The organism is Phytopseudomonas punonensis, assembly GCF_900142655.1.
GTDB classification, from domain to species: domain Bacteria; phylum Pseudomonadota; class Gammaproteobacteria; order Pseudomonadales; family Pseudomonadaceae; genus Aquipseudomonas; species Aquipseudomonas punonensis.
Genome location: NZ_FRBQ01000005.1, coordinates 1 through 227,740, shown reverse-complemented (window position 1 = coordinate 227,740; position 227,740 = coordinate 1). Strand labels below are relative to the sequence as shown.

Annotated in this window: 205 protein-coding genes, 7 tRNA genes, 4 pseudogenes and 2 riboswitches (1 of these 218 cut by a window edge); of the genes and pseudogenes, 127 read left to right on the top strand and 89 right to left on the bottom strand. The window is 61.1% G+C overall.

Annotated features, from left to right (window positions below):
* On the top strand, positions 1 to 299 hold the end of the coding sequence (locus BUC40_RS15085; protein ID WP_073266988.1) for an START domain-containing protein. The gene continues 301 nt to the left of window position 1, outside the view; only the last 299 of its 600 coding nucleotides appear in the window; the start codon falls outside the window, past its left edge; it ends in the stop codon at positions 297 to 299.
* 61 nt (positions 300 to 360) lie between these two features.
* Here BUC40_RS15085 and BUC40_RS15080 read toward each other — a convergent pair whose 3' ends face one another.
* Complete coding sequence (locus tag BUC40_RS15080) at positions 361 to 1,029, bottom strand: Bax inhibitor-1/YccA family protein (protein WP_073266987.1); 669 nt, start codon at positions 1,027 to 1,029, stop codon at positions 361 to 363.
* A gap of 179 nt (positions 1,030 to 1,208) precedes the next feature.
* Between BUC40_RS15080 and BUC40_RS15075 the strand changes: the two genes are divergently transcribed.
* Positions 1,209 to 1,299 (top strand) — tRNA-Ser (locus tag BUC40_RS15075).
* A 189-nt stretch (positions 1,300 to 1,488) separates the two neighbouring features.
* On the opposite strand, the gene BUC40_RS15070 is transcribed toward BUC40_RS15075, so the two are convergent.
* On the bottom strand, positions 1,489 to 1,695 hold the full coding sequence (locus BUC40_RS15070; protein ID WP_073266986.1) for a hypothetical protein: 207 nt from the start codon (positions 1,693 to 1,695) through the stop codon (positions 1,489 to 1,491).
* Between the two features lie 278 nt (positions 1,696 to 1,973).
* On the opposite strand from BUC40_RS15070, the gene gacA reads away from it, so the two are divergent.
* The 5 genes from gacA to BUC40_RS15045 all read left to right on the top strand — a co-directional run bounded on the left by gacA (position 1,974) and on the right by BUC40_RS15045 (position 5,291).
* Positions 1,974 to 2,618, top strand: a complete 645-nt coding sequence (gene gacA / locus BUC40_RS15065) for a response regulator transcription factor GacA (protein WP_073266985.1) — start codon at positions 1,974 to 1,976, stop codon at positions 2,616 to 2,618.
* Complete coding sequence (uvrC, locus tag BUC40_RS15060; RefSeq protein ID WP_073266984.1) at positions 2,605 to 4,443, top strand: excinuclease ABC subunit UvrC; 1,839 nt, start codon at positions 2,605 to 2,607, stop codon at positions 4,441 to 4,443. The genes gacA and uvrC overlap by 14 nt, the downstream gene beginning before the upstream one ends.
* A gap of 33 nt (positions 4,444 to 4,476) precedes the next feature.
* Positions 4,477 to 5,037 carry a CDP-diacylglycerol--glycerol-3-phosphate 3-phosphatidyltransferase gene (gene pgsA, locus BUC40_RS15055; protein WP_073266983.1) on the top strand — a complete coding sequence of 187 codons (561 nt, stop codon included), beginning with the start codon at positions 4,477 to 4,479 and terminating at the stop codon, positions 5,035 to 5,037.
* 66 nt (positions 5,038 to 5,103) lie between these two features.
* A tRNA-Gly gene (locus BUC40_RS15050) sits at positions 5,104 to 5,179 on the top strand.
* Between the two features lie 38 nt (positions 5,180 to 5,217).
* Positions 5,218 to 5,291, top strand: a tRNA-Cys gene (locus BUC40_RS15045).
* Positions 5,292 to 5,448: 157 nt separating this feature from the next.
* Here BUC40_RS15045 and BUC40_RS15040 read toward each other — a convergent pair.
* Positions 5,449 to 5,886, bottom strand: a complete 438-nt coding sequence (locus BUC40_RS15040) for a hypothetical protein (protein ID WP_073266982.1) — start codon at positions 5,884 to 5,886, stop codon at positions 5,449 to 5,451.
* Positions 5,887 to 6,233: 347 nt separating this feature from the next.
* Positions 6,234 to 6,524, bottom strand: a complete 291-nt coding sequence (locus tag BUC40_RS15035) for an Arc family DNA-binding protein (protein ID WP_073266981.1) — start codon at positions 6,522 to 6,524, stop codon at positions 6,234 to 6,236.
* Positions 6,525 to 6,778: 254 nt separating this feature from the next.
* Here BUC40_RS15035 and BUC40_RS15030 point away from each other — a divergent pair, with 254 nt between their 5' ends.
* The 6 genes from BUC40_RS15030 to BUC40_RS15005 all read left to right on the top strand — a co-directional run bounded on the left by BUC40_RS15030 (position 6,779) and on the right by BUC40_RS15005 (position 9,319).
* Positions 6,779 to 6,982: a hypothetical protein gene (locus BUC40_RS15030; RefSeq protein WP_073266980.1), complete on the top strand. Its 204-nt coding sequence runs from the start codon at positions 6,779 to 6,781 to the stop codon at positions 6,980 to 6,982.
* A 399-nt stretch (positions 6,983 to 7,381) separates the two neighbouring features.
* A complete protein-coding gene (locus tag BUC40_RS15025) occupies positions 7,382 to 7,633 on the top strand; it encodes a DUF1652 domain-containing protein (RefSeq protein ID WP_073266979.1) in 252 nt (83 codons plus the stop codon).
* 79 nt (positions 7,634 to 7,712) lie between these two features.
* Positions 7,713 to 7,964: a hypothetical protein gene (locus tag BUC40_RS15020; protein ID WP_073266978.1), complete on the top strand. Its 252-nt coding sequence runs from the start codon at positions 7,713 to 7,715 to the stop codon at positions 7,962 to 7,964.
* Between the two features lie 92 nt (positions 7,965 to 8,056).
* Complete coding sequence (locus BUC40_RS15015; protein WP_073266977.1) at positions 8,057 to 8,392, top strand: ElaB/YgaM/YqjD family protein; 336 nt, start codon at positions 8,057 to 8,059, stop codon at positions 8,390 to 8,392.
* A 179-nt stretch (positions 8,393 to 8,571) separates the two neighbouring features.
* A tRNA-Leu gene (locus tag BUC40_RS15010) sits at positions 8,572 to 8,658 on the top strand.
* A gap of 58 nt (positions 8,659 to 8,716) precedes the next feature.
* Positions 8,717 to 9,319, top strand: coding sequence for a GNAT family N-acetyltransferase (locus tag BUC40_RS15005; protein WP_244160656.1), 603 nt, complete (start codon positions 8,717 to 8,719; stop codon positions 9,317 to 9,319).
* A gap of 56 nt (positions 9,320 to 9,375) precedes the next feature.
* Here the strand turns inward: BUC40_RS15005 and BUC40_RS15000 are convergent, their stop codons facing one another.
* Complete coding sequence (locus BUC40_RS15000) at positions 9,376 to 10,164, bottom strand: outer membrane protein OmpK (RefSeq protein WP_073266976.1); 789 nt, start codon at positions 10,162 to 10,164, stop codon at positions 9,376 to 9,378.
* 211 nt (positions 10,165 to 10,375) lie between these two features.
* Entirely contained in the window at positions 10,376 to 10,627 is a 252-nt protein-coding gene (locus BUC40_RS14995) for a hypothetical protein (protein ID WP_073266975.1), read from the bottom strand.
* 147 nt (positions 10,628 to 10,774) lie between these two features.
* Here BUC40_RS14995 and galU (BUC40_RS14990) point away from each other — a divergent pair, with 147 nt between their 5' ends.
* Complete coding sequence (gene galU / locus BUC40_RS14990; RefSeq protein WP_073266974.1) at positions 10,775 to 11,611, top strand: UTP--glucose-1-phosphate uridylyltransferase GalU; 837 nt, start codon at positions 10,775 to 10,777, stop codon at positions 11,609 to 11,611.
* A gap of 47 nt (positions 11,612 to 11,658) precedes the next feature.
* Here galU (BUC40_RS14990) and BUC40_RS14985 read toward each other — a convergent pair whose 3' ends face one another.
* Entirely contained in the window at positions 11,659 to 12,081 is a 423-nt protein-coding gene (locus BUC40_RS14985) for a VOC family protein (RefSeq protein WP_073266973.1), read from the bottom strand.
* 118 nt (positions 12,082 to 12,199) lie between these two features.
* On the opposite strand from BUC40_RS14985, the gene gorA reads away from it, so the two are divergent.
* The 3 genes from gorA to BUC40_RS14970 are packed head-to-tail and all read left to right on the top strand — an operon-like array spanning position 12,200 to position 15,614.
* A complete protein-coding gene (gene gorA, locus BUC40_RS14980; RefSeq protein WP_073266972.1) occupies positions 12,200 to 13,555 on the top strand; it encodes a glutathione-disulfide reductase in 1,356 nt (451 codons plus the stop codon).
* Between the two features lie 7 nt (positions 13,556 to 13,562).
* Positions 13,563 to 14,186 carry a trimeric intracellular cation channel family protein gene (locus BUC40_RS14975; protein WP_073266971.1) on the top strand — a complete coding sequence of 208 codons (624 nt, stop codon included), beginning with the start codon at positions 13,563 to 13,565 and terminating at the stop codon, positions 14,184 to 14,186.
* A gap of 48 nt (positions 14,187 to 14,234) precedes the next feature.
* Complete coding sequence (locus tag BUC40_RS14970) at positions 14,235 to 15,614, top strand: FAD-binding oxidoreductase (RefSeq protein WP_073266970.1); 1,380 nt, start codon at positions 14,235 to 14,237, stop codon at positions 15,612 to 15,614.
* Here BUC40_RS14970 and tcyN read toward each other — a convergent pair whose 3' ends face one another.
* The 4 genes from tcyN to BUC40_RS14950 all read right to left on the bottom strand — a co-directional run bounded on the left by tcyN (position 15,615) and on the right by BUC40_RS14950 (position 18,951).
* Entirely contained in the window at positions 15,615 to 16,376 is a 762-nt protein-coding gene (gene tcyN, locus BUC40_RS14965) for an L-cystine ABC transporter ATP-binding protein TcyN (protein ID WP_073267041.1), read from the bottom strand. It lies immediately after the preceding gene.
* 11 nt (positions 16,377 to 16,387) lie between these two features.
* Positions 16,388 to 17,056, bottom strand: a complete 669-nt coding sequence (gene tcyL, locus BUC40_RS14960; protein WP_073266969.1) for a cystine ABC transporter permease — start codon at positions 17,054 to 17,056, stop codon at positions 16,388 to 16,390.
* Complete coding sequence (gene tcyJ / locus BUC40_RS14955) at positions 17,053 to 17,850, bottom strand: cystine ABC transporter substrate-binding protein (RefSeq protein WP_073266968.1); 798 nt, start codon at positions 17,848 to 17,850, stop codon at positions 17,053 to 17,055. Before tcyJ ends, tcyL begins: the two co-directional genes overlap by 4 nt.
* Positions 17,851 to 17,952: 102 nt before the next feature.
* Positions 17,953 to 18,951: a D-cysteine desulfhydrase gene (locus tag BUC40_RS14950; RefSeq protein ID WP_073267040.1), complete on the bottom strand. Its 999-nt coding sequence runs from the start codon at positions 18,949 to 18,951 to the stop codon at positions 17,953 to 17,955.
* 220 nt (positions 18,952 to 19,171) lie between these two features.
* Here BUC40_RS14950 and BUC40_RS14945 point away from each other — a divergent pair, with 220 nt between their 5' ends.
* The 6 genes from BUC40_RS14945 to BUC40_RS14920 all read left to right on the top strand — a co-directional run bounded on the left by BUC40_RS14945 (position 19,172) and on the right by BUC40_RS14920 (position 25,071).
* The gene (locus tag BUC40_RS14945; protein WP_073266967.1) at positions 19,172 to 19,951 is read left to right on the top strand and encodes a MetQ/NlpA family ABC transporter substrate-binding protein; all 780 of its coding nucleotides are present in this window, start codon (positions 19,172 to 19,174) and stop codon (positions 19,949 to 19,951) included.
* A 258-nt stretch (positions 19,952 to 20,209) separates the two neighbouring features.
* Positions 20,210 to 21,103 (top strand): TauD/TfdA dioxygenase family protein, encoded by an 894-nt coding sequence (locus tag BUC40_RS14940; protein ID WP_073266966.1) that lies wholly within the window; start codon positions 20,210 to 20,212, stop codon positions 21,101 to 21,103.
* Between the two features lie 52 nt (positions 21,104 to 21,155).
* Positions 21,156 to 22,199, top strand: coding sequence for an ABC transporter substrate-binding protein (locus BUC40_RS14935; protein ID WP_073266965.1), 1,044 nt, complete (start codon positions 21,156 to 21,158; stop codon positions 22,197 to 22,199).
* A gap of 5 nt (positions 22,200 to 22,204) precedes the next feature.
* The gene (locus tag BUC40_RS14930) at positions 22,205 to 23,068 is read left to right on the top strand and encodes an ABC transporter ATP-binding protein (RefSeq protein ID WP_073266964.1); all 864 of its coding nucleotides are present in this window, start codon (positions 22,205 to 22,207) and stop codon (positions 23,066 to 23,068) included.
* A 13-nt stretch (positions 23,069 to 23,081) separates the two neighbouring features.
* On the top strand, positions 23,082 to 23,948 hold the full coding sequence (locus BUC40_RS14925) for an ABC transporter permease (RefSeq protein ID WP_073266963.1): 867 nt from the start codon (positions 23,082 to 23,084) through the stop codon (positions 23,946 to 23,948).
* Positions 23,949 to 24,054: 106 nt separating this feature from the next.
* Entirely contained in the window at positions 24,055 to 25,071 is a 1,017-nt protein-coding gene (locus tag BUC40_RS14920; protein ID WP_073267039.1) for an ABC transporter substrate-binding protein, read from the top strand.
* 27 nt (positions 25,072 to 25,098) lie between these two features.
* Here the strand turns inward: BUC40_RS14920 and BUC40_RS14915 are convergent, their stop codons facing one another.
* Both BUC40_RS14915 and BUC40_RS14910 read right to left on the bottom strand, forming a co-directional pair.
* Positions 25,099 to 25,416: a hypothetical protein gene (locus BUC40_RS14915; protein ID WP_139272187.1), complete on the bottom strand. Its 318-nt coding sequence runs from the start codon at positions 25,414 to 25,416 to the stop codon at positions 25,099 to 25,101.
* Between the two features lie 2 nt (positions 25,417 to 25,418).
* Entirely contained in the window at positions 25,419 to 26,315 is an 897-nt protein-coding gene (locus BUC40_RS14910) for a formate/nitrite transporter family protein (protein WP_073266961.1), read from the bottom strand.
* A 256-nt stretch (positions 26,316 to 26,571) separates the two neighbouring features.
* Here BUC40_RS14910 and cysP point away from each other — a divergent pair, with 256 nt between their 5' ends.
* The 3 genes from cysP (at position 26,572) to cysW (ending at position 29,543) form a co-directional block, all read left to right on the top strand.
* Positions 26,572 to 27,585, top strand: coding sequence for a thiosulfate ABC transporter substrate-binding protein CysP (cysP, locus tag BUC40_RS14905; protein WP_073266960.1), 1,014 nt, complete (start codon positions 26,572 to 26,574; stop codon positions 27,583 to 27,585).
* Positions 27,586 to 27,867: 282 nt separating this feature from the next.
* Positions 27,868 to 28,716, top strand: coding sequence for a sulfate ABC transporter permease subunit CysT (gene cysT / locus BUC40_RS14900; protein ID WP_073266959.1), 849 nt, complete (start codon positions 27,868 to 27,870; stop codon positions 28,714 to 28,716).
* Entirely contained in the window at positions 28,713 to 29,543 is an 831-nt protein-coding gene (gene cysW, locus BUC40_RS14895; RefSeq protein WP_073266958.1) for a sulfate ABC transporter permease subunit CysW, read from the top strand. Before cysT ends, cysW begins: the two co-directional genes overlap by 4 nt.
* A 174-nt stretch (positions 29,544 to 29,717) precedes the next feature.
* Here the strand turns inward: cysW and ubiM are convergent, their stop codons facing one another.
* Both ubiM and BUC40_RS14885 read right to left on the bottom strand, forming a co-directional pair.
* A complete protein-coding gene (gene ubiM / locus BUC40_RS14890) occupies positions 29,718 to 30,893 on the bottom strand; it encodes a 5-demethoxyubiquinol-8 5-hydroxylase UbiM (RefSeq protein ID WP_073266957.1) in 1,176 nt (391 codons plus the stop codon).
* A gap of 85 nt (positions 30,894 to 30,978) precedes the next feature.
* Positions 30,979 to 31,416 carry a hypothetical protein gene (locus BUC40_RS14885; RefSeq protein ID WP_083593561.1) on the bottom strand — a complete coding sequence of 146 codons (438 nt, stop codon included), beginning with the start codon at positions 31,414 to 31,416 and terminating at the stop codon, positions 30,979 to 30,981.
* Positions 31,417 to 31,580: 164 nt separating this feature from the next.
* Here BUC40_RS14885 and BUC40_RS14880 point away from each other — a divergent pair, with 164 nt between their 5' ends.
* From BUC40_RS14880 to BUC40_RS14870, 3 genes are all read left to right on the top strand, one after another.
* The gene (locus BUC40_RS14880; protein ID WP_073266956.1) at positions 31,581 to 32,081 is read left to right on the top strand and encodes a CinA family protein; all 501 of its coding nucleotides are present in this window, start codon (positions 31,581 to 31,583) and stop codon (positions 32,079 to 32,081) included.
* Between the two features lie 49 nt (positions 32,082 to 32,130).
* The gene (gene galU / locus BUC40_RS14875; RefSeq protein ID WP_073266955.1) at positions 32,131 to 32,967 is read left to right on the top strand and encodes a UTP--glucose-1-phosphate uridylyltransferase GalU; all 837 of its coding nucleotides are present in this window, start codon (positions 32,131 to 32,133) and stop codon (positions 32,965 to 32,967) included.
* A gap of 253 nt (positions 32,968 to 33,220) precedes the next feature.
* Positions 33,221 to 33,757, top strand: a complete 537-nt coding sequence (locus BUC40_RS14870) for a sterol desaturase family protein (protein WP_073266954.1) — start codon at positions 33,221 to 33,223, stop codon at positions 33,755 to 33,757.
* On the opposite strand, the gene BUC40_RS14865 is transcribed toward BUC40_RS14870, so the two are convergent.
* The 5 genes from BUC40_RS14865 to fni are packed head-to-tail and all read right to left on the bottom strand — an operon-like array spanning position 33,639 to position 39,592.
* Complete coding sequence (locus BUC40_RS14865; protein ID WP_073266953.1) at positions 33,639 to 34,640, bottom strand: phytoene/squalene synthase family protein; 1,002 nt, start codon at positions 34,638 to 34,640, stop codon at positions 33,639 to 33,641. The two genes, BUC40_RS14870 and BUC40_RS14865, sit on opposite strands and share 119 nt — an antisense overlap.
* Positions 34,637 to 36,127, bottom strand: a complete 1,491-nt coding sequence (locus BUC40_RS14860; protein WP_073266952.1) for a phytoene desaturase — start codon at positions 36,125 to 36,127, stop codon at positions 34,637 to 34,639. Before BUC40_RS14860 ends, BUC40_RS14865 begins: the two co-directional genes overlap by 4 nt.
* The gene (crtY, locus tag BUC40_RS14855) at positions 36,124 to 37,290 is read right to left on the bottom strand and encodes a lycopene beta-cyclase CrtY (protein ID WP_073266951.1); all 1,167 of its coding nucleotides are present in this window, start codon (positions 37,288 to 37,290) and stop codon (positions 36,124 to 36,126) included. Before crtY ends, BUC40_RS14860 begins: the two co-directional genes overlap by 4 nt.
* Positions 37,287 to 38,558, bottom strand: a complete 1,272-nt coding sequence (locus BUC40_RS14850) for a glycosyltransferase (RefSeq protein WP_073266950.1) — start codon at positions 38,556 to 38,558, stop codon at positions 37,287 to 37,289. The genes crtY and BUC40_RS14850 overlap by 4 nt, the downstream gene beginning before the upstream one ends.
* Entirely contained in the window at positions 38,555 to 39,592 is a 1,038-nt protein-coding gene (gene fni, locus BUC40_RS14845; protein WP_073266949.1) for a type 2 isopentenyl-diphosphate Delta-isomerase, read from the bottom strand. Before fni ends, BUC40_RS14850 begins: the two co-directional genes overlap by 4 nt.
* 273 nt (positions 39,593 to 39,865) lie before the next feature.
* Here fni and BUC40_RS14840 point away from each other — a divergent pair, with 273 nt between their 5' ends.
* Positions 39,866 to 40,753 carry a polyprenyl synthetase family protein gene (locus BUC40_RS14840; protein ID WP_073266948.1) on the top strand — a complete coding sequence of 296 codons (888 nt, stop codon included), beginning with the start codon at positions 39,866 to 39,868 and terminating at the stop codon, positions 40,751 to 40,753.
* On the opposite strand, the gene BUC40_RS14835 is transcribed toward BUC40_RS14840, so the two are convergent.
* Entirely contained in the window at positions 40,754 to 41,218 is a 465-nt protein-coding gene (locus tag BUC40_RS14835; protein WP_073266947.1) for a hypothetical protein, read from the bottom strand.
* A 203-nt stretch (positions 41,219 to 41,421) separates the two neighbouring features.
* Between BUC40_RS14835 and BUC40_RS14830 the strand changes: the two genes are divergently transcribed.
* From BUC40_RS14830 to BUC40_RS14755, 16 genes are all read left to right on the top strand, one after another.
* A complete protein-coding gene (locus tag BUC40_RS14830; protein ID WP_073266946.1) occupies positions 41,422 to 41,934 on the top strand; it encodes a sigma-70 family RNA polymerase sigma factor in 513 nt (170 codons plus the stop codon).
* A complete protein-coding gene (locus BUC40_RS14825) occupies positions 41,928 to 42,878 on the top strand; it encodes a FecR domain-containing protein (RefSeq protein WP_073266945.1) in 951 nt (316 codons plus the stop codon). Before BUC40_RS14830 ends, BUC40_RS14825 begins: the two co-directional genes overlap by 7 nt.
* A 65-nt stretch (positions 42,879 to 42,943) precedes the next feature.
* Positions 42,944 to 45,388 carry a TonB-dependent receptor gene (locus BUC40_RS14820; RefSeq protein ID WP_073266944.1) on the top strand — a complete coding sequence of 815 codons (2,445 nt, stop codon included), beginning with the start codon at positions 42,944 to 42,946 and terminating at the stop codon, positions 45,386 to 45,388.
* 212 nt (positions 45,389 to 45,600) lie between these two features.
* On the top strand, positions 45,601 to 46,986 hold the full coding sequence (locus tag BUC40_RS14815) for a diaminobutyrate--2-oxoglutarate transaminase (protein WP_073267036.1): 1,386 nt from the start codon (positions 45,601 to 45,603) through the stop codon (positions 46,984 to 46,986).
* A gap of 85 nt (positions 46,987 to 47,071) precedes the next feature.
* Positions 47,072 to 48,832: an IucA/IucC family protein gene (locus BUC40_RS14810; protein WP_073267037.1), complete on the top strand. Its 1,761-nt coding sequence runs from the start codon at positions 47,072 to 47,074 to the stop codon at positions 48,830 to 48,832.
* The gene (locus tag BUC40_RS14805; protein ID WP_073266943.1) at positions 48,825 to 50,024 is read left to right on the top strand and encodes a type III PLP-dependent enzyme; all 1,200 of its coding nucleotides are present in this window, start codon (positions 48,825 to 48,827) and stop codon (positions 50,022 to 50,024) included. The genes BUC40_RS14810 and BUC40_RS14805 overlap by 8 nt, the downstream gene beginning before the upstream one ends.
* Complete coding sequence (locus tag BUC40_RS14800; RefSeq protein ID WP_073266942.1) at positions 50,024 to 51,436, top strand: DHA2 family efflux MFS transporter permease subunit; 1,413 nt, start codon at positions 50,024 to 50,026, stop codon at positions 51,434 to 51,436. The genes BUC40_RS14805 and BUC40_RS14800 overlap by 1 nt, the downstream gene beginning before the upstream one ends.
* A gap of 11 nt (positions 51,437 to 51,447) precedes the next feature.
* On the top strand, positions 51,448 to 53,313 hold the full coding sequence (locus BUC40_RS14795; protein WP_073266941.1) for an IucA/IucC family protein: 1,866 nt from the start codon (positions 51,448 to 51,450) through the stop codon (positions 53,311 to 53,313).
* Complete coding sequence (locus tag BUC40_RS14790) at positions 53,307 to 54,080, top strand: HpcH/HpaI aldolase family protein (RefSeq protein WP_073266940.1); 774 nt, start codon at positions 53,307 to 53,309, stop codon at positions 54,078 to 54,080. Before BUC40_RS14795 ends, BUC40_RS14790 begins: the two co-directional genes overlap by 7 nt.
* 4 nt (positions 54,081 to 54,084) lie before the next feature.
* A complete protein-coding gene (locus BUC40_RS14785) occupies positions 54,085 to 55,956 on the top strand; it encodes an IucA/IucC family protein (protein WP_073266939.1) in 1,872 nt (623 codons plus the stop codon).
* Positions 55,946 to 56,857, top strand: coding sequence for an ABC transporter substrate-binding protein (locus tag BUC40_RS14780; RefSeq protein ID WP_073266938.1), 912 nt, complete (start codon positions 55,946 to 55,948; stop codon positions 56,855 to 56,857). Before BUC40_RS14785 ends, BUC40_RS14780 begins: the two co-directional genes overlap by 11 nt.
* Positions 56,854 to 57,843, top strand: a complete 990-nt coding sequence (locus tag BUC40_RS14775; protein ID WP_073266937.1) for a FecCD family ABC transporter permease — start codon at positions 56,854 to 56,856, stop codon at positions 57,841 to 57,843. Before BUC40_RS14780 ends, BUC40_RS14775 begins: the two co-directional genes overlap by 4 nt.
* Entirely contained in the window at positions 57,836 to 58,867 is a 1,032-nt protein-coding gene (locus tag BUC40_RS14770; protein ID WP_073266936.1) for a FecCD family ABC transporter permease, read from the top strand. The genes BUC40_RS14775 and BUC40_RS14770 overlap by 8 nt, the downstream gene beginning before the upstream one ends.
* Before the next feature lie 11 nt (positions 58,868 to 58,878).
* A complete protein-coding gene (locus BUC40_RS14765; protein WP_073266935.1) occupies positions 58,879 to 59,670 on the top strand; it encodes an ABC transporter ATP-binding protein in 792 nt (263 codons plus the stop codon).
* Positions 59,667 to 60,437: an IucA/IucC family C-terminal-domain containing protein gene (locus BUC40_RS14760; RefSeq protein WP_073266934.1), complete on the top strand. Its 771-nt coding sequence runs from the start codon at positions 59,667 to 59,669 to the stop codon at positions 60,435 to 60,437. Before BUC40_RS14765 ends, BUC40_RS14760 begins: the two co-directional genes overlap by 4 nt.
* Positions 60,434 to 61,042, top strand: a complete 609-nt coding sequence (locus BUC40_RS14755) for an RraA family protein (protein ID WP_073266933.1) — start codon at positions 60,434 to 60,436, stop codon at positions 61,040 to 61,042. Before BUC40_RS14760 ends, BUC40_RS14755 begins: the two co-directional genes overlap by 4 nt.
* A gap of 210 nt (positions 61,043 to 61,252) precedes the next feature.
* Here the strand turns inward: BUC40_RS14755 and BUC40_RS14750 are convergent.
* A pseudogene (locus BUC40_RS14750) lies at positions 61,253 to 62,469 on the bottom strand (N-acetylmuramoyl-L-alanine amidase).
* A gap of 154 nt (positions 62,470 to 62,623) precedes the next feature.
* On the opposite strand from BUC40_RS14750, the pseudogene BUC40_RS14745 reads away from it, so the two are divergent.
* The 9 genes and pseudogenes from BUC40_RS14745 to BUC40_RS14705 form a co-directional block, all read left to right on the top strand.
* Positions 62,624 to 63,043 (top strand): annotated as a pseudogene (locus tag BUC40_RS14745) (helix-turn-helix domain-containing protein); the annotation flags it as partial.
* A gap of 395 nt (positions 63,044 to 63,438) precedes the next feature.
* Positions 63,439 to 64,749, top strand: a complete 1,311-nt coding sequence (locus tag BUC40_RS14740; RefSeq protein ID WP_073266932.1) for an MmgE/PrpD family protein — start codon at positions 63,439 to 63,441, stop codon at positions 64,747 to 64,749.
* 9 nt (positions 64,750 to 64,758) lie between these two features.
* On the top strand, positions 64,759 to 66,108 hold the full coding sequence (locus tag BUC40_RS14735) for an LLM class flavin-dependent oxidoreductase (RefSeq protein ID WP_073266931.1): 1,350 nt from the start codon (positions 64,759 to 64,761) through the stop codon (positions 66,106 to 66,108).
* A 4-nt stretch (positions 66,109 to 66,112) separates the two neighbouring features.
* Positions 66,113 to 67,009, top strand: a complete 897-nt coding sequence (locus BUC40_RS14730; RefSeq protein WP_073266930.1) for an ABC transporter substrate-binding protein — start codon at positions 66,113 to 66,115, stop codon at positions 67,007 to 67,009.
* The gene (locus BUC40_RS14725) at positions 67,006 to 67,908 is read left to right on the top strand and encodes an amino acid ABC transporter permease (protein WP_073266929.1); all 903 of its coding nucleotides are present in this window, start codon (positions 67,006 to 67,008) and stop codon (positions 67,906 to 67,908) included. Before BUC40_RS14730 ends, BUC40_RS14725 begins: the two co-directional genes overlap by 4 nt.
* A complete protein-coding gene (locus tag BUC40_RS14720; protein WP_073266928.1) occupies positions 67,905 to 68,666 on the top strand; it encodes an amino acid ABC transporter ATP-binding protein in 762 nt (253 codons plus the stop codon). The genes BUC40_RS14725 and BUC40_RS14720 overlap by 4 nt, the downstream gene beginning before the upstream one ends.
* Before the next feature lie 286 nt (positions 68,667 to 68,952).
* Positions 68,953 to 69,708 carry a hypothetical protein gene (locus tag BUC40_RS14715; RefSeq protein ID WP_083593555.1) on the top strand — a complete coding sequence of 252 codons (756 nt, stop codon included), beginning with the start codon at positions 68,953 to 68,955 and terminating at the stop codon, positions 69,706 to 69,708.
* A 153-nt stretch (positions 69,709 to 69,861) separates the two neighbouring features.
* A pseudogene (locus tag BUC40_RS14710) lies at positions 69,862 to 70,820 on the top strand (bifunctional GNAT family N-acetyltransferase/nucleoside diphosphate kinase regulator).
* Positions 70,821 to 71,146: 326 nt separating this feature from the next.
* Positions 71,147 to 72,964: an outer membrane protein assembly factor BamB family protein gene (locus BUC40_RS14705; protein ID WP_167369162.1), complete on the top strand. Its 1,818-nt coding sequence runs from the start codon at positions 71,147 to 71,149 to the stop codon at positions 72,962 to 72,964.
* A 247-nt stretch (positions 72,965 to 73,211) separates the two neighbouring features.
* Here the strand turns inward: BUC40_RS14705 and BUC40_RS14700 are convergent, their stop codons facing one another.
* Complete coding sequence (locus tag BUC40_RS14700; RefSeq protein WP_073266925.1) at positions 73,212 to 74,651, bottom strand: HD domain-containing phosphohydrolase; 1,440 nt, start codon at positions 74,649 to 74,651, stop codon at positions 73,212 to 73,214.
* A 91-nt stretch (positions 74,652 to 74,742) separates the two neighbouring features.
* On the opposite strand from BUC40_RS14700, the gene BUC40_RS14695 reads away from it, so the two are divergent.
* Positions 74,743 to 75,516 (top strand): alpha/beta hydrolase, encoded by a 774-nt coding sequence (locus tag BUC40_RS14695; protein WP_073266924.1) that lies wholly within the window; start codon positions 74,743 to 74,745, stop codon positions 75,514 to 75,516.
* 88 nt (positions 75,517 to 75,604) lie between these two features.
* On the opposite strand, the gene BUC40_RS14690 is transcribed toward BUC40_RS14695, so the two are convergent.
* Both BUC40_RS14690 and BUC40_RS14685 read right to left on the bottom strand, forming a co-directional pair.
* The gene (locus tag BUC40_RS14690; RefSeq protein ID WP_073266923.1) at positions 75,605 to 76,978 is read right to left on the bottom strand and encodes a GntP family permease; all 1,374 of its coding nucleotides are present in this window, start codon (positions 76,976 to 76,978) and stop codon (positions 75,605 to 75,607) included.
* A 129-nt stretch (positions 76,979 to 77,107) separates the two neighbouring features.
* Positions 77,108 to 77,599 carry a gluconokinase gene (locus BUC40_RS14685; RefSeq protein ID WP_208605779.1) on the bottom strand — a complete coding sequence of 164 codons (492 nt, stop codon included), beginning with the start codon at positions 77,597 to 77,599 and terminating at the stop codon, positions 77,108 to 77,110.
* A 219-nt stretch (positions 77,600 to 77,818) separates the two neighbouring features.
* On the opposite strand from BUC40_RS14685, the gene gntR reads away from it, so the two are divergent.
* On the top strand, positions 77,819 to 78,844 hold the full coding sequence (gntR, locus tag BUC40_RS14680) for an HTH-type transcriptional regulator GntR (RefSeq protein WP_073267034.1): 1,026 nt from the start codon (positions 77,819 to 77,821) through the stop codon (positions 78,842 to 78,844).
* Between the two features lie 124 nt (positions 78,845 to 78,968).
* On the opposite strand, the gene BUC40_RS14675 is transcribed toward gntR, so the two are convergent.
* Positions 78,969 to 79,985: a zinc-dependent alcohol dehydrogenase family protein gene (locus BUC40_RS14675; RefSeq protein ID WP_073266921.1), complete on the bottom strand. Its 1,017-nt coding sequence runs from the start codon at positions 79,983 to 79,985 to the stop codon at positions 78,969 to 78,971.
* A 242-nt stretch (positions 79,986 to 80,227) separates the two neighbouring features.
* On the opposite strand from BUC40_RS14675, the gene BUC40_RS14670 reads away from it, so the two are divergent.
* The 7 genes from BUC40_RS14670 to BUC40_RS14640 all read left to right on the top strand — a co-directional run bounded on the left by BUC40_RS14670 (position 80,228) and on the right by BUC40_RS14640 (position 90,460).
* Complete coding sequence (locus BUC40_RS14670) at positions 80,228 to 81,145, top strand: LysR family transcriptional regulator (RefSeq protein WP_073266920.1); 918 nt, start codon at positions 80,228 to 80,230, stop codon at positions 81,143 to 81,145.
* A gap of 178 nt (positions 81,146 to 81,323) precedes the next feature.
* Entirely contained in the window at positions 81,324 to 82,544 is a 1,221-nt protein-coding gene (mexE, locus tag BUC40_RS14665; RefSeq protein ID WP_073266919.1) for a multidrug efflux RND transporter periplasmic adaptor subunit MexE, read from the top strand.
* A gap of 98 nt (positions 82,545 to 82,642) precedes the next feature.
* The gene (locus BUC40_RS14660; protein WP_073266918.1) at positions 82,643 to 85,816 is read left to right on the top strand and encodes an efflux RND transporter permease subunit; all 3,174 of its coding nucleotides are present in this window, start codon (positions 82,643 to 82,645) and stop codon (positions 85,814 to 85,816) included.
* Entirely contained in the window at positions 85,813 to 87,225 is a 1,413-nt protein-coding gene (locus BUC40_RS14655) for an efflux transporter outer membrane subunit (RefSeq protein ID WP_073266917.1), read from the top strand. The genes BUC40_RS14660 and BUC40_RS14655 overlap by 4 nt, the downstream gene beginning before the upstream one ends.
* A 271-nt stretch (positions 87,226 to 87,496) precedes the next feature.
* On the top strand, positions 87,497 to 87,994 hold the full coding sequence (locus tag BUC40_RS14650; protein WP_073266916.1) for a disulfide bond formation protein B: 498 nt from the start codon (positions 87,497 to 87,499) through the stop codon (positions 87,992 to 87,994).
* A 6-nt stretch (positions 87,995 to 88,000) separates the two neighbouring features.
* A complete protein-coding gene (locus BUC40_RS14645) occupies positions 88,001 to 89,287 on the top strand; it encodes a glycosyltransferase family 4 protein (RefSeq protein ID WP_073266915.1) in 1,287 nt (428 codons plus the stop codon).
* Positions 89,288 to 89,458: 171 nt separating this feature from the next.
* A complete protein-coding gene (locus BUC40_RS14640; RefSeq protein ID WP_073266914.1) occupies positions 89,459 to 90,460 on the top strand; it encodes a TRAP transporter substrate-binding protein in 1,002 nt (333 codons plus the stop codon).
* Positions 90,461 to 90,596: 136 nt separating this feature from the next.
* Here BUC40_RS14640 and cysG read toward each other — a convergent pair whose 3' ends face one another.
* The 6 genes from cysG to ftsK form a co-directional block, all read right to left on the bottom strand.
* Entirely contained in the window at positions 90,597 to 91,994 is a 1,398-nt protein-coding gene (gene cysG / locus BUC40_RS14635) for a siroheme synthase CysG (RefSeq protein WP_073266913.1), read from the bottom strand.
* Between the two features lie 202 nt (positions 91,995 to 92,196).
* A complete protein-coding gene (gene serS / locus BUC40_RS14630) occupies positions 92,197 to 93,474 on the bottom strand; it encodes a serine--tRNA ligase (protein ID WP_073266912.1) in 1,278 nt (425 codons plus the stop codon).
* Positions 93,475 to 93,490: 16 nt separating this feature from the next.
* On the bottom strand, positions 93,491 to 93,865 hold the full coding sequence (gene crcB, locus BUC40_RS14625) for a fluoride efflux transporter CrcB (protein ID WP_073266911.1): 375 nt from the start codon (positions 93,863 to 93,865) through the stop codon (positions 93,491 to 93,493).
* The gene (locus tag BUC40_RS14620) at positions 93,862 to 95,187 is read right to left on the bottom strand and encodes a replication-associated recombination protein A (protein ID WP_073266910.1); all 1,326 of its coding nucleotides are present in this window, start codon (positions 95,185 to 95,187) and stop codon (positions 93,862 to 93,864) included. The genes crcB and BUC40_RS14620 overlap by 4 nt, the downstream gene beginning before the upstream one ends.
* Before the next feature lie 6 nt (positions 95,188 to 95,193).
* Positions 95,194 to 95,820: an outer membrane lipoprotein periplasmic chaperone LolA gene (gene lolA / locus BUC40_RS14615; protein WP_073266909.1), complete on the bottom strand. Its 627-nt coding sequence runs from the start codon at positions 95,818 to 95,820 to the stop codon at positions 95,194 to 95,196.
* 18 nt (positions 95,821 to 95,838) lie between these two features.
* Complete coding sequence (ftsK, locus tag BUC40_RS14610) at positions 95,839 to 98,247, bottom strand: DNA translocase FtsK (protein WP_073266908.1); 2,409 nt, start codon at positions 98,245 to 98,247, stop codon at positions 95,839 to 95,841.
* A gap of 215 nt (positions 98,248 to 98,462) precedes the next feature.
* Between ftsK and trxB the strand changes: the two genes are divergently transcribed.
* From trxB to infA, 4 genes are all read left to right on the top strand, one after another.
* Positions 98,463 to 99,413, top strand: coding sequence for a thioredoxin-disulfide reductase (trxB, locus tag BUC40_RS14605; RefSeq protein WP_073266907.1), 951 nt, complete (start codon positions 98,463 to 98,465; stop codon positions 99,411 to 99,413).
* Positions 99,414 to 99,461: 48 nt separating this feature from the next.
* Positions 99,462 to 100,163: a leucyl/phenylalanyl-tRNA--protein transferase gene (gene aat / locus BUC40_RS14600; RefSeq protein WP_073266906.1), complete on the top strand. Its 702-nt coding sequence runs from the start codon at positions 99,462 to 99,464 to the stop codon at positions 100,161 to 100,163.
* Positions 100,164 to 100,231: 68 nt separating this feature from the next.
* Positions 100,232 to 100,939 (top strand): arginyltransferase, encoded by a 708-nt coding sequence (locus BUC40_RS14595; protein ID WP_073266905.1) that lies wholly within the window; start codon positions 100,232 to 100,234, stop codon positions 100,937 to 100,939.
* A 142-nt stretch (positions 100,940 to 101,081) separates the two neighbouring features.
* Entirely contained in the window at positions 101,082 to 101,300 is a 219-nt protein-coding gene (gene infA / locus BUC40_RS14590; protein ID WP_002553999.1) for a translation initiation factor IF-1, read from the top strand.
* 121 nt (positions 101,301 to 101,421) lie between these two features.
* Here infA and clpA read toward each other — a convergent pair whose 3' ends face one another.
* Together clpA and clpS are read right to left on the bottom strand one after the other, a co-directional pair.
* Positions 101,422 to 103,692 (bottom strand): ATP-dependent Clp protease ATP-binding subunit ClpA, encoded by a 2,271-nt coding sequence (gene clpA, locus BUC40_RS14585; protein ID WP_073266904.1) that lies wholly within the window; start codon positions 103,690 to 103,692, stop codon positions 101,422 to 101,424.
* Positions 103,693 to 103,720: 28 nt separating this feature from the next.
* Entirely contained in the window at positions 103,721 to 104,083 is a 363-nt protein-coding gene (gene clpS / locus BUC40_RS14580) for an ATP-dependent Clp protease adapter ClpS (protein ID WP_073266903.1), read from the bottom strand.
* 221 nt (positions 104,084 to 104,304) lie between these two features.
* On the opposite strand from clpS, the gene cspD reads away from it, so the two are divergent.
* From cspD to nuoN, 24 genes are all read left to right on the top strand, one after another.
* On the top strand, positions 104,305 to 104,571 hold the full coding sequence (cspD, locus tag BUC40_RS14575) for a cold shock domain-containing protein CspD (protein ID WP_073266902.1): 267 nt from the start codon (positions 104,305 to 104,307) through the stop codon (positions 104,569 to 104,571).
* A 375-nt stretch (positions 104,572 to 104,946) separates the two neighbouring features.
* Positions 104,947 to 107,175 (top strand): NADP-dependent isocitrate dehydrogenase, encoded by a 2,229-nt coding sequence (locus BUC40_RS14570; protein ID WP_073266901.1) that lies wholly within the window; start codon positions 104,947 to 104,949, stop codon positions 107,173 to 107,175.
* 80 nt (positions 107,176 to 107,255) lie between these two features.
* Positions 107,256 to 107,702 carry an NUDIX hydrolase gene (locus tag BUC40_RS14565; protein WP_073266900.1) on the top strand — a complete coding sequence of 149 codons (447 nt, stop codon included), beginning with the start codon at positions 107,256 to 107,258 and terminating at the stop codon, positions 107,700 to 107,702.
* An 83-nt stretch (positions 107,703 to 107,785) separates the two neighbouring features.
* Entirely contained in the window at positions 107,786 to 108,901 is a 1,116-nt protein-coding gene (mnmA, locus tag BUC40_RS14560) for a tRNA 2-thiouridine(34) synthase MnmA (protein WP_073266899.1), read from the top strand.
* Complete coding sequence (gene hflD / locus BUC40_RS14555; RefSeq protein WP_073266898.1) at positions 108,898 to 109,518, top strand: high frequency lysogenization protein HflD; 621 nt, start codon at positions 108,898 to 108,900, stop codon at positions 109,516 to 109,518. The genes mnmA and hflD overlap by 4 nt, the downstream gene beginning before the upstream one ends.
* Before the next feature lie 122 nt (positions 109,519 to 109,640).
* Positions 109,641 to 111,011: an adenylosuccinate lyase gene (gene purB, locus BUC40_RS14550; RefSeq protein ID WP_073266897.1), complete on the top strand. Its 1,371-nt coding sequence runs from the start codon at positions 109,641 to 109,643 to the stop codon at positions 111,009 to 111,011.
* 80 nt (positions 111,012 to 111,091) lie between these two features.
* Positions 111,092 to 112,261, top strand: coding sequence for a ribosomal protein uL16 3-hydroxylase (locus BUC40_RS14545; RefSeq protein ID WP_073266896.1), 1,170 nt, complete (start codon positions 111,092 to 111,094; stop codon positions 112,259 to 112,261).
* A complete protein-coding gene (locus tag BUC40_RS14540; RefSeq protein ID WP_073266895.1) occupies positions 112,254 to 112,676 on the top strand; it encodes a GNAT family N-acetyltransferase in 423 nt (140 codons plus the stop codon). The genes BUC40_RS14545 and BUC40_RS14540 overlap by 8 nt, the downstream gene beginning before the upstream one ends.
* Before the next feature lie 38 nt (positions 112,677 to 112,714).
* A complete protein-coding gene (locus BUC40_RS14535) occupies positions 112,715 to 113,335 on the top strand; it encodes a DUF7931 domain-containing protein (protein ID WP_073266894.1) in 621 nt (206 codons plus the stop codon).
* A gap of 13 nt (positions 113,336 to 113,348) precedes the next feature.
* Positions 113,349 to 114,155, top strand: a complete 807-nt coding sequence (locus BUC40_RS14530; RefSeq protein ID WP_073266893.1) for a secretin N-terminal domain-containing protein — start codon at positions 113,349 to 113,351, stop codon at positions 114,153 to 114,155.
* Between the two features lie 474 nt (positions 114,156 to 114,629).
* Positions 114,630 to 116,225, top strand: a complete 1,596-nt coding sequence (locus BUC40_RS14525) for an isocitrate lyase (protein ID WP_073266892.1) — start codon at positions 114,630 to 114,632, stop codon at positions 116,223 to 116,225.
* A 432-nt stretch (positions 116,226 to 116,657) separates the two neighbouring features.
* Positions 116,658 to 117,071 carry an NADH-quinone oxidoreductase subunit A gene (locus tag BUC40_RS14520; RefSeq protein ID WP_070887418.1) on the top strand — a complete coding sequence of 138 codons (414 nt, stop codon included), beginning with the start codon at positions 116,658 to 116,660 and terminating at the stop codon, positions 117,069 to 117,071.
* A gap of 10 nt (positions 117,072 to 117,081) precedes the next feature.
* Complete coding sequence (locus tag BUC40_RS14515) at positions 117,082 to 117,759, top strand: NuoB/complex I 20 kDa subunit family protein (protein ID WP_073266891.1); 678 nt, start codon at positions 117,082 to 117,084, stop codon at positions 117,757 to 117,759.
* Between the two features lie 62 nt (positions 117,760 to 117,821).
* On the top strand, positions 117,822 to 119,603 hold the full coding sequence (gene nuoC / locus BUC40_RS14510) for an NADH-quinone oxidoreductase subunit C/D (protein ID WP_073266890.1): 1,782 nt from the start codon (positions 117,822 to 117,824) through the stop codon (positions 119,601 to 119,603).
* Positions 119,604 to 119,613: 10 nt separating this feature from the next.
* Entirely contained in the window at positions 119,614 to 120,105 is a 492-nt protein-coding gene (nuoE, locus tag BUC40_RS14505; protein ID WP_073266889.1) for an NADH-quinone oxidoreductase subunit NuoE, read from the top strand.
* On the top strand, positions 120,102 to 121,463 hold the full coding sequence (gene nuoF / locus BUC40_RS14500; RefSeq protein WP_073266888.1) for an NADH-quinone oxidoreductase subunit NuoF: 1,362 nt from the start codon (positions 120,102 to 120,104) through the stop codon (positions 121,461 to 121,463). The genes nuoE and nuoF overlap by 4 nt, the downstream gene beginning before the upstream one ends.
* Positions 121,464 to 121,569: 106 nt before the next feature.
* Positions 121,570 to 124,299, top strand: a complete 2,730-nt coding sequence (gene nuoG, locus BUC40_RS14495; protein WP_073266887.1) for an NADH-quinone oxidoreductase subunit NuoG — start codon at positions 121,570 to 121,572, stop codon at positions 124,297 to 124,299.
* Complete coding sequence (gene nuoH, locus BUC40_RS14490) at positions 124,296 to 125,288, top strand: NADH-quinone oxidoreductase subunit NuoH (RefSeq protein WP_073266886.1); 993 nt, start codon at positions 124,296 to 124,298, stop codon at positions 125,286 to 125,288. Before nuoG ends, nuoH begins: the two co-directional genes overlap by 4 nt.
* Positions 125,289 to 125,299: 11 nt before the next feature.
* Positions 125,300 to 125,848, top strand: a complete 549-nt coding sequence (gene nuoI, locus BUC40_RS14485; protein WP_027905361.1) for an NADH-quinone oxidoreductase subunit NuoI — start codon at positions 125,300 to 125,302, stop codon at positions 125,846 to 125,848.
* Positions 125,848 to 126,357: an NADH-quinone oxidoreductase subunit J gene (nuoJ, locus tag BUC40_RS14480; RefSeq protein ID WP_073266885.1), complete on the top strand. Its 510-nt coding sequence runs from the start codon at positions 125,848 to 125,850 to the stop codon at positions 126,355 to 126,357. The genes nuoI and nuoJ overlap by 1 nt, the downstream gene beginning before the upstream one ends.
* Entirely contained in the window at positions 126,354 to 126,662 is a 309-nt protein-coding gene (gene nuoK / locus BUC40_RS14475; RefSeq protein ID WP_013791402.1) for an NADH-quinone oxidoreductase subunit NuoK, read from the top strand. Before nuoJ ends, nuoK begins: the two co-directional genes overlap by 4 nt.
* Positions 126,659 to 128,506, top strand: a complete 1,848-nt coding sequence (gene nuoL, locus BUC40_RS14470; protein ID WP_073266884.1) for an NADH-quinone oxidoreductase subunit L — start codon at positions 126,659 to 126,661, stop codon at positions 128,504 to 128,506. The genes nuoK and nuoL overlap by 4 nt, the downstream gene beginning before the upstream one ends.
* A gap of 41 nt (positions 128,507 to 128,547) precedes the next feature.
* Entirely contained in the window at positions 128,548 to 130,077 is a 1,530-nt protein-coding gene (nuoM, locus tag BUC40_RS14465; RefSeq protein ID WP_073266883.1) for an NADH-quinone oxidoreductase subunit M, read from the top strand.
* 20 nt (positions 130,078 to 130,097) lie between these two features.
* The gene (gene nuoN, locus BUC40_RS14460; protein ID WP_073266882.1) at positions 130,098 to 131,585 is read left to right on the top strand and encodes an NADH-quinone oxidoreductase subunit NuoN; all 1,488 of its coding nucleotides are present in this window, start codon (positions 130,098 to 130,100) and stop codon (positions 131,583 to 131,585) included.
* A 303-nt stretch (positions 131,586 to 131,888) separates the two neighbouring features.
* Here nuoN and BUC40_RS14455 read toward each other — a convergent pair whose 3' ends face one another.
* The 3 genes from BUC40_RS14455 to BUC40_RS14445 all read right to left on the bottom strand — a co-directional run bounded on the left by BUC40_RS14455 (position 131,889) and on the right by BUC40_RS14445 (position 136,163).
* Complete coding sequence (locus BUC40_RS14455) at positions 131,889 to 132,953, bottom strand: AI-2E family transporter (protein ID WP_073266881.1); 1,065 nt, start codon at positions 132,951 to 132,953, stop codon at positions 131,889 to 131,891.
* A gap of 98 nt (positions 132,954 to 133,051) precedes the next feature.
* On the bottom strand, positions 133,052 to 134,734 hold the full coding sequence (locus tag BUC40_RS14450) for a methyl-accepting chemotaxis protein (protein ID WP_073266880.1): 1,683 nt from the start codon (positions 134,732 to 134,734) through the stop codon (positions 133,052 to 133,054).
* 112 nt (positions 134,735 to 134,846) lie between these two features.
* Positions 134,847 to 136,163: a Na+/H+ antiporter family protein gene (locus BUC40_RS14445; protein ID WP_073266879.1), complete on the bottom strand. Its 1,317-nt coding sequence runs from the start codon at positions 136,161 to 136,163 to the stop codon at positions 134,847 to 134,849.
* Positions 136,164 to 136,405: 242 nt separating this feature from the next.
* On the opposite strand from BUC40_RS14445, the gene BUC40_RS14440 reads away from it, so the two are divergent.
* Positions 136,406 to 137,002 (top strand): NADPH-dependent FMN reductase, encoded by a 597-nt coding sequence (locus tag BUC40_RS14440; RefSeq protein ID WP_073266878.1) that lies wholly within the window; start codon positions 136,406 to 136,408, stop codon positions 137,000 to 137,002.
* A gap of 92 nt (positions 137,003 to 137,094) precedes the next feature.
* On the opposite strand, the gene BUC40_RS14435 is transcribed toward BUC40_RS14440, so the two are convergent.
* Genes BUC40_RS14435 through BUC40_RS14420 form a run of 4 tightly spaced genes read right to left on the bottom strand, consistent with a single transcriptional unit; the run spans position 137,095 to position 139,706 of the window.
* Positions 137,095 to 138,417 carry a sensor histidine kinase gene (locus BUC40_RS14435; RefSeq protein WP_073266877.1) on the bottom strand — a complete coding sequence of 441 codons (1,323 nt, stop codon included), beginning with the start codon at positions 138,415 to 138,417 and terminating at the stop codon, positions 137,095 to 137,097.
* On the bottom strand, positions 138,414 to 139,082 hold the full coding sequence (locus tag BUC40_RS14430; protein ID WP_073266876.1) for a response regulator transcription factor: 669 nt from the start codon (positions 139,080 to 139,082) through the stop codon (positions 138,414 to 138,416). The genes BUC40_RS14435 and BUC40_RS14430 overlap by 4 nt, the downstream gene beginning before the upstream one ends.
* A 1-nt stretch (position 139,083) precedes the next feature.
* The gene (locus BUC40_RS14425; RefSeq protein WP_073266875.1) at positions 139,084 to 139,398 is read right to left on the bottom strand and encodes a PepSY domain-containing protein; all 315 of its coding nucleotides are present in this window, start codon (positions 139,396 to 139,398) and stop codon (positions 139,084 to 139,086) included.
* Positions 139,398 to 139,706 (bottom strand): PepSY domain-containing protein, encoded by a 309-nt coding sequence (locus BUC40_RS14420; protein WP_073266874.1) that lies wholly within the window; start codon positions 139,704 to 139,706, stop codon positions 139,398 to 139,400. Before BUC40_RS14420 ends, BUC40_RS14425 begins: the two co-directional genes overlap by 1 nt.
* A 130-nt stretch (positions 139,707 to 139,836) precedes the next feature.
* On the opposite strand from BUC40_RS14420, the gene BUC40_RS14415 reads away from it, so the two are divergent.
* From BUC40_RS14415 to BUC40_RS14395, 5 genes are all read left to right on the top strand, one after another.
* Positions 139,837 to 140,916: a patatin-like phospholipase domain-containing protein gene (locus BUC40_RS14415; protein WP_073266873.1), complete on the top strand. Its 1,080-nt coding sequence runs from the start codon at positions 139,837 to 139,839 to the stop codon at positions 140,914 to 140,916.
* Positions 140,917 to 141,292: 376 nt separating this feature from the next.
* Positions 141,293 to 141,562 (top strand): hypothetical protein, encoded by a 270-nt coding sequence (locus BUC40_RS14410; RefSeq protein ID WP_073266871.1) that lies wholly within the window; start codon positions 141,293 to 141,295, stop codon positions 141,560 to 141,562.
* Positions 141,563 to 141,829: 267 nt separating this feature from the next.
* Positions 141,830 to 142,852 (top strand): DNA topoisomerase IB, encoded by a 1,023-nt coding sequence (locus tag BUC40_RS14405; RefSeq protein WP_073266869.1) that lies wholly within the window; start codon positions 141,830 to 141,832, stop codon positions 142,850 to 142,852.
* 93 nt (positions 142,853 to 142,945) lie between these two features.
* On the top strand, positions 142,946 to 143,956 hold the full coding sequence (locus tag BUC40_RS14400; RefSeq protein ID WP_073266867.1) for a GlxA family transcriptional regulator: 1,011 nt from the start codon (positions 142,946 to 142,948) through the stop codon (positions 143,954 to 143,956).
* On the top strand, positions 143,949 to 144,200 hold the full coding sequence (locus tag BUC40_RS14395; RefSeq protein ID WP_073266865.1) for a DUF1272 domain-containing protein: 252 nt from the start codon (positions 143,949 to 143,951) through the stop codon (positions 144,198 to 144,200). Before BUC40_RS14400 ends, BUC40_RS14395 begins: the two co-directional genes overlap by 8 nt.
* 45 nt (positions 144,201 to 144,245) lie before the next feature.
* Here BUC40_RS14395 and BUC40_RS14390 read toward each other — a convergent pair whose 3' ends face one another.
* From BUC40_RS14390 to BUC40_RS14370, 5 genes and pseudogenes are all read right to left on the bottom strand, one after another.
* Positions 144,246 to 145,202, bottom strand: a complete 957-nt coding sequence (locus BUC40_RS14390) for a sensor domain-containing diguanylate cyclase (protein WP_073266864.1) — start codon at positions 145,200 to 145,202, stop codon at positions 144,246 to 144,248.
* Positions 145,203 to 145,207: 5 nt separating this feature from the next.
* Positions 145,208 to 146,206: a response regulator gene (locus BUC40_RS14385; RefSeq protein WP_073266862.1), complete on the bottom strand. Its 999-nt coding sequence runs from the start codon at positions 146,204 to 146,206 to the stop codon at positions 145,208 to 145,210.
* 198 nt (positions 146,207 to 146,404) lie between these two features.
* Positions 146,405 to 146,989: a Fe-S biogenesis protein NfuA gene (gene nfuA / locus BUC40_RS14380; protein ID WP_073266860.1), complete on the bottom strand. Its 585-nt coding sequence runs from the start codon at positions 146,987 to 146,989 to the stop codon at positions 146,405 to 146,407.
* Between the two features lie 71 nt (positions 146,990 to 147,060).
* Positions 147,061 to 148,080: an acyltransferase family protein gene (locus BUC40_RS14375; protein WP_073266858.1), complete on the bottom strand. Its 1,020-nt coding sequence runs from the start codon at positions 148,078 to 148,080 to the stop codon at positions 147,061 to 147,063.
* A 201-nt stretch (positions 148,081 to 148,281) separates the two neighbouring features.
* Positions 148,282 to 150,568, bottom strand: a pseudogene (locus tag BUC40_RS14370) (fatty acid cis/trans isomerase).
* A gap of 187 nt (positions 150,569 to 150,755) precedes the next feature.
* Here BUC40_RS14370 and metH point away from each other — a divergent pair.
* Genes metH through BUC40_RS14355 form a run of 3 tightly spaced genes read left to right on the top strand, consistent with a single transcriptional unit; the run spans position 150,756 to position 155,316 of the window.
* On the top strand, positions 150,756 to 154,472 hold the full coding sequence (gene metH, locus BUC40_RS14365; RefSeq protein ID WP_073266856.1) for a methionine synthase: 3,717 nt from the start codon (positions 150,756 to 150,758) through the stop codon (positions 154,470 to 154,472).
* On the top strand, positions 154,469 to 154,783 hold the full coding sequence (locus BUC40_RS14360) for a DUF5629 family protein (RefSeq protein WP_073266854.1): 315 nt from the start codon (positions 154,469 to 154,471) through the stop codon (positions 154,781 to 154,783). Before metH ends, BUC40_RS14360 begins: the two co-directional genes overlap by 4 nt.
* A gap of 29 nt (positions 154,784 to 154,812) precedes the next feature.
* Complete coding sequence (locus BUC40_RS14355) at positions 154,813 to 155,316, top strand: hypothetical protein (protein ID WP_073267033.1); 504 nt, start codon at positions 154,813 to 154,815, stop codon at positions 155,314 to 155,316.
* 35 nt (positions 155,317 to 155,351) lie between these two features.
* Here the strand turns inward: BUC40_RS14355 and BUC40_RS14350 are convergent, their stop codons facing one another.
* The 3 genes from BUC40_RS14350 to BUC40_RS14340 all read right to left on the bottom strand — a co-directional run bounded on the left by BUC40_RS14350 (position 155,352) and on the right by BUC40_RS14340 (position 157,486).
* The gene (locus tag BUC40_RS14350) at positions 155,352 to 155,654 is read right to left on the bottom strand and encodes a DUF1883 domain-containing protein (protein WP_073266852.1); all 303 of its coding nucleotides are present in this window, start codon (positions 155,652 to 155,654) and stop codon (positions 155,352 to 155,354) included.
* A gap of 37 nt (positions 155,655 to 155,691) precedes the next feature.
* Positions 155,692 to 156,441 (bottom strand): substrate-binding periplasmic protein, encoded by a 750-nt coding sequence (locus BUC40_RS14345; protein ID WP_073266849.1) that lies wholly within the window; start codon positions 156,439 to 156,441, stop codon positions 155,692 to 155,694.
* Positions 156,442 to 156,559: 118 nt separating this feature from the next.
* On the bottom strand, positions 156,560 to 157,486 hold the full coding sequence (locus BUC40_RS14340; protein WP_073266847.1) for a ZIP family metal transporter: 927 nt from the start codon (positions 157,484 to 157,486) through the stop codon (positions 156,560 to 156,562).
* Positions 157,487 to 157,988: 502 nt separating this feature from the next.
* Here BUC40_RS14340 and BUC40_RS14335 point away from each other — a divergent pair.
* Both BUC40_RS14335 and BUC40_RS14330 read left to right on the top strand, forming a co-directional pair.
* Complete coding sequence (locus BUC40_RS14335) at positions 157,989 to 159,647, top strand: nitrite/sulfite reductase (RefSeq protein WP_073266845.1); 1,659 nt, start codon at positions 157,989 to 157,991, stop codon at positions 159,645 to 159,647.
* Complete coding sequence (locus tag BUC40_RS14330) at positions 159,631 to 160,128, top strand: DUF934 domain-containing protein (protein ID WP_073266843.1); 498 nt, start codon at positions 159,631 to 159,633, stop codon at positions 160,126 to 160,128. Before BUC40_RS14335 ends, BUC40_RS14330 begins: the two co-directional genes overlap by 17 nt.
* 46 nt (positions 160,129 to 160,174) lie before the next feature.
* Here BUC40_RS14330 and BUC40_RS14325 read toward each other — a convergent pair whose 3' ends face one another.
* Together BUC40_RS14325 and sohB are read right to left on the bottom strand one after the other, a co-directional pair.
* The gene (locus BUC40_RS14325) at positions 160,175 to 161,167 is read right to left on the bottom strand and encodes a YhdH/YhfP family quinone oxidoreductase (RefSeq protein ID WP_073266841.1); all 993 of its coding nucleotides are present in this window, start codon (positions 161,165 to 161,167) and stop codon (positions 160,175 to 160,177) included.
* A gap of 37 nt (positions 161,168 to 161,204) precedes the next feature.
* Complete coding sequence (gene sohB / locus BUC40_RS14320) at positions 161,205 to 162,224, bottom strand: protease SohB (protein ID WP_073266839.1); 1,020 nt, start codon at positions 162,222 to 162,224, stop codon at positions 161,205 to 161,207.
* Positions 162,225 to 162,429: 205 nt separating this feature from the next.
* Here sohB and BUC40_RS14315 point away from each other — a divergent pair, with 205 nt between their 5' ends.
* The 4 genes from BUC40_RS14315 to BUC40_RS14300 all read left to right on the top strand — a co-directional run bounded on the left by BUC40_RS14315 (position 162,430) and on the right by BUC40_RS14300 (position 165,625).
* Positions 162,430 to 163,128 carry a histidine phosphatase family protein gene (locus tag BUC40_RS14315; protein ID WP_073266837.1) on the top strand — a complete coding sequence of 233 codons (699 nt, stop codon included), beginning with the start codon at positions 162,430 to 162,432 and terminating at the stop codon, positions 163,126 to 163,128.
* A 58-nt stretch (positions 163,129 to 163,186) separates the two neighbouring features.
* On the top strand, positions 163,187 to 163,498 hold the full coding sequence (locus tag BUC40_RS14310; protein WP_073266835.1) for an SCP2 sterol-binding domain-containing protein: 312 nt from the start codon (positions 163,187 to 163,189) through the stop codon (positions 163,496 to 163,498).
* A 264-nt stretch (positions 163,499 to 163,762) separates the two neighbouring features.
* Positions 163,763 to 164,830, top strand: a complete 1,068-nt coding sequence (locus BUC40_RS14305; RefSeq protein ID WP_073266833.1) for a phosphotransferase family protein — start codon at positions 163,763 to 163,765, stop codon at positions 164,828 to 164,830.
* A 27-nt stretch (positions 164,831 to 164,857) separates the two neighbouring features.
* A complete protein-coding gene (locus BUC40_RS14300) occupies positions 164,858 to 165,625 on the top strand; it encodes an SDR family oxidoreductase (protein WP_070887458.1) in 768 nt (255 codons plus the stop codon).
* A gap of 233 nt (positions 165,626 to 165,858) precedes the next feature.
* Here the strand turns inward: BUC40_RS14300 and BUC40_RS14295 are convergent, their stop codons facing one another.
* Complete coding sequence (locus tag BUC40_RS14295; protein ID WP_073266831.1) at positions 165,859 to 166,506, bottom strand: hypothetical protein; 648 nt, start codon at positions 166,504 to 166,506, stop codon at positions 165,859 to 165,861.
* Between the two features lie 98 nt (positions 166,507 to 166,604).
* On the opposite strand from BUC40_RS14295, the gene BUC40_RS14290 reads away from it, so the two are divergent.
* Positions 166,605 to 167,390 (top strand): TSUP family transporter, encoded by a 786-nt coding sequence (locus BUC40_RS14290; RefSeq protein WP_073266830.1) that lies wholly within the window; start codon positions 166,605 to 166,607, stop codon positions 167,388 to 167,390.
* Here the strand turns inward: BUC40_RS14290 and nudC are convergent.
* The 7 genes from nudC to BUC40_RS14255 all read right to left on the bottom strand — a co-directional run bounded on the left by nudC (position 167,358) and on the right by BUC40_RS14255 (position 175,236).
* The gene (nudC, locus tag BUC40_RS14285; protein WP_073266828.1) at positions 167,358 to 168,191 is read right to left on the bottom strand and encodes an NAD(+) diphosphatase; all 834 of its coding nucleotides are present in this window, start codon (positions 168,189 to 168,191) and stop codon (positions 167,358 to 167,360) included. The two genes, BUC40_RS14290 and nudC, sit on opposite strands and share 33 nt — an antisense overlap.
* Positions 168,191 to 169,849, bottom strand: a complete 1,659-nt coding sequence (locus BUC40_RS14280) for a FimL-related protein (RefSeq protein ID WP_073266826.1) — start codon at positions 169,847 to 169,849, stop codon at positions 168,191 to 168,193. The genes nudC and BUC40_RS14280 overlap by 1 nt, the downstream gene beginning before the upstream one ends.
* Positions 169,850 to 169,887: 38 nt before the next feature.
* Entirely contained in the window at positions 169,888 to 170,700 is an 813-nt protein-coding gene (locus BUC40_RS14275) for a crotonase/enoyl-CoA hydratase family protein (protein WP_073266824.1), read from the bottom strand.
* A gap of 145 nt (positions 170,701 to 170,845) precedes the next feature.
* On the bottom strand, positions 170,846 to 173,116 hold the full coding sequence (locus BUC40_RS14270; RefSeq protein ID WP_073266822.1) for an Orn/Lys/Arg family decarboxylase: 2,271 nt from the start codon (positions 173,114 to 173,116) through the stop codon (positions 170,846 to 170,848).
* 115 nt (positions 173,117 to 173,231) lie between these two features.
* Positions 173,232 to 173,984, bottom strand: coding sequence for a DNA polymerase III subunit epsilon (gene dnaQ, locus BUC40_RS14265; RefSeq protein WP_073266820.1), 753 nt, complete (start codon positions 173,982 to 173,984; stop codon positions 173,232 to 173,234).
* Positions 173,977 to 174,429 carry a ribonuclease HI gene (rnhA, locus tag BUC40_RS14260; RefSeq protein ID WP_073266818.1) on the bottom strand — a complete coding sequence of 151 codons (453 nt, stop codon included), beginning with the start codon at positions 174,427 to 174,429 and terminating at the stop codon, positions 173,977 to 173,979. The genes dnaQ and rnhA overlap by 8 nt, the downstream gene beginning before the upstream one ends.
* 45 nt (positions 174,430 to 174,474) lie before the next feature.
* On the bottom strand, positions 174,475 to 175,236 hold the full coding sequence (locus tag BUC40_RS14255) for a class I SAM-dependent methyltransferase (RefSeq protein WP_073266816.1): 762 nt from the start codon (positions 175,234 to 175,236) through the stop codon (positions 174,475 to 174,477).
* Between the two features lie 88 nt (positions 175,237 to 175,324).
* Here BUC40_RS14255 and gloB point away from each other — a divergent pair, with 88 nt between their 5' ends.
* The 7 genes from gloB to BUC40_RS14220 all read left to right on the top strand — a co-directional run bounded on the left by gloB (position 175,325) and on the right by BUC40_RS14220 (position 185,266).
* The gene (gene gloB, locus BUC40_RS14250) at positions 175,325 to 176,098 is read left to right on the top strand and encodes a hydroxyacylglutathione hydrolase (protein WP_073266814.1); all 774 of its coding nucleotides are present in this window, start codon (positions 175,325 to 175,327) and stop codon (positions 176,096 to 176,098) included.
* Positions 176,099 to 176,197: 99 nt separating this feature from the next.
* Entirely contained in the window at positions 176,198 to 177,751 is a 1,554-nt protein-coding gene (locus BUC40_RS14245) for a LysM peptidoglycan-binding domain-containing protein (RefSeq protein ID WP_073266812.1), read from the top strand.
* A gap of 106 nt (positions 177,752 to 177,857) precedes the next feature.
* A complete protein-coding gene (locus BUC40_RS14240; RefSeq protein ID WP_073267032.1) occupies positions 177,858 to 179,690 on the top strand; it encodes an extracellular solute-binding protein in 1,833 nt (610 codons plus the stop codon).
* Positions 179,687 to 181,537, top strand: coding sequence for an extracellular solute-binding protein (locus BUC40_RS14235; RefSeq protein WP_073266810.1), 1,851 nt, complete (start codon positions 179,687 to 179,689; stop codon positions 181,535 to 181,537). Before BUC40_RS14240 ends, BUC40_RS14235 begins: the two co-directional genes overlap by 4 nt.
* Positions 181,538 to 182,623: a microcin C ABC transporter permease YejB gene (locus BUC40_RS14230; RefSeq protein ID WP_073266808.1), complete on the top strand. Its 1,086-nt coding sequence runs from the start codon at positions 181,538 to 181,540 to the stop codon at positions 182,621 to 182,623. It abuts the gene before it with no gap.
* 2 nt (positions 182,624 to 182,625) lie between these two features.
* Positions 182,626 to 183,645 (top strand): ABC transporter permease, encoded by a 1,020-nt coding sequence (locus BUC40_RS14225; protein ID WP_073266806.1) that lies wholly within the window; start codon positions 182,626 to 182,628, stop codon positions 183,643 to 183,645.
* A gap of 1 nt (position 183,646) precedes the next feature.
* Complete coding sequence (locus BUC40_RS14220) at positions 183,647 to 185,266, top strand: ABC transporter ATP-binding protein (RefSeq protein WP_073266804.1); 1,620 nt, start codon at positions 183,647 to 183,649, stop codon at positions 185,264 to 185,266.
* Between the two features lie 158 nt (positions 185,267 to 185,424).
* On the opposite strand, the gene BUC40_RS14215 is transcribed toward BUC40_RS14220, so the two are convergent.
* From BUC40_RS14215 to BUC40_RS14175, 9 genes are all read right to left on the bottom strand, one after another.
* Positions 185,425 to 187,284 (bottom strand): SurA N-terminal domain-containing protein, encoded by a 1,860-nt coding sequence (locus tag BUC40_RS14215; protein ID WP_073266802.1) that lies wholly within the window; start codon positions 187,282 to 187,284, stop codon positions 185,425 to 185,427.
* Positions 187,285 to 187,501: 217 nt separating this feature from the next.
* Positions 187,502 to 187,774: a nucleoid-associated protein HU-beta gene (hupB, locus tag BUC40_RS14210; protein ID WP_003239952.1), complete on the bottom strand. Its 273-nt coding sequence runs from the start codon at positions 187,772 to 187,774 to the stop codon at positions 187,502 to 187,504.
* A gap of 136 nt (positions 187,775 to 187,910) precedes the next feature.
* Positions 187,911 to 190,307, bottom strand: a complete 2,397-nt coding sequence (gene lon, locus BUC40_RS14205) for an endopeptidase La (RefSeq protein ID WP_073266801.1) — start codon at positions 190,305 to 190,307, stop codon at positions 187,911 to 187,913.
* 150 nt (positions 190,308 to 190,457) lie between these two features.
* On the bottom strand, positions 190,458 to 191,738 hold the full coding sequence (gene clpX, locus BUC40_RS14200; RefSeq protein WP_073266799.1) for an ATP-dependent Clp protease ATP-binding subunit ClpX: 1,281 nt from the start codon (positions 191,736 to 191,738) through the stop codon (positions 190,458 to 190,460).
* A 111-nt stretch (positions 191,739 to 191,849) separates the two neighbouring features.
* A complete protein-coding gene (gene clpP / locus BUC40_RS14195) occupies positions 191,850 to 192,485 on the bottom strand; it encodes an ATP-dependent Clp endopeptidase proteolytic subunit ClpP (protein WP_073266797.1) in 636 nt (211 codons plus the stop codon).
* A 94-nt stretch (positions 192,486 to 192,579) separates the two neighbouring features.
* Positions 192,580 to 193,890 (bottom strand): trigger factor, encoded by a 1,311-nt coding sequence (gene tig, locus BUC40_RS14190; protein ID WP_073266796.1) that lies wholly within the window; start codon positions 193,888 to 193,890, stop codon positions 192,580 to 192,582.
* A 127-nt stretch (positions 193,891 to 194,017) separates the two neighbouring features.
* A tRNA-Leu gene (locus tag BUC40_RS14185) sits at positions 194,018 to 194,102 on the bottom strand.
* Between the two features lie 60 nt (positions 194,103 to 194,162).
* Positions 194,163 to 194,238 (bottom strand) — tRNA-His (locus BUC40_RS14180).
* 38 nt (positions 194,239 to 194,276) lie between these two features.
* Positions 194,277 to 194,353, bottom strand: a tRNA-Arg gene (locus BUC40_RS14175).
* A gap of 267 nt (positions 194,354 to 194,620) precedes the next feature.
* Here BUC40_RS14175 and folD point away from each other — a divergent pair.
* A complete protein-coding gene (gene folD, locus BUC40_RS14170) occupies positions 194,621 to 195,475 on the top strand; it encodes a bifunctional methylenetetrahydrofolate dehydrogenase/methenyltetrahydrofolate cyclohydrolase FolD (RefSeq protein ID WP_073266794.1) in 855 nt (284 codons plus the stop codon).
* 46 nt (positions 195,476 to 195,521) lie between these two features.
* Here the strand turns inward: folD and BUC40_RS14165 are convergent, their stop codons facing one another.
* The 3 genes from BUC40_RS14165 to BUC40_RS14155 form a co-directional block, all read right to left on the bottom strand.
* Complete coding sequence (locus BUC40_RS14165; protein WP_073266792.1) at positions 195,522 to 197,438, bottom strand: DEAD/DEAH box helicase; 1,917 nt, start codon at positions 197,436 to 197,438, stop codon at positions 195,522 to 195,524.
* 79 nt (positions 197,439 to 197,517) lie between these two features.
* Positions 197,518 to 198,903, bottom strand: coding sequence for a cysteine--tRNA ligase (cysS, locus tag BUC40_RS14160; RefSeq protein ID WP_073266790.1), 1,386 nt, complete (start codon positions 198,901 to 198,903; stop codon positions 197,518 to 197,520).
* Positions 198,903 to 200,582 (bottom strand): glutamine--tRNA ligase/YqeY domain fusion protein, encoded by a 1,680-nt coding sequence (locus tag BUC40_RS14155; protein ID WP_073266788.1) that lies wholly within the window; start codon positions 200,580 to 200,582, stop codon positions 198,903 to 198,905. The genes cysS and BUC40_RS14155 overlap by 1 nt, the downstream gene beginning before the upstream one ends.
* A 180-nt stretch (positions 200,583 to 200,762) precedes the next feature.
* Between BUC40_RS14155 and BUC40_RS14150 the strand changes: the two genes are divergently transcribed.
* Positions 200,763 to 201,257: a peptidylprolyl isomerase gene (locus BUC40_RS14150; RefSeq protein WP_073266786.1), complete on the top strand. Its 495-nt coding sequence runs from the start codon at positions 200,763 to 200,765 to the stop codon at positions 201,255 to 201,257.
* Complete coding sequence (lpxH, locus tag BUC40_RS14145) at positions 201,254 to 201,976, top strand: UDP-2,3-diacylglucosamine diphosphatase (protein WP_073266784.1); 723 nt, start codon at positions 201,254 to 201,256, stop codon at positions 201,974 to 201,976. Before BUC40_RS14150 ends, lpxH begins: the two co-directional genes overlap by 4 nt.
* A 51-nt stretch (positions 201,977 to 202,027) precedes the next feature.
* Here the strand turns inward: lpxH and BUC40_RS14140 are convergent, their stop codons facing one another.
* On the bottom strand, positions 202,028 to 202,699 hold the full coding sequence (locus tag BUC40_RS14140; RefSeq protein WP_244160655.1) for a MiaE family protein: 672 nt from the start codon (positions 202,697 to 202,699) through the stop codon (positions 202,028 to 202,030).
* A 199-nt stretch (positions 202,700 to 202,898) separates the two neighbouring features.
* On the opposite strand from BUC40_RS14140, the gene BUC40_RS14135 reads away from it, so the two are divergent.
* A complete protein-coding gene (locus BUC40_RS14135; protein WP_073266782.1) occupies positions 202,899 to 203,762 on the top strand; it encodes a universal stress protein in 864 nt (287 codons plus the stop codon).
* Here the strand turns inward: BUC40_RS14135 and BUC40_RS14130 are convergent, their stop codons facing one another.
* Positions 203,763 to 203,996 (bottom strand): DUF3820 family protein, encoded by a 234-nt coding sequence (locus BUC40_RS14130; protein WP_073266780.1) that lies wholly within the window; start codon positions 203,994 to 203,996, stop codon positions 203,763 to 203,765.
* 113 nt (positions 203,997 to 204,109) lie between these two features.
* On the opposite strand from BUC40_RS14130, the gene BUC40_RS14125 reads away from it, so the two are divergent.
* Positions 204,110 to 204,478 (top strand): glutaredoxin domain-containing protein, encoded by a 369-nt coding sequence (locus tag BUC40_RS14125; protein WP_073266778.1) that lies wholly within the window; start codon positions 204,110 to 204,112, stop codon positions 204,476 to 204,478.
* Positions 204,479 to 204,612: 134 nt separating this feature from the next.
* On the opposite strand, the gene BUC40_RS23245 is transcribed toward BUC40_RS14125, so the two are convergent.
* The 3 genes from BUC40_RS23245 to cadR all read right to left on the bottom strand — a co-directional run bounded on the left by BUC40_RS23245 (position 204,613) and on the right by cadR (position 206,102).
* On the bottom strand, positions 204,613 to 205,113 hold the full coding sequence (locus BUC40_RS23245) for a cupredoxin domain-containing protein (RefSeq protein WP_279627148.1): 501 nt from the start codon (positions 205,111 to 205,113) through the stop codon (positions 204,613 to 204,615).
* 104 nt (positions 205,114 to 205,217) lie between these two features.
* Positions 205,218 to 205,568, bottom strand: a complete 351-nt coding sequence (locus BUC40_RS14115) for a hypothetical protein (RefSeq protein WP_139272184.1) — start codon at positions 205,566 to 205,568, stop codon at positions 205,218 to 205,220.
* Between the two features lie 87 nt (positions 205,569 to 205,655).
* Positions 205,656 to 206,102, bottom strand: a complete 447-nt coding sequence (gene cadR, locus BUC40_RS14110; protein ID WP_073266772.1) for a Cd(II)/Pb(II)-responsive transcriptional regulator — start codon at positions 206,100 to 206,102, stop codon at positions 205,656 to 205,658.
* A 426-nt stretch (positions 206,103 to 206,528) separates the two neighbouring features.
* On the opposite strand from cadR, the gene BUC40_RS14105 reads away from it, so the two are divergent.
* Entirely contained in the window at positions 206,529 to 208,643 is a 2,115-nt protein-coding gene (locus tag BUC40_RS14105; RefSeq protein ID WP_425272940.1) for a heavy metal translocating P-type ATPase, read from the top strand.
* A gap of 281 nt (positions 208,644 to 208,924) precedes the next feature.
* Here BUC40_RS14105 and BUC40_RS14100 read toward each other — a convergent pair whose 3' ends face one another.
* Together BUC40_RS14100 and BUC40_RS14095 are read right to left on the bottom strand one after the other, a co-directional pair.
* Positions 208,925 to 209,527 carry a glutathione S-transferase family protein gene (locus tag BUC40_RS14100; protein WP_073266770.1) on the bottom strand — a complete coding sequence of 201 codons (603 nt, stop codon included), beginning with the start codon at positions 209,525 to 209,527 and terminating at the stop codon, positions 208,925 to 208,927.
* Between the two features lie 23 nt (positions 209,528 to 209,550).
* Positions 209,551 to 210,717 carry an aminotransferase-like domain-containing protein gene (locus BUC40_RS14095; protein ID WP_073266768.1) on the bottom strand — a complete coding sequence of 389 codons (1,167 nt, stop codon included), beginning with the start codon at positions 210,715 to 210,717 and terminating at the stop codon, positions 209,551 to 209,553.
* A gap of 81 nt (positions 210,718 to 210,798) precedes the next feature.
* Here BUC40_RS14095 and BUC40_RS14090 point away from each other — a divergent pair, with 81 nt between their 5' ends.
* From BUC40_RS14090 to BUC40_RS14080, 3 genes are all read left to right on the top strand, one after another.
* On the top strand, positions 210,799 to 211,245 hold the full coding sequence (locus BUC40_RS14090; protein WP_073266766.1) for a MarR family winged helix-turn-helix transcriptional regulator: 447 nt from the start codon (positions 210,799 to 210,801) through the stop codon (positions 211,243 to 211,245).
* Between the two features lie 97 nt (positions 211,246 to 211,342).
* A complete protein-coding gene (locus tag BUC40_RS14085) occupies positions 211,343 to 211,957 on the top strand; it encodes a LysE family translocator (RefSeq protein ID WP_073266764.1) in 615 nt (204 codons plus the stop codon).
* Complete coding sequence (locus BUC40_RS14080) at positions 211,957 to 213,150, top strand: benzoate/H(+) symporter BenE family transporter (protein ID WP_073266762.1); 1,194 nt, start codon at positions 211,957 to 211,959, stop codon at positions 213,148 to 213,150. The genes BUC40_RS14085 and BUC40_RS14080 overlap by 1 nt, the downstream gene beginning before the upstream one ends.
* 153 nt (positions 213,151 to 213,303) lie before the next feature.
* On the opposite strand, the gene BUC40_RS14075 is transcribed toward BUC40_RS14080, so the two are convergent.
* The gene (locus BUC40_RS14075; RefSeq protein ID WP_073266760.1) at positions 213,304 to 214,203 is read right to left on the bottom strand and encodes a bile acid:sodium symporter family protein; all 900 of its coding nucleotides are present in this window, start codon (positions 214,201 to 214,203) and stop codon (positions 213,304 to 213,306) included.
* Between the two features lie 194 nt (positions 214,204 to 214,397).
* Here BUC40_RS14075 and BUC40_RS14070 point away from each other — a divergent pair, with 194 nt between their 5' ends.
* The 3 genes from BUC40_RS14070 to BUC40_RS14060 all read left to right on the top strand — a co-directional run bounded on the left by BUC40_RS14070 (position 214,398) and on the right by BUC40_RS14060 (position 217,572).
* Complete coding sequence (locus BUC40_RS14070) at positions 214,398 to 215,402, top strand: NADP-dependent oxidoreductase (RefSeq protein WP_073266758.1); 1,005 nt, start codon at positions 214,398 to 214,400, stop codon at positions 215,400 to 215,402.
* Between the two features lie 202 nt (positions 215,403 to 215,604).
* Positions 215,605 to 216,012 carry a hypothetical protein gene (locus BUC40_RS14065; protein WP_073266756.1) on the top strand — a complete coding sequence of 136 codons (408 nt, stop codon included), beginning with the start codon at positions 215,605 to 215,607 and terminating at the stop codon, positions 216,010 to 216,012.
* Between the two features lie 423 nt (positions 216,013 to 216,435).
* Positions 216,436 to 217,572, top strand: coding sequence for a mechanosensitive ion channel family protein (locus BUC40_RS14060; RefSeq protein WP_073266754.1), 1,137 nt, complete (start codon positions 216,436 to 216,438; stop codon positions 217,570 to 217,572).
* Positions 217,573 to 217,583: 11 nt separating this feature from the next.
* Here BUC40_RS14060 and BUC40_RS14055 read toward each other — a convergent pair whose 3' ends face one another.
* From BUC40_RS14055 to BUC40_RS14010, 10 genes are all read right to left on the bottom strand, one after another.
* Complete coding sequence (locus BUC40_RS14055; RefSeq protein ID WP_244160653.1) at positions 217,584 to 217,970, bottom strand: hypothetical protein; 387 nt, start codon at positions 217,968 to 217,970, stop codon at positions 217,584 to 217,586.
* Positions 217,971 to 217,995: 25 nt separating this feature from the next.
* Positions 217,996 to 219,219 carry an MFS transporter gene (locus tag BUC40_RS14050; protein WP_073266752.1) on the bottom strand — a complete coding sequence of 408 codons (1,224 nt, stop codon included), beginning with the start codon at positions 219,217 to 219,219 and terminating at the stop codon, positions 217,996 to 217,998.
* 298 nt (positions 219,220 to 219,517) lie between these two features.
* On the bottom strand, positions 219,518 to 220,612 hold the full coding sequence (locus BUC40_RS14045) for an ABC transporter substrate-binding protein (RefSeq protein WP_073266750.1): 1,095 nt from the start codon (positions 220,610 to 220,612) through the stop codon (positions 219,518 to 219,520).
* A gap of 111 nt (positions 220,613 to 220,723) precedes the next feature.
* The gene (locus tag BUC40_RS14040; RefSeq protein WP_073266747.1) at positions 220,724 to 221,155 is read right to left on the bottom strand and encodes a pseudoazurin; all 432 of its coding nucleotides are present in this window, start codon (positions 221,153 to 221,155) and stop codon (positions 220,724 to 220,726) included.
* A 14-nt stretch (positions 221,156 to 221,169) separates the two neighbouring features.
* The gene (locus tag BUC40_RS14035; protein ID WP_073266746.1) at positions 221,170 to 221,937 is read right to left on the bottom strand and encodes an ABC transporter ATP-binding protein; all 768 of its coding nucleotides are present in this window, start codon (positions 221,935 to 221,937) and stop codon (positions 221,170 to 221,172) included.
* Positions 221,934 to 222,968: a FecCD family ABC transporter permease gene (locus BUC40_RS14030; protein WP_073266744.1), complete on the bottom strand. Its 1,035-nt coding sequence runs from the start codon at positions 222,966 to 222,968 to the stop codon at positions 221,934 to 221,936. The genes BUC40_RS14035 and BUC40_RS14030 overlap by 4 nt, the downstream gene beginning before the upstream one ends.
* Entirely contained in the window at positions 222,965 to 223,981 is a 1,017-nt protein-coding gene (locus tag BUC40_RS14025) for an ABC transporter substrate-binding protein (RefSeq protein WP_073266742.1), read from the bottom strand. Before BUC40_RS14025 ends, BUC40_RS14030 begins: the two co-directional genes overlap by 4 nt.
* A 173-nt stretch (positions 223,982 to 224,154) precedes the next feature.
* Positions 224,155 to 224,350: riboswitch (cobalamin riboswitch) on the bottom strand.
* Between the two features lie 366 nt (positions 224,351 to 224,716).
* Complete coding sequence (gene mntP / locus BUC40_RS14020; RefSeq protein WP_073266740.1) at positions 224,717 to 225,280, bottom strand: manganese efflux pump MntP; 564 nt, start codon at positions 225,278 to 225,280, stop codon at positions 224,717 to 224,719.
* A 4-nt stretch (positions 225,281 to 225,284) separates the two neighbouring features.
* Positions 225,285 to 225,450: riboswitch (yybP-ykoY riboswitch) on the bottom strand.
* 149 nt (positions 225,451 to 225,599) lie between these two features.
* Entirely contained in the window at positions 225,600 to 226,967 is a 1,368-nt protein-coding gene (gene nhaA / locus BUC40_RS14015; protein ID WP_073266738.1) for a Na+/H+ antiporter NhaA, read from the bottom strand.
* Positions 226,968 to 227,288: 321 nt separating this feature from the next.
* Positions 227,289 to 227,558, bottom strand: a complete 270-nt coding sequence (locus BUC40_RS14010) for a hypothetical protein (RefSeq protein ID WP_073266736.1) — start codon at positions 227,556 to 227,558, stop codon at positions 227,289 to 227,291.
* Between the last annotated feature and the right edge of the window lie 182 nt (positions 227,559 to 227,740).

The following is a 227,740-nucleotide window of genomic DNA, read 5'->3' as shown; positions in this document are numbered from 1 at the left end:
GGCCGGTAACGCCACGCGACTCGATCATCGAGGTGACGACCGAGCAGGGCGCTGACGGCAGCATTACCCGCAAGCTGCATGGTGTGCCGAACTATCAGCCCGAAGAAAAAGGTTATGTGCGTGTCGCCAACGTGGAAGGCAGCTGGACGATGACCCCCAAGCCCGATGGCATGGTCGAAGTCATTTACGAGGCTCATACCGACCCGGGCGGCAGCGTTCCTTCGTGGTTGTCCAACAAGTTTGTAGTCGAAGCACCCTTCAATACTCTCAAGGGAATGCGTGAAAAAGCTGAGCATTAATCGCGATATGCGACCAATAAAAAACCCGCCAATTGGCGGGTTTTTTATTAAAGCGTGACGATCAGTCGTCGCCGCTCATGATGCCGAAGATCTGCAACAGGCTGACGAACAGGTTGTAGATCGATACATACAGGCTAATGGTCGCCATGATGTAGTTACGCTCGCCACCGTGAATGATCGCGCTGGTCTGGAACAGGATGCAGGCCGAGGAGAACAGCACGAAACCAGCGCTGATTGCCAGTTGCAGGCCGCTGATCTGGAAGAAGAAGCTGGCCAGCATCGCGCCAATCAGTACGAAGAAGCCGGCGGTGATGAAGCCGCTCAGGAAGCTCATGTCCTTGCGAGTGGTCAGCACGTAAGCCGACAGACCGCAGAACACCAGAGCCGTCATCATGAACGCCGAACTGACAACCTCGGCACCGTTGGCCATGCCCAGGTAGCGGTTGAGGATTGGGCCCAGGGTGTACCCCATGAAACCTGTGAGGGCGAAGGTCGACAGAATGCCCCAGCCGGAGTCACGCAGCTTGGCAGTCAGGAAGAACAGGCCGTAGAAGCCAATCAACACGATGAAAATGTTCGGGTATGGGACATTGGCGCGTTGCGCCATGAATGCCACGATGCCACTGAATGCCAGGGTGAGAGCCAGCAAACCGTATGTGTTGCGCAGGACGCTGCTGACCGCGGTTTGTTCAACCCGTGAAGGGCTATGTGCGTAATCTTGTTCGCGCATGGCGACACTCCTAGTAAATGCTGATGGTCCGTGACCAAGGTCGAGAAGCATCTTAACAGAGCCTTGGGTGCTGCCAAGTCAGAGTGTTTGACAGTGTGTTGCGTTCCGGTAAGATGCCGCCCGCAACCTGAAAGGTTGCAAAGGGATGTTTCGGCAAGATGAAGCATCCGCGTCGACCTGGAGGGTTGGCAGAGCGGTTGAATGCAACGGTCTTGAAAACCGTCGAACGTTAATAGCGTTCCCAGGGTTCGAATCCCTGGCCCTCCACCACATACGAAAAAGCCTGGCGTTCGCCAGGCTTTTTTTTGCCTATATAAATGTGCGGCTGTGCTGATTGGACCGCGCTAAGACTTAGGTAAGGCTACGGTGAGTCAGTACTGTTTCAGTGCGGCCCTCACGCAAATGAAGCCGCACTGCAGGTGATCTCTGGTGCTGCCGACAGTCACGCTGCCGTGCGAATCAATATCCGAGCGTGCCTTTGAGGTCGGCATACACCGCGGTCATCAGGATCTTGTTTTGCATTTGCGCAGCAGTGAGGCGACGCGTTGCCACCAGGTTGCATTGCAGATCGAGGCAATCGACCTGCAAGCCCTCGGCAGAGGTTTCCGTAACGATGTGATAGCGTCCAGCGGTAACTGTCTTGAGCTGCTTGATGAGCATGTCCATCGGAAATCCCTCTGTATGGTTCGCGATCTGTAAATTCAGAGCTGCGCCTCAAGCGGTGCGTTCCGCATAAATTATTTTTAGGAAGCTTGCTGATTTAGTCAGCCATAACTTCGCGTAACGCGCCCAATAAGATGGCGCCATCTTCACGCCTGTCGCAATCGTGTTGTTGGCGCCGGTAAGTTGCCGTTCATCGCTAACTCACCTGTCAGGTTTTTTGATATGGTGCGGTTCTCTCAGGTAGTCGCCGTGCGGCGCTGGCGCAGGTACGAGGTGTTCGTTTGATTAAGGTATTGGTTGTTGATGATCACGACCTCGTTCGTACGGGTATTTCGCGCATGTTGGCCGACATCGACGGTTTGCAGGTCATTGGCCAGGCGTGCTCTGGTGAAGAAGCGCTGAAAAAGGTTCGCGAGCTCAAGCCCGACGTCGTGCTGATGGATGTGAAGATGCCCGGCATCGGTGGGCTTGAAGCCACCCGCAAGTTGATGCGCAGCCACCCTGACCTCAAGGTCGTTGCTGTTACCGTGTGTGAGGAAGACCCGTTCCCCACGCGCTTGCTGCAGGCCGGTGCCGCCGGTTATCTGACCAAAGGGGCAGGGCTTGATGAAATGGTTCAAGCCATTCGCATGGTCTTTGCCGGTCAGCGCTTCATCAGCCCGCAGATAGCCCAGCAATTGGCGCTGAAATCTTTTCAGCCGCAGAGCAGCAACTCGCCATTCGATCTGCTTTCCGAGCGTGAAATCCAGATCGCGCTGATGATCGCTGGTTGCCAGAAGGTACAGAGCATCTCCGACAAGCTATGCCTGTCGCCCAAGACAGTGAATACCTACCGTTATCGAATTTTTGAAAAGCTCTCGATCACCAGTGATGTGGAATTGGCATTGTTAGCTGTGCGCCATGGCATGGTCGATGCCACCAGCTGACGTGGCGCCCGTGTTCGATGCCAGTTCATTTCTCGCTACCTGCAGTGGTCGCCCCGGCGTGTACCGTATGTTCGACGCTAGCGGCAATCTGCTCTACGTCGGCAAAGCGAAGAATCTTAAGAACCGTCTCGCCAGCTATTTTCGCAAGACCGGTCTGGCCACCAAGACGTCAGCACTGGTCAGCAAGATCGCTCAAGTTGAAACCACCATTACCGGTAACGAAACGGAGGCGTTGCTGCTCGAGCAGACCCTGATCAAGCAGTGGCGCCCGCCGTACAACATTCTGCTGCGCGACGACAAATCCTACCCGTACGTGTTTTTGTCCGATGGCGACTTCCCGCGCCTGGATATCCATCGTGGCGCCAAGAATCGCAAAGGCCGCTATTTCGGCCCTTATCCCAGCGCCGGTGCGATCCGTGAAAGTTTGGCCCTGCTGCAGAAGACCTTTCTGGTTCGCCAGTGTGAGGACAGCTACTACCGCAACCGCACGCGACCTTGTCTGCAGTATCAGATCAAGCGCTGCAAGGCGCCTTGTGTCGGTTTGGTCGAGCCCGCTGAGTACGCCGAAGACGTACGTCATTCGGTGATGTTCCTGGAAGGGCGTAGCAACGCCTTGAACGCCGAGCTTTCCGCAAATATGCAGCAGGCTTCCGCTGAGCTGGATTTCGAGAGAGCCGCCGAACTACGCGACCAGATGGCATTGCTGCGCCGCGTGCAGGATCAGCAGAGCATGGAAGGCGGAACCGGGGACGTCGACATCATCGCTGCGATGGTCAACCCAGGCGGCGCATGCGTGCATTTGATCAGCGTGCGTGGCGGGCGAGTGCTGGGTAGCAAAAATTTCTTTCCCCAGGTGGCGATCGAGGAGGAGGCCAAGGACGTTCTCGTTGCCTTCCTCAGTCAGTATTACTTGGGCAGCCACGAGCGCGATTTGCCTACCGAGCTGATCGTCAACGCTCCGCACGAGGATTACCCGGTGCTGATCGCGGCGATTCAAGAGCTGCGCGGCCGTGAGATTGCTATCAGTCATCGCGTCCGCGCCACTCGTGCTCGTTGGCAGGCGCTGGCGGTCACCAATGCCGAGCAGGCGCTGGGTGCCCGCTTGGCCAATCGCGAACATATGGCAGGGCGCTTCGATGCCCTGGCCGAGGCGTTGGGCATGGACGAGGTGCCTCAGCGCTTAGAATGCTTCGATATCAGCCACTCAAGCGGTGAGGCTACAGTCGCCTCCTGTGTGGTTTTCGGCCCCGAGGGCCCGATCAAATCGGATTACCGGCGCTATAACATCGAGGGTGTGACTGGCGGCGATGACTATGCCGCCATGCACCAGGCGTTGACTCGGCGCTTCAGCAAGATCAAGCAGAACGAGGGTAAGCTGCCGGATATTCTGCTGGTCGATGGTGGCAAGGGGCAACTGGCGATGGCGCGCGAGGTGCTCACCGAGCTTGAAGTGCCTGAGTTGATTCTGCTGGGCGTGGCCAAAGGCACGACTCGCAAGCCCGGCCTGGAAACGCTGTACCTGAATGACGCTGCCCATGAGTTCACCTTGCCGGGCAATTCTCCGGCCCTGCATCTGATTCAGCAGATTCGCGATGAATCACACCGGTTCGCAATCACCGGGCACCGTGCGCGTCGCGGCAAAGCTCGGCGCACTTCGAGCCTCGAAGAGGTTGCCGGTGTCGGGCCTAAGCGGCGGCGTGAGCTGCTCAACCACTTCGGCGGGCTGCAGGAATTGTCTCGCGCGAGTACCGAAGAAATCGCTAAAGCTCCCGGTATCAGTAAAAAGCTCGCTGGTTTGATTTATGCCGCACTGCACAGCGAGTAGAATGCTGCCTCACCTAACCGTCCAGTTGAGCCGATGAATATCCCCAACCTCCTAACGGTGCTCCGCGTTCTGCTGATCCCGATCTTCATCCTTTTGTTTTATATGCCATTTTCCTGGAGCTATTGGGCTGCCAGTGCGGTATTCGCTTTCGCTGCCGTCACCGACTGGCTCGATGGCTACCTGGCTCGTCGTTGGGAGCAGAGCACGCCGTTTGGCGCTTTTCTTGACCCGGTAGCCGACAAACTGATGGTTGCCACGGCGTTGGTGCTGCTGGTTGCTGAGCATGCAAACCTGTGGTTGACACTGCCGGCGGCCATCATCATTGGTCGCGAGATCGTCGTTTCGGCCTTGCGCGAGTGGATGGCCGAGATTGGTGCCCGGGCGCATGTAGCCGTATCCAATCTTGGTAAGTGGAAGACTGCGGCGCAGATGGTGGCGCTGGTGATTCTTCTCGGTAATCCGCCGATGTTCGGTTTCTGGGTGCTGACGGGCTATGCGCTGCTGCTCGTCGCGGCAGCACTTACGCTTTGGTCAATGGCGCATTATCTGCTCGCTGCATGGCCGCATCTGAGCGTGACCGCCGAAAAGAAATAACTTTTTTGAATCAAAGGCTTGACTGGGCGTTTTGAAGATATAGAATGGCGCCCGTCGATAAGACAAGCGGGAATAGCTCAGTTGGTAGAGCACGACCTTGCCAAGGTCGGGGTCGCGAGTTCGAGTCTCGTTTCCCGCTCCAGTTTCAACGGGCCGTCACGTACGGCCCGTTCAGTTTAAGGCTGAGTAGCAGAGTGGTTATGCACCGGATTGCAAATCCGTGAACGCCGGTTCGATTCCGACCTCAGCCTCCAAACGCAAAGCCCCGTAGCCGTTGGTTACGGGGCTTTTTTGTGCGTAGAGAAAAGCGGTTGTTAGGGGGAGCGTTCTAAAGCTTTGGCGCCCTATTTGATGAATGAAGTGTCAGGCAGCCGCAAGATTGCATGCGGGCGGCGAGGATCGCGCCTAGCCTTACACCGCTTTAGATTTTGGGTAGTTCACTTGGTATCGAGTCAGCTCGTCCTTGCCGGGCTGGCGGTACGAAGTGCCTGGGCCGTCGATGGCGATATAGAACGTGTCTGACGAGGGATGCTTTGCAGCCACCTTGGAAACCGTATCAAGCGGGGTCCAGGGCAATACGACGGAGCCTTTCTTGAAGGAGGTGCAGCCGTTGATCGAGGCAAGGTAGAGCTTCTTTTCCGGCGCTCCTGGTGTGGCAACCGTTACTTCGCGCTCTTCAAGCAGCTTCTTGGCAACCGCTGCGCCAAGCAATCTGGCAATGGGGGCGGTGAGGTTGTCTATGTTGCCGGGCACTGCCACCAGAACATCGTCACTTCTGTTCATGGCCAGCCGTAGGACACGGGCGAACTCGTCCGCATAAATGCCATGCTTGAGCGTGTGATACATCATGATCCGCGTCCATACGTTGATGTTTGAAAAGTCAGGCTAGATCAGCATTTCATCAGCTGCAAATAGGCAGGCCCGAGTTTCCATTTGGGCGATGCCTAGCCTCTAGCGGGGTTAATCCCGCTACACCGTCAAGGTAATTACATGTGGCAGCCAAGGCGTATCGAGTGCCTTTTTTGCGGCATGACAGTGCTAGTGCATATTTGTTCCGCGCTTTCGATGATTTATGCCTGAATTTGCAACCTGTGTCTATTTTGTTTTTTGGTTGCACTCAGCGCACTCACTCAAGAAACTCGAGGCAAATAAAAGCCCCGCCATGTGCGGGGCTTGTTTGTCTAGATATAGCTAGCTTAGCGCGTACCGGTTTTGAGCCCGTCGATGTAGTCGATGTTGCTTTCGGCGGCTTTTTTGCCGGTCTTGGCGGCAGCCTGTGCTTCGGTTTTCAGTTTCGCCTCCAGCGCGTCGATCAGCAGTGTCTGTCTCGCCTGACCTTCCAGGTGGGCTTCGATAGCGCGGATGATCTCGGTGTTCATGCTGGTGTAGTTGTCATTGGCAAGATCTTCGATGCGTTTGCGCATGCCATCAGGCAAGCGAACGACGAACTTATCTGCGGTGCGGGCGTTGAAAACTGGTTTGCTCACGATTGGTTCCTCCATATCGGGTAATACTAGCTATTTGATGGTAGCTGTGGCGATAGTTCATTCGGCCAGACGATTGGTAGCGTACTAATTAGGTGCCATTGATCGACTCTGCTGGCTTGAGCGCGTGCGGCAGCAAAAAAAGTCATTATATCCTTTGTAATGTGGCATAGTGACATCGCTTGTCAACTCAAGTCCGGCATGGATGTCCGGCAGCGTGATGAATGCATCACTATCTGAATGAGAAGGAGCTCGTAATGACCGTGCATATCCCATTGTTAAAAATCGCGACTGATACCGGGCTCAGCGAGAGCCTCGTTTCAACCTGGGTCACTCATTCCCGGCCTTATCCGGATGGCAGTGGCTATCGCGTATTCTTCAAGGCCGAGACACCAGGCGATGTTCGGCAGCAGCTGCCACGTATTACCCCTACCAACATGCTGATCGTCTTGTCGATTTGATCGGTAGGCATGCTGTTTTTGGTTGGATGGTGCGTCGTTTCCTCTAGAGCTTATCTATGAGTCAGTTCGATGTTGCCTATACCAAGATGATTTCATATTCGGCGGCTTTTCATACTCATCGCGAGCATCGTTGCGCTAGCTTTGCGCAGGCGCAGGCACTGCCGTGCCGCGCTTCGCAAACATGAGGCCGCAGTCTTGAGCAGATCCACCGCGGGTCTTATCTAACATCTTGGGCCATGGCCTTTACGTTAACGACTCACAGGATGAGTCCGTTACAAGCGGCTGACGGCGACAGCCAAGTATCCAGCCGATAGACGGGACAAAATGACTCACTCCTGATTTTTTGCGCGAACTAGACTCCAGTGGTCATCAACGTAACGTGAGGAAGGAGTATTCAGGATGATGTCCGTTCTCGAGCAGCGTCATATTGTCGAGTGTGCGTTTTTGCCGTTGGCGTGCAGTTGCTCCATTGATGGCAGTGAGTCGGTGACGATTCAGATCAGGGATCCGGTTACGGCTCAGGTGTACCTGAATGTCACGGGAATCTCGCGATCAGAGCTGTCGACATCACGGCAGATCTCGCAACTGGTGATGCAGCTGCGCCAAGATCTGCGCACGTTGAATTGCGGCAGCGTTAAACGCCAAGCCTGAGCAGGTTGGTCAGATACAGTGAACTGCCTGGCCGAACTTGCGGCCTCAATTAGCAAGATTGATTGAGGAGGGCGATGAGATGGATGGCGGAAAATTCGATGGCTTGGATCTTGAACGTTTCAATGCATTGCTGGCTGAAGAGCTCGGGTTGACTGAAGACGAGCTACTGACCTGGATGCAGGAGGAGCGCGAGCGTGTTGGCGAGAGCGGCCAGTTGATCGGGCATGAGGTGACCTTCAAGTCAGATATGCCCTTTGATCTGCGCGCGCGGGTGCGCGGCATGGCCGGCGAATATGTGGCCCACACGGGTGTCATTCCGCTTGATGCATGAGTCTAGAAAGCAGATAGGCGGTAAAAAGCCTGAACTCTGGCGGCTGGCGGTATCTCCAAATATCGTCAATCACTGTTATGGAGCACTCGCTAATGGCACGTAAAACTTCGCTTGAGAGCGGCCTGGATCAGTTTCAACAGGAAAGCGCCAAGGAATTGAAGAAGCTTCTCGATCAAGCCAGCAAGGCGTTGGGTGATGCGGAGTCCTTTTCCGGCGACAAGGCTCATGAAGCTCGCGAGAAGGTTATTGCGCTGCTGAATGAGGCCAAAGGTTCGATCACTGAAAAAAGCCGTGAGGCTGTCGAATTGGGTCGCGAGACCATCGGTAATGCTCAGGATCGCATCGAAAGCAATCCTTGGACCTCGGTGGCGGTGGCTTCCGGCTTTGGTCTGCTGATCGGTCTGTTGGTTGGCCGCAGCAGCAAGTAAGGGATCAGGTCAGGCCGCGCTTCACAGCGCGGCCTGCCGCATTAATGCGGTTGTAGCTACTTATCGGTAGCTCAGCGTACAGCCTCGTAGATCACTGATTTGCGAGGTTTTTTATTGCGCGCTTTAAACTTGCGGCGTTGCCTGGGGGTGTATATAGTCCTGCCCTCGCAGATTTCGCCGCCCCGATGGTGAAATTGGTAAACACAGCAGACTTAAAATCTGCCGGCCGCAAGGCCTTGCCGGTTCGATTCCGGCTCGGGGCACCATCTCCGCGTTGGCCTCTGCGAAGCCTGCGCTCCTTGTTTTTCTAATCATTAGTTTTCCATGATCGTGCCAGCCTGGCGCTTCGGGTTATACATGCACAGTGAAGCCAGCCTATTCCCCGAATTCACCCTTGCAGACTGCATTTTGCGGTGCATTCGTCCTGATGATATCGAGCGTGTGTATGCCGGGCTGTCTCACCCCCAGGTGATTGCTCACTACGGTGTTTCCTACGATAGCCTTTGCGCTACCCGCGAGCAGATGCAGTGGTACGAGAGCTTGCTCAGGGATAGAAGAGGAATATGGTGGGCCGTTGCCAGCCGCGATGGCGACCTGTTAATGGGCGCCTGCGGCTTCAATGACTGGAGCCACCAACATCACAGCGTCGACGTAGGCTATTGGTTGCTTCCTGATTACTGGCGGCGTGGTTTGCTAAGCCAGGCGCTGCCTGCGATTTTACGATATGCCTTCCGGCACATGAGCGTGCATCGCGTACATGCAGATATAGAACCGGAAAATATCGCCAGTTGCAGGCTGATCGAAGCGCAGGGTTTCACCCTCGAAGGCACGCTGCGCGACGTTGAGTGCAAGGATGGGCGCTATCTGAGCCTTCATCAATACAGCCTGCTCGCCACTGATGCGGCAGCACACGTGCTGCTCGACTGAGCGGCATGGATGACAAAAGCCCGCCGAGCTCGACGAGCTTCTGGTTCTTAGCCGTTTTAGAAGTGTGCCTTGACCAGTAGGCTGATAGCGCTCTGGTTGGTGCCGCCTAAAATGTCTTTGCTCAGCGAGCTGTCGTTGTCGATACCGTACTTGTGCTTCCAGTAGTCGTATTCCACGCCAACGTAGAATTTCTGACCCCAGCCCATGGCTTTGGCCAGGTCGTACTTGATCTGGGGGTTGATGTGCAGGTTGGCGTGATAGCTGTCGTCGTTGTCCACCACCCAGTCGATGAAACCATCGATCACCACATCGGACTTGCCGGCCGGGATCGTGTAGCTCCATGCCGGAGTGATCTGCCAGACGTTGCGACCGTCGCGTTTGCCATCCGGTCGGCGCAGGTAGGTGTTCAGCTGGAAGTAGTCAAAACCGGGAATTGCCAGATCCACTGCCGGCCCGAGCAGGTACGCGTCGACATCGTCTTCACCGAATTCATAGGTGGCTGCCAACAACACATCCTTGATCGGGCCGAACGATAGATCGGCTCCGCTGATCTTGCCGAACGACAAGCGGGGGCTGAGCTCGCCGTAGAACGTATGGCCATCACCGGCGCCATTGTTGGCTTCGGTGTTGTATTTGATGCCGTCGACGAACAGGAACAGATCCCCGAAGCTCCAGCCGCTTGAGTGCTCGAAAGTCAGCGTTTGCTGGCGTGGCGGGTCGATCTTGAAGTCGATACCGTTGAGGTAGGTCAGGCTGTTGTCCTGCCACAGCAGCAGGTCGGCCATGGCTTCGACAGGAGCCAGCAGGCTGCCCGCCAGGAGCAGGGAGGTAGCGGAGTGTTTCATGAGCGGTGTTCCAGAAAATACTGAGTAGGCTGTGCGCGGGACGGGCTGCAAGCGAGCGCTCTGCAACGGCCGTTCGCGGCTGCGCGCGGCGCGGGAGTCTACAGTATTTATGGGCACCCAATAGGCGGATTTGCGTGGCTAGTAATAGCTGAACGCCGCTTCCCCAGGACGAGAAAACGGCGCCGGTAGCGGAGGCTGCTACAGCAGCTGATCAGGCATCGAGCTGTTTGGCTGTTTCGACGCCAGATGCACTGAGCTTGATCGGATAGTGGATGGACAATTCACCGGCGTTTTCCGATAGGGCGCCATCGTGAATAAGCCCGTTTTGCTGCAGATGCTTGAGCATATCGGCGACAGCGTGCTCGCCTCGGAAGTTGTCCAGCACCTCTTTGCCGAGCCCGGCAGGGTGAGCGTGCAGCAGACGAGTGAGAACTTCTTTCTTCAGGTCATTGTCGATGGACATGCGAACCTCGCGTTGCGGTGGGTTTCACAGGTTGTGACTGCCCTGCTGCATAAACGTTTGAGGTGTTTACGTTGCTCCCGTTGTAAGCCGTGTGCGTCCTGCTAGACTGCTGCGGCGTCGATAACCCTCTCTCATTCAGGGACTTCCATGATCAAGAAATGCTTGTTTCCTGCCGCTGGCTACGGCACCCGTTTTCTCCCGGCAACCAAGGCCATGCCCAAGGAAATGCTGCCAATCGTGAACAAGCCGTTGATCCAGTACGGTGTGGAGGAAGCGCTGTCGGCCGGGCTTACCGAAATCGCCATGGTGACCGGTCGCGGCAAGCGTTCGCTGGAAGACCACTTCGACATCAGTTACGAGCTGGAAGAGCAGATCCGCAATACCGACAAGGAAAAGTACCTGGTCGGCATTCGCCGCCTGATCGACAACTGCACCTTCTCCTATACCCGCCAGGTGGAAATGAAGGGCCTGGGCCATGCCATCCTCAGCGGCCGCCCGCTGATCGGTGACGAGCCGTTCGCCGTGGTGCTGGCCGACGACCTGTGCCTGAACCTCGAAGGCGACAGCGTGCTGACCCAGATGGTCAAGCTGTACAACCAGTTCCGCTGCTCGATCGTGGCGGTGCAGGAAGTGCCGATGGACGAGATCCACAAGTACGGCGTGATCGCCGGCGAGATGATCCGCGACGACATCTTCCGGGTAAACAGCATGGTCGAGAAGCCCAAGTCCGAAGATGCACCGTCGAACCTGGCGATCATCGGTCGCTACATCCTGACCCCGGATATCTTCGAGCTGATCGAAAACACCGAGCCAGGCAAGGGTGGCGAGATCCAGATTACCGACGCGCTGATGAAGCAGGCCCAGGACGGCTGCGTGCTGGCTTACAAGTTCAAGGGCCAGCGCTTCGACTGCGGTGGCGCCGAGGGCTATATCGAGGCGACTAACTTCTGCTTCGAGCACCTGTACAAGACTGGCAAGGGCTAACGCCATTCGCTAGCGCAAGAAAACCGCCTTCTGGCGGTTTTCTTGTTTCAGCCCTCATTGATCGGTTTGGCGCCCGGACCCAGTGGCTGGCCATAGCTGAATTCGATCTGATGACCAGCCGGGTCACGTATGCCACAGTAATAGCCCACCGGATACGGTTCGTCGCGCTGTGCCCAGAGCAGGCACCCGGCTGCCTGGGCTTTGGCGACCATTGCATCGACTTCTTCGCGGCTCTGCAGGGCGAAGCCGAAGTGGCTGTAATCGTTGGCCGCTAACTGCCGCGCTTCGCCGCCAGGCATGATCACGAAGATGAACTCGCTCTCACGGCCGGGCTCGGCCATCCACACGATCTGCGAGCCCTTGCCAAGGCGACGGTGGATGACCCGCATGCCGCAGAAGTCTTCGTAGAAGTCGATGCAGGCCTGCAGGTCCGGTACGTGCAGGGCAAGGTGGGTAAGAATCGGGCGCATGGTCGTGCTCCTTTGTTAAGCCTCTAGACCCATCCGGCCGCCGACAAGTTTGCGCCATGTGCCAGGCGGGCAGGGCGTTGCGTTTGCGGTATGCTCTGCATCTGTTCAGGAGGCTGTTATGACCTACGATTTCGATCTGTTTGTAATCGGTGCTGGCTCCGGCGGCGTGCGTGCGGCGCGCTTCTCGGCGGGCTACGGCGCCCGGGTTGCCGTGGCGGAAAGCCGGTATCTGGGCGGCACCTGCGTCAATGTCGGCTGCGTGCCGAAAAAGCTGTTGGTCTATGGCGCGCAGTTTGCCGACGAGTTCGAGCATGCCGAAGGCTTTGGCTGGACGCCCGGCCAGGCCAGTTTCAGCTGGCCGACGCTGATCGCCAACAAGAACCGCGAAATCGAACGCCTCAATGGCATCTACCGCAAGCTGCTGGTGGGCAGCGGTGTGACCCTGCTCGAGGGCCATGCGCGCCTGCTCGACGAGCACCGGGTGGAGGTCGACGGCAAGACCTACAGCGCCGAGCGCATTCTGATCGCCACTGGCGGCTGGCCCCATATTCCAGAGATCCCGGGTCATGAGCACGCGATCAACTCCAACCAGGCGTTCTTCCTCGAAGAGCTGCCAGAGCGCGTGCTGGTGGTGGGCGGCGGTTATATCGCCGTGGAGTTCGCGTCGATTTTCAACGGCCTCGGCGCGCAGACCTCGCTGCTATACCGCGGCGACCTGTTCCTGCGCGGCTTCGACAATTCCCTGCGCACCCACCTGCATGAAGAACTGGGCAAGCGTGGCCTGGACGTGCAGTTCAATACCGATATCGCGCGTATCGACAAGCAGGCCGACGGCAGCCTCGAGGCCACCCTCAAGGATGGCCGCACGCTGCAGGCCGACTGCATCTTCTACGCCACCGGTCGCCGGCCGATGCTCGACAATCTGGGGCTAGAGAACACCTCCGTCAGCCTGGACGACAAGGGCTATATCAAGGTCGATGACGAGTACCAGACCACGGCGCCGTCGATCCTGGCCATCGGTGACGTGATCGGCCGCGTGCAGCTCACCCCCGTGGCGCTGGCCGAAGGCATGGCGGTGGCGCGTCGTCTGTTCAAGCCGGACGAGTACCGCAAGGTCGACTATCGGATGATCCCGACGGCGGTGTTCAGCCTGCCCAATATCGGCACCGTCGGGCTCAGCGAAGAGCAGGCGCGCGAGGCCGGGCACGAGGTGAAAATCTTCGAGAGCCGCTTCCGGCCGATGAAGCTGACGCTGACCGAAAGCGAAGAGCGTACGCTGATGAAACTGGTGGTCGATGCCAAGACGGATCGCGTGCTGGGCTGCCACATGGTCGGCCCCGATGCCGGCGAAATCGTTCAGGGCCTGGCTATTGCGTTGAAGGCCGGCGCGACCAAGCAGGTGTTCGACGAAACCATCGGCGTTCACCCAAGCTCGGCCGAAGAGTTCGTCACGCTGCGTACGCCGGTGAACTGACTTGTCGATGAGCCAGCTGTTCTATTTTTCGGACTTGTTCGGCGTGGCGGTATTCGCCATCACCGGCGCGCTGATGGCCGGGCGCAAGTCCATGGATCTGTTCGGCGTGCTGGTGATTGCCATCATCACTGCGCTTGGCGGCGGCACCCTGCGTGACGTGATTCTGGATAATCACCCGGTCAGCTGGATCCGTAACGACACCTACATCCTGGTCGCCACCGTGGCAGCGCTGGGCACGGTGATCTGGGTGCGCATGACCCGGCCGATTCACGAGAAAGGCCTGCTGATCGCCGATGCCTTCGGGTTGGCGGTGTTCACCGTGATCGGTACCGAAGTGGCGCTGCAGTACGCCATGCCGTCCAGCACGGCGGTGATCATGGGCATCATGACTGGCGTCGCTGGCGGCGTTATGCGTGACGTGATCTGCAACGAAATCCCGCTGATCTTCAAGAAGGAAATCTACGCCACCGCCTGCCTGGCCGGCGCGTTGACCTTCGTGCTGCTACGCATGCTGGACACCCCGCACTGGCTGGATACCGGGGTTGCCATGCTGGTTGTGCTGGTGATTCGCCTGGCGGCAATTCGCTGGCGTTTCTCGCTGCCTCGTTTTCACCTGCTCGACCGCGACTAGGGCCGTCTGGCCCTGGCGCCAACTCATCTGTATTGCCAAGGAAGGTAAATGCGACGTTTGCTCGTGTGTCTGTGTGTACTCAGTCTGGGCGTTAGTGCCAGTGAGGTGGTCAATGACGTGACCGGCCTCAATCCCATTGTTGTCGAGCGCATCGTCGTGCCGCACAGCGAGCAGGATATCGTCGATGCGCTGCGCAGCCACGTGGGGCCCGTCAGCATTGGCGGCGGGCGCTACAGCATGGGCGGGCAGACCGCTGCGGACGGCGCGCTGCAGCTGGATATGCGCAGCCTGGATAAAGTTCTCGAGTTCTCCCCGGAACGCCGTGAGATCCGAGTGCAGAGCGGCATCACCTGGCGCGCGATACTCGAATATATCGACCCGTATGACCTTTCCCCGCAGATCATGCAGTCCTACGCCAATTTCACGGTGGGCGGCTCGTTATCGGTTAACGTGCATGGCCGCTATGTGGGCGAGGGGCCCATCGTGGGCTCGGTAAAGGCCATCCGCGTGGTGCTCGCCGATGGCCGTGTGATTGACGCCACTCCAAACCACAATGCCGCGCTGTTCAATGGCGTGATCGGTGGCTACGGTGGGCTGGGGGTCATAGTCGAGGCCACCCTGGGTCTGGTCGAAAACACCCGAATTGCCCGCGAAAGTCAGGTGATGGCGCTGCAAGACTATCGGCCGTGGTTCTATCGCGAGATAGCCTCGCAGCCCGATCTGGTGATGCACAACGGCATTCTCTATCCCGATGACTTTTCCACGGTGCGCGCGGTTTCCTACCGGCGAACAGAAGCTGCACTGACCGAAACGGAGCGACTGAGCCCGGCACGGCAGGGCAGCCATCTGCAGCGAGCGGGGATTCGCCTGAGCGAATCCTCTTCAGGCATCAAACTGCGCGAGGCGGCGCTCGATCCACTGCTGTTCCGTAGCCCCAAGGTGCAATGGCGCAACCACGAGGCCAGCCTCGACGTGAGCGAGCTTGAGCCGATATCCGGGCCGGATTTCAGTTATGTACTGCAGGAGTACTTTGTGCCGCCAGCGCAGCTGGAACGGTTCGTTGGCGAACTGGCGCGCCTGACTCATCAGCATCAGGCCAAGCTGATCAACGTCTCCATTCGCCATGCCAAGGCCGATCCGCATACATTGCTGAGTTGGGCGCCCGGGGAAGTTTTCGCGTTGGTGCTCTATTACCGGCAAGGCACGACTGACAGCGAGCGGCAGAAAGCCGCGGCCTGGACGCGTGAGCTGATTGCCGCTGCCTTGCGCTGTGGCGGTCGGCATTACCTGCCATATCAGATTCACGCCAGCCGCGAGCAGTTTCTGCAGGGTTACCCGCGGGCAGCGGAGTACTTCGCGCTCAAACGTCAGCTGGATCCCAGCAACCGGTTTCGCAACCGGCTGTGGGATGCCTATTACCAACCCTGATCAGTGGCGCGCGGATGCGTCGCCAAGGAACTTGCTGAGAAATTGCTGGGTGCGTGCCTGCTTGGGTGCGCTGAACAGCTCGCGGGCGTCGCCCTGCTCGACAATGACGCCGCCGTCGATGAAGATCGCCCGGTTGGCCACGTCACGGGCGAAACTCATCTCGTGGGTAACGATGACCAGCGTGCGGTTTTCCTCGGCCAGGGCGCGGATGGTTGCCAGCACCTCGCCCACCAGTTCCGGGTCCAGTGCCGAGGTCGGTTCGTCGAAGAGGATCACGTCCGGTTCCATCGCCAGGGCGCGGGCAATCGCTACGCGTTGCTGCTGGCCACCGGACAAACGCTTGGGGAAAGCATCTTCCTTGCCCGCCAGGCCAACCTTGGCCAACAGCTGTCGGCCTCGCTCGGCTGCCGCTTCGCGTGGTTGCTTCTTCACTACCACCGGGCCTTCGATGACGTTTTCCAAGGCGCTACGGTGGGGGAACAGGTTGAAGTTCTGGAATACGAAACCGACCTGCTGGCGAAGCTTGCGAATCAGCCCCTGTTGCTGGCCCATCGGCTTGCCGGCATCGATCTCGATCTCGCCAACGCGGATGCTGCCGCCGTCAGGGGTTTCCAGGAGGTTCAGGCAGCGCAGCAGCGTAGTCTTGCCCGAGCCGCTGGGGCCGATGATGGCGACGACTTCGCCGGCGGCGATATCCAGGTCGATACCCTTGAGAACGGTCTGGCCCTTGAAGGATTTGCTCAGGTTGCGAACGGTGATCATGCTTGAGGCCATCAGTTGTCCGCCTCGTGGCGGTTGACGCGTGCTTCCAGACGATTTTGCAGGTGCGCCAGCAAGCTGGAGAGAATCCAGTAGATCACCGTCGCAGCGAGGTACATGGCGAAGACTTCGTAGGTGCGGGCGGTGATCAGCTGCGCCTGACGGAACAGTTCGGGTACCTGAATGGTGGCCGCCAGGGCGGTGTCCTTGACCAGCGAGATGAAGCTGTTGCCCAGCGGGGGCAGGGCGGTACGCATGGCCTGCGGCAGGATGGTGCGCAACATCGTCTGGCTTTTGCTCATGCCAATACTGGCGGCGGCTTCCCATTGCCCGCGGTCGATGGAGGCAATGGCCGCTCGCATGATCTCGGCGACATAGGCCGCCATGTTCAGGGAGAAGCCAATCAGCGCGGCGGTTAGCGGCTCCAGCTGCAGCCCCAGTTCAGGCAGGCCGAAGTAGATGATGAACAGCTGCACCAGCAGTGGAGTGCCGCGAAAGAACGAGATGTACACCCTGGCCAGCCAGCCCAGCGGCGCAATGGCGTAGAGCCTGACCAGAGCAAGCCCGAAGCCCAGCAGCATGCCGAAAAACATGCCGCCAAGGCTGAGGATGATCGTCCAGATTGCGCCCTTGAGTAGAAAGGGTAAGGAATCCAGCACCAGCTGGAATGTTTCCGGCGTCATTGAGTAACGTCAGCCTTGAACCATTTCTCGGAAAGTTGCTTCAAGGTGCCGTCGCTACGCAGTTTCTCGATGGCCTTGTTGATGGCCGCGAGCAGTTCAGGATTGCCTTTGCGTAGCGCAATCCCGGATTCCTGGCGGGAGAAGGCATCGCCGGCAACGGCCATGCGGTTGCCAGTCTTGGCGACCATTTCGAACGCGGCCAGGCGATCGACCAGAACCACGTCGATGCGACCTACGTTGAGGTCCTGGAACTTGGTCGGATCATCGTCATAGGTGCGGATATCGGCTTTGGGGGCGTTTTCTTTCAGCCACTTCTCGTAGTTGGTGCCCAGGCCGACACCAACTTTCTTGCCTGCCAGATCCGCAGCGCTCTTCACGCTGTCAGCATCGTTCTTGCGGGTCAGCGCCTGAATACCCGAGATGGTATAGGGCGTGGAGAAATCGTATTTTTTCTTGCGTTCATCGGAGATGGTGACTTGGTTGATCACCACATCGATGCGACCCGATTCCAGCGAGGCCAGAATGCCGTCCCACTTGGTGGGCTGGAAGCTGACCTTTACACCAAGCTCCTTGGCCAGAGCCGTCGCGAAGTCCACTTCAAAACCGGCGAGCTTGCCGCTTTCGTCCTGGAAGTTGAACGGCGGGTAGGTGCCTTCGAGGCCTACCTTGATGGTGCCGACATCCTTGATCTTCTGCAGATCATCGGCCGCATAAGCCTGACTTCCCAAACCGGCGAAAAGCGCCAGGCCGAGGCTGCCAATAAGGAGATTTCGTCGCAGTGTGGCAATGATCATGTTCGAGCCTCGGTGGGTGCATTGGGAGGTGCTTTGGGACGCGGCACTCTAAGGTTGATCGGGTAGTCGAGAAAATAATAAAAAATTATTTGTATATAGCGTTTAGAGAGTCAAGGACTGATACGCGAACAGTGCTGGAGCACCGCCGGTGTGCAGGAAAACGATCGGTTTGCCTTCTTCGAATGCGCCTTTCTGCACGCCGTCGAGCAGGCCAGCGAAGGCCTTGCCGGTGTACACGGGATCAAGCAGCAAACCCTGGCTGCTGGCCAGCAGGCGAATGGCGTCCAGCGTGCCGGTGTTGGGTTCGCCGTAGCGCGGGCCGTAATACTCGTCCCACAGCTCGATGGCCAGGTTCTCCGGCACCGGAATGCCGAGCAACTCGGCGGTGCGTTCGACCAGCCCCAACACCTTGGGCCGCTGCAGGTCGGCGGGGCGCGACACGGTGATACCCAGTACGCGCCAGTCGGGCAGTACATGGGCCAGCGACAGCGCAAGGCCGGCATGAGTAGCGCCACTGCCGGAGGCGAGCACCAGCGTGCCGCTTTCCAGGCCTTTGGCACTGACCTGTTCGGCGAACTCCAGGCCTGCCTTTACGTAACCCAGGGTGCCCAGCGCGTTGGAGCCACCGATTGGAATCACGTAAGGGCTCTTGCCGGTGGCGCGCAGGCGCTCGGCCTTGGCCATCAGCAACAGGTCCGGCTCGTCGAGGTTGTCGACCACTTCCACCCGCGTACCGAACAGATCCAGCAGCAGCCGATTACCGTTATGCAGGTAATTCTGTTCCTGAGTGTCGATGGGGTTTTCCAGCAGGGCGACGCAAGCAAGGCCGAGTTTTGCCGCCAGCGCAGCGGTTTGCCGAACGTGATTGGACTGGATGGCACCTGCGGTAATCAGCGTATCGGCGTGTTGAGCCAGTGCGTCGGCGCCGAGGTATTCGAGCTTACGCGCCTTGTTGCCGCCGAGCGCGAACAGGGTCAGGTCGTCACGTTTGACATAGATGTCGCGCTTCACGTGATGCGACAAGCGCAGCAGATGTTGCAGCGGCGTGGCATGGGGAACCAGTTCCAGGCGCTCGAAACGGTTCAGGGCTTCGCTGATCATGTTCATCAATCCGCAATAGAGGTGCTTTCACTGTAGAAGTGACCGCCCGAAACACAACAAGTGCGCGAGCTTCTACTTATTCTCAAAAGAAATATACGAATGAATTAAAAGTATTTTCAACGTATAACTGAGCGCCGTATCGTCAGCGCGCCGCACCTATCCGGTACGACCTCTTACTCCATGCCGCTGTCGACCCACTGGCAACTATCGAGAACAACACATGAAAAAAACGCTTCTGCTGGCTGCATTGGCCACCGTCCTGGCTACCCAGGCATTCGCTGCTGAAAAACTCACCGTAGCGGCAACCCCGGTTCCCCATGCCGAGATCCTCGAGTTGATCAAGCCGAAGCTGACCGAGGAAGGAATTGATCTGCAGATCAAGGTGTTCACCGATTACGTGCAGCCCAACCTGCAAGTTGAGCAGAAGCAACTCGATGCCAACTACTTCCAGACCAAGCCATACCTGGACAGCTTCAACGAAAGCCGCGGTACCCACCTGGTGATCGTCAAGGGCGTACACGTCGAGCCTTTCGGCGGTTATTCGCGTAAGTACAAGAGCCTGAAAGATCTGCCGGACGGCGCCACCATCGCCATCCCCAACGAAGCCAGCAACAGCGGCCGCGCCTTGCAACTGCTGCAACACGCCGGCCTGCTGACCCTGAAAGACCCGGCCAATATCCAGGCCACGCCGAAGGATCTGGCCAGCAACCCGCACAACTTCCAGTTCAAGCAGCTCGAAGCGGCCATGTTGCCGCGCGTGCTGGATCAGGTCGACCTGGCGCTGATCAACACCAACTACGCCCTTGAAGCCAAGCTCAACCCGAACAAGGATGCGCTGGTGCTGGAAAACAAGGATTCGCCGTACGTGAACTACCTGGTGGCCCGCCCAGACAACCAGAACAGCGACGCCATCAAGAAGCTGGCTGACGCACTGACCAGCCCCGAAGTGAAAGCCTTCATCGAGAAGAAGTACTCGGGGGCGGTAGTGCCTGCGTTCTAAGGCTCAGGCCTGCCGCACAAAACGCCGGTAGTGGTTTCGACCACTGCCGGCGTTTTCTTTTGTATGTGCAGGTACAGGCTGTTGATCTGCCATAAGCAAATGCGAAAAAGGTATTTAAATTTAATTTCTTATATCGATATAGTTCTGCCCATGCGTACCCGCCGGCTAACCGGCGCGCCGCACGACTGAATACAGGTGCCGAACACCTGCTTCTGAAGACGCGCCCCGTTGGCGCCCTTACCGTGTGGAGTTGCGCAAATGCCTGCCGTTTCCCTGAGTTCTGCCAATCACCAGCCAGCGCAGAATTTTGCAGTCCGCCCCTTTTCCGCTGCAGTCGGTGCCGAAATCATCGGCCTCGACCTCAGCCAGCCGTTGAACGATGCCGATTTCGCCCGCGTTCACCAGGCGCATCTCGACTACAACGTCGTGGTGTTCCGTGACCAGCGCATTACTCCGCAGCAGCAGATCGATTTCAGCTGTCGCTTCGGCGTCTTGCAGATCCACGTGCTCAAGCAGTTCCTGCTGGCCAACCACCCGGAAGTCTTCATCATTTCCAACATCGTCGAGAACGGTCAGCCGATCGGTCTGGGCGATGCCGGCAAGTTCTGGCACTCGGATCTGTCCTACAAGGAATTCCCCAGCCTGGGTTCCATGCTGCTCGCTCAGGAGCTACCGGAAGAGGGCGGCGACACGCTGTTCGCCAGCCAGCAACTGGCCTACGAAACACTGCCGGTCGAGCTGCGCCAGGCCATCGAGGGCAAACGTGCGGCGCATTCCTACACCGCCCGGTATGCAGATGAAGTGTTCAAGGGCATACGCCGCCCGACACTGACCGAAGCGCAGCTGGCCGAGGTCAAGGCCGTGGTTCATCCGGTGGTGCGCACCCACCCGGAAACAGGCCGCAAGGGCCTGTTCGTCAACGAGAACTTCACCACCCACATTCTCGACATTCCAGAGGACGAGAGCCGGCAGATCCTCGCCGAGCTCTACTCCCACAGCGCGAAGCCCGAATTCATCTACCGCCACCAGTGGCAGCCGAACGACATGGTGTTCTGGGACAACCGCGCGCTGATCCATCTGGCGACCGGCTGCCCGAGCCATCTGCGTCGGCGCATGCACCGCACGACGATCCAGGGTGATGTTCCTTTTTAAACGCCTCACCCCGCTGTAACCCTATTTCTGCACCTTTGACTGGAGCCTCGACATGTCGGCAGGTAAGCGCTTTCCCTTTATTCCCCGTTTCGGTCGTTTAGCCGGTGGCATCGCCCTGAGTCTGAGCCTGCTGGCAGGCAGCCTGGCGGCGCCGCAAGTCGCTCACGCCGAGGGGCAGATCCGCATCGCGGAGCAGTTCGGCATCGTTTATCTGCTGCTCAACGTGGTGCGTGATCAAGGGCTGATCGAGAAGCATGGCAAGGCCGAAGGCCTGGACATCAAGGTCGACTGGCAGCAGCTGTCCGGTGGCTCGGCGGTGAACGATGCACTGCTGTCCGGCGCCATCGATATCGCCGGTGCCGGCATTGGCCCGCTGCTGACCGTGTGGGATCGCACCCACGGCAAGCAGAACGTCAAGGGCGTGGCTTCGCTCGGCAACTTCCCGTACTACCTGCTGAGCAACAACCCCAAGGTCAAGACCATCGCCGACTTCACTGACAAGGATCGCATCGCCGTTCCGGCGGTGGGCGTGTCGGTGCAGTCGCGCTTCCTGCAATACGCCGCAGCTAAGCAGTGGGGCGACAAGCAATTCAACCGCCTGGATAAATACACCGTGGCGTTGCCGCATCCGGACGCCACGGCGTCCCTGAAATCGGGAGGCACCGAGCTGACCGGGCACTTCTCCAACCCGCCGTTCCAGAACCAGGCGCTGGAGAACCCGGACGTGCACGTAGTGCTCGACACCTACAAGCTGCTCGGCCCGAACTCGCCGACCGTGCTGTATTCCACCGAGAAATTCCGCAATGACAACCCCAAGACCTACAAGGCTTTTGTCGGTGCATTGGCCGAAGCGGCGGATTTCGCTCAGAAGGACAAGGGCGCGGCAGCGGACACCTACATTCGCGTCACCGGCGCCAAGATCAGCCGCGACGAGCTGCTGAAGATCATCGACAACGAGCAGTTCCAGTTCACCGTCACGCCCACCAACACCTATCCGCTGGCCGACTTCCTGCACCGCGTCGGCGCCATCAAAAATAAGCCGGCCAGCTGGCAGGACTACTTCTTCGAAGACGCCGCCATCGGCCAGGGAAGCTGAAAACCATGAACGCCCCTCTGCAAGGCCACACGGTCAGCACGTTGAATCCAGCCACCTTCGACACCGTTCTACAGGTGCAGAAGGTCAGCCTCGAATACCGCACCCCGCAGCGCGTCGTGCGCGCCACCCACGAGGTCAGCTTTGAGGTGGACCGTGCCGATCGTTTCGTGCTGCTCGGCCCATCCGGCTGCGGTAAATCCACGTTGCTCAAGGCGGTGGCCGGTTTCATCGAACCAGTCGCCGGCAGCATCCGCCTCGACGGCGCCCAGGTACGCGAACCGGGCCCGGATCGCATCGTGGTGTTTCAGGAGTTCGATCAACTGCCGCCATGGAAGACGGTAAAGCAGAACGTGATGTTCCCGCTGCTGGCCTCGCGAACCCTGGGCCGCAAGGACGCCGAGGAACGCGCTCTGCATTACCTGGAGAAGGTCGGCCTGGCCGGCTTCGCCGATGCCTATCCGCACACCCTGTCCGGCGGCATGAAGGCGAGGGTGGCTATCGCCCGGGCGCTGGCCATGCAGCCGAAGATCCTGCTGATGGACGAGCCCTTCGCCGCCCTCGATGCACTGACCCGTCGCAAGATGCAGGAGGAGTTGCTGGAGCTATGGGAGGAGGTGCGCTTCACCCTGTTGTTCGTCACCCATTCCATCGAAGAGGCGCTGATCGTCGGCAATCGCATTCTGCTGCTGTCGCCCCATCCCGGCCGAGTGCGGGCCGAGATCAACAGCCATCAGTTCGACCTGCACAGCCTCGGCGGTGTGGGCTTCCAGCAGACCGCGCAACGCATCCATCGCCTGCTGTTCGACGAGGAGGTCGACAGCGGCCAAGGCGTCGAGCTGGGCTTCCACGACATCCGCATCGCCTACTGAGGAGATTGAAACCATGAGTCTTTCCCCCGCACGGCGTGAGGAATACGAAATACCCCTGCAACCGTTGCCCGGCCTCAAGGTCGAGCGCGAGCTGTCCTTAGGGCAGCGCCTCTGGCAACAGGGCTGGCTGCGCAAGTCGGTGATCCTGCTGGGACTGGCGCTGATCTGGGAGCTCGCGGCTCGCTATCAGGGCAATGATCTGCTGCTGCCCAGCTTTCTGCAGACCGCACGCGCCTTTATCGAAGGCGTGGGCACTGGCGAGCTGGTGGAGAAGACTGCTATTTCCCTGTCGGTGCTGATCAAGGGTTACCTGATCGGTATCGGTATGGCCTTTCTGCTGACCACCCTGGCGGTGTCGACACAGCTGGGCCGTGATCTGCTTTCCACCCTGACCTCGATGTTCAACCCGCTGCCTGCCATCGCGCTGCTGCCGCTGTCGCTGCTGTGGTTCGGCCTGGGCGAGAACAGCCTGATCTTCGTGCTGGTGCACTCGGTGCTGTGGGCGCTGGCTCTCAATACCTACGCGGGTTTTCTCGGCGTTTCGGAAACCCAGCGCATGGCCGGCCGCAATTACGGCCTCAAGGGCCTGCGCTTCGTGCTGTTCATTTTGGTGCCTGCTGCGCTGCCGTCGATCCTTGCCGGCCTGAAGATCGGCTGGGCCTTCGCCTGGCGCACGCTGATCGCCGCCGAACTGGTGTTCGGTGCGTCCAGCGGCAAGGGCGGCCTGGGCTGGTACATCTTCCAGAACCGTAACGAGCTGTACACCGACAAGGTGTTCGCAGGTCTGGCCGCGGTGATCCTGATCGGCCTGCTGGTGGAGAACCTGGTGTTCGCCACGCTGGAACGCGTCACCGTCAAGCGTTGGGGGATGCAGCGCTGACCCGTAGGGTGGATCACGCTTCACCGATCCACCATCCACGACCGCAACGGTGGATGAAAAAACGTCATCCACCCTACAAAACTGAATCACATAACGAGAAGAGATGATGACCAACACTTTCAAACTCGGCCGTCTGGCCACCGCTCTGGGCCTGCTCGGCGCCCTGGCAACCCCGCTGGCCGCTCACGCGGAAGGCAAGATCAGCATCGCCCAGCAGTTCGGCATCGGTTACCTGGTGCTGCACGTGGTCAAGGACCAGCAACTGATCGAGAAACATGCCAAGGCTCAGGGCCTGGATGACATCGAGGTGGAGTGGCGGACCATCTCCGGTGCCACGGCGATGAACGAGGCGCTGCTGGCCGGCGCCATCGACGTGGTATCGGCAGGTGTACCGCCGATGCTCACCGTGTGGGATCGCACCCACGGCAAGCAGAACGTCAAGGCCGTCGCGTCGTTGGGTTCGCTGCCCAACTACCTGCTGAGCAATCGCGCCGAGGTCAAGACCCTGGATGATCTTGGCGACAAGGATCGCATCGCCGTGCCGGCTGCCGGTGTTGGCTTCCAGTCGCGCACCCTGCAGATCGAAACTGCCAAGCGCTACGGCAATGCCGACTTCCAGCGTTTCGACAAAATCTCCGTGAGCCTGCCGCACCCGGATGCCACCGTGGCACTGACCAAGGGTGGCTCGGAAATCACCGCGCATTTCTCCAGCCCGCCGTTCCAGTACCAGGCGCTGGAAAACCCGAACGTACACAAGCTGATCAGCAGCTACGACATCCTCGGCGGCCAGGCCACGTTCAACGTGCTGTACGCCACCGAGAAATTCCACGACCAGAACCCGAAGACCTACAAGGCCTTCTACGACGCGCTGGTCGAGGCTTCGCAGATCATCAAGGCCGACAAGGCGGCTGCAGCAGAGACCTACATCAAGGTCGAGAACTCCAAGCTGCCATTGGAGTTCGTGCGCAAGATCATCGAAGACCCGGAAAACGACTTCACCGTCTCGCCACAGCGCACCTTCATCTACGCCGAGAAGCTGCATGAACTGGGTGTGCTGAAGAACAAGGCCGCCTCCTGGAAGGATTACTTCTTCGAAGAAGCCTACGCCAATCCGGGTAGCTGATCAGCGTTGAACTGGATAGCGCCCTGGCTACTGGGCGCTCGACTTCTGGCAGCGTAGCGACTCGATGAATGGCTGGGGGAACGACAAGCAAGAGCTGTTTCTGCTTGGATTGTAAGCTCCCCATAGTTCATCAAAGGCGGCAAGGGGATCGACTGGCTCGCCTGCTGCCCCTCGGTTGTCATCAACAAAGCCCGCCTGGGAAATCAGGTGGGCTTTGTTGCAGACGAACGCGCCACTGGCGTTGACCAGGCCTTTGCTGGTGCGCGCCGGCATCAGTGCGACGCCTTCGAAGACTCGACTTCGAGAAAGGCGGCCGAGACCTTGAGGCCTTTGGCGGTCTTGCACGGTCAGTCCTTGCGATTGCGGCGCAACTCCTCCAGCAACTTGTGCTTGTCGCGCTCGCGCTTGGCAATTACGTCACGCTCGCTGCGGATCTGGGCATGGCTGAGCAGGGCAAAGATAAAGCTGCCACCGATGATGTTGCCGGCCAGGGTAGGCCCCGCAAACACCAGCCAGAAATCGCTCCAACTCACTTCACCGGCATACACCAGATAAGACACCTCTACCGAGCCGACCACGATATGGGTGAAGTCACCCAGTGCCATCAGGTAAGTGATCATCACGATAATGGCGATCTTGGCGCTTTCCATCGAGGCGATCATCCACACCATGGTGGCGATCATCCAGCCCGAAATGATGCCTTTGGCAAGCATCGTGGACACGTCGTTTTCCATCACCTTACGGCCGATTTCCAGAAACGCCAGGTCGGTCTGGGTATCGAAAATCGGCAGGCGCAGCATCACCCAAGCCACCAGCAGGGTGCCGGCTAGGTTTCCGCATAGCACCACGCCCCAAAGACGCAATAGTCGCCCGACATTGTTCAGGGTCAGCTTGCTCATCACCGGCAGCACGGCGGTCAGGGTGTTTTCCGTAAACAGTTGCTGACGGGCGAGTATCACCCCCAGAAAGCCTGCCGAATAACCGAGGCTGGCGATCACATGACTTTCATCGCTGGGGCCCAACCGAGAGCGGAACAAACCCATGGCCATCAGCGACAGGCCCATGGTCAGCCCGGCGGCCAGCGCCGACCACCATAATGCTGCGATGCTGCGCTCCAGTTCATGGTCGCCCTGAATCCTGATGGTTTCATGCAACACCGCCGCCCGCGGCGGCAGCTTCTCATCGATCTCGCGCTCTTCTTCGGCTGACAGGCCGGGTGTCTTGCCGTCTGCTTGTTCTTGCATACCAGTTACCTTCATGGGTGAAACGACGGAGGCCCGTCTGTCTGAGGATTCAGACCTGCGGCGCCCAGTGTCGTTCTGCCGTGATGAAGGCGTCCTTGCCTCGCGGCAAAATGGGCTACGGCGTAGCCGTGCGTGAAACGTCAACAGACCTCAGTGCGTAGTGGAATATGGTTATGGTAAAAGGATTCTTTTAAGGCATAAGGCCATCAGGCAGACTGCCGCCCTTATCTGCCCTCTCGTAAGGAAACCCCGGATCATGCTGAAGAAAATCCTGCTGGCGACTGCCGTCACCACGTCGCTGCTTGGCAGCGCTGTCGCATCGGCGGCGGACAAGCCGATTCTCAACGCCTCCTACGATGTCGCCCGCGAGCTGTTCGCCGAGATCAACCCCAAGTTCCAGGCTCACTGGAAGGCCGAGACCGGCAAGGATCTGAAGATCGACCAGTCGTTCGCCGGCACCTCGCGCCAGGCGCAGGACATCATTCAGGGCAAGAAAGTCGACACTGTGACCTTCAACCAGGTCACCGACGTGGACATCCTCGCCAAGCGTGGCCTGGTGCGTAAGGACTGGGCCGAGCAGTTCCCCAACCACAGCTCGCCGTACTACAGCACCACCGCCTTCCTGGTGCGCAAGGGCAATCCCAAAGGCATCAAGAACTGGGACGACCTGGCCCGCTCTGACGTGAAACTGGTGTTCCCCAACCCGAAAACCTCCGGCAACGCTCGCTACAGCTACCTGGGCGCCTGGCTGTATGCCAACGAGGCCTTCAAGGGCGATGAGGCGAAGATAAAGGAGTTCGTCGGCAAGGTGCTGCGTAACGTCGAGAACTTCCCCACTGGCGGCCGTGGCGCCACCGTGGCCTTCGCCCAGAATGGGCAGGGCGATGTGCTGCTGAGCTTCGAATCGGAAGTGGTGAATATCGCCAAGGGCGAAGAATTCAAATCCGGCGAGTTCGAAGTGGTGGTTCCGCCCGTCAGTGTGCTGGCCGAATTCCCGGTTGCGGTGGTCGACAAGGTAGTGGACGAGAAGGGCACCCGTGACGTGGCCAAGGCCTACCTGGACTTCCAGTACAGCAAGGACATCCAGAAGCTGCTGACCACCTACCACTACCGCGTGCAGGACAAGGAAGTAGCTGCCGAAACTGCTGGCCAGTTCCAGGAGCTGCGCCTGCTCAACCCCACCGATGTGCTCGGCACCTGGGACGAGATCACTGCCAAGCACTTCGATGGCAATGGTATCCTCGACCAGCTTCTGGCCGAAGGTCGTTGATTATCTAAGGCTCGGTTGATGACTTAGTGTCGTGGGAGCGGGCCATGCCCGCGAATGGTGGGCACGTACAAAGATTGCGGCGTAGCCACAATTGTTCGCGGGCATGGCCCGCTCCTACAAGGCAATTTCCACCGGCTACACCCGGTACTTTGTAGTTGTAAGGTGGACGACGTTTCATCCGTCCACCGTTCTACGATTGCTGCCTCAGCTACGGGCTGATCCGCATCCGCTGTATTCACAAACCGCCGACTTCCGGCGGTTTGTGCATTGAAGGACTTACGAGTGAGCAAGACCCCGATTTTCTTTCTGCAGAGCCCGTTGTTGCCAGGTTTTGGCCTGAGTTTCGGCTTTAGCGTCTTTTATCTGTCGCTGGTGATCCTGTTTCCGCTGTCCGCTTTGCTGCTGTACGTCAGCGACATGAGCTGGGCGCAGTACTGGCAGGCGATCAGCGATCCGCGCGTGGTGCAGAGTTACAAGGTGACCATCAGCGGCGCCTTTTACTCGACGGTGATCGCGTTGTTGATCGGCCTGTTGATCGCCTGGATCATCACCCGCTATGACTTCCCCGGGCGCCGTCTGGTCGATGCCCTGGTGGATCTGCCGTTCGCACTGCCCACCTCGGTGGCTGGCCTGACCCTGGCGACTCTGCTTGTGCCCAATGGTTGGCTCGGCCAGTATTTCGAGGCCGCAGGCATCAAGATGGCCTATGCCTACCCCGGCCTGGTGATCGCCATGGTTTTTACCAGCCTGCCGTTCGTGGTGCGTACCGTGCAGCCGGTTCTGCAAAGCCTGGGCAGCGAGTACGAAGAAGCGGCGCGCACCCTGGGCGCCAAGAAATGGCAAAGCTTCGTCTACGTGGTGCTACCGAGCCTGGCTCCGGCGCTGATCACGGGCGCGTCGCAGTCGTTCGTGCGCAGCCTGGGCGAGTTTGGCGCAGTGATCATGATCGCCGGGAACATTCCCTACAAAACCGAAGTGTCGTCGTTGATGATTTTCGTGCGCCTGCAGGAGTTCAACTACCCGGCAGCCGCGGCAATCGCCTCGGTCATCCTTCTGGCTTCGCTGTTCCTGCTGTTCACCTTGCAGGTGGTGCAGGGTCGGCTGTTCAAATGGCAGAGGCAAGGTCGATGAAAAAGCCTCAATCCTGGCATCAATGGTTGCTGATCGGCCTCGGCCTTGGCGCGGTAGCGCTGATGCTGGTGGTGCCGCTGGTGCTTATTTTCAGCAAGGCCCTGAGCGGTGGCTGGGCTATGCTGGTCGACAATCTTTCCCAGGACTACATGCAGCACGCCATTGGCCTGACCTTGCTGGTCGCCGCGCTGACCGTGCCGTTGAACCTGTGCTTCGGCATTCTGCTGGCTTGGTGCGTGACCCACTACGACTTCCGCGGCCGCAAGCTGCTGACCACTCTGGTGGACATTCCCTATGCCGTTTCGCCCGTGGTTGCAGGCCTCTGCTACCTGGTCGTCTACGGGCTGGAAACGGCGGTGGGCCAGTGGTTCTACGATAACGACATGCAGCTGATGTTCGCCTGGCCGGGTATCGTCATGGTCACGGTGTTCGTCACCGCGCCTTACGTGGCGCGCATCCTGATTCCAGTGATGCAGTCCCAGGGCAATGACGAAGAAACCTCGGCGCTGTGCCTGGGCGCCAATGGCTGGCAGATCTTCCGGCATATCACGCTGCCTAACATCAAGTGGGCGCTGCTGTATGGCGTGGTGGTCACCAACGCCCGCGCTGTGGGTGAGTTCGGGGCAGTGTCGGTAGTGTCCGGCACCATCCTCAACCAAACCCTGACCTTGCCGCTGCTGGTCGACCAGCTCAATAACGATTACAAGCCGGTGGCCGCCTTCACGGCCGCTGCCTTGCTGGCCTGCATGGCGCTGCTTACCCTGTTGCTCAAGACCTACATGGAATGGCGGCAGCGGGTGAATATGCAGCGCGCCGCCGACAGCTGATTAGGCTCTGTCCGAAAAGTACCTGCGTTCGGTGATGCTTCGTTAAAAGTCGGCTGGATTGCCAGCGCAGTCGGAATGCTCATTTATAGCTCGTGAACTCGGATGCGAGCCCAGTCCGTTCCTCACCGATTTTTGCCTCGCCTGACCTTCGCTCGCTGACTTTTCAGACCGACCCTAGCGCGCAATCTGGGTCAGGTGCCGGGCCAACGCCGCTTTGAAGGGCGGCAGGTTCTGCGCCAGCCGCAGGCCGGCATTGCGCAGCAGGCGGGTAGGTGCGCGGTCATCGGTGTACAGGCGCACCAGCAGACTGGTGGCCTGGTACAGCGGCCAGCTGGCACGCTGCTGAGCACTGGCGTACCGCTGCAATACCTCTGGCACGCCAATGTCCCTGCCGTTATGCAACGCGTCGAGCAGGCTATCTGCCAGGCGCTTCTGGCTCTGCAGACCCAAGTTGAAGCCGTGGGCCGTGACCGGATGCATACCCACCGCGGCATCACCGACCAGCGCGCTGCGCACGCCAGCGAAGCGCTCGGCATACACGCCTACCAGCGGATAAGTGATGCGCTCGCCAATCAGCTCCATGCGCCCAAGGCGCCCTTCAAAACGCTGCTCCATCTCACGGGAGAACGCCTGCGGATCGAGGCTCATCACCTCGTTCATTTGCCCAGGCGTTAGTGTCAGCACCGCCGAGGCAAGGTTGCCGTGCAATGGGAGCAGGGCGAGCGTTTGGCCGTAGCCAAACCATTCCCAGGCAACCTGTTCGTGGCTGCGCTCGTGGGCCATGCGGCAGACCAGCATGGTCTTGCCGAAATCCTCCATACGCGCACCAATCCCTAAACGACGGCGGGTTTCCGAGAAGCGGCTATCAGCCGCGACGATCAATCGTGCCTCGAGTGCCTTGCCGTCGCTCAGCCGCATCGACACGCCGCGAGCCGAGCAGCTCAGTTCGCTGATGGTGCGCTCGGTGATCAGCTCGAGGTCGCTGCATTCACTTATCGAGCAGTACGCCGCGCGGCGAATCGCCTGGTTGGGCACCAGCCAGCCCAAGCGTTCTTTGCCGACTGCTGTGGCGGTTATACGCAAAGCGTAGTGCGAAGGGCCGTTGAGCACTTGTGCGTCACGCAACGGAGAGATTTCATCAGGTGTGAATTGCTGCCAGATACCCAGTTTCTCTAGGATCTGCTGGGAGGCGCGAGTGAGCGCGATTTCTCGACCATCGAAGAACGGTGCCGCCAGTTCGGTTTCCTGCTGACGCTCAATGATCCGGATCGACAATCCCTGACCGGACAACGAACGAGCCAGGCACAGCCCGGCAGGCCCGGCCCCCACGATGACGACATCGGCTTTCATGGCCTTCTCCTCGCAAATTGACCAGTCGGCACTCTAGGTCAGCGCCTGCCGGCAAGCCTTGCTCAGGATCAGCCAAACGGCGCGATCACCAGAAACCGATGGGATGGCGCTCGTTGATGTAGTCCAGTGGCAGGGCGAAACCCTTGCGGAAGAAGTTGGCCAATCGGGTGTCGATGACTTTTTCATTCACCGAAGCCAGCAGCGATTCCTGGCGATGGATGTCGCCGCTGTCGGCGTAGAACTCCTCGTGCAACATGCGTTGCGCGGCGAGATTTGCGACCAGGCTGTAACTGCTCACAGGCTCTTCGCCTGGGCGGCTGACCGCCAGAATCAGGCGTGGTTTGTCGTGTTCCAGCACTAGGTCGACCACCACGTCGAGATCATGATTGCGCGCATAGCTCGCGGCCTCTTCGAACAATGGGCGCGCTTTTTCGCCCAGCGCCTGTACGAAAGCCTGGCGTATCGAATCGTCTCTTACATCATGCAGCTCATGGGTATCGTCCAGCTTGCGCAGGGTATTCACGTGTCGCCCCCTCAATTTCATCGGTTGTCAGAGCTGAGAAAAACAGCGCCCTCAGGGAGTTCAGCCGCCACGATCAAAGGTCGCCGCCAAATGCTTCGGAACTTGTGTGCCTCGCTCACTGCCATAGACACACAGTAACGATTGGGTAGGAGACTTTCGCGGTCATGCAAAACATCGAGCAGGCGGTCCATTTCCTGGAAAAGTACAACCTGGTACTGAGTACGGCAGAGTCGGCCACGGCCGGTCTGCTGGCCGCTACAGTGGCTGCCGTGCCCGGTTGCGACGGCGTGCTCGAGAGCGGTTTCGTGGTCTATTCGAAACGCGCCATGCAAAGCACGCTGGGCGTGAAGCCCGAGACCCTCGAGACCTTTGGCATGAATAGCGAAGAGGTCGCCCGCGAGATGGCGCTTGGCGTGCTGATGGCCAGTAGCGCCGACATCATCCTGGCGATTACCGGCGCCCCGACTGCTGACGACAAGCGCGATCAGGAAGTCTACGACGGCGCCATGTGTTTCGCCTGCGCCACGCGCCTGGCCGAGCACCAGGGTGTGACCAGCGAGACAGTGACCTTCCCCGGAGACAACAACGAACGGCGCGCCGCCGCCGCGCGTCATGCCTTGCTACGACTGCCTTATTACTACGAGCGGCTGCGTCAGACCTCCTGAGCCAGCCGTTCCAGCGACTTGAGCAACATTGACCATTCAAGGAAAAACCATGATCAAGAAATGCCTGTTCCCTGCCGCCGGTTATGGCACCCGCTTTCTCCCGGCGACCAAGGCCATGCCCAAGGAAATGCTGCCTGTGGTCAACACGCCGCTGATCCAGTACGGCGTCGAAGAAGCCCTCAACGCTGGCCTGACCGAGATCGCCATGGTCACCGGCCGCGGCAAGCGCTCCCTGGAAGACCATTTCGACATCAGCTACGAGCTGGAACATCAGATCCGTAATACCGACAAGGAAAAGTACCTGGTCGGCATCCGTCGCCTGATTGACAACTGCACCTTCTCCTACACCCGTCAGGTGGAAATGAAGGGCCTGGGCCACGCGATTCTCAGCGGCCGCCCGCTTATCGGCGACGAGCCGTTCGCCGTGGTGCTGGCCGATGACCTGTGCCTGAACATCGAAGGCGATGGTGTACTGACCCAGATGGTCAAGCTGTACAACCAGTTCCGCTGCTCGATCGTGGCGGTGCAGGAAGTACCGATGGACGAAATCCACAAGTACGGCGTGATCGCTGGCGAAACCATCCGTGACGACATCGTCCGTGTCAGCCACATGGTCGAGAAGCCGAAGGCCGAAGACGCACCGTCGAATCTGGCGATCATTGGTCGCTACATCCTGACCCCGGATATTTTCGAGCTGATCGAGAACACCGAGCCGGGCAAAGGCGGCGAGATCCAGATCACCGACGCGCTGATGCAGCAGGCCCAGCAAGGTTGCGTGCTGGCCTATAAATTCAAAGGCCGTCGTTTCGACTGCGGTGGTGCCGAGGGTTATATCGAGGCAACCAACTTCTGCTTCGAAAACCTCTACCGCGAAGGCCGTGGCTGATACGCCAAGCCGAACGAAAAACCGGGCCAAGTGCCCGGTTTTTTATTGCCTGCGCTTTGTTGACCTGGGCCACACGCCGATCACCATCTGCGGATACAATCGCCACAGCCCTGGCAGCTGCAAACAGATGGATCGGATCGCTGAGCGCAGGGTCGATTACAGAGCCCGATGCGCAGCGATCTCGCTTGGTCATTGCCCCACAAGTTGGCAAACTGCCTCCCTACCTTTTCAGCGCTCGCGCGCCGGTTGCCCGATGATCATCAACACTCTGGTTTTTCTCGCCACCCTCACCGCCATGGAAGGTGTGGCTTATTACGCTCACAAATACGTGATGCATGGCTGGGGCTGGGGCTGGCACCGTTCGCACCATGAGCCGCGTGAGGGCTGGTTCGAAAAGAACGATCTGTACGCCGTGGTGTTCGCCGGGCTAGCCATCGTGCTGATCGCCCTAGGCACTCAGGGCATGCACCCGCTGGAGTGGATCGGCGCTGGCATGACGGCTTACGGCCTGCTGTATTTCGTCGTGCATGATGGCCTGGTGCATCACCGCTGGCCGTTTCGTTTCGTGCCGCGCAGCGGCTACCTCAAGCGCCTGTACCAGGCGCATCTGATGCACCACGCGGTGGAGGGCAAGGAGCGCTGCGTGTCGTTCGGCTTTCTCTACGCGCCGACTACGGCGCGTCTGAAGGCGCAGTTGCGGGCGATGCACGATGGTCCGCTGCGCAAGACGGACACGGACGTTGCCACAGCTCCTGGGAGCGAGCAGGCCAGCGCGCGAAGCGACTCGTAACCGCGCGCCACAAGCCGATCGACACGGCGCCAATCTTCTCCGCCTTGGAGGTTGAAATGCGCTCGTCCCAGGCATGTTCGCCGGCTTCCAGTACCTTCATGCCGATCTGCCGATACACCGCAGCGGCTGTGGCCACCGCCCAGGCAGAGCGCCAGGGCAGGGCGGCAAGGCCCGCTTCGGCGCTCGCGTAGTACGGCTCGGCCAATTCCACCAGGCGCTGGCCCAGTACCGTGACGGCTGGGCGGTGAAGAATGCCGGCGACCTGATCGCGTGGCACATTCATCTCTTCCAGCCACTGCTCCGGCAGATAGCAACGGCCCACGGCGGCGTCATCGACGATGTCGCGGGCGATATTGGTCAGCTGGAACGCCAGACCAAGGTCGCAGGCGCGATCCAGTGTCGGCTCATCGCGGGCGCCCATCACGCGGGCCATCATCAGGCCCACCACGCCAGCGACGTGGTAGCAGTACTGCAGGGTGTCATCGATGCTCAGGTAGCGCCGCTCCAGCACATCCATCTCGAAGCCGGCCAGGTGCTCGAGGGCGTGCTGCTCGGGAATCTGGTGGGCGCGCACCACCTGGCGAAAGGCGGCGAATGCCGGGTCATTCAGCTCCTCACCGTTGTACACGGCGCGGGTCTGGGCCTTCAGGTGGGCGAGGCGTCGTTCGGCTTCTTCGCGGCTGATCGATACCGCGTCGTGGCCGGCGACCTGGCCGTCGATCACATCGTCGCAGTGCCGGCACCAGGCGTAGAGCATCACCGCGCCGCGCCGGGTGTGCTCGTCGAACAGTTTCGAGGCCGCGGCGAAGCTCTTCGAGCCCACCGCGATGCTCTGGTTGGCGTGCTCGATCAGCGCATCATCCTGCGCTGCCTTGCCCGTCATGGCTGCAAGTCCTCGATCATCAGGCCGGCGGTGGCTTTGGCCGAGCCGATAACTCCCGGCACGCCAGCGCCAGGATGGGTGCCGGCGCCGACCAAGTAGACGTTACTCAGTTGGGCGTCGCGGTTGTGCGGGCGGAACCAGGCGCTCTGCTGCAACACTGGCTCCAGCGAGAACGCCGAGCCCTGATACGCGTAAAGCTCGTCGCGAAAGTCATCCGGAGTGAAAATCCGGCAGGTCACCAGGTCTTCACGCAAGCCCGGCATGTAGTGTTCTTCCAGGTAAGCGAGGATGCGATCACGGTAGCGCGGGCCTTCGACCGACCAATCGATAGGCGCGTTGCCCAGGTGTGGTACCGGCGACAGCACGTAATGACTAGAGCAGCCTTCTGGCGCAAGGCTAGGGTCGGTCACGCAGGGCGCATGCAGATAGAGGGAGAAGTCTTCGGCCAGGGTCTGGCCCTTGAAGATCTCCTGGATCAGCTCGCGGTAGCGTGGCCCGAAGCACACCGTGTGGTGCTGCAGCTGCGGTTGTGGGCGTTTGAGGCCGAAGTGAATCACAAACAGCGAGTTGCTGAAGCGCTTGCCCTTCAGGCGCTTACCTTCCTGGCGCCCGCGCGGGTGGCCAGCCAGCAGCTTGTCGTAGGTGTGCACCACATCGCCGTTGGAGGCCACGCTGTCTGCGGCAAAATGGCGGCCGTCCTGCAGGCGCACGCCGGTGGCGCGATTACCGCTGGTGTCGATGGTGGCCACGTCCGCATTCAGCTCCAGCTTGCCACCCAAGTCCTCGAACAGCCTGACCATACCCTGCACCAGCGCGCCGGTGCCGCCCTTGGGAAACCAAACCCCCCATTCGCGTTCCAGCGCATGGATCAGTGTGTAGATCGACGAGGTGGCGAATGGGTTGCCGCCAACCAGTAGCGAGTGAAAGGAAAACGCCTGGCGCAATTTGTCGTGCTCGACGAAACTCGACACCATTGAGTAGACGCTACGCCACGCCTGCAGGCGGGCCAGTTGCGGGCCAACCTGCAGCATGTCGCGAAACGACAGGAAGGGCACTGCGCCGAGCTTAAGGTAGCCCTCTTTGAACACGGCTTTCGAGTAGGCGAGAAAGCGCTGGTAACCAGCCACATCCGCTGGATTCAGGGCGGCGATCTGGCGATCCAGATCGGCCTGATCATTGGCGTAGTCGAACTGCGTTCCGTCTTCCCAGCACAAGCGGTAGAACGGCGCGACCGGCAGCAGCTCCACGTAATCCTCGATCTTGCGGCCGCTGAGGGCGAACAGCTCTTCGATGGCACTGGGATCGGTGATCACCGTCGGGCCGGCATCGAAGGTGAAGCCCTGATCGCGATATACGTATGCGCGACCGCCCGGTTGATCACGTTTTTCCAGCAGGGTGGTCTGGATACCCGCGCTCTGTAGGCGAATGGCCAGGGCCAGCCCGCCGAAACCCGCGCCGATGACGATGGCAGTTTTCGCTTGGTTCATGAACGAGTCTCGAAATGTCTGGGGGCGTGGCGCATGGCCGCCCGCATGGCTTGATCAACGGGCACCGGCGGCTTGCCGATAAGAATGCGTGCGCGGTCGTACCAGGGGTTGCTGCCGGCGTAGAAACGCTCGATCAGCCCCGCAGGCAGTCCGTAGAAACGTTGCATCACCTGCCAGCGATCCTCTGGCCGACCGGCCAGGAACAGCATGCGGTTGAGCAGCCGGTAAAAGCCCTGGTTGCGCCATTCGCCACGGGCGTGCTCGCGCAAGTCGCAGGCCAGAGTCGTGGCGTCGCGCAGCTCATAGGCCACTAGCCAGTCGGCCAGGCGCACGGCATGGGGCAGGGAATAACCGGTGGTGCAGTGGAACAGTCCGGCCCGCAGCCCGGACAGTGGTTGGCCTGCCGCTTCATCCCAGAAGGCATCGAAATCGCCAGCGAGGGTGATGGGCAGAATGCCCTGTTCCTCACGCAGACATTCGGCCACCTGCCAGCCGTGCTGCCTTGCATAGGCGGCAATGTGCTCGCGAAGCTGCTCGGTGGTGGCGCGATGGTTATCGACATAATGGGTGTCTTCGATCAGCAGCGTGTCCGCCGAGAAGGGCAACACGTAGACGAAGCGATAGCCGTCGCCCTGGGGGACTCGCGCATCCATGATGATTGGCGCCGTCAGACCATGAGGCTGCTCGAGGCGCAGCAGTTGGCCGACGAAAGCCTGCTGGCCAAGCACCAGATTGCTGCTCTGCCGTGCGCCGCGGCCATCGATCACCGCACGTGCCTCTAAGCGCTCTCCGCTTTCCAGCAAAACGTTGGTCGTGCTGATCTCGCTGATGGTGCTGTTCAAGCACAGGGAGGAACCCAGCGCCGGGGTGACCACCTCGGCGAAATGCTCGCCGGTGATGCTCGCGTAGCCGCTGTTCATGGCGCGAGACAGGTAGGGGAAGTGCACCTGATAGTTTGCCCAGCGCTTGACCACCAGCGGCTCCAGCCAGCGATGCTGAGCTTCGCTCAGGTCACTATCGTGAAAAGACCAGGTGTGGTTGCTGCCCAGGCTCGACTGCTCTTCGATACACAGCACCTTCAAGTCCGGCCGCTGTTGCTGCAGGCGCCAGGCGATAAGGCCATTGGCGAGGCCGCCGCCGGCAAGAATCAGGTCATAGGTCATAGAGTGTGCGCCTGTGTTGTGGCGTGCTCGACCACCGCGGCCTCGACGATATCGGCAGCGCGTTTTACACCGCCAGCCTGCTGCAGATCCTCGATCAGCGGATCGAACCCGGGTAATGGTTTGGCGAGCAGCTCGCGCAACGCCGCCTCGATACGCGCCACGCTGGCACGTCGGCTGAGCTGGTGGCCGACGTTGCGGTAGGCGACACGGGCCGCGACACCCGGCTGGTCGAAGGCAATCGGCATTACCAGCATCGGCGTGCGGGCGGCAATTGCATCCATCACGGTATTCAGGCCGCCATGGGTAATCACCGCGTCGGCCTGTTCCAGTGCCCATTGTTGTGGTGCGAAATCGGTCACCCAGGTGGCGCCGCAGTCGATCAGTCGGCGTTCCTGAGCAGCGTCGAGCTTGCCGCAGTGGGCAATCAGCAGTTGGCAGTCGAGGCGCTTGCAGGCCTTGGCGATGCGCTCGAACAGCTTCACACGGTCGCCCTGCAAAGTACCCAGGCTGGCGAAAAAGAACGGCCGCTGCTTGTCGATGGGCCACTCGCCCTGCTTGGGCGTCAGCGGGCTGCGCAGCGGGCCGACCGCGTGGAAATTGGCTGGCAACTGGCTGCGCGGAAAGTCGAAACCGGATAGGGTCTGGCTGATCTGCGCCAGTGGCGACAGGCATTCATGCAGGGCGTTACGCGGCGGCACGCCCAGGCGTAGCGCAGCGTCGTTGATCACCTTGCCGAGCGGCTTCATCAGCCAGTCGTACACCTGGCTGCTGCCGCGGTACATATGCCCGCTGCGCTCGTCGGTAGCGTAGGCAAAGGGCATTACCGGCAACGGCAACCCGGGCTCGCGATTGACCGGCAGTGCGCAGGCGACGGACACGAATGGCAGGCCCAGGCTTTCGGCAACCAGCCCGCCGGCCGGCTCCATCTGGTCGCAGAGCAGGGCATCGACCCCGTTGTCCGCCAGCGCTTGCGGCAATTCGTTGCATAGCATGGCGGTGGTGCCCGCCATCTGTTTGATGATTCGTCGCAAGCCCCAAGGCGTGTCCGGGTGCGCCGCCTCATGCTGCGTGCGCTCCAGGCTGCCCGGCGGATGGCTGGTGGCGCCGACCGAACGAAAGCTGACCCGTGGATCGCTAAGCCAGTGAGCAGCGTCGGACTGATGAAAGAAGGTCACCCGATGGCCACGCTCGATCAACTCGATGGCGAGGGCCTGCAAGGCCTGGAAGTGACTGTAATAGGGCGGCGCGACAACGGCGAAGTGGGTCATGCTTGGCCCGTCAGTAGCGATGCGTGGCGAAGCGCGGCCAGGTTGGCCGAGCCGGTGCAGAAGCAGGCCGTGCGCAGTTGGCGGATAACGATCTGGAAGTGCTCGATCACCGCTTCGGTCGACAGCGTAGCGCCTGGCAGCGCGCCGGCAGCCTGGCCAACGATGTCGGCGCCCAGGCGGATGGCTTTGGCCGCATCGACACCGTCGCGGATACCGCCCGAGGCGATCAGTGTCGCCTGCGGCAAGGCTGCGCGTATCGACTGAACGGCGGTCGCGGTGGGAATGCCCCAGTCGGCGAAGGCCATGGCTACCGCGCGATCCGCCTCATTGGCAGCACGTTCGCCTTCCACGGCGGCCCAGCTTGTGCCGCCGGCGCCGGCTACGTCGATGACCTGCACGCCAGCCTCGATCAGCGAGCGGGCCACCGCTGCCGACAAGCCTGCACCGACTTCCTTGACGACCACCGGCACGTCCAGGCTGCAGGCAACGCGCTCGATCTGTTTCAGCACGCCACGCCAATCACGGTCGCCTTCGGCCTGCACGGCTTCCTGCAACGGGTTGAGGTGAATGATCAGGCCGTTGGCCTGCAACGCATCGATTGCGCGGCGGGCCAGGTCGAAGCCATCGGCTTCCAGCAACTGGGCGGCGCCGATATTGGATAACAGCACGATATCCGGAGCGAGGCGGCGCAGTTCGCGGGTCAGCCCCTGGTCATTGCCGGTCTGCAGGCTGACACGCTGGGAGCCGACGCCCATGGCAATGCCCAACTCCTGAGCGGCTTCGGCAAGGTGGCGGTTGATGGCTTCGGAGCGATTGGCGCCGCCAGTCATCGAGCTGATCAGCAGCGGCGCCTGGAGCGCAACGCCGAGCAAGGAGGTGCGTAAATCGATAGCCGCGTGGTCGAGCTCGGGCAGGGCGCAATGCTCGAAGTGCACCTCTGACCAGCCAGCACTGATATGCGACGCAGCCTTGTGCCGGTCCAGAACGATATCCAGATGATCATCCTTACGCCGACTGAGGTCGCTATTATTCATGCAGGCTCCATTGCGCCGGAATCATTTTTGAGTGCACGCGGTCTGTGCAGAACGGAATAATCGAATAGCATGTCGATCCAGCAGCCTTGTACAAGTCTTTGACAGACTGCTGGCGTGCAAGATTATCAGGCAACCGCACGCATTAGACGTTCCAACATTACAAATCGGCTTTGGTTACGGTCATTTCAGTGTCAGGATCGTACACCGCCGTGACCTTGCAGTGCTTGAAGGTATGTTCGGGTGCTGCAGGAATACAAAAGAAGAGAGTGAACGATGACGGCCTATGCGACTGCGACGATCGACAGCGGATTTACCGAACACCTGATGCAGCTGCGGGCGGCCATTGACGGCCGGCTCGATGAGCTGCTGCCAGCCGCCAGCAATGAGCGCGATCTGGTTGCCGCTGCCGTTCGCGATGGCGCGCTGGCGCCGGGCAAACGCATGCGTCCGCTGTTGCTACTGCTGGCCGCCAATGGCCTGTGCGCCAGCCAGCGTCATGCGCTGGATATGGCGTGCGCCATCGAGATGGTGCACGCCGCCTCGCTGATCCTCGATGACATGCCCTGCATGGACAACGCTCAGTTGCGCCGTGGCAAGCCGACCGTGCACCTGACGTTCGGCGAGGACATCGCCATCCTTGCCGCCGTGGCGTTGCTGTCGCGAGCATTCGGGGTCGTCGCATCGATCGAAGGGCTGCGCCCGCTGGTGCGCACGCAACTGGTGGAAATCCTCGCCAACACCGTGGGTTCGCAGGGGCTGGTGCAGGGGCAGTTGCAGGACTTGCGTGATGGCAAGCATGCGCGCAGCGAAGAAGAGATCGCCGCCACCAACAACCTCAAGACCGGTGTGCTGTTCAGCGCGATCATGGACATGGCCTACCTGATCAGCGATGCACCCAAACCGGTGCGCAGCGTGCTGCAGCGCTTCGCCATCGAACTGGGACATGCCGTGCAGCTCTATGATGACCTGCAGGACATCAACCCCAATAGCGACAAGGATCAGGGCAAGGATGACGGCAAGTCGACCTTGCTGGCTCTGTATGGCGAGCAGAAGGTGCGCGAGCGCCTTGATGAGCACCTGGCGCGCGCGCAGGTCTGTCTGGATGAAGCCTATGGCGGCGATGTGTACATCGGCCGCTTCTTGAGCATGTTGTTCGCCTGATTACTGCGGCAGCGCATCGAGGGCGCTCTGCAGCGCGGCGGCATCGCTGAAGCGCTGCTCGCGAATCACCTTGCCATCCTCCAGCTCCAGCCACTGCACGGTTTCCCGATCACCGTCATAACGACTGGCGACCCGGCCAGTCTGGTCGAGCATGATGCGGTACTTGGCCGAACGCATGGCCGGTACTGCAACCATCTTCGCTAGCGACGGCATCTTCTCGATATCCGCCACATAGACCACATGGCGACCATCCAGGAAACCTTCCGGCTTTTCTTCCAGCGCGCCATTGACTAGGCGGGCGGTGGACATGCTGCGCGCCACCAGCACCACCCGGGCGCTGTCATCCAGGGTGTAAGCCTTCTCGAATTGATCGAGCAGTGTCCAGCGCGTCGGCACTGGAGCATCGCCGCCTGCCCATGCAGATGAACAGACAACACTGAACAGCAGGATGCAAAGACGCTTCATGGTGGGCCGCTCTGTCGGAAAATTGGCAGCACAATAGAGCGCAGCGGCCGTGCTTGCCAAATTTTTTGCGTTCCCCTAGTGCTGAGGCTCAACAACGCGGCTGTTTTGCTCGGGCGACGCAAATCAGATGGGGGAGGCTACCTTTCGGCATAATTGTTAATTAGAATCGATCTCGTTATTGATCCTCATAACGGGTGTTTGGCATGGTCGGTTTGGCTGTATCGAGTGAGCGGGCTTTCCATAATCTCTACCGAGAACATCGCAGCTGGCTTGAGCAATGGTTGAGTCGGCGCATGGGTAACGGTTGGGATGCTGCCGACCTGAGCCAGGATGCCTTCATGCGCGTGCTGGCTGGTTCCCAATCGATCAGTGAGCTGCAAGAACCCCGTGCCTACCTGAAAACCATCGGCAAGCGCCTGCTGATCAACCTTTATAAGCGCCGCAGCCTGGAGCAGGCGTATGTGGATGCGCTCGCGCAACTGCCGGAAGCCTGCGCACCGTCACCGGAAGAACGCTGGCTGGTACTGGAAACCCTGCAGGCACTGGATGAACTGCTCGACGGGTTGCCCCACGTGGTACGCCGGGCGTTTCTGCTCAGCCAGCTCGAAGGGCTCGGTTACCGCGATATCGCCGAGCGCCTTGAGGTCTCCGAACGTAGCGTCAAACGCTATATGGTTCAGGCGTACGAGCACTGCCTTCTGGTCGAGTTGTGCTGAGCCGCGAAATCAGCGACGAAACCCGCCAGGTCGCACGTTCGGCGGCGCGCTGGTTGGCGTTGATCGAGTCTGGCGAGGCCAGCGAGCGCGATCACCAGGCCCTGCAGCGTTGGCGCGATGTGCATGCCAGCCACGAACATGCCTGGCAGAAGATCCAGGCTTTGCGTTCGCGCTTTGGTGGGCTGCCGCCAGAATTGGCGATGGCCAGCCTCGACCGCCCTGATCAAGGCCGACGACGCATGCTCAAAGGCATGCTGGGGTTTGCCGCGTTGGCGCCTGCTGCCTGGCTGGTCAGCCGCGAATTGCCTATCGATACCTGGCGTGCCGATGTGGCAACCCGCGTGGGTGAGCGGCAGCGGCTGACACTGGCAGATGGCAGCGTGCTGGATATCAATACCGATTCTGCGCTGAATCTCGATGCCGGCGCGCGTCGCCTCAGCCTGATACGGGGTGAGGTGGCCCTGCGTGTCGCTGGCAGCTCCCCATTCGTTATCGAGACAAGCCAGGGCAGGGCGACGCTCAGCGCGGGTGAAATCTGCGTACATCAGCAAAGCGATAGCTGCGAGTTCTCGGTGTTGGCTGGTTCGGTGCAATTGCAAACAAGTGCTTACGAGACGCAGGCTCTTCAGCCAGGGCAGCGGGTCACGTTACGCGCTGGGCGCATCCAGTCCACCCGGACTTTCGACACCAAGGCACTTGGCTGGCGTGACGGCGTGCTGATGGCTAACGACCAGCCGCTTGGCGACTTCCTGCGCGAGCTCGACCGTTACCGACCAGGACTCCTGCGCTGGTCGCCAGCGCTCGAGTCGCTGCGCGTCACCGGCAGTTTCCGCCTTGCCGATACCGATCAGATCCTCGATCTGCTGGCCGCCAGCCTGCCAGTCGACGTGCACAAGCGCACCCGTTACTGGGTCACCCTGGTGCCGCGCGAAAAAATTGCCTGAGGGCTGTCCCTTTTTTCTCGCTCGCCTGTCATGGGAAGTAGTGAATTAAAAAGAGAGCGTCTGCCATGCCATCCCTGACACGTCATCGGCCTCGTCTGGTGTCTTCGATTTCCTACTCCACCTTCTGCCTGAGCCTGATGCTTGGTCTGGGCAGCATCGCGCCGCTGAGCGCCGAGGCACAAACCGCTGAACGCAGCTACAGCGTGCCGAGCAGCAGTCTTGGCGAGGCCCTGAGCCGCTTCGCCAGCCAGGCTGGGGTAAGCCTGTCGGTAGATCCAGCGCTGGTCAGCGGCCGCAGCAGCCCGGGCCTTTCCGGCAGCTACAGCGTTGATGAGGGGTTCACTCGCCTGTTGCAGGGCAGCGGCCTGCGTCTGCAGCCAGTGGGCGACTCGGCCTACACCCTTGCGCCAACAGCCGACAGCGCTGATACGTTGGAAATTGCCCCGACGGCGATCACCGGCGTAACCATCCCCTCGGAAAGCCTGGAAGGCGAGCGCTACGCCGGCGGCCAAGTCGCACGCCGCAGCTCCCAGGGGCTTTTGGGCTCGCGGGACTTCATGGAGTCGCCGCTGAGCATGACCACCTATACCAGCGAAGCGGTGAAGAACACCCAGTCGCGCACCCTGGCCGACCTCACCGCCAGCGACCCGGCGGTACGCTCCACCAACCCGGCCGGTGGGCGCTTCGAGCAGTTCACCATCCGCGGCTTCAGCCTGTTCAACAGCGACGTGTCCTACGGCGGCCTGTACGGCATCATGCCGACGTACTCCATTGACATGGAAATGGCCGACCGCGTCGACATCCTTCGCGGCCCGACCCAACTGGTCAACGGCATCTCGCCACGCGGCAGCGTTGGCGGCGGCATCAACATCGTGCCCAAGCGCGCCACCGACAAGCCGATCACTGAGTTCACCGGCACCTATGCTTCGGACAGCCAGGTCGGTGGCGCGGTGGACGTAGGTCGCCGCTTCGGTGAGGACAACCGCTTCGGCATCCGCTTCAACGGTGTCAAGCAATCCGGCGATACCGAGTGGGATCACCAGAAGGTCAACCGCGAGATGGCCGTGGTTGGCCTCGACTTCCGCGACGAGCGCCTGCGTCTTTCCATGGATGTCGGGCATACCGAGCGCGATACCGATGCGCCGCAGGAGCGGGTGCTGGTTGGCGCCAATGCCCCGGTACCGAGGGCCGACGACGTGCGTCATAACTACGCGCAAGCCTGGACCAAGGCCGAGACTAGCGACACCTTCGGTGCACTGCGCGGCGAGTACGATATCGATGACTCACTGATGGTTTATGGCGCCGTTGGTGCGCGTAAGAGTAATCACGATTTCCTGCGTCACAACGTGTCGATCACCAATGCCGCCGGTGATTTCACCATCCAGCCCCGCGACTTCACCCGCGACGAAGACGTACGCACTGTCAACGCCGGTGTGCGCAAGTGGTTCCAGACCGGCCCGGTAAGCCACGAGGTCAATTTGGCTGCCGATTACTTCTCGATGGACTTCGAGAACGGCGGTGGGCGTTACGCGAACCGCCCGGGCAACCTCTACAACCCGGTCACTACGCCCGAACCGACCGTACGAACTCGGACTGACTCGAAGATCTACACCGAGAACCGCTTCAGCGGCGTCGCCTTGTCCGACACCATGGGTTTTTTTGAGGATCGGATGCTGCTGACTCTTGGGGCGCGCTGGCAGCGAGTGAAGGTCGACGACTGGGAAAATGGCATCAAGGGTGAAACGTCTTACGACGAGGAAAAATTCTCGCCGTCGGTTGGCGTGCTATTCAAAGCCACCGACCAGCTGTCGCTTTATGCCAATTACATGGAAGGCTTGAGCCAAGGCAAGATCGCACCGTCGACCTCCAACAACGAAGACGAAATCTTTGCGCCCTTCATCAGTCGCCAGCTCGAAGCCGGCGCCAAGTACGATATGGGCAAGTTCGCGCTGACCGCTGCAGTGTTTCGCATAAAGCAACCCGCTTACGAAACCGCTGCACCACAGCCTGGTCAGACCTTGGGCACCTTCGGCCCCAGTGGTAAGCGTGTGAACGATGGTATCGAGTTGAACGTGTTCGGCGAGCCCATCGATGGCTTCCGTCTGCTCGGAGGTGTGATGTACATCGACAGCAACCTGAAAGACACCAATAACGGCGGCGCCACCGACGGTAACCGCGCCCCTGCAACGCCCAAGTACAACGCCAACCTCGGCGCCGAGTGGGACGTACCGACGGTCAAGGGCTTAACCCTGACCGCCCGCAGCATGTACAGCAGCTCACAATATCTGGATCAGGCCAACACCAAGGAAATCGATTCCTGGACGCGCTATGACGTGGGCGCGCGATATGCCTTCAAGGTCAACGAGACTGACGTGACCCTGCGCGGCACCGTCGAGAACGTGGCCAATTCCCGGGACTGGATCTCCGCTGGCGCCTCCGACGACAGCGAGCCGGGCCTTACGCTCTCGACCCCACGCACCTTCGTGCTGTCGGCCACCCTCGGTTTCTGATTTATCCGTTGCACCTCCACAGCGAACGCCTGGTAACGGGCGTTCGCTGAACACAATAAAACCAACCATTCAGGGATGAAGCGGGACGCCTCGTAGAAGGCAGCCCGCATTCGGCGTGACCTGCCGTTACTGATATGCCGTTACTGATGAGTGCAGTGCTGACGACTTTCAACGGCTCCATCCGGAGCCTCGAACAGATAGAGGCGAGCACCATGCTTAGTGAACGTACCCTGCCGCTGGAGCGATTCAATCGCGATACGGCGCAAAGCAACAACGCGGATTACCTGGCACGCCAGGACCGCTTCGAATCCAATGTGCGCAGCTACCCGCGCAAGCTGCCCCTGGCCATCGCCAAGGCGCAGGGCGTGTGGGTGACCGATGTCGAGGGGCGCCGCTACCTCGATTGCCTGGCCGGGGCCGGAACCCTGGCGCTGGGCCACAACCATCCGGCCATCGTCGACAGCTTGTCGAGCTTTCTGGCCTCCGGGGTGCCGATGCATACCCTGGACCTGACCACACCGTTGAAGGACGCCTTCAGCGAAACCCTACTGGGCGTGCTGCCGGCCAACGGCTATTGCCTGCAGTTCTGCGGGCCATCCGGCGCCGATGCGGTGGAGGCCGCGCTCAAGCTGGCCAAGACCGTGACCCGGCGCAGCAATGTGATCGCCTTTTCCGGTGGTTACCATGGCATGACCCATGGCGCCCTGGCGGTGACCGGTAATACCGGCCCGAAGGATGCCGTGGCCTCGCTGATGCCCGGCGTGCAGTTCATGCCGTACCCCCACGAATACCGTTGCCCGCTGGGCATCGGCGGCGAGGCGGGTGTGCAGGCGCTGTCCCATTACTTCACCCAGTTCATCGAAGACGTCGAAAGCGGCGTCAGCCTGCCGGCGGCGGTGATCGTCGAGGCGGTGCAGGGCGAGGGCGGTGCCAACCCAGCGCCCAATGAGTGGCTGCGCACCTTGCGTGAGGTGACCCAACGCCACGGCATCCTGTTGATCGTCGATGAAGTACAGGCCGGCTTCGGCCGCACCGGGCGGATGTTCGCCTTCGAGCACGCCGGTATCGAGCCAGACATCATCGTCATGTCCAAAGCGGTCGGCGGCGGCCTGCCGCTGGCGGTGCTGGCCATCAAGCGCGAGTTCGACGCCTGGCAACCCGGTGCCCACACCGGCACCTTCCGTGGCAACCAGATGGCCATGGCCAGCGGCATGACCACCCTGCAGATCATCCAGCGCGACGAATTGGCCGAGCAGGCCCGTGTGCGCGGCGACTGGCTGAGGGCGCGCCTGAATGCATTACGCGAGCGTTATCCGGCCATCGGCCAGGTGCGCGGCCGCGGGCTGATGCTGGGCCTGGAAATCGTCGACGAGCGCCAGAGCCCTGACGCCCTGGGCGCCCGCCCCATGGACGCCGCGCTGTCTGCAGCCATCCAGAGCGAGTGCTTCAAGCAGGGCCTGCTGCTCGAACGCGGCGGGCGCCATGGCAGCGTGATTCGCCTGCTGCCACCGTTGATCATCGATGAGGCGCAGTGCGCCGAGGTGGTCGCCCGCTTCGAACGCGCGCTGGTCGCCGCTTTGGGAGGTGCCCGTGGCTGAGCAATCCGCACGCGCAACCCGTACCTACCCGGCCGCCTTCGAGGAAGCGGCCAGCGTCACCCGCATCGATTCGGTGCGCGGCAGCATGGCCCGGGTGATCAGCGAAATGGCCGCCACCCACGCCTTGCTCAATTGCCTGATCAAGGAATTCGCGCTGCCGGAAAACCGCGCCCGCTATGCCTGGCCGTCCCATGTGCGCGGCATCGCGCCGGCCAATTACCTGCGCGCGATGCAGGGCAAGGGCTTGCCTCTGCTGATCGATCTGCCGGGTAATTGCCAGTTTCTGGTGCTGGTGGATCGCCGTGACCCGCTCGGCAGCCAGCGTTACCTCAGTGACCTGTACAAGCGCGAGGGAGATGGCGACTGGCATTGCCCGCCGTTCGCCGAGTTCGCCGCGCATCTGCTCGAGGCCTGCCAGCAGCTGACCGGCTCGCGTAATGACGAATTGCTCGAACAGGTGATGCAGAGCCAGGGCGTGACCGCCGCCATCGTCGATCACGCCCTGCAGAGCGAGGGCAACGACCCGCTGCGCGACTACCTAGCCAGCGAGCAGGGCCTGTGGTTCGGTCACCCCAACCACCCGGCGCCCAAGGCCCGGCTATGGCCCGAGCACCTGGGCCAGCAGACCTACGCGCCGGAGTTCCGCGCACGGGTACCGCTGCATGTGCTCGAAGTCCCGCGTGACGGCTTGCTGCTGCGCGGCAATGGTCTGAGCGACGAGCAGGTGCTGGCCGGTTTCGCCGACCAGCGCCTGGCCCGCAGTGGGCGGGCGGTGATCGGCCTGCACCCGGTACAGGCCGAGTTGTTCCTGGCCGATCCGCGGGTCAAGGCACTGGTCGCTAGCGGCGAGATCGTCGACCTCGGCCAGAAAGGCCCGCTGGCCAGCCCGACCGCGTCGATGCGCACCTGGTACGGCGAAGGCCGCGATTACTTCCTCAAGGGTTCGCTGAACGTGCGCATCACCAACTGCGTGCGCAAGAACGCCTGGTACGAGCTGGACAGCGCGCTGTTCATCGACCGCCTGTTCAGCCGCTTGCAACGCGAGCACGGGGCGACCATCGGTGGTGCCACCCTGGTCAGCGAGCCGGGCGCGCTGAGCTGGGCGCCGGCCGGCAGCAGCTTTGATGACACGCACTGGTTCCGCGAGCAGACCGGCGCCATCCTGCGCGAGAACTTCTGCCGCCACGCCTCGCCGCAGTCCTGCCTGATGGCCGGCACGCTGTTCGCCCGCAACCTGCAGCTGCGCCCGCTGATTCACGGCTTCCTGCAACAACCGGGCGCTCGCAAGCCGAGTGACGACTACCTGCTGGCCTGGTTCGAGGCCTACCAGGCGTTGTTGCTGCGCCCGGTGCTGGCGCTGTTCTTCAACCATGGCGTGGTGCTCGAGCCGCACCTGCAGAACGCCGTGCTGGTGCACGACAACCGCTGGCCGGCGCAACTGCTGCTGCGCGACTTCGAAGGGGTGAAGCTCACCGACGACCTGGGTATGAATCATCTGGAAGCAGGCATCGCCGAGCGGGTTCGCCAGTCACTGACCTACACCCGCGAGCAGGGCTGGAAGCGCATCAGCTACTGCCTTTTCGTCAATAACCTGTCCGAGGCCATTCTGGCGCTGAGCTGGGAGCGACCGCACCTGGCCGCCGCCATGTGGCAGCGGGTCGAACGGCAGTTGCAGGCAATACGCAGCGAGCTGGTGCGCCCGGCGCCCGAGCTGGAGGCCTTGCTGGCCGGCGAGCCGATCGCCTGCAAGACCAACCTCAAGGTGCGCCTGTCGGCCCAGGCCGACCGGCATGCCGGTTACGTCAGGCTGGCGTGCCCGTGGGCAGAGGAGGTGAGCCATGGATAAGCTGCCCGCCAACGTACTGGATGCCATCGGACAGGCCCGCAGCCGCGCGGCCGATCCGCTGGCGGTATTCGTCTACGACCTCGACGCCTTGGCGCAGCACGTGCGCGAGGTGATGGCCGCGCTGCCGGCCGGTGTCGAGCTGTTCTACGCGATCAAGGCCAACAGCGAAGCGCCGATCCTGCGTACCCTGGCACCACTGGTGGATGGCTTCGAGATTTCCTCCGGTGGCGAGATCGAACGGCTGCAGGCGACGTCCAGCGACCGGCCCTTCGTGTTTTCCGGGCCCGGCAAGCTGGACTCCGACTTCCGCGCCGCACTGAGCCAGGGCGTGGCGGCCATTCATGTCGAGAGCCTGGGCGAAATCGAGCGCCTGCAACGCATCGCCGCCGAGCTGGGCAAGGTGCAGGCGGTGTTCATCCGCATCAACCCGGAGCTGCCGGCCACGCTGTCCAGCCGCCTGGCCATGGCCGGCACGGCGACGCCGTTCGGCCTGGACGAGGCAGAGGTGCCAGAGGCGGTCAAGCGGGTGGAGGCCAGCAGCCACCTGCGTCTGCAGGGTTTCCATGTGCATGCGATGTCCCACCAGCAGCAAGTCGAACGCCATGAGCAGCTGCTCGACCTGTACCTGGGGCGCTGGGCGCAGTGGAAGGCCCTGGCTACTCGGCCCGAGACCGTTACTCACTTGAACGTCGGCGGCGGCATTGGCGTGGACTACCTGAGCGGCGAGCGCTTCGACTGGCCACGCCTATGTCGTCACCTGCAGAGCCGGCTCGGGGCGTTGACGGATGCGCCAGTAGTGCGTTTCGAGCCGGGGCGTTTCATCAGTGCGTACTGCGGCTATTACGCCATCGAGGTGCTGGACAGCAAATCCAGCCACGGCCAGCACTTTCTGATCTGTCGCGGCGGTACCCACCAGTTCCGCCTGCCGGCCGCCCAGGGCCACGATCATCCGGTGATCCATCTACCGGCGGCAGGGCGCGAATCAAGCGGCGTGTCGCGGCCTTACAGCGTGGTCGGCCAGCTGTGCACGCCCAAGGACGTGCTCAGCCGTGGTCGGCAACTGGTCGATCCGGCCGTTGGCGACCTGCTGGTGCTGCCCATGGCCGGCGCGTACGGCTACAACATCTCCCACGCCGACTTTCTCTGTCATCCGCGCCCGGAGCAGGTGTTCGTCGGCCGAGGTGATGGCTGATGCTGGCGTCACGTCGCCTGGTGGTCGTGGCGGTGATTCTCGGCACCACCACCGTGAGCCTCAACAACACCTCGTTGAATCCGGCATTGCCGGCCTTCATCGAGGCGTTCGCGCTGGGCCCGGTCATGGCCACGTGGATCGTCGCAGCGTTCATGGTGAGCATGGGCATGACCATGCCGCTGACGGGGTACCTGGCCCAGCGCGTAGGTCGCAAGCCAATGTACCTGGGCGGTCTTGCGCTGTTTATCGGTGGCTCGCTGCTGGGCGCCATGGCCGGCTCGATCGCCTGGGTGATTGCTGCGCGTGTGGTGCAGGGCATCGCCAGCGGGCTGATGATTCCCCTGTCGCTGGCGATCATCTTTTCGGTTTACCCGAAAGGTGAGCGCGGCACGGTAACCGGCCTGTGGGGCGCGGCAGTAATGCTCGCCCCGGCGGTCGGGCCATTGTGCGGCAGCCTGGTGCTGCAGTGGTACGACTGGCGCGCGCTGTTCCTGGTCAACGTGCCCATCGGCCTGTTGGCCTTGGGCCTGGCCGTCAACGTGCTGCCGAAAAGCGAGGCGGGCGCCGCCAAGGCGTTCGACCTGAGCGGCTACCTGCTGGTCGCGATCGGTATCGGCGTGCTGATGATTACCGTGGGGCGGTTGCACGACCTGCAGGCGCTGCAGGATCCGTTCAACCTGCTCGGCCTGCTGCTGGCGGCGTTCTGCCTGGTGGCGTTCGTGCGGCACCAGTTGCGCCACCCGGCGCCCTTGCTGGAGCTGCGCGTCTTCGCCTTGAAGGGCTACCGCTCCAGCGTGGTGATCGCTGTGGTGCAATCCATCGGCATGTTCGAGTGCCTGGTGCTGGTGCCGCTGCTGGTGCAGATGGTGATGGGGCACAGCGCCATCTGGACCGGTATCGCGCTGCTCTGTACCGCCTTGTCGGCCAGTCTGTTCGGCCACTTCGGCGGCAAAGCGCTGGATCGTCACGGGCCGCGCGGCATCGTCTGCGCCGGTTTGCTGCTGACCGGCCTGGCGACCTTCGCCTTGGGCACCATCGACCACGATGTCGGCATGCTCGCCATCTGCCTGCTGATGGTGGTGCGCGGCGTCGGCTTGGGGCTGTCCTACATGCCGGTGACCACTGCCGGGCTGGACGTGCTGCCAGAGGCGCTGATCACCCAGGGCGCGGCGATGAACAACATCTCCCGGCGCCTGCTGTCGTCCCTGGCCATCGTGCTGGCGTCGTTGTGGCTCCAGGTTCGCCTTGGGAATGACTGGGGGTCGGCGCATGCCGGTACCGCCAGCGCCGTCGGTGAAGTGTTTATCGCGACCGCCGTGCTGATCCTCCTCGCCCTGCCATTCGCCTGGCGTTTTCCCCTTTCCAGTGACGGCGCCGAGCCCGGCTCGGCCCTGTCCGAACACCGTTCATGAGGTGTCTATCAATGTCTTCGTTTTCTCCCCTTCGTTCGCCCGAACTGATCGCCCATGCCCACGCGTGGCTGACCCCAGCCGACCCGCAGCGTTACCGCCAGGTATCGCAGCGGGTGGTTGGGCAACTGCTGCAAACCCTGCTTTACGAGGACATGCTGAGCTATCGCCAAGAGCCCCTGGGTGATGGCCAGCAGTGCTTCATCGTCGACGGCAAAGATGAGCAGGGCGCTGCGGTCGAGTACCGTTGCCAGGGCTTGCTCAGCGACAGCTTCGCCATCATCCGCCTCGACTCGGCCACCCTGCAGCGTATCGACGCCAGGGGCCAGGCCAGCCAGCCTGATCTGCACCAGGCCATCGCCGAGCTGCTCGGCGAGCTGGCCGACGGCCCGCACATGCCGCGCTTCATCCAGGAACTGGAGCAGACACTGCTCAAGGACCTGCAGTCGCGCAGCCAGGACTACCGGCCCGCTGCGGCGCCACACACCCTGGATGCCGACAGCCTGGAGCGGCACTTCATGGATGCCCACAGCTACCACCCGTGCTACAAGTCGCGCATCGGCTTTTCCCTGGATGACAACCGCCGTTATGGCCCGGAGTTCGGGCAGCCGCTAGCGGTGGTCTGGCTGGGCATCGCCCGCAGGCTGGGTTCGGTGAACCAGTCGCAAGGCATCGACCTGCAGCGCTTTCTTGAGGATGAATTCGGCGCCGGGCGCTGGGCCGAGATCGACCGGGCACTGGCCGAGCAGGGCCGCGCGCTCGCCGACTACTGGCCGATTCCCGTGCACCCCTGGCAGTGGGAGCAGGTCATCGTGCCGAACTTCCAGGCCGAGTTGGCCCGTGGCGAGTTGCTGTACCTGGGTACGTCCGGCCCGGATTACCGCCCCCAGCAGTCGATCCGCACCCTGGCCAACGTCGAGCAGCCCATGCGGCCCTACGTGAAGCTCGCCCTGAGCATGACCAACACCTCAAGCACGCGCATCCTGGCGCGGCACACGGTGCTCAACGGGCCGATCATCAATGACTGGCTGCAACGGCTGATCGCCAGTGACGCCACCGCCCAGAAACTGGGTTTCGTAGTTCTCGGCGAAGTGGCCGGGGTCAGTTTCGATTACGCCACGTTGCCCGCCATCCGCCAGAGCCAGACCTACGGCACCCTGGGCGCTATCTGGCGGGAAAACCTCAACCGTTACCTGAAGGCGGGCGAGCAGGGCGTGCCGTTCAATGGCCTGAGCCATGTCGAGAACCGCTATGGCGAGGGCGAGCAGCGCCCGTTCATCGATGCCTGGATCGCCGGGTACGGCCTGCACGCCTGGGTGCAGCAACTGCTGCGCGTCAGCGTGGCGCCCATCGTGCACATGTTGTATGCCGAGGGCATCGGCATGGAATCCCACGGCCAGAACATCGTACTGATCCACCGCGACGGCTGGCCCGAGCGTATCGCCCTGAAGGATTTCCACGACGGCGTGCGTTATTCGCCGGCGCACCTGGCTCGCCCGGAACTGGCGCCCGAGCTGGTGCCGCTGCCGGCGAGCCACGCCAAGCTGAACCGCAATTCGTTCATCCTCACCGACGACCTGAACGCGGTGCGCGATTTTTCCTGCGACGCGTTCTTCTTCATCTGCCTGGCCGAGATGGCGATCTTCCTGCGTCAGCACTATGGCCTGGACGAGGGCGAGTTCTGGCGCATGACCGCAGACGTGGTGCTCGACTACCAGCGCGAGCACCCGCAGCACGCCGCACGCTTCGATGCATTCGACGTGTTCGCCGCCGAATACGAGGTGGAGGAGCTGACCAAGCGCCGGCTGCTCGGCGATGGCGAGCGGCGCTTCAAGCGCGTGCCAAATCCCTTGCATATCCATGGGCCACGCACATGCTGAGAACCAACCGACTCAAGGGGCAGCTGGCTGCCGGCGAGGCGGTGCGCGGCTTGATCGCCTCGATTCCATCGGCGGCGTCCATCGAGCTGATCGCCGAGGCCGGCTACGACTTCGTGATCATCGACATGGAACACGTGCTGATCAACCCGGAAACCGTCGAGCACATGATCCGCACGGCCGAGAGCTATGCGCTCACGCCCCTGGTGCGGGTGCCAGACTTCGCGCCCAAGCGCATGCTGCGCCTGCTCGACGGCGGCGCTCAGGGCATCGTTCTGCCGCAGGTCGAGCGCCCCGAGGAGCTGAGTGCGGCGATCCGCGCCTGCAAGTATCACCCGCTGGGTGAGCGCAGCCTGAATGCCGGGCGCCCCGGCGCCTTCGGCAAGGCCAGCCTGGCCGAGTACGTCACCGAGGCCAACGCGCAGATCATGGTCGTGGCCATGGTCGAGAGCGTCGAGGGCGTGCGCCGCGCCGCGGAGCTGGCCGCCGTGCCGGGGCTGGACATGATTCTCGAAGGTGCTGCCGACCTGTCCCAGTCGTTCGGCACGCCCTGGCGGATCGAACAGCCGACGGTGCAGCAAGCGCTGCTCGATACCTGGCGCGCCGCCCAGGCAGCCGGCATCCCGTACTGCGCCATTCCACGCCAGCCCGACGACCACCTGCGGTGGCTCGAACGCGGCGTCAACACTTTCGTGCTGGGTGACGAACGCGGCATCGCGTTTCGCGCCCTCCAGGCCAAGCTGGCCGCCACCTCGACGCGAGGAAACTGATTCCATGACTCATACCAACCACTCGATTGCCGCTGACCTGGTGATGCAGGACCTGGTCGACTGCCTGCTGGCCGAAGATTTCTTCGGCGCCCTCGACGCCCACCTGATCGAGCCCATCGCCTGGCGTGCCGCGCACCCGGATTCGCAGTTGGCCGATCTGCAGGTACCGCACAAGATCTGGCACTGGCACTACGACGCCGCCGAACAACGCGGTCTGGCGGTCGCCCTGCGCGCGGGCATCACCCAGGCCTGGGAAAAGGTGCCCGGCACGCCGGTGCTGGACGTGCAGGGGCAGAGCACCCGGCAACTCACCCCGGATGCCTTCATGGCCCTGGCCCTGAAAGGCGTGAAAGTCGATGCAGTCGACAACGACAAGGGCATCGAGCTGTTCATGGACGTGCTGCGCACCAGCGTCGGGCAGACTGCGCTGTCCCTCGACCACCAGGTACCGACCGAAGGCCTGCTGGAAAAGGACGGCGCCGCGTTCTTCCTGGCCATGGAACAGTGGGGCTCGTTGCGCGACCGGCCGTTCCATCCCCTGGCCAAGGCCAAGCAGGGCCTGGATGACGAGCAATACCGCCAGTACCAGGCCGAGTTCGACCAGCCCCTGGCCCTCAACTGGGTCGCGGTGGCCAAAAGCTGCCTGACCTTTGGTGCCGGTATCGATGCTCTGGAGAGCTGTCAGCCGGCCCAGTTCATCCTTGAGCCCGAGCAACGGGCACAGCTCGACGCCGAGCTGCGCGCCCTGGGCATCGCCGAGAGTCACGTCGCTTTGCCCGTGCACCCCTGGCAGCTGGAGCAGGTACTGCCTGCACAGCTCGGCGCGGCCTTCGAGCGGGGCGAGTGCCGGCGCCTGAGCTTCCAGGAGGGTCGCTTCAATCCCACCTCGTCGCTGCGTTCGCTGGCCTGCGCCGCGGCGCCGGCCGATCACATCAAGCTGCCGATGGCGGTGTATTCCCTCGGTGCGTCGCGTTACCTGCCAGCGGTGAAAATGATCAACGGCGGATTGAGCGAGGCGCTGCTGCGCCAGGGCCGCGAGCGCGACGAGGTGCTGCGCGAGGCGCTGCACATCTGCGACGAAAGCAAATGGTGGGGCTACATGCCCGACGGCGGCACCTTGTTCGATGAGGCGCCGCGCCATCTCTCGGCCATGGTCCGCGGCTATCCGCCAGCGCTGCTCGCAGACCCCGCCAAGCGCCTGCTGCCCATGGCCGCGCTGGGTACGCCATTGCCCGACAGCGACCAGCATTTCTTCGACGATTGCATCCGCCAGCGTGGTCTGCCTGCCGGCCCGACGTCGGTACTGCAACTGTTCGGTGAACTGTGCACCTTGTTCTTCGACGTCAACCTGCGCATGTTCCGCCTCGGCATGCTCGGCGAGGTGCACGGCCAGAACGCCGTGCTGGTGTACGACGCCGGCACGGTCAGTGGGCTGCTGCTGCGTGATCACGACTCGCTGCGCCTGTACGTGCCCTGGCTGGAGCGCAACGGCATGCTCGACCCGCAGTACCGGATCAAGAAAGGTCATGCCCAGACGCTGTACCATGAGCGCCCCGAAGACTTGCTGTTCTGGCTGCAGACCCTGGGCATCCAGGTCAACCTGCGCGGTATCATCGATACCCTGGAGCGCGTTTACGACGTACCGGCTGTGCAGGCCTGGCGGGTGTTGCGTGATGCCCTGAGCGAGCGGATTGCCGCTGTACCGTTCGATGACGATGTGCGCGCCGTGCTGCGTGGCCAGTTGTTCGAGTCCGAGACCTGGCCGCAGAAACTCCTGCTGCGCCCGATGATCGAACGGGCCGGTGGGCCGGGCAGCATGCCGTTCGGCAAGGGGCTAGTCGTCAATCCATTACAAAGGATCGAGTTTGCAACCTAGTGGATCGTTGTCCAGGCGCACGTTGATGCGCCTTTCCCTGGCCGTTATCGCCGCCGGTGCAGTGCCTTTGGTCAAGGCCGGGCCTGCACCGCAGCGCATCATCACCTTGTTTCAAGGCGCCACCGACACTGCGGTGGCGCTTGGCATTCGGCCGGCCGGCGTGGTCGATTCGTGGAGCGAGAAGCCCATGTATCGCTACCTGCGCCCGGCGCTGGCAGGTGTGCCCCATGTTGGCCTGGAAACCCAGCCGAGCCTGGAGGACATTGCCTTGCTCACCCCGGACCTGATCGTCGCCTCGCGCTTTCGCCACGAGCGGGTCAAGGGGCTGCTCGAACAGCTGTGCCCGGTGGTGATGCTCGACGAGGTATTCGAATTCCGCCACACCCTGCGCGTGATGGGCGCCGCCACAGCGCGCGACGTCGAAGCGCAGGCTTTGCAAGCGCGTTGGGATGCACGTATCAGCGCCGTGCGCACGCGCCTGGCCACCAAGTTCGGCGCGCGCTGGCCACTCAGCGTATCGGTGCTGGACGTCCGTGAAGACCACGTGCGCAGCTACCTGCCCGACAGCTTCGCCGGCAGCGTGCTGGCCGAACTGGGCTTCGTGTGGAACCGCCAGAGCCGCGATGCCACCGGTGTTTCCATCAAGCTGCGCAGCCGCGAAAGCCTGCCGGTGGCCGACGCCGACGTGTTCTTCGTGTTCGGCCGTGCCGACAGCCCGGCAGTGCAGCGCAATTACCAGGCGATTACCCATCACCCGTTATGGCAACGCATGGCTGCACCCAAAGCTGGCCAAGTGTGGTGGGTGGATGGTGTGGCCTGGATATTTTCCGGCGGCATCCTCGGCGCCAACCGCATCCTCGATGACATCGAACGCACCCTGCTGCAGGACGCCGCGGCATGACGGCGTGGAGCAAACTGATCATCGCCTCGATCGTGCTGCTGGCTTGCTGCGTGCTGAGCTTGTCCACCGGCTCCAACTGGATCGCCCCGCACACCGTGTTCAACGCCTTGCTGCATGCCGACCCGCTGAACGTCGATCACCTGCTGGTCAACACCACCCGGCTGCCGCGCACGCTGATGGCAGTGGTGGTCGGCGCCAGCCTGGCGGTGGCCGGCGCGCTGATGCAGGCCATGACCCGCAACCCGCTGGCGTCGCCGGGGTTGTTCGGTATCAACGCCGGGGCGACCTTCGCGCTGATCGTCAGCCTGTCGCTGTTCTCCCTCGACTCGCCAGAGCAGTGGCTGTGGAGCTCCTTCTTCGGCGCCGCCGTGGCCGGTGCGCTGGTCTGGACGGTGGGCAATAGCGGGCAGGGCGCGCTCAACCCGCTGCGCATGGTACTCGCGGGGGCGGCGATCACCGCGCTGTTCACGGCATTCAGCCAGGCGCTGCTGGTCATTGACCAACAAGGTTTGGATACCGTGTTGTTCTGGCTGGCTGGTTCGCTCAGCGAGCGCAGCCTGGCCACCGCCGTGCCGCTGCTGATCTGCGCGCTGGTAGCGCTGCTGGTGGCCTGCCTGCTCGGCGCCCAGGTCAACGTGCTTAATGCCGGCGTACAGATCGCCATCGGCCTTGGTCAGCGCACCGGCCTGATCCGCCTGCAACTCGGCGTGCTGGTGGTGATGTTGGCCGGCAGCGCGGTGGCCCTGGCGGGCAGCATCGGTTTCATCGGTCTGATCGTGCCGCACATGGTGCGTCGCCTGGTCGGCATCGACCATCGGGTGATGTTGCCTGGCTGCGCGTTGCTCGGCGCCACGCTGCTGCTGGTCGCCGACATGCTCGCCCGGGTGGTGATCCTGCCCCAGGAAGTGCCGGTCGGGGTGATGACCGCATTGTTCGGCGCGCCGTTCTTTATCGCTCTGGCGCGCCGTGGAGGTCGCAATGCCTAGACCTCGCATCCTGCGCTGGCACGGTTTCTCTCGGCGTATCGAGGGCACCGGCGCGCTGCGCCTGCTACTGGCTGTGCTGTTCAGCCTTTTCGTGCTGGTTCTCGGCTTGTGTCTGGGCAAAGTCATGCTCTCGCCGCAGCGGGTCGCTGCCGTGCTGGCGGGTGAGGGCGGTGCCGGACTGAGCTTCATCGTCGAGCAACTGCGCCTGCCGCGCCTGCTGCTCGGCGCGCTGATCGGCGGTGCCCTGGCGGTGTCCGGTTTGATCCTGCAGGCCATCGTGCGCAACCCGCTTGCCTCGCCGGATTTGCTTGGGCTGTCCAGCGGCGCCAGTGCTGCGGCGGTGCTGTACCTGTCGGCCTTCGCGGCGACCTGGGGCATGGGCGGCCTGCCGCTGGCGGCGATGCTCGGCGCCGGTAGCGCCGCGCTAGCGGTCTACGGCCTGGCCTGGAAGCAGGGCACGTCACCGCTGCGCCTGGTGCTGATCGGCGTGGGTGTATCGGCCATGCTGGCTGCGGCCACCACCTTCATGCTGGTGTTCAGCCCGCTTAGCACCACCTTGTCGGCCTACGTGTGGCTGACCGGCAGCGTGTACGGCGCGGGCTGGCGAGAGGTCAAGGCGCTGGCGGGTGTGCTGCTGTGCCTGCTGCCGGTTCTGGTATTGCTGTCGCGCCATGTGGTGGTTCAGCAGCTGGATGAGGGGCTGGCCCGCGGCATCGGCGTGCGCGTGCAGTGGCTGCGCGCCGCACTTCTTGCCGTCAGCGTGGCCCTGGCCGGCTCGGCCATCGCCTGGGGCGGCGCCATGGCCTTCGTCGGCTTGATCGCGCCGCATATCGCTCGCCAACTGATCCCCATCGGTTTCGCCGCCCAGGCCTGCATGGCGGCGCTGGTCGGTGCCAACCTGGTGATGCTCGCCGACCTGGCCGGGCGCACCCTGTTCCTGCCGCTGGATTTGCCTGCCGGCATCTTCGTTGCCGTGTTCGGCACCCCGTATTTTCTTTATCTGCTGATCAAGCAGCGGCAGTGAGGACTCCTGAAATGACCGCCATCGCCAGCCGCAACCTGACCCTGGCCTACCAGCGCCAGACCATCATCGACAACCTCGATCTGGAATTGCCCCGCGGCCAGGTCTCGGTGCTGATCGGCAGCAACGGCTGCGGCAAGAGCACGCTGCTGAAAGCCTTCGCGCGGCTGCTCAAGCCCCAGTCCGGCACGGTGATCCTCAACGGCGCCGACATCCAGCGCAAACCAACCGCCGCCGTAGCGCGGGAGCTGGCGATCCTGCCGCAGATGCCGGTAGCGCCCGAGGGCATCAGCGTCCGTCAGCTGGTCGCCCTGGGACGTTACCCGTACCAGAGCTGGATGCAGCAGTGGTCGGCCGAAGATGAGGCCGTGGTGGCCCGCGCGCTGACCCGTACCGGCCTCGATGAGCTCGCCGACCGCCCGGTCGACGCGCTCTCCGGCGGCCAACGGCAGCGCGCCTGGATCGCCATGACTCTGGCCCAGGAAACCGAGTTGGTGCTGCTCGACGAGCCGACCACCTTTCTCGACCTGGCCCACCAGATCGAGGTGCTGGACCTGCTGCGCGAGCTCAATCGCCAGGAGGGCAAGACCATCGTCATGGTGCTGCACGACCTCAACCTGGCCTGTCGCTACGCCGACCACATGGTCGCCGTGCACCAGCGCACCGCCTACGCCCAGGGCAAGCCGGCGGACATCCTCAGCGAAGAACTGGTCAAGACCGTGTTCGACCTCGACTGCCGGATCATCCCCGACCCGTTCTTCCACACACCGCTGTGCATTCCCTTCGGCCGGGACATTCCACGATGAGCTTCAGCGACGCCGAATGGGCCAGCCTTTCCGGCGCGCTGCGGCTGCGCCGTGAAAGCGAACGGGATATTGAGCGCAGCCTACCGGCCGCCGAGCTGCTCGACACAAACACCTGCACAGCGCTGCTGGACAGGCTAGGCCCGGTGATTCTCTCGTCGTCACGGCGCATTACCGCCTCGCTGCTGGGCAAGCGTCAGTCGTTTCTGCTCACCGGCGCCTGCCTGTACGCCATGTCCGCCTATGACAAGGGACTTGAGCTGTCGCTGGACAACACCTTCATCGAATACGGCCACGATGACGGCCTGTGGACCTCGTCGCTGCCGCTGCGCAGCCTGGCCATCTCCCGGCCCGAACCCGGCGCGCGCGATGCCTGGCGCGAGGCGGTGGCCGGTGAGCTGTTCGCCGGCTTGCTGCAGCCGTTATGGGAGAGCTTCTACCGGCTCACCGGCGTGTCGCGACGCATCCTCTGGGAGAACACCGCGGTGCGCGTCTACTCGCTGTACGAGCGCCGCCTGGCCAAGCTCGACTGCGCCGAGACGCGCCAGCGCTGCGCCGAAGACTTTCGCTGGCTGACCGAGCAGGCTCCCGGCAGCCTTTTCGGCCTCGACTACAACCCGCTGCAGCATTTCAACCGACCATTGACGCTGCTCGATGACGGCGCGCGCGCCGTACGGTTCCGCCGCACCTGCTGCTTCTACTACCAGGCCAGCGACCCGGTGGAATATTGCTCCACCTGCCCACTGATCCGACCCAAGGCCCCGCGATGACTACCGAATCCGTTCCCGCTACATTGATCGACGCCTATCGCGGCATCGCCGCGTCAACCATCGGTCACGTGTTGCAGGAAGGACACATCCACGGCCTGCCGCCGCTGGTGGCCGATGTGCACATCGTCGGCCGAGTTACCACCGCGCAGATCCACGCGCCGGATGGCAGCGTGCTGCGCGATGCGCTGATCGCCAGCCAACCGGGCGACGTGCTGGTGGTCGCCAACAGCGGCGAGGCGACCTGCGCCTGCTGGGGCGAGCTGCGCACCCTCGCAGCGCGCATCAAGGGCCTGGCCGGAGTGGTGATCGACGGGCCGGTGACCGACGTGCGCGCGCTACGAACGCTGGGACTGCCTATCTTCTGCAGCGGCGTCAGCGCCTACACCACACGCCCGCTTGGCGAGCAAGGTGCGGTCAACGTTCCGGTGACGATACGCGGCGTGCGGGTGCAGCCGGGTGATCTGCTGGTCGCCGATGACGATGGGATTTATGTGCTGTCGCCCGAACAGGCCGGCGAATTGCTGGAGCGGCTGCAGAACAAGGAAGTGGCCGATGCGGCACGGCGTGCTGAGTTGCAGGCTCGGCTGGACCAGTTGGTGGGCTAGCGTCCACCCTACGACAACAGCCCCATTGACGGCTAACGCCTAACCTATGTGGGAGCGCGCCATGCGCGCGAAATCACGGGCATGGCCCGTTCCCACAGGTATGTGGTGTTTATCGAAGACTTTGGGCTGGGCGGCGGTCTGCGACAGCCCACCAATGCATCCTGTGATGCGACGTCCCCGCCCGTTCCCACTGTCTTTGACTGCCGCTATTTAGGTAAGCGCTTCAGCCTTCCGACTCGCCAGATAAGTACCCGCCGGCGGGCTGGCCGTGAAATGCTTCTGCAACCCATCTAAAATCGCCTGGGCCACGCGTTTCTGGTGCAGCGGGTCGCAGAGTTTGCGGCAATCGCCGGAGTTGGAGATGAAACCGGTCTCCACCAGAATCGACGGGATATCCGGTGATTTCAGCACCGCAAAGCCGGCCTGCTCGACGCGCTTCTGATGCACGCCAGCCACCTTGCCGACATTGTCGAGAACCGTCTTGCCCAACCCCAGACTGGTGCTGATGGTGGCGTTCAGCGACATGTCCAGCAGCACCCCGGCGAGCACCGGATCCTTGTTCTTCAGCGACAGCAGCTCGCGGGCGCCGAGGATATCGGCGCTGTTCTCCCGTTCGGCCATCCAGCGGGCGGTGGTCGAGGTGGCGCCGCTTTCCGAGAGGGCGAACACCGAAGCGCCCGAGGCGTTGCGCCGCGGCGCGGCGTCGGCATGCACGGAGATGAACAGGTCGGCGTTGTAGCGGCGGGCAACTTCCACGCGTTTGCGCAGCGGTATGAAAACGTCCTGATTGCGCACCAGCTGCGCACCAGCTGCGCCTTGAAACCACGCTGGCGATTGAGCTTATCGGCCAGCAGTCGGGCGATGGCCAGGGCCACGATCTTTTCCTGCTCGCCGTTGCCACCCACCGCACCAGGGTCCTTGCCGCCGTGCCCGGCATCAATCACCACGACCACATCGCGCTGCCCTGCAGTGGCAGCAGCAGTAACAGCGGCTGCCGGCTGCGCCTTGGCAATCTGCGGCGCCGCTATTGCAGCGCTGTGCAGATCGACCACCAGGCGATGCCCCTCGCTGCCAGAAGGGCCGAGCAGAAAGCTTTCCACTCGGGCTGGTTGCTTGAGATCGAGTACGATACGCGTACCCCCAGCCCGAGGGCCGCTGCGCACGGCGCCAAGGAGGCGGTTGCCAGCCGGCAATTCGTTCAAGCCTGCAAAGGTGCCGGTGTCCGCCAGATCGACGACCAGCCGGTCGGGCGCTTTCAACGTGAAAATCTGGTATTTCGCCGGGCCGCTCAATTCGAACACCAGCCTCAGCTTGTCGCCGTCATCCCAGGCGCGGGCATGCACGATTTTCTGCGTAGCGGAAGCGGCGACAGCCCAGGGCAGGGTGATACCTGCCAGAGCCAGGTGCAGGAGGTGACGCCTGTGCATGATGCTACGCTTCCGAAGTGGCGAGATTTTATATGTTATATTATTTCAGAGCGTGTCGTTATGTAAGTCTCGCCGTTTCTCGCTGGCCGTCTAAAAAATCTGTCTTCTGCACAAGCACGAACGCCACCTGGGAAGGAGGCGTTCGTTTCTCAAACCTGCCTCTGATAAGCAGCAGCGTTCGCCGAGCTCGACGCGCAGCTTTATCGTCGAGAAATGCCATCGTCTGTTGGCCGCAGAAATGACCCACGCGCCGAGAGTAATCGATCTTTGCGAGCGGCTGCAGATCAGCCGGCGCACCCTGCAAAACAGCTTTCACGCAGCCGCCGAGACCACGCCGCTCAATTACCTGCGCTCAGTGCCCCTCAATGGCGTGCGCCGCACCTTGATGACGACAAGGGCAGCGCAGCTGTCGATCGACGCGGCGGAGCAATGGGGCTTCCAGCACCTCAGCCATTTCGCTGCAGAGTACTACGAGCTGTTTGCCGAACTGCCGTCGCAGACCGCGCGCGCCGCCATTGCGGGTGTCGCCGGGCCTGAGCAAGCACCGCCATCCATCACCCGCCAGCATCGATAGCCCTTTGAGCCGGTCATAACCTGGACATGACCGTTCACGGAGCCGCTGATGAAGCGCCTGCGCGTCGCCACCTTCAATATCAATGGCATCACCGCTCGACTGCCCAACCTGCTGAGCTGACTGGAGCTCGAGAGCCCAGATGTGGTGTGCCTGCACTTAAGTACGCGGCGAGGCGCACCCCAGTGACAATGCGCCAGCCTGGATCCAGCTCGGCAGCCGCAAACGGCGAAGCACACGACGCCACGCTGAACCCTTATAGATGAGGGGAAGTCGTTATTTCATTTGGTAATAAGCAAAGACTTTTTTCAAAGTTGCAGCCTCGTCTGGTGACAAGGAAAATGCTCGATTGCGTAATTTTTTGATACAGGTCAAGGCCTTACTTTGAAGGTGCCTTTTTGAACATATCCCTCAGCGGTCAACTGGCCAGAACGCTCGCCGACAGCCAGCCTGGGTCTGACGAGCGCGACCGTGCCCGCGAGGGCCTGATCGATTACTTCGCCTGCCTGCTGCCCGTGCAGCTCGGCCTGATCCAGGACTCGGGCCTGGCGCCGCTGTGCGCGGTGTTTCCGGCTGCGCGCAGCACGGAAAATCATGCCCTGCAGCTGGGTTACATGAGCCACGCGCTGGATTTCGACGATTACCATGCGACCTTTCGCGGCCACCCGACCACCGTGGTGCTGTCGACGCTGTTGGCCTTGCTCGGGGATCAGCCGGGCTCGGCAGCCGAAGACTTTCTCGACGCCTATATCGTCGGTGTCGAACTGGCCGGCCGCCTGGGCAAGGCCATCGGTACGCGCCATTACGCAGCCGGGCTGCACAGCACCGCAACGCTGGGTGTGATCGCGGCGACTGGCGCCGCATGCCGGCTGCTGCGCCTGACGCACGAACAAACTGAAATCGCCCTTGGCCTGGCTGCTACCCAGGCCTCGGGCCTGCGCGCCCAGTTCGGCTCCGCGGCCAAGGCCCTGCACGCCGGCCTGGCCGCACGAGGTGCCGTCAACAGCGTCGAGTTGGCCCGTGCCGGTTTCGCCGCGCAGCGCCACGGCGTGCTGGAGGCATTCCTGGCCACCCTGGGTTATGGCGTCGAACGCCCCGGCGATCTCTTGGCCGGGTGGGGCGCACCCTGGCGGATCATCGCACCCGGCCTGGAGTTCAAGCGCTACCCCACCTGCGGCGGTACCCACAGCGCGGCGGAGGCGGCCTTCGTACTGCGCGAGCGGCTCGGCGCGGACCTGGATGCGCTGCAGCATATCGAGGTGAGCTTTCCGCCGGGCGCCGACACCGCGGCCAATATCACCGCCCCGGTCAATGGTGTGCAAGCGCGCTTCAGCCTTGAATACGTGATCGCCGATGCGCTGCTCAACGGCGCCATTTCCCTCCAGCGTTACGGCGAAGAACCGGTCGATACTCAGATCGCCGCGCTGGCCGCCAGGGTGCGGCGGGTACCGGACCCGACTGCGCCGGCCGACGAGCTCGACCCGGAACGCCGCTTTCACCGCGTCACCCTGTTCATGGTCGATGGCACGTCCCACAGCCACTGCGTGACCCGCCTGGAAACCGCCGCCGCGCCCACCGATGTGCTGGCCAAGCTGCGCACCAACCTTCGATCCCTGCCCGAGGCGCGCTTGGCCGCGATCAGCGCGGATCTGCAACTCGCTGACGATGCCGCCTTGCATCGCCTGGCTTCACTCATTAGCTGTCAGTAAGGATTCGTTATGTCCGTGCAACCCGCTTCAACCCGTCAATTACGCCTCGGCCTGTTCGTGCAGGCGCTGGGGCACCACGTGGGCGGCTGGCGTGCCGAGGGCGCGAAAGGCTCGCCCACCGACATCGACTGGTTCACCTGGATCGCCAAGAAGGCGGAAGAGGGCAAGTTCGACATGTTCTTCGTTGGCGACGCCCTGGCCACCAGCGTGCACCGCCTGCCGTCGACCATGTCGCGCCTGGAACCGCTGACGCTGCTCTCGGCCCTGGCCGTGCAGACCAAACACATCGGCCTGGCCGCCACCGCGTCCACCACCTTTGACGAGCCGTTCCACCTGGCGCGCGCGCTGTGTTCGGTGGACCACATCAGCCGTGGCCGTGGCGCCTGGAACGTGGTCACCTCGTTCTCCCTCGACGCGGCGCGCAACTTCAGCCGTGAAGACCTGCCGTCCCACGCCGACCGCTACGAAATGGCCCGCGAGTTCCTCGATGTGGCCTTCAAGCTGTGGGATGGCTGGGAAGAGGGCGCCATCGTCCGTGAAAAGAACACCGGCCGTTACTCGGACGAAAGCAAGATCCACGCGGCCAACCACAAGGGCAAGCACTTCCAGGTGCAGGGGCCGCTGAACATCGCCCGTTCGCCCCAGGGCCGTCCGGTGATCATCGAGGCCGGCTCGTCGCCTGCTGGCCAACAGTTGGCCGCGCAAACTGCCGAAGTGGTGTTCACCGCAGCGTCGTCGCTGGAAGAGGGCCAGGCCTTCTACCAGAGCCAGAAGCAGTTCGTGCGCGACGCCGGTCGCCAGCCCGACCACCTGCTGATTCTGCCGGGGGTGATGCCCATCGTCGGTCGCACCCGTGAAGAGGCCCAGGCAGTCTGGAACCAGCTCAACGAGCTGGTGGACATCGACAACGGCATCGAGCAACTGTCGGCGCGTTTCGGCGTGGACATGACCGCCTATCCGCTCGACGGCCCGGTGCCGGAAATCCCCGCTACCGAAGGCAGCCAGAGCCGCGTCAAGCTGCTTACCGAGCTGGCCGCCCGCGAGAACCTGACCCTGCGCCAACTGGCAGCAGTGGCTGCCGGCTCACGCGGTCACCGCGTGGTGGTCGGCACCGCCGAGGATATCGCCGATGACTTCCAGCACTGGCTGGAGCAGGGCGGCGCCGATGGTTTCAACATCATGCCGGCGGTGCTGCCCGACCAGCTCGAGCTGTTCGTCGAGCTGGTGATTCCAGAGCTGCAGCGCCGCGGCCTGTTCCGCACCGATTACCAATACAGCACGCTGCGGGAAAACCTCGGCCTGCCGTCTGTTGATGAAAACTTTGCCGCCGTTGCCCCGCTGGCAACCGAGAAGGAATAAGCCCATGAAACGTTCTGCACTGACCGCTGCCGCCTTCGCGCTGTTGCCTCTGACCGGCGCTTTCGCCGCCGACAAGGGCGTGCCCTTCAACGCCACCGCCAAGCCCGAGGCCGATGCCGCGCTGCATGACAGCCTGCCGGAAGCGATCAAGAAGCGTGGCAGCATCATCGCCGGTACCAACCCGAACACGCCGCCGACCACCTTCTACCAGGCCGACAACAAGACCCTGGCCGGGCGCGAGATCGACATCATCAGCGCGGTTGCCGATCGCCTGGGCGTGAAGCTGGACCTGCGTGACACCGGCGGCTTCGACAACATCATTCCGGGCCTGAAGTCCGGGCGTTACGACGCGGCGATCTCCAACATCGACGCCAATGCCAAGCGCCTGGAGCAGGTCGACTTCGTCGGCTACTACAACGCCTCCAAGCTGGCCCTGGTCGGCCGCGCGGATTCCGACAAGGGGCCGTTCAACAGCTTTGCCGAGCTGTGCGGCCAGACCGTCGGCGCCGGCGCCGGCACCTCCCAGGTGACCCGCCTGCAGCAGGCCAGCGAGGCCTGCGTGGCCGATGGCAAGCCAGCCATCAATGTGCCGATCTTCCCGGATCGCCCGGCCGGTGTTCAGGCGGTGATCAGCGGCCGCGTGCCGATGTTCTTCGGCCCATACGAAGGCCTGCGCTACCAGGCCAGCCAGGTGAAGGCGCTGAAACTGGCCGGTGAGATCACCATCGAGGACACCATCGTCTCTATCGCCCTGGCCAAGGATTCTCCGCTGGGCAAGCCGATCCAGGCAGCGCTGAACTCGCTGATCAAGGACGGCACCTACCAGCAGATCCTCGACAAATGGGAAATCGGCTTCGGCGCCGTCGAGTCCGCCGGCCTCAACGCAGAAAACCTCAAATGAGCCAACGGCCTGACGACGACATCGCCGGGCTGCGCATCGTCAAGCACCGTCACTGGGGACGCTGGTTCAGCGCCCTGATCGTGCTGTTGCTGCTGTCGCTGGTGGCCACTTCGATGGTCAACAACCCGCGTTTCGAATGGGACGTGGTGGCGCAGAACCTGACGGAAGAGTCGATCCTCGCCGGCGTGCTGATGACCATCGAACTGACGGTCATCTCGGTAGTGTTCGGCTTCGCCGGTGGCACGCTGCTGGCCCTCATGCGGCTGTCATCCAACCCGGTGCTGGTCAGCGTCAGCTGGGCCTACACCTGGTTCTTCCGCGCCGTGCCGATGCTGGTGCAGCTGTTTCTCTGGTACAACATTGCGGCGTTATATCCGCAGCTGTCGCTGAGCCTGCCGCTGGTGGGCGAGGTGTGGAGTGCGGAAACCAACGAGATCATCAGCCCGTTCAGCGCGGCGGTGCTGGCCCTGGTGATTCACCAGTCCGCGTACGCGGCGGAAATCATCCGCGCCGGCATCCAGAGCGTCGGCCAGGGCCAGCTCGAAGCCGCCAAGGCGCTCGGCTACCGGCCCGGGCAGATATTTCGCCAGACCGTACTGCCCCAGGCCATGCGCACCATCCTGCCGCCGGCCGGCAACGAGGTGATCGGCCAGCTGAAAACCACTGCGGTAGTGTCGGTGATCGCCCTGCAGGACGTGCTCTATTCGGCGCAGATCATCTATCAGCGCACCTATGAGGTGATCCCGCTGCTGCTGGTCGCCACCCTCTGGTACTTGGTGATGACCTCGGTGCTGTCGGTGCTCCAGCATTACATCGAAGTGTGGTTCAGCCGCGGCAATGCTCCGGCGCGCGGCAGTTGGCTGCGCCGCAACAAAGGCACGCAGGAGGCCGAATCATGAGCGAGTCAGTCCGCCTGCGTGGCGTACATAAGCAGTTTTCCGGCAACACGGTGCTGCACGGCATCGATCTGGATATCGCGGCCGGCTCGGTAACGGTGATTCTCGGGCCGTCCGGTTCGGGCAAGTCGACCTTGCTGCGCTGCATCAACCACCTGGAAAAGCTCGACGGCGGCACCATCCACGTCGGCGACACCCTGATCGGTTACTGCCGCAAGGGCCAGGCGCTCTACGAACTGCCGGAGAAGGCCGTCGCCCGGCAGCGTCAGCGCATCGGTATGGTGTTCCAGCAGTTCAACCTGTTCCCGCACCGCACGGTGCTGCAGAACATCGCCGACGCACCTATCCGCATCCTCGGCCAGAAACGCGCTGAGGTGGAAACTCAGGCCATGCAGCTGCTCGACCAGGTCGGCCTGGCGCACCGTGCACAAGCCTGGCCGCGCGAGCTGTCCGGCGGGCAACAGCAGCGCGTGGCGATCGCCCGGGCACTGGCCATGCAGCCCGAGGTGATGCTGTTCGACGAGCCGACCTCGGCGCTGGACCCCGAGCTGGTCGGTGAAGTGCTGCAGGTCATGAAGCAGTTGGCGCACTCGGGCATCACCATGCTGGTGGTCACCCATGAAATCGGCTTTGCCCGCGAGGTGGCGGACAACATCGTGTTCATGGACAACGGCAAGGTGGTGGAGGCGGGCGATGCACGGGCTTTGCTGGACAACCCGCAGCATCCACGGCTGCGCGAGTTCCTGGCCAGCGTGTTGTGAGGCGCTGACTGCCGGAGAGTCTGCTTGTCCATTAGGGTATTGGACATATCGGAGGGAGAGGGGAGAAGTAGCCCTCTCCAGTGATCGTGTCCAGCCAGTGCGCGAAGGGGCGGGACACGATAATCAAAAGGCGCTGGAACGTGCTCAGCAGCACATATGTGCTATTGAGCACCGTTTAGGCTGCTGATAGCTTTTTCGGTTTGTCTCTACGCCGCCGCAGCCAATTGATTTGCGCCGCGAGTACCAGGCGGAGGGCGTTCATTGCTATCAGATTAAGAGGCGCCTAATGGGTGAAATCAATTTGCAGCGTCGTTACCTCAAGACAATGACGCGCGTTACGACCGCAATGGTCGTTGCGTGGAGCGGGGCATTTGCGGGTTCATCGGCTGCAAGTGACACTTCATCGGGGGACTGCATTGCCGAGACCGACTTCCGTCAGGGCAGTACAGTCGAAACCCAGGCGCGAGCCAGCAATGCGCCGGACATTGTAGGCCACACCAAAACCGAAACCCTGGCTCGTCGGTCATTTGCGGATGCCAACCCTTTGGTTCAGGCGCAAACGACACTGATCGATAATGCACCGATCTTCACGGGTTACTCCTTCGTTGATCTGGTGGATGGCAAGATCATCAGATATGGCAACCAACACGGCAGCGGTGCCGCACTGGTCACCACGTACAATATCCCGCCACCGGCTGTACCGGTCGATTTCCAGCCGGGACAGACAGTCACGGTCAGTTACCTCAGCAAGACCGTCACTGCCGGACCGGGCGCAGAGACCGAAATCACCGAGAAACATACCTACATTGGTCGAGAGACCATCACGACCTCGCTGGGCACTTTCGATACGTGCAAGTTCACCAACGAGATTTCCTCAGGGGGCGCATCCAGCGAGGGTGGGAAAAATCTGGCTGTCATCGAGAGCTGGTTCGCCTCCGAGGGGCCTTATAGGGGCCGCATCATAAAAACCTTCGTTCCCGCGCGTGCGGGATTGCCGGATGTGACCACCGAAACGGTAAAGATCAGCTCCGATTCGAAGTAATTCACTTTAGGGGGAAGGATGCTCGTCACGGGGGCGCCCCCTGTTGCGCACCTGTGATCGACCAACCCCAGACATCTTTGGAGGAAAAGCCGGCAGTTGGGTCGGAATTACTCGCCCTATGCTTTAAACTTGCCGGTTGCCGAAAGAACCGTCATGGCCATAGCCATGAAGGGCTTTAAATCCTTCAAATATGTGTGGTGAAGATGAACAAGCCTTTCATTTCGCTGTGCCCTGAAATTACTCGGGCACATGCGCTGAAGCTGATGGACTGGTTGGAAGATGATCGCGTTACCTGCTACCTGAGCGATTCGCGTGATGTTTCCCGCACCATCGAACACACCATCGAGCGGACTCAACTGCCGATCCTGACCCATCTCTTTAACCGGGGCGGCCGCTTCTTCATGGCCTATGACCGGCACGACGAGCCGGTGGGCTTCGTCCGTCTGATCAAGACCGACAGGGAGTGCGAGATCGTCTTGGCCATCGGCGACAGCGAAAAGTGGGGACGCAACCTCGGCACCCGCACCATCCGCGAAGGTATGAAACTCGCCTTTCTCGATATGCGTGCCGATAAGCTCATCGCCAACATTCATCCCGAAAACCTGCGCTCGCAGAAAGCCTTTGAACGCAGCGGCTTCGAGCTGGAGAGCGAAACGCCGACCATGACGTCGTGGGCCATGACGGCGGGACGTTATCTGCAGCTGCTACGTGAAGATGCCTTCCATGATGCACCCGGGATCTACATCACCGAAATGGACAAGGCCAAACTCGACAACCTGATCGCGCTGGAGGACGGCCCAGTCGTCCAACTCGAACACGAGCTCGAACGCGCCGTTGTCGTCGAGCCGGATCAGGTGCCAGGCACTGTCATCACGATGAATTCCAGAGCCTTGGTGCAACTGGACGACGAAGAGATCGAAGTGGCCGTGGTTTACCCCGAAGACGCCAACAGCAGCGCCGGCAAACATTCAGTCTGTTCCGACCTCGGCGCCGCCATTCTGGGCTATCAGGAAGGCGACGCCATCGACTGGCGAATCGCTGGTCGTACTCGGCAGATCGAGATCAGGAAGGTGCTTTATCAGCCGGAGGCGGCGGGGGATTATCATCTTTAGTGGCGTGTACACGGCGAAGCTCGTTGAACAAGCGCGGAATCTCCCAAGGATGGGCTGCGCCTCTAGTGCCAGGTTGGACTGATCGCGGTTGGAAAGGCGTTCTGGGCTGGTTAGGTGGGCCGATGCTTTGACTAGCATGATAGATGCAGCAGGTGACGGCTGGGGCACTGTTCCTCACTGCTAGACCGAGCTGATCAAGCATATGGCTGGTCGATTAGTAGGGGCATGCGTCTTGCCTCTCACCACTTCTGTCATTAGCATCCGCAGCGCTAGATCTAAATTGCTTTAGCTCCCGCTGAACAGGCCTTCTGGAAATGGAGTTCCGCTTGCGATTAGTTACCAGCATTGCGCTTGTTCTAAGTCTGTCCGGCTGTTCATTTGTCGAGGAAGCATTCCTGTCGGCAGGTGAAAAGCTAAATCGGGCATTCCCACCCAGTCCGCAGGTTCGCGTAGCAGAGGAAACGCTACAGGACTTACTGAGCGCGAACGATTCCTTTGCTGTTCGCTATAAGGTGCTGCGTGAGATTCGCGGCCTGACCTGTAGCCAAGGCATGGAGATTTCCCGTTTTGACTCGGTCGAGAAGATCAAGACGCGTCCAGTGAGCCGTGAGTGCCTGAACGCTCAGGATGAAATCTTGCTGCGTTATCTGCAGGTGAAACAGATCGAAAGACGACTCAGCATGCCTGCATTGCGGCCAATGATAGAGCTCGGTGCTCCAGTGCTCATACCTTCTGGCGGCTCCGCAATGTCCGCTATTTCAGCGGCAGCAGCAGGTGTCGCAGTTCTCCAGGACGGCCGTGGCGGGATTCACTCGATAGAAATTCCAGGCGGGAAACTGATCGCTAAATTGGCAACAAATGGACGTTACAGCTTCAGTGAAGCTTTGCTTTCGCCTAATGGTAGAGTTCTTGCGATTTCAAGCGGTTCCAGAGAAGGTCTCAGCTTTTACGACACTGAGACTGCAGAGCTTCTGTGGCAGGATAATACGCTGCGCAGATTGCTGGTCTGGCTGCCCAGGATCTCTGCAGCTTTAGCGACCGACGCCAATGGTAAAACAGTGGTTGTCGACTTGTTGAATGGAACGTTCTCCGCCGACTCATCTCCGGCGGAGAGCCCGCAGTGGGGCTTTGAACTCAGTGATGGGTCAGTTGCTATTGGAGCTGGGCGATCCTTCTCATCGGTAGCCTACGAGCGAAGTGACAATGTCATTCAAGCTCGCGTTGTAAAAAGCTACGCATTGAAAAGCGGCTACGGAGTCAGCCCGTCAAAACCAACCCCCATCTTCTCAGGTCGTGCGTTGCTTTTCGTAGGTAATAAGGAGCTTTTAGCGGTTGATCTGCAGTCAGGGGAGGAGAGTGCCTGGAAGACCGGATCATTGTTAAGCAGTCGCTACGCCAAGCTCAGCGAGAACCAAATTCTGGTTGATTCGCTCTTCCGCAGTTCCGGAACGCAATCATGGGTTCTGAATCTCGAAGCCAAAACTATCGCTCCTGCAATGCTACCGTCCGAGGGCGTCGGCACGATTAGCGGGCTGGATGGACGACCTGGCTTTATTAGGCGGGGTGGGGGTGGAATCTGGTTTGGGCTCAAGGTTGAACAAGGGAAGGAAGAGAGTCTTCAAGCGTTCTTGGATAGCCGAAACCTTGAAGAGCAGATGCAAAAGCTCAACAGCATGAGCCCCCAAATGGGTTCCAGTTCAGCGTCAGTTTACGAAACGTCACCGCCGCCGCCCTTCGCTACCATCGCAAAGGATGCAGTGCTTGAAGGGGTCGGGGTCTATGAGTCAACGAATCCTTTACCGAAGGGTAAGGGGTCAGGAAACCGCCCAGGCATAGTCGACATTGCCGTGCGCCCAGTTAGCAAGCCGGTCATATTGGTGCTGAGCTCTTATGAGGCGGTCACGTGGAGAATCACGCAGGGCAGGGAGAATATCAAACTGATCCTGCTAAGCAGCTACTACCCGTCAACTGTCGAAGGTTCAGGGGATACACGCACTGTAGTGATGAACGCAGGACATGCCTATGATAGATCTAGCCCAAGTTTTGCTCGCTTGCGCCAAGCAGTGATGGCTCAGACGGGCAAGGATCTGCAGATATTCCAGGGAAGTTACAACGGCGCGAAGTTTTCGGTCGGCGGAAAGTAAGGTGGTAGTGGAGCGCCGTAAGGCGCTTCTTGTGAAAGGCGAACAGTGGAACATGTGCCCGGTGCTAGAGGTGCATACCTCTGTGGTGACTTCTCGAGCGCCCAGGCAGTTTGATCCGCGACGTCTAGAAATCATGACTCGTCTCTAAATTCGGTTCTAGCTCGTGATATTTAATTTAACATAATATACATTATGCGAAGTTATGGCTTTGCGATCCTGCGCCATTCCACAGTGCAATTCTCGTAACTCACTGGATCAATCCCAGCGTCAGCCCCTTCAATGTGGCTGCAGCTCGCGTCGAGCACTCCAGTTTGCGAAAGATGCTTTCCATGTGCGTGCGCACGGTGCTTGGGCTGATCGACAGCGTTCGTGCTACTTCTTTGTTGCTGGCACCACGGCTGATCTCACCGAGAACATCGCACTCACGAACGGTAAGCAACGAGCTCCGTGGCTGTGCGAGTCGTTGCCTGCCATTTGCGGCAGCGATCACCGCTTCGCAAATCTCGTTATCGAATGCACCTCGGTTGGCATCTTGTCTGAGGACGTTTTGCGCTTCCTGGTCGCTATGGGCTGGTCGCCAGGGTCTGTCGTTTTGCAGCGCAACCCAGGCATTAGCGGTCGCCAACAGCCGGTGCTCGGCATTCAACGTGTCACCTGATAATCCACGGTAGTACCCGCTGCCATCGAGCCGTTCGTATGCATGGGCGGCTATATCACCTGGCCGTGCGAGTTCGGGAATGCGCTTGCAGGCTTTCTGCGTCCAGTACGGTACCAAGTGCAGCCGCTCCGTTGCGCCATACGGCAACGGGCCCGGGCTGTTCCAGATATGGTTGGAGACTGCTGCGCGGCCAAGGCCGTGAATCAACGCGGCTTTACCGATCTCCGTGAGCATCGCTTCGCTCAGCCCCCACAAGCGCGCAGCTTCGACGGCTATGTGCGCGACCTGGCGCGAATGACCCGCCAGCCAGGGCAATTTCAAATCGATTACATCGCCCACCAGGCTCAGTGGTACCGCGTTTTGCGGCGTTTCCACGGCTGCTGATTCGGCCACGATTTCCAGTCGCGCCAACCAGTCTGCGGCGTTTTGCATGAGCAATTCGGCAAGCGCTGCCGGATAACGCCTGTTGCACTGGGCGCCGATCCAGTCGAGTGCTGAATCAAGGCCGTGGGTGCGGCTGAGAATTTCCAGGTCACCGGCCAGCACCACCTGATAGACGACTTCAGGGATTTGTCCGTGGGTCAGCCCAGCGGGCCGGCCGAAGCCGTCATAGGTTTCGAAGACCCGATACAGCGCTCCTTCTACGTCCGCGCCGAGCCCGAGCGTGCTGGCCACCTGCTCCGATACTTCGCAGTGCACCACGGCCAGGGAGCTCGCCTTGTGGACTGCGCGCATGTCATCGGCGCCCAGCGTGTGGTCGAGCATCGCGCGGCGCCCGTCGACATCGTTGCCCAGCAAATGTGTGAAGCCTTCGGCGTTGGCGGTACAGCCAGACCAGCGCAATAACGCGACATGCTCGGCAACAGCCAGGTGACCACCCTGCCCTGCACCGGCTTGCGCCAACTGCCTGGCCAGCCTGGCAACCCGCATGGAATGCCCCAGCGGCTGGCCCATGCTCAGGTCGCCCACTTGGGAAATGGCAGCCAACGCTGCGCCCGGAGAAACGAGAAGTGACGGAGCGTCGTTCACCAGAAAAGTCCTTGGATCGGATAAATGACCGATACCGGCCAGTCGGCTCGGGCAGCAGAATTTGAATCACACCCACACAGGAGTTTACGCAATGAAAACCGTCAAATCTCAAATCGCTGCAATCGCACTGGCCATCGTTACCAGTCTGACCCTTGGCACCAGCCACGCTGCCGACACCTCACCTTCGGTAGTGATCGTACACGGTGCGTTCGCCGATGGTTCCGACTGGGCCAAGGTGGTGCCGCTGCTGCAGGCCGAAGGCGTTACCGTCACCGTGGTGCAGAACCCCCTTACCTCCCTGGCTGACGACGTGGCTGCAACCCAGCGAGTGCTGAACAATCAGGATGGCAAGGTCGTACTGGTCGGCCACTCCTGGGGCGGCACGGTCATCACCGAAGCCGGTAACGACAAGAAGGTCAGCGCGTTGGTTTACGTGGCTGCGTTTGCACCGCAAGCCGGGCAAACCAGCGGCGAACAAGGTAAAGGAGCGCCGACGCCTCCTGGCATCAGCCAGCTGAAGGTCGATAGCAATGGCTATATCTACCTGACGGCCGAAGGCATGGCCAAGGACTTCGCTCAGGATCTGCCGGCAGCACAGACTGCCGTAATGACCGCAACCCAGGGGCCGATCAAAGCGTCCGCATTCGAAGACAAGGTTACGGCTGCCGCGTGGAAAACCAAGCCGTCCTGGTACCTGCTCGCAACCCAGGATCGGATGATTCACCCGGACGTTCAGCGCGCTGCCGCCAAGCGAATCGGTGCAACCTTGAGCGAGCTGAACACCAGCCACGTTCCGCAGCAATCCCAGCCTGCCGATGTCGCCCAGGTGATTCTCAAGGCCGTGCATAAGGTTGCTGCGCAGTGATTCAAGGCTGTAACCGATGAGCGAGCCGTTGTTATACGAGGCCTTCACCGCAAGCGGCTGCTCGCGGTGAAGGCCTCGTACAGGTTGGCTAGAGAATCAGGCTGCCGATGACAGCCAGAAGGAACGCGATGCTACCCAGCAGCGTTTCCATCACCGTCCAGGTTTTTAGTGTGGTCTTCTCGTCCATTTCCAGGAAGCGGCTGACCAGCCAGAACCCGGAGTCATTAACGTGAGACAGCACCGTCGCGCCACCAGCTATGGCCACCACGATAAAGCACAAGTCGAACTCGCTGAGCCCCGGTGTTGCGGCAACCATCGGCGCCACCAGCGCGGCTGTGGTGGTCAGTGCCACGGTGGCCGAACCTTGAGCAACGCGCAGCGCTGCAGAGATTACGAAGGCAGCGAGGATCACCGGCATGCCGGTGTCTGACAGCGTAGCGGCTAGTGCATCACCAATACCGCTGGTGCGCAGCACACCGCCAAACATGCCCCCTGCCCCAGTGACAAGAATGATCGAGCAGATCGGCCCCAGCGCACCTTCACAGACCTTTTCCAGGTGCTGACGGCTATGGCGGCCGCTGAAGGCGATCAAGGCAAACAGCACGGTGATCAACAGCGCCACCGGCGTTTTACCGAGCATGCGCAGGAACTGCACCCAGCTGCTGCCGCCATCCACGGCGCCCATGACCGTGAGGGTATTTAGGCCGGTATCCAGGAAGATCAGCACCAATGGCATTAGCAGAATGGTCAGCACCAGCGAAAATGCCGGCGGTGTAACGTTGATATCGCGCGGCACATCGGTCAGAAAGCTGGCCGGCAATTTCAGGTCGTAACGTTTGCCAGCCCACAGACCGAACAGATAGGCGCCGAAATACCAGGTTGGCAGCGCAATGACGGTACCGACGATAACCAACAGGCCGATGTTCGCGCCCAGCAGTTCTGCTGCAGCTACGGGCCCTGGATGCGGCGGCACCAGAGCGTGCATCGCGGCGAAGGCACCGGCGGCTGGTAGCGCGTACTTGAGCGTTGAGCCACCAAAGCGCTTGGCCACGCTGAAGATGATCGGCAGCATCACGATCAGACCGGCATCGAAGAAGATCGGAAAGCCGAACAGCAGGGAAGCAACACCCAGCGCGAATGGCGCACGGTGTTCGCCGAACTTGTTAATCAAGGTGTCTGCCAGCACCTGGGCGCCGCCGGTGATCTCCAGTAAACGCCCGATCATCGCACCCAGGCCGACCAGCAACGCAACGGCAGCCAGCGTAGTACCGAAGCCGCCGAGCAGTGTCGGCACTATCTTGTCGAAGGGAATCTGCGTAGCCAGTGCGGTGAAGATGCTCACCAGCAATAGACCGAGAAAGGCATGTAGGCGGAAGCGGATGATTAGCAGGAGCAGCAGCAGAACCGCGCCGGCGGCGATGGATAGCAGTGCCCCGGCACCCATGGTGGTCGCCTCATTCATGATGAGCGCCCTCCTCTCGGCTTGTCGCCGCCTGGTGATTGTGCGCTGCGGTGTAACGGTCAGCCTGATGAATCTCTTTCATGTCGCCTCCACTTGTGTTTGTTATGGGAGAAGCATGGGGTTGCACGGTTAGCGGTCGTTAGCGGCCCGCCACCAATCAGCGGCCTTGCGGCCCAGGGTATCGATGGATTCGCCGGCATCCAGGACCAACGTGGAGGGCTCGCCATAGGGCGGTTCCAGGGTGGCGAATTGGCTGTCGATAAGGCTGGCCGGCATGAAGTGACCCGGGCGGTTGCCGACGCGTTGCGCAGCCTCTTCACGGGACAGTTCGAGAAACACGAAGCCCAAACCGGGCACGGCTTCGCGCAGCCGGTCGCGGTACTTGCGTTTGAGTGACGAGCAGGTCAGTACGGGGTGGGCGTGGGTTTCCAGTGCGCTAACCAGTTCCTGACCCAGCCGGACCAGCCAATCGGCACGGTCATCGTCGTTGAGGGGAATGCCGGCGCTCATCTTCTTGATGTTGGCGGGCGGGTGAAATTGGTCACCTTCGATTAGGTAACCGCCGACATGCTTGGCGATTGATTCCCCGACGCAGCTCTTGCCACACCCGGATACGCCCATGACGACCAACGCGGTGATTGGTGTGTTCATATCGCAACTCCAGCAGAAGACAGCGCTATCTTTCGCGGATAAAGATATCCGCATGACGGCTGCTTCAATGTTGTACCTATTATTTTGCCGGTTACTTCTGCTCCAGGCGGCAAACGAATTACGCCGATTGCCAGGCACTTGAGACAGCGCTACCTTAACCATCAATTCTGGCCGATGACAACCCTGGCGATGAAATCTCCGACGCACAGCAGTTCCCGTACCCTTGGCATGCCAACCCTGGCGCAGGTCGCCGAGCGCGCCGGCGTGTCGACCATTACGGCATCTCGAGCTTTACGCGGTGTAACCACGGTGGGCGCGGAGCTGGTCGAGCGCGTGCGCAAGGCCGCTGATGAGCTGGGCTACGTGGCAAACCCCGCCGCCCGCATGCTGGCTTCGGCGCGTAGCACCTCGGTGGTGGTGTTGATTCCGTCGCTGTCCAACCAGTTGTTCATCGAGCCGCTGGAAGCCATCCATGAAGTGATGCGGCCACGCGGCATCGAGGTATTGATCGGCGATTACCACTATTGCCGCGACGAGGAGGAACGACTGGTACGCAACTACCTGCCGTACCGGCCGATGGGCATGCTGCTTACCGGCTTCGACCGCACCGAAGGCACACGACACCTGCTCAGTGCCAGCCGTATTCCCTGCGTGCACATGATGGAGCTGAGCGATGCCCCGGGTATCGCCAGCGTTGGTTTTTCCCAGCAGGCTGCCGGTGAAGCTGCCGCCGCACACCTGCTGCAGCAAGGGCGCAAGCGGCTCGCTTATGTGGCTGCCCAGCTGGACCCACGGGTGATGCAACGTGGCGAAGGGTTTCGCCGCGCCTTGCAGGCAGCGGGCGTCTATGACCCGGCCCTGGAGCTGCTGCACCCCCTGCCCTCGTCCATCGGCCTGGGTTGCCAGCTGTTCCGCGAGCTGATGCAGCGCCATCCGGATGTCGACGGCATCTTCTTCTGTAACGACGACTTGGCCCAGGGCGCGCTTTTCGAGGCGCAGCGCGCCGACCTGGCAGTGCCGGGCCGCGTGGCAATGGTCGGCTTCAATGATCTGCCAGCCTCGGCGCATACCGTGCCGCGGCTGTCGTCGATCCACACGCCGCGCACGGAAGTGGGCCGCGAGGCCGCCAACCTGCTGCTGAAGATGCTCGATGGCCGCCCCGCTGCACCCAGTATCGACCTGGGATTCGAGCTGCGGGTGCGCGAAAGCAGTTAGGCGCCGTCGTTCATCAAACCGCAATGCATGGGCGCGATGCTGAAGGCATGACACAGGGAAGTGTCGCCCCAAGAAAAAGCCCGGTCGATGCCGGGCTTTTCTCGTTCAGGGTTCGATCATTCGATCATTCGAGCGTCAGAGCGACGCGGCCACGATCTGGGCAGGCTTCCATGTAGCGATGCGACTCGGCGAACTCCTCGAAGGGGAACGTCTTGTCGATACGCGGCTTGAGCAGGCCATCGGCGGTGAGCATGTTGATGTGGTCCAGCGCGCGCTGTACGGCGGCGTGATCCTGCTCGATCCCCAGCTCCGAGTGCCCGGTGAAGTCCAGCACGCAATGACGGAAGAACTGCAGGTGCTTCTTGAACGCGGCGCAGGCCGGGAAAGCGGTGTCGTTACCGCCGTTCAGCCCATAGAGGATCAACTTGCCGCGGGTCGCTGCCACATCACCAAGCAACTTGAGCTGCTGGCCGGCGCAGTGGTCGAGAATCACCTCGGCACCCTTGCCTTCGGTGTAGCGCTCGACCTCAAGCACCAGATCCTGCTCTTCGGTGAAGATGATCTTGTCGGCGCCCAGTTCACGCAGGAACTCGCGGCTGCCCGAAACACTGGTCGAAACGATCACATTGGCACCCAGTGCCTTGGCCAGTTGCACCGACTGTGGCGCCAGGCAGTGGCAGGCTTCGGTGATCAGCACGTGCTGACCAGCCTTGAGCTTGGCCAGGTCGACCATGGCGAAATAGGCGAACAGCAGGCCGGTGTAATGGATGCTCGCTTCGACCGGGCTGAGCACGTCCGGGTAGCGGGTCAGCGCATAGCGTGGCACCACCACCACGTCACCCCAGGTCGGGTAACGGTTAGGCGTGTTGGCCGGGAATGCGGCCACCGGCGTGCCGACCGCGAGGTCGTCAACGCCCTCGCCCACGGCTTCTACGATACCGGCCAGCTCGGAGCCGACCCCGGAGGGTAGCGTGGCTTCTTCGGACGCCAGGTTCTGGCGCCACAGCACATCGCCCCAGCTGACGCCGAGCGCCTGGACACGTACCAGCACCTCACCGGCATTCGGAGTGGGTGTCGGCACTTCTTCGCACTGCAATACGCTGGCGTCGCCGAACTTGTGGAAACGGATCATGCGGGACATCGTCAACCTCAACTGATCGCGGATTGGGTCATTCACTGGATTGGACTTTATCTGCAGACCAGGGTGCACACCACCCGACACGAGTAATAGTCGTCATGCCTGGCAGTGATATAGGCCGGCGGAACGTGTGGATATGCCAATGATACCGGTGTCTTTCCCAATGCGCTCAAGTGCTCGTACTATTAGCGCACAAGGCTCTCACTAGCGTCCCGCTCTGGCAAGCCCGCACATTTGGAACCCGGATGAACCGCAACGACCTGCGCCGTCTCGATCTCAACCTGCTGATCGTCTTCGAAACACTGATGCACGAACGCAGCGTGACCCGTGCGGCAGAGAAGCTGTTTCTCGGCCAGCCGGCGATCAGCGCGGCGTTGTCGCGCCTGCGCAACCTGTTCGACGATCCGTTGTTCGTGCGTACCGGCCGCAGCATGGAGCCGACTGCCCGGGCCCAGGAAATCTTCGCCCTGCTCTCACCCGCGCTGGATTCGATCTCCACCGCCGTCAGCCGTGCATCGGAGTTCGACCCGGCCACCAGTACCGCGGTGTTTCGCGTTGGTCTCTCGGACGACGTCGAGTTCGCCCTGCTCCCTGCCCTGCTCCGTCGCCTGCGCTCCGAAGCGCCCAACGTGGTGCTGGTGGTCCGCCGCGCCAATTACCTGCTGATGCCCAATCTGCTCGCCTCGGGCGAAATCTCGGTCGGTGTCAGCTATACCGAAGAACTGCCCGCCAACGCCAAGCGCAAGACGCTGCGACGCAGCAAGCCGAAGCTACTGCGCGCCGATGCGATTCCCGGCAAGCTGAGCCTCGATGAGTACTGCGCCCGGCCCCACGCCATGGTGTCGTTTGCAGGCGACCTCAACGGCTTTATCGATGACCAGCTGGCGCGTTTCGAGCGCACCCGCAAGGTGGTGCTCGCCGTGCCCCAGTTCAACGGCCTGGGCACCCTGCTGGCCGGCACCGACCTAATTGCCGTAGTGCCCGACTACACTGCAGCCGCACTGACCGCTGTTGGAGGTCTACGCGCCGAAGACCTGCCCTTCGAGAGCGACAGCTTCGAGATGTCCATGGCTTGGCGCGGCGCCCAGGACAACGATCCCGCCGAGCGCTGGCTGCGCTCGCGCATCCAGATGTTCTTTGGTGATCCCGACAGCCTGGAATAGCGCTTGGAACTTGCATCCAGGCCTAGACCAAATAGATAGGTAGCTCTCTATTTATATTCCGATGGGTAATATCATCATTCTCGATGATATATATCTTCGCGGCGTTCGATTCGTTCCTGGATGTTGCTGAGACCAGACTCCGCCTCCATCACTACTGACACCCTGGCGGATCGTAATCATGGAACAGCCCAACACAAGGCTCTGGCAATTTCCTTTGGCCCTCACCGCAGCATTGGTGCTGGCGGCCTGTGGCAAGACCGAGGAAAGTGCACAGCAGATGCCTGTCCCCAAGGTCAGCGTGGCCGAAGTCATCCAGCAGCCCCTCAACGAGTGGGACGAATTCACCGGCCGCCTCGAAGCTCCGGAGTCGGTGCAGATCCGCCCGCGGGTCTCCGGCTTCATCGACAAGGTGAGCTTCAGCGAAGGATCGCTGGTGAAGAAAGGCGACCTGCTGTTCCAGATCGACCCGCGCCCATTCCAGGCTGAAGTCAAACGCCTCGAAGCCCAACTGCAGCAAGCCCGCTCCAACCAGATACGGGCCAGCAGCGAAGCCCAGCGTGGCGAGCGCCTGCGTGAAGGCAACGCGATTTCCACCGAGCTTGCCGATGCCCGCAAGAGCGCCGCCCAGGAAGCGCAGGCGGCAGTGGCCGGCATTCAGGCCGAGCTCGACAATGCCCGCCTGAACCTCAGCTTCACCCGGGTGACGGCGCCCATCGATGGTCGCGTCAGCCGGGCCGAAGTGACCGCTGGCAACCTGGTCACCGCCAGCGAATCGCTGCTCACCTCGCTGGTCTCGACCGACAAGGTGTATGCCTACTTCGATGCCGACGAGCGAGCCTTCCTCAAGTACACCGAGCTGGCTCGCCGCGCAGGCCATGACAGCCGCGGCAAGAGCCCGGTGTACCTGGGCCTGTCTAATGAAACCGGCAACCCGCACCTGGGCCAGCTGGACTTCCTCGACAACCAGGTCAACCCGCGCACCGGCACCATCCGCGGTCGCGCCGTGTTCGACAACCGTGACGGCCAGTTCACCCCGGGCCTGTATGCCCGTCTGAAGCTGGTTGGCAGCGACACCTACGATGCCATGCTCATCCAGGACGTCGCCGTCGGCACCGACCTGGGCAAGAAATTCGTGCTGGTGCTCGGTGCCGACAACAAGGTCGCCTACCGTTCCGTCGAGCTGGGACCGAAGCTCGAAGGCTTGCGCATCGTGCGCAGCGGCCTGGCCAAGGGTGATCGCGTAGTGGTCAACGGCCTGCAGCGCGCGATTCCAGGCAGCACCGTGGACCCGCAAGCCGTGCCGATGGCCGACGAGAAGACTCTGGCGACCCTGGAAAAGCAGCGCAAGGCAGTGGCCTCGGCGCGCAATGACGAACCCCTGAAGGTCAGCATCAAGTAACACCGGGCCTAGCCCTCCACCTTCCTACCCGAGAACCTGCTCGCACCACCTGTGGCGTGGGCAGGCTGGGCTGTGCCCGCATCACAAGGACATTAACGATGAACTTCTCGCAGTTCTTCATCCAGCGGCCGATCTTTGCCGCCGTGCTGTCGCTGATCATCCTGATCGGCGGCGCCATCTCGCTGTTCCAGCTGCCGATCAGCGAATACCCGGAAGTGGTACCACCCACCGTGGTGGTCACCGCCAACTTCCCCGGCGCCAACCCCAAGGTCATCGGCGAAACCGTTGCCTCGCCGCTGGAGCAGGCCATCGTCGGTGTCGAGGGCATGCTGTACATGTCCTCCCAGGCCAACAACGACGGGCGCATGACGCTGACCATCACCTTCGCCCTGGGCACCAATCTGGACACCGCCCAGGTGCAGGTGCAGAACCGCGTGACGCGCACCATGCCGACCCTGCCCACCGAGGTGCAGCGCCTCGGCGTGACGGTCGACAAGGCCTCACCGGACATGACCATGGTGGTCCACCTGACGTCGCCGGATAACAGCTACGACATGCTCTACCTGTCCAACTACGCCGCCCTCAACATCAAGGACGAGCTGTCGCGTCTGGATGGCGTCGGTGACGTGCGCCTGTTCGGCCTCGGCGATTACTCGATGCGCGTGTGGCTGGACCCGGACAAGGTCGCCTCGCGCGGGCTGACGGCGACCGACGTGGTCAACGCCATTCGCGAGCAGAACCGTCAGGTCGCCGCCGGCTCCCTGGGCGCGCCACCCGCTGCCAGTGACACCAGCTTCCAGCTGTCGATCAACACCCAGGGCCGCCTGGTCAGCGAGGAAGAGTTCGAGAACATCGTCATCCGTGCCGGCGAAAACGGTGAAATCACCCGCCTCAAGGACATCGCCCGAATCGAACTGGGCTCCGAGCAGTACGCCCTGCGCTCGCTGCTCAACAACCAGCCCGCCGTGGCCATGCCGATCTTCCAGCGCCCGGGCTCCAACGCCATCGCCATTTCCGATGCGGTGCGTGAGCGCATGGCCGAGCTGAAGCAGAGCTTCCCCCAGGGTGTGGACTACGAAATCGTCTACGACCCGACCATCTTCGTGCGCGGCTCCATCGAGGCGGTGGTGCATACCCTGCTCGAGGCCATCGTGCTGGTGGTGCTGGTGGTGATCCTGTTCCTGCAGACCTGGCGCGCCTCGATCATTCCCCTGGCCGCGGTACCGGTTTCGTTGATCGGCACCTTCGCAGTGATGCACATGTTCGGCTTCTCGCTCAACGCCCTGTCGTTGTTCGGCCTGGTACTGGCCATCGGCATCGTGGTGGATGACGCCATCGTGGTGGTGGAGAACGTCGAGCGCAACATCGGCCTCGGCAAGACGCCCGTGGAAGCCACCAAGCAGGCGATGAAGGAAGTTACCGGCCCCATCGTCGCCACGGCGCTGGTGCTCTGTGCGGTGTTCATCCCTACCGCATTCATCTCCGGGCTTACCGGGCAGTTCTATCAGCAGTTCGCGCTGACCATCGCCATCTCCACGGTGATCTCGGCGTTCAACTCGCTGACCCTGTCGCCGGCGCTGGCCGCGGTGCTGCTCAAGGGCCACCATGAGCCCAAGGATCGCTTCTCCCGTGGCCTGGACCGGCTGTTCGGCGGCTGGCTGTTCGCACCGTTCAACCGTGTGTTCGAGCGGGCCAGCAATGGTTACGTCGGCACCGTGCGCCGCGTATTGCGCGGTAGCGGCATTGCCCTGATCGTCTATGCCGGCCTGATGGGGCTGACCTACCTGGGCTTCGCCAGCACCCCGACCGGCTTCGTGCCACCGCAGGATAAACAGTACCTGGTCGCCTTCGCCCAGCTGCCGGATGCCGCCAGCCTGGATCGCAGCGAAGCGGTGATCAAGCGCATGTCCGATATCGCCGCCAAGCACCCCGGCGTGGCCAACACCGTGGCCTTCCCCGGATTGTCGATCAACGGTTTCACCAATAGCCCGAACAGCGGCATCGTGTTCGTCACCCTGAAGGACTTCGACCAGCGCAAGGACCCGTCGCTGAGCGCCAACGCCATCGCCGCGGAGCTCAACGGCCAGTTCGCCGGGATTCAGGAAGCCTATATCGCCATCTTCCCGCCACCACCGGTGATGGGCCTGGGCACCATCGGCGGCTTCCGTGTGCAGATTCAGGATCGCGCCAACCTGGGTTATGACGAGCTGTACAAGGAAACCCAGAACATCATCGCCAAGAGCCGCCAGGTGCCGGAACTGGCCGGGTTGTTCACCAGCTATCAGGTCAACGTGCCGCAGGTCGAAGCCAATATCGACCGTGAAAAGGCCAAGACCCACGGCGTGGCCATCGATGAGATCTTCGACACCATGCAGGTCTACCTCGGTTCGCTGTATGCCAACGACTTCAACCGCTTTGGCCGCACCTACCAGGTCAACGTACAGGCCGATCAGCAGTTCCGCCTGGAGGCCGAGCAGATTGGTCAGCTGAAGGTACGCAACAACCGCGGCGAGATGATCCCGCTGTCGACCTTCGTCAAGGTCAGCGACACCTCGGGCCCGGACCGGGTGATGCACTACAACGGCTTCATCACCGCCGAGATCAACGGCGCGGCAGCCCCCGGCTACAGCTCCGGCCAGGCCGAAGCGGCAATGGCCAAGTTGTTGAAGGAAGAGCTGCCCAACGGCATGAGCTTCGAGTGGACCGAGCTGACCTATCAGCAGATCCTTGCCGGCAATACCGCGCTGTTCGTGTTTCCGCTCTGCGTGCTGCTGGCCTTCCTGGTGCTGGCTGCCCAGTACGAAAGCTGGAGCCTGCCGCTGGCGGTGATCCTGATCGTGCCGATGACCCTGCTGTCGGCCATCGCCGGGGTAATCCTGGCAGGCGGTGACAACAACATCTTCACCCAGATCGGCTTGATCGTACTGGTGGGGCTGGCGTGCAAGAACGCGATCCTGATCGTCGAGTTCGCCAAGGAGCAGCAGGAGCACGGCCTGGATCGCGTCGCCGCGGTGCTGGAAGCCTGCCGCCTGCGCCTGCGGCCGATCCTGATGACCAGCTTCGCCTTCATCATGGGGGTGGTGCCGCTGGTGCTGTCCAGCGGTGCTGGTGCGGAAATGCGCCATGCCATGGGCGTTGCGGTATTCAGCGGCATGCTCGGCGTGACCTTCTTCGGTCTGCTGCTCACCCCGGTGTTCTACGTGCTGATCCGCGCCTTCGTGGAAAAACGCCAGGCGCGCAAACAGGCTCGTCTGCAGGAGGTACAGGCATGAATCCGCTGATCAACCTTTTGCCCCGCACCCTGGTGGTCTCGGCTCTGGCGCTGGCCATCAGCGCCTGCGCCGTCGGCCCGGACTACCAGGCGCCGCAGGACGCCAACGTGGTGTCCGCGCAAGCGACCCAAAACAGCTACGACACCGCCCGCTTCGAAGCACAGTGGTGGCAGCAGTTCGACGACCCGACCTTGAATCAGCTGGTCGAACAGTCCTTACAGGACAACCGCGAGCTGCGCGTGGCCTATGCCCGCCTGCGTGCCGCCCGCTCGATTCGTGATGACGTGGCCAACGACCGCCTGCCCACCGTCACCAGCCGGGCCAGCAGCGAGATCGGCAAGGGCCAGCAGCCCGGTGTGACCGAGCAGCGGGTCAATAGCGAACGCTATGACCTGGGCCTGGACATGGCCTGGGAGCTCGACCTGTTCGGGCGCATTCAGCGGCAGCTGGAGGCCAGCGAAGCGCAGATCGAAGTGGCCCAGGCCGACTATCAGCAACTGCAGGTCAGCCTCATAGCAGAGCTGGTCGATGCCTACGGCACCTTGCGTGGTGCCCAGCTGCGCGAAAGCATCGCTCGTTCCGATTTGAAAAATCAGCAGTCGTCGCGGGACATCATCGAGCGTCGCCGCGAAGTGGGCATGGGCAGCGAGCTCGATGTGCTGCGCTCCGATGCTCGCCTGGCCGCTACCGAGGCGACCCTGCCGCAACTGCAGGCGCAGCAGGTACGGGCGCGCAACCGCATCGCCACCCTGCTCGGCCAGCGACCGGAGCAGCTCAGCGTGGACCTGGCGCCGCGCCCGTTGCCGGCGATTGCCAAGGCGCTACCGATTGGCGACCCAACCGAGTTGCTGCGGCGTCGCCCTGATATCCGCGCCGCCGAGCGTGAGCTGGCGGCGGCCACTGCCCAGGTTGGCGTGGCCACCGCAGACCTGTTCCCGCGGGTCAGCCTGTCCGGCTTCCTCGGCTTTACTGCCGGGCGCGGCTCGCAGCTCGGCTCATCGGCGGCGCGAGCCTGGGGCGTGGCGCCGACCATCAGCTGGGCCGCGTTCGACTTGGGCAGCGTAAAAGCCCGTTTGCGCGGCGCCGAGGCAGATGCCGATGGCGCTCTGGCCGGCTACGAACAGCAGGTATTGCTGGCGTTGGAAGAGTCGGAAAACGCTTTCAGCGATTACGGCAAACGCCAGCAGCGCCTGCTTTCTCTGGTGCGCCAGTCGGAGGCCAGCCGCGCCGCCGCCGCTCAAGCCGCCCTGCAATACCGCGAAGGCAGCGCGGACTTTCTGGTGCTGCTCGATGCCGAGCGTGAACGCCTGGCCGCCGAAGACAGCCAGGCCCTGGCCGAGGTCGAGCTGTATCAGGGCATCGTCGCCATCTACAAGGCGCTGGGTGGCGGCTGGAGCCCAACCTCCTGAGTTTCCTTTTTCCCTCCCGGCCGCTTCGTCGGCCCTTGCCGCCCCACGCAGACACCCCTCTGCGTGGGTTTTTTTGGCTGCATGCTGGTGTTGTTGGAAAGGGCCATGCGCGTGATGTCGCGTCCATGACACGCTCTCACCGAGGGTGGTCAAGCACGGCCAGCCTCACCACCGCAAAAATGATGGATTGCATCGGAATCCTCGATTGCCCGACACGCCGCCTTCCGGTACAAACGGCACCTTGTCGTCACCGCCCCTTTTGGAGAACTCCATGTCCCGCCCCGCTCCGCTGTTGCTGCTGATCGCCCTGGCCAGCGCCTTGATGCTTGCCGGCGCGTTGATCGCCCAGCATGTATTCGGCTGGGAGCCGTGCACCCTGTGCGTGCAGATCCGTCTGTGGCTGTGCCTGACTGCCGTCATCGCCCTGCTGCTCAGCGCCGCATCGGCGGCCCGGCAGACCTGGCTGGCCGTGCTTTTGTGGCCCCTGTTGCTGGCCGCCAGCGGCATGGCACTGATCGACAACGCCCATGTCACGCTGATCGAAGTGGGCGTGATGGAAAGCTTCAGCTGCTCGCCCTTCCCGTTCTATTACCAGGTGCTGCCATTGCACGAGTACTGGCCTGGCGTGTTCATGAGCGGTGGCGTGTGCGGGATGAACGACTACAAAATTCTCGGCCTGCCTTTTACTGTCTGGACGCTGGCGAGCATCGCCGGGTTGTTCGCGCTGGTGCTGTTCACCCTGTGGCGCAGCATTCGCGGCAAACGCTGAACCCGTATGCGCAAGGTACTGGTAATCGGCTACGTGTGGCCGGAGCCACGCTCGTCCGCGGCGGGCAGCCGTATGCTCGAGCTGCTCGGGGTGTTTCGCAGCCAGGGCTGGCAGGTGACATTTGCCAGCGCCGCAGCGCTTTCCAGCCATCGTGCTGACCTCACCGATCTTGAAATCGAGGAAGTGGCTGTCGCGCTGAACTGCGACAGCTTCGATGCCTACGTGGCGGGGCAGCAGCCGGATCTGGTGTTGTTCGACCGTTTTTTCACCGAAGAACAATTCGGTTGGCGGGTCGAGCGCGCCTGGCCGGCAGCCCTGCGGGTGCTCGACACCAGCGACCTGCACTGCCTGCGCGATGCCCGCCATGCCTTGCACAAGGCCAACCAACAGTCCCGCAGCAGCGAAGCACAACGCCACCAGGTTGGCCCGGCGCTCGCCACGCGTGATGAACTCTACGCAGCCATGGCGGGCGCTGACATGGCCCAGCGTGAGGTGGCGTCGATCTACCGCTGCGACCTGACGCTGATGATCTCCGAGTTCGAGATGCAGCTGTTGCAGGAGCAATTCGGCGTGCCGGCAGCCCTACTGCATGACTGCGCGCTGATGCTGATTCCGCCAACCCTGAGTGAAGTGCCCTTCTCTGACCGCCAACACTTCCTGAGCATTGGCAATTTTCGCCATGCGCCCAATTGGGACGCCGTGCTGTGGCTCAAGCATGCCTTGTGGCCGCTGATTCGTGCCCGCTTGCCGCAAGCCCAGTTGCACGTCTACGGCGCCTATCCGCCACCCAAGGCCACGGCGCTGCATAACCCCAAGCAAGGCTTTCATGTGCTGGGCTGGGTCGACGATGCGCATCGGGTGATGGCCCAGGCTCGCGTCTGCCTGGCGCCGCTGCGTTTCGGCGCAGGGATCAAGGGCAAGCTCGCCGACGCCATGGCCTGCGGTACGCCTAGCGTGACCACGACGATTGGCAGCGAGGGTATGCACGGTGCGCATCCCTGGCCAGGCGCCGTCGTCGATGATGCTCAGGCGTTCGCCGATGCTGCAGTGACGCTGCATGAGGACTCAGCGGCCTGGTCGCAAGCCCACGCCAATGCTGCACCGCTGCTGCAGCAACGTTTCGATCGCCCGCGGCTGGCCAGCGAATTGGTCAACCGACTGGAGCGGTTGCTGGCCAGCCGCGAGCAGCACCGGCAACTGAACTTCGTGGGCGCCATGCTGCGGCATCACCAGCACAAGAGCACCCAATACATGTCCCAGTGGATCGCCGCCAAGAACGCCCGCGACAACTGAACAGTGCCGAGGTGGCATTTTGCCGGATATCCTGGCGCAGCTAGGACGGCCGTCACATATATGGCGCCATGATTGCAGTAGACTTCGCCTACACTCCTAAGCGGTACTGCGGGCGCTACTGCCAACCGGCGCCTGACCGTAAAAACAGTCGACAAGAATAAGGTCATCCACATGTTGAAAAAGATCGCCGTTGCGGCCGTCTATGCTCTGACGCTCGCCTCCTACACCGCCGTTGCCCAAGAAGGCACGCTGGTGATCAAGCTTTCCCATGTGGTCGCCGACGACACGCCCAAGGGCCAGGGCGCCCTGATGTTCCAGCGTCTGGTCGACCAGCGCCTGGAAGGCAAGGTGCGTGTCGAGGTTTACCCCAACTCTTCGCTGTACGGCGATGCCAACGAGCTGGAAGCGCTGCGCAATAACGAAGTGCAGATGCTCGCGCCGTCGCTGGCCAAGTTCGACCAATACACCAAGCAACTGCAGGTCTTCGATCTGCCGTTCATGTTCGACGATCTGGAAGCCGTGAACCGTTTCCAGAAGCGTGCTAAGGGGCGCCAGTTGCTGCGCTCCATGGAAGATAAGAACATCGTCGGCCTGGCCTATTGGCACAACGGCATGAAACAGATGTCGGCCACCAAGGCACTGCGCGCGCCAGGCGACGCCGCTGGCCTGAGCTTTCGTATTCAGAACTCCAAAGTGCTGGATGCGCAGTTCGCCCAGCTTGGCGCCACATCGGTGAAGATGCCATTCTCCGAGGTCTACAAAGGCCTGCAGAGTGGCCAGGTTCAGGGCGCCGAGAACCCTTGGTCGAACATCTACAGCCAGCGACTGCATGAGGTTCAGCCGTTCATCACCGAAACCAACCATGGCGTGCTCGACTACATGCTGATCAGCAACGCGCGCTTCTGGTACGGCATTCCTCACCAGATCCGCACCGAGCTGGAAGCGATCATCGATGAAGTCACGTTCGCGGTGAACCGCCAGGCCGAAGAGGCCAACCTGGCCGACCGTCGTCGTATCGAAGCCTCCGGCAAGAGCCAGATCATCACCCTCACCCCTGAGCAGCGTCAGGCTTGGCGTGAAGCCATGCGCCCGGTATGGCAGCAGTTCGAGGGCGAGATCGGCAGCGACGTGATCAAGGCTGCCCAGATCGTGAATCGCAAGCGCCACGACTGATCGCTGCAAACGAAGAGGCCCGCATAACGCGGGCCTCTTTCGTTTTGGTCGCTTTTAGTCCGTGGCCGTTTGAAGCGAATCCATAGTAGCCGCTCCCAGGTATCGCTGCGCCCAACGCCGGGTTAGTAGAACTCGACTATTGGGGCGCGTGCTGAGCCCCTTCGAACCACGCCAGCTTCTCGCGCAATAGCACCACTTCCCCCACGATCACCAGTGTCGGTGCATGCACCTCATGCCTTGCCACGAGGTCAGGCAGGTTGGCCAGCGTGCCGGTGAATACCCGCTGATTCTCCGTAGTGCCCTGCTGGATCAGTGCCGCTGGTGTGCTGGCGGCGCGGCCATGGGCGACCAACTGTTGGCAGATGGTAGGTAGGCCGACCAGCCCCATGTAGAACACCAACGTCTGACTCGAAGCGACCAGCTCCGACCAAGGCAGATCGGCGCTGCCATCCTTCAGATGCCCGGTGACGAAGCGCACTGACTGCGCGTGGTCACGGTGCGTGAGTGGAATCCCGGCATAAGCGGAACAACCGCTCGCCGCGGTGATGCCCGGCACCACCTGGAAGGGAATGCCATGGGCTGCGAGCTGTTCGATCTCTTCACCGCCGCGGCCAAAGATGAACGGATCACCACCTTTGAGGCGCAGCACCCGCTTACCGGACTTGGCCAGGTCGATCAGGCGCTGATTGATCTGCTCCTGCGGCACAGCATGGTCGGCGCGGCGCTTGCCGACATAGATGCGCTCGGCATCGCGGCGGCACAGCTCGACGATGGCCGGGGCGACCAGACGGTCGTAAAGCACCACATCGGCCTGCTGCATCAGACGCAGGGCGCGGAAGGTCAGCAGATCGGGATCACCCGGGCCGGCGCCGACCAGGTACACCTCACCCAGAGCTTGAGGCGCTGCGCCGTTGATCTTGTCTTCCAGCAACCGGCGGGCTTCACCGAGCTTGCCGGCGAACGCGCTTTCGGCAATCTGCCCCTGAAACACGTCTTCCCAGAACACGCGGCGCTGCTGAACGTCGGGAAACAGGCTTTTTACCTGGGCACGGAAAATCTTCGCCAGCCCGGCCAGTTGCCCGTAGGTAGCCGGAATCCAGGTTTCGATCTTGGCGCGAATCAGACGTGCCAGTACCGGCGCATCACCGCCACTGCTGACCGCAACGATAAGTGGCGAGCGGTCGACGATGGCGGGGAAGATCACGCTGCACAGCGCAGGCGCATCGACCACATTGACGGGAATGCCGATGGCTTGGGCATGCTCGGAAATCTGCGCATTGAGCGGCACGTCATCCGTGGCGGCGATGACCAGCGACACGCCGTTGAGGTCGTCAGCCTGATAGCCACGCAGTACCAGCTCCCCTGCTCCGTGCCCGACCAGTTCGCACAGCTCGCTGCCCACATCAGGCGATACCACCCGCAAGGTCGCGCCGGCATCGGCCAACAGCCGCGCTTTGCGCAAGGCGATTTCGCCACCGCCTACCACCAGCACGCGGCGGTTCTGCAATTTGTGGAACAGGGGAAGGAAGTCCATAACGGTGCCTGCTTCAAGTCGCCGGGGGCGGCGACGTGATGAAAATAAAGGCCCCGAGTATGACTCAGGGCCTGATTTATCACTTGGCTGCACCGTGGTCGGTGCAACTGCTGATCACTGCCTCAGGCGGCAGTCGCTTTGCGAAAATAGCAAAGGGTGGCGACCCGCTGGCATGAGATGCGCTGCCAGGCAGCGCAATCGATCAGATGACGTCGATACCACCCATGTAGGGCTTGAGTACCTCTGGGACGCGGATGGTGCCGTCTGCCTGCTGATAGTTTTCCAGCACTGCCACCAGCGTACGGCCCACTGCCAGGCCGGAGCCATTAAGGGTGTGCAGCAATTCCGGCTTGCCGGTTTCCGGGTTGCGGTAACGGGCTTGCATACGGCGGGCCTGGAAGTCGCCACAGTTGGAGCACGAGGAAATCTCGCGGTACTTGTCCTGGCTCGGCACCCAGACTTCCAGATCGTAGGTCTTGGTGGCGCTGAAGCCCATGTCGCCGGTGCACAGCGCCAGAACGCGGTACGGCAGCTCGAGCAGCTGCAGCACCTTCTCGGCGTGGCCGGTCAGTTCTTCCAGCGCTTCGAAGGATTTGCCCGGCTCGACCACGTGAACCATTTCGACCTTGTCGAACTGGTGCTGGCGGATCATGCCGCGGGTATCACGGCCCGACGCACCGGCCTCGCTGCGGAAGCACGGCGTGTGGGCGACGAACTTCAACGGCAGCTGCTTGGCATCGATGATTTCGCCCGCAACGATGTTGGTCAGCGACACTTCGGCGGTCGGAATCAGGTAGAAATCGGCCTCGCCTTCGCGGCTGATCTTGAACAGATCTTCCTCGAACTTGGGTAGCTGGCCGGTGCCCTGCAGCGCAGGCGCCTGTACCAGATACGGTGTATAGGCTTCCTCGTAACCGTGCTCGGCGGTGTGCAGGTTGATCATGAACTGCGCCAGAGCGCGGTGCAGGCGCGCGATCGGGCCGCGCAGCAGCGCAAAGCGGGCACCGGACAGCTTGGCGGCGGTCTCGAAATCCAGCCAGCCGTGCTGCTCGCCGAGGCTGACGTGATCCTGAACAGGGAAGTCGAAGGTCCTCGGAGTTCCCCAACGGCGCACTTCGACGTTGTCGTCTTCATCGGCGCCGACCGGCACGGACTCGTCCGGCAGGTTGGGAATGCTCAGCAGCAAGTTGTCGAGCTCGACCTGAATGGCGTCCAGCTCGCGCTTGCCCTCTTCCAGGTCACTGCCCATACGGTCGACCTCGGCCAGCAGCGGCGCGATGTCTTCGCCGCGCTGCTTGGCCTGGCCGATGGACTTGGATCGACTGTTGCGCTCTGCCTGTAATTGCTCGGTACGGGTCTGAACGGACTTGCGCTGGGCCTCAAGAGCTTCAACGCGGGTCACGTCCAGTTCATAGCCACGGGTGGCCAGGCGCTGGGCAATTTCGTGCAGTTGGCTGCGCACCAGTTTGGAATCGAGCATTTCAGGTTCTCATCGATCAGAATTTGGTTAACAGGAGGCCAGCCCAGGTTGCAAGCAGACCACCCACAACACTTACCGCCAAATAACCAATGGCCATTGGCGCCTGGCCGCTATCGAGAAGGCGCAGGGTGTCGAGGGAAAATGAAGAAAAGGTGGTAAAGCCACCCAGCACGCCCACGATCAACCCTGCTCTTACCGGCAGCGGCACTTCGGGACGTAGCAAAAACAGGCCATAGAGTACCCCGATCAGCAGGCAGCCGACGAGGTTGACGATCAGGGTCGCGCCGTAAAAATGCTGCGGCCAGTTGGCGCTTATCCAATTACCGATGAAAAACCGCGCCAGCGTGCCAAACGCACCGCCCAGCGCTACCGCCAATACCGTGAAAATCATGGTTTTCTCCGCTGCGTGGGGCTGTTGGCATCTTGGTTGGCCAGATGGGCCAGCTTATCGCGAATTTTCAGCTCCAGGCCACGCGGCACCGGGTCGTAGTACCGACGAGGCTGAATGTCTTCCGGAAAGTAATCTTCGCCGGCCGCATAGGCGTCGGGCTCGTCATGGGCGTAACGGTATTCGTCGCCGTAACCGAGCTCTTTCATCAGCTTGGTCGGCGCATTGCGCAGGTGCAGCGGCACCTCACGCGAGCCGTTCTCTGCCACATCACGTTTGGCGGCCTTGAACGCGTTGTAGACGGCGTTGCTCTTTGGCGCGCAGGCCAGATAGACGATGGCCTGGGCCACCGCCAGCTCACCTTCCGGGCTGCCCAGGCGCTCTTGAACGTCCCAGGCATTGAGGCACAGTGTCAATGCGCGTGGGTCGGCGTTGCCGATGTCCTCGCTGGCCATGCGCACCACGCGCCGGGCGATATATAACGGGTCGCAGCCGCCATCGAGCATGCGCGCGAACCAGTACAGCGCGCCATCCGGGCTGGAACCGCGCACCGACTTATGCAGTGCGGAAATCTGGTCGTAGAAGGCCTCGCCGCCTTTGTCGAAGCGCCGGCGAGTATCGCCGAGGAGGTCGAGTAGCAGTTCGGTGCTGATCTCGCCACCGTCATCGGCCAGGTCGGCAGCGTTCTCCAGAAAGTTGAGAAAGCGCCGGCCATCACCGTCTGCCGCGCTCTTGAGAATCTCGAAGCTCTCATCCGGCACAGTCAGGCGGCGCTCGCCCAACCCTTTGGTTTCGTTAAGCGCGCGGCCTACCAGCTTACGCAGGGCCGCATCGTCCAGGCTTTTCAGCACGTAGACGCGCGCGCGGGACAGCAAGGCGTTGTTGAGTTCGAACGAAGGATTCTCGGTGGTCGCGCCGATGAAGATCAGCGTGCCATCTTCCACATAAGGCAGGAAAGCATCCTGCTGTGACTTGTTGAAGCGATGCACTTCATCAACGAACAGGATGGTCCGGCGGCCGTACTGGGCGGCATGTTGCTGGGCGACTTCGACGGCCTGGCGGATTTCCTTGACCCCGGAAAGCACCGCCGAAATGGTCTCGAAGTGTGCATCAGTGACCTGAGCCAGCAAGCGCGCCAGGGTGGTCTTGCCGACCCCGGGCGGCCCCCAGAAGATCATCGAGTGCAGAGCGCCCTGCTCCAGCGCTTCGCGCAGCGGCTTGCCGCGGGCCAGCAGATGCTCTTGGCCGACGTATTCGTCCAGCGTGGTCGCCCTTAAACGGGCGGCCAGCGGCTGGGCGACGGGCGCGCTGCGAAACAGATCCACGACTACCTACTCTTTGATAACGTCCGCACCCGCAGGAATTTCGAAGCTGAACTGCTTGTCATCCAGGGGCTGATTCATCTTTACGCTCATGAACAGGATATTGGTGCGCTGGCCGATGCTGTCGATCAACTGCATGTCGTTCAACACGCCATTGCGGAAGGACAGACGCAGGCTGTCGAACAAGGTGTCCTTGGCCTTTGGCTTGAGGATGAAGTCGACCACGCTGCCACCTTCCTTGAAGGTGATCTCGAAGTTCTCGCGAATCTGCGACACATCACCGGAAAGCAGCAGTGCCGGGGTGTGGGTCAGGCGCTGATCGAGGGACTGAATGGTTACCTGCTCCAGATCCGGGTCATATAGCCAAACCTGCTTGCCATCGGAAACCAGCAACTGCTCCATTGGCTCGTCGGTGTGCCAGCGGAACAGGCCTGGGCGTTTGAGCGCCAACTCACCGGCGGTTTCCTGCAGCTGGGTGCCGCTGCCATCGAGCGACAGCTGGGAAAAGCGGGCGGTGATGGTCTGTGCCTGGTTGAGCAACTCGGTCAGACGCTTTACGGCGGCCTCATCGTCAGCATGGGCGAACAGGCTCGCGGTGGTGAGGACGGCGAGCAGCATCAGGCGAATCAGGCGCATGTGAATCCTCTGTCTGGGTTAATCGCGGCTCGAACCAGGTGCAATCACCTCGCGCGAACCGTTGGTATTCATTGGGGTGACGACGCCGGCCATTTCCATGGCTTCGATCATCCGCGCAGCGCGGTTGTAGCCGATCTTCAGTTTGCGCTGCACCGAGGAGATGGACGCTCGGCGGCTTTCCAGTACGAAGTTAACCGCTTCGTCGTACAGCGGATCCGACTCGCTGTCGTCGCCACCTTCAGAGCTGCCGCCACCGCCATCGAAGCCACCGCCGCCCTCTTCGGAGCCGGCGAGGATGTCTTCGTTGTAATCCGGTGCGCCACGTAGTTTCCAGGCTTCGACCACGCGATGCACTTCATCGTCGGACACGAACGCGCCGTGAACGCGGATCGGCAGGCTGGTGCCTGGTGGCATGTAGAGCATGTCACCGTGGCCAAGCAGCTGTTCGGCGCCGCCCTGGTCGATGATGGTACGCGAGTCGATCTTGCTCGATACCTGGAACGCCATACGGGTCGGAATGTTGGCCTTGATCAGACCGGTGATCACGTCCACCGACGGGCGCTGCGTGGCGAGAATCAGGTGAATACCGGCCGCACGCGCCTTCTGGGCGATACGGGCAATCAGCTCTTCGACCTTCTTGCCGACGATCATCATCATATCGGCGAATTCGTCGACGACCACGACGATGGTTGGCAACGTTTTCAGCAGCGGCGCTTCGTCTTCCATGCTTTCGCGGCGATACAGCGGATCCGACAGCGGCTCGCCTGCTTCGATGGCGTCCTTCACCTTGCGATTGAAGCCTGCCAGGTTACGCACGCCCATCTTCGACATCAGCTTGTAGCGGCGCTCCATCTCGGCAACGCTCCAACGCAGTGCGTTGGCCGCCTCCTTCATGTCGGTAACGACCGGGCAGAGCAAGTGCGGAATGCCTTCGTAGATCGACAACTCGAGCATTTTCGGGTCGATCATGATCATCTTGGCGTCTTCTGGCCCTGACTTGAACAGGATCGACAGAATCATCGCGTTCACACCCACCGACTTACCGGAACCGGTGGTACCGGCGACCAGCAAGTGAGGCATCTTCGCCAGGTCGGTAATCACCGGCTTGCCGCCGATGTCATGACCCAGGGCCAGGGTAACCGGCGATTTGGCGTCATCGTATTCAGGGGTCGACAGCACTTCTGAGAACCGCACGATCTGGCGGTTCTCGTTGGGGATTTCAATACCGACCGTGGTCTTGCCAGGAATGACTTCCACGACGCGCACGCTGGTCACGGCCAGCGAACGAGCAAGGTCTTTGGCCAGGTTGGCGATACGGCTGACTTTGACGCCCGCTGCAGGTTGAATTTCGTAGCGGGTAATCACCGGGCCGGGATGGATCGAGTCCACCGAGACTTCGACGCCGAACTCCTTGAGTTTGATTTCCAGCAGATGCCCAACGCCTGCCAGGGATTCGGGCGAGTATTCGATCTTTTTCGCTTCGGCTGGGTCGAGCAGCGAGATAGGTGGCAGTGTGCCTTCCACGGCGCTGTCGACGAACAGCGGCGCCTGCTTCTCTTTCTGCACACGCTTGCTCGGCTCAGGGGCCTTGGGTGCGATCGGTGCGGAGATAACCGGAGCCGGACGGCTTTCACGCTCGATCATGTGTTTGTTGAGCGACTCTTCGCGCTCGATCAGGCGCTCTTTGACCTTGGCCTGCTCGCGACGATCCTTGACTACTGGCGCTGCGACGTCATGGACACGCTCGTCCACTTCACGCAGCTGCGCGACCAGTTGTTTACGCTCCTGACGCGAACTCCACCAGCGATTGATGACGCTTTGCACCAGCTCCAGCAGATCCAGGGTGATCTTGCCGGTCAGATCCATTACCTTGAACCAGGACAGGTCGGTGAATACGGTCAGACCGAACAGGAACAGTGCGATAAACAACAGTGTGCTGCCCTGCACGTTGAGAGCCGCAACAGTCAGTTGCCCCAGGCTCTCGCCGAGTGCGCCGCCCGCCGAGGCTGGCATGCTGGCACCAGTCTGAAAATGGATATAGGCTAGCGCCGCACCAGACAGCACCAGGAAAACCAGGCCAATCAGGCGCCAGGAGAACAGCCAGCCGCTCCAGTGCCAGGGCTCGTGGCGCGCACGGAATACCTGCAGCGCCTTGATGCCCAGCAGCAACGGGAACAGATAGGCGAAATAGCCCAGTGCCATGAACAGCACATCGGCGAACCAGGCACCGGCGCGCCCAGCAGCGTTGTGAACCTGCTCCACATTGCTGGTATGGGTCCAACCCGGATCTGCCGGGTCGTAAGTGAGAAGCGCCATCCACACATAGAGACACAGCGCACCCAAGGCGATGAGTGCGCCTTCTTTAAGGCGATATGGCAATTGCTGACGCCAGGCTGGCGCCGGTGCTGTAGAGCTAGAATTCTTCAAAACGCATCTGTTCCTGCGCTGCTAGCGCGCCGAATGATCGGTGGAGGACGAAACGCCGATATTGTACGGCATGCCGGCTGGGCGTTGGGGAAGCTATCGCCTGGCTGGCTCCCGCTCGTCCCGTGCTTCGGTGTAGCATAGCTGCCACTATTCGTCCGTGCGGCTCAATTTGAGCATGCATTCTCTTTCGTGACAAAGGCTTATGAGGTGTTTTTATGAGCGAAGTCAAGCATTCCCGCCTGATTATCCTGGGCTCCGGACCAGCCGGCTACAGTGCTGCGGTGTACGCTGCTCGCGCCAACCTGAAGCCTGTCATCATCACCGGCATTCAACCTGGCGGTCAGCTCACCACCACCACCGAAGTCGACAACTGGCCCGGTGACGTCGAAGGCCTGACAGGCCCGGCCTTGATGGAGCGCATGCAAAAACATGCCGAGCGCTTCGACACCGAGATCATCTACGACCACATCCACACTGCCGAGTTGCAGAGTCGTCCATTCACCCTCAAGGGCGACAGTGGCACCTACACCTGTGACGCACTGATCATCGCCACCGGTGCCTCGGCTCAGTATCTGGGCCTGCCTTCCGAGGAAGCGTTCGCCGGCAAGGGCGTTTCCGCCTGCGCGACCTGCGATGGCTTCTTCTATCGCAACCAAGTGGTTGCCGTTATCGGCGGCGGCAACACCGCTGTCGAAGAAGCGCTGTACCTCTCCAACATCGCCAAGGAAGTGCACCTGGTGCACCGCCGCGACAAGCTGCGTTCGGAGAAAATTCTGCAGGACAAGCTGTTCGACAAAGTTGCCAACGGCAACATGCGCCTGCACTGGAATCACACACTCGATGAAGTGCTTGGCGACGCCACCGGTGTAACCGGTGCACGCCTGCGCAATACTCAGGACGGCACCACCACCGACCTGCCGCTGGCTGGCGTGTTCATCGCCATTGGCCACAAGCCCAATACCGATCTGTTCCAGGGCCAGCTGGAAATGCGCGATGGCTATCTGCTGATCAAAGGCGGCAATGAAGGCAATGCCACCGCTACCAGCATCGAAGGCGTGTTTGCCGCTGGCGACGTGGCGGATCACGTCTACCGCCAGGCCATCACCTCGGCCGGCGCCGGCTGCATGGCGGCTCTCGACGTCGAAAAATTCCTCGACGACAACTGATGGTTCAGGGCGGGGTAAAACCCGCCCTCCCCCGCTGCGGTCTCGCCAATGCTCACCTGGTTGCAACGCGACTCACTGACCTTCCCGCCACTCGACAAGGCCCTGCGCGAGCCTAATGGCCTGCTTGCGGCTGGCGGTGATTTGCGCGCCGAGCGCCTGATAGCGGCTTACCGTCACGGTTGCTTTCCGTGGTTCCAGGATGGTCAGCCAATCCTCTGGTGGTCGCCCGACCCGCGCACCGTGCTGCTTCCTGGCGAAGTGCACATGTCCCGCAGCCTACGCAAGGTCATCCGCCAGGGTCATTTTCGGGTGACGTTCGACCAAGCTTTCGCCGAGGTCATCCGCGCCTGCGCCGCGCCTCGCCCCTATGCCGATGGCACCTGGATCACCACACCCATGCAGCAAGCCTATATCGAGCTGCATGCAAAGGGCGTGGCGCATAGCGTGGAGGTCTGGCAGGACGAGCAATTGGTCGGTGGTCTTTACGGCCTGGCCATGGGCAAGCTGTTTTTCGGCGAGTCGATGTTCAGTCGTGCCGATAATGCTTCAAAAGTTGGCTTCGTGACGCTGGTCGAGCACCTAAAAGCCTGGGGCTTCGAGCTGATCGATTGCCAAATGCCGACTCAACATCTGCACAGCCTCGGCGCCCGAGCCATCAGTCGTGCGCAGTTTGCCGACTACCTGCAACGTTATCTCGATCAGCCCAGTGACGCTGACTGGTTGAGCACGCTGCAACCCGCAGATGGCTGATCGGCCACTTCTGGTAGAGCCTTATGGCATGGCATACACTCATTCGAGGCTAACCCTAGGGAGTCATCATGACTGAGCTGGCTCGCCTGAAGTTTTACGCCACACAACCGCACCCCTGCAGCTATCTGCTCGAAGAACAGGCTACCACGCTGTTTCTCGACCCCAGTCAGCCCATGGACGTCGGCGTCTATGCCGAGCTTTCCGAACTCGGCTTTCGTCGCAGTGGTGATCACCTCTACCGCCCGCATTGTCAACGCTGTACAGCATGTATCCCAGCGCGGATTCCGGTCGCCCGGTTCGCTCCAAACCGACAACAGCGGCGCATTTTCAAACGCAATGCATCGCTTGAGGTTCGCGCGGTAAGGCCTTCATTCAACGAAGAGTATTACCAGCTCTACGCACGCTACATCGAGCAGCGTCACGCCGATGGCGACATGTACCCACCCAGCCGAGAGCAGTTCTCGACCTTCCTGGTTCGTGACCTGCCCTTCTCATGCTTTTTCGAGTTTCGCGATAAAGGCCAGTTGCTGGCCATCGCCGTGACCGATGTTCTGCCCAACGGTTTATCGGCGGTTTACACCTTCTACGAGCCAGATGAAGAGCGCCGGAGCCTGGGGCGCTTTGCAATTCTCTGGCAGATCGATGAAGCCGTGCGCAGGGATCTGCAAGCCGTGTATCTCGGGTACTGGATCAAGAATTGCCGGAAGATGAACTACAAGACTCAATACCGGCCAATCGAGCTTTTCGTCAACCAGCGCTGGGTCGTCCTGACCTGACTTCGTCGGTTATCACCGTCTTTCGGTTGCGAAACAGAGACAGCCCCTTGGCGTCAACCCTGTTTTTCGGGCACAATGCTTGCCGCTTTTGCCTGGGGCCAGTTGCGCCGGGCCATTCTCTGGATACCGAGGGCTTTACTGCATGTCGAAAGAAGACAGCTTCGAAATGGAAGGCACTGTCGTCGACACCCTGCCCAACACCATGTTTCGCGTGGAGTTGGAAAATGGGCACGTCGTTACCGCGCACATCTCCGGAAAGATGCGCAAGAATTACATCCGCATTCTGACTGGTGACAAGGTCCGCGTAGAGCTGACCCCGTACGACCTGAGCAAGGGTCGCATCACCTATCGCGCCCGCTAACAGAGAAAGAGCTCAGCTCCCAGCTCTGTTTCAGTGGTACAAAAAAGCCCGGCGATTGCCGGGCTTTTTTGTGCTTTAGAACTGTAATGACAAAGGGCGCATCAAGCGCCCTTTGTCAGTTTCAGGCCATTTCCGCTGTTGTCTCGAAGTCGAACGTCAGCTCGCCATTCTCGAGATTCACATGCACCGTGCCGCCGTGCTCGGAGAGTTCGCCAAAGAGGATCTCCTCCGCTAGTGGTCGCTTGATGCGATCCTGAATGAGGCGAGCCATTGGCCGAGCCCCCATTTGTACGTCATAGCCCTGTTCTGCCAGCCAGTCACGCGCAGCATTGCTGACCTCGAGCATGACGCGTTTATCTTCGAGCTGCGCCTGCAGCTCGATGAGAAACTTGTCGACGATGCTCTTGATCGTTTCGTGACTGAGTCGGCCGAACTGGATGATTGTGTCCAGACGGTTGCGGAACTCCGGGGTAAAGCTCTTTTTGATGACTTCCATGGCATCGGACGAGTGATCCTGATACGTGAAGCCGATCGATGCCCGCGACGCAGTTTCGGCGCCGGCGTTGGTGGTCATGATCAGGATGACGTTGCGGAAATCCGCCTTACGCCCGTTGTTATCGGTGAGCGTGCCGTGATCCATGACCTGCAGCAGCAGGTTGAAGACTTCCGGATGCGCCTTCTCGATTTCATCGAGCAGGAGCACGCAATGCGGCTGTTTAGTGATCGCCTCGGTCAGCAAGCCACCCTGGTCGAAACCGACATAGCCGGGCGGCGCACCGATCAGACGCGAAACGGTATGACGCTCCATGTACTCGGACATATCGAAACGCACCAACTCAACACCCAGCGCCTTGGACAGCTGACGCGCCGCCTCGGTCTTGCCGACACCGGTCGGGCCGGCGAACAGGAACGAGCCAACCGGCTTGTCCGGCGCCTTGAGGCCTGCGCGCGACAGTTTGATGGCGGTGGCCAGCGAGTCGATGGCAGCGTCCTGGCCGAACACAGTCAACTTGAGGTCACGCTCCAGATTACGCAGCAATTCCTTGTCGGAGCTGCTGACGTGCTTTGGCGGAATGCGCGCGATCTTGGCGACGATGTCTTCGACCTGCGGAACGTCGATGCGCTTGAGGCGCTTGTCCTGCGGCTGCAGGCGCTGGAAGGCACCCGCCTCGTCGATCACATCAATGGCTTTGTCCGGCATGTGTCGATCATTGATGTAGCGCGAGGCCAGTTCTGCAGCGGCGCGTAGCGCTTCATCGCTGTATTCGATGTCATGGTGCTGCTCGAAGCGCCCTTTGAGGCCCTTGAGGATGCCAATGGTGTCTTCTACGGACGGCTCGACCACATCGACCTTCTGGAAGCGTCTCGCCAACGCACGATCCTTCTCGAAGATGCCGCGAAATTCCTGGAACGTGGTGGAGCCAATGCAACGGATCTCACCCGACGACAGTGCCGGCTTGAGCAGGTTGGAGGCATCCATTACGCCGCCTGACGCTGCACCTGCACCGATGATGGTGTGAATCTCATCGATGAACAGGATCGCGTGTGGGCGTTTGCGCAGCTCGGTCAACAGCGCCTTGAGGCGCTTTTCGAAGTCGCCACGGTACTTGGTGCCTGCGAGCAGTGCGCCCAGATCCAGGGAATAAACCACGGCTTCGGCGAGCAGATCAGGTACCTGATTGTCGACGATGCGCTTGGCCAGGCCCTCGGCGATTGCGGTCTTGCCGACACCGGCCTCACCGACCAGCAGTGGATTGTTCTTGCGACGACGCGCAAGAATCTGTGCGACACGCTCGACTTCGTGTTCGCGGCCAACCAACGGATCGATACGACCCTGGCGAGCCAGTTCGTTGAGATTGCTGGCATAGGCATCCAGCGGATTACTGGACGAAGACGACTCACCACCCTCTTCATCCGGCATTTCCTGCTCGGAATCTGGTGACGCGCCCTGTCCTGGCACCTTGGAAATGCCATGCGCGATGAAGTTGACCACGTCGATGCGCGCGACGCTCTGCTGCTTGAGCAGAAACACGGCCTGGCTTTCCTGCTCGCTGAAAATCGCCACCAGCACGTTAGCGCCGGTCACTTCACGCTTGCCGGAGCTTTGCACGTGGAATACCGCACGCTGCAGCACACGCTGGAAGCCCAGCGTCGGCTGAGTTTCGCGATCTTCGTCATGCTGGGGGATAAGCGGCGTGGTGGAGTCGATGAACTCCTGCAGATCGCTGCGCAGCTTGTCCAGACTGGCGCCACAGGCGCGCAGCACGCTGGCAGCTGCCTCATTGTCCAGAAGAGCCAGCAGGAGGTGCTCTACCGTCATGAATTCATGACGCTTTGCGCGTGCCTCCTTGAAGGCAAGATTGAGGGTGACTTCGAGCTCTCGATTTAACATAGCTTCACCTCATGCCCAAGGGCCGGCGTTAACCGTCCTTCTCGATTTCACAGAGTAATGGATGCTGGCTTTCCCGCGCGTACTGGTTGACTTGCGCGGCCTTGGTCTCGGCGATATCGCGGGTGTAGAGCCCGCAAACGGCGCGACCTTCAGTGTGCACGGTCAACATGATCTTGGTCGCCACCTCGCGATTGAGGTTGAAGAAGGTCTCAAGTATCTCGACCACGAAATCCATGGGGGTGTAGTCATCATTGAACAAGACCACCTTATAGAGCGGAGGCGCCTGCAATGCCGGCTTGGACTCCTCGACGGCCAAGCCTGAAGAGTCGTCCTCATGCGGTGCGGGTCGATCCTGATTGAATGTTAGTCGAATCTGGCTACTTGCATGCATGCTGGATAAAAGGTTCGTGGAGGTGAGTGGTGCGGGTCGCAAAAAGTCAGACCCGTTTATCGTCGTTTCGTGCGCTGCCTTGACTATCGGCAAAAGGGTGTTACAACCAACAGATACCCCTACGGGGCGAAAGGGCTTGCGCTTACAGGGAAACCCCGTGAGCGCTGGATCTAATGTGGATGATACTCCAGCAATGGGGTTCCTTGCAGAGGGATATCGGCATGCTAAGTGGTAAGGTCAAGTGGTTCAACAACGCCAAAGGCTACGGATTCATCCTGGCTGACGGCCGAGATGAGGACCTGTTCGCCCATTACTCGGCCATCCAGATGGATGGGTACAAAACCCTCAAGGCCGGCCAGGCCGTCAGCTTCGATATCATTCAGGGCCCCAAAGGTCTGCACGCCGTAAATATCAGCGCCGCACAGACCGCTAGCGAGGTCAGCGCACCGGCTGCAAGCAGAGCTCAGGCTGCCCCCGTCGAAGCCTGATATACCGTACCACTTACCAAAACCGGCTTTAAGGCCGGTTTTTTATGCCTCCAAAGCAGCTTTCGACGTCGCGCGGAAAGGCCTGCAAAAAGTCGGCAGCCTGTTCGATAGACGCCTGTGCGCAACTCGGCAGCCTGTTTTGATATACTCGGGCGCTGACTGAGTAGTCATAAGGGCGCATTTGCCTGGAGTACGGCTTCCAGCATCCGCCGCGCGGCCCTCTGAGGCGATCAGTATCGCTGTAGGTCGATTGCGGCACCCAACATCATCGGGATGGAACTTCGAATTCACATCATTGATGCCGCGCTGTGGCCAGAAGCCACCTCACCCGGATCAGTGCCGTGCAAGTTCAGTAAAGAGAGAGTTAAATCAAATATGACCACACGCTCGAAGATCATTTACACCCTCACCGACGAAGCCCCAGCGCTCGCGACCTACTCCCTGCTCCCCATCGTCAAAGCCTTCACCGCCTCTTCCGATATCGCCGTCGAGACCCGCGACATTTCGCTGGCTGGCCGTATCCTGGCGCTGTTCCCCGAGTATCTGACCGACGCGCAGAAACAGGGCGACCACCTTGCCGAGCTGGGCGCGCTGGCTACAACGCCAGAAGCCAACATCATCAAACTGCCGAACATCAGTGCCTCTGTGCCGCAGCTCAAGGCTGCCATCAAGGAACTGCAGAGCCAGGGTTATGCCCTGCCCGACTACCCGGATGCCGACGACAGCGAACAGGCCCGCGACATCCGCAGCCGCTACGACAAGGTCAAGGGCAGCGCCGTGAACCCGGTTCTGCGTGAAGGCAACTCCGATCGCCGCGCCCCGCTGTCGGTCAAGAACTACGCCCGCAAGCACCCGCACAAGATGGGCGCCTGGGCCGCCGACTCCAAGTCCCATGTGGCACACATGGAAAGCGGTGATTTCTACGGCAGCGAAAAAGCAGCCCTGATCGACGCTAAAGGCAGTGTGAAGATCGAACTGATCGGCGCCGACGGCAGCTCCACTGTGCTGAAAGAGAAAACCTCGGTTCTGGCTGACGAAGTCCTGGATTGCTCGGTGCTGAGCAAGAAGGCCCTACGCAGCTTCATCGCCGCTCAAATCGAAGACGCCAAGAAACAAGGCGTGCTGTTCTCGGTTCACCTGAAAGCCACCATGATGAAGGTCTCCGACCCGATCATCTTCGGCCAGATCGTCGCCGAGTTCTACAAGTCGGCACTGGACAAGCACGCTGCGGTCCTGCAGGAAGCCGGCCTGAACCTGAACAACGGTATTGGTGACCTGTACGCAGTCATCAAGAAGCTGCCAGCCGACAAGCAAGCTGAAATCGAAGCTGACATCAATGCCGTTTACGCCGCTCGTCCGGCGCTGGCGATGGTCAACTCCGACAAGGGCATCACCAACCTGCACGTGCCGAGCGACGTGATCGTCGACGCCTCGATGCCGGCGATGATTCGTGACTCTGGCCGCATGTGGAATACCGCTGGCGAGCTGCAAGATGCCAAGGCTGTGATCCCTGATCGTTGCTATGCCGGTATCTACCAGGCCGTGATCGAAGATTGCAAAGCCAATGGGGCTTTCAACCCGACCACCATGGGCAGCGTGCCGAACGTTGGTCTGATGGCGCAGAAAGCCGAAGAGTACGGCTCCCACGACAAGACCTTCCAGATCCAGGCCAACGGCGTGGTTCGCGTCAGCGATGCCAACGGCAAGGTGCTGATGGAGCAGAACGTTGAGGAAGGCGACATCTTCCGCATGTGCCAGACCAAAGACGCCCCGATCCAGGACTGGGTCAAGCTGGCGGTCAACCGCGCTCGCCTGAGCAACACCCCGGCGGTGTTCTGGCTGGACCCGGCTCGTGCTCACGACGCTGAAATGATCAAGAAGGTCGAGAAGTACCTGAAGGATCACGACACCAGTGGTTTGGACATCCGCATCCTCGCCCCTGTTGAAGCCATCAAGTTCTCCCTGGCTCGTATCCGCGACGGCAAGGACACCATCTCGGTGACCGGCAACGTACTACGTGACTACCTGACTGACCTGTTCCCGATCATGGAACTGGGCACCAGCGCCAAGATGCTGTCGATCGTCCCGCTGATGAACGGCGGTGGCCTGTTCGAAACCGGCGCCGGCGGTTCCGCGCCAAAGCACGTACAGCAACTGGTTGAAGAAAACTTCCTGCGCTGGGATTCGCTGGGTGAGTTCCTGGCTCTGGCTGCTTCCCTGGAGCACCTGGGCAACACCTACGACAACCCGAAAGCACTGGTGCTGAGCAAGACCCTGGATCAGGCCACCGGTCAGTTCCTCGACAACGACAAGTCGCCTGCGCGCAAGGTCGGTGGTATCGACAACCGTGGCAGCCACTTCTACCTGGCGCTGTACTGGGCTCAGGCTCTGGCAGCACAGAGCGAAGATGCCGCCCTGCAAGCGCAGTTCGCCCCGCTGGCCAAGGCACTGAGCGACAACGAAGCCAAGATCGTTGCCGAGCTGGGCGCCGTACAGGGCAAGCCAGCCGAAATCGGTGGCTACTACGCGCCGAACAAGGAGCTGACCGAAAAAGTCATGCGTCCGAGTGCGACCCTCAACGCAGCTCTGGCCTCGCTGGCTTAAGTAATGCGCTGATCTAGCGATACCGACAACCCCGGCCTTGCGCCGGGGTTGTCGTTTTCAGAATTCGAAAAGGAGTCAGCATGACCTGGCACGCACATGTCACCGTGGCCACCATCGTCGAACACGAGGGGCGCTTTCTGTTCGTCGAAGAGCTGAAAGGTGGCCGCCTGGTGCTCAACCAGCCCGCCGGCCACCTGGAACCGAAGGAAAGCCTGCAGCAGGCAGCCGTGCGCGAAACGCTCGAGGAGACCGGCTGCGACGTCGAGCTGACCGGCGTCACCGGCATCTACCTGTACACCGCGCCGAGCAACGGCGTGACCTATCAACGTATCTGCTTCGTCGCCGACCTGGTAGAGCACCATGCCGAGCGTGCACTGGACAGCGACATCAGCGGCATTCGCTGGCTCACATACGACGAACTGCTGGCCGAGCGCGACCGCCTGCGCAGCGAGCTGGTATTGCGCTGCCTGGATGACTACCTGGCGGGTGCCCGCTTCCCAGTGAGCCTCATCCACGACCCCATGTGAAAGCCGCTCGTGCGCGGCAGACTGAAACGCGCCGCGCATCCTGTTAGAATCTCGCCCCTTTGAAGCCTGTATTGATTCCGACCATGCAAGATCCAGCCTCCCAGCGCGTAATCGTCGGCATGTCCGGCGGCGTCGACTCCTCCGTCTCGGCCCTGCTGCTGCTCGAACAGGGCTATCAGGTCGAAGGTCTGTTCATGAAGAACTGGGACGAAGACGACGGCACCGAATATTGCACCGCCATGGACGACCTGGCCGATGCCCAAGCCGTGTGCGATCGCATCGGCATCAAGCTACACACCGCCAACTTTGCCGCCGAGTACTGGGACAACGTGTTCGAGCACTTCCTGGCCGAGTACAAGGCAGGCCGCACGCCCAACCCGGACATCCTGTGTAACCGCGAGATCAAGTTCAAGGCGTTCCTCGACTACGCCCTAATGCTCGGTGCCGACCTGATCGCCACCGGCCATTACGTGCAACGCCGCGATATCGACGGCCGCAGTGAACTGCTCAAGGGCCTCGATCCGAACAAGGATCAGAGCTACTTCCTGCATGCCGTAGGCGGTGAACAGATCGCCAAGACCTTGTTCCCGGTTGGCGAGCTGGAAAAACCGCAAGTTCGCGCAATCGCCGAAAAATACGAGCTGGCCACTGCCAAGAAAAAGGATTCCACCGGTATCTGTTTCATTGGTGAGCGCCGCTTCAGTGATTTCCTCAAACAGTACCTGCCGGCGCAGCCAGGCAATATCGAAACCACCGAAGGCGATGTGATCGGCAAGCACCACGGCCTGATGTATCACACCATCGGCCAGCGCCAGGGGCTGGGCATCGGCGGCCTCAAGGATGCCAGCGACGAGCCGTGGTATGTGCTGCACAAGGACCTGACTCGCAATGTGCTGGTGGTCGGCCAGGGTAATGAGCATCCGTGGCTGTTCTCCCGCGCCTTGCTCGCCTCGCAGATTTACTGGGTCAACCCCATCGAGCTGGATGCGCCGCGCCAACTGACCGCCAAGGTGCGCTATCGGCAGGCCGATCAGACCTGCACGCTGGAGCGTAGCGCCGACGGCTACCGCGCTACCTTCGATCAACCACAACGCGCTGTAACGCCTGGCCAGTCCGTAGTGTTTTATGAAGGCGATGTCTGCCTTGGCGGCGGCGTGATCGAAAGCGCCGAGCCTTGGAGCGAGGGCGCCCTACGATGAACCCTATTCAAGAACAGCTGATTGCACTCGGCGCAGTGTTTCAAGCTGCAGTAATGGTCGACAAGATCGCCAAGACCGGCCAAGCCGCCGAAAGCGAAGTAACTTGCCTGATCGGCAGCCTGCTGGTGCGTGACGCCAATGGCACGCTGGACGTATACGGCGGCGATGACTTGAACCTGCGCGAGGGCTACCGCGCCCTGGTCAGCGCCTTGGAGCGCGACCCTACCAGCCTGCAGCGTGAGCCGCTGCGCTATGCCCTTGCCCTGCTCGGCCTCGAGCGCCAACTCGACAAGCGCGGCGATCTGCTGCAGTTGATGGGCAACCGTCTGGACCAGATCCAGAGCCAGGCCGACCACTTCGGCATTGGCCACGAGAACGTCATCTCCTCGTGCGGCGCGTTGTATCAGGACACCATCAGCACCTTCAAGCAGCGCATCCAGGTGCAGGGCGACAGCCGCTTTCTGCAACAGCCGGCCAATGCCTCGAAAATACGCGCACTGTTGCTCGCCGGCATTCGCTCGGCGCGCCTGTGGCGTCAGCTCGGCGGGCATCGCTGGCAGCTGGTGTTCAGCCGCCGCAAATTGCTGCGCGAGCTGTACCCGATGCTGCGTGGCTGATTTTCACACCGACTCCATGTGCATCTCACTCGTCGAATGACTCGGCGGCTGCACTGAAAGCCGCCCCAATTCGTGTATGATATGCGCCCTTTTCATCGCCCGACCGTCCGAGAACGCCTCCCATGCAGCTTTCCTCGCTCACCGCGGTTTCGCCCGTAGATGGCCGCTATGCCGGCAAAACCAGCGCCCTGCGCCCCATTTTCAGCGAATACGGCCTGATTCGTTTCCGCGTCCAGGTTGAAGTCCGCTGGCTGCAGCGCCTCGCCGCCCATGAAGGCGTGAGCGAAGTCGCGCCCTTCTCTGCCGAAGCCAACGCGCTGCTCAACGAGCTGGCCGAGAACTTCGCGGTCGAGCACGCCGAACGCGTCAAGGAAATCGAGCGCACCACCAACCACGATGTCAAAGCCGTGGAGTATCTGCTCAAGGAACAAGCGGCCAAGCTGCCGGAACTGGACAAGGTCAGCGAGTTCATCCACTTCGCCTGCACCAGTGAGGACATCAACAACCTGTCCCACGCCCTGATGCTGCGCGAAGGCCGCGACAACGTGCTGCTGCCCTTGATGCGCCAGATCGCGACTGCCATCCGTGAGCTGTCGGTGAAATTCGCTGACGTGCCGATGCTGTCGCGCACCCACGGCCAACCGGCCTCGCCGACCACCCTGGGTAAAGAGCTGGCCAACGTCGTCTATCGACTTGAGCGTCAGATCGTGCAAATCGCTGCCGTGCCGCTGCTGGGCAAGATCAATGGTGCAGTGGGCAACTACAACGCTCACCTGTCGGCCTACCCGCAGATCGACTGGGAAGCCAATGCTCGCCAGTTCATCGAAGGTGACCTTGGCCTGCAGTGGAACCCCTACACCACGCAGATCGAGCCGCACGACTACATTGCCGAGTTGTTCGATGCCATCGCGCGCTTCAACACCATCCTCATCGACTTCGATCGTGATGTGTGGGGCTACATCTCCCTGGGTTACTTCAAGCAGAAGACCATCGCAGGAGAAATCGGCTCGTCGACCATGCCGCACAAGGTCAACCCGATCGACTTCGAAAACTCCGAAGGCAACCTCGGTATCGCCAACGCGCTGTTCCAGCACCTTGCCAGCAAGCTGCCGATCTCGCGCTGGCAGCGCGACCTGACCGACTCCACCGTACTGCGTAACCTCGGCGTTGGCTTCGCTCATAGCGTGATAGCCTACGAGGCAAGCCTCAAGGGAATCAGTAAGTTGGAGCTCAATGCTCAACGCATCTCTGAAGACCTGAACGCGTGCTGGGAAGTGCTCGCCGAGCCGATCCAGACCGTCATGCGTCGCTACGCCATCGAGAACCCCTACGAGAAGCTCAAAGAGCTGACCCGTGGTAAAGGCATCACCCCTGACGCCTTGCTCGCCTTCATCGATGGCCTGGATATGCCGCAACAGGCCAAGGAAGAGCTCAAGCAGCTCACGCCAGCTAACTACATCGGTAATGCCGTGGCTCAGGCCAAGCGCATCTAAACGGCCTTCGGCCCCAAGGACGCCCGGCTGAAGCCGGGCGTTTCTTTTTATACGCTTTAATAAATATCAAGGACTTACAGATGAATCCTGATGTTCCTCTTCAGCTATTGGGCGGCCTGAGCGCACGTGAATTTCTGCGCGACTACTGGCAGAAGAAGCCCCTGCTGGTGCGCCAGGCCATTAGCGATTTTGAAAGTCCCATTTCTCCGGACGAACTGGCCGGCTTGGCCCTAGAGGAAGAAGTCGAGTCGCGCCTGGTAATCGAGCATGGCGAGACGCCATGGGAAGTGCGCCGCGGCCCGTTCGCAGAGGACGCCTTCTCCGAGCTTCCCGAGCGCGACTGGACACTGCTGGTGCAAGCCGTCGATCAGTTCGTGCCTGAAGTCGCCGAGCTGTTGGAGCAATTCAAGTTCTTGCCCAAATGGCGTATCGACGACGTGATGATCAGCTTCGCCGCACCAGGTGGCGGAGTTGGTCCGCATTACGACAACTACGACGTGTTTCTCCTGCAGGCTCATGGTCGTCGCCGCTGGCAGATCGGCCAGATGTGCGACGCGCAGAGCCCGCTGCTGCCGGATCTGGACATGAAGATCCTGGCCCAATTTGATCAAACTGAAGAATGGGTGCTCGAGCCCGGCGATATGCTCTATCTGCCGCCGCTCCTGGCCCACTGTGGCACCGCCGAGGACGATTGCATGACTTATTCCGTGGGTTTCCGCGCACCCAGCGCGGCCGAAGTACTGACCCATTTCACTGATTTTCTTGGCCAGTTCCTGCCCGATGAAACGCGCTACAGCGACGCTGGCACTGCGCCGGTCAGTGACCCCAACGAAATCCAGCGCGACGCCCTGGATCGCCTCAAGGCGCTGCTCGCCGAGCACATGAGCGACGAGCGCCTGCTGATGACCTGGTTCGGCCAGTTCATGACAGAGCCGCGTTACCCGGAGCTGATCGCCGGCATCGAAATTGACGAAGACGGCTTCCTCGATCATCTGGAAGACGGCGCCGTGATGATCCGCAACCCCAGTGCGCGCATGGCCTGGTCGGAAGTCGGTGAAGATCTGGTGCTGTTCGCCAGCGGGCAGAGCCGCTTGGTTTCCGCTAGCCTGCGTGAGCTGTTGAAATTGATCTGCTCGGCCGACGCCCTGCATTTGGAAAATCTTGGCCCATGGATCGCCAATGACGAAGCTCGGGAATTGGTTCTCGAACTGACTAAACAAGGAAGTCTGGAGTTTGCTGCCGATGAATGACCTGCACGTACGCATCGCCGACTGGCACAAGGATTACGAAGAACTGCGCCGCATCCGCGAAACGGTATTCGTTGCTGAACAGGCAGTGCCGCCTGAATTGGAATGGGACGCCGAAGACAGTGATGCCGTGCATTTCCTCGCCTGCGAAGGCGATTACCCGATCGGCACGGCGCGTTTGCTTGCCGACGGCCAGATCGGCCGGGTGTCGGTGCTCAAGGACTGGCGCGGCCTCAAGGTCGGCGAAGCACTGCTGCAGGCGGTGATCGCCGAAGCGGAGAAACGTGGCCTGAATCAGCAAATGCTCAGCGCCCAGGTGCAGGCAACGCCGTTCTATGAAAAGCTGGGCTTCACTGTAGTGAGTGACGAATATCTAGAAGCAGGCATTCCCCACGTCGACATGGTGCGCAGCAGCTGATTCGAGCTGTGGCGCGCATGGATGCCACAGAGGTGAGCATGAACGATGAACACACGCCCGATGACAACGCGCTCGAGCTGATCGAGTTCGAGTCACCCGGGCGCTTCACCTCTCACAACCCGGACAGCCAGCTGCCAACGCCGGCTGCCTGGGAGCCCGCCCCCTTCGCACTCGGCAGCGAGCAGGCGCTCCAGCGCTTCAGCCTTCCCGATCAGGCGCGCAGTCATGCCCTTGCCTTGATGCAGCAGGCCAGGCGCACGCTATGCCTCTACAGCCCTGATCTCGACCCCTGGCTTTACAACCACAGCAGCATTGCCCAGGCATGCACGCAATTTGCGCTCAGCCACCGCAATAGCGAGCTGCGCATTCTGCTGCGTGACAGCAGCAGAGCCATCCGCGATGGGCACCGGCTGATCGGGTTATCGCGCAAGCTATCCAGCAGCGTGCAGATTCGCCGCTGCCACCCCGATTATCCCGTTCCCGATGGCGCCTTTCTGCTCGCTGACGATACTGGCCTACTGATGCGCCCCGAGCCGGATCAATTTGGCGGCTATGCGAAATACCAGGACGCCGCACGCGTGCGTCAACTGCAGCGGCAGTTCGATCAAACCTGGGACACAAGTATCACCGACCCTGACTTGCGGAGTTTCCTGTTATGAAGAGCTTTCTGCCATGAAGCGGCATGTTCTAGGTGCGGCCCTACTCGCGCTCAGCCTCTCGGCGCTGGCTGCCACCGAAGTCATCCCACTGAACTACCGAACCGCTGGCGATCTGCTGCCCGTGGTGCAGTCGGCGCTAGGCAACGAAGGGCGCGTCAGCGCGTATGGTAATCAGCTGATCGTCAATGCCTCGCCAGGCAAGATCGAGGAGGTTCGCGCCTTGCTCGGCCAACTCGATACCCAGCCCCGGCGCTTGCTGATCAGCGTGGACACCAGCGAATCGACCTATCGTGATGATCGCGGCTACAGCGTCGATGGCAGCGTCAGCGCCGGCAATGGCCGGGTCGAAATCGGCCGTGGCGAAGTCGGTGGCCGCGACCAGGCACGCATCATCCGCCGCAGCACTGACAGCCGCGGCGGCGGCACTCAGCAAGTGCAAACCAGCGAAGGCTATCCGGCACTGATCCAGGTCGGCCAAAGCGTACCAATCACCACCCGCAGTCGCGATGCTTATGGCCAGGTGTACAACAACACTGAATACCGCAATGTCACCCAGGGCTTCTACGTCACCGCCAGCCTTGCCGGTGAGGTTGTGCATCTGGACATCAGCAGCAACCGTGACCGGGTCAGTCAGCGACAACCCGGGGTGATCGACATCCAGCAAGCCGACACCCGAGTCAGCGGCCGAGTCGGTGAATGGATCAGTATTGGCGGCAGCAGCGAGCAGAGCCAGGCCGACAACAGTGGCATCCTGCGACGTTACTCGACCGAAGGCCGCGACGACATGAGCATGCGCGTGAAAGTCGAGGTGATCGACTGAAAGCCCCGTAAAAGGTGACTGTACGGTCGATCTAAGACTTATGTAGTACTCACAAAAAAACACTACAAAAACGATTGACGAACATTTTCGTCGGTCGCATGATGGCCTCGCTCCCGCTAATCAGGGGCTCTGGAAACGGAGTCTCCGGGTCGTATGCTTGCTTACCGCAAGATCGATTCGTGTTGTTAAGCCCACAAGGCAGTTCGACGAGATGGCGACTGGAACGAGGTTGTCCTGAGGGACGGGGAAGCGTTTCACGTATTGACTGCACAGTGCCAAGGGCGTCCACGGGCCTGCACGCATACCAGCTCGCCTATCCGGTGAGTGGCAGACGATACGCTTCGTCCACCCGGCCCAAGTGCCCTCCTCATTCCGGTTTCCTCTCAACGTCTGCGGTGAGCTCGCTCCGAGCACTGCGCCTGGACTGTGCGCGACGTTCGGCGCTCGACCAAACACACACTTGAAGGATTGACCATGTCAGCTTACGAAAACGACATCAAAGCCGTTGCCGCCCTGAAAGAAGCCGCTGGCAACAGCTGGAGCGCCATCAACCCGGAATCCGTCGCTCGCATGCGTGCCCAGAACCGTTTCAAGACTGGGCTGGACGTCGCCAAGTACACCGCCGCCATCATGCGCAAGGACATGGCCGAGTACGACGCCGACTCGTCCGTCTATACCCAGTCGCTCGGTTGCTGGCACGGTTTCATTGGCCAGCAGAAGCTGATCTCCATCAAGAAGCACCTGAAAACCACCAACAAGCGCTACCTCTACCTGTCCGGCTGGATGATCGCCGCGCTGCGCTCCGACTTCGGCCCGCTGCCGGATCAGTCGATGCACGAGAAAACCGCGGTCGCCGCGCTGATCGAGGAGCTCTACACCTTCCTGCGTCAGGCCGACGCCCGGGAGCTGGACCTGCTGTTCAGTGCACTGGATGAAGCACGTGATTCCGGTGATCGCGCCAAGCAAAGCGAAATCCAGGCGCAGATCGACAATTTTGAAACTCACGTGGTGCCGATCATCGCAGATATCGACGCGGGCTTCGGCAACCCGGAGGCGACCTACCTGCTGGCCAAGAAGATGATCGAAGCTGGCGCCTGCTGCATCCAGATCGAAAACCAGGTCTCCGACGAGAAGCAGTGCGGTCACCAGGACGGTAAGGTCACCGTTCCGCACGCCGATTTTCTCGCCAAGATCAACGCGGTGCGTTACGCCTTCCTTGAGCTTGGCGTGGATGACGGCGTAATCGTTGCCCGTACCGACTCCCTGGGCGCCGGCCTGACCAAGCAGATCGCTGTAACTAATGAGCCGGGCGACCTGGGCGACCAGTACAACTCATTCCTCGATTGCGAAGAAATCAGCGCAGCTGAGCTGAAGAACGGCGACGTGGTGATCAACCGCGAAGGCAAGCTGCTGCGTCCCAAGCGCCTGCCGTCCAACCTGTTCCAGTTCCGCAAGGGCACCGGCGAAGACCGCTGCGTTCTGGACAGCATCACCTCACTGCAGAACGGCGCCGACATGATCTGGATCGAGACCGAGAAGCCCCATGTTGGCCAGATCAAGGCGATGGTCGATCGCGTCCGCGAAGTCGTTCCCAATGCCAAGCTGGTCTACAACAATAGCCCTTCGTTCAACTGGACGCTGAGCTTCCGTCAGCAAGTGTTCGATGCGTTTGTCGCCGAGGGTAAGGACGTGTCGGCTTACGATCGTGCCAAGCTGATGAGCGTCGAGTACGACGAGACCGAACTGGCGCAGATCGCCGACGAGAAGATCCGCACCTTCCAGCGCGATGGTTCGGCCAACGCGGGGATCTTCCACCACCTCATCACCCTGCCGACCTACCACACCGCCGCGCTGTCCACCGACAACCTGGCCAAGGGGTACTTCGCCGATCAGGGCATGCTGGCTTATGTCAAAGGTGTGCAACGCCAGGAAATCCGTCAGGGCATTGCCTGCGTCAAACACCAGAACATGGCCGGCTCGGACATCGGTGACAACCACAAAGAGTATTTTGCCGGCGAGGCAGCGCTTAAAGCTGGCGGCAAAGACAACACGATGAACCAGTTTCACTGAATAGTGGCGCGCCGCTTGGCACATGCTTCAAGCGTTGAGCCCCGACGATGAGTGTTGGGGCTTTTTTATTTGTAAGTAAGACGTTTCGGCCCAGTGCGCCTTTTCACCAGCTTAAATAACACCGGCGAATCATTGGGGGGGAATAAATCTTCAAGTGATATTAATTCCCATTGAAGCGCCGCTTAGTTTTCACTACATGGAGCGCCATGCAATCAGCCAAGTTTCCCCGCTTGTTTGTAGCCCCTTGATTTTCCGCATTTTCTGAAACTAGGCTGATTTCAGCTTTGCGACCTTTTATTATTTTTTTGCGCTGAAAAATTTACTTACACCACATACAGGCATAACATTATGTGAATTGATTCAAGGTGCTGTATTGCCTTGCCATAACTTTAAATCGTGCGTTAAGCCGTTCCTTGCCTGAGGAGCCCCGGCATGCTGGAAGCAAGCAGTTCCCTGTCCCACAACTGGGCGTTGGCCGTTTTTTTGCTGGGCGTCGTTGGTCTCTGTGCCTTCATGATGGGTGTGTCCAGCCTGCTGGGTAGCAAGGCCTGGGGTCGCAGCAAGAACGAGCCCTTTGAATCGGGCATGCTCCCTACCGGTAGCGCACGTCTGCGCTTGTCCGCAAAATTCTATCTGGTCGCGATGCTCTTCGTGATCTTTGACGTCGAAGCCCTCTTTCTCTTCGCCTGGGCCGTCTCCGTTCGCGAAAGCGGCTGGGCCGGCTTTATCGAAGCAGCCATTTTCATAAACATTCTGTTGGCAGGTCTTGTCTACCTTTGGCGTATCGGTGCGCTGGATTGGGCACCCGAGAGTCGTAAGGCGCGGCAGGCGAAGCTGAAACAATGAGGCTTTGGCGATGCAATACAAACTCACTCGGATCGATCCGGATGCTCCCAACGAGCAATACCCGATCGGCAAGCAGGAGGTCGTTACCGACCAACAGCTAGAAGATGAAGTGCACAAGAACATCTACATGGGGAAACTCTCGGATGTTCTCAGTGGCGCGGTTAACTGGGGTCGCAAGAACTCCCTGTGGCCGTACAACTTCGGGCTGTCCTGCTGCTACGTGGAAATGACCACTGCCTTCACCGCACCGCACGACGTCGCGCGCTTCGGTGCCGAGGTGATCCGTGCCTCCCCGCGCCAGGCCGACTTCATGGTCATTGCCGGCACCTGCTTCATCAAGATGGCGCCGGTCATCCAGCGTCTCTACGAGCAGATGCTCGAACCCAAATGGGTCATTTCCATGGGCTCGTGCGCCAACTCTGGCGGCATGTACGACATCTACTCGGTCGTTCAGGGGGTCGACAAGTTCCTTCCCGTCGACGTCTACATTCCCGGTTGCCCGCCCCGCCCCGAGGCGTTCCTGCAAGGTTTGATGCTGCTGCAGGAATCCATCGGTCAGGAGCGCCGCCCGCTGTCCTGGGTTGTTGGCGATCAAGGCGTTTATCGCGCCGAGATGCCATCCCAGAAAGAACAGCGCCGCGAGCAGCGTATTGCGGTTACCAACCTGCGTTCCCCTGACGAAGTCTGAGTCCTGCTTCCTTAAATAAAAGCCGGACTCACTCTCACCGTTGACCGATAGCGATCGAGACCATGACTGCAGACACCATCGTGTCCATTGCGCCCTACAAGGCGGACGACCAAGACGTCGTCGTTGAGCTTCAATCCCGTTTTGGCGCCGACAGCTTCACGCTGCAGGCCACCCGCACCGGCATGCCGGTGATCTGGGTCGGCCGCGACAAGCTTGTCGAGGTCTTGCGCTTCCTGCGCCAGGCCACCCGACCTTACGTCATGCTGTATGACCTGCATGGCGTTGACGAGCGCCTGCGTACGCAGCGTCGTGGCCTGCCGGACGCCGACTTCACCGTGTTCTACCACCTCATGTCGCTGGAACGTAACAGCGACGTGATGATCAAGGTGGCCCTGCGCGAAGGCGACCTCAACCTGCCTTCCGTAACCGGTATCTGGCCAAACGCCAACTGGTACGAGCGTGAAGTCTGGGACCTGTACGGCATCCACTTCACCGGGCATCCGCATCTGACCCGCATCATGATGCCGCCGACCTGGGAAGGTCACCCGCTGCGCAAGGACTACCCGGCGCGCGCCACTGAATTCGACCCGTTCAGCCTCACCCTGGCCAAGCAACAGCTCGAGGAAGAAGCCGCACGTTTCAACCCCGAGGACTGGGGCATGAAACGCCAGAGCGAGAACGAGGACTACATGTTCCTCAACCTCGGCCCCAACCACCCTTCGGCACACGGTGCGTTCCGCATCATCCTGCAGCTCGACGGTGAAGAAATCGTCGATTGCGTGCCTGAAGTTGGCTACCACCACCGTGGTGCCGAGAAGATGGCTGAGCGCCAAAGCTGGCACAGTTTCATCCCCTACACCGACCGTATCGACTACCTCGGCGGGGTGATGAACAACCTGCCGTACGTGCTCTCGGTCGAGAAACTCGCCGGTATCAAGGTGCCGCAGAAGGTCGACACCATCCGCATCATGATGGCCGAGTTCTTCCGCATCACCAGCCACTTGCTATTCCTGGGTACCTATATCCAGGACGTCGGCGCCATGACGCCGGTGTTCTTCACCTTCACCGACCGCCAGCGTGCCTACAAGGTGATCGAGGCCATTACCGGTTTCCGCTTGCACCCGGCCTGGTACCGCATCGGCGGTGTCGCCCACGACCTGCCGCGCGGCTGGGAAAAACTGGTCAAGGAGTTCGTCGACTGGCTGCCCAAGCGCCTCGACGAGTACGAAAAAGCCGCGCTGCGTAACAGCATCCTCAAGGCCCGCACCATCGGTGTGGCGCAGTACAACACCAAGGAAGCCCTGGAATGGGGCACCACCGGTGCCGGCCTGCGTGCTACCGGTTGTGACTTCGACCTGCGCAAGGCTCGCCCCTACTCCGGCTACGAGAACTTCGAGTTCGAAGTGCCGTTGGCCGCCAATGGCGACGCCTATGACCGTTGCATGGTGCGTGTCGAGGAAATGCGCCAGAGCATCAAGATCATCGACCAGTGCATGCGCAACATGCCGGAAGGCCCGTACAAGGCGGATCACCCGCTGACCACGCCGCCGCCGAAAGAGCGCACGCTGCAACACATCGAGACGCTGATCACCCACTTCCTGCAGGTTTCCTGGGGCCCGGTGATGCCAGCCAACGAAAGCTTCCAGATGATCGAAGCGACCAAGGGCATCAACAGCTATTACCTGACCAGCGATGGCAGCACCATGAGCTACCGCACCCGAATTCGTACGCCGAGCTTCCCGCACCTGCAGCAGATCCCTTCGGTGATCCGCGGCAGCATGGTCGCCGACCTGATTGCGTATCTGGGCAGTATCGACTTCGTTATGGCCGACGTGGATCGCTGAGGAGCACACCATGAGCATGATTCAGACTGACCGTTTCGCCCTCAGCGAAGCCGAGCGCTCGGCCATCGAGCACGAGATGCACCACTACGAGGACCCGCGCGCGGCGAGCATCGAAGCGCTGAAGATCGTCCAGAAGCAACGCGGCTGGGTGCCAGACGGCGCTGCCGATGCGATCGGCGCAATTCTCGGTATTCCGGCCAGCGACGTGGAGGGTGTTGCCACCTTCTATAGCCAGATTTTCCGCCAGCCCGTCGGCCGCCACATCATCCGTGTGTGCGACAGCATGACCTGCTTTATCGGCGGCCATGAAAACGTGCTCGGCAGCATCAAATCCGAGCTGGGCATCGTGCCCGGGCAGACTACCGCTGACGGTCGCTTCACCCTGCTGCCGGTGTGCTGCCTGGGCAACTGCGACAAGGCGCCGGCGCTGATGATCGACGACGAGACCTTTGGCGACGTACAACCCGAAAGCGTGGCGCAATTGCTGGAGAGTTTCCAATGACCAGTCGTAGCTCCAATCTGCTGACTTCCTTCGGCCCGGCCAACCGCATCGCCCGCAGCGAAGAGAGCCATCCGCTGACCTGGCGCCTGCGTGACGACGCCCAGCCCGTGTGGCTGGACGAATATCAGCAGAAGAACGGTTACGCCGCTGCGCGCAAGGCGCTGGCCGAAATGGCCCAGACCGACATCGTGCAGACCGTCAAGGATTCCGGCCTCAAGGGCCGCGGTGGTGCGGGCTTCCCCACCGGCGTGAAGTGGGGCCTGATGCCCAACGACGAATCCATGAGCATCCGCTACCTGCTGTGCAACGCGGACGAGATGGAGCCCAACACCTGGAAAGACCGCATGCTGATGGAACAGCTGCCGCACATGCTGGTGGAAGGCATGCTGATCAGCGCGCGCGCCCTGAAGGCGTATCGCGGCTATATCTTCCTGCGCGGCGAATACGTCGACGCGGCCGCCAATCTCAACCGCGCAATCGATGAAGCCAAGGCTGCCGGCCTGCTCGGCAAGAACATCCTGGGCAGCGGTTTCGATTTCGAATTGTTCGTGCACACCGGCGCCGGGCGTTACATCTGCGGTGAAGAAACCGCACTGATCAACTCCCTGGAAGGCCGCCGCGCCAACCCGCGCGCCAAGCCACCGTTCCCGGCCGCCGTGGGCGTGTGGGGCAAGCCGACCTGCGTCAACAACGTCGAGACCCTGTGCAACGTGCCGGCCATCGTCGCCAATGGCGTGGACTGGTACAAATCCCTGGCCCGTGAAGGCAGCGAAGACCACGGCACCAAGCTGATGGGCTTCTCCGGCAAGGTCAAGAACCCGGGGATCTGGGAACTGCCATTCGGCATCAGCGCCCGCGAACTGTTCGAAGACTACGCCGGCGGCATGCGCGACGGTTACACCCTCAAGGCCTGGCAGCCAGGCGGCGCTGGTACCGGCTTCCTGCTGCCCGAGCACCTCGAGGCCTCCATGTACGCCGCCGGCATCGCCAAGGTCGGCACCCGTATGGGTACCGGCCTGGCGCTGGCCATCGACAACACCGTGAACATGGTGTCGTTGCTGCGCAACATGGAGGAGTTCTTCGCCCGCGAGTCCTGCGGCTGGTGCACACCGTGCCGTGATGGCCTGCCGTGGAGCGTGAAGATTCTGCGTGCCCTGGAACACAAGCAAGGCACCCGCGAAGACATCGACACCCTCCTCGGCCTGGTCAACTTCCTCGGCCCTGGCAAGACCTTCTGCGCACACGCGCCGGGTGCCGTGGAGCCGCTGGGCAGCGCGATCAAGTATTTCCGTGAAGAGTTCGAAGCCGGTGTAGGCGCCGATGCGGCGCAGCCGCTGGTGGCGGCACACGCGGTATAGGCCTGCTGGCCGGACAAGTGGGCGTAGAGCGCCGTCCGGCCCGGGTCACAACAAAGAATTCCCTTAGCCCGTCCACCTCACGGTGGGCAAACGAAGACTGAAGAAAATGGCCACTATCCACGTAGACGGCAAAGATCTCGAAGTCGATGGTGCGGACAACCTGCTGCAGGCCTGTCTGTCCCTCGGTCTCGACATCCCCTACTTCTGCTGGCACCCGGCGCTTGGTAGCGTTGGTGCCTGCCGCCAGTGTGCGGTGAAGCAGTACACCGACGAGAACGACAAGCGCGGCCGCCTGGTCATGTCCTGCATGACGCCGGCCACCGACAATAGCTGGATCTCCATCGACGACGAAGAGGCCGTGGCCTTCCGCAAGAGCGTCGTCGAATGGCTGATGACCAACCACCCGCACGACTGCCCTGTGTGTGAGGAAGGCGGCCACTGCCACCTGCAGGACATGACGGTGATGACCGGCCACAACGCCCGTCGTTATCGCTTCACCAAGCGCACCCACCAGAACCAGCAGCTCGGCCCGTTCATCGCCCACGAGATGAACCGTTGCATCGCCTGCTACCGCTGCGTGCGCTACTACAAGGATTACGCCGGCGGCACTGACCTCGGCGTCTATGGCGCCCACGACAACGTGTATTTCGGTCGCGTTGAAGACGGCACCCTGGAGAGCGAGTTCTCCGGCAACCTGGTCGAGGTCTGCCCGACCGGCGTATTCACCGACAAGACTCACTCCGAGCGCTACAACCGCAAGTGGGACATGCAGTTCGCCCCGAGTATCTGCCACGGTTGCTCCAGCGGCTGTAACACCAGCCCAGGCGAGCGCTACGGCGAAGTACGCCGTATCGAGAACCGCTTCAACGGATCCGTGAACGGGTATTTCCTCTGCGACCGTGGCCGTTTCGGCTATGGCTACGTCAACCGTGAAGACCGTCCGCGTCAGCCGCTGATGGTCCTCAGCAAGATGAAGATGGGCCTGGACGCTGCGCTGGATCAGGCCGCTGCCCTGTTGAAAAACCGCAAGGTGATCGGCATCGGTTCGCCACGTGCCAGCCTGGAGGGCAACTTCGCCCTGCGCGAACTGGTCGGTGAAGGCAACTTCTACTCCGGCATCGCCGCCAACGAGCAGGCTAATATCCGCCTGATCCGCGATGTGCTGCAGAACGGCCCACTGCCGGTGCCGACCCTGCGCGATATCGAAAGCCACGACGCGGTATTCGTGCTCGGCGAGGACCTGACCCAGACCGCGGCGCGCGTCGCCCTGGCCCTGCGCCAGTCGGTCAAGGGCAAGGCCACCGAAATCGCTGCAGGTGCGAAGATCCAGGACTGGCACATGGCCGCGGTGCAGAACGTCGCCCAGCACGCGCTCAACCCGCTGTTCATCGCCAGTGTGACTGCTACTCGCCTCGACGATGTTGCCGAGCAGTGCGTACATGCCGCGCCGGACGACCTGGCGCGCATCGGTTTCGCCGTGGCTCACGCCATCGATCCGAGTGCACCAGCAGTCGAAGGCCTGGAAGCGGAAGCCGCCGAGTTGGTGCAACGCATCGCCGATGCGCTGCTGAATGCCAAGCGTCCGCTGATCGTCTCCGGTGCTTCGCTGGGCAATCGTGCGCTGATCGAGGCCGCTGCTAACATTGCCAGCGCCTTGAAGAACCGCGAGAAGAACGGCTCCATCAGCCTGGTGGTGCCGGAAGCCAACAGCATGGGCCTGGCCCTGCTGATGGGCGACAAATTCGCTGGCAACAACCTGGACGACGCCCTCGAAGCGCTCTCCTCCGGCCAGGCCGATGCAGTCGTGGTACTGGAGAACGACCTCTACCACCGCGCCGATGCTGCCCGTGTAGACGCCGCCCTGGCGGCCGCCAAGGTAGTGATCGTTGCCGATCACCAGAGCACCGCTACGACCGCCAAGGCGCACCTGCTGCTGCCGGCCGCCAGTTTCGCCGAAGGCGACGGCACCCTGGTCAGCCAGGAAGGCCGCGCCCAGCGCTTCTTCCAGGTCTATGATCCGTCCTACTACGACGCCAACATCCTGGTGCGCGAAGGCTGGCGCTGGCTGCACGCGCTGCACAGCACGCTGCACAACCGTGGCGTCGACTGGACCCAACTGGATCAGGTCACTGCCGCTTGCGCCGAGAGCAACGCACAGCTGGCCGGTATCCGCGATGCCGCGCCAAGCGCCTCGTTCCGCATCAAGGGTCTCAAGCTAGCTCGCGAGCCGCACCGCTACAGCGGCCGTACCGCCATGCGCGCCAACATCAGCGTGCACGAGCCGCGTCAGCCTCAGGACAAGGACAGTGCGTTCGCGTTCTCGATGGAAGGCTATTCGGGTAGCAAGGAAGATCGTCAGCAGATTCCATTCGCCTGGTCACCAGGCTGGAACTCGCCGCAAGCCTGGAACAAGTTCCAGGACGAAGTCGGTGGTCATCTGCGTGCAGGTGACCCTGGCGTACGCCTGATCGAAGCCAAAGGTGCAAGCCTTGGCTGGTTCAGCGCGCCAACCGCGTTCAACCCGGCTCAGGGCACATGGCAGTCAGTACCGCTGCACCACTTGTTCGGTAGCGAGGAAATGTCCTCGCGCGCCGCGCCGATCGCCGAACGCACGCCTGAAGCATACGTGGCATTGGCCAAGGATGAAGCGGATCGCCTCGGTGTCAACGACGGCGCCCTGCTGCAACTGAGCGTCAACGGCCAAGACCTGCGCTTGCCGCTGCGCGTCAGCGAAGAACTGGCTATCGGCCTGGTCGGCTTGCCAGTGGGTCTGTCGGGTATTCCGGCGGCCATCGCCGGTGCGCCCGTGACCAACATCGGGGAGGCCGCACAATGAGCTGGCTGACTCCCGGGTTGCTCGACATCATTCAGGAAGTGCTCAAGGCCATCGTCATTCTGCTGGCGGTGGTGATCACTGGCGCGCTGCTGAGCTTCGTCGAGCGCCGTCTGCTCGGCTGGTGGCAGGATCGTTACGGCCCCAACCGGGTTGGCCCGTTCGGTATGTTCCAGATCGCTGCCGACATGCTGAAGATGTTCTTCAAGGAAGACTGGACGCCGCCGTTCGCCGACAAGGTGATCTTCACCCTGGCACCGATCATCGCCATGGGCGCCATGCTGGTGGCCTTCGCGATCATCCCGATCACCCCGAACTGGGGCGTGGCGGATCTGAACATCGGCATCCTGTTCTTCTTCGCCATGGCCGGTCTGTCGGTCTATGCCGTGCTGTTCGCCGGCTGGTCGAGCAACAACAAGTTCGCCCTGCTCGGCAGCCTGCGCGCCTCGGCCCAGACCATCTCCTACGAGGTGTTCCTGGCCCTGGCATTGATGGGTATCGTCGCTCAGGTTGGCTCGTTCAACATGCGCGACATAGTCGATTACCAAGCGCAGAACCTGTGGTTCATCATTCCGCAGTTCTTCGGCTTCTGTACCTTCTTCATCGCTGGCGTGGCCGTGACTCACCGTCACCCGTTCGACCAGCCGGAAGCGGAGCAGGAACTGGCCGACGGCTACCACATCGAGTATGCCGGCATGAAATGGGGCATGTTCTTCGTCGGTGAGTACATCGGCATCGTGACCATTTCGGCGCTGCTGGTGACCCTGTTCTTCGGCGGCTGGCACGGCCCGTTCGGCATCCTGCCGCAGATCCCGTTCTTCTGGTTCGCGATCAAGACCTGCTTCTTCATCATGATCTTCATCCTGCTGCGCGCCTCGATTCCGCGCCCACGGTATGACCAGGTCATGGCCTTCAGCTGGAAGTTCTGTCTGCCGCTGACCCTGATCAACCTGCTGGTGACCGGCGCCGTCGTGCTGGCCACGGCCCAGTAAGGAGAGACGAAATGTTCAAATATATATGGGACGTGCTCGTCGGTACCGCGACCCAACTACGCAGCCTGGTCATGGTTTTCGGCCATGGCTTCCGCAAGCGCGACACCCTGCAATACCCGGAAGAACAGGTTTACCTGCCGCCACGTTATCGCGGCCGCATCGTACTGACCCGCGACCCAGACGGCGAAGAGCGCTGCGTAGCCTGCAACCTGTGCGCCGTGGCCTGCCCGGTGGGCTGCATCTCGCTGCAGAAGGCGGAAACCGAAGACGGTCGCTGGTACCCGGATTTCTTCCGCATCAACTTCTCGCGCTGCATCTTCTGCGGCCTGTGTGAAGAAGCCTGCCCGACCACCGCGATCCAGCTCACCCCGGATTTCGAGATGGGCGAGTTCAAGCGTCAGGACCTGGTGTACGAGAAGGAAGACCTGCTGATCTCCGGCCCTGGCAAGAACCCGGACTACAACTTCTACCGAGTGGCCGGCATGGCCATCGCCGGCAAGCCGAAAGGCGCCGCGCAGGACGAAGCCGAGCCGATCAACGTCAAGGGGTTGTTGCCATAATGGAATTCGCCTTCTACTTCTCTGCCGGGGTCGCGGTTGCAGCGACCCTCGGTGTGATCACCGGCAAGAACCCGGTACACGCCCTGCTCTACCTGATCATCTCGCTGCTCGCCGTATCCATGGTGTTCTTCAGCCTGGGCGCGCCCTTTGCCGGCGCCCTGGAGATCATTGTCTACGCTGGCGCCATCATGGTGCTGTTCGTGTTCGTGGTGATGATGCTCAACCTTGGCCCGGCCTCGGTCGAGCAGGAACGCACCTGGCTGACCCCGGGTATCTGGATCGGCCCGGCACTGCTCTCCGCCGTGCTGCTTGGGCAGCTGCTGTACGTGCTGTTCGCCGTACCGAGCGGCGCCACCATTGGCCACACCACGGTCGATGCCAAAGCCGTTGGCGTACACCTGTTCGGCCCTTATCTCTTGGCCGTCGAGTTGGCTTCCATGCTGCTGCTTGCCGCGCTGGTCGCCGCCTATCACCTGGGCCGCAACGACATCAAGGACGCTACCCCATGAACGGTATTCCAATGGAGCACGGCCTGGCGCTGGCCGGCGTGCTGTTCAGCCTCGGCCTGGTCGGCCTGATGGTGCGCCGCAACATCCTGTTCGTGCTGATGAGCCTGGAAGTGATGATGAACGCCGCCGCTCTGGCCTTCGTGGTCGCCGGCGCACGCTGGGCACAGGCTGACGGGCAGATCATGTTCATTCTGGTAATCGCTCTGGCAGCCGCCGAAGCGAGCATCGGTCTGGCGATCCTGCTGCAGCTGTACCGCCGCTTCCACACCCTCGATATCGACGCAGCCAGCGAGATGCGCGGATGAACGTCTTATTCCTGACCCTACTGTTCCCACTGATTGGCTGGTTCATCCTGGCCTTTTCCCGTGGCCGCCTGAGCGAAGGCGCTGCAGCCGTCGTCGGTGTCGGCTCGGTCGGCCTGTCGGCGCTGACCACCGCCTGGATCATGTGGCAATTCAACACTGCCCCGCCCGCAGGCGGCGTGTACACCCAGACCCTATGGCAGTGGATGAGCGTCGACGGCCTGGCGCCGAGCTTCACCCTGTATCTGGACGGCCTGTCGCTGACCATGCTCGGCGTGGTGACTGGCGTGGGCTTCCTGATCCACATGTTCGCCAGCTGGTACATGCGTGGTGAAGAGGGCTACTCGCGCTTCCTGTCCTACACCAACCTGTTCATCTTCAGCATGCTGTTGCTGGTGCTGGGCGACAACCTGATGACTCTGTTCTTCGGGTGGGAAGGCGTAGGGCTTTGCTCGTACCTGCTGATCGGCTTCTACTACAAGCACGTGCCCAACGGTAACGCGGCGCTGAAAGCCTTTATAGTCACCCGCATCGGCGACGTGTTCCTGATGATCGGCCTGTTCCTGCTGTTCCTCAACCTCGGCACCCTGAACATTCAGGAGCTGATGGTGCTGGCCCCGCAGAAGTACGCAGCCGGCGACACCTGGCTGTGGCTGGCGACTCTGATGCTGCTTGGTGGCGCGGTCGGTAAATCCGCCCAACTGCCGCTGCAGACCTGGCTGGCTGACGCGATGGCCGGCCCGACGCCGGTTTCAGCGCTGATCCACGCCGCTACCATGGTTACTGCCGGCGTCTACCTGATCGCCCGTACCAACGGCCTGTTCCTGCTGACCCCGGAGATTCTCGAGCTGGTCGGCATCGTCGGTGGCGTGACGCTGGTGCTGGCAGGTTTCGCGGCGCTGGTACAGACCGACATCAAGCGTATCCTCGCCTACTCGACCATGAGCCAGATCGGCTACATGTTCCTGGCCCTGGGCGTTGGTGCCTGGGACGCGGCGATCTTCCACCTGATGACCCACGCCTTCTTCAAGGCGCTGCTGTTCCTCGCCTCCGGCTCGGTGATCCATGCCTGCCACCACGAGCAGAACATCTTCAAGATGGGCGGCCTGTGGAAGAAGCTGCCACTAGCCTACGCCAGCTTTATCGTCGGTGGCTCGGCCCTGGCGGCGCTGCCGCTGATCACCGTGGGCTTCTATTCCAAGGACGAAATCCTCTGGGAAGCCTTCGCCAGCGGCAATTCCGGCCTGCTCTACGCCGGCCTGCTGGGCGCCTTCATGACCTCGATCTACACCTTCCGGCTGATCTTCATCGCCTTCCATGGCGAACAGAAGACCGACGCTCATGCCGGTCATGGCATCGCCCATAACCTGCCGCTGCTGGTGCTGATCGTGCTGTCGACCTTCATCGGCGCCTGGATCACCCCGCCGCTGGCTGGCGTGCTGCCAGAAAGCGCCGGCCATGCCGGTGGCGACGCCAAGCACAGCCTGGAAATCGTCTCGGGCTGCATCGCCCTGGCGGGCATCCTGCTGGCCGCCATGCTGTTCCTTGGCAAGCGCAGTTTCGTCAGCGCCGTCGCGAGCAGTGCGCCGGGTCGTTTCCTGTCGGCCTGGTGGTTCGCCGCGTGGGGCTTCGACTGGTTCTACAACAAGATTTTCGTGCAGCCGTACCTGTTCCTGTGCCGCGTGCTCGCCCGCGACCCCATCGATGGTGCCATCGGCATCATTCCGCGCCTGGCGCGTGGTGGTCATGGCGTGTTGAGCCGCAGCGAGACCGGGCATCTGCGCTGGTACGCCATTTCCATCGCCGGGGGCGCCGTGCTGGTGCTTGCCGCCGTGATGATGGCCTGACCGATGATCCCGAATACTTTTTCTAAGGAACCCCGTCAGTCATGATTCTGCCTTGGCTAATCCTGATCCCCTTTATCGGCGGCCTGCTGTGCTGGCAGGCGGAGCGCTTCGGCGGAACTCTGCCACGCTGGATCGCACTGCTGACCATGTCCCTGCTGTTCGTCCTTGGCCTATGGCTGTGGGCCACCGGCGACTTCAGCCTGGCGCCTGCGCCGGGCGCTGAGCCACGCTGGGCTCACGAGTTCCAGGTACGCTGGATCGAGCGTTTCGGCATCAGCATCCATCTAGCGATGGATGGCCTGTCGGTGCTGATGGTTACCCTGACCGGCCTGCTCGGCGTGCTCTCGGTACTCTGCTCGTGGAAAGAGATCCAGAACCGCGTCGGCTTCTTCCACCTCAACCTGATGTGGATCCTCGGCGGCGTGGTCGGCGTGTTCTTGGCCATCGACCTGTTCCTGTTCTTTTTCTTCTGGGAAATGATGCTGGTGCCGATGTATTTCCTCATCGCGCTCTGGGGTCATAGCGGCAGCCCTGGCAAGAGCCGCATCACCGCGGCCACCAAGTTCTTCATCTTCACCCAGGCCAGCGGTCTGGTGATGCTGGTGGCGATCCTCGGGCTGGTGTTCGTGCACTTCAACCAGACCGGCGTCTTCACCTTCAACTATGCGGACCTGCTCAAGACCGAGCTGTCCCATGGCACCGAATACCTGCTGATGCTGGGCTTCTTCATCGCCTTCGCGGTGAAGTTCCCGGTGGTGCCCTTCCACTCCTGGCTGCCCGATGCGCACGCTCAGGCGCCAACCGCGGGCTCTGTGGACCTGGCCGGTATCCTGCTGAAAACCGCGGCCTACGGCCTGCTGCGTTTCGCCCTGCCGCTGTTCCCCAATGCCTCGGCCGAGTTCGCGCCGATCGCCATGTACCTGGGCGTGTTCGCGATCATCTACGGCGCGCTGCTGTCCTTCGCACAGACCGACATCAAACGCCTGGTGGCCTATTCCAGTGTGTCGCACATGGGCTTCGTGCTGATCGCCATCTACTCCGGTAGCCAGATCGCTCTGCAGGGCGCGGTGGTGCAGATGATGGCTCACGGCCTGTCGGCCGCGGCGCTGTTCATCCTTTGTGGTCAGCTGTACGAGCGCCTGCACACCCGTGACATGCGCGAGATGGGCGGCATCTGGGCGCGTATGTCCTGGCTGCCAGCGTTGAGCCTGTTCTTCGCAGCCGCCGCGCTGGGTCTGCCGGGTACCGGCAACTTCGTCGGCGAGTTCCTGATCCTGATCGGCAGCTTCCCTACCGCACCCTGGGTCACCGTGGTCGCCGCGACCGGTCTGGTACTGGGCTCTGTTTACTCGCTGATCATGATTCACCGCGCGCATTTCGGCCCGGTGAAGAACGACAGCCCGCTGCCAGGCCTGCAATTTCGTGAACTGAGCATGGTGCTGTGCCTGGCCGTGCTGCTGATTCTGCTTGGCGTTTACCCGCAGCCGGTGCTCGACACCTCCGCCGCCAGCATGCAAGGCGTGCAGCAGTGGTTCAGCGGCGGCCTCAATCAACTCGCTTCGGGCCAGTAGACGTTATGGAACATCACGCTGTGGAATTCACCACCCAACACCTGATCGCCCTGCTGCCGCTGCTGGTCACTTGCGCCACCGTAGTCGTGGTGATGCTGGCCATCGCCTGGAAACGCAGCCATACGATGACCTTCGTGCTCTCGGTGATCGGCCTCAACGCGGCGCTGCTGTCGCTGCTGCCGACCATCGGTGTCACGCCGCTGCAGGTCACCCCATTGATGCAGATCGACACCTTCGCCTGCTACTACATGGCGCTGGTGCTGATCGCCACCTTGGCCTGCGTAACCCTGACCCACGCCTACCTGGGCGAGGCCAAGGTCAACGATGGCCAGACCAAGGGCTATCCGCGCAACCGCGAAGAGATGTACCTGTTGCTCCTGCTCTCCGCAGCCGGCGGCCTGGTCCTGGTCAGCACCGAGCATCTGGCCGGCCTGTTCATCGGCCTGGAGCTGCTCTCGGTGCCGACCTACGGGATGATCGCCTACGCCTACTTCAACAAGCGCTCGCTGGAAGCCGGCATCAAGTACATGGTGCTGTCGGCCGCCGGTAGCGCCTTCCTGCTGTTCGGCATGGCGCTGCTGTATGCCGACGCCGGCAGCCTGAGCTTCGCCCAGATCGGTGCCAGCCTGGCCGGTGCCAGCGGCAGCCAGCTGGTGCAGATCGGTATCGGCATGATGCTGATCGGCCTGGCGTTCAAGCTGTCGATGGTGCCGTTCCACCTGTGGACGCCGGACGTCTACGAAGGTGCCCCTGCCCCGGTGGCTGCGTTCCTGGCCACTGCCAGCAAGGTCGCGGTATTCGCCGTGCTGCTGCGCCTCTATCAGCTCTCCCCGGCTACCGCTGGAGGCTGGCTGAACGACCTGCTGACGGTCATCGCCATCGCCTCGATCCTGTTTGGCAACCTGCTGGCCCTGGTGCAGAACAACCTCAAGCGTCTGCTCGGTTATTCGTCCATCGCCCACTTCGGTTACCTGCTGGTGGCGCTGATCGCCAGCAAGGGCCTGGCCGTGGAAGCCATCGGCGTGTACATGGCCACCTACGTGCTGACCAGCCTGGGCGCGTTTGGCGTGATCACCCTGATGTCCACCCCCTACAACGGTCGTGACGCCGATGCGCTGTACGAATACCGCGGCCTGTTCTGGCGCCGCCCGTACCTGACTGCGGTGCTCACAGTGATGATGCTGTCGCTGGCCGGCATTCCGCTCACTGCTGGCTTCATCGGCAAGTTCTACGTGATCGCTGCGGGTGTGCAGGCACAGCTGTGGTGGCTGATCGGCGCGCTGATCCTGGGTAGCGCCATCGCGGTGTTCTACTACCTGCGCGTGATGGTCACCCTGTTCCTCAATGAGCCGAACCTGCAGCGCCACGATGCACCGTTCAACTGGGGCCAGCGTGCCGGCGGTATCATGCTGATGCTGGTGGCCGCCCTGGCCTTTATCCTCGGTGTGTACCCGCAGCCGCTGCTGGATCTGGTGCAACAAGCTGGCTTGGCCACTGCCGCGCTCTGATCCGGGTAGCGTCATGAAAAACGGCTGCCTCAGGGCAGCCGTTTTTGTTTGTGCATCACGCTTTGCCTACGCCAGATCAAGCGCGACTGTCATACCCAGACTACGAGGCACGGGCAGGCGTGCTTTTCGTAGCCGGCTGCTGAGCGAAGCGATGCGCAGGATGGGAGCCGAGGCGAGAACCTGGCTTGCACGGATACCGCTCCCGGGTTTCGCTTCGCTCTACCAAGGCTACGCAGGTTTACGATTGTGCGTGATAACGAAAAACGGCTGCACCCGGGCAGCCGTTTAGGGTGAAGCGAGAAATTATTCAGGCAATCTGACAGTCTTCTTGCCCGCCGCGAACAGGTTCCAGCTGGCGACGAACAGCGCGGCGATCAGCGGGCCCAGTACGAAGCCATTGAGCCCGAACAGCGCCATGCCACCGAGGGTGGAGATCAGGATCAGGTAGTCGGGCATGCGGGTGTCCTTGCCGACCAGAATCGGGCGCAGGATGTTGTCCACCAAACCAATCACCAGCACGCCGAACAAGGTCAGCACCACGCCCTGCCAGATGTCGCCACTAAGCAACAGGTAAACCGCCACGGGCGCCCAGACGATGCCGGCACCGGCCGCTGGCAGGAGCGACAGGAAGGCCATCAGCACGCCCCACAGCAGCGGGCTGGGAATGCCCAGTATCCAGAAGATCAAGCCGCCCAGCGTGCCCTGCACCGCCGCCACCACGATATTGCCTTTCACCGTGGCGCGAACTACACGGGTGAACTTGATTTGCAGGCGGCGCTTGGTGTTGTCGCCCAGCGGTACAGCCATGCGGATGTCACGGACCAGTTCCTGGCCGTCGCGCAGCAGGAAGAACAGCAGGTACAGCATGATGAAAAAGCTGATCACGAACTGGAAGGTACCCTGGCCAATGGCGAACACCTTCGTTGCCAGGTACTGGCTGCCGGCCGCGGCGCCGCTGGTGATGCTTTCCTGCAGATCATCCAGGTTGCCGACGCCGATACGATCAATCTGCTGTTGCAGGAACGGCGGCAGCATCTCCTTGGTACTGGTCACGTAGGCGCCGACATCCAGCTCGCCTGAGTCGATGCGCTGATAGAGGCTGGTGCCCTCGGCCACCACCGCCGAGGTGACGAAGATGACCGGCAAGATCGCGACCAGCAGGCAGACGAGCAAGGTCAACAGCGCGGACAGATTGCCGCGCCCGCCAATGCGCCGGGCCATGCGCTGCTGCAATGGCGCGAACACCACCGCCAGCGCCACTGCCCAGAACACCGCGCCGTAGAACGGCATGAGTATCCAGATGAAGGCAATCGTCACCAGAACGAGCAGGAGGATAAACGTTTTCTTTTCGAGGGAGGTTGTCGGCATGGAGAGGATCACGGCAAGTGGCTATTGTCCGTTAGTCTTCTGCGCTGCCGACAAAGTGCACTCTTAATCTGTTGTGAGCGTCCATGCTCACGCCGCAATCAGATACGGAACTGACGAACCAGGCTCTCCAGCCCCTGCCCCAACTGCGCCAGGCTGCGTGCAGTCTCGGCGCCCTGACGGGTCTCGTCGGCGACGCTGTCCACCGCAGTAGCGATCTGGTGCACGCTGCGGTTGATCTCCTCGGCCACGGCGGTCTGTTCTTCGGCTGCACTGGCGATCTGCGCGTTCATGGCGTTGATGGTGCCGATCAGCCCAGCGATGGCGTCCAGCGAGGCGCCGGCCTTGTTGGCCTGCTCACTGGTGATATCGCCGGCGTCACTGGACTGGCGCATGGAATTGACCGCCTCACGCGTGCCGCTTTGCAGACGGTCGATCATGCCTTGAATTTCCTGAGTGCTCTGTTGCGTGCGGCTGGCCAAAGCACGCACTTCGTCGGCGACCACAGCAAAACCGCGACCGGCTTCACCAGCACGTGCGGCCTCAATGGCGGCGTTGAGTGCCAGCAGGTTGGTCTGTTCGGCGATCGAGCGAATCACGTCGAGCACGCTGACGATGGAGTGAACGTCCTTCTGCAAGGTGTCCAGCGAGGTGCCGCTGCCGCGAATATCGCCAACTAGCGAATGAATGCGAGCGATGCTGCCATCGACCACCTGTTTGGCTGCCTGCCCTTCGCGGTCGGTCTGCTGCGCCGCTTCGGCAGCGCCTTGCGCGCTTTTAGCCACTTCATGGGCAGCAGCGGACATTTCATTGATGGCGGTAGCCACCTGATCAGTTTCCTGGCGTTGGCGCTCCATGGCCTGCTCGGAGCGTTGCGCCTGAGCGGCAACCTGGCCGACCAGTTCGGTGAGCTGGCCGGTCATCCCGGTGATCTGCCGCACCAGTCCATGAACCTTGTCGACGAAGCGGTTGAACGAGCCAGCTAGCTCGCCCAGCTCGTCGCGGCTGGTGACCGGCAGGCGTTTGGTCAAATCGCCTTCGCCAGCTGCGATATCGTCGAGGTTAGCTTTGATCTGCTGCAGCGGGCGCAAAAAGGTGTTGGCCAGGATGCCGCCCACCACGCCGAAGATAACCAACAACACCGCAGCGATTATCAGAATGCTGGTGATGATAGTGCTGACGCGCTGATCGATTTGCGCTCTTACTTCGGTGATCTGCGCCTCAACACCGTCCAGGTTCACCGCGGTGCCGAGTGCCATGTCCCATTTGGGCAGATAGTAGCTGTAGGCGAGCTTGGGCACTTGGATAGCTTCGTTGCCAGGCAGCGGCGAGGAATAGTTGACGTAGTTGCTGTTGTCCTTGGCAACGCGCACCAGCTCGCGGTTCACGTAGACGCCATTGACGTCACGCCGATCATTGAGGCTTTTGCCGACGTCCACCGGGCTGTCGCTGCGAAACAGCCGCACCACGTTGGAATCGTGGCCAAAGAAGTAGCCATCCTTACCGTATTTGATCTTTGACAGGACGGTGATGGCCTGCTTGCGGCTCTCCAGGTCTCCGTTCGGCGCGGCGTCATACAGGCTCTGCACGGCCCCCATGGCGATGGCGCTGTAGTTCTGCAGCTCGTTGCGTTTCTCATCGAGCAGGCGCTCGCGGGTTTCAGTGACTTCCTGCTCTGCCAACCCATAGAGAACCTTGGTGGCGGCGCCGCTGAGCACCAGGGCGAATAGCAGAACGGGAACCAGAGCCAACAGCACGACTTTGGACTTCAAGGTCAGGCGCATTTTTGTTTTCCTTATGACCAGGCAAAGCCAGAAGGTGGCTTCCACTCAGGTCATCGGCAGCCGCCTGCAAACCTTAAGAAGTTTGCCTGCTGACAGCGGAAGACTGTGCCTGTTACAGCACCATAGCTGCAATCCAGCCGAACACCAGCAACGGCAGGTTGTAGTGCAGGAAGGTGGGCAGCACGGTGTCCCAGATATGGTTATGCTGGCCATCGACATTCAGGCCGGCGGTAGGCCCAAGGGTCGAATCCGAAGCCGGCGAGCCCGCGTCGCCAATGGCGCCGGCGGTGCCGACGATGCAAACCGTGGCCAGCGGGCTGAAGCCTAGCTGTACGCACAACGGCACGAAGATCGCGGCAATGATCGGCACCGTGGAAAACGACGAGCCGATGCCCATGGTCACCAACAGGCCGACCAGCAACATCATCAGCACGCCAAAGCCCTTGCTGTCGCCGATCCAACCCGCGCTGGCATCCACCAGCCTCTGGATTTCACCGGTCTCGCGCATCACTTCGGCAAAGCCCGAGGCAGCGATCATGATGAAGCCGATCATGGCCATCATCTTCATACCTTCGGTGAACAGGTCGTCGGTCTCCTTCCAGCGCACGATACCTGAGGCGGAGAACACCACGAAACCAAGCAGTGCGCCAACGATCATCGAATCCAGCCATAGCTGCGCGCCAAACGCGATGGCCACCGCAACGCCGGCAACGATCAGGCTGCGCCGGTTGTAGGCGACATCAACACGCTCGGTTTGCTCGACCAGCGCAAGGTCGTAGTTGCGCTTACCGCGGTAGCTATAAAGCGCCAGCAGCAGACCAGTGACCATGCCCATGGCGGGAATCAGCATGGCATGGCTGACATTTACACCGGCTACGTCCACACCGCTGCGCACCACGTTGGCGAGTAGGATTTCGTTCAGGAAGATGTTGCCGAAGCCCACCGGCAGGAACATGTAAGGCGTGATCAAACCGAAGGTCAGCACGCAGGCGATAAGTCGGCGGTCGATCTGCAGCCGGGTGATCACATAGAGCAGCGGCGGTACCAGCAGTGGGATAAAGGCGATATGGATCGGCAGGATGTTCTGCGAAGAAATCGCCACCGTCAGCAGCAAGCCCACCAGCATCCATTTCAGCGCACCGCCGCCTCGCGAGTCCTGGCGGCCTACTATTACCAAAGCCTTGTCAGCCAGTGCATGGGCAAGGCCGGACTTGGCAATCGCCACCGCAAAAGCGCCCAGCAACGCATAGGACAGCGCAACGGTAGCGCCGCCGCCCAAGCCTTTGTTGAAGGCTGCCAGCGAGCCGTCCATACCCAGGCCGCCAATCATGCCGCCGGCGAGGGCCCCGATAATCAGCGCCACCACGACGTGCACCCGGCAAAGGCTGAGAATCAGCATGATGCCGACGGCGGCGATAACTGCGTTCATGAAAGGCTCCTCGAATCGCCACCAACGTGGCGCAATCGGGTGGCTCCCTAGGGCAAGATCCATAGGGTTACCGCCAAGGATGGCGGGCCACAAAAAGCGTCGCACTCTGCCGGAACCTGAACTGAGTGTCAAAAACGCTACCGGCGTGAAGGCAAGCAAGGTTCTAAGCCAATAGCACAAACGTCCTTTGCGGCTTTGACGCCGGACGTTAGCCTTACACCATTTATCAATGGAGGATGCACATGCTCGATATCGTTCTGGTCGCCGGCTCAAGCCGCCCTGACAGCCAATCTGCAAAAGTCGCCCACTTTCTGCGCCAACGCCTTATCGCTCTGGGCAAAACCAGCACCGAGCGGAGCCACGTTATCGACCTGGGTACCGGCCCCCTGCCCCTGTGGCCTGCTGAAGATCAGGGAGCGTGGGCGGATTACAGCCCACGGCTGCAACGTGCCGATGCGCTAGTCATCATCGCTCCCGAGTGGAACGGCATGGCCGGGCCGGCGATCAAGAATTTCTTCATCTATGCCAGCAAGGCCGAACTGGCCCACAAGCCGGGGCTGCTGGTGGGCGTTTCTTCAGGTATTGGCGGCGGCAGCCCGATTGCCGAACTGCGTAGCTCCAGCTACAAGAACTGCCGGATCAACTATCTGCCAGAGCACCTGATCATTCGCTCGGTGACCAAAGTGTTGAACGACGAACAACCGGCCGGCGAAGACGACAGCCGTATTCGTGCGCGAATCGATTACACGCTAGACATTCTGGCTCAGTACGGCGAAGCGCTGAAGCCGGTGCGTGCCAACATTGACCTGAGCGACCCGGCGTTTACCAACGGCATGTAATCCGCGAGCTACGCAGGCGCATCGCTCTACCCGATCCGCCTGCGTAGCCCGAGAAGAGCGAAGCGAAACTCGTGAGCCGTTGCTAGAAACGGTTATCGAGCACGCAACGGCAACTCGATTCTTACCTGCAGCCCACCCAGTTCACTGTCATGCAGCGACAAGGTGCCGTCCCACGCATCGACGATATCGCGCACGATGCCCAATCCCAGGCCATGGCCTGCGGTCTGCTCATCCAGACGAATGCCGCGGCTTAGCACCTCCTCGCGACGCTCGCTCTCGATTCCGGGGCCATCGTCATCGACGCTAAGCACGTAGGCATTGCCCGTGCGTTCAACAGTCAGGCGCACTTGGCTGTCGGTCCATTTGCAGGCGTTATCCAGCAGGTTGCCGAGCAGCTCCAAGAGATCCTCACGATCACGCGGCAGGCGCAGATCCGGCGGCGAAGCTTGCCAGCTGAGTTCGATGCCACTGTCGTGAATCATGCCGAGAGTGGCGAACAACCCTGGCAGTTCTTCCTGGCAATCGAAATGTGCGCCGGGCAGTGCTTCGCCGGCCAGCCGCGCACGGCCAAGCTCGCGGGCGATGCGCTGCTCGATCTGCTGCAGGTGCTCCAGCAGGTTGTCACGCAGCTCCGGAAGGGCACGCAGCTCGTCTCGGGATGCCAGGTTGACCAGTACCGCCAATGGCGTTTTCAGGGCATGCCCGAGATTGCCGAGGGCGTTACGCGAGCGCTTGAGGGTGTCTTCAGTGTGGGCCAGCAAGTGATTAATTTGCTCGACCAGCGGCTCCAGTTCTTCAGGCACCTGCTCGTCGAGTTCCGAGCGCTGTCCTTGCTGCAGCTGGGCGATCTGCACACGAGTCTGCTCTAGCGGGCGCAGCGCACGGCTGACCGCCAGACGCTGCAACAGCAGGATCAGCGCCAAGCCACCCAGGCCCAACCCCAACCCGATGCGCTGTACCCGTCGGAAACTGTCCAGTACCGGCGTGTAATCGCGGGCCACGGTAATGGTCAGGTTCTGCCCGAAACGCCGGTATTCGCCGCGAAACGATACCAGCACCTGGCCCTGCGGGCCGTCCTGCAATTCGGGCTGCAGGCCGTCCACATCGGCAGGTCGCAACTCGCTGTCCCACAGTGAACGCGAGCGCCAGCTCTTGTCGGCAAAATCGATACGGAAATACAGGCCTGAATAGGGCCGCTGGTAGGCTGCACTGAGCCGCGACTCCTCGAGCTGGATGCCGGATGGCCCACGCACCAGCGCGATCAACAGCGATTGCGCTTCCTCTTCGAGCCCGGTTTGAATGTAGCGCCGCAGGTTGCTATCGAATAGCCACAGGCAGGTTTGCGCGAGCAACAGGCCGATGATTAGCAGCACGCTGATCAGCCCCAGGCTCAGGCGTCGCTGAATCGACCTCAAGCGGCGCTACCGGTGAACCGATAGCCCTGCCCGCGGCGGGTTTCGATCACCTCGCGGCCGAGCTTGCGGCGCAGGTGATTGACGTGCACTTCGATAACGTTGGAGTCACGCTCGGTCTCGCCGTCGTAAAGGTGCTCGGCCAGGTGGCTTTTGGAGAGGATCTGCCCGGCATGCAGCATGAAGTAGCGCAGCAGGCGAAACTCCGCAGCAGTCAGTTCGATCTGCTGATCGCCTCGGCTGACGCACTGGCGGCTTTCATCCAGGTGCAAGCCGGCTGCCTGCAATTGCGGCTGGTTGGCCAGACCACGGGCACGGCGCAGCAGCGACTGAATGCGCAATTGCAGCTCTTCGGGATGAAACGGCTTGGTCAGATAATCATCGGCGCCGACTTTCAGGCCTTCGATCCGCTCTGCCCAGGAGCCGCGTGCGGTGAGGATCAGCACTGGGGTCACCAGGCCGCCCTGGCGCCATTCCTGCAACACCTCGAGCCCCGGCTTGCCAGGCAAGCCGAGGTCGAGAATGATCAGGTCATAGGGCTCACTGGCGCCCTGGTAGACGGCATCGCGGCCATCAGCGAGCCAATCCACGGCATATCCCTGGCGGGTCAGCGAGGCAGTCAGTTCATCAGCAAGCGGAACGTGGTCTTCAACCAGCAACAGGCGCATGTCAGTCGTCTACCTCATCCTTCAGGATCTTGCCGTCGTGGGCGTCGAGTTCCAGTTCGCGAACCACGCCCTCCCGGGTCAGCAGCTCGACTTCATAGACGAATACATCGTCCTCTTCCTCCAGCTCCGCTTCGAGCAGGGTCGCACCGGGGTAACGCTCCAGTGCTGCGCGCATGAGCTGGTCGAGCGGCAGGATCACGCCGCTCAAGCGCAGATCGCGGGCTTCGTCCTGATCGAGATCACGCGCGCTGGCGACGCAAGTCAGCGTCGCCAGCGTAACGATGCAGATGCCGCGCAAAATCGGGTTGCCTTTCATCAATCATCCTGATGGTTCTTGAGGACGGTGCCATTGGTTGCATCCAGTTCGACATCCCACTTCTGGTTCTGGGCGTCGCGGATTTCTACCTGATAGAGGTAGCGACCATATTCTTCCTCGAGTTCGGTATCGCCCAGTTTACCGCCGGGATGGGCAGCAAGGGCAGCCTCATTGAGCTTTTCGAATGACTGAATGGTACCGGCATCACGCAGTTTCAGCGCCTCGTCCGGGCCCAGATCACGGGCCTGAGCGATACCAGCGGTGGCGGTCAGAGCAGCAACGGCGAACAGTGCGGTCAATTTTTTCATGGTGATCTCCTGAGTGATCTTGTCTGGACGATGCTCAGGTTAAAAGGGTCGACTTAATTCAACCTGAAATTGCGCCACAGACCCGCGCAGGTCATAGCCCTATACTGACGCCTCTTCAGCGGAGGTCGGCATGAGTGCCATTCAGATCAAATTCCCAGCCCTCACACTCAAGGCCGGCCATCGCGCCCTGGCGCGCATTCGTGAGCGTGGCCTGCAGCCTGCCGATGTAGGCACCCTGCCTGGCGCAGCAGGCGGGCCCAAGGCGCTGGGCATTCAAGGGCTGGATATCGCCCTGTTCGGCGACTGGCTGGCCAGAGCGCCGCGCGAGCGCTCGCTGATCGGCGCCTCTATCGGTTCCTGGCGCTTCGCCAGTGCTTGCCTGCCGGAACCTGCGCAAGCGCTGCAGCGTCTTGGCGAGTTGTATACCGGCATGCGCTTCGCCAAGGGCGTGAGCATCCTCGACGTGACCCAGCGCTGCGTGCAGATGCTCGACGAGCTGCTGCAGCATCAGGATGCTGCGGTGCTCGACAACCCGCACTACCGCCTCAACATCATGGTGGTGAAAAGTCATGGCCGACTCGCCGCGGATGATCGACGCTCCCTGGGCATTGGGCTGTCTTCGGTGATCGGCAGCAACTTGCTCGGTCGCCCTCGCCTGGCTCGTCACTTCGAACGAGTGATTCTTCACGATGCGCGCATGGCGCCGCCGCTGCATCCGCTTACCGACTTTCCTTCGCGCTGCCTGCCGCTGGATGTTGGCAACCTGCGCCATGCTCTGCTGGCCTCTGGCTCGATTCCCTTCGTGATGCAGGGCGTACGTGACATTCCGGGCGTTGGCCCGGGCACCTATCGAGATGGCGGTTTGCTGGATTACCACCTGGACCTGCCCTACAGCGGTGATGACATCGTGCTGTACCCACACTTCACCGATCGCATCATCCCCGGCTGGTTCGACAAGGGCATGCCCTGGCGTCGCGGTGACGCAACACGCCTGCAGGACGTTCTGCTGCTTGCGCCCTCTCGCGACTACCTGGCCCGCTTGCCTTACGGAAAACTGCCGGACCGCAAGGACTTCTCCCGTTTTATCGGTGACGACACCGGACGCGAGCGCTACTGGCGCCAGGCCATGGAAGAAAGTCGACGCATGGGCGATGAGTTCCTTGAGCTGGCCGAGAAAGGTCGCCTGAGCGAGTGCCTGATGCCGCTCTAGAGCGTTCCGAGTAAGCCGAGACACGTATAAGGCTGGCCGTCAGAAAGCCGGCAACAACTGGTTTAACGAAGTTAAACGCCTGGTCCTATTAATAAAAAATCTGAACTTAGCGGAACTGATCACCACCGCTATTTTCCTATCTGGTGTTGATGCCATTTCATCTGGTTAGCCATGACAGCAACGCCAAGTGGCGTGTTGCAACCCTTGAAAACTTTGATGCTCGTCAACTTCACAACTTAATTTTCATTTTTTTCGAAAATTAATTTAATTGGATGTGACTTGGAGGGCTCATCGAATCATCAACAGCTAGGAACGTCAGCGTTAACGAGCTCGCTGACACTATGAATCATTGGGAAAACCTCGGAGAACCGACCCCATGAACGCTTCGCTGCGTTTCAATGATGCACTGCTGATCGCCGACCGCGCCTTTCAACCTTTTCACTGCGTGGCCTGGGCTCCACAGGATGGCACTGGCGTGCTGAGCCTGACTGTTGTGGACCGTACCAACACCCCGTTGATCGACCGTGCGCAACTCACCAGCAGCATTTACAGCGACCCGCAAGAACTGGCCAAGGCATTGAAAAAGTCCCGTGACGAGCTGAGCCGCAAAGGCTTCGACCTCGCTCCATGGACCATGCCGGCATAAGCACGGCGTTTTATTACTACGCCGATGTAAGTTGCCGCACCCGAGGGTGCGGCAACTTGTCCTAATCGCTACGCCCTCTTTAATCCGCCTGCTCCGCAGCTGTAAAACACTGAACTTCCGTCCTCGTTTGTCGGGCTAAGTGTTTATCTGTTGTAACGAGCTGACCGGCATGCACAACCTCGTTGAAGTATCCATCTCGGCAATTCAAATGATTGCACATCCCCTCGGTTTGCTTGTCTCTCCTGGTGCCCCGCTGGAGATTCAACGATGACCGCGCTGTTGAATGGCGAGTTGCCCAACGACTTGCACTACGTCGATGACCGGATCCCCGGCATTACCCGACGTAAACTGCGTGGCAAATTCTGTTACTTCGAGCCGGATGGCGAACGTATCCGCGGTGCGCAAGAGATCGCCCGCATCAACGCTTTGGCCATACCGCCCGCCTATGTCGACGTGTGGATCTGCCCAGATCCCAAGGGCCATCTGCAAGCTACCGGTCGCGACGCCCGGGGCCGCAAGCAGTACCGCTACCACCCGCGCTGGCGTGAAGTACGTGACAGCGACAAGTACGCCAACCTGCTGCTGTTCGGCAAAGCGCTGCCGAAGCTGCGCCAGACGATAGAGCAACATCTGTTGTTGCCCGAGCATGGGCGTGAAAAGGTCATGGCCACGGTGATTACACTGCTCGATAACACATTGATACGCATCGGTAACGTGCGCTATGCCAAGGAAAACCGTTCCTACGGGCTGACCACCCTGCGCAACCGCCACGTCGAAGTGCAAGGCAGCGCCATCCGCTTTCACTTCCGCGGCAAGAGCGGTATCGAACATGAGGTGGAAGTCAGTGACCGGCGTCTGGCACGCATCATCCGCCGTTGCCTGGAGCTACCCGGCCAGCACCTGTTCCAGTATCTGGATGCCCAAGGTGAACGTCATACCGTGACCTCCACGGACATCAACAACTACCTGCGCGAGCTGACCGGCGCGGACTTCACCGCCAAGGATTATCGCACCTGGGCCGGCAGCGCCTTGGCCCTGACGCTGCTGCGCGAGCTGGAGTGGCAGCCGGAGAGTTCAGGCAAGAAACACGTGGTCGCTATGGTCAAGCAGGTGTCCGAGGAGCTGCGCAACACGCCTGCCGTATGCCGCAAGTGCTACATCCACCCGGCGTTGATCGAGGCGTTTCACGCTGGCGAACTTGCCGACCTGCGTTTGGCGGCAGCCCGCAAAGGGCTGCGCAGTGAAGAGAGTCTGCTCATGCGCTTTCTCGAGAAACTTCCTACCACCTGAACAGTATTGGCATGGCGTGATTTGTGGGATCTATGTCCTTGCCGCCATCCGGCTTTCTACGCAAACTGGTCGCCTCTTCTTCGAGGCGCCGCCATGGATCACCCCAAATGTATCGCTGCGCTGATCTATCCCGGCTTCATGAGCCTGGACGTGGTAGGCCCCTTGCAGGTTTTCGCCTCCGCCAACGTCGAGCGTAATCGCCATGGGCTCGGCGATGCTTATCGGATCCTGATGCTCAGCGATGAGGCAGGCACCGTGCCGAGTTCCGCAGGCATGCGCTTCATTGCCGATGTTGCCTGGAGCGACGTCGCCCCTGCCATGCTGGATACCTTGCTGATTCCTGGTGGTATCGGCGAAACGCAGCAATGTGAGAATCAGCAGCTGTTGGCCTGGCTATACAATGCTGAACCGCAGATTCGTCGTCTCGGCTCGGTTTGTTCAGGTGCGTTGATTCTGGCCCGTACCGGCTTGCTCGTCGGCCAGCGCGTCACCACGCATTGGGCCGATATCGAAACGCTGCGCCAAGACGGCAAGCTGATCGTCGACAACGACTGCCTGCACACCTACGACCCAAACGCTATGGACGGCAGCGCTCACCTGTTCACCTCCGCAGGCGTCACCGCCGGTATCGATCTTGCGCTGGCACTCGTCGAAGCCGACCTGGGTCGCAGCCTAGCACTGGCCGTCGCTCGCCGCCTGGTGATGTTTCTGCGCCGCCCCGGTGGCCAGGCCCAGTTCAGCGCTCTGCTCGCACCCGAGCCAAGCCGTACACCACGCCTCGCCGAATTGCTGGAGTGGATTCCTGCCAACCTGGGCGCTGACCTGTCACTGGAGGCGCTGGCAAACAGGGCGAATATGGCGCCGCGAACCCTGTCTCGGGTGTTCGCCAAGGAACTGGGCACAGGGCCGGCAGCCTATGTGGAGCGCATCCGCCTGGAAGCGGCCCGCGCATTGCTGCAGGACGCCCAAGCCTCGATTAGTACCGTGGCCCGGCTAACCGGCTTCGGCCATCCGGAAAACCTGCGCCGGGTCTTTCACAAACACTTGTCCATCAGCCCCCAGCAATACGCCGAACGTTTCGGCCAGGAGATAACCCATGCTTGAACTGCGCCCGAACTGCGAATGCTGTAATTGCGACCTGCCCCCGGAATCCACGGAGGCGCGCATCTGTTCATTTGAATGCACCTACTGCAGCGACTGCGCATATACCTTCCTGGAAGGTCGCTGCCCGAATTGCTCGGGTGAGCTGGTGCGCCGCCCTATCCGCCCTGCCGCCAAGCTTGCCGCCAACCCGCCCTCGACCTTACGCGTATTCAAAACAGGAGGGTGCGATGCTACTGGTGCGTAACCGCGCGCTGCTGGCACGCTCACCCGCAGCGATTCGGCAGCCGGGCTAGGCGCCAAATACGGTTACTTGGTTGCGGCCATTGCGCTTGGAGTTGTACAGGGCCTGGTCGGCCCATTGGATGACCTGTTGGTGATCGTGGCTGGGCTCACTCAGGTCGGCTACGCCAAGGCTGATGGTGAAGGGAATCACCTGCCCTTCGTAGCTGACCTGCAAACGCTCGACGATCATCCTTAGGCGCTCGGCAAACACCCGCCCGCCAGCCGCATCGACATCCGGCAACAACACCACGAACTCTTCACCGCCATAGCGGCCAGCAATATCGGTGTCACGCAGTTGCTCGCGCAGCACCTTGGCCACATTCTGGATTACCGCGTCGCCAGCCTGATGACCGTAGGTGTCGTTAACCTTCTTGAAATGGTCGATATCGAAGATCACCAGCGAAGCCTTGCTGCCATAACGACGATGGCGAGCATGCTCGCGCTTGAGTTCTTCTTCCCAGTGGCCCCGGTTATTCAGGCCGGTGAGGCGATCGGTGCGCGACAGGTGCTTGAACTGATCGCTCATGGCCTGCAGCTGGCGCTTGTTCACCGCCACACCCGTCACGTCATAGATGATCAAACACAGGTGCTCGATCTTACTGTTGGTGGCTTGCAGCGGCATGATGGTGGTGTTCTGGTACATGAAATCTTCCAGCCCGGTGATCGGCTGGTAGTTCTTGAAGCGCACCAGGTACGGCCGCTGCTCCCAGATGGTGAACGCTGGCGTACCGAGCGTAACGACGTTTTCCACCTTGTTACGAAACCAGCGCTCCTCGACCTCCGGAAATAGCTCGAAGAACGAACGCTCTGCCGCATCGCGCGCGGTACGCCCGGAGTGGTTTTCCATAAAGCTGTTCCACACCTCGACGCGGTACTCGCGATCGAGCACGACAACACCGACATCGATGCTCTGCACGATGGCCAGCAACCAGTGGAAGTCGTTTAAATCCATATTCTCGGCCATGTCTTTTATTCCATCAGATAGGCGAGTTTGTTTGTCAGCAGCGACACCGAGTCCTCGGTGAACAGCAGCAACAGGTCGAAGTGGATGTCGTGACCTTCGATGCTGTAGCTCACCTCCACCGCCAGGGTCTTGCGCCAGCGCTGGCTATTGATGCGAATCAGCTCATCGATCGAAGCATGCTCACCAAGTATCTGCGGATGGCCCTGTGAAAACCCTACGTCCAGCTGCTGGGCGATACCGCTCAGGCAGGCACCGATGAGGATACTCGACATGTCCAGGAGCATCTCCATCGACGAATGATCCTGCTCCTGCCACTGCATGAGCTTGGCCATATCGGCCACTTCCGAATCATGGAAAATCAGCAATGCTTCACCGGAGATGCCTTCGCCGATATAGCCCTGACAGACCGCCGTCAGGCCATTGCCGCGCTGGGCATCGGTCAACGCCATGTGCAACTCGCTGACTTCCAGGATGTTCACGTTGGGAATCGGTAACTGCACGAACACGCCAAGTACTCGTGCCAGCAATGCAGCCGCGCGGCCCATCGCAACGTTGACTACTTCGCGAAAGGCATCGCGAAACGACACCTTGGGCTCGGGTAATACGATGGTGCTCGGTACATTGGTCGCAGCAGTGCGCAGAAAGCCAAGCTCATCGAGTGTCTGGCGCAGCAGTTCGGGGTCAGCAGGCTTTTTCAGGAACGCCAGGGCGCCTAGTTCCTTGACGCGCCGAATCGCTTCATCCTGCACGTCACCGGAAACCACGATGACCTTTTGCGCAATACCTTCAGCCTTGAGTGCGGCGAGCACCCCATAGCCATCAAGCACCGGCATGGTCAAGTCGAGCAGCAGCAGATCGAATTGCCCGGCACGCAGTTGCGCAAGCGCTTCCTCACCGTGAGCAGCCTGGCTGATCGTTACCGGCCAGTCTGCTGGCAGGGCGCGCAGCAACTGCTTGCGGGCCATGTTGGAGTCATCGCAGACGAGAAGAGATGCTGTAGGCATCGATACGCCTCAAGAGGTGGAACTGATCCGGCTCTGGCTGCGGTGATATGCCGGCAGCGACGCCATCCCTGGGTGCGTTACTGACACTTATAGCAGAGCGCCAGTAGGCTTTTGAGTGTTTTCTGCAGCTTCGCTGAATTGAAGCATTCTAAAGCGAACAAGGCGACCGAAGTCGCCTTGTTATCCCACTCACAGCGCTTAGTAGTACGCGTTTTCGCGGTTGCTGTGGTCGGTTACGTCACGCACACCTTTGAGCTCTGGAATGCGCTCGAGCAGGGTTTTCTCGATGCCTTCCTTGAGGGTCAGGTCGGCCTGGCCGCAGCCCTGGCAACCACCACCGAACTGCAGCACGGCAATGCCCTCGTCGACGACGTCGATCAAGGTGACCTGGCCGCCATGGCTGGCCAGACCGGGGTTGATCTCGGTCTGCAGGTAGTAGTTGATGCGCTCATTGAGCGGGCTGTCTTCGTTGACCATTGGCACCTTGGCGTTTGGCGCCTTGATGGTCAGCTGGCCGCCCATGCGGTCGGTGGCATAGTCGACCACGGCGTCTTCGAGAAACGGCTCGCTGACCGCGTCGATCCAGGCGGTGAAGCTGGCCAAACCGATAGCTTGGTCTTCCGGCTTCTGCTCACCCGGTTTGCAATAGGCGATGCAGGTTTCCGCGTACTGGGTACCGGGCTGGGTGATGAATACACGAATGCCGATGCCTGGAGTGTTCTGCTTGTTCAGCAGATCTGCCAGGTAATCATGGGCGGCATCGGTAATGGTAATAGTGCTCATGGCAACTCCTCACGGTCATGCGGCGAAGTGTACGCCAAATGACCGTCGCGAACAAAGTCCTACTATTTTACTCAGGATAGAGCTTGCAGCCGTCCACCCGCTTGCCGCTCGCTCAGCCAGGCCTTGGCACGGACGAAAAAGCGCTTTTCGATCAACTCGTAGCTGCCCCACGACGCCACTGCAATCAGTGGTATGCAGGCGACGATCACCACGTAGGGGTTCAGATCCAGTCGCACCTGCAGGTACCAGCCCAGGGACAGGATGATCACGTGCAGCAGATACACCGAATAAGAGCAGTCGCCCATCCGAGCCAGCAGGCGGTTGTCCTTGAACCATGGTTCCAAGGAGATGCAGGCGGCGACGATGAACGCGCTCGGCACGCCCCAGTGCAGCAGGCGCATGCTGGTGTCGAAGTGGTAGATGGCCAGCAATGAGCCGGCGATCACCAGCAAAGGCACCCAAAGCCCCTGGCGGATCCAGCCACGGCTATAAACCATGCCCAGTAGCACCCCGAACAGGAACTCGTAGACGATGCTGTTGCGGTAGAAGTTGCTCAGCCACGGCTGGGTGGCCATGAGGCCGAAGATCATCAGCATCACCGCTACGAAGGCCAGGCGCAGGCGCTGCGGCACCATGAAGGCCAGGGCGAACAGCAGGTAGAAGAACATCTCGTAGTTCAGGGTCCAGCCGACATTGAGCGTCGGGTAGAGCCCGAAACCACCCGGATTCTCGGCTGGAATGAACAGCAGTGAGAGCAGCAGGTGATGCAGATCGAACTGCTGCACCGGCATCACCGGGTTGGCGTAGAGGATGATCACCGCGGTGATCAGAGAGTAGAGCCAGTAGGCCGGCACGATACGCAGCGCGCGGTTGAGCATGAAGCGCCACGGGGTGATGGTCTTGCCCTGGGTAGACAGGTAAATCACCAGGCCGCTGATGACGAAGAAGATATCGACGCCCACAGCGCCTTTATCGGAAAACAGATGGCCCATGAAGCTTTCGGCCTTGAAATCGAAAAACACCTGCATGACATGGTGAAAGACCACTAACCAGGCCGCTAACGCCCGCAATGCCTGCACTGAAATCAGCATAGAACCGCCACTCTCCCTCTCGTTGAAACCGATACGGGGCAGCCCTGAATGGTCGGCTGCCACAGCGTCCGACCGCAGTAGCGAGAGAAAGATCGGGTCAATTGACGAGGCGCTGCGTAGCGGTCTCTAGATAGCGGGCAAGCACAAGCCCTCGCACGGGCAATAGGTTGCCAGCGCGAAGGCTCGTTACCCTAGAGAGGGCTACAGGTTCTGGTAGCGGTTCATGTCCAGCACGCCGGCTTCCAACGGATCATGCTCGCGGATGTGCGCAGTCAGGTCGTGGAAGTACTGCCAGAACTGCGGATGGGTACGGCGGATGCCCCAGCGTTCGACCACCTTGTCGAAGTCGGCCGGAGCCTTGACCCGTTCCAGCGCCGCAACGAAGTCGGCAACCTCACGCGCCGGCATCGAGAACATGAAGTTCGGGTAGCTGGTCATCACTTCGGGATACAGCGTCAGGGTATCGAGGTCTGCCTGGTAGCGCAGCTCCTCACCAAGCATGAACGCCACATTGCTGTGCGCGCGGTTGCGCAGCAGGCTGTAAACCTCACGACGACCGCCCCCTTCGACGCGCAGCAGCGTCGCTTCCGGCAGGCGATGAATGACCTTCAACTGCGAGGCGGGTTTGGATGCCAGGCGACTGAGCGCCTGTTCGGCCTGGCGCAGATCGGCCGGCAGCCCGTCGCGGTAGCAACGCTCGCCGCCACAGCGATTGATCGGATCGGGCCGCGCATTGAGCGTGGCGAAGCGCTGCAGCAGTTGTTCGGCAAACTGGCGTTTTGGATTGTCTTCGCTCAATGACAAACCGCTCGGCGTCTTGCGGTCCAGTGGGGAGTAGTCCATCCACGCTTTCAGCTTGCCGCTGTACTGGTACCAGTCGCCAAAGATCGCCTTGCGCGCGTCGGCAGGCATCAGGCGCAGGAAGTTCTGCTCGGCGCCGTTACGAATCAGGTCGAAGTACAGCCTGGTCTGCGCCTGATGCGAAACGTTGCCGAACACATCGAAATTGACCACCAACTGGTAATAGGTGCGTTCGAGCAGTGGGTAGTCCATCCACCACAGCGTCTGCGGGATTTCGCCGACCAAGCCTTTGCGCACCGAGGCGCTGTCATGCTGGCGGAAGATCGACAACAGGGCGTTGTCATTGCCACGCCAGATATCCGCCCACTGCGGCGCCGGCGCTTCGCTGTAACTCTCGGTGCGCAGCGCCTCGTAGGCATTGCGCTTGTCGCGGTAGCTGCGCCACAGGCCCAGCAAATCGCCGATTTCATCGAGCTGACCGGGCATCGCCAGTAGCGGCGTCGCCTCACCGCGATAGGCCGGGTCGGTGATGAACAGGTCGTGCTGCGGGTCCTGGAAGAACACCCAGAAATTGTCGCGAATCACATCGGTAGCAATCTGCCCGCGGCATACCGGCCCACGGATAAAGGTACGCACGAAATACTCGGCGTTATCGAGCATGAACTGGTAGCGCGCCTGGGCTGGTATCGCCTCGAAGGTTTCGAACGGGTTGGAACGGGTTGGAACGGTACTGTACGCCATAGCCAGGCAGCGAACTTAACTGCCACTCACTGGCGAAAAACAGGCTTTTGACCCGGGCCAATTTCTCGGCGCTCAGCGGGTAGGTGATGTGGGTCTTGTGGACGATCACGCCCTGGATCGGCATCAGCCGGTAATAAAAGGCAGTACCGGGATCGTCATTGGGGCGCCGCGTGGCGATGATGTCCACTGGCTGGCCGTTAGGCGTGCGCGAACGAACCAGCTGGAAGAAGTGCCCAGGCTCGCCGCCCTCGAAATCCAGATGAGCGAGAAACAGATGCTCGTAGAGCCAACGGCTGACCAGGCTCTGTTCGTTACCTGCGCCATTGAAGAACGCTTCCCACTGCATTATCTGTCGGGCTTCTGCGGCGCTGGGCTGCAGCGGCTGCTGATCGACCGGCGCGCCTTGTTGCAGCCAACGTTGCACGGTCTGGTAATCCTGCTCGGTAAGGCCGGTCACCGCGAACGGCATGCCGGCCATGGGATTTTTGCTCGCAAAGTCGGCGAATTCGCCGGGCAGCGCACATTGGTTGACCCTATCGATGCCGATGGCTAGGTCGTCCGGCAACTTGCTGTTGGCAGGCAATGGCGTTGCATGCCCCAATTCGAGCATGCGCGCCATCAGCGCAGCCTGACCGCCCTGCTGGTCCAGCACCGAATGAAAATCCTTGCGACGCCAAGCGGGCGCGCCATGGGCGTCCATGAACAACCGCGTGGTGTCCTGGGTATGAGTGCGCGTGCCGTCATAAACCGTGGCCTTGCTGGCGCCACGCTCGACGCCCTCGCCGCTGCCCAGATTGAGCTGGCATGGCGCGTCGTAGCAGGCGTGGCAAGCCACGCAGTTGTGCGTGAAGATCGGCTGGATATCGCGACTGTAGGACACGGCCTCGGCCGTTACCAACGGGCTGCTAAAGAACAAGCAAATACTCAACAGCAGCCGACGGTACATGGTGGCAATTCCACAAAAATAGCCGCGCATTCTAGCCGTCTCGCTTGTGCCATCGCTATGCCTGCATCCGTGGCTGAAGCTGTCGCAACATGAGCATAATTCATGCACAACCGCGCAGCGCAGAAATGGCTTCAGGGTTTGTTATCATCTGCGACCTTGTCGTAGCCTCCCGTTCAGAGCTTTCTCCATGCCTTTTTCAGATCGCAGCGCCCGCCTCCAAGCACTTCAGCACGCCCTCAAGGAACGCATCCTGATCCTCGATGGCGGCATGGGCACCATGATCCAGAGCTACAAGCTCGAAGAAGCCGACTACCGTGGCGAGCGCTTCGCCGACTGGTCAAGTGACGTAAAGGGCAACAACGACCTGCTGCTGCTCAGCCAGCCGCAGATCATCGCGGCGATCGAGAAGGCTTATCTGGATGCCGGCGCCGATATCCTGGAAACCAATACCTTCAACGCCACCCAGGTCTCCCAGGCCGATTACGGCATGCAGGAGCTGGCCTACGAGCTGAACCTCGCCGGTGCCCGCGTGGCCCGCGAAGTGGCTGATGCCAAGACTCTGGAAACCCCAGATCGCCCGCGTTTCGTTGCCGGCGTGCTGGGCCCGACCAGCCGCACCTGCTCGATCTCCCCGGACGTCAACGATCCCGGCTACCGCAACGTCACCTTCGACGAACTGGTAGAAAACTACACCGAAGCGACCCGCGGCCTGATCGAAGGCGGCGCCGACCTGATCCTGATCGAGACGATCTTCGACACGCTGAACGCCAAGGCGGCGATCTTCGCCGTGCAGCAAGTGTTCGACGAAGACAACGTCGAACTGCCAATCATGATCTCCGGCACCATCACTGACGCCTCCGGCCGTACGCTTTCCGGGCAAACCACCGAGGCGTTCTGGAACTCGGTTCGTCATGCCAAGCCGATTTCGGTGGGCCTGAACTGCGCGCTGGGCGCCAAGGACCTGCGCCCCTACCTGGAAGAATTGTCGACCAAGGCCGACACCTTCGTGTCTGCACACCCCAACGCTGGCCTGCCCAACGCCTTCGGCGAGTACGACGAGAGCCCGGCGGAAATGGCTGCGGTGGTCGAAGAATTCGCCGCCAGCGGTTTTCTCAACATCATCGGCGGCTGCTGCGGCACCACGCCGGCGCATATCCAGGCCATCGCCGAAGCCGTGGCCAAGTATCCGCCACGGGCGATTCCGGATATCCCCAAGGCCTGTCGCCTGTCGGGCCTGGAGCCCTTCACCATCGACCGCCAGTCGTTGTTCGTCAACGTCGGCGAGCGCACCAATATCACCGGTTCGGCCAGGTTCGCTCGGCTGATTCGTGAAGAAAATTACACCGAGGCCCTGGAAGTCGCCCTGCAGCAGGTGGAAGCCGGCGCCCAGGTGATCGACATCAACATGGATGAGGGCATGCTCGACTCGAAAGCTGCCATGGTCAGGTTCCTCAACCTGATCGCCGGTGAGCCGGACATCTCCCGGGTGCCGATCATGATCGACTCCTCCAAGTGGGAAGTGATCGAAGCGGGCCTCAAGTGCATCCAGGGCAAGGGCATCGTCAACTCGATTTCCATGAAGGAAGGCGTCGAGCAGTTCAAGCACCACGCCAAGCTGTGCAAACGCTACGGCGCCGCCGTGGTGGTGATGGCCTTCGACGAGGCCGGCCAGGCCGACACCGCCGCGCGCAAGCGCGAGATCTGCCAGCGCAGCTACGACATTCTGGTAAACGACGTGGGCTTCCCGCCGGAAGACATCATCTTCGACCCGAACATCTTCGCGGTCGCCACCGGCATCGAAGAGCACAACAACTACGCCGTGGACTTCATCGAAGCCTGCGCCTTCATTCGCGACAACCTGCCCTACGCCTTGAGCTCGGGCGGCGTGTCCAACGTGTCGTTCTCGTTCCGCGGCAACAACCCGGTGCGCGAAGCGATCCACTCGGTGTTCCTCTACTACGCGATCCAGAACGGCCTGACCATGGGCATCGTCAACGCCGGCCAGCTGGAGATCTATGACGAGATTCCCAAAGAGCTGCGCGACAAGGTCGAGGACGTGGTGCTCAACCGAACCCCGGGCGGTACCGATGCCCTGCTGGCCATCGCCGACAACTACCGGGGCGGCGGTGCCGTCAAGGAAGTAGAAAACGAAGAGTGGCGCTCGCTGCCGGTCGACAAGCGCCTCGAGCACGCCCTGGTCAAGGGCATCACCGCGTTCATCGTCGAAGACACCGAAGAATGCCGCCAGCAATGCGCGCGCCCCATCGAGGTCATCGAAGGTCCACTGATGAGCGGCATGAACATCGTTGGCGACCTGTTCGGCTCGGGCAAGATGTTCCTGCCCCAGGTGGTTAAATCCGCCCGGGTAATGAAGCAAGCAGTAGCCCACCTGATCCCGTTTATCGAAGCGGAAAAAGGCGACAAGCCGGAAGCCAAAGGCAAGATCCTCATGGCCACGGTCAAGGGCGACGTGCATGACATCGGCAAGAACATCGTCGGCGTGGTGCTGGGCTGTAACGGCTACGACATCGTCGATCTGGGCGTGATGGTGCCGGCGGAAAAGATCCTGCAGACCGCCATCGCCGAGAAGTGCGACATCATCGGCCTGTCCGGGCTGATCACTCCGTCCCTGGACGAGATGGTGCATGTGGCCAAGGAAATGCAGCGCCAGGGCTTTACCCTGCCGCTGATGATTGGCGGCGCCACCACCTCCAAGGCGCATACCGCGGTGAAGATCGACCCGCAGTACAAGAATGACGCGGTGATCTACGTCACCGACGCCTCGCGCGCTGTGGGTGTGGCCACCCAGTTGCTATCCAAGGAGCTCAAGCCCGACTTCGTGCAACGCACCCGCGACGAATACGTAACGGTGCGTGAGCGCACCTCGGCCCGTGCCTCGCGCACCGAGCGCCTGAGCTACGACAAGGCCATTGCCAACAAGCCGAAGTTCGACTGGGCGGGCTATACCGCGCCGCAGCCGAGCTTCACCGGCGTCAAGGTACTGGAAGATATCGACCTCAACGTACTGGCCGAGTACATCGACTGGACGCCATTCTTCATTTCCTGGGACCTGGCCGGCAAGTACCCGCGCATCCTCACCGATGAAGTGGTCGGCGAAGCGGCCACCAGCCTGTTCAACGACGCCAAGGTGATCCTGCGCAAGCTGATCGACGAGAAACTGATCAAGGCCCGCGCGGTATTTGGTTTCTGGCCCGCCAATCAGGTGCGTGACGACGATATCGAGGTGTACGGGGAAAACGGCGAGCAGCTCGCCACCCTGCACCACCTTCGCCAGCAGACCATCAAGCCGGACGGCAAACCGAACCTGTCGCTCGCCGACTTCGTCGCGCCGAAAAGCAGCGGCGTGACCGACTACGTGGGCGGTTTTATCACCACCGCTGGCATTGGTGCCGAGGAAGTAGCCAAAGCCTACGAGGCCAAGGGCGACGATTACAACGCGATCATGGTCAAGGCGCTGGCCGACCGCCTCGCCGAGGCCTGCGCCGAATGGCTGCACGAGCAGGTACGCAAACAGCACTGGGGCTATCAGCCGGACGAGCACCTGAGCAATGACGAGCTGATCAAGGAAGCCTACAAGGGCATCCGCCCTGCCCCTGGCTACCCGGCCTGCCCGGATCACACCGAGAAGGCCACGCTGTTCAAGTTGCTCGACCCCGAGGCCGACTACCACAAGGCCGGCAAGAGCGGCGTGTTCCTCACCGAGCACTACGCGATGTTCCCGGCGGCGGCAGTCAGTGGCTGGTACTTCGCCCACCCCGAGGCGCAGTACTTCGCCGTGGGCAAGGTCGACAAGGATCAGATCGAGCGCTACACCGAGCGCAAAGCGCAGGACATCGCCGTCAGCGAACGCTGGCTGGCCCCCAACCTGGGATATGACGAATGAGTGAGCAACCCTACCTGCTCGACGCGCTGGAAACCGCCGACATGCTGGTCATCGATGGCCTGCACGCCTTCGATTTCCAGCTCGACGACGAACTCCTCGACCAGGCCGACGCCGCTGCTGAAGCGGGCGAGCCGTTCGCCAGCGAAGCCGTGGTGCTGTCCATCGAGGTGCAGGACGGCCGCGAACGCAAACGCTGGCAGTTCAGTTACAACACGGTGATGGAAGCTGAGTACGAGGCTGGCGATGACAGCTGGCTAATCGACGGCCACCGTTTGATCTGTCTGGCCGCTCTCAGCGCCGAAGCTGACTAGCTCGGCAATTACCGAGTGACCTCTTGCTGATGAGCCTGGATACCCACCAATCCGTGTACCGGGAAAAGCTGATCGAGCATCTGTTCGTTGGTGAGATGCTCAAGCTTTCCTGGCTGAAGTACGGCGCAACGCTGGAAGTCTCTCACTCACTGCTTGACCGCTCGGGCCACGATATCGTGCTGGAAGCAAATGGCGTTGTCCGCCATATCCAGCTCAAGACCTCGGCAATTTCGGCACTCACTGCCAGTCAGAACATTCATCTCGATCTGGCACGCAAACCATCGGGCTGCGTGATCTGGATTCAATTCGACCCGAATAGTATGGCGCTGGGGCCATTTCTCTTCTTCGGCGGTTTGCCAGGCGAGCCACTTGCCGATCTACAAGCGTTCAAAGTCGCCAAGCACACCAAGGCCAACGTCCAAGGCGTCAAAGCTGAGCGACCGAATATTCGTGTCGTGCCGCGAGCGAGCTTCGCTCGGATCGAATCCATAGAGGCGTTATACGCCGAGCTGTTCGGCTCGCAGCAGCGATAAGCGGCTCACGGTCAGAAGCTCGCGTCAGGCAAGACTTACGACAAATCCGACGACGAACGACGCACCAGCTTGATCGAATGTTTGAGCGTCGGCTTGCGCGTCACGCTGATCGCCTTGCGCGTCACGGTATCGATGGTGATGTTCCAGAAACCGCTGCTGGGCACGGTGATCTTGGCCGGAAACTTGTCGAACGCACCGCCGTGATAGGTGTGGCGGCCGCCATTCTTGAAGCTGCGAAAGTTCGCATCGTTCATCAGGCGGATATTGCAGGGTTGCGAGCATTCGATGACGACCAGGTCGTCTTCGTTGAGGTGCTCGCGCTGGTGGATGTACTTCATCAGGCGCTCCTCGCGGGTTTCAGGGCGCTAGCATGACTCACCAGCCGTCTGACAGCAAAGCCCGTGACCGGTCGAGCCCCAGATACCTGGCAAGAATGCGCTGCCAGCTGCCGTCGCGATGCATCTCGGCAAAAGCGGTATTCATTTGCTGCGACAGCGCTTGAGCACCTTCGAGTTTGAGGCTGCCGGCAATATGACTGCGCGTGCTGCTCAGCGGCTTGCCCAATTGCAATGGAGGTTTGGCATCCATTTCGCGCCACAGATAAAGCGCACGCAGATCGATTTCGTACCAGGCTACTACCCGGCCGCTCTGCAGTAACTGGGCAGCCTGTTGTGGGTCAGTCACTTCCACCACACGTTGATCGCCCGTACGAATGCGGTTGATTTCATCGGCTCGCGGCGTGCCGCCCATCACAGCTACTGGGCCCGCCTGCAGGGCATCAGCCAGGGTATCGAACGGGTGATCGAGACTCACGAGTACGTAAGGTGTTGGTAGCACATCGAGCAACCAGACAAAGCCAGCCTCACGCTCGGGCGTACGGCCCAGGTTGAGAACGATTCCATGCGGATCGCCTTCCGCCTCGCTGAGCACGCGGCGCCAGGGCACGCTGCGAAAGATGCATTGCTGCGCTGTACGCGCACATAGCTCGTGCATCAGCTCACCAAACAACCCGGCACGCCTGGCAACGCCGTCGGCGAACGGCATCTGCCCCTGGCCTACATAAATGTTCAGCGGCTCGCCGCGCGCGCCAGTAGCGCTGCCCAGCGCACCTGCCAGCAATAGCATGCAGGCTGCGTAACGGCTACGGGCCATGACATCAGTTATGCGCACGCGCGAACCCCATTCGGTAGCTGAAGCCCAAAAAGACGTCGCGCAGTGTGCATCAGCAGTCGGCAATTGCCTATCAGCCCAATGCTGTATCCAAGAACATCATCACAGCAAATCCACCCATTAGCCCCAAAGTGGCCGGAGTCTGGTGGCCGTTGCGGTGTGTTTCGGGAATGATTTCGTGAGAAACCACGAATAGCATTGCGCCGGCAGCCAGGCCCAGACCAATCGGATACGCCAGCGCATAACTGCTGGACATCCCGACGCCGACCAACGCGCCTAGCGGTTCCATCAGCCCGGTGGCAGCAGCGATCAGTGCCGCGCGCAGTGCCGACATGCCAATGCTGCGCAGTGCCAGAGCCACCGCCAGGCCTTCGGGAATGTCCTGAATGGCGATCGCGGTCGCCAACGGAATGCCGACGTGCATATCGTCGCCTGCGAAGCCAACTCCAATGGCCATCCCTTCAGGTAGGTTGTGCAAGGTGATGGCGAACACGAACAGCCATACGCGGTTGAACCGCGTGGTCTCGGGCCCGTGAGTGCCGGTACTCTCATGCTCGTGAGGCGTGAAGTGATCGAGGCCCAGCATCAACAGCACGCCAAGCGCCAAACCGAGCACCACCGTTGCAGCGCCACGCATGCCGCTACCGGTCAGGTTCTCGGCGGCCTCGAGGCCCGGCAGGATCAGCGAGAAGGAACTTGCCGCCAGCATCATGCCTGCGGCGAAGCCCAGCATGCTGTCCTGGGTCTTTACGCTGATGCTCCCCAACGCCAGAGCAGTGAGCGCGCCTAAGGACGTGGCTGCAAAACCAGCGCCGCCGCCGTACAGCGCATACAGGATTCTCTGCGGGTGATCCTCATGGAATACGTTGAACAAGCTACTGATCAACAGCCACATCACCACCAACAGCGCCACCCCCAACCCGGCAGCGACCCAGGGCGATGCGCGGACATGGGAAAGCCAGGCCTGCAGAAAACTATTACGCGGGGAAAGCGTGTGCATAAAACCTCTGTGATCGGACCTTAAACGATGGCGGTAAACCAATACTCAATAACTGCGACAAGCCCACGCTCCCGAGCGTTTCACCTGAGCGCTGTTCGGCACTTCGAGGCACCGATATATAGCACTCGGCGCACGATAAACGCGAATGATTGATAGTTGCTTAGCTACATTTAAACAAAGCCAAAAGGCGCTCTGCAGAGTCAGATGCACCCAGAGGAAGAGCGCAGTTATGCATGCTTTCTCGCTTAGTACAAAAAGTTCTTTTCATATATTGAAACATCACTTTTGCGCATAAACCTGAACTGGTATCTTGCCCCGGCTCCGCACTAGGAGTGCGCGGCCGTGCGCGCAGATTTGCTGTAACAGGTCATCGAAGCAATGGGCGAGACGGTTTCATGGGTACTCGGCACAAAGGCAATATCCGCCTGCTGCTGATTTGTCCCGCACCGTTACACCGCAATAGCTTTATTGATCTGGCAAGCAGCCTGATAACAGGATTCCCATGTACGTATACGATCAGTACGACCAGAAAATCGTCGAGGACCGCGTCAAGCAGTTCCGCGATCAAACCCGCCGTTTCCTCAGTGGCGAACTGAGCGGCGAAGAATTCCGTCCGCTGCGGTTGCAGAACGGTCTGTACATCCAGCGTTTCGCGCCCATGCTGCGGGTCGCCGTGCCTTACGGCCTGCTCTCCTCCACTCAGGTGCGCATGCTGGCGAAGATCGCCCGCGACTACGACAAGGGCTACGCGCACATCAGTACCCGCCAGAACGTGCAGTTCAACTGGCCTGAGCTGGAAGACGTACCAGAGATTCTCGCCGAGCTGGCCACCGTGCAGATGCACGCCATCCAGACCAGCGGCAACTGCATCCGCAACACCACCACCGACCAGTTCGCCGGTGTTGCCAAGGACGAGCTGATTGATCCGCGCCCCTGGTGCGAGATTATCCGTCAGTGGTCGACCTTCCACCCGGAATTCAGCCACCTGCCGCGCAAGTTCAAGATTGCCGTCAACGGCGCCGCCGGCGACCGTGCAGCCATCGAAGTGCACGACATCGGCCTGGAAGCGGTGAAGAACGAGGCCGGTGAGCTGGGCTTCCGTGTCGCCGTCGGTGGCGGCCTCGGCCGTACGCCGATCGTTGGCAGCTTCATCAATGAATTCCTGCCCTGGCAACACCTGCTTTCCTACCTCGACGCCATCCTGCGCGTGTACAACCGCTATGGCCGTCGCGATAACAAGTACAAGGCGCGCATCAAGATCTTGGTCAAGGCGCTGACTCCAGAAGTGTTCGCCGAGCGTGTGAACGCCGAGTGGGAACATCTGAAAGACGGCCCAACCACCCTGACCGAGGCTGAAGTGGCGCGCGTTGCCGCGCACTTCGTCGACCCGGCGTACAAGGCGCTGCAGGATCAGGATGCGCTGCTCGCCAACCTCGATAGCGAGCACCCAGGCTTTGCCCGCTGGCGCCAGCGCAACACCTTCGCCCACAAGAAGCCGGGCTATGTTGCCGTCACCCTGTCGCTCAAACCGACCGGCGTCGCGCCAGGTGACGTGACCGACAAGCAGCTCGACGCCATTGCCGAGCTGGCCGACCGCTACAGTTTTGGCGAAGTGCGCAACAGCCATAACCAGAACATCATCCTCGCCGACGTTGAGCAGGAGCAGCTGTTCACCCTGTGGGGCGAGCTGCGCGAGCAGGGTTTCGCCACCCCGAACGTGGGCCTATTGACCGACATCATCTGCTGCCCGGGCGGCGACTTCTGCTCCCTGGCCAACGCCAAGTCGATCCCGGTGGCCGAAGCGATCCAGCGCCGCTTCGACAGCCTCGACTACCTGTTCGACATCGGTGATATCGACCTGAACATCTCCGGCTGCATGAACGCCTGTGGGCACCACCACGTGGGCCACATCGGCATTCTCGGCGTCGACAAGAAAGGCCAGGAGTTCTATCAGGTATCCCTCGGCGGCAGCGCCGGCCGTGATGCCAGCCTGGCGCAGATCCTCGGCCCATCCTTCGCCCAGGACGACATGCCGGACGTGATCGACAAGATCGTCAACGTCTATGTCGAGCAACGTACCGAAGAAGAGAGTTTCATCGACACCTTCCGCCGTATCGGTGTCGCCCCGTTCAAGGAGCGCGTATATGCAGCGAATCATTAAGAACGGCCAGATCGTCGACGAAAGCTGGCACCTGCTGCCCAAGGAAACCGCGTTCGAAGAGCTGTCCAACTGCGACGATCTGATCGTGCCATTGAACCTCTGGCTCGAACATGGCCATGCCTTGAAAGCACGCGATGGCGGCTTGGGCGTATGGCTGGATGCCGAGGAAGAGATCGAATCAATCGTCGATTCGCTCGACGCCTTTCAGGTCATCGCCCTGAACTTCCCGGCGTTCACCGACGGCCGTCACTCGTCATCCGCCTACCTGCTGCGCACCCGCTATGGTTTCAAGGGCGAGCTGCGCGCCATCGGCGACGTGCTGCGTGACCAGCTGTGGGCACTCAAGCGTTGCGGCTTCGATGCCTTCGCCCTGCGCGAAGACAAGGACGCCGAGGACGCACTGAAAGCCTTCGATGAGTTCTCCGAGGTCTACCAGGCCTCTGCGGACGAGCCGCAACCTCTGTTCAGACGCCGCGCCTAAGAACGAAAAAACCCGCCATAAGGCGGGTTTTTTATTGAGTTGGAAATCAATCCAGCCTGACCAGAACCCGGCCCACCTGCTCACCCTGCAGGATGCGCTCGATGGCGGCCGGCAACTCGCTCAGCCCCACCTCAGTCACCAGTGCTTCCAGATTCGGCAGCTTCCACTGCAGCGACAGCTTGTCCCACATCGAGGCCTTGACCACCAGCGGCAGCTCGACCGAGTCGACGCCCAGCAGGTTGACCCCGCGCAGGATGAACGGTAGCACGCTGGCCTGGAAGTCGACACCCGCGGTCAGCCCGCAGCAGGCCACGCTACCACCGTAACGGGTGGCCTTGAGCACGTTGAACAGAATATCGCCACCGACGGTATCGACTGCCCCGCTCCATTGCTCGCGCAGCAGCGGCCGATCGGTTCCGCTCTGCAACTCCAGCCGTGGCACCACCTGGGTTGCGCCCAGGCGCGTGAGCATATCGGCCTGCTGGGCTTTGCCGGTAGCGGCGCTGACCTGATAACCCAGGGTACTGAGCAACAACACGGCAATGCTGCCAACACCACCCGTGGCGCCGGTGACCAGCACCGGGCCGTTGTCGGGTTCCACGCCGGCCTGCTCGAGCTTGTCGACGCACAGCGCTGCGGTCAGGCCTGCGGTGCCGAGAATCATCGCCTCGCGCAGCGACAGTCCTTGCGGGCGCTTGATCGCCCAGCTTGCCGGGACACGAATGTACTGGCCAAAACCGCCAGCCGTGTTCATGCCCAGGTCATAGCCGGTGACGATCACTTCATCGCCTTCGGCGAATTCGGCCGCACTGGAATGCTCCACCACACCAGCCGCATCGATCCCCGGCGTATGCGGGTAATGCTTGCTGACTCCACGTTGGCCGCTGGCGGACAACGCATCCTTGAAATTCAGGGAGGAATAGCGAACGCGGATCAACAGCTCGCCAGCCGGCAAATCGGCCACATCACGCTCGACCACCTGCAACGCAAAATAGCCATCGGTATCAGGTGCTGCCTGCAGTGCAGTGAAATGGGTCATCCAAACCTCCTTGGTCCGCCGCGGCGGAGGGTGCGGGTTACCAGAAGCGTTGCTGGCTCAGACGGCCTAGCCAGGTCAGGGCAAAACGATCCAGCGCTACGCTGGCAGCCAGGCCGACACGCTCCTGCAGGGATTTCTTCTGTACATAGTGCAGCTGATAAAGATCGGCTTCGCGCGCGCGCTCGGCCAGGTATTCGTCGCTGGTCTTCAATTCGTCGACCAACTGCTTCTCCAGCGCTGCCATACCCAACCAGACCTCACCCGTGGCGATCTCGTCGATCTCCAGTTGCGGGCGGTAGCGGGCCACGAAATTCTTGAACAGCTCGTGGGTGGTTTCCAGGTCTTCCTGAAATTTCTCCCGGCCCTTTTCGGTGTTCTCGCCGAACACCGTCAGGGTGCGCTTGTATTCACCGGCGGTCAGCACCTCGAAGTCGATGTCGTGCTTTTTCAGCAGGCGGTTGACGTTGGGCAACTGGGCGACGACACCAATGGAGCCGAGGATGGCAAACGGGGCGGAAATGATCTTCTCGCCGATGCAGGCCATCATGTAGCCGCCGCTGGCCGCCACCTTGTCGATGCACACCGTGAGCGGCACGCCAGCCTGGCGGATACGTGCCAGTTGCGAAGAAGCCAGGCCGTAGCTGTGCACCATGCCGCCGCCGCTTTCCAGGCGCAGCACCACTTCATCCTGCGGGGTGGCAAGGGTCAGCAGCGCGGTGATCTCGTGGCGCAGGCCGTCGGTGGCCGAAGCCTTGATGTCACCATCGAAATCGAGCACGTAGACCCGCGACTTCTGCGCCGGTTGCCTCTTCGCCGCCTTGGCGGCTTTGGCTTCCTCCTTGCTCAACGCCTTCAACTGATCCTTGTCGAGGATCGACTGTTCGAGGCGCTGACGCAGCGCCTTGTAGAAATCATTGAGTTTGGTGACCTGCAACTGGCCGCCGCTGCGACGCCCACGACTGCGCAGCACGGCAACTGCTACCAGCACGACCAGGATGGCGACGACCAGGGTCACCGTCTTGGCCAGAAAACCTGCGTAATCAGCAAGAAACTCCACACACTTCCCCTTTAATCAATCGACAGTGCCACTCAGGTGGCCTGCAGCGCCCAGCATACCGAGGCTGCCCGGCAGCGACCAGCCAGAGGAACGGCTTTAAACCGCGCACCGTACGATTCAAACAAACGTATGAATTTTCGTTGACAGCCTCCGCCCATCCCTCCTACCCTCGCCTCACATTCAAGGTTCGTGGGTTGCAGCGTACGTGGGCAGCATCTACCTGATTCGACATGGCCAGGCCTCATTCGGTGCAGAGGATTATGATGTCCTCTCGTCACTCGGCAAGCGCCAGTCGGTATTGCTCGGCAGCTATCTTGTGCAGACCGGCTTGCAGCTGGACCGCGCTGTCAGCGGCAGCCTCATTCGGCAATCCCACACCGCCCGCTTGGTGCTCGAGCAATTCAGCGAGCCGCCTGCGCTGCACACTGACCCTGCCTTCAACGAATTCGATGCCGAAGGCGTGATTCGCGCCCTGCTCCCGGCCCTGCTGCCCCATGAGCCGCAGGCGCTGGAAATCATGCGCAACGCCGCGCACAACCGCGCCGAGTTTCAGCGTTTGTTCGTACGCTTGCTGGAAACCTGGATAGGCGGCGATTACGACGCCCCGGCCCTGCAAAGCTGGCAGGCGTTTCTCGACCAGGTGAACGGTGGCCTGCAACGCCTCCTCGCTCAGGCCGACGCCCATCAGCGCATCGCCGTATTCACCTCTGGCGGCACCATCACTGCACTGATTCATTTGCTGACCGGCATGCCGGTCGCCAACGCTTTTGCCATGAACTGGCAAATCGTCAACACGTCGCTAAGCTGCCTGAAGTTCCAGGGCGAGCAAGTGACCTTAGCTTCCTTCAACAGCCACGCTCATTTGCAGCTGTTGAATACGCCGTCACTCATCACTTACCGCTGAGCGACGGTCAACGTGCCCGCAAGGGCGCTGAACAATCCGAAAACACAAGGAAACCACCATGAGCGTCGCAGACATCGTCCAAACCATGAAAGCCAAGTTCAACCCCAGCGCCGCCGAAGGCCTGGACTTGGTTTTCCAGTTCAACATCGAAGATGCCGATAATCACTACCTGATCGTCAAAGACGGCACCTGCGACGTTAAACAGGGCGACAGCCCGGACGCCAGCGTCACCCTGATCATGGACAAGGAAACCTTCAAAGGCATCACCACCGGTGAAACCGACGGCATGCAGGCCTTCATGGCCGGCAAGCTGCGAGCCGAAGGCGACATGATGCTGGCACTGAAGCTGAGCGAACTGTTCCCAGTCTAAGGATCAGGCAGGCAGCTCGAACACCGAAACCGGAATCCGTGGATTCCGGTTTTTTTTGGCCCGCCGTGCCTGACTTGCTATCTGGATGGCAGTTGAAAACTGTGACAAGAGCTTCTCGCGGTCGCTTCCTGCCGCCCGGCGCATCAGCGGCCTTGATCCGCCATCAACAGCAACATAGATAGACGCGCTGCACGCTTGCCGCCACACACCGGGCTGATAGATTGGCCCGATCATCACCGCCAACGACAATTAGAAGGGAAAGGGATGACACTCACCGACCGGCCCGGCGCGATCCGCCAGGGCGAAGAACTCGATGCCAGCGCCATCGACGCTTACCTGAAAAGCCACCTGAGCGACTTGCGTGGTGAGCCGCAGATCAGCCAGTTTCCCGGTGGCGCGTCCAACCTGACCTACCTGCTGCGCTATGCCGACCGCGAGTTGGTGCTGCGCCGCCCGCCGTTCGGCAGCAAGGCCAAGTCAGCCCATGACATGGGCCGTGAATTTCGCATCCTCAACCAGCTCAGAAACGCCTTCCCCTATTGCCCCCAGGCCTTCGTGCACTGCACCGATGAGTCGGTGATCGGCGCCGAGTTCTACGTCATGCAGCGCCTGGATGGCATCATCCTGCGTGCCGACTTGCCTGCCGAACTGCAGCTATCGCCCGAACAGACCACGACGCTGTGCAAGAGCTTTATCGACCGCCTGGTCGAACTGCATCAAGTCGATTACCAAGCGTGCGGCCTAGCCGACCTAGGCAAACCGGATGGCTACGTTGCCCGGCAAATAAAGGGCTGGAGTGAGCGCTACGACAACGCGCGTACTCCCGACGCGCCCGGCTGGCAGGAGGTACGCACCTGGCTGGAAGAGAAGATGCCGGCCGATCATCCACGCCCGGCCATCGTCCACAACGACTACCGCTTCGACAACGTGATCCTCGACCCGCAGGACCCCATGCGCATCATGGGCGTGCTTGACTGGGAGCTGACGACCCTGGGTGACCCGCTGATGGATCTGGGCAATACCCTGGCCTACTGGATCGAGGCGGACGATCCGGCGCCCGTGCAGCTGATGCGCCGTCAGCCTAGCAATGCGCCGGGCATGCTGACCCGCCAGGCATTCGTCGATTACTACGCCGAACGTGCTGGCATCGAAATCAAGTGCTTCGATTTCTACTACATCTACGGGCTGTTCCGCCTGGCGGGCATCGTCCAGCAGATCTACTACCGCTACTACCACGGGCAGACCGCCGACAAGCGCTTCGCCTCTTTCGTGCAAATGAACGCGCTGCTGGAAAAGATGGCCCTCGGGGTCGTCGCGCGCTCATCGCTCTGAAACCAACACTCTACAGAGACCCACGCCATGTCCAAGACCCAGTTGTTCGACCTTGACGGCAAGATCGCCTTCGTTTCCGGGGCCAGCCGCGGTATCGGTGAAGCCATCGCCCACCTGCTCGCCCAGCAAGGCGCCGAGGTGATCGTCGCCAGCCGCAAGCTGGACGATTGCCAGACCGTGGCCGACGCTATCGTCGCCAAGGGCGGCAAGGCCGTGGCGATGGCCTGCCATATCGGCGAGATGGAGCAGATTCAGGCGGTATTCGCCGAGATTCGCCAGCGCTTCGGCCGCCTCGATATTCTGGTCAATAATGCGGCCACCAACCCGCAGTTCTGCAACGTGCTGGACACCGATCTGGGCGCCTTCCAGAAAACCGTCGACGTGAACATTCGCGGCTACTACTTCATGTCCATCGAAGGCGGCAAGCTGATGAAGGAGAACGGTGGCGGCAGCATCATCAACGTGGCGTCGATCAACGGCGTATCGCCCGGTGAGTTCCAAGGGATCTACTCGGTCACCAAGGCAGCGGTGATCAGCATGACCAAGGTCTTCGCCAAGGAGTGCGCGCAGTTCGGCATCCGCTGTAACGCCCTGCTGCCGGGCCTGACCGACACACGTTTTGCCTCGGCGCTGACCAAGAACGAAGCGATCCTCAACTTCGCGCTACAGCGCATCCCGCTCAAGCGCGTCGCCGAGCCGAGCGAAATGGCCGGTGCTGTGCTCTATCTCGCAAGCGATGCGTCGAGCTACACCACGGGCGTGGCGTTGAATGTCGATGGCGGTTTCCTATCCTGAAACCTGGCTGCGATCTTGAGGCTGACGACTCGTATTGCCATGAGTAAACGGTTTAAGGCAAAGCGGAAGGTGAGCAGTGCTTTTGTGGGAGAGGCTTTAGCCTCGATTGTGCCTGGCTAGGCTTAAAGAGCTCGCGGCTAAAGCCCCTCCCACGAGATCGCAAACGGCCGATATCGCTACGTTGCCGTCACTGCACATTGACGACCTCGAACTGCTCTAGAACTCTCAGCAACTCACTGCCAATCCTTGAGCGCCTGGTGGGCCGCCTCGTTCATCGGCTCGGCCAGCAGGCCGGTGGGCGTCAGGCTGACGTTGAATACCGCCTTGTCGGCCATCGGCAGATAGGTCACGCGGCGTGCCTGGGCATCGAACATGAACAGGTCATGCTGCCCCAGGCGCAGCCAGCGCCACAAATCGACGCCGTAGAGGCTTTGCGTCAGCTCGGCCTGGGTGTAACGCGCCTGGCTCTGCTGCTCAATGGACAGAAAGCGGCTGTTGAGCTTCTCCAGCCGATAGCCCGGTTCCAGGCCGATCAATGCAGCGAGTCCCTTCCATTGCAGCAGGCGCACATCCAGCTGCCAGAGATCACCTTCCAGATTGACGCTGCGCTGCACGCCATCTTCGAGGATATCGACCTGATAGACATTGGCCGTGCGGTGAAAGCTCAGGGTGAGCAGCGGCTTGTTGGCAGGTAATGGCTCGTAGCGGCTCAGGTCATAGGCGACCAACCCGACCAACACGGCAGCGGCGAGGAACACCAGCCCACAGGTGCCACGCAGCCAGGCGAGAAACCAGCGGCCGCCGAACATGATGCGCAGGGCGATGAACAGCACCAGCATTGCCAGCAGAGCCGTTGCCCAGGCGAGCGCGTTGTACTGCATGGAATCAATTCCTTGTAAGTGAAAATATCGGCATTATGCGCAGCGCATTCGTACGCGAATAGCGCCGCTGCCGAACAATCGGATACAGGTCGCCTTTTATGTCTTTCCCCTTCGAATTGGCCGTCGATCCCACGACGTTGCTGTTGCTCGCCCTCGTTGCGTTCATCGCCGGATTTATCGACGCCATCGCCGGTGGTGGCGGCCTGCTGACCATCCCCGCCCTGCTGACTACCGGCATGCCGCCGCATCTGGTGCTCGGTACCAGCAAACTGTGCGCGACCTTCGGCTCCGGTACCGCAAGCTACACCTTCTACCGGCGCAAGCTGTTCAGCCCGGAAAAATGGAAAAACGCGATGGTCGGCACTGCTATCGGCGCCATTGGCGGGGCATTGCTCGTGCACTGGATGCCCGCTGAATGGATCAACAAGATGCTGCCGGTTGTGGTGTTCGCCTGCGGCATCTATCTGCTGTTCGGCAAAACACCCGACGCACCGCTGGATGCCGACCAACCGATTGCAAAGCGCCGGCAATGGCCGCAAAGCATAGGCCTGGGTTTCTACGATGGTGTGGCAGGCCCTGGAACCGGGGCGTTCTGGACGGTCAGCACCCTGCTGCTCTACCCGCTCGACCTGGTGCGTGCCAGCGGCGTGGCGCGCTCGATGAATTTCATCAGTAACGCCTGCGCGCTGGCGGTATTCATCGTCGCCGGTCAGGTGGCCTGGGTGCTGGGCCTGTGCATGGGCTTTTCGTTGATGGCCGGGGCATTTCTGGGTGCGCGCACGGCAATTGGCGGCGGTTCGAAATTCATCCGCCCAGTGTTCATTCTGGTGGTGCTTGGTCTGACCACGCGCCTAGTCTGGCAACACTGGTTCAGCGCAGCCTAAACGCTGCGCCACGTACAGATCGATCAGGTAACGGGCGATCGAGCGCGAAGCAGGCAATGGCGGCAGTTCATGGATCGAGAACCAGCCTGCGTCCTCGATCTCCTCTTCCTGCAAAACGATCTCGCCACCGGCATAGTCGGCATGAAAACCCAGCATCAGCGAATGTGGGAAGGGCCAGTTCTGGCTGCCCTTGTAGCGGATGTTGCAGACCTCGACGCCGACCTCTTCACGCACTTCACGGGCCACACACTGCTCCACCGACTCACCTGGTTCGACGAAGCCGGCCAAAGTGCTGTACACGCCGGTAACGAAGCGCGGCGAACGAGCCAGCAGCACATCGTCACCACGGGTAACCAATACGATCATGCTCGGCGACAGACGCGGGTAGTGGCGCAGATTGCAACGTGGGCAATACATGGCACGCTCGCCAATGACCGGCTCCATCGCCGTGGCGCAGCCACCGCAGAAGCGGTTGTCACTGGCCCAAGTGCCGATCTGTGCGGCGTAACCGAACATCTGGAACAGCTCGGCGTCGCCTTCGAGCATCACCTGGCGCAGCCCCTGCCAATGGCAGCCTGGCAGTTCAGCCTTGCCATCCAACTCGAGCAGGTAAAGCGGCTCGCCACGAAAATGTCCAAGCCCATGCTCGGCGATTACTGGCAGCTCCTGCTTCTTCAACCACTCACGCGGAAATAGCAGGCCGTTGGCGTCGGCCAGAAAATGCTGACGATGATGGGCCAACACCATGCCGCCGCTTTGCTGACAGTCGAGCAGCTCCGGCAGCCAGCGCCCGGCGGCCATCAGGCAGCCACCTCCAGGCCCAATGCACGCACGCTTTCGGCAGCCAGATCGAGCACGCTCGGCTGGGCCAGGCCGGTGTCGGCCTCCAGATAATATTCCAGGCTGCTCAGCGCATCGGCCAAGACTTCCAGGCGCGCTTCGGCTGGCATTTGCGTGGCGTCGAGCATCTGCGTCTGGATGTAATCGGCGCAGGCGCCCACCAACAAGGCCGCGCGTTCCTGTTCGAGGAACCACAGGCCACCGCGTACGGCCTGCAGGCTGAACGGCACATTGGACAGGTGCATGCGATCGCCCGCCGACTCCAGGTACGCGGTGATCGCGCGCTTGGCCAATGCCAGGCCAGCACGCGCCTCATCAAGAACCACCACGCGTGCTTCAAACAATTGATGCTGCGCAAAGGTGCAGACTTCGGGTTCGACGCGCGGCGTGGTAACCCGCTGCCCGCGCTCCAAGGTCGCCACCATGCCTTCGACATACAGCACCGCATCGGCTAGGGCGATCAGTTGCTCTGGCTCGGTCGGCGCGCCTTCGCACCAGGCACTGACCGTCGGCAGTTGGTTGGCCAGCGAGTTGCCGGCCGAACTCAGGCCGACCATCGCCAACGTCTTGCTCAGCTTGCCGAGCAGTGCATGCAGACTGGTCAGGCCGTCTTCCTGCAAGGTGCCGCGCTCGCTGAGGTCGAGCAGGTCCTTGACGCTGGCCAGCTCCTCGCGAATCGCCGAACTCAGCGAACGCATCACCGCCTGGCCTGGACCGGACAGTCGCTGGTATTCCTCTTCGAGCAGATGATCGGTAAATGGCAGCTCGGTGATACCGAACAGCTCACGCACTTCGCCCGCTAGCGGGCCGCGGCCGGCGGAAAGCGCGACTAGGTAGAGAAGTTCCTTGAGCAGACTGCGTGGCGGCTCGTAGGAGCCGTTGACGAGGATCTGGCGAAGCTCGCGGTCGATGCGCGAGAACAGTTGCTTGCGCGACTTGCGTGGCAGCAGCTGCCCATCGTTCTGCGCCTCGAGTGCAGCAGCGGTGAGCCAACACAGGCGACCACGCGGCTCATTGGCGAACAGCCCGTCGAGGCGGCTCATGGCGCGGCCCATCAGCTTCATGCTGGCTGCCGGATTCTGCTCACGAATAAAGCCCAGCAGCCCAACCTGGTACATCTGTCGCAGGCGGCGACCTTCGCTTTCCTTGGCTGCAGCGTCGAGCGCCGGTGGCGCAACGCGCGGGCGGGCCTGGTCGAGGCGCACGCTGAAGAAGAAGCTTTCGGGCAATGGTGGCTGCTTGCAGGCCTGGCGCAGGTCATTGATCGCCGGCAGCAGCAGCTCGGGCATTTCCTGACGATGCACGTCCAGCCCTTCCAGGTAGCGGCGTAGCACGTGCAACGCATTGCTTAGCGCGGCCAGTTGCGCATCGCGCTCGGTGCCCACGCCGGCCGGGATATCGGTGGCCTGGTCGAGCACTTCCTGGGCGAGCAGCTCGGCACCGGCCAGCTCGATCAGATTGAGCGTGCCGCGTACCTGCTGCAGATTGTCGACGGCCTGTTGCAGCAGGCTGCCGTTATTGCGCTCGACGATGAACTGTTCGAGGCTCGCTTCGGCCTCTTCGATAGTGGCAAACAGTTCGTCGCGAACCAGCCCAAGTGACGATGCTCCAGAAACCATTCGCTAATGTGCCTCCCGCACAGGTGATAAAACCGCGCTCAATCAGCAAACTCGGGGTTCTGCTTACTCATATGGGCCGCCATCGCTACGCGCAGGTCAGCCGACTGCAGCATGGCGGCATTCCAGGTGGCGACGTACTCGAGGCCGTCGTCAACGCGATGATCACGCATGTAGCGGATCATCTCCTTGGTGCCACGCACGGCAACCGGCGATTTTGCGGCGATGGTTCGGGCAATGTCCAACACACCGGCCAGCAATGTGTCGTGGGTCTCGAATACGCGGTTAACCAGGCCGATTTCCCGCGCTTCGGCGGCGTCAACGACGCGGCCGGTGTAGGCCAGCTCGCGCAGCATGCCGTCGCCAATCAATCGCGGCAGGCGCTGCAGCGTACCGACGTCGGCGGCCATGCCGATGTCGATTTCCTTGATGGCGAACTGCACATCCGCGCTGCAGTAGCGCATGTCGCAGGCGCTGACCAAGTCGATGGCGCCGCCCAGGCAGTAGCCTTGAATAGCAGCCAGCACCGGCTTGCTGCACTGGTCGACAGCGTTGAACGAGGCCTGCAGTTCGAGAATCTTGCGGCGCAGGGTCTGCGCATTGCGGCCGACATCCTTGCCCAACTGGGTGCTGACCTGAGCCAGCAGGTTGAGGTCGATGCCCGAGGAGAAATGCTTGCCGGCGCCGGAGAGCACCACCACGCGAACTTCGTCGGTTTCATCTGCCCAGCGGAAGATATCGATGATTTCCGTCCAGAACGCCGCGTTCATCGCGTTGATCTTGTCCGGCCGGTCAATTACCACATGGGCGATTTTATCCTGCAATTCGACGCAAAAAGCCTGGTATTGCGGCATTAAAGTCATCCTTTTGACAGCAGCTCGAACCACGACGCGACAGCACTGGGTGCGAATCGCGCAACTATACCAAGCGGCGCCCGAAAGTCGATCATGACCGGCGTGACGCACCGCACGTCACGCCAAAGGCGCCAACCTCACCGGCTCACTTCTCGATGATGCAGTCCACCGTGTAATAGCTGCCCTGCTCGGCCTCATGACGCTGCAGCCCATGCACATCGGCGTCGAACCCTGGGAAGCGCTGTTCGAATGCCTGGGCGAAGCGCAGGTAGTCGATGATCGAGCGAGTTTCCGCGGTAAAGCGCTCGCCCGGCATGATCAGCGGAATGCCTGGCGGATAAGGCACCAGCATCACCGCAGCGATGCGGCCCTCGACATCATCGATCAGCACCTCTTCAACCTCGCCGCGTACCAGCTGGTTATAGGCATCGGCCGGTTTAAGGGCGATTTCCGGTAGCACGGTGTACATGCGCTTGAGGGATTTGGCGGTGGCGTTTTCGCGGTAACAGTCATGCAGCGCATCGCACAAATCACGCAGCCCCATGCCCTGATATCGGCTAGCGCCTTCACGTGCCACCGACGGCAGTACAGCAGTCAGCGGCAGGTTGGCGTCATAGCTGCGTTTGAACTCCAGCAGTTCGGTCAGCAGCGTGCTCCACTTGCCCTTGGTGATACCCATGGAGAACAGCACCAGGAACGAGTAGAGGCCGGTTTTCTCGACCACCAGGCCACGCTCCCAGAGAAACTTGCTGACTACAGCCGCCGGAATGCCGCGTTCATCGAGGCGCCCTCCTGCAGTCAGACCAGGCATCACCAGGGTCACCTTGATCGGGTCGAGCAGCACGTAATCTTCGGCAACATCACCAAAGCCATGCCAGTCGGCTTCGGGCTGCAGCAGCCAATCCGGCGTGGACACGCCATCGGCGCCGTCTGCCTGGGGCGGCTGCCAGATGCTGAACCACCAGTCCTCGCTGCTCAGGCTCTGGCCAAGGTTGGCCAGAGCGCGGCGAAAGCTCAGCGCTTCGTCGAAGGTTTCCTGAATCAGCGAGCGCCCGGCCGGGCCTTCCATCATCGCCGAGGCGACGTCCAGCGAGGCGATGATGCCGTACTGCGGCGACGTCGAGATATGCATCATGAAGGCTTCGTTGAAACGGTCGCGGTCGAGCTTGCGCCCGCCGGTGCCCGCGCCACCGTCCTGCACGTGAATCATCGATGCCTGGCTGAACGCCGCAAGCAGCTTGTGGGTCGAGTGGGTGGTGAACACCATTGGGCCGCCGGTCTCGCGGCTGGTGCCCATGCCGTAGCGCCCAGCATAGAACTCATGGAATGCGGCATAGGCGTACCAGGCTTCGTCGAAGTGCAGCACCTCGACCGAATTGCCCAGCGTGCGCTTGATCAGCTCGGCGTTATAGCAAAGCCCGTCATAAGTGGAGTTGGTCACCACCACCAGTTTGACCCTGGGCTCGCGACCACGGGCCAGCGGGCTGGCATCGATCTTGGCCTGGATCGACTCGCGGGTGAATTCGCTTAGCGGAATCGGCCCGATGATGCCCAGCTCGTTACGCTCCGGCGACAGGTACAGCGGAATCGCGCCGGTCATGATGATGGCGTGAAGAATCGACTTGTGGCAGTTGCGGTCGACCAGCACCAGATCATCACGCCCCACCATCGAATGCCAGACAATCTTGTTGGCGGTTGAGGTGCCGTTGATTACGAAGTAGGTGTGGTCAGCGCCAAAGTTGCGCGCGGCGCGCTCTTCCGCGGCAGCCAGCGGGCCGGTGTGGTCGAGCAGCGAACCGAGTTCGGGCACCGAGACCGACAGATCCGAGCGTAGGGTGTTCTCGCCGAAAAACTGGTGAAACGCCTGCCCGACCGGGCTTTTGCGATAGGCCACGCCACCACCGTGCCCCGGTGTGTGCCAGGAATAGTTGGACTGCGAGGTGTGCTGCACCAGCGCCTTGAAGAACGGCGGCAGCAGGCCGTCGAGGTAATTGCGGGCGGCGCGCGCCACCTGGCGAGCCAGAAACGGCACGGTGTCTTCGAACAGGTAGAGAATGCCGCGCAGTTGATTGAGGTCGGCCATGGCTTCGGCCGGCGCGTTCTCGATGGTGACCTGCTCGCCTAGGGCGAAGATCGGCAGTTGCGGGGCGCGGCGCCGGGCGATGCGGATCAGCTCGACCATGTCCTGCAGCAGGTGGCGGTTTTCCCCGGCGCCTTCGGCGGCAACCAGAATGCAGGCCAGGCCGTGGTGGGTCGAAGCCACGATGTGGCCTTCCGCCGAACTGGCGGTGGAGAGAATGGTGAAGCCATCCTGCTCCAGCTCGGCGGCAATGGCCCGCACCCGTTCGCCGGCCACGGTATCGGCCTTGATGTCACGATGAACGATGAGTACGGGGAATTTGAGGTCTTTGTACATCAGCTACACCTGAGGTCATGCGGGATCGGCCCGCTATGCCCTCAGGGTAGAGGCTCGCCCGATAGGACGGAACCCCTCGCAGACAGAGCTATACGAAAAGGTCGCAATTGACCGATCAGGAGGCGGATGTGCCCTGCTCTGCCGCTTCCATCTGCACCCACAAAGGCAGCGCGCCGGCAGCCTTCTCGATGGCAGCCATGCGTGCGGCATGGGCGGCCAAGTCCTCGGCGCTGGCGGCAAGCACTACGCCACGCGGGCGATCGGCCGGCAGGCGGCGGATCGGCGTTGGCTGCTGGCGGCCACTGCCATCGCCTTCGGAACCTTCACCGGCCAGAGACAGATTGGTCTGCCCACCGGTCATCGCCAGGTAGACGTCGGCGAGAATCTCCGAGTCGAGCAAGGCGCCGTGCAGCTCACGGCCGGAATTGTCTACGCCGTAGCGCTTGCACAGCGCGTCGAGGCTATTGCGCTGGCCCGGGTGACGTTCGCGAGCCATCTGCAGCGTATCGAGCACGTCGCAGTAGGCGGAAATATCAGAACGCTCGTGCTGACCGATCAGCGCAAATTCGTTGTTCAAAAAGCCCAGGTCGAACGGCGCGTTGTGGATGATCAGCTGCGCACCCTTGATGAACTCGTAGAAGTCGTCGGCGACATCCTTGAAGCGCGGTTTGTCCTTGAGGTCATCATTGGTGATGCCGTGCACCGCGATGGCGCCTTCATCGATATCGCGATCGGGCTGCAGGTAGATGTGGAAGTGCCGCCCGGTCAGACGCCGGCCATCGACCTCCACACAACCGATCTCGATGACCCGGTGGCCATCGTTTACCGGCATACCGGTGGTTTCAGTATCCAGTACGACTCTACGCACGCTTCATGCTCCTGATATCTTCGACGCCACGGTTGGCAAGCTGGTCCGCGCGCTCGTTGCCGGGGTGGCCGATGTGGCCACGCACCCATTGCCAGGTGACGTTATGACGGTTGACCTGCTCGTCCAGCTGCTGCCACAAGTCGGCGTTCTTCACCGGTTCTTTCGCGGCGGTTTTCCAGCCGCGCTTCTTCCAATTCGGCATCCACTCGTTGATGCCTTTCATGACGTACTGCGAGTCGGTGACCAGACGCACGTTGCACGGGCGCTTCAGCTCGGCCAGGCCGCGAATGGCGCCCATCAGTTCCATGCGGTTGTTGGTGGTCACGGCTTCGCCGCCCCACAGTTCTTTCTCGACACCCTGGAATACCAGCAATGCGCCCCAGCCACCGACGCCAGGATTGCCCTTGCAGGCACCATCGGTGTAAAGCTCAACTTGATCGGACATGCAGCGCCTTTATCTATGGTCTGATTTCGATGTGCGGTAAGCCAGTCATGCCCCTTCGCGATCGCGACGGCTGACCTTGGCTACCGGCATAGGCACCAGTTTGCCCATCGGCTCGCGACGGGACTGACGCAGCGGGCGCAGGCCGACCACCAGCTTGCGCGCCACCAATACGTAAAAACCGCCACCCGGCGATTGCCAGGCGCCGCCCCAGCGTTCCAGGGAGGCCAGCCGAGCCTGCCAGGCAGCGGAAGCAAGCGGCGGACGATAACATCCGAAGCGGCGTTTCTCCAGCGCGAAGCCCAGCAGGTTGAGCCAGTCGCCGAGGCGCCCGGGGGCTATGCAGCGGGCGTCGTGTAGCGCGTCATGAGCGAACAGATGGCGCACGCCCCAAGCGCTTATCGGGTTGATACCGACGATTAACAGATGGCCGCCCGGGCGCACGCTGCGCGCAGCCTCACGCAGCAAGCCGTGGGGCGACTGGCTGAAGTCCAGCCCATGCTGGAGCACCACCACATCGGCGGCGTGCTCGACCAGCGGCCAGGACTGCTCCTCGCAAACGATCTCCACTCCCGCGAATGGCGCGCCCAAGCGCACGCTGCGCTGAATCTGCTGAGTTTCCAACGAGGTTTCGGCGCACGGCCCGTAATGCACCAGGTAGCCGCCGAAAAACCGCGCCAGTTCTTCGTCGAGCAGGCGCTGCTCCTCTTCAAGAAGCAAGCGACCCAGCGGGCCGGTGAACCATTGCCGCGCCGCGCCGATCAACTGTAGCCAGTCAGCATCGGCCTGTGCGAAAGGGGTGTCGCTCATGGACGCTTACTCATGGAAAGTACCTGCATAGCCTTCTCGAACAATGACACCTAAGATGCACCTTTGTCCCCAGCTTGGCGACCACCTGATGATCAAGATCGAAGCCCTGAGTGCATTCTCCGACAACTATATCTGGCTGCTGCAGGACGCTCGTCACAAGCGTGTAGCCGTGGTAGACCCCGGTGACGCAGCGCCCGTACAGGCATGGCTGCAACAGCATGCGGACTGGACGCTGAGCGATATCCTGATAACCCATCACCATAACGATCACGTTGGCGGCGTCGAACAACTGCGCAGCGAAACTGGTGCGCACGTCTGTGGGCCGGCCAATGAGAACATCCCGGGCCGTGACCAGGCGCTGGTCGATGGCGACCGTATCGAAGTGCTTGGCCTGGCTCTACAAATAATCGAGGTGCCCGGCCATACGCTGGGGCATATCGCCTTTTATCAGCCCGATCATCACTGGCTGTTCTGCGGCGACACCCTGTTCGCCGCAGGTTGCGGGCGACTGTTCGAAGGCACGCCCGCGCAGATGCACCATTCGCTGCAGCGTCTGGCAGCGTTGCCTGACGCCACCCTTATTTACTGTGCCCATGAATACACCCTGAGCAACCTGCGCTTCGCCGTAGCGGTGGAGCCGACCAACCCGGCGATTGCCGAGCGCTTCAAGCAGGTTGAGGGGTGGCGTCAGCAAGGGCGTATCAGCCTGCCATCCGACCTCGCCACAGAGCGCGCCACCAACCCGTTTTTACGCGCGGCAGAAACATCGGTTAAAGAAATGATCGCCAGCCGTGAAGGACGCGCCATAAGCAGTGAAACAGAGGTTTTCGCGGCACTGCGCGCCTGGAAAGATCGCTTCTAAAGCGCCGACTGCCCCGCAAAATCCTGGTCAAAACTTGACCACCCCTGGATCGGTTTCTAGAATCCCCCGACTTTCGATCCAGGATACCCCCACCCGCCGATGCCTTCCTTTCGACCTAACTCATTGAATTCAAAGGCATTGGCCTTGCGCTACCCAGCGCTCGCCCTGGCTGTTTGTGCCGTGCTGAGCGGCTGCCAGAGCCTCGATCAACAGCAGGTCGATACCAGCCATACGGTGGACTTGAGCGGCAGAACGCCGCACCAGCCGCTCTGGATCGATGCCAGCGGCAAGGCCGAGCAGCCCAAGGATATCTGGGAGCGGGTCCGTTCCGGCTATCAGCTGCAGGACGCAATCGGCGTCAACCCACGGATCGAGCAGCAACGCCTGTGGTTTGCCAGCAACCCTTCGTTCGTCGAAAAATCCGGTGAGCGCAGCAACCCCTACATTCATTACATCGTCGAGCGCCTCCAGGAGCGCAACATGCCGATGGAGTTGGCGCTGTTGCCAATGATCGAGAGCGCCTACAACCCGTTTGCCTACTCGCCAGCCGATGCCGTCGGCCTGTGGCAGTTCATTCCGTCTACCGGGCGCAACTTCAACCTGCGACAAACCCGCTGGTACGACGGCCGCCGCGACGTTACTGCGTCTACCCAGGCCGCTATGGATTACCTGGCTCGCCTGCATGAGATGTTCAACGGCGACTGGCTGCTGGCCCTAGCTGCTTACAACGCTGGTGAAGGCCGGGTAAGCCGCGCCATCGAGCGCAACCAGAAACTTGGCCTGCCGACCGACTACTGGAACCTGTCGCTGCCCCAAGAAACCCAGAACTACGTGCCCAAGCTGCTGGCCCTGTCCCAAGTGATCATGGCACCGAGCGCTTACGGCGTAAGCCTCGCGCCAATCGCCAATGAGCCTTACTTCGAAGAGGTGGAGATCAAGCAGCGCATGGATCTGGCCCGCGTGGCGGTACTGGCCGAAGTGGACGAGGACGAACTGTACCTGCTCAACCCCGCCTTCAAAAAGCGCGTCACGGTCGATGGCCCGCAACACCTGCTGGTACCGACGCAGAAAGTCGAGCTGCTGACCGCCAACCTGTCGACGCTCAAACCCGAAGATCGTGGCCAACAGGAATACGTCGTGCGTGCCGGCGATAACCTGCAGGGCATCGCCAACCGTTACGAGCTGAGCGTTGCCAGCATCAAGGAATTCAACCAGCTCAGCGGCAGCACCCTGGCAGTTGGTCAGCACCTGAGCTTGCCGACCGCTATGCAGCCAGCAATCGACGAAGCGCCCCAGCGCACCGTCAATACGGCCGTGGCCTCGCGCAGTTACCAGGTCCGCAATGGCGATAACCTCTGGCAGATCGCCAAGGCTCACAACGTTGCGGTCAACGACATCCAGCGCTGGAATGGCCTGAAGGGCAATGCTCTGCGTGTAGGGCAAACCATCAAGCTGCAAGGCAACTCCAGCACCGCTAGCAAAGCGGTCGCTCAGCGCGACGACGTGACCTATTACAAGGTGCGCAAGGGTGATTCGCTGCACCTGATCGCCAAGCGTTTCAACGTACAGATGCAGAACCTGCAGAGCTGGAACCCGCGCACCGGGAAGGCGCTGAAACCCGGCCAAGTATTGACGCTTCGCCTGCCTAACTGACGCTCATTGCAACACACTTGATGTACACCGCCGGGGTCGGTCTTTTTCCTGTACAGACAAGCTGTTACTGTACGGAAACCTTGCTGCCCCGGATCGGATATTGCTCTTGAGACGCCCTCTCCTCTCGCTGTTTTTTGGCCTGGCCACCAGTTTCCCGGCCTTGGCAACGCTCAGCGAAAGCCATGGCTATGCGCAGTTCGGCGCGCTCAAGTATCCGGCAAGTTTCACCCACTTCGACTGGGTCAACCCGGAAGCTCCCAAAGGCGGCACGCTGCGCATCATGGCCGCAGGCAGCTTCGATACGCTCAACCCCTACACCTTCAAGGGCACCAGCCCGGTTGCTACCGCCAACTTTTTGCAGTACGGCGTTACTGAGCTGAACGAGCCGCTGATGATCGGCACCGGGCAGTACGACCCCTCCGGTGACGAGCCAGCCTCCAGTTACGGGCTTATCGCCAGCTCGGTGGAGTACAGCGAAGATCGCAGCTGGGTGGTGTTCAACCTGCGCCCGGAAGCACGCTTTCACGATGGCAAGCCCATCACCGCTTACGACGTGGCGTTCTCCTACCGGCTGCTGCTCAAGGAAGGCCACCCGCAATACCGCACCAGCCTGCAGGAAGTCAAAAGGGTCGATATCCTTAATCGCCACCGCGTGCGCTTCGTACTCAAGCGCTCAAACAACCCGCTATTGATTCTGCGTCTGGGCGAGCTGCCGGTGCTGCCGCAGCATTACTGGAAAGGCCGAGATTTCAAAGCGACGACCTTCGAACCGCCATTGGGCAGCGGATCGTATCGCATCACGCGGGTCAACCCGGGGCGCAGCCTTACCTTCGAAAGGGTCAAGGATTGGTGGGGCGCATCGCTGCCGGCCAACCGCGGCAAGTACAACTTCGACCGTGTCGAGGTGGACTTCTACCGCGACAGCCATGTGGCCTTCGAAGCTTTCAAGGCCGGTGAATTCGACTTCTATATCGAGCAACAGGCAAAGAACTGGGCCAACAACTACCGTTTCCCGGCAGTGACGCGCGGTGATGTGGTCCGCACGGAAATCCCCCACCAGATACCCACCCAGACCCAGGCGCTGTTCATGAACACCCGCCGCGCCGCGTTCGAGGACGTTCGTGTTCGCGAAGCGCTGGGCCTAATGTTCGACTTCGAGTGGACCAACCGCACGCTCTTCAACAGCTCCTACACCCGCGCGGCCAGCTACTACCCGAACAGCGATTTTTCCGCCAAGGGCAAGCCAGAGGGCGCCGAGTGGCTGCTGCTGTCGCCGTTTCGCGCGCAATTGCCGCCAAAGCTGTTTAGCGAACCCTTCAAGATGCCGGTCACCGATGGCCGTGGCATTCCTCGCGAAACCATGCGCCATGCCCTAGGTCTACTTGCCGAAGCAGGCTGGAAACCATCCGGCCAGCGACTGCTGAACGCCAAGGGCCAGCCGCTGCGCTTCGAGATTTTGCTAGTCAATCCGAACCTGGAGCGCATTCTTCAACCGTTTACCGAGAACCTGGCGAGCATCGGCATCCAGGCCAACCTGAGAACCGTGGACCGCGCCCAGTACAAGCAACGCCTGGATCAGTTCGAGTTCGACATGATCCTGCTGACCCTGCCGCAAACCCTGAGCCCTGGCCTGGAACAGTCGCTGTATTTCCACTCCAGCCAGGCCAGTGTGAAAGGCGGCAAGAATTACGCCGGCATCAACGACCCGGTCGTCGATGCCATGCTGGAAAAACTACTTTCTGCCCGCAGCCGCGACGAACAAGTGGCCGCTACCCGCGCCCTGGACCGAGTGATGCTCTGGCAGTACTACACCATTCCAAATTGGTACATCGACTATCACCGCCTGGCCTACCGCAACCGGTTCGCCTTCGTCGCCACGCCGCCCTACACGCTTGGGCTGCGCACCTGGTGGCTGAAACCCTCGGAGACCGCTCAATGACGCGCCCACTGCGTTCATTTCTCATCCACAGCAGTGCCCTGCTGCTGCTTGGCCTTGCCAGCCTGACCCAGGCAGCGCCGCAACATGCGTTGACGCTCTACGGTGAGCCAGCAAAGTACCCTGCCAACTTCAAGCACTTCGATTACGTCAATCCGGACGCGCCCAAGGGCGGCATCCTGCGCCTGCCCGGACTCAACGGTTTCGACAGCTTCAACCCATTCATCCCCAAGGGCAACGCCGCTGACCGCATTGGGCTGATTTACGACACCCTCACCTATCACTCGCCGGACGAGCCCTTCACCGAATACGGGCTGCTTGCCGAAAAGGTCGAAAAAGCGGCAGACGACAGCTACGTGCGGTTCTTCCTGAACCCCAAGGCACGCTTTCACGACGGTAAGCCGGTGACCGCCGAGGATGTGATCTTCACCTTCAACGAGCTACTCGAACATGGCGACCCCATGTACCGGCATTACTACGCCGACGTCGCCGAGGTGGTGGCCGAGAACGAGCGCACCGTGCGCTTCAACTTCAAGCACCCCGGTAACCGTGAGCTACCGTTGATTCTCGGCCAGCTACAAGTGTTGCCCAAGCACTGGTGGGCCACCCGCGACTTCTCCCGTGGCAGCCTGGAAATTCCGCTGGGCAGCGGCCCCTATCGTATTGCCGAGTTCTCGCCCAACAGCTCGATCCGCTTCGAGCGGGTGAAGGACTGGTGGGCCAAGGATCTGCCGGTTTCCCGCGGCCTGTACAACTTTGATGAAATCCGCATCGAGTACTTCCGCGACATGGCGGTCGCCCTGGAAGCCTTCAAGGCGGGCCAGTTCGACGTCAACCTCGAGTACTCAGCCAAGGACTGGGCCACCGGCTACAACTCGCCGGCGCTGCGTGCTGGTCGCTTCGTTCAGGAGGCCTTCCCCAATCGCAACCCGACCGGCATGCAGGGCTTCGTCTTCAACACCCGCAAGCCGATGTTCCAGGATCCCCGCGTACGGGAGGCCATCGCCCAGCTCTTCGACTTCGAGTGGGCTAACAAGCAGCTGTTCTACGGCGCCTACAAGCGCACTCACAGCTACTTCGAGAACTCGGAAATGGCATCCAGTGGTTTGCCCAGCGCAGCCGAGCTGAAGCTGCTCGAGCCGCTGCGCGGACAGATTCCCGACCAGGTGTTCACCGACACCTTCAAGCCACCCGTCAGCGACGGCAGCGGCATCATTCGTGACCAGGCGCGCCGCGCCTATCAGCTGCTCACCGAGGCGGGCTACCGCATCGAAAACGACAAGATGGTCGATGCCAACGGCAACCAGTTGGCGTTCGAGTTTCTCAATACCCAGGCCAATCTGGAGCGGGTGATTCTGCCGTTCAAACGCAACCTGGCAGAGCTGGGCATCGATCTGCAGATACGCCGCGTCGACGTTTCCCAGTACATCAATCGCCTGCGCTCGCGGGACTTCGACATGACTTCGGCGATCTGGCCGCAATCGAGCTCGCCCGGCAACGAGCAGCGCGAGTTCTGGCATTCCAGCAGCGCCGACAATCCAGGTAGCCGCAACCTGATCGGCCTGCGCGACCCAGCCATCGACAAGCTGGTCGAAGGGCTGATTCAGGCCGACTCCCGCGAATCGCTGATCACCCACACCCGCGCGCTGGACCGTGTACTGCTGTGGGGCAATTACGTGGTGCCCAATTACTACGTCGACACTTACCGGGTCGCCTACTGGAAGCGCTTCGGCCATCCGGAAAAATCGCCGCTGTACGACTACGGCCTGATGACCTGGTGGCAGGAGAAGCCTGTCGGCGAAGCCGTCAGCAGCGAAGATGCCCCCACCAAAGAGCAGGAAGAACGCTAAATGCTGGCTTATATCCTGCGGCGTCTGCTGCTCATCATTCCGACGCTGTTCGGCATTCTGGTGATCAATTTTGCGATCATCCAGGCCGCGCCAGGCGGCCCGGTCGAACAGATGATCGCCAAGCTCGAAGGCTTCGATGCGGCCTCCGGCGGTGCTACCGGGCGGATTTCCGGTGGTGGCGGCGAGGTCGCCACCGCTGGCTCCAACTACCGCGGCGCGCAAGGGCTCGACCCGGAGCTGATCGCTGAAATCGAGAAGATGTACGGCTTCGACAAGTCGGCGCCCGAGCGTTTCTGGATCATGGTCAAGAACTACGCGCAGCTGGATTTTGGCGACAGCTTCTTTCGCGACGCCAAGGTCATCGACCTGATCATGGAAAAGATGCCGGTCTCCATTTCCCTAGGGCTGTGGAGCACACTGATCATGTACCTGGTGTCCATCCCGCTGGGTATCGCCAAAGCCACCCGACATGGCAGCGCATTCGACGTATGGACCAGCTCGGCGATCATCATCGGCTACGCGATTCCCGCCTTTCTGTTCGCCATTCTGCTGATCGTGCTGTTCGCCGGCGGCAGCTATTGGGACTGGTTCCCGCTACGCGGCCTGACCTCGAGCAATTTCGATGAACTGAGCTTTAGTGGCAAGGTGATCGACTACTTCTGGCACCTGGCATTGCCGGTAACCGCCTTGGTGATCGGCAACTTCGCCACCCTCACCCTGCTCACCAAGAACAGCTTTCTCGACGAGATCAACAAGCAGTACGTGACCACTGCCAGGGCCAAGGGCCTCAGCAACGCTCGCGTGCTCTATGGCCACGTGTTCCGTAACGCCATGCTGCTGATCATCGCCGGCTTTCCCTCGGCCTTCATCGGCATCTTCTTCACCGGCTCGTTGCTGATCGAGGTGATTTTCTCCCTCGACGGCCTTGGCTTGCTTAGCTTCGAGGCGGCGATCAACCGCGACTATCCGGTGGTCTTCGGCACCCTGTTCATCTTCACCTTGCTGGGACTGGTCGTGAAACTGATCGGTGACATTACCTACACCCTGGTCGATCCGCGTATCGACTTTGAAAGCCGGGAGGCCTGAGCATGGCATTTTCCCCGCTCAATAGACGCCGTTTCGAACTGTTCAAAGCGCACAAGCGTGGCTGGTGGTCGCTGTGGATCTTTCTCGCCCTGTTCTTCGTGACCCTCGGCGCCGAGCTGATCGCCAATGACAAGCCGCTGGTGGTCAGCTATGACGGCGAGTATTACTTTCCGGTGCTCAAGCGCTACCCGGAAACCACTTTTGGTGGTGAGTTCCCGCTGCAGGCCAATTACAAAAGCCCGTATATCCGCGAGCTGATCGAGCAGAAAGACGGCTGGATGGTCTGGCCGTCGATTCCGTTCAGCTATTCGAGCATCAACTACGACCTCAAGGTTCCGGCCCCAGCGCCACCGTCCGCGGCCAACTGGCTGGGCACCGATGACCAGGGGCGTGATGTACTGGCTCGGGTCATCTACGGTTTCCGAGTTTCCGTGCTGTTTGCCCTGGCGTTGACGCTGGCTAGCTCGGTGATCGGCGTTGCCGCCGGGGCTTTGCAAGGCTTCTACGGTGGCTGGGTGGACCTCGCCGGGCAACGCTTTCTGGAGATCTGGTCCGGCCTGCCAGTGCTCTACCTGCTGATCATCCTGGCTAGCTTCGTGCAGCCCAACTTCTGGTGGCTGCTGGGCCTGATGCTGCTGTTCTCCTGGATGAGCCTGGTGGATGTGGTGCGTGCCGAGTTCCTGCGCGGCCGCAACCTGGAGTACGTGCGCGCGGCCCGAGCGCTGGGCATGCGCAATGGCGCGATCATGTTCAGGCACATTCTGCCCAACGCCATGGTCTCGACCATGACCTTTTTGCCGTTCATCGTCACGGGCGCCATCGGTACCCTCACCGCTCTGGATTTCCTGGGCTTCGGCCTGCCCGCCGGCGCGCCGTCACTCGGTGAGCTGGTCGCACAGGGCAAATCCAACCTGCAGGCGCCGTGGCTAGGCATCAGCGCCTTCGCCGTGCTCGCCATCATGCTGAGCTTGCTGGTGTTTATCGGCGAGGCTGCTCGCGATGCTTTCGACCCGAGGAAATGAAATGAGCCATCCCGATAACCTCGTCGAAATTCGTGACCTGTCCGTCTCCTTCGTCAGCGGCGACAACAAACGCCAGGTGGTCAACCACATCAGCTTCGATATTCGCCGTGGCGAGACTCTGGCGCTGGTTGGTGAAAGCGGCTCCGGTAAATCGGTCACCGCCCACTCGATCCTGCGGCTGCTGCCCTACCCACTCGCGCAGCACCCCAGCGGCACGATCAATTACAACGGTCAGGATCTGCTCAAACTGCCAGAGCGCAAATTGCGTGGCATCCGCGGTAACCGCATCGCCATGGTCTTTCAGGAGCCCATGACCTCGCTCAACCCGTTGCACAGCATAGAAAAGCAGATCAACGAGGTCCTGGGCCTGCACAAGGGTCTGCGTGGCAAGGCAGCCACGAGCCGTACACTGGAACTGCTGGAGCTGGTCGGCATTCCGGACCCACAAAAACGTCTTAAAGCCCTGCCCCACGAACTGTCAGGCGGCCAACGCCAGCGGGTGATGATTGCCATGGCACTGGCCAACGAGCCGGAGCTGCTGATCGCCGATGAACCAACCACGGCTCTGGATGTGACCGTGCAGTTGAAGATTCTGGAGCTCCTCAAGGATCTGCAGGCACGCCTCGGCATGGCCATGCTGATCATTAGCCACGACCTCAAGCTGGTACAGCGAATCGCTCAGCGGGTCTGTGTGATGCAAAACGGCGAGCTGGTCGAACAGGCGGACTGCGAAACGCTGTTCAACTCGCCGCAACACCCCTACACCTGCACCCTGCTCGCCGCCGAACCCAGTGGCGATCCGGTCAGCGCTCCAGCGGCCGATACGTTGCTCGCCGTTGAGGATCTGCGCGTCTGGTTTCCCATCAAGAAGGGCCTGCTACGCCGCACGGTCGACCATGTAAAAGCGGTCGATGGCATTAACTTCAGCCTGCAGCGTGGCCAGACCTTGGGCATCGTCGGTGAAAGCGGCTCGGGCAAGTCGACGCTGGGCCTGGCGATACTGCGCCTGATCGGCAGCCAGGGCGGCATCCGCTTTGGCGAGCACCATTTGGGCGGTATGTCGCAGAGCGAAGTGCGGCCGCTACGCCGCGAAATGCAGGTGGTCTTCCAGGATCCTTACGGTAGCCTCAGCCCACGCATGACGGTCGGCATGATCATCGGCGAGGGCCTGCGCATCCATCGTATCGGCAACGATGCAGAACAGGAGCAGGCGATCATCGACGCGCTGCTCGAAGTTGGTCTGGATCCGGAAAGTCGTCACCGCTATCCCCACGAGTTCTCTGGCGGCCAGCGACAACGAATCGCCATCGCTCGCGCGCTGGTACTCAAGCCAGAACTGATCCTGCTGGACGAGCCGACCTCGGCACTCGATCGCACCGTACAGCGTCAGGTCGTCGACCTGCTGCGTTCGCTGCAGGCTAAGTACAACCTGAGCTACCTGTTCATCAGTCATGACCTTGCGGTTGTGCGGGCGATCAGCCACCAGCTGATGGTCGTCAAGCATGGGCGCGTGGTCGAGCAAGGCGATGCCAAGACCATCTTCCAGGCGCCGCAGCACCCTTACACGCAGCAATTGCTGGAAGCCGCATTCCTGACGCCCGTCAGCCCACAAACCGCATAAGCCACTCCTCCAACCTGCGAAACCATCACGACGACGCAGGTTTCCCATCTATGGATGGCCACTCAGCGCAGCAAGATGCACAACTCCCGTAAAACGTTTGCTGCAGATACACAAAGGCCCCGAAATCGGGGCCTTTGTCATTCAAGCGGACATGTCTATCAGTAACGCTCGATATCGGCCTTGCTTTCCAGCTGCTTGCGGAATGCAGCGAAGTCCTGTTGACCGCTGCGTGAGGCGAGGAAGCGGCGGTACATGGCCTTTTCTTCGTCACTCAGGGCCTGCTCCGGCTCACTGACACCCTTGAGGCGAATCACCACGAAATCCCCATTGGCCAGCGCAATGCCACTGAACTCGGATTTTTCGTCAGTTGGCTTAGGCATGCGGAACAGCGCCTGAAGGACAGCAGGGTCGACACCATCCTGGTTACGCGTAGCGGCTTCTACCACTTGCCACTCAGCGCCTTCAGGCTTGGCCTTGCCGTCGCTCAGCTCGGTAACCAGTGCTTCGCCAGCAGCCTTGGCAGCCTCACTAGCGCGGGTTTTGGTCAGCTGCGCACGGATGCTGTCGCTTACCTGCTCAAGTCCCAGCTGTTGCGGTTTACGATGCTCTTTGACACGAATCACTACCAGGGTATTCGGGTCGAGTTCGATAGCACCGCTGTTGCTGCCGTCTTCCATCACTTCCTGGCTGAAAGCAGCCTGCAAAACCTGGCGGTTAGCAGCGATACCTTGACCACCCTGACGACCAAACGGCTCGCTGGTCTGCACTTTCAAGCCCAGCTCTTGAGCAGGCTGCGCCAAGTCCGAAGACTCGAAAGCGGCATCTTCAAGCTGCTTGGTGGCCTCGACAAAGCGCTGCTCGACACGTTGTGCTTTGAGATCGGTTTCCAGCTTTTCCTTCATGCTGGACAGAGTCGGCACTTCAGGTGCCTGAACGCCAAGCAGCTTGATCAGGTGCCAGCCGAATTCGGTGCGAACCGGTGCCGATACCTCATCTTTATTAAGAGCATAAAGTGCATCTTCAAAGGCCGGATCGTAAACGCCTTTGCCTGCATAACCCAGGTCGCCGCCTTCGCTGGCCGAACCAGGGTCTTGCGAGAACTCCTTGGCCAATGCAGCGAAGTCTTCGCCTTTCTGCAAACGCTTCTGGAGGTCTTCGATCTTGGCTTTGGCCTGCTCTTCGCTGACGTCGCCGCCCACTTCGATCAGGATGTGGGCAGCATCACGCTGCTCAGCCAGGTTGGAGATCTCCGAGTCGTAAGCAGCCTTTAGCTCTTCGTCAGTGACGGAAACCTGTGAGAAGAACGCATCCTTCTTCAGCTCAACGTATTCGAGCACAACCTGCTCCGGGCTCATGAACTGAGTCTGCTGAGCGTCGTAGTAGGCTTTCACGTCGTCATCGCTGACCTTCACCGTGGCCGGGTCAGCCTTGATGGTGCGGGTCGCAAAATCACGGGTCTGCTTCTCGAGGCGGGCGAATGCAGCCACCTCTTCATCGGTGACGAAACCGCTACCGGACAGACCAGCACGCAGCTGACCGATCAGCATTTCCTGCTTGAGCATCTGGCGGAACTGCATACGGGTATAACCGAGCTGGCGAATCACCTGATCGAAGCGATCAGCGTTGAAGCGCCCTTCCACCTGGAACTCAGGCGTCTGCACGATGACTTGGTCGAGAGCGGCCTGAGAGAAGGCGAACTTGGAGTCTTCGGCGCCTTTGATCAGCAAAGCGCGCTCGATCAGCCCCTTCAAGGAGGCTTCGCGCAGCAGCTTTTCATCCAGCAGGGCGGGATCGAAGTCCTTGCCTAGTTGCTGCAACAGCTGGCGACGCTGCATTTCCACAGCCTGGTTAAGCTCGTTCTGGCTGATTTTCTTGCCATTCACGTCAGCGGCGTTCTGGCTGTTGCCGGTACCGGTAATGATGGCGTCAACGCCGGTCAACGCCATGAGAACGACGATCAGGCCGATGATTGTCTTGGCAATCCAACCCTGTGAATTGTCCCTGATATTTTGCAGCATGCTTCCCCCAGAACGACCACGTACTAAAAATGGCCGCGCAGCGTGGGTAAAATCCGGATAGAAGAAAGGCGCATCCTGGGATGCGCCTTCTCGTAACGTGCGAAGCGGATCGGGATTAAAACTCTACAACCCCCGGCGTGACAGACCTGCTGGTCTTATTGCCGCCCCACAACCGAGCCGGGGTTAACCGACCCGGCGGGCAATAGCCCGAAGACGCTTAGTTGACGGCGTCTTTCAGCGCTTTACCAGCTTTGAAACCTGGGATCTTGGCAGCAGCGATGCTGATCGGCTTGCCAGTCTGCGGGTTACGGCCAGTGCGAGCAGCACGCTCTTTGACAGCAAAAGTACCGAAACCAACCAGTACAACGGAATCACCAGCCTTCAGAGCGCCAGTAACGGATTCAATCACTGCGTCCAGCGCACGGCCAGCAACAGCTTTCGGGATATCAGCAGATGCGGCGATGGCATCGATCAGTTCCGACTTGTTCACTCTAAGTCCCCTTAATTTCGGTTTAGGTTGTTTCTTGATTTTTAATGGAAGCGAATCGGGTGCTGAATGGCCTACCGACACGGTAAGAGCCGCTTTATATCAAGGGCTCCAAAAAAGTGTCAAGGAAGGCATCCGGCTAATGCGTGCTGATTCGCTCCTTGGAATCAGACTCGCGTTTTTCATCCTTTGCAACCAACTCAGGAGCCGCGTCTGGCAAGGGCTCCGGGGCGTATTGCAGCGCAATTTGCAGGACCTCGTCAATCCATTTAACCGGTTTAATCTGCAGGTCCTGCTTGATGTTCTCGGGAATCTCCTTGAGGTCGCGAACATTCTCTTGAGGAATGATCACCGTTTTGATTCCCCCACGATGCGCTGCGAGCAGTTTTTCCTTGAGGCCACCGATAGCCAGAACCTGGCCACGCAGGGTGATTTCACCGGTCATCGCGACATCCGCGCGCACCGGGATTTGCGTCAACGCAGACACCAGCGCCGTGCACATCCCGACGCCTGCACTCGGGCCATCTTTTGGCGTCGCGCCTTCGGGCATGTGAATGTGAATATCACGTTTTTCGTAGAAGTCCGGCGCCACACCCAGGCTTTTCGCACGGCTGCGGACCACTGTTTGCGCGGCCGTGATCGATTCGACCATCACATCACCGAGCGAGCCGGTCTTGATCAGGCTGCCCTTGCCAGGCACCACCGCGGCCTCGATTGTCAGCAGCTCACCACCCACCTGAGTCCAGGCCAAACCGGTCACCTGGCCGATCTGATCCTGCTGTTCGGCGAGCCCGTAGCGGTGCTTGCGCACGCCCAAAAACTCCTCGAGCGAGTCGGCAGTGACGACCACATGGAAGCGTTTTTCCTTGGCATGTTGCTTGACCGCGCGCCGGCACACTTTGGCCAATTGCCGCTCAAGACTACGCACGCCAGCTTCGCGGGTGTAGTAACGAATAATGTCACGGATCGCACTTTCCTCGAATTCCAGCTCGGTTTTCTTCAAGCCGTTGGCCTGAATCTGCTTCGGCGCGAGGTATTTGGTGGCGATATTGACCTTTTCGTCCTCGGTGTAACCCGGCAGACGTATCACCTCCATGCGGTCTAGCAGCGCGGCCGGAATATTCATGGAGTTGGCGGTGCACAAGAACATCACGTCAGAAAGGTCGTAATCGACCTCCAGATAGTGATCGTTGAAGTTGTGGTTTTGCTCGGGATCGAGCACTTCGAGCAATGCCGAAGCCGGATCACCACGCATGTCCTGGCCCATCTTGTCGATTTCATCGAGCAAGAACAGCGGGTTGCGAACCCCAACCTTGGTCATTTTCTGAATCAGGCGACCCGGCATGGAACCGATATAGGTACGGCGGTGACCGCGGATTTCCGCCTCGTCACGCACGCCGCCAAGCGCCATACGCACGAACTTGCGATTGGTCGCACTAGCGATCGACTCGGCCAGCGACGTCTTACCCACGCCAGGGGGGCCTACGAGACACAATACCGGCCCCTTGAGCTTCTTCACGCGCTTCTGCACGGCAAGATACTCAAGGATGCGTTCCTTGACCTCTTCGAGGCCGTAGTGATCGGCGTCGAGAATATTCTCGGCACGCGCCAGATCCAGGCGCACCTTGCTCTGAGCCTTCCACGGCACATTCACCAGCCAGTCGATATAAGAACGCACGACGGTGGCTTCGGCGGACATGGGCGACATCTGCTTGAGCTTGTTCAGCTCTGCCTGAGCCTTGCCGTAGGCTTCTTTGGTCAGCCCGGCATTCTCGATGCGGCGCTTGAGCTCATCGAGCTCGTTGTGGCCTTCCTCGCTGTCACCAAGTTCTTTCTGAATGGCCTTCATCTGCTCATTCAGGTAGTACTCGCGCTGGCTGCGCTCCATCTGCTTCTTGACGCGGCCACGGATGCGTTTCTCGACCTGCAGCAGGTCGATTTCCGCATCCAACAGGGCCAATACATGCTCGACCCGTGTTGGCAGGTCGACGATTTCGAGAATTTCCTGTTTTTGCTCGATCTTGAGCACCATGTGCGCAGCCATGGTATCGACCAACCGGCTGGGCTCATCGATGCTGTTGAGTGACGACAGCACTTCGGAAGGCACTTTCTTGCCGAGCTGTACGTACTGTTCGAACTGGCTCAGCAGGCTGCGAATGAATACTTCGCTCTCACGCTCCGGCGCCTCGACTTCGTCGAGCAGCTGCACTTCGGCGCTGCTGTAGCCATCGGCCTCGATGAACTGTTCGATTTCACCACGCTGCTCACCCTCGACTAACACCTTGACGGTGCCATCCGGCAGTTTGAGCAACTGCAGAACCGTGGCTACGGTACCGACTCGGTAGAGCCCTTCTTCACTCGGTTCATCGTCCGCGGGATCTTTCTGGGCGAGCAACAGAATCTGCTTCTCGCCATTCATCGCCGCTTCGAGCGCTTCGATGGATTTCTCCCGGCCCACGAAAAGCGGGATGACCATATGCGGATAGACCACAACATCGCGCAAAGGCAGGAGAGGCAATTCGATGGTTGTCTTCATGATTTTGAGCTCTACGGCGGCCTTGCGGCCGTAAACGGTGGGAATACCCTTGACCCTAAGATGGGGGTAGCCCCAGGAAAAAACAAGCGCTGCTATCGCCAAAAGCAAAGGGGCCCGCAGGCCCCTTGCTTTCAACATATGACAAACGCGTTACGCGTCTGGTGCAGCCTTGGCAGGCGGCTCGCTGTTTTCGTAGATCAGCAGCGGCTTGGAAGTACCATCAATAACGCTTTCATCAATGACCACCTTGCTGACGTCCGATTGCGACGGAATGTCATACATGGTGTCGAGCAATACGCCTTCAAGAATCGAACGCAGACCACGGGCACCGGTTTTACGTTCCAGCGCCTTGAGAGCAACGGCCTTGAGCGCGTCAGGACGGAATTCAAGATCCACCCCTTCCATCTCGAACAGCTTGCCGTACTGCTTGGTCAGTGCGTTCTTCGGCTCGGTGAGAATCTGCACCAACGCAGCCTCATCGAGCTCTTCCAGGGTTGCGATAACCGGCAGGCGGCCAACGAACTCGGGAATCAGGCCGAACTTGACTAGATCATCTGGCTCAATCTCACGCAGCGATTCACCGATCTTCTTATCGCCTTCCTTGCTGCGCACTTCGGCGCCGAAACCGATACCACCTTTGGTGGAGCGGTTCTGGATGACTTTCTCGATCCCGGCGAATGCACCACCACAGATAAACAGGATATTGCGCGTATCGACCTGCAGGAATTCCTGCTGCGGATGCTTACGACCACCTTGAGGCGGAACCGAGGCGACGGTACCCTCGATCAGCTTGAGCAGCGCCTGCTGCACGCCTTCACCGGAAACGTCACGGGTGATAGACGGGTTGTCAGACTTGCGAGAAATCTTGTCGATTTCGTCGATGTAGACGATGCCCATCTGGGCCTTCTCGACATCGTAGTCGCACTTCTGCAGCAGCTTCTGGATGATGTTTTCGACGTCCTCGCCCACATAACCCGCTTCGGTCAGCGTGGTAGCGTCAGCAATGGTGAACGGAACGTTAAGCAGACGAGCCAGGGTTTCAGCCAGCAACGTCTTGCCCGAACCAGTCGGACCGAGCAGCAGGATGTTGCTCTTGCCGAGCTCGACGTCATCCTTCTTCTCGCGCTGATTGAGGCGCTTGTAATGGTTGTAAACCGCGACCGCCAGAATCTTCTTCGCCCGCTCCTGACCGATCACGTACTGATCGAGGATCGAGCTGATTTCCTTGGGAGCCGGCAGTTTGTGCGCATTATTCTCGGCCTGGGCTTCCTGCACCTCCTCACGGATGATGTCATTGCACAGGTCGACGCACTCGTCGCAGATAAAGACGGAGGGTCCGGCAATCAACTTGCGCACTTCGTGCTGGCTTTTGCCGCAGAAGGAGCAATAAAGCAGCTTGCCGTTGTCTTCGCCATTGCGGGTGTCAGTCATTCGTTCGATCCAAATCCGATAGGCTTACACAGAAGATGAAGGCTCTTGCGGGCTTTTTCAAGCCCGCAGATGATCAGACTAGCCGATCAAATCCATTCTGAACGGATTGATTCAGGCTGGGCGCTGAGCGATGACTTGGTCAATCAGCCCGTACTCCAGAGCGGCTTCCGCGCTCAGGAAGTAGTCACGGTTGGTGTCACGGTCGATTTCTTCGAGCGTACGCCCACTGTGCTTGGCCATCAGGGTGTTGAGGCGCTCACGGATGAATAGAATTTCCTTGGCATGGATTTCGATATCCGACGCCTGGCCCTGAAAACCACCCAGCGGCTGGTGAATCATCACGCGCGAGTTCGGAAGGCAGTAACGCTTGCCAGCTGCACCAGCGGTCAACAGGAATGCGCCCATGCTGCAAGCCTGACCGATACAGGTGGTCGAAACATTCGGCTTGATGAATTGCATGGTGTCGTAGATCGACATACCAGCAGTTACCGAACCACCAGGCGAGTTGATGTACAGGTGAATGTCCTTGTCCGGGTTTTCCGCTTCAAGGAACAGCAGCTGCGCGCAGATCAGGTTAGCCATGTAGTCTTCGACCGGACCAACGAGGAAGATCACGCGTTCTTTGAGCAACCGCGAATAGATGTCATACGAGCGCTCGCCACGGGCGGACTGCTCGACAACCATAGGGATCAGACCGCCTGCGGCCTGAATGTTGGGCATTTGCTGCGTAAAAGGATTGTGCGACATATCCAGCACTCGCTCCCTAATAAAAGTCATGTCTCGAATACGCATAAGCCAGCGCTGAGGCTGGCTTATGGTGTGCTCGAACGAGGTGAAGAAATCAGGCGGCTTGTGGAGCTTCTGCCGGCTTGACTGCTTCTTCGTAAGAGACCGATTTGTCAGTCACATTGGCCTTCTGCAAAACAGTATCTACAACTTGCTCTTCCAGTACAACCGAACGCACTTCGTTCAGCTGCTGGTCGTTCTTGTAGTACCAAGCCACGACCTGCTCAGGCTCCTGGTAGGCCGAAGCCATTTCCTGGATCAGCTCACGGACGCGGGCGTCGTCTGGCTTGAGCTCGAACTGCTTGACCACTTCAGCGACGATCAGGCCCAGCGACACACGGCGCTTGGCTTGTTCTTCGAACAGCTCAGCCGGCAGCTGGTCAGGCTTGATGTTGCCGCCGAACTGTTGAACGGCCTGCACGCGCAGGTTGTTCACTTCGCTGGCGATCAGCGCCTTAGGCACTTCAACCGGGTTGGCGGTCAGCAGACCTTCCATGACCTGGTTCTTGATCTTGGATTTGATGGCCTGACGCAGTTCACGCTCCATGTTCTTGCGAACTTCGGCGCGGAAACCTTCGATGCCGCCTTCCTTGATACCGAACAGAGCGAAGAACTCGTCATTCAGCTCTGGCAGTTGCGGAGCAGAAACGCTGTTCACTTTAACGGTGAATTCAGCAGTTTTGCCGGCCAGGTCGAGGTTCTGATAATCCCCAGGGAAGGTCGGGTTGATAACGCGCTCTTCACCAGCTTTGGCACCAACCAGAGCGTCTTCAAAGCCAGGAATCATGCGGCCGGAGCCCAGCACCAGCTGAGTACCGGTGGCGGAACCACCAGCGAACGCTTCGCCGTCGATCTTGCCGACGAAATCGATATTCAATTGGTCGTCTTTTTCGGCAGCGCGCTCGACCGCTTCGAAACGGGTGTTCTGCTTGCGCAGAATATCCAGCATGTTGTCGACATCGGAGTCAGCCACTTCAGCCTGCTGACGCTCGATGGCGATAGTTTCGAGGCCGGCGACCTTGATTTCCGGGAACACTTCGAAGGTTGCAACGAATTCCAGATCCTTGCCCTTCTCCAGCACTTTCGGCTCGACCGAAGGCTGGCCAGCTGGTGCGAGCTTCTGCTCGGCAACTGCTTCATAGAAGGAAGACTGGATGACGTCGCCTACGGCTTCTTGACGTGCATCAGCTTCGAAACGCTGACGAATCACGCTCATCGGCACTTTGCCAGGACGGAAGCCAGGGATCTTGGCTTTCTGGGCAGTCTGCTGCAGACGCTTGTTGACCTGAGTCTCGATACGCTCGGCCGGCACAGTGATGCTCATGCGGCGCTCGAGAGCGGAAGTGCTTTCAACAGAAACTTGCATGGATATTCCTCGTTGCACAGACGTATGCCGGCCGCTTACCGGCCCCATTCAAGGGCATGCATTCTAGAGGGAGGTGTTGCAGAAGTCACCCTAGATGCAGGTGGCAAACGGGAGGGGCGCTAAAAGATGGTGCGGACGGAGAGACTCGAACTCTCACGCCTTGCGGCGCTGGAACCTAAATCCAGTGTGTCTACCAATTCCACCACGTCCGCGTGGTAATACTTTTTACAAACAAAAACGCCAGGCTTTAAGGGCCTGGCGCTTTCAGAATATGGGGTGGACGAAGGGGATCGAACCCTCGACACCAGGAGCCACAATCCTGTGCTCTACCAACTGAGCTACGCCCACCATATTGCTTTACTACTTACTTGTGCCGACTCACCTAGTGGCGCACCCGGCAGGACTCGAACCTGCGACCATCCGCTTAGAAGGCGGATGCTCTATCCAGCTGAGCTACGGGCACTTATCCATCCACCAGAGCAGACTTCAAGCTTCGGCTAGAGCGGCCACTTTCGTTGCTGCCTTTGCCGCTTTACCCTGTCACTTGCTGTGCTCGCCAAGTGGTGCGCATCTTATAGAGGCGCCCTTGGGCCGTCAACACCCAAATCTAAAAAAATTCAGCTAGATAAAGGAGTTACACCAAATCTGCGCTCTGCCGCCTTTGCCCTTCCTTAATGCCATGCGAGAATGCGCGTCCTTTTTTCTCCCTTTCGATGGTTAACCAAGCGCAATGACCGCACAACTGATAGATGGCAAAGCGATTGCCGCCAATATCCGCCAGCAGATCGCCCAGCGCGTCGCCGAACGACGCCAGCAAGGACTGCGCGCGCCCGGCCTGGCAGTGATCCTGGTCGGCAGCGATCCAGCCTCTCAGGTTTATGTCGCGCACAAGCGCAAGGATTGCGAAGAGGTCGGCTTCGTTTCCCGCGCCTATGACCTCAGTGCTGAAACCAGCCAGGACGACTTGCTGAGCCTGATCGACTCCCTGAATGAAGACGCCAGCATCGACGGCATTCTGGTTCAGCTGCCGCTGCCGGCCCACCTCGATTCATCGCTGCTGCTCGAGCGCATCCGCCCGGATAAAGATGTCGACGGCTTTCACCCCTACAACATCGGCCGCCTGGCTCAGCGCATGCCGCTGCTGCGCCCGTGCACACCGAAAGGCATCATGACCCTGCTGGCAAGCACCGGACAGGATCTGTATGGCATGCACGCCGTCGTAGTCGGCGCCTCGAATATCGTCGGCCGCCCGATGGCCATGGAATTGCTGCTCGGCGGCTGCACCGTGACCGTCACCCACCGATTCACCAAGGATCTGGCAGGTCACGTGGCGCAAGCCGACATCGTCGTGGTTGCCGCCGGCAAACCCGGGCTGGTCAAAGGCGAATGGATCAAGGAAGGCGCCATCGTCATCGACGTGGGCATCAACCGTCAGGCTGACGGTAAGCTGATTGGCGACGTGGTGTATGAAACCGCCCTGCCCCGCGCGGGCTGGATCACCCCGGTGCCCGGCGGTGTCGGCCCGATGACGCGTGCCTGCCTGTTGGAAAACACCCTGCATGCCGCGGAACACCTACACGCCTGACGACTCTGCAGCTACGAAAACGGCGCCATCGGGCGCCGTTTTCATTTTAGCTCAACACGCGCGTAGCGCCCTGGGGCTTGCGCACGAACCACAGCACTCGGCTGACGCCGCGGGTCACAGCTACATAACCGAGGCGCAAACTCTCGTCCGCCATCGCCTGGTCATAGCTGTTAGCGAAGAAGCCACAGTGCGCGTACAGCGCATTGCGAAGCGGATGCGGTGTGGTCGGCAAACAGTCGTCGACGATGATCGCCACTTCGGCCTGCAAGCCCTTGGCGCGGTGGATGGTGTAGGCCTTGACGGGGAGCTTGCGGTCGAGCCCGGCCTGGATGTCCTTCAAGGTGTCGTTGCGCCGCCCCAGCAACAGCACGGCGGTGCGCTCCCGGGAATCGATCGAGCGCGCATAGTCGCATTGCGCCACGATCTCCCTGTGCAGCTCGCCCATGTCGCGAGGGAGATCGAACGGCGTTACCAGTTTCACACCATGACTGCCCGGCGGCGCACTGCGGACCGCCGCCGTCGCCTTGTCCTGCTTGAAGGCCACGCCTGCAAGTATCGATTCGGCAGCGCGGATCACCGGCTCGATGGAGCGATAATTGGCTTGCAACATCAGCACCGCGCTTTTGCCCTTGCCTTTGCTCGGGAAGTGCCGGTCGAAGGCCATGAACAGCTCGGGCGAGCTGCCGCGCCAGCCGTAGATCGACTGCCAGTCATCCCCAATGGCCATCAGGCTTATAGCCGTCGCCGTATTGGCCAGGCGCCTGTGCAGGGCCTGCAGCCACTGCACGATCTGCGGCGAGACATCCTGGAACTCGTCGATCAAGAGATGCGAAAAGCCAGCGAGCGCCTCGGCTGACACACGTGCATCGCCGTCTTCGAGCATCTGCGTCAGCTGCTGAAAAGCGCCATTGAAGGTCATCAGACCTTGCTCACTGAAGCGCCGCTGCAATGCGCGCCAGTAAGCCTGCAACGCTAGCAGAAATACACGCTCCTGAGCCGAACAGGCCAACGCATCAACCGCCAGCTTCTCGATACGGATACCGATGCTCTCGATAAAACCCGCCTGGCCGTAGAACACCTCGAACAGCGGCGCCGCATGCAGTTCACCATTGAGTTTGAATGGTTGCATTGGCACCCTTGGCAAAGGCTTTTGCTCATCCGGCGCAGCCGAACCTAGCAGCTCGTGAACTTGCGAGCGAAACGCTGGATCTTCGGCGTAACAAGCCTGGTACACCTCTTTCAGCAGACGAATTTGCGCAATGCCCAAGCGCCCGCCAGCCAAAGGGTTATCGAGTTCGCCTGCCCCCTTGCCACCCAACTGCTCGAACCACCCAGGATTGCCCAGCGCCTGACGGGCCAGCAAGCCCATGGCCGAGTGGAAAGTACGCACGCATTGGCGCACTGCCTGCGCATCGACGGGTGACTGCCAGAACCCGAGCACCTTGAGCAGTCGCTCGCGCAATTCGGAGCAGGATGCGTTGGTAAAGGAAATCACCGTCAGGCGCTCGGGCTCGATATTCAGGTGGCAGAGCATGAACACAACACGCAGCACCAGAGTCGTCGACTTGCCGGAGCCAGCGCCAGCAAAGATACGTGTCAGTGGTTGGCGCCCGAGGATCATCGCCCACTGCTCATCGGAAGGCGCGCTGACCACATTAGCCGCAACCGCGCGCGCGACGGTGTCGCGCATGGCCTGCTCCTGAGCGGCGCTGATTTTCATCGCTGCAGCCGAGTAGATACCGGCGCTCGTGCGCCTAACGGGCTTTTTTGTTGCGGAGTTTGCGCCCTTCCCTGCGCGCTTTGCAGTTGCAGTTTTCTTTGCAGAGGTGGCTTTGCCTTTGGCTTTTGGTGCAGCTTTAAGGCGTTCGGCCGCGGCATGTTTTTCAGCCTCAAGATAAGCGGCAGTACGCGGAAAATAGCGAGCCAGCGTGGTCGAAAGCAGCAGTTTGTAACGCGTCAGCATGGTTTTCCCATAGCGAATTGGATGCAGGCTTCTGGAAAGGAAAAGGCCGCATCAGCGGCCTTTTCGTTGCGACACTCGCTTACTCGGCGAGTCGCCAGGTGGTGCCACCTTTGCCATCCTCAAGCACTACGCCCAGGGCGGTGATCTGATCACGGATGCGGTCGGATTCTGCCCAATTCTTATCCGCACGCGCCTGCAGGCGAGCGGCGATCAGCGCTTCCACTTCAGCGGCGTCGACCTTGCCTTCAGCACCGGCTTTGAGGAAAGCGTCCGGCTCCAGCTGCAGCACACCAAGCAAGCCACCCAACTCTTTGAGACGTGCGCCCAGCGCAGCAGCAGTTTGCAGATCGCTGTCACGCAGGCGGTTGACCTCACGTGCCAACTCGAACATCACCGAGCAGGCACCGGCAGTATTGAAATCGTCGTCCATTGCCGCACCGAAGCGCTCGACATAACTTTCGCCGCCAGCCGGCGCAGCCTCTGGTAAGCCTTTGAGCGCGTTGTAGAAGCGTTCCAGAGCAGCCTTGGATTCGCGCAGGTTGTCTTCGGAGTAGTTGATCGGGCTGCGGTAATGGCTGGCGATCAGCAGGTAACGCACAACTTCCGGGTGGTACTTTTCCAGCACCTCGCGGATGGTGAAGAAGTTGCCCAAGGACTTGGACATTTTCTCGCCATTGATGGTGATCATCCCGCAGTGCAGCCAGGAGTTGGCGTAAGGCTTGCCAGTGGCAGCCTCGCTCTGGGCGATCTCGTTCTCGTGGTGAGGAAACTCGAGGTCGTTACCGCCACCATGAATGTCGAACGACTCACCGAGGCAGCAGGTGGACATCACCGAGCACTCGATGTGCCAGCCCGGACGACCGTCGCCCCAAGGCGATGACCAGCTTGGCTCACCCGGCTTGGCGGCCTTCCAGAGAACGAAATCGAGCGGATCCTGCTTGGATTCGCCCGGCTCGATGCGCGCACCGATACGCAGATCTTCCACGCGGCGGCGCGACAGCTTGCCGTAACCTTCGAACTTGCCGACGCGGTAGTACACGTCACCGTTGCCGGGCGCATAGGCGTAGCCCTTGTCGATCAAGGTCTGAATCATCGCGTGCATGCCAGCGATATGATCGGTAGCACGCGGCTCCTGATCCGGCTTGAGGATGTTCAGGCGCGCTTCGTCTTCGTGCATCGCGTTGATCATTCGCTCGGTGAGCGCCTCGAAGGCCTCACCGTTCTCATTGGCGCGATTGATGATCTTGTCGTCGATGTCGGTGATGTTGCGCACATAGGTCAGGTCATAACCGCTATGGCGCAGCCAGCGCGTCACCACATCAAAGGCAACCATGCTGCGACCGTGGCCCAGGTGGCAGAAGTCGTAGACGGTCATGCCGCACACGTACATGCGCACCTGGTTGCCGACCAAGGGTTTGAAGACTTCCTTGCTCTTGCTCAGGGTGTTGTAGATGGAAAGCGCCATTACTGACCCCAGGAGTCACGCAGGGTGACGGTGCGGTTGAAGACCAGAGCGTCAGGTTTGGAGTCCTTGGCGTCCAGGCAGAAGTAGCCTTCGCGCTCGAACTGGAAGCGGTCTTCAACAGTAGCCTGAGCCAGCGACGGCTCGGCACGGCAACCCTTGAGCACCACCAGCGAATCCGGGTTGATGTTGTCGAGGAAGCTGCCACCCTGCTCGCCATCTTCACCGGTCTTCTCCGGATTGGCGGAGCGGAACAGCCGATCGTACAGACGCACTTCGCATTCGACGCTCTCGGCAGCCGGCACCCAATGGATCACACCTTTAACCTTGCGGCCTTCCGGGTTCTTGCCCAGGGTGTTCTCGTCATAGGAGCAACGCAGCTCGACGATGTTGCCGGCAGCGTCCTTGATGGCCTCGTCGGCGCGGATCACGTAGCTGCCGCGCAGGCGCACTTCACCACCGGGGATCAGGCGCTTGTAGCCGTCCGGTGGGGTTTCCTCGAAGTCACTGGCATCGATGTAGATCTCGCGGGAGAACGGCAGCGCGCGGGTGCCCATGTCCTGCTTGGGATGGCGCGCCAGCTCGAGGTTCTCGACCTTGCCTTCCGGGTAGTTGGTGATCACCACCTTGAGCGGCTTGAGCACGCACATGGCGCGCGAGGCGTTGGCGTCCAGGTCTTCGCGAATGGCGAATTCCAGCATACCAATATCTACCAGGCCGCCGGCACGGTTGACGCCGATCATGTCGCAGAAAGTGCGAATCGACGCAGGCGTATAGCCACGGCGGCGGTAGCCAGACAGGGTCGACATGCGCGGATCATCCCAGCCGTTGACGTGGTTCTCGTCAACCAACTGTTTGAGCTTGCGCTTGCTGGTGATGGTGTAGTTCAGGTTCAGACGAGCAAATTCGTACTGACGCGGCTGCGCCGGTACTGGCAGGTTGGCCAGGAACCACTCGTACAGCGGGCGGTGATCTTCGAACTCCAGGGTGCAAATGGAGTGGGTCACGCCTTCGATGGCATCGGACTGGCCATGGGTGAAGTCGTAGCTCGGGTAGATGCACCATTTGTCACCGGTCTGGTGGTGATGGGCATGGCGGATGCGATAGAGGATCGGGTCGCGCAGGTTCATGTTGCGCGAGGACATGTCGATCTTGGCACGCAGGGAACGGGCGCCATCCGGGAATTCGCCAGCCTTCATACGGGCGAACAGTTCGAGGTTCTCATCCACGCTGCGATCGCGGTACGGGCTGTTCTTGCCGGGCGTGTTCAGGGTGCCGCGGTATTCGCGGGCTTCGTCCGGGGTCAGGTCATCGACGTAGGCCTTGCCGGCCTTGATCAGCTCGATGGCCCAGTCATGCAACTGGTCGAAATAATTGGAGGCGTAGCGCTCTTCGCCGGCCCACTTGAAGCCCAGCCACTGGACGTCGGCCTTGATGGCATCGATGTATTCCTGATCTTCCTTGGCCGGGTTGGTGTCGTCGAAACGCAGGTTGCACTCGCCACCGAATTCCTGGGCCAGGCCGAAGTTCAGGCAGATCGACTTGGCATGGCCGATATGCAGGTAGCCGTTGGGCTCCGGCGGGAAGCGGGTGATGATCTTGGCGTGCTTGCCAGCGTCCAGGTCAGCCTGAACGAGGGGACGCAGGAAGTTGGCGGCTTTTTCGACGGTGGGCTTGCTCATGGTGTCCTTAGCGCGTGCGGATTGCGGCACAGGGTAGGCCGACTAAAACAAAGCGCTTATCATAGCCCAAGCTGTCAACCCCCTGACAGGCCTTGGTGCCTGCTCCTGACCTCCGGGCAATATAAATGTCCATCCCGAGCCAGGCGTAGCCCGCGATTTTCTCGATAGAGCGATAAACACATGATCAAGCTGCACACCAACCACGGCGTCATCACCCTCAACCTGTTCGAAGACAAGGCACCGGAAACCGTCGCCAACTTCAAGGAATACGTGAAGAGCGGCCATTACGACGGCACTGTGTTCCACCGCGTGATCGGCAACTTCATGATCCAGGGTGGTGGTTTCGAGCCAGGCATGAAGCAGAAGCCGACCCGCGCGCCGATCAAGAACGAAGCCAACAATGGCCTGAGCAACAAAACCGGCACCGTAGCCATGGCCCGTACCATGGAGCCGCATTCGGCCTCCGCGCAGTTCTTCATCAACGTTGCCGACAACACCTTCCTCGACCATAGCGCACAGACCGTACAGGGCTGGGGTTACGCGGTGTTCGGTGAAATGGTCGAAGGCCTGGACGTGGTCGAAGCCATCAAGGGCGTCTCCACCACCATGAAATCCGGCCACCAGGACGTACCGGCCGAAGACGTGATCATCGAGAAGGCCGAGATCGTCGAGTGATCCTGCTGATCTCCGACCTGCATCTTGAAGAGGAGCGCCCGGATATCAGCCGGGCGTTCTTGCATTTTCTCGACACTCGCGCACGCCAGGCCGAGGCGCTGTACATCCTTGGCGACTTTTTCGAAGTCTGGATTGGCGACGACGCCATGAGCCCCTTCCAGCACGGCATCGCCGCGGCGCTGCGGCGCTTGAGCGATGTCGGCACACGCATCTACCTGATGCACGGCAACCGTGACTTTCTGCTCGGCAAGGCGTTTTGCCGCGAGGCAGGCTGCACGCTGCTGAGCGATCCTCACGAAGTGCAGCTTGCTGGCGAGAAGGTGCTGCTGATGCACGGCGACAGCCTGTGCACGCTGGATGTTGGCTATCAGAAGATGCGCCGCCTGCTGCGCAATCCACTGAGCTTGTTCATTCTGCGCAACCTGCCGCTCGGTACACGTCACAAACTGGCGAGAAAACTGCGTTCGGAAAGCCGCTCGCAGACGCGCATGAAGGCCAGCGATATCGTCGACGTGACGCCTGGCGAAGTGCAGCGAGTGATGACACAGCATGGCGTGAAGACGCTGATCCATGGCCATACCCATCGCCCAGCCACGCACGACATGCAGATCGACGGCCAACCGACGCGACGAATCGTCCTCGGCGACTGGGATAAACAGGGCTGGGCCCTGCAGATCGATGAAAACGGCTTCAACCAGAGCGCCTTCGCCCTGGACTGAAACACCAGGGAGCACGGCGTTGAGCGAAGCGATACCCGGTAATTGCCCCGCTTAAGCCTGCGGAACGCCGCTGTGGAAGCGAAACTCGGCATCGGGCGATTCAATCAGCTCGCGCTCAACCGCCCTCACCCGTTCGATGGTCTGATCGACATCTGCCGCATCGCCATATTGGTAGGCCAATTTCAGATAACCCTGAAAGTGCCGCGCCTCGCTTTTAAGCAGGCCGAAGTAGAACTTGCCCAGTTCTTCATCCAGATGCGGCACCACTGCCTCGAAACGCTCGCAGCTACGTGCTTCGATAAAGGCACCGACCACCAGGGTATCGACCAGTTTGTAGGGTTCGTGGTTACGCGTGACCTTGCGCAGGCCCGAGGCATAGCGCGCGGCGGAAACCGGACGCAAGCCTATCTTGCGGCGCTTCATGATGCGCAGCACCTGCTCGTGGTGCACCAGTTCCTCGCGCGCCAAGCGCGACATCATGGTGATCAAGTCTGCGTGGCAGCTGTACTTGGCGATCAGGCTCAACGCCGTGCTGGCGGCTTTGAATTCACAGTTCTTGTGGTCAATCAGCATGATGTCCTGATTGGCCAGCGCAGCGTCGACCCACGCCTGGGGCGTGCGGCAGCCGAGAAACTCATGGATTTCCGGCAGGCCTGGCGTGGCGCTACGGCGGCCAGCAAAGGAAGACGGATCTGAAACTGTGACGGAAGATGACACGTGCATGGCCTACAAGCGACGAGATAAGAAAGAGCCCGAAACGCATACCTGCATGGCGAAAGAGCCAGGTGCGTCGAACATAGAGCCGCGCATTATAAAGCGGCTGGCGACAACCACCAGCCGAGCGGCTTGATACCGGTCAAGAACTTGAGGCGAGCGCGGCATCTATATTGATAACGACCTGTCGCCCGCAGAGGAACACGCCATGCAAGCCATCCGCAGCATTCTCGTGGTCATCGAGCCGCAACATGCCGAGAGCCTGGCACTCAAGCGTGCCAAGTTGATCGCCGGCGTCACGCAATCACACCTGCACCTGCTGGTTTGCGACGACAGCGAAGATCACAGCGGCCACTTGCGCCATCTGTGCAATGCGCTATTACAGGACGGCTACAGCGTCAGCGCGCAACAAGCCTGGCGTGGCAGCATGCATGAGACCGTCAGCCATGCTCAGCAAAGCGAAGGCTGCGGCTTGGTGATCAAACAGCACCGCCCTGACAATCCGCTGAAAAAGGCGCTGCTGACGCCTGACGACTGGAAACTGCTGCGCTACTGCCCAAGCCCGGTACTACTGGTGAAAACCCTGACGCCCTGGGTAAGCGGCAATGTGTTGGCGGCAGTGGACGTCGGCAATATCGATGGCGATCACCGCGCCCTGCACAATCTGATCATCGATCACGGCTACGACCTCGCCAATTTGGCCAAGGCCGAACTGCACGTGCTCAGCGCTCACCCAGCGCCGATGCTGACGGCGGTCGATCCGACCTTCCAGCTACGTGACACCATCGAAGAGCGCTACCGCCAGGAGTGCATGGTATTTCAGCAAACCTATGACATCGATGACGCTCACCTGCATATCGCCGAAGGCCCGGCAGATGTGCTGATTCCCCAGTACGCTCACGAGTTGCACGCGGCCGTCACGGTGATCGGTACGGTGGCGCGCACCGGGTTCAGCGGCGCGCTGATCGGCAATACCGCCGAGGTGATTCTGGATGCGCTGGAAAGTGATGTGCTGGTACTCAAGCCTGAGAGCATCATCGAGCACCTGGAACAACGCCTCGCCGAGGGCTGATCAATCGCGAAACGGCTGCCGAGGCTTGCTGCGCAACGGATCGAGCAAGCCAGACAGGCCGTTGTGATCGATCTCCTGCATCAGCGCCAGCAGCTGGCCGATCTCACCCTTGGGAAAGCCTTCACGGGCGAACCAGTTCAGATAATGCCCTGGCAAGTCCGCAATCAACCGGCCCTTGTACTTGCCGAAGGGCATTTCTCGACTCACCAGCAATTTCAGGTCTTCGGGTTTCATCGTTCGGCCGTAGCAGTTGCGTGGGCGGCGCATTATGCCGCAACCGCCAAGCGGTTGGGCCAACGCCTCAACTCGGGTAAGCTGCGCGCCGTTTACATTTGCAGGTACTCATCATGATTATCAAGGCACTGCGTCTGGGCCTCGGCCAACTGATCGTTCTTGGCGACCTCGCCACCCGCCCGGCCAAGATGAAGCGCACACCCGACGCTCAGGCAGCGGTCGAGCAGGCGGCCGTAGGTCTGGCGCTGTATCAGTTCAAGGCCTGCCCGTTCTGCGTGAAAATCCGCCGTAAGCTGCACGCACTCAATGTGCCCGTGGCACTGCGTGACGCGAAGAACGACGCCAAGGCGCGCGGCGAGCTAGAAAGCCAGGGCGGCAAGATTCAGGTGCCATGCCTGCGCATCGAAGAAAACGGTCAGAGCACCTGGCTGTACGAGTCCAAGGCCATCGCGGCCTATCTGGATAAGCATTTCGCAGCGTAAACCTGGCAAGCGAAGCCCTGGGACGATTGCTCAGGTTTGCGACAGCTCCCTGCACATCGCTGCGCTCAGTGACAGGCTACTCGCACTGACGCTAAAAATGCCGCAACCGGACACCACCCCGGTTGCGGCATTTCTTATTGTGCTACGGCAACCTTGCCCAGCATGCCTGCCTGGTAATGGCCAGCGATCAGGCAGCCAAAGTCAAAAGCACCGGCTCGGTTGAACGTCCATGTCACTTCACCTTGCTTGCCTGGCTGCACGTGTAGCATGTCCATGCTGGTGTGGGCCATGTTCGGCTGTTTGAGCATCATCGCGGCATGCTCATCCAGCTGCGTTTTATCGCCCAACACGAACTCGTGCAGCAACTGACCGTCGTTGTGCAGCACGAAACGCACCGTCTCGCCTTCATTGACCTCCACCTTGTCAGGTACGAAGCGCATCTGGTCGTTCATGCGGATCTCCACCGTACGCGTGACCTTAGCAGCGTCCCCAGGAATGCCCCAGGGTTTCTGCTCGGCGCTTTGCGTACCGTGACCGCCACCATGGCCTGTAGCATGTTCATGCTCGGCTGCGTTTAGCAGTGATGCCTGAAGAAGCGTGACAAGCGCCAGGGCGCTGATAAAGATTGTGGTCATTCGCATCGTAATTGCCTCATTGAATAGTCATCGGCGTGCCCGCACGCACGCATGCACCTGGCGGGCCACTGCTAGCCGCCAGGTGCCTGTTCGCAAGAAATGATTCAGCCGATGAAAACGCGAGGCGGACGATACGGGGTGTCGGCGATGTGTTCGATGAAATGCTCGTGCCAGACAGCCAGCGGCCGATCCAGCGGCAACTGCGTGGCAGAGAAAATAGCGGGACTCAAAGCAATCACGCCGACGCAAAACACACAGAGGCTGCAGGTAGCATGCCCTGGTGCTTTCTGCTCGCTGGGCGCCTGATGATGACTACAGGCAGCGCCGCATGAATCCATATCGCCTGAAAGATGCATGCGGTGCTCGTGCCCACCGACCGAAAGCGTCATACCCGCCTGCATACCAGCCGCGGCAATACCCTGCGCAGGCAAGGCCAGCGCCAGCAGACAGAGCAACAGAACACGCAGTGGGCGGGAAACCATCGGATACCGGGTACGCGATATGGAGGACAGCCCGATTATGCCCAAGTCCCGATCAATCGACTAATGCTGATGGCTGCGCCCAACATGGGATACATCCTTGTCGGCATGCAGGGTGTCGCTGGTGCTGAGCTGACGAATGATCTCGCAAGGCGAAGACTGCTGATCCGCCAGGCAACTGTTGCGCAGCTCGACCAACTGCTCTTGCAACGACTGCAGGCTGGCGATGCGCGCGTTGACGTGCTCGATATGAGCATCGATCAGCCCGTTGATGGCCTCGCAGTTTTCCGCCGGTTGACCGCGCAGGCTGAGCAGCTCGCGTATCTCGTCGAGCGTCATATCCAGGGTTCGGCAGTTGCGGATGAAGGTCAGCCGTTCAACGTGTTCCGGCCGGTACAGCCGGTAATTGCCATCGCTGCGTTGCGGTGCAGGCAGTAAACCCTCGCGTTCGTAATAACGGATGGTCTCAACCTGGCACCCGGTGACTGCCGCCAACTCGCCGATTTTCATGCTTGCCTCCTGATCTTCTTACCGAACGCTTGACCCTATAGTGGCTACAGGGTGTTCACTCTGCAACAGGTTATCTGGAGACGCCCCATGACCAACTGCTGCGATCACGACCACACCCAAAAGCCCACGCCGCCAAAAGACTCGTGCTGTGCCAGCGATGCTGCGCCAGCGTGCTGTGACTCCGGCAGCGCGCTGATCAGCCAGATCAGCGAGCCCGGAGCAGCGCACGCCGGCCCTGCCCTGGAGAGCAGCACCCTGCGCATCGAGCAAATGTGCTGCCCGACCGAGGAAGGGCTGATCCGCGGCAAGCTGCAGCAGCTGCGCGAAGTGCACGCCATGCAGTTCAACCTGCTCAACCGCACCCTGCACGTCGAGCATCAGGCAGGCACCGCCACTTTGATAGTCAAGGCCATCGCCAGCCTGGGGATGCAGGCACAGCCGCTGGCAGCGGAAACCCGCGTGCGCATCGAACAGATGGATTGCCCCACCGAAGAACGTCTGATTACCGACAAGCTCGCTCGGCAGCCGGGCATTGAGGCGCTGCAATTCAATCTGATGCAGCGCGTACTGACCATTCGCCACAGCCCCGACGCCCTTGAACCAGCGCTGCAGGCTATCCGCGAACTAGGCTTCACGCCGCAGCTGGAAGGTGATGGCAGCCAACCGGTCGCGCCGGAGCCAACCGAAAAGGGGCTGCCATGGCAGTTGATCGCTGCTGGTGTCGCGGCTTTCGTTGCCGAGTTGGTCCACTTCACCGACTCCGCACCAGAGTGGGTGGTCGCGCTGATCGCACTGGGCGCCATCCTTACCTGCGGGCTGGATGTCTACAAAAAGGGCTGGATCGCCCTGAAGAACTTCAACCTCAACATCAATGCGCTGATGAGTATTGCTGTCACCGGCGCAGTGCTGATCGGCCAATGGCCCGAGGCGGCGATGGTCATGGTGCTGTTCGCCATCGCCGAGCGGATCGAGGCGAAATCCCTGGACCGGGCACGCAACGCCATTCGCGGCCTGATGGCACTGACCCCCGAACAGGCCACCGTGCGCCAGCCTGATGGCAGCTGGCAGGCGCGGGAGGTGACTCAGGTCGCCATCGGCAGCGTGGTGCGGTTGCGCCCCGGTGAGCGTATCGGCCTGGATGGCCTGGTTACCGAGGGAAACTCGACGGTCGACCAATCGCCGATTACCGGCGAGAGCCTACCGGTCGAGAAAAGCGTGGGCGATACCCTGTTCGCCGGCACCATCAACCAGAGCGGCGCGCTGGAGTATCAGGTCAGCGCGGCGGCCAGCAACAGCGCTTTGTCGCGCATCATCAAAGCCGTGGAAGAGGCGCAAGGTGCGCGGGCGCCAACCCAGCGTTTCGTCGACCGCTTCGCGCGGATCTACACCCCGCTGGTATTCCTGCTCTCCCTGGCCGTGGCAGTAGTGCCGCCGCTGCTGATGAATGGTGACTGGTTTCAATGGGTTTATCGCGCGCTGGTACTGCTGGTAGTCGCCTGCCCGTGCGCGCTGGTGATCTCCACCCCGGTGAGCATCGTCAGCGGCCTGGCTGCGGCGGCGCGCAAGGGCATCCTGGTCAAAGGCGGCGTGCACCTGGAGAACGGCCGGCACATCACCCACCTGGCGCTGGACAAAACCGGCACCCTCACCCACGGCAAACCGGTACAAACCGACTACAAAGCCTTGGGCGGCGACGCCGACAGTTACCGAAAACTGGCGGCCAGCCTTGCCGCCCGCTCCGATCACCCGGTGTCCCTGGCAGTTGCCAACGCAGCCCAGGAGCAAGGCATCGCGATCGAAGACGTACAGAACTTCGAGGCGCTGCCCGGGCGCGGCGTGCGTGGTGTGATCGACGGCCAGCGCTATCAGTTGGGCAATCACCGCCTGCTCGAAGAGCTCGGCCTGTGTACCCCAGAAATCGAAGCAGAGCTTGATGAGCTCGAGCGCGGAGGCAAGACGGTCATTCTGCTCAGCGACGAGAGACGCGCCCTGGCGCTGTTCGCGGTCGCCGACACACTCAAGGACAGCAGCCGAGAAGCCATCGTCACGCTGCATGGCATGGGCATCAAGACCCTGATGCTCACTGGCGACAACCAGCACACCGCGCAGGCCATCGCCACTCAGGTAGGCATCGATGAAGCCCGCGGCGATCTGCTGCCCGCTGACAAACTGGCGACGGTCGAGAAATTACTGGCGCAAAAAGGCGTGGTGGCCATGGTCGGCGACGGCATCAACGACGCCCCTGCCCTGGCTCGCGCCAATGTGGGCTTCGCCATGGCGGCGATCGGTACCGACACGGCCATTGAAACCGCCGATGTGGCGATCATGGACGACGACCTGCGCAAGATTCCGGCCTTCATTCGCCTGTCTCAGCAGACGGCCGCGATTCTCAAGCAGAACATCGTGTTGGCGCTGGGTATCAAGGCGGTATTTCTGGGCTTAACCGTAAGCGGCCACGCGACCATGTGGATGGCGGTTTTCGCCGATGTGGGCGTGAGCCTGCTGGTCGTGTTCAACGGGCTGCGGCTGCTGCGCAAGTAACCGCAAAAGAAACCAGCAGGTGCAAGGGATTGAGTGGGAGCGGGCCATGCCCGCGAACAATTGCAGGCGTGACGCGCTCCCCAGGTTGGTCGTAGAGCCTAGGATGGCTACAGCCCATCAAAAACTGATGATGGTTTGACATGCGTGGCCCTTTCCATCCTAAGCACGGTAGGGCGCGCGCCATACGCGCAGCAGCTTCGCGGGCATGGCCCGCTCCCACAGGAATTGATTAGTCGTAGATGGGTCGGGCCGCGTAGGTCAGCCCCATCGAGACAAGCCGATCACCCCAACATGGCCACATGCTTCGGATGGCTGGCGACCCGCGCCAGCCAGGCATTGACTGCCGGATAGGCGCTCAGGTCGAAGCCGCCTTCGTGCGCCACGTGGGTATAGGCGTACAGTGCTATATCGGCGATGGAGTAGCGGTCGCCGACCAGATAAGGCGTCTGTTCCAGCTGGCGCTCCATCACCCGCAGCGCCTTGTGGCCGCGCACCTGACACACCTTGTACTCCTCGGCGCGCTCGGCCGGCATGCCTTCGAGCCACTGAATGCGCCGCGCTACGGCGATATACGGCTCATGGCTGTACTGCTCGAAGAACTGCCACTGCAGCACCTGAGTGCGCAGACGCGGCTCGGTCTGCAGAAATTCGCTGCCATCGGCGAGGAAATTGAGGATCGCGTTGGATTCCCACAGGCAGGTGCCGTCTTCCAGCTCCAGCACCGGAATCTTGCCGTTAGGGTTCTTGGCCAGAAATTCAGGGCTTTGCGTTTCGCCCTTGAAGATATCGATCGGTACCCACTCGAATGGTTTACCGAGCAGGGTCAGCATCAACTTGACCTTGTAGCAGTTGCCGGAACGGTAGTCGCCATAAACCTTGTACATGTTCACGTCCTCTTGTCCGATAGTCACGCCGCGTCTGCGGCCATTCCCTGACGCACCACCGCTGCCAGCCGGCGCAACCCTTCGCCGAGTCGCTCGGGCGCCACGTGGCTGAAGTTCAGCCGCAGGTAACCCGGTTCACAATCCGGGTCGATAAAGAACGGCTCGCCCGGCATGAATGCAACGTTCTGTGCCAGCGCCGCATCGAGCAGCAAACGCGTGTCCTGTGGTTGCTTGAGCTTGAGCCAGAAGAACAGACCGCCCTGAGGAATCTGCCAGTCAGCCAGCTCACTGAAGTGTTCGACGAGCGCCGCCTGCATGGCATCACGTCGCACACGATAGAAATCACGCAACTCAGCCAGATGCTTGCGATATTGCTCGGTGCCCAGCCATTGCAGCGCCTGCCATTGGCCGACGCGACTGGTGTGCAAATCCGCCGACTGCTTGAGGCGCAGCAGGTGCGGATAGAGGTCCGGCGTGGCGATCAGGTAACCGACCCGCAATCCCGGCAGCAGCGTCTTGGAGACGGTGCCGGTGTAGATCCAGCTTGCCTTGCGCAGGCGACTGACGATGGGCGTCGCGCTGCCGGCGTCGAACACCAGCTCGCGGTAAGGCTCGTCCTCGATCAAGGTCACTTCATAGCGGTCCAACAAGGCGGCTACGGCGTCGCGCTTTGCTTCGCTGTAGCGCACGGCGCTGGGGTTCTGGAAGGTAGGGATCAGGTAGGCGAACGCTGGGCGCTGGCGCTCCAGCTGCTCTTCAAGCGCCTGCAGCTGCGGGCCGTCAGCCTCTTGTGGCACGGCGATACAGTCCGCGCCGAACAACTGGAAAGCCTGCAACGCGGCCAGGTAGGTAGGCGCTTCGAGCAGAACCTTGGTACCCCGGTCGATGAACAGCTTGCTGGCCAGATCCAGCGCCTGTTGCGAGCCGCTGAGGATCAGAACCTGGCTGGCCTCGCAAGACACACCCAGTGTGCGCGCTTCGGCGGCAACGGCTTCACGCAGCGCCGGCTCCCCTTCGCTCATGCCGTACTGGCCCATACCCGCGGGCATCTGCGACCAATCGAGCTTAGGTAGCATCTCTTCGGCAGGCAGACCGCCGGCGAACGACATCACTTCCGGGCGCTGGGCGGCCGCGAGGATCTCGCGGATCAGGGAGCTTTTCAGGCGGGTGATGCGTTCGGAGAAGGCCATGGAGGTCACCGGGTGATAAGTCGCGAAAATTAAGTCAAACTGGTTGACCGAAAGTACGACGCCCGAGACATATACGTCAACATGATTGACCTTAAAAATTCAGCCTCTCAGCAAGCAGCCATGGAAGCGTTCTTTTTCGGCTATCAGGCGTTCACCGCCAAGGCCGATGAAATGCTCGCTCGCCGCGGCCTATCGCGGGTGCATCAGCGCATCCTGTTCTTTATCGCCCGCCATCCGGGTTTGAGCGTCACCCAATTGCTCGGCTACCTGGGCGTGAGCAAGCAGGCGTTGAGCATCCCGCTGCGCCAGCTGATGGAAATGCACCTGACACAGAGCGTCACGGCCGAGGACGACAAGCGCAAACGCCTGCTCGGCCTGACCTCCGAAGGCGCCAAGCTTGAGCGGGCCTTGCGCCGCGAGCAGGTCAAGCTGCTGCAGCGCGCCTTCGACGAAAGCGGTAAGCACGCGGTCGATGGATGGCTGGCAGTGAACAAGGCGCTTAGCGGTACAGGTCGCCTACCAGAGTGATTTTACCAAAACTGTACGGCTGCTTATTGCAACTGCTGTACCGCGACGGCTGCGCCAGACAGCGCTTATCGTGGCGGCTCAACAATGAGAACTCGCCATGACTCTGGAACTGCTGCTCGCCTTCGTAGCCTTCGCGTTCGTCACTTCGGTGACGCCTGGCCCCAACAACATGATGTTGCTCGCCTCGGGGGTGAACTTCGGGCTGCGCCGCAGCGTGCCGCATATGCTCGGTATCAGCCTCGGTTTCATGGTACTGGTGATGTGCGTAGGGTTCGGCCTGGGTCAGGTCTTCGAACAAGTGCCGGCGCTGTACACGGTGCTGCGCTATGTCGGGGCGGCCTACCTGCTCTATCTGGCCTGGAAGATTGCCGGTTCCGGCGCTCCGGACAGCACGGCGGGTGAACGCGGCAAGCCCTTCACCTTTCTCCAGGCTGCCGCCTTTCAGTGGGTCAATCCCAAGGCCTGGGTGATGGCCATCGGCGCCATCACCACCTACACGCCGCAGGAAAACTTTCTGGTCAACGTGCTGCTGATCGCCGGGCTGTTCGCGCTGGTCAACTGCCCGAGCGTGGGGCTGTGGACGGTGGCAGGTTCGCTGTTGCGCAACTGGCTGCGTAACCCTCGCGTACTGCGTGCTTTCAACATCGGCATGGCCGTGATGCTGGTGGCCTCGCTGTACCCGATCTTTGCCGACATGAAAGGAATCGTGTGATGCTCGAGAGCCGCCCTCGCCTGCGCCCACTGGCCGATACTTCTACCTCCGCCGTAGTCGCGGGCTTCGTCGGCATGCTCACTGGCTACACCAGCTCCCTGGTGCTGATGTTCCAGGCCGGCCAGGCAGCCGGGCTCAGTGCCGGGCAGATTTCCTCGTGGATCTGGGCGCTGTCGATTGGCATGGCCGTGACCTGCATCGGCTTGTCGCTACGCTACCGTGCACCGGTGATGGTCGCCTGGTCGACGCCCGGTGCGGCGCTGCTGATCACCAGCCTGCCTGGCGTGCCTTACAGCGAGGCAATTGGTGCCTACATCCTCTGCTCTGCGCTGATTCTGATTTGTGGCCTGACCGGTAGCTTCGACCGCATCATGCGGCGCATTCCCGGCTCCATCGCCGCGGCGTTACTGGCCGGTGTGCTGTTCAAGATTGCCCTGGAAATCTGCGTCGCAGCCGAGCAGCAGCCATTGTTGGTGATCGCCATGCTGCTCGCTTATCTGCTGGGTAAACGCTTGCTGCCGCGATACGCCGTGCTGGCAGCATTAATCGTTGGCTGTGTATTGGCCGGCGGGCTGGGGTTGATGAATTTCTCCGAGTTCGAGCTGCAACTGGCGACACCGGAGTGGACCACGCCGAGCTTTTCCCTCGCGGCGGCGATCAGCATCGGCATTCCGCTGTTCATCGTCGCCATGGCCTCGCAGAACCTGCCCGGCATGGCGGTGCTGCGCGCCAATGGCTATGACGTACCTGCCTCACCACTGCTCAACACCACCAGCCTGGTATCGATCGTGATGGCGCCCTTCGGCTCTCACGGCATCCATATGGCCGCGATCAGCGCGGCGATCTGCGCCGGCCCGGAAGCCCATGAGGATCCTCAGAAGCGCTACACCGCAGCAGTCTGGTGCGGCATCTTCTACGGCATCGCCGGGCTGTTGGGCGCCACCCTCGCCGCGCTGTTCGCAGCTCTGCCCAAGGCACTGATTCTGTCTGTAGCAGCCCTTGCCCTGTTCGCCTCGATCATCGGCGGGCTGACTCAGGCCATGAGCGAGCCCAAGGAACGCGAAGCGGCGCTGATCACATTTCTCGTTACTGCTTCGGGGATGAGCTTGTTCGGGGTCGGTTCGGCATTTTGGGGCATCGTGGCGGGCTTGCTGACGCTGGTGCTGCTCAATGCGGGAAAACGCGAGGCCTAAGGGCCATTGATATTTGGCGATACCGCCCGTTAGCGATCTTGTGAGAGGGGCCGGGCGGCGATCCGCTTTAGCCCCGAACTGTCTAATCCATCGAGGCCAAAGCCTCTCCCACGAAAGCTCCGTTCACCGTCCGCTTCGACCTTGAATCAGTCGCTACCCGGCGACATCTCCGCCCTCGGCCTTCAGCTGTTTGCCATGCGCCGCGTTCACCCACCAACCGAACGCCGCGGCGGTGAAGAACATGATGATGCTGTACAGCGCCGCGGGAATCGCCATGGTGCTGTTGTTGAGCAGTACGGGGCTCAGCGCCAGGGCGATGGCCAGGGTGCCATTGTGGATGCCGATCTCCATGCCGATGGCGATAGCTTGGCGCAAGCTGAGCTTGAGCAGGCGCGGCACGAAGTAGCCCACCGCCAGGCTCAGCAGATTGAACGTCAGCGCTGCGGCGCCCACCACCGGGGCGTAATCAAGCACCGTCTGCCAATCCTTGACCAGCGCCAGGATGATGATCAGCAGCAGGAACAGTGCCGAGATGATTTTCACCGGGTTTTCCATGCGCTGGGCAAAACCGGGAAAGCGGCTGCGCAGGAACATGCCGATGGCGACCGGCCCCAGCACGATGGCGAACACCTGCACCACCTTGGCGAACTGCAGCGGGATCGCCTGATCACCGTCCATGAAGTAAGCCAGCGACAGGTTGACGATAAAGGGCATTGTCAGCACCGCGACCACCGAGTTCACCGCGGTCAGGGTGATGTTCAGCGCCACGTCGCCATGGGCCAGGTGGCTGTAGAGGTTGGCCGAGGTGCCGCCAGGTGAGGCCGCAAGCAGCATCATGCCCACCGCCAGGGCGGGCGCCAGGCCGAACGCCTGAACCATGAAGAAACACGCCACCGGCAATAGCAGCAACTGGCAGAACAGCCCGATCAGCACCGGCTTGGGGTACTTCACCACCCGGGCGAAATCCGCCAGGGTCAGGGACAAACCCAGGCCGAGCATGATGATGCCCAGGGCCAGGGGAAGAAACACACTCAGCAAAGGACTTGCAGTCATCGCTACCTCGATGTGGTCAGACTTCCATGATCGTGATCCACACTGTAGCGGGCAATTGCCGCTTCGCGTGCGAATGCGCCGGCTAACCTTGCCCCATCAGTTCAATGGATCGGTAAACATTCGGCCACTGCGACATCCTTGTCCAATCGCTAGCCGAGGATTATCACCACAGCTTATTTCATCGGAGGCTACCCATGTCCACTCAGCTCAACCGTCAGTTTCTGCTCGCCAAACGCCCCAGCGGCATGGTCAGCCGCGATACGTTCGATTACGTGGAAAAGCCTGTCGGTGAGCCGGGCAACGGGCAGATTCTGGTCAAGAACCTCTACTTGTCGCTGGATCCGGCCATGCGCGGCTGGATGAACGAAGGCAAATCCTATATCGCTCCGGTTGGTCTGGGCGACGTGATGCGTGCGCTAGGCGTCGGTGAAGTCGTTGCATCCAACCACCCGGATTACAAAGCAGGTGATCACGTCAACGGCGCGCTTGGCGTACAGGACTATTTCCTTGGCGAGCCACGCGGTTTCTACAAGATCGATCCGACGCGCGCTCCGCTGCCGGTTTATCTGTCGGCCCTCGGCATGACCGGTATGACCGCCTACTTCGCGCTGCTCGATGTCGGCGCCCCTAAAGCCGGCGACACCGTGGTGCTCTCCGGTGCGGCCGGTGCAGTGGGTAGCATTGCCGGACAGATCGCCAAACTCAAAGGCTGCCGCGTGATCGGCATCGCCGGCGGCAAGGAGAAATGCGCCTACCTGACCGATGAGCTGGGCTTCGATGCCGCCATCGACTACAAAAGCGAAGATCTGCCTGAAGCGCTCAAACGCGAATGCCCGAAAGGCGTCGATGTGTATTTCGATAACGTCGGTGGCGACACGCTGGACGCAGTACTCGGCCGCCTGGCACCTAAGGCACGTATCGTCATCTGCGGCGCGATCAGTCAGTACAACAACAAGGAAGCGGTCAAGGGCCCGGCCAACTACCTGTCGCTGCTCGTCAACCGTGCACGCATGGAAGGCTTCGTGGTGATGGACCACGCGACCAACTTCGCCAGCGCTGCCGCGGAAATCGGTGGTTGGCTGGCCGAGGGCAAGATCAAGTCCAAGGAGCATATCGTCGAGGAGCTGGAAACCTTCCCGGAAACCCTGCTGAAACTGTTCAAGGGCGAGAACTTCGGCAAGCTGGTACTCAAGGTTTAACGCTACCAGGGCGGCCAGCAGGCCGCCCTTCCCCACGCATCACAGCGCCTCCCCTGCGGCTCCACAATCGGCCACACAGCCACCTTCACTCGGCAAAGATGGCCAGTCGCCATTAAACTGCTTGAGCCTGCCCTGCTTGTTCGGTTAGTTTCGCCGCCATGTGGCCCCATCGGGCCGCACGCCCTTTTGTGACGGAGCCAGGATGGAACTGTTTTTTACCGCGATCACCCTCGCTCTGGTTGGCGCGGTCTATTTTCTGGTGCAGCGTGCACGCAGCCCGTCAGGTTTGAGCCGTAAACCGATAATGGACTGGATGTCGCGTTTTGACGCGGCTACACCGGTCGAGCAGCATGAACTGGCCGAGGCACTGCTGATGCAGTCGGCACTGCTCGCAGAGCAGATGGATGTCGAGGTTTCCCTGAGCGAATTGCTCCCCGCCGATTGCGATCCCACCGCACTGATAGTGAGCTGGCAAGCGCAGCTGACTGTGGCCATTCCCGCACATGCACTGCTCAATACGCCAGCGCGCACGGTCGGTGCGCTGCTGCTGATTCGCGATGTGCAGCCCCAGCGCTTTCGCGAGCTGCTGGGCCAAGCACTCACCAACTAGCACGTGGGCGCTAGCAGGTACGCTCGCTAGAAGCTGCGCATCAAAATGATTGGCAAGGCAGTGAACAGCAGGGTAACCACGAACAATATCAGCAGCAGATCAAGGCTATAGAAGGTCACATCGCTCTCCAGGCGGACAGGCTTGGTGCCCGCATCAGGGTTACCCACGCCGCGTGAACTGCGGCTATACAGGTGAAGTGACCACTACCAGGCTGCTGCCTGCCACACGGGCGAGAGCCATCAGATCACCGCCATACAATAGCCCAGCCGCGGGCCATTTACATGCCAGCGTGCGACACACTGACGCATGCAAGCGACCACTGCCAGCAACCACCCTGCAATACCGCCATCAAGCTATTGATCGGAACTTCTGCGCCCTGAGGCCTACAGAAACCTGTATCGGCTTTATCAGGAGACCCCCCGAATGGAACAGTGGAATATCTGGTTGGATCGCGACGTATGGATCGCCATCGGCATCGTGGTGGCCGCGACTGCCGCTATCTATACCGTGCTGCGCGCGCTGGTCGGCATCGTTCACAAACGGCTCACCACCTGGTCCAAAGGCCAGGACGGCAACTGGCAGCATTTCGTCGCTGTGGTGATTGGGCGCACAAACCGCACATTGCTCTTGGCGTTCTCGCTGCTGCTCGCCCTGCGCCTCCCGGATTTGCCCGGCAGCTGGCAGGCGGCCCTCAGCCATACCTGGTTCGTGGCCCTGGCGTTGCAGATCGCGTTGTGGGTCGACACTGGCGTGCGCCTCTGGTCGCGCAGCCTGGTGATCGGCAAACATGGCGGCAGCGGCTACAACCCGGTGATGACCACCATCATCAGCATCATGGTGCTGATCGTCGTCTGGTCGGTGATGCTGCTGTCGATCCTCGCCAACCTGGGCGTCGACATCACCGCGCTGGTAGCCAGCCTGGGCGTTGGTGGTATCGCCGTGGCGCTAGCGGTGCAGACTGTACTGAGCGATGTGTTCGCCTCGCTGTCGATTGGCGTCGACAAGCCCTTCGAGATCGGCGACTTCGTTGTCTTCGGCGAAGTGGCTGGCAGCATCGAGCATATCGGCCTGAAGACCACACGCATCCGCAGCCTCAGCGGCGAGCAGGTGGTCTGCGCCAACGCCGACCTGCTGCGCCAGATCGTGCACAACTACAAGCGCATGGACACCCGGCGCATCGTGTTCAAGTTCGGCATCAGCTACGACACGCCGAGCGACAAGGTTCGCCAGGTTTCGGAGCGGGTTGGCGACATCATTCGCGCCACCCCACAAACCAAATTCGACCGCGCGCATTTCCTGGGTTTTGACGAGAGCCAGCTGACCTTCGAGGTGGTGTATATCGTGCAGAGCTCGGACTACAACCAGTACATGGACATCCAGCAGGAGATCAATCTGCAGTTGCTCGATGCGCTACGCGAACTGGATGTACGCTTCGCCCTGCCACGCCGTGATCTGCGCCTGGTCGGCGAGCGTATGCCGACGCTTAAAGTTGCAGGTGTGCCACAGCAGGCCGAACCTGAAGCGAACGATCAGGACCAGCGCCTGCCGCGTTTCAGCTGATTGCGCTTGAGTCAGCGGCAGCCGTTCAGGCGGTTGCAGTTGACCCGGTCGCGCTCGCCCTGGGAGCTGGACAACCGGCTGACCACATTCCAGCCGATGCGCCGGCTGGAACCGAACCACACCTGGCCGTCGGCGCTCACCCCGGTAAATATCTGCAAACGGCCGTAGGTGGTGCTGGTCTGCGCCCAGCTCAGCCTGCTGATCACGTCGAAGCCCCGCATCAGGGTGTCGTTGCCCCGCTGGACGATGCCGTAGTGGTTACCGAAGCGGTCCGTGCAATTGAGCAGCGTCGCGCTACGGGTGCAGCGCATGGCATCACCGGGCAGCGTAAAGGCGGCGTGGCTCGGCAAGGCCTGCATCATGAGTAACAGACAGGCCGCTAGCTTGATACTGCGCACACTGCACACCTCGCTTGCACTGAGTTCATGACTGCGTCCCAGGCGGGGCTAGGCGCCCCATATGCCACGCGAGCCCGACCGCAGCGCCGATGCCGATTGCGCTCAATGACCACCACAAGAGTTGTGGCGGCGCCTGCTCGGCGGGCAGAAAGCGACCGATCAGCACGTTGCTGAGCAGCGCCACCAAGCCACCCACGCCAGCGAAGAATCCATAGTAGGCCGCCAGCTGGCCGCGCCGCGCGTAGTGCGGCACGTGAGCCGACAGCAGCGGCAATACCATGAGACTGCCAAGGCTGAACAGGCCCGCCATCAGTTGCACCGCCAAATGATGGCCCAGCAGGCCGCTAAGCGGCTCGGCCAGTAGGCAATAGCTGACCGACATCAGGGCCAGGCCGATGCCCATGCTCTGTCCTTCGCTCATCCAGCGCTGGCGCAGGCTGCTAATTGGCATCTGCAGCAGCACGCCAACCAAAGCGGTGATCACGAACACCTGGGTAATCCACTGCTGGCCACCGCCATAGGCGTGGCTGTAGGCGGGAACCGCCAGATACAGCGGATGGAACAGCAGCGGATACGCCGCGGCCAGCAAGGCAAAACGCAGGAAGGGCCACTGCTGAAGCATGTTCAAGCACTGGCGCAACATGGTCACCGGCACTTCACCAGAGACCAGGTCCTTGAGGGGCAGAAAGCGCCACTGCACCAACGTCATGACCAGAAAAAGCCCGGCCGATACGCTGCCGGTCACCGAGAAATCAACGCTGATAAATAACAGACCGGCCAACGGGCCGATAAGCATACCGGCGGTGCTGGCCATGTTGTGCAGAGCGAACGCCTGCTTGCGCAGTTGTGGGTCCTGGCACTCATCCGCCAGATAGGCTTGCGCGCAAGGCGTGAACAGCGCACCGGCAAAACCGCTCAGGCAGGCGGCCAGAAGCAAAACCGTCAGGCTTTCAGAAAAGCCGAATACCGCGAACCCCACACAACGCACCCCGCAGCCAATCAGGATGGCGCGCCGGTAACCGATACGATCGCCCAGCAAGCCCCCGAGTAGGAACAGCCCCTGCTGGCTGAACACGCGAATACCGAGGACAAGTCCAACCGCCCAGCCAGCCAACCCGAGGTTTTCGCTCAGATGCCCAGCCAGATACGGCATCAGCATGTAGAAGCCGAAGTTGAACGTCAGACCGTTGAGGATCAGCACGCGTGCAGCCGGCGAAAGATCGATAAAGCGGGCCCAGATACTCAGCATTGAACGTGCTCGACTCCATCGGCCGGGGCATCTGCCATGTCCGGCAAAGCGGCTCTACAGGTATTTATGAAAGATGCCCCAGCGCAACCGCTGCTTGATCAGCCAAGCTATTTGAGGGCTTGGAGCGTAGATCTGAAAGTTCGGCATTATGCCGCAGATAGGTGCTGAACGTGCTCCTCGGCGACAGATAAGCACTGTCACAATCCGGCAATACGTGGACGGAAACGCACCTACTGAGCGAGGCGCTCAGAAACAAAAACCGGGCGACAGCCCGGTTTTTTTTATCGCTGCGAACGCCTCAAAGCCCAGTGAAGAAGGTGCCTTCTGGCGTGACCGACAGGTACTTGCGATAGAACTCCCTGTAGTTGCCGGCCGGGTCGATATCGCTGAACAGCTCCGGGTAGAACGCCTTCGCCAGGTATTGAATCGCCGCGAAGTCGGTAATGCTGCGCGAGGCGCCCTGGTAGACGCCATAAAGGCGTTTGCCCTTGGTGGCATCCAGGTTCTGCCAGCCCTCGCGCTGGGTGAAGCCGGCCAGCGTCGCGCGCGTCTGCTCCAGGCTGACGCCCTCACCGATCAGCAACGAGCCCGGCACCTTAGTGGACTCGGTACCGGCAATCAGCACTACCTGCGGATTGGACGCCAACACCTGCTCGGGATTAATCGGCCCCCACCACTGCACGAACGGCGCGGCAATGTTGTCGCCCTGCGCCAGGTCGATCATCGAGCCCCACATGTTCTTGCCGTACGTGAAGCTGTATTCGCTCGGCCCCTTGTTGCCGAACTCCACGTAGACGCGCGGCTTCGGCTTGCCGGCAGTGGCGATGCGCTTCTGTACATCCTCGATGGCCGTTTTGTAGAGGTCGGCGATTTCCTGGGCGCGTGCCTGGTGGCCGGTGATCTCACCGAAAACCAACGTGCTGGCCACATGGCGCTCGACGGTCTGTGCGTTGTAGTCGACGACCACGACGGGGATGCCGAGCTTTTCCAGTCGCTCGGCGTCGGCACCAAGCCCCTTGTACTGCCAGTCGGCGAGCACCACGACATCCGGGTTCAAGGCCAATACCTTCTCGATGGAGAAGCTCTGCACCTCGACTTCGCCGACATCGGCAATGTCCTTGATGGACGGGTCGTGTTTGACGTGCAGCGCCCAGTTCGATGGCCGCCAGCCCTCCCACGCCTCACGTGACAGGCCGACTACATCCTTGGCGCCGCGCTCGCCGGATACGGCCAGGTAATCCTCGAAGTAAAAACCAAGCATCACCCGCTTGGCAGGCGACTCGATGGTGACCTTACGGCCCAGCACGTCTTCGATCTGCTTGGGCGCCGCGATCGCGGAGAGGGAAATAGCTGAAGCAGTTACCAGTAGTGCCAACTGCGAAATGATGTTCATCAGTCTTCCGTTATGACCGGTTAGAGGGAAAAGCCGGCGCATACTAGAAGAGGACAGTAATAATAACAACTCGCATTTATATCGGGTGACGCGCCTAAAATAACGCAGTCGTTATTGTGAAAGACGGCTGAGAATCTGCTCGAAACGCTGCTTGGCACGCGTCGGCAGCGATGCGGGAATCTGCACGCCGCTAGCCTGGCTGTCACCCACCTGAATCAGCATCACCATGCCCATGGCCAGGTGCGGAATGCACTGAATGCCATATAAGCCCGGCGTGTCGAACTTCACCTCGATCTCTTCGTTGATCTTGCCCTTGAACGGCACGGCGCCTTCGGGCATCAAGCCCGGCGCGCTGGCGGCGTTGTGGCTCGGCTGGGTGGCGATGAACTTCACCGTGTCGCCCGGCGCGATGGCCAGGTAATCCGGCTCGTAGACCATGGCACCGCCGGCACCACGGTTGAGCATTTTCACTTCGTGCACCTCGGCCAGGGCCGCAGTGCAGAACAGGGCGGCCAGCAAAGCGGCGGCGTAGCGAATGGGCATGGCAGTCGTCCGTGTCAGGCCGGATAGAAGCGCAGGATGCGAGCGCCGTCGTCCGGGTCGGTCAGGTAGCGGGCGCGCACGCCGAAAGTGTCGCGCAGGCGTTCGGTGGTCAGCACCTCGTCGGGTTCGCCCAGTGCCACCAGCCGGCCACGTTCCATGACCCCGAGGCGGTCGCATTCCAGCGCCTGGTTGAGGTCATGCAGGGCGATCAGCGTGGTGACCGGCAGCGCCCGCACCAGGTTGAGAATCGACAGCTGGTGCTGGATATCCAGGTGATTGGTGGGCTCGTCGAGCAGCAGAATCTGTGGTTGCTGCGCCAGTGCGCGGGCAATGTGCACGCGCTGGCGCTCACCACCGGACAAGGTGCTCCAGGCATGCTCGCCCATGTCGGCCATATCCACGTCGACCAGCGCCTGCTTGACGATTCGCTGGTCATCGGCCGACCAGGGCTGCAACGCAGACAGCCAGGGCGTGCGTCCCAGTTCGACGGCGTCGCGTACCGTCACCGCATCGCTGGTGTCGGCCTGCTGCTCGACGAACGCCAGCTGCCGAGCCACTTCGCGGCGGCTTAGGCTGGTCAGGGGCTTGCCATGCAGGTGCACCTGGCCACTGCCCGGTGATCGAATACCCGAGAGCAGCTTGAGCAGGGTCGATTTTCCCGAGCCATTCGGGCCGATCAGTCCCAGGGTTTCACCCTGATGCACCTGCAGATCGACACCCGCAACGATGGCGCGGCCTTTCACCGACCAACCGAGCTCGTTGCATTGCAGCACGGCGTTCATCGCACTCGCCTCCCTCGTATCAAGATCACCGCAAAAGCAGGCGCGCCGACCAGGGCCGTGACCACGCCGATCGGCAATACCTGGCCCTTGATCGCGGTGCGTGACAGCACATCGGCAGCGATCAGGAATACTGCACCAATCAGCGCCGAAACCGGCACCAGCCGACCATGGCGCGAGCCGACCAGCAGCCGCGCAGCGTGGGGAATCACCAGGCCGACAAAGCCGATGGAGCCGACGATCGACACCATCACCGCGGTGACCAGCGCGGTGCCGGCGATCAGCGTGGCCTGCACGCGGCGCACCGGCACGCCGAGCGAGGCAGCCGACTCGGCGCCAAAGGTGAAGGCATCCAGCGCCCGGGTATGCAAGGTGATCAGCAATACGCCCGCCAGCGCCACCGGCACGGCGAGCACTACATCGTGCCAGTCCGCGCCGCTCAGGTTGCCGAGCAGCCAGAACATGATCCCCCGTGCCTGCTCGGCGCTGGCCGATTTGGTGATCAGAAACGAGGTCATGGCATTGAACAGCTGCGAGCCCGCGATACCAGCAAGAATGATCTGCGCGCTGCCGCTGATGGCGCCACCACCTGCGGCCCTGGCCAGCAGCGCGACCAGTGCGAAGGCCGCGATAGCGCCGATGAACGCCCCCATGGATAGCGACAACATGCCCGCGCCAAGCCCCAGCAGCGCCACAGAGACCGCTCCCGTGGAGGCACCGGCGGAAATACCCAGCAGGTAGGGATCGGCCAGCGGATTACGCAACAGCGCCTGCAGCACCACGCCTGAAACCGCCAGCCCGGCGCCACAGCTCGCCGCGACCAGGGCGCGCGTCAGCCGGTAATTCCAGACGATGCCCTCATCGATCGGATCGACGGCAAAGCCGCTGCCGAATAGCTTGTTGGCCAGCACCTGAAAGACCACCGAGGGCGCGATCTGCGTTTCCCCGAGCGCCACGCCGGCGATCACCGCCACACCCAGCAACAGCAGGCAGGCGACGGTCAGCAGCAACAGACGAGAGCCACGCGTGATCATCGTTTGATATCGAACCCGTCTACGGCCTTGGCCAGGGTTTCGATGCCACTGATCATGCGCAGCGAGGCCTGCATGCCGTCGGCATCGATGATCACGATACGGCCGTTCTTGACGGCATCCATGTGTTTGGCGACCGGGTCGTTACGCAGGAATTCGAGCTTCTTTTCCACGTCGTCGGCAGGAAAGCGGCGACGATCCATGCGTGCCAGCACCAGGACGCTCGGGTTGGCCTTGGCCAGGGTTTCCCAGCCGACCGTCGGCCACTCTTCGCTGGACTCGACCACGTTACGCAGGCCCAGCGACTTCATCATGTAATCGGCCACGCCCTTCTGGCCAGCCACGTAAGGGTCGAGCTCCATATCGGGGCTGGAGAACCAGAACAGCGCGGAGATATCCCTGGCCTTGCGCTGCTCGGCATCGGCGACGGCCTCTCCCAGGCGCGCTTGCAGATCGTTGACCAGCGCATCGCCTTTGTCCTGCACATCGAAAATCGCCGCCAGTTGGCGGATGCTTTTGTACAGGCTGTCGATCTGGAATGGCTGCAGGCGGGTGCCGTCGGAGCCAACCAGATTGTCCTTGCCTTCGCAGTCGGTCGGCATGATGTAGGTCGGAATGCTCAGGTCGTGAAACTGCTTGCGCGTGCCCACCACCCCCTGCTCACCGACCATCCATTCGAACTGTACGGCCACCAGGCCAGGGCGCTTGTTGATCACCGATTCGAAGCTCGGGTCGTTATCGGCCAAGCGCGGCACCTTGGCGTTCTGTGCCTCGAACTCGGGCAGCACGTGGCTGAACCACAGCGAAGTGCCAGCCATGCGCTCGCCCAGACCCAGCGAATAGAGAATTTCGGTGCCCGCCTGGCCAATGGTAACAGCGTTGCTGGGGGCTGCAGCAAAAGTCAGTTGCTGGCCACAGTTTTCCAGGGTCAGTGGGTAGTGCGTCGGGTTAGCAGCCAGCGCCAGGGAAGACAGGCCCAGAGCAGCGCCAAAAACGGCAAGGCGGGACACGAACATGCGGGTGATCTCCTAATCAACAAATACGCATAAACGGAGGTGCGTAGGCTGGAGAACACATCACGCTGCGCGGCCATGGCCGCACCTGTCCCCTTCGGGAAGTGAACACGGATGCCCCCTCCCGGACACCCCGCCGGCTGGTTCGATTACTGGCTCTTGCCCACGACCAAACGCGGATCAGACCCATGCCGGCAGGTCTCCTGACTGGTACGTCCATACAGCGCCGCGGCCTTCCCGGAAGCGATTCCAGTGACACGAATGCAGCGCTGCTCGGTACCTACAGTTGCGGGGGCAGTTCCGTTTGGCCACCAGAGGCGGCGACGGATTCCCTATTAATTCCTCGCGGAAACCGGCGGCGGCATCTTAAACGATTAAGTAAGCCGCCTGCAGCGCTTTGTCCGAGCGCGCGCATTTCTTTGCTCAGGACCAATCGCGCCATATAAAAAGCTCACTCATTATTGTTACAACATAACAAATTAGCAAGCGCATTCAGGTTCCCGTCAATAGCGGCGCCCTGCTTACTAAAAGCAGCCAGTAATGGGGATCGCGCCACGCCAAAGGTGAGTACGGCTCATAGGAAAAAGCCTCTGCAACGCGTTCGCTGCAGGAGCTTACGGACTCAGTTATAGCGATGTGTAGACAATCTGGTAGCTGATCGGCGTGCTCTGGCTACCGACCGGCAGTCACCCATCCATATTTCCTTTCCGCGGCATGTCGTAGGCGCGCAGATAAGTCTTACATCGTGTGCTCGTAGAGAATCGCTGCGCCTACGCCGATCAGTACCACGCCGCCAAGGATTTCGGCCTTTCGGCCAATCGCGGTGCCAATCAGTCGGCCGACCATGACGCCGATGGTGGCCATGGTCATGGTCGCCAGGCCGATGGCCAGTGCGGCAATCCAGATATTCACGTCGACGAACGCCAGGCCAACCCCAACCGCCAGTGCATCGATGCTGGTGGCAAACGCAGTGGTGGCGAGCACCCAGAAGGAATGGGATTTGGGTTTGTCTTCGGCATCGTCAGCCTCAGGTCGCAGGCCTGCGTAGATCATGTGCCCACCGAGCAGCAGCAACAGTGTGAAGGCGATCCAGTGATCCCACTCCGCGACGAAGCTGGTCGCGGCCTGGCCGATAAACCAGCCGATGATCGGGGTAATGGCTTCGATCACACCAAAAATAAGCCCGGTGCGCAGTGCATCGAGAAAACGAGGTTTATGCAGCGAAGCGCCCTTGCCGACAGCAGCGGCAAAAGCATCGGTAGACATGGCGAATGCCAGGAAAACGAGGGATAGGAGGCTCACGGTTACGTCTCGGTCGGGCTATGAGTCAATGACGGATACACGCGCCCGACTTAGGCACGTATCTGTCATTGGTCTCACCAACCGAAAGGTGTTCGTACCACGGCTGCTGCCGAGAATGTTGATACGAACGCTGCCGAGCGAACTTGGCAGCAGGCTACTCCCCAAAGAGGCCCGCACTTTACCCAAAAGTACGGGCCGAAAAAACCATTTTCTCTATGCGAGAATCAACAATCGATAGGCCACCGCGCTGCACAGATGCATGCGAGTAGCGTCAGCCGGATCAGCTAGCCACAGCACTGACGCTGGGCGAGCTTGAGGTTCAAGTCGCACTGCCAACCGCCTCTGCACGTAAGCGCCGGACGTAAATTATGCCCCAGGTCAGCCCCACTATCGCAGAAGCCAGCGAGCCGAGCAGCACGCCTAGCTTTGCAGCAGCCAACAGATTGGCGTCGCTGAATGCCAGATTAGCGATGAATATCGACATGGTGAAACCGATCCCGGCGAGCAGGCCGGTCAGCGCGACGCCGCGCCACGACATATCGGCCGGCAGGCGGCACAGGCCAAGTTTGACCATCAACCAGCTGAAGCTAACCACTCCGAGGGGCTTGCCGACCAGCAGCGCCACCGCGACGCCCGCCATCACCCAATGCGAGGTAGCTGACGACAGATCGGTACCGCTCAGGCTCACACCGGCGTTGGCCAGCGCGAACAGCGGCATCAAGCCAAAGGTGACCCACGGATGCAGCGCCAGTTGCACGCGCACCACTGGTGGCAGCACCTCACGCTGGGCCAGGCGCAACTCGCGCAGCGACTGTGCAGCCTCGTTGGACGCCACGGCGGTGCCGCGATCATCTTCGAGTTCTCGGGCGATCCGCCCCACCGCAGCGCGCGGCAATTCACGAGTCGGCAGGCACATCACCGGCGTCATCAGGCCAAGAACCACCCCGGCAAGCGTCGGGTGCGCACCGGTCACCAGCAGGCCGCCCCACATCAGTGCGCCCGGCAGCACATAGGCGAAGGCCGAACCGATGCCTATGCGCTGCAAACCCAGCACCGCCAGCGCGCCGACGCCGGCCAAGGCAAAGCCGCTGTAGTTGAGGCCGTCCGAATAGAACAAGGCGATCAAGATCACCGCGATCACGTCGTCGATCACCGCCAGGGTCAGCAGAAAGATGCGCACGCCGGAAGGAATCCCCTTGCCCAGCAAGGCCAGCAGGCCTACCGCGAAGGCGATATCGGTGGCGGCCGGGATCGCCCAGCCATGCAAACCGGCGCCATTAAGATTGAGGCTGGCGTAAATAAGGGCGGGCATGATCACGCCACCGCAGGCAGCGGCGATAGGCAATGACGCCTGGCGCAGATCGGCCAGGGCACCCTCATGCATCTCGCGGCGAATCTCCATACCGACGACCAGAAAGAACAGGGTCATCAAGCCGTCGTTGATCCAAAAATGCAGGGGCTGGGAAAACTCGAAGCTGCCGAAGCCGAATGATACGGATGCATGCCAGAGCGCGTGGTAACTGTCGGCGTAGGACGAATTAGCCCAGATCAACGCGACGGCAGTGGCCAAGAGCAGCACTACACCACTGAAGGCTTCGCGATGCAAAAGACTGCGAATGCAAGTGAAGGTATGCTCGGCCAAACGCTGGGCACGAGGAATATCCTGAAAAGACGGGCGTGATTTCATGGGCGAGCGAGCTCCGCGCGGCGGCCCGACCAACGCAACTAACCTGTATCACCGCACCATGTGGCTAACACCCGGCCGCCATCCTACACAGGTGATCAGGCCAGGCACCAGCCTTTCAGGCCTCTGCTCTGCGCATTTTTTCGCTGGCGCGCGCCACTCAAAAATTGGATGCATTTGGGGGCGCTCTTAGCTTTATTACCTACTTGGAATTGCCTGAGCCCGGCGCCCCATCGATGCGCCTATCGCATCAGTGCCCGGTTTTGATACACGTCCACTCGCGGGAGATGATGCACTGGAGCGCTGATACTTGCGGCGCCTGGTTCAGTCGCCGCTCCCTCCACCACCGTCGCCCCCACCGCCGCAGTCGCCTCCACCGTGACCACCACAGGAATCCCCATACACGCTGTCGTTACTGATCATGGCGCCGCTGGTGCCTCCCGAGCCGGAGGACTCGCCAGCGTCGCGTTTGCTGGAGCGCTTACGTTTCCCCGATGTGAAGAACAGGTAGAGCACGCGAAACGCTAGCGCTCCCAGCGCCGCCAAAAAGATCCAGAACATTACGTCACCAACCCAGTTGTTGTGGATGAGCATCGTTGCCTCCCACACCGTCCGTCACGCTGCGATCCTACGTCATTACCTGGCAACTCGGGAAATGGCACTCCGACTATTCGGATCGAAAGGTGAATCGCCCCGGCTTTCCTAGACACTTTCCAAGCTCTGGAAATAGCGCTTTTCAAAATCCACTGGCGATAGCTGCATAGCGCTGCTGTGCC

What these genes read in the sequence shown, in the direction of transcription:
- BUC40_RS15080 (WP_073266987.1), bottom strand. Translation starts at nt 1,029, where the DNA reads ATGCGCGAACAAGATTACGCACATAGCCCTTCACGGGTTGAACAAACC.
- BUC40_RS15070 (WP_073266986.1), bottom strand. Translation starts at nt 1,695, where the DNA reads ATGGACATGCTCATCAAGCAGCTCAAGACAGTTACCGCTGGACGCTAT.
- uvrC (WP_073266984.1), top strand. Translation starts at nt 2,605, where the DNA reads ATGCCACCAGCTGACGTGGCGCCCGTGTTCGATGCCAGTTCATTTCTC.
- pgsA (WP_073266983.1), top strand. Translation starts at nt 4,477, where the DNA reads ATGAATATCCCCAACCTCCTAACGGTGCTCCGCGTTCTGCTGATCCCG.
- BUC40_RS15040 (WP_073266982.1), bottom strand. Translation starts at nt 5,886, where the DNA reads ATGATGTATCACACGCTCAAGCATGGCATTTATGCGGACGAGTTCGCC.
- BUC40_RS15030 (WP_073266980.1), top strand. Translation starts at nt 6,779, where the DNA reads ATGACCGTGCATATCCCATTGTTAAAAATCGCGACTGATACCGGGCTC.
- BUC40_RS15025 (WP_073266979.1), top strand. Translation starts at nt 7,382, where the DNA reads ATGATGTCCGTTCTCGAGCAGCGTCATATTGTCGAGTGTGCGTTTTTG.
- BUC40_RS15020 (WP_073266978.1), top strand. Translation starts at nt 7,713, where the DNA reads ATGGATGGCGGAAAATTCGATGGCTTGGATCTTGAACGTTTCAATGCA.
- BUC40_RS15015 (WP_073266977.1), top strand. Translation starts at nt 8,057, where the DNA reads ATGGCACGTAAAACTTCGCTTGAGAGCGGCCTGGATCAGTTTCAACAG.
- BUC40_RS15005 (WP_244160656.1), top strand. Translation starts at nt 8,717, where the DNA reads ATGATCGTGCCAGCCTGGCGCTTCGGGTTATACATGCACAGTGAAGCC.
- BUC40_RS15000 (WP_073266976.1), bottom strand. Translation starts at nt 10,164, where the DNA reads ATGAAACACTCCGCTACCTCCCTGCTCCTGGCGGGCAGCCTGCTGGCT.
- BUC40_RS14995 (WP_073266975.1), bottom strand. Translation starts at nt 10,627, where the DNA reads ATGTCCATCGACAATGACCTGAAGAAAGAAGTTCTCACTCGTCTGCTG.
- galU (WP_073266974.1), top strand. Translation starts at nt 10,775, where the DNA reads ATGATCAAGAAATGCTTGTTTCCTGCCGCTGGCTACGGCACCCGTTTT.
- BUC40_RS14985 (WP_073266973.1), bottom strand. Translation starts at nt 12,081, where the DNA reads ATGCGCCCGATTCTTACCCACCTTGCCCTGCACGTACCGGACCTGCAG.
- gorA (WP_073266972.1), top strand. Translation starts at nt 12,200, where the DNA reads ATGACCTACGATTTCGATCTGTTTGTAATCGGTGCTGGCTCCGGCGGC.
- BUC40_RS14975 (WP_073266971.1), top strand. Translation starts at nt 13,563, where the DNA reads ATGAGCCAGCTGTTCTATTTTTCGGACTTGTTCGGCGTGGCGGTATTC.
- BUC40_RS14970 (WP_073266970.1), top strand. Translation starts at nt 14,235, where the DNA reads ATGCGACGTTTGCTCGTGTGTCTGTGTGTACTCAGTCTGGGCGTTAGT.
- tcyN (WP_073267041.1), bottom strand. Translation starts at nt 16,376, where the DNA reads ATGATCACCGTTCGCAACCTGAGCAAATCCTTCAAGGGCCAGACCGTT.
- tcyL (WP_073266969.1), bottom strand. Translation starts at nt 17,056, where the DNA reads ATGACGCCGGAAACATTCCAGCTGGTGCTGGATTCCTTACCCTTTCTA.
- tcyJ (WP_073266968.1), bottom strand. Translation starts at nt 17,850, where the DNA reads ATGATCATTGCCACACTGCGACGAAATCTCCTTATTGGCAGCCTCGGC.
- BUC40_RS14950 (WP_073267040.1), bottom strand. Translation starts at nt 18,951, where the DNA reads ATGATCAGCGAAGCCCTGAACCGTTTCGAGCGCCTGGAACTGGTTCCC.
- BUC40_RS14945 (WP_073266967.1), top strand. Translation starts at nt 19,172, where the DNA reads ATGAAAAAAACGCTTCTGCTGGCTGCATTGGCCACCGTCCTGGCTACC.
- BUC40_RS14940 (WP_073266966.1), top strand. Translation starts at nt 20,210, where the DNA reads ATGCCTGCCGTTTCCCTGAGTTCTGCCAATCACCAGCCAGCGCAGAAT.
- BUC40_RS14935 (WP_073266965.1), top strand. Translation starts at nt 21,156, where the DNA reads ATGTCGGCAGGTAAGCGCTTTCCCTTTATTCCCCGTTTCGGTCGTTTA.
- BUC40_RS14930 (WP_073266964.1), top strand. Translation starts at nt 22,205, where the DNA reads ATGAACGCCCCTCTGCAAGGCCACACGGTCAGCACGTTGAATCCAGCC.
- BUC40_RS14925 (WP_073266963.1), top strand. Translation starts at nt 23,082, where the DNA reads ATGAGTCTTTCCCCCGCACGGCGTGAGGAATACGAAATACCCCTGCAA.
- BUC40_RS14920 (WP_073267039.1), top strand. Translation starts at nt 24,055, where the DNA reads ATGACCAACACTTTCAAACTCGGCCGTCTGGCCACCGCTCTGGGCCTG.
- BUC40_RS14910 (WP_073266961.1), bottom strand. Translation starts at nt 26,315, where the DNA reads ATGCAAGAACAAGCAGACGGCAAGACACCCGGCCTGTCAGCCGAAGAA.
- cysP (WP_073266960.1), top strand. Translation starts at nt 26,572, where the DNA reads ATGCTGAAGAAAATCCTGCTGGCGACTGCCGTCACCACGTCGCTGCTT.
- cysW (WP_073266958.1), top strand. Translation starts at nt 28,713, where the DNA reads ATGAAAAAGCCTCAATCCTGGCATCAATGGTTGCTGATCGGCCTCGGC.
- ubiM (WP_073266957.1), bottom strand. Translation starts at nt 30,893, where the DNA reads ATGAAAGCCGATGTCGTCATCGTGGGGGCCGGGCCTGCCGGGCTGTGC.
- BUC40_RS14880 (WP_073266956.1), top strand. Translation starts at nt 31,581, where the DNA reads ATGCAAAACATCGAGCAGGCGGTCCATTTCCTGGAAAAGTACAACCTG.
- galU (WP_073266955.1), top strand. Translation starts at nt 32,131, where the DNA reads ATGATCAAGAAATGCCTGTTCCCTGCCGCCGGTTATGGCACCCGCTTT.
- BUC40_RS14870 (WP_073266954.1), top strand. Translation starts at nt 33,221, where the DNA reads ATGATCATCAACACTCTGGTTTTTCTCGCCACCCTCACCGCCATGGAA.
- BUC40_RS14865 (WP_073266953.1), bottom strand. Translation starts at nt 34,640, where the DNA reads ATGACGGGCAAGGCAGCGCAGGATGATGCGCTGATCGAGCACGCCAAC.
- BUC40_RS14860 (WP_073266952.1), bottom strand. Translation starts at nt 36,127, where the DNA reads ATGAACCAAGCGAAAACTGCCATCGTCATCGGCGCGGGTTTCGGCGGG.
- crtY (WP_073266951.1), bottom strand. Translation starts at nt 37,290, where the DNA reads ATGACCTATGACCTGATTCTTGCCGGCGGCGGCCTCGCCAATGGCCTT.
- BUC40_RS14850 (WP_073266950.1), bottom strand. Translation starts at nt 38,558, where the DNA reads ATGACCCACTTCGCCGTTGTCGCGCCGCCCTATTACAGTCACTTCCAG.
- fni (WP_073266949.1), bottom strand. Translation starts at nt 39,592, where the DNA reads ATGAATAATAGCGACCTCAGTCGGCGTAAGGATGATCATCTGGATATC.
- BUC40_RS14840 (WP_073266948.1), top strand. Translation starts at nt 39,866, where the DNA reads ATGACGGCCTATGCGACTGCGACGATCGACAGCGGATTTACCGAACAC.
- BUC40_RS14835 (WP_073266947.1), bottom strand. Translation starts at nt 41,218, where the DNA reads ATGAAGCGTCTTTGCATCCTGCTGTTCAGTGTTGTCTGTTCATCTGCA.
- BUC40_RS14830 (WP_073266946.1), top strand. Translation starts at nt 41,422, where the DNA reads ATGGTCGGTTTGGCTGTATCGAGTGAGCGGGCTTTCCATAATCTCTAC.
- BUC40_RS14820 (WP_073266944.1), top strand. Translation starts at nt 42,944, where the DNA reads ATGCCATCCCTGACACGTCATCGGCCTCGTCTGGTGTCTTCGATTTCC.
- BUC40_RS14815 (WP_073267036.1), top strand. Translation starts at nt 45,601, where the DNA reads ATGCTTAGTGAACGTACCCTGCCGCTGGAGCGATTCAATCGCGATACG.
- BUC40_RS14810 (WP_073267037.1), top strand. Translation starts at nt 47,072, where the DNA reads ATGGCCCGGGTGATCAGCGAAATGGCCGCCACCCACGCCTTGCTCAAT.
- BUC40_RS14805 (WP_073266943.1), top strand. Translation starts at nt 48,825, where the DNA reads ATGGATAAGCTGCCCGCCAACGTACTGGATGCCATCGGACAGGCCCGC.
- BUC40_RS14800 (WP_073266942.1), top strand. Translation starts at nt 50,024, where the DNA reads ATGCTGGCGTCACGTCGCCTGGTGGTCGTGGCGGTGATTCTCGGCACC.
- BUC40_RS14795 (WP_073266941.1), top strand. Translation starts at nt 51,448, where the DNA reads ATGTCTTCGTTTTCTCCCCTTCGTTCGCCCGAACTGATCGCCCATGCC.
- BUC40_RS14790 (WP_073266940.1), top strand. Translation starts at nt 53,307, where the DNA reads ATGCTGAGAACCAACCGACTCAAGGGGCAGCTGGCTGCCGGCGAGGCG.
- BUC40_RS14785 (WP_073266939.1), top strand. Translation starts at nt 54,085, where the DNA reads ATGACTCATACCAACCACTCGATTGCCGCTGACCTGGTGATGCAGGAC.
- BUC40_RS14775 (WP_073266937.1), top strand. Translation starts at nt 56,854, where the DNA reads ATGACGGCGTGGAGCAAACTGATCATCGCCTCGATCGTGCTGCTGGCT.
- BUC40_RS14770 (WP_073266936.1), top strand. Translation starts at nt 57,836, where the DNA reads ATGCCTAGACCTCGCATCCTGCGCTGGCACGGTTTCTCTCGGCGTATC.
- BUC40_RS14765 (WP_073266935.1), top strand. Translation starts at nt 58,879, where the DNA reads ATGACCGCCATCGCCAGCCGCAACCTGACCCTGGCCTACCAGCGCCAG.
- BUC40_RS14760 (WP_073266934.1), top strand. Translation starts at nt 59,667, where the DNA reads ATGAGCTTCAGCGACGCCGAATGGGCCAGCCTTTCCGGCGCGCTGCGG.
- BUC40_RS14755 (WP_073266933.1), top strand. Translation starts at nt 60,434, where the DNA reads ATGACTACCGAATCCGTTCCCGCTACATTGATCGACGCCTATCGCGGC.
- BUC40_RS14735 (WP_073266931.1), top strand. Translation starts at nt 64,759, where the DNA reads ATGTCCGTGCAACCCGCTTCAACCCGTCAATTACGCCTCGGCCTGTTC.
- BUC40_RS14730 (WP_073266930.1), top strand. Translation starts at nt 66,113, where the DNA reads ATGAAACGTTCTGCACTGACCGCTGCCGCCTTCGCGCTGTTGCCTCTG.
- BUC40_RS14725 (WP_073266929.1), top strand. Translation starts at nt 67,006, where the DNA reads ATGAGCCAACGGCCTGACGACGACATCGCCGGGCTGCGCATCGTCAAG.
- BUC40_RS14720 (WP_073266928.1), top strand. Translation starts at nt 67,905, where the DNA reads ATGAGCGAGTCAGTCCGCCTGCGTGGCGTACATAAGCAGTTTTCCGGC.
- BUC40_RS14715 (WP_083593555.1), top strand. Translation starts at nt 68,953, where the DNA reads ATGGGTGAAATCAATTTGCAGCGTCGTTACCTCAAGACAATGACGCGC.
- BUC40_RS14695 (WP_073266924.1), top strand. Translation starts at nt 74,743, where the DNA reads ATGAAAACCGTCAAATCTCAAATCGCTGCAATCGCACTGGCCATCGTT.
- BUC40_RS14690 (WP_073266923.1), bottom strand. Translation starts at nt 76,978, where the DNA reads ATGAATGAGGCGACCACCATGGGTGCCGGGGCACTGCTATCCATCGCC.
- BUC40_RS14685 (WP_208605779.1), bottom strand. Translation starts at nt 77,599, where the DNA reads ATGGGCGTATCCGGGTGTGGCAAGAGCTGCGTCGGGGAATCAATCGCC.
- gntR (WP_073267034.1), top strand. Translation starts at nt 77,819, where the DNA reads ATGAAATCTCCGACGCACAGCAGTTCCCGTACCCTTGGCATGCCAACC.
- BUC40_RS14675 (WP_073266921.1), bottom strand. Translation starts at nt 79,985, where the DNA reads ATGTCCCGCATGATCCGTTTCCACAAGTTCGGCGACGCCAGCGTATTG.
- BUC40_RS14670 (WP_073266920.1), top strand. Translation starts at nt 80,228, where the DNA reads ATGAACCGCAACGACCTGCGCCGTCTCGATCTCAACCTGCTGATCGTC.
- mexE (WP_073266919.1), top strand. Translation starts at nt 81,324, where the DNA reads ATGGAACAGCCCAACACAAGGCTCTGGCAATTTCCTTTGGCCCTCACC.
- BUC40_RS14660 (WP_073266918.1), top strand. Translation starts at nt 82,643, where the DNA reads ATGAACTTCTCGCAGTTCTTCATCCAGCGGCCGATCTTTGCCGCCGTG.
- BUC40_RS14655 (WP_073266917.1), top strand. Translation starts at nt 85,813, where the DNA reads ATGAATCCGCTGATCAACCTTTTGCCCCGCACCCTGGTGGTCTCGGCT.
- BUC40_RS14650 (WP_073266916.1), top strand. Translation starts at nt 87,497, where the DNA reads ATGTCCCGCCCCGCTCCGCTGTTGCTGCTGATCGCCCTGGCCAGCGCC.
- BUC40_RS14645 (WP_073266915.1), top strand. Translation starts at nt 88,001, where the DNA reads ATGCGCAAGGTACTGGTAATCGGCTACGTGTGGCCGGAGCCACGCTCG.
- BUC40_RS14640 (WP_073266914.1), top strand. Translation starts at nt 89,459, where the DNA reads ATGTTGAAAAAGATCGCCGTTGCGGCCGTCTATGCTCTGACGCTCGCC.
- cysG (WP_073266913.1), bottom strand. Translation starts at nt 91,994, where the DNA reads ATGGACTTCCTTCCCCTGTTCCACAAATTGCAGAACCGCCGCGTGCTG.
- serS (WP_073266912.1), bottom strand. Translation starts at nt 93,474, where the DNA reads ATGCTCGATTCCAAACTGGTGCGCAGCCAACTGCACGAAATTGCCCAG.
- crcB (WP_073266911.1), bottom strand. Translation starts at nt 93,865, where the DNA reads ATGATTTTCACGGTATTGGCGGTAGCGCTGGGCGGTGCGTTTGGCACG.
- lolA (WP_073266909.1), bottom strand. Translation starts at nt 95,820, where the DNA reads ATGCGCCTGATTCGCCTGATGCTGCTCGCCGTCCTCACCACCGCGAGC.
- trxB (WP_073266907.1), top strand. Translation starts at nt 98,463, where the DNA reads ATGAGCGAAGTCAAGCATTCCCGCCTGATTATCCTGGGCTCCGGACCA.
- aat (WP_073266906.1), top strand. Translation starts at nt 99,462, where the DNA reads ATGCTCACCTGGTTGCAACGCGACTCACTGACCTTCCCGCCACTCGAC.
- BUC40_RS14595 (WP_073266905.1), top strand. Translation starts at nt 100,232, where the DNA reads ATGACTGAGCTGGCTCGCCTGAAGTTTTACGCCACACAACCGCACCCC.
- infA (WP_002553999.1), top strand. Translation starts at nt 101,082, where the DNA reads ATGTCGAAAGAAGACAGCTTCGAAATGGAAGGCACTGTCGTCGACACC.
- clpA (WP_073266904.1), bottom strand. Translation starts at nt 103,692, where the DNA reads ATGTTAAATCGAGAGCTCGAAGTCACCCTCAATCTTGCCTTCAAGGAG.
- clpS (WP_073266903.1), bottom strand. Translation starts at nt 104,083, where the DNA reads ATGCATGCAAGTAGCCAGATTCGACTAACATTCAATCAGGATCGACCC.
- cspD (WP_073266902.1), top strand. Translation starts at nt 104,305, where the DNA reads ATGCTAAGTGGTAAGGTCAAGTGGTTCAACAACGCCAAAGGCTACGGA.
- BUC40_RS14570 (WP_073266901.1), top strand. Translation starts at nt 104,947, where the DNA reads ATGACCACACGCTCGAAGATCATTTACACCCTCACCGACGAAGCCCCA.
- BUC40_RS14565 (WP_073266900.1), top strand. Translation starts at nt 107,256, where the DNA reads ATGACCTGGCACGCACATGTCACCGTGGCCACCATCGTCGAACACGAG.
- mnmA (WP_073266899.1), top strand. Translation starts at nt 107,786, where the DNA reads ATGCAAGATCCAGCCTCCCAGCGCGTAATCGTCGGCATGTCCGGCGGC.
- hflD (WP_073266898.1), top strand. Translation starts at nt 108,898, where the DNA reads ATGAACCCTATTCAAGAACAGCTGATTGCACTCGGCGCAGTGTTTCAA.
- purB (WP_073266897.1), top strand. Translation starts at nt 109,641, where the DNA reads ATGCAGCTTTCCTCGCTCACCGCGGTTTCGCCCGTAGATGGCCGCTAT.
- BUC40_RS14545 (WP_073266896.1), top strand. Translation starts at nt 111,092, where the DNA reads ATGAATCCTGATGTTCCTCTTCAGCTATTGGGCGGCCTGAGCGCACGT.
- BUC40_RS14540 (WP_073266895.1), top strand. Translation starts at nt 112,254, where the DNA reads ATGAATGACCTGCACGTACGCATCGCCGACTGGCACAAGGATTACGAA.
- BUC40_RS14535 (WP_073266894.1), top strand. Translation starts at nt 112,715, where the DNA reads ATGAACGATGAACACACGCCCGATGACAACGCGCTCGAGCTGATCGAG.
- BUC40_RS14530 (WP_073266893.1), top strand. Translation starts at nt 113,349, where the DNA reads ATGAAGCGGCATGTTCTAGGTGCGGCCCTACTCGCGCTCAGCCTCTCG.
- BUC40_RS14525 (WP_073266892.1), top strand. Translation starts at nt 114,630, where the DNA reads ATGTCAGCTTACGAAAACGACATCAAAGCCGTTGCCGCCCTGAAAGAA.
- BUC40_RS14520 (WP_070887418.1), top strand. Translation starts at nt 116,658, where the DNA reads ATGCTGGAAGCAAGCAGTTCCCTGTCCCACAACTGGGCGTTGGCCGTT.
- BUC40_RS14515 (WP_073266891.1), top strand. Translation starts at nt 117,082, where the DNA reads ATGCAATACAAACTCACTCGGATCGATCCGGATGCTCCCAACGAGCAA.
- nuoC (WP_073266890.1), top strand. Translation starts at nt 117,822, where the DNA reads ATGACTGCAGACACCATCGTGTCCATTGCGCCCTACAAGGCGGACGAC.
- nuoE (WP_073266889.1), top strand. Translation starts at nt 119,614, where the DNA reads ATGAGCATGATTCAGACTGACCGTTTCGCCCTCAGCGAAGCCGAGCGC.
- nuoF (WP_073266888.1), top strand. Translation starts at nt 120,102, where the DNA reads ATGACCAGTCGTAGCTCCAATCTGCTGACTTCCTTCGGCCCGGCCAAC.
- nuoG (WP_073266887.1), top strand. Translation starts at nt 121,570, where the DNA reads ATGGCCACTATCCACGTAGACGGCAAAGATCTCGAAGTCGATGGTGCG.
- nuoH (WP_073266886.1), top strand. Translation starts at nt 124,296, where the DNA reads ATGAGCTGGCTGACTCCCGGGTTGCTCGACATCATTCAGGAAGTGCTC.
- nuoI (WP_027905361.1), top strand. Translation starts at nt 125,300, where the DNA reads ATGTTCAAATATATATGGGACGTGCTCGTCGGTACCGCGACCCAACTA.
- nuoJ (WP_073266885.1), top strand. Translation starts at nt 125,848, where the DNA reads ATGGAATTCGCCTTCTACTTCTCTGCCGGGGTCGCGGTTGCAGCGACC.
- nuoK (WP_013791402.1), top strand. Translation starts at nt 126,354, where the DNA reads ATGAACGGTATTCCAATGGAGCACGGCCTGGCGCTGGCCGGCGTGCTG.
- nuoL (WP_073266884.1), top strand. Translation starts at nt 126,659, where the DNA reads ATGAACGTCTTATTCCTGACCCTACTGTTCCCACTGATTGGCTGGTTC.
- nuoM (WP_073266883.1), top strand. Translation starts at nt 128,548, where the DNA reads ATGATTCTGCCTTGGCTAATCCTGATCCCCTTTATCGGCGGCCTGCTG.
- BUC40_RS14455 (WP_073266881.1), bottom strand. Translation starts at nt 132,953, where the DNA reads ATGCCGACAACCTCCCTCGAAAAGAAAACGTTTATCCTCCTGCTCGTT.
- BUC40_RS14450 (WP_073266880.1), bottom strand. Translation starts at nt 134,734, where the DNA reads ATGCGCCTGACCTTGAAGTCCAAAGTCGTGCTGTTGGCTCTGGTTCCC.
- BUC40_RS14445 (WP_073266879.1), bottom strand. Translation starts at nt 136,163, where the DNA reads ATGAACGCAGTTATCGCCGCCGTCGGCATCATGCTGATTCTCAGCCTT.
- BUC40_RS14440 (WP_073266878.1), top strand. Translation starts at nt 136,406, where the DNA reads ATGCTCGATATCGTTCTGGTCGCCGGCTCAAGCCGCCCTGACAGCCAA.
- BUC40_RS14430 (WP_073266876.1), bottom strand. Translation starts at nt 139,082, where the DNA reads ATGCGCCTGTTGCTGGTTGAAGACCACGTTCCGCTTGCTGATGAACTG.
- BUC40_RS14425 (WP_073266875.1), bottom strand. Translation starts at nt 139,398, where the DNA reads ATGAAAGGCAACCCGATTTTGCGCGGCATCTGCATCGTTACGCTGGCG.
- BUC40_RS14420 (WP_073266874.1), bottom strand. Translation starts at nt 139,706, where the DNA reads ATGAAAAAATTGACCGCACTGTTCGCCGTTGCTGCTCTGACCGCCACC.
- BUC40_RS14415 (WP_073266873.1), top strand. Translation starts at nt 139,837, where the DNA reads ATGAGTGCCATTCAGATCAAATTCCCAGCCCTCACACTCAAGGCCGGC.
- BUC40_RS14410 (WP_073266871.1), top strand. Translation starts at nt 141,293, where the DNA reads ATGAACGCTTCGCTGCGTTTCAATGATGCACTGCTGATCGCCGACCGC.
- BUC40_RS14405 (WP_073266869.1), top strand. Translation starts at nt 141,830, where the DNA reads ATGACCGCGCTGTTGAATGGCGAGTTGCCCAACGACTTGCACTACGTC.
- BUC40_RS14400 (WP_073266867.1), top strand. Translation starts at nt 142,946, where the DNA reads ATGGATCACCCCAAATGTATCGCTGCGCTGATCTATCCCGGCTTCATG.
- BUC40_RS14395 (WP_073266865.1), top strand. Translation starts at nt 143,949, where the DNA reads ATGCTTGAACTGCGCCCGAACTGCGAATGCTGTAATTGCGACCTGCCC.
- BUC40_RS14390 (WP_073266864.1), bottom strand. Translation starts at nt 145,202, where the DNA reads ATGGCCGAGAATATGGATTTAAACGACTTCCACTGGTTGCTGGCCATC.
- BUC40_RS14385 (WP_073266862.1), bottom strand. Translation starts at nt 146,206, where the DNA reads ATGCCTACAGCATCTCTTCTCGTCTGCGATGACTCCAACATGGCCCGC.
- nfuA (WP_073266860.1), bottom strand. Translation starts at nt 146,989, where the DNA reads ATGAGCACTATTACCATTACCGATGCCGCCCATGATTACCTGGCAGAT.
- BUC40_RS14375 (WP_073266858.1), bottom strand. Translation starts at nt 148,080, where the DNA reads ATGCTGATTTCAGTGCAGGCATTGCGGGCGTTAGCGGCCTGGTTAGTG.
- metH (WP_073266856.1), top strand. Translation starts at nt 150,756, where the DNA reads ATGCCTTTTTCAGATCGCAGCGCCCGCCTCCAAGCACTTCAGCACGCC.
- BUC40_RS14360 (WP_073266854.1), top strand. Translation starts at nt 154,469, where the DNA reads ATGAGTGAGCAACCCTACCTGCTCGACGCGCTGGAAACCGCCGACATG.
- BUC40_RS14355 (WP_073267033.1), top strand. Translation starts at nt 154,813, where the DNA reads ATGAGCCTGGATACCCACCAATCCGTGTACCGGGAAAAGCTGATCGAG.
- BUC40_RS14350 (WP_073266852.1), bottom strand. Translation starts at nt 155,654, where the DNA reads ATGAAGTACATCCACCAGCGCGAGCACCTCAACGAAGACGACCTGGTC.
- BUC40_RS14345 (WP_073266849.1), bottom strand. Translation starts at nt 156,441, where the DNA reads ATGCTATTGCTGGCAGGTGCGCTGGGCAGCGCTACTGGCGCGCGCGGC.
- BUC40_RS14340 (WP_073266847.1), bottom strand. Translation starts at nt 157,486, where the DNA reads ATGCACACGCTTTCCCCGCGTAATAGTTTTCTGCAGGCCTGGCTTTCC.
- BUC40_RS14335 (WP_073266845.1), top strand. Translation starts at nt 157,989, where the DNA reads ATGTACGTATACGATCAGTACGACCAGAAAATCGTCGAGGACCGCGTC.
- BUC40_RS14330 (WP_073266843.1), top strand. Translation starts at nt 159,631, where the DNA reads ATGCAGCGAATCATTAAGAACGGCCAGATCGTCGACGAAAGCTGGCAC.
- BUC40_RS14325 (WP_073266841.1), bottom strand. Translation starts at nt 161,167, where the DNA reads ATGACCCATTTCACTGCACTGCAGGCAGCACCTGATACCGATGGCTAT.
- BUC40_RS14310 (WP_073266835.1), top strand. Translation starts at nt 163,187, where the DNA reads ATGAGCGTCGCAGACATCGTCCAAACCATGAAAGCCAAGTTCAACCCC.
- BUC40_RS14305 (WP_073266833.1), top strand. Translation starts at nt 163,763, where the DNA reads ATGACACTCACCGACCGGCCCGGCGCGATCCGCCAGGGCGAAGAACTC.
- BUC40_RS14300 (WP_070887458.1), top strand. Translation starts at nt 164,858, where the DNA reads ATGTCCAAGACCCAGTTGTTCGACCTTGACGGCAAGATCGCCTTCGTT.
- BUC40_RS14295 (WP_073266831.1), bottom strand. Translation starts at nt 166,506, where the DNA reads ATGCAGTACAACGCGCTCGCCTGGGCAACGGCTCTGCTGGCAATGCTG.
- BUC40_RS14290 (WP_073266830.1), top strand. Translation starts at nt 166,605, where the DNA reads ATGTCTTTCCCCTTCGAATTGGCCGTCGATCCCACGACGTTGCTGTTG.
- nudC (WP_073266828.1), bottom strand. Translation starts at nt 168,191, where the DNA reads ATGGCCGCCGGGCGCTGGCTGCCGGAGCTGCTCGACTGTCAGCAAAGC.
- BUC40_RS14280 (WP_073266826.1), bottom strand. Translation starts at nt 169,849, where the DNA reads ATGGTTTCTGGAGCATCGTCACTTGGGCTGGTTCGCGACGAACTGTTT.
- BUC40_RS14275 (WP_073266824.1), bottom strand. Translation starts at nt 170,700, where the DNA reads ATGCCGCAATACCAGGCTTTTTGCGTCGAATTGCAGGATAAAATCGCC.
- BUC40_RS14270 (WP_073266822.1), bottom strand. Translation starts at nt 173,116, where the DNA reads ATGTACAAAGACCTCAAATTCCCCGTACTCATCGTTCATCGTGACATC.
- rnhA (WP_073266818.1), bottom strand. Translation starts at nt 174,429, where the DNA reads ATGTCCGATCAAGTTGAGCTTTACACCGATGGTGCCTGCAAGGGCAAT.
- BUC40_RS14255 (WP_073266816.1), bottom strand. Translation starts at nt 175,236, where the DNA reads ATGAGCGACACCCCTTTCGCACAGGCCGATGCTGACTGGCTACAGTTG.
- gloB (WP_073266814.1), top strand. Translation starts at nt 175,325, where the DNA reads ATGATCAAGATCGAAGCCCTGAGTGCATTCTCCGACAACTATATCTGG.
- BUC40_RS14245 (WP_073266812.1), top strand. Translation starts at nt 176,198, where the DNA reads ATGCCTTCCTTTCGACCTAACTCATTGAATTCAAAGGCATTGGCCTTG.
- BUC40_RS14235 (WP_073266810.1), top strand. Translation starts at nt 179,687, where the DNA reads ATGACGCGCCCACTGCGTTCATTTCTCATCCACAGCAGTGCCCTGCTG.
- BUC40_RS14230 (WP_073266808.1), top strand. Translation starts at nt 181,538, where the DNA reads ATGCTGGCTTATATCCTGCGGCGTCTGCTGCTCATCATTCCGACGCTG.
- BUC40_RS14225 (WP_073266806.1), top strand. Translation starts at nt 182,626, where the DNA reads ATGGCATTTTCCCCGCTCAATAGACGCCGTTTCGAACTGTTCAAAGCG.
- BUC40_RS14220 (WP_073266804.1), top strand. Translation starts at nt 183,647, where the DNA reads ATGAGCCATCCCGATAACCTCGTCGAAATTCGTGACCTGTCCGTCTCC.
- BUC40_RS14215 (WP_073266802.1), bottom strand. Translation starts at nt 187,284, where the DNA reads ATGCTGCAAAATATCAGGGACAATTCACAGGGTTGGATTGCCAAGACA.
- lon (WP_073266801.1), bottom strand. Translation starts at nt 190,307, where the DNA reads ATGAAGACAACCATCGAATTGCCTCTCCTGCCTTTGCGCGATGTTGTG.
- clpX (WP_073266799.1), bottom strand. Translation starts at nt 191,738, where the DNA reads ATGACTGACACCCGCAATGGCGAAGACAACGGCAAGCTGCTTTATTGC.
- clpP (WP_073266797.1), bottom strand. Translation starts at nt 192,485, where the DNA reads ATGTCGCACAATCCTTTTACGCAGCAAATGCCCAACATTCAGGCCGCA.
- tig (WP_073266796.1), bottom strand. Translation starts at nt 193,890, where the DNA reads ATGCAAGTTTCTGTTGAAAGCACTTCCGCTCTCGAGCGCCGCATGAGC.
- folD (WP_073266794.1), top strand. Translation starts at nt 194,621, where the DNA reads ATGACCGCACAACTGATAGATGGCAAAGCGATTGCCGCCAATATCCGC.
- BUC40_RS14165 (WP_073266792.1), bottom strand. Translation starts at nt 197,438, where the DNA reads ATGCTGACGCGTTACAAACTGCTGCTTTCGACCACGCTGGCTCGCTAT.
- cysS (WP_073266790.1), bottom strand. Translation starts at nt 198,903, where the DNA reads ATGGCGCTTTCCATCTACAACACCCTGAGCAAGAGCAAGGAAGTCTTC.
- BUC40_RS14155 (WP_073266788.1), bottom strand. Translation starts at nt 200,582, where the DNA reads ATGAGCAAGCCCACCGTCGAAAAAGCCGCCAACTTCCTGCGTCCCCTC.
- BUC40_RS14150 (WP_073266786.1), top strand. Translation starts at nt 200,763, where the DNA reads ATGATCAAGCTGCACACCAACCACGGCGTCATCACCCTCAACCTGTTC.
- BUC40_RS14140 (WP_244160655.1), bottom strand. Translation starts at nt 202,699, where the DNA reads ATGCACGTGTCATCTTCCGTCACAGTTTCAGATCCGTCTTCCTTTGCT.
- BUC40_RS14135 (WP_073266782.1), top strand. Translation starts at nt 202,899, where the DNA reads ATGCAAGCCATCCGCAGCATTCTCGTGGTCATCGAGCCGCAACATGCC.
- BUC40_RS14130 (WP_073266780.1), bottom strand. Translation starts at nt 203,996, where the DNA reads ATGAAACCCGAAGACCTGAAATTGCTGGTGAGTCGAGAAATGCCCTTC.
- BUC40_RS14125 (WP_073266778.1), top strand. Translation starts at nt 204,110, where the DNA reads ATGATTATCAAGGCACTGCGTCTGGGCCTCGGCCAACTGATCGTTCTT.
- BUC40_RS23245 (WP_279627148.1), bottom strand. Translation starts at nt 205,113, where the DNA reads ATGACCACAATCTTTATCAGCGCCCTGGCGCTTGTCACGCTTCTTCAG.
- cadR (WP_073266772.1), bottom strand. Translation starts at nt 206,102, where the DNA reads ATGAAAATCGGCGAGTTGGCGGCAGTCACCGGGTGCCAGGTTGAGACC.
- BUC40_RS14105 (WP_425272940.1), top strand. Translation starts at nt 206,529, where the DNA reads ATGCAGGCACAGCCGCTGGCAGCGGAAACCCGCGTGCGCATCGAACAG.
- BUC40_RS14100 (WP_073266770.1), bottom strand. Translation starts at nt 209,527, where the DNA reads ATGTACAAGGTTTATGGCGACTACCGTTCCGGCAACTGCTACAAGGTC.
- BUC40_RS14095 (WP_073266768.1), bottom strand. Translation starts at nt 210,717, where the DNA reads ATGGCCTTCTCCGAACGCATCACCCGCCTGAAAAGCTCCCTGATCCGC.
- BUC40_RS14090 (WP_073266766.1), top strand. Translation starts at nt 210,799, where the DNA reads ATGATTGACCTTAAAAATTCAGCCTCTCAGCAAGCAGCCATGGAAGCG.
- BUC40_RS14085 (WP_073266764.1), top strand. Translation starts at nt 211,343, where the DNA reads ATGACTCTGGAACTGCTGCTCGCCTTCGTAGCCTTCGCGTTCGTCACT.
- BUC40_RS14080 (WP_073266762.1), top strand. Translation starts at nt 211,957, where the DNA reads ATGCTCGAGAGCCGCCCTCGCCTGCGCCCACTGGCCGATACTTCTACC.
- BUC40_RS14075 (WP_073266760.1), bottom strand. Translation starts at nt 214,203, where the DNA reads ATGACTGCAAGTCCTTTGCTGAGTGTGTTTCTTCCCCTGGCCCTGGGC.
- BUC40_RS14070 (WP_073266758.1), top strand. Translation starts at nt 214,398, where the DNA reads ATGTCCACTCAGCTCAACCGTCAGTTTCTGCTCGCCAAACGCCCCAGC.
- BUC40_RS14065 (WP_073266756.1), top strand. Translation starts at nt 215,605, where the DNA reads ATGGAACTGTTTTTTACCGCGATCACCCTCGCTCTGGTTGGCGCGGTC.
- BUC40_RS14060 (WP_073266754.1), top strand. Translation starts at nt 216,436, where the DNA reads ATGGAACAGTGGAATATCTGGTTGGATCGCGACGTATGGATCGCCATC.
- BUC40_RS14050 (WP_073266752.1), bottom strand. Translation starts at nt 219,219, where the DNA reads ATGCTGAGTATCTGGGCCCGCTTTATCGATCTTTCGCCGGCTGCACGC.
- BUC40_RS14045 (WP_073266750.1), bottom strand. Translation starts at nt 220,612, where the DNA reads ATGAACATCATTTCGCAGTTGGCACTACTGGTAACTGCTTCAGCTATT.
- BUC40_RS14040 (WP_073266747.1), bottom strand. Translation starts at nt 221,155, where the DNA reads ATGCCCATTCGCTACGCCGCCGCTTTGCTGGCCGCCCTGTTCTGCACT.
- BUC40_RS14035 (WP_073266746.1), bottom strand. Translation starts at nt 221,937, where the DNA reads ATGAACGCCGTGCTGCAATGCAACGAGCTCGGTTGGTCGGTGAAAGGC.
- BUC40_RS14030 (WP_073266744.1), bottom strand. Translation starts at nt 222,968, where the DNA reads ATGATCACGCGTGGCTCTCGTCTGTTGCTGCTGACCGTCGCCTGCCTG.
- BUC40_RS14025 (WP_073266742.1), bottom strand. Translation starts at nt 223,981, where the DNA reads ATGTTCGTGTCCCGCCTTGCCGTTTTTGGCGCTGCTCTGGGCCTGTCT.
- nhaA (WP_073266738.1), bottom strand. Translation starts at nt 226,967, where the DNA reads ATGAAATCACGCCCGTCTTTTCAGGATATTCCTCGTGCCCAGCGTTTG.
- BUC40_RS14010 (WP_073266736.1), bottom strand. Translation starts at nt 227,558, where the DNA reads ATGCTCATCCACAACAACTGGGTTGGTGACGTAATGTTCTGGATCTTT.